Here is a 223,937-nt window from a genome sequence, read left to right as displayed (position 1 = left end):
CCGACCAGTAGTTGTCGTAATGCCGTCCCAGTTCGGCGCGGATCTCCCGGGGCTCCCAGCCCTTGGCGACCAGAAGATGGCGCAGGCTGCGCTTGGCCTCGTTCTGGCGGCGGTCGCGGTTCAGTTCCTCAAGACCGTTTTCCAGCACAAGCGCCGTCTCGGTATGCAACCTGCGCAGCAGCGCCGCCTTCCAGTTGTTCCAGGTGCCCGGACCCACGCCGCGGATGTCACAGACCGTCAGCACCAGCAGCATGTCCAGCCGCCGCCGCGTCTTCACGGCCTTGGCGAAGTCGCGCAACGTGCGGGGGTCGGCAATGTCGCGCTTCTGCGCCACGTCCGACATCAGCAGGTGGTTGCGGACCAGCCATTCGACTGTCTCGATCTCGTCCTGCGGAAAGCCGAAGCGCGCCGCGATCCGCCGCGCCAGGCGCGCGCCCAGGATCGAGTGATCCTCGCGCCGGCCCTTGCCGATGTCGTGCAGCAGCACCGCCAGGTAAAGGACGCGGCGGTTGATGCCGGACTCCATGATCTCGCTGGACAGGGGCAGGTCATCGGGATGCTCGCCCCGCTCGATCTCGGCAAGGGCGGCGACGCATTGGATGGAATGTTCGTCGACGGTATAGTGGTGATACATGTTGAATTGCATCATCGCCACGACCGGCTCGAATTCGGGGATGAAGGCGGCAAGCACCCCCAGTTCGTTCATGCGCCGCAGCCCGCGCTCGGGATTGCCGTGCTTCAGCAGCAGATCCATGAAGATGTGGATCGCCTCGGGGTCGCTGCGGACCTTGTCGTCGATGAGGTCCAGATTGGCGGCCACCAGCCGCATCGCGTCGGGGTGGATCAGGATGCCGGTGCGCAGGGCTTCCTCGAACAGGCGCAGGATGTTCAGGGGATCGCGCAGGAATTCGGCATCGTCCGTGATGCTGAGGCGGCCGTGACTGTCGGTGAAGCCTTCGTGCATCTTGCGGCGGCGGCGGAACAGGCGGCCCAGAAAGGGGGCGCTGCGAACGTGCCGTGCCTCGAGCTCGGTCAGGAAGACGCGGGTCAGTTCACCCACATGGGTGGCGTGCCGGAAGTAATCCTGCATGAAATACTCGACCCCGCGCCGGGCCGAGGTGTCGCGATAGCCCATGCGGCGCGCGACCTCGACCTGCATGTCGAAGGACAGGACATCCACCGGCCGGCCTGCGATCAGGTGCAGGTGGCAGCGCACGGCCCAAAGGAAATCCTCGGCCTGCCAGAACGCCAGGTGTTCTTCCCGCGTGAAGACGCCCAGGTCGACCAGTTCGACGGCCCGGTCGACGCGATGGATGTATTTCGCGATCCAGTACAGGGTCTGAAGGTCGCGCAGCCCGCCCTTGCCTTCCTTGACGTTGGGTTCAAGGACATAGCGTTGCCCGCCCTGGCGCTGATGGCGGGCCGAACGCTCCTCGAGCTTGGCCTCGATGAACTCCGGCACGGTTCTTGAAAAAAGCTCGACCCAAAGACGTTCGCGCAGTTCCTCGGCCAAGGGGGCGTGGCCCGTGACCAGCCGGTGTTCGACCAGCGAGGTGCGGATGGTCATGTCCCCCGCGCCCAGGCGGATGCAGTCGTCCACGCTGCGGATCGAATAGCCGATCTTCAGCTTCAGATCCCACAGGACATACAGCATGGATTCGACCACGCTTTCGGCCCAGGCCGTGATCTTCCACGGCGTCAGGAACAGCAGGTCCAGATCCGAGGCGGGCGCCATTTCGGCCCTGCCATAGCCGCCGACGCCCAGCACGGCCAGCCGCTCGGCCTCGGACTGTGATCGCTGGGGATGCAGCCAGACCGTCGCCACATGATGGGTGGCAATCACGATGCCGTCGGTCAGGCTGGCGATGGCGCGGACGGTTTCGCGGGCGGCGCGAGGGTGGCTGGCCAAGCCTGCCTCGATCGCGCGCATGGCCTCGGCCCGCGCGTCCGAAAGGACGGCCACGGTGCGGGCGCGAATGTCGCGTCGGTCGGTCAGGCCGTTCAGCGCTGCGTCCAGTATCGGAAGGAAGCTGTCGGGGTCGAAGAGGGGATGCGCCCCGGACAATGCCGGGGCGCTTTGCAGGATCGCAGTGTCGATGCGTTGGGCCAAGATCAGAACCCGGCGCCACCAAAGCCGCGCTGTGCGGGATCGAGGATCACAAGCCGGTTGCCGCGGAGCGTCGCAACGGCAAGCGCCCGTTCCGACGTGCCGTCGGGCCGCAACCGGAAGACGCCGCCGACGCCGGCAAAGCCTGCGCGCTGCGTCAGCCCTGTCGTCGTCAGCGCATTCCGCTGCCCGCCGCGCACCAGGGACGAGATCGCCGCGACGCCGTCATAGGCAAGGCTTGCCAGTTCGTGCGGCTGCTCGCCATAGGCGCTGCGATAGCGGGCGTCGAACTGCGCGCGCAGGCCTTGGTCCGGGATCGCGAACCATCCTTCCTGCAACTGCGGCAGGGAAGCCCGGGCAGGGGGCTGGTCCCAGCGGGTCAGGCCCATCATCTGCGTGACCGGCGAACGGACGCCGGCCGCGGCCAGCTTTTCTGTCAGATAGGGCAGAACGGCCTGGTTGTTGGCGGTCATGAAGACGGCATCGACCTGACCCGACTGCGCCGCAGCAGCGATCTGCGGGACCACGGCGTCGATCCCCGTAACCGAGACCGGGTGGTTGATCCGGCCTGCCATCCGCGCGCCGTTGCGGGCGATCGCGGTCTCGATCGCGCGGCCGCCGATCTGGCCCGCGACGTCATCCTCGGCCACGACAAAGACGTTGCGCTTGCCCTGGCGGACGCCGAAGCCCACCAGCCGATCCGCGATGTTGGCGAAGCTGTTGCCCAGGATGAAGACGTTGCCACCCGCGATCTCGGCATTGTTCGAGAAGGACAGCACGTTGATGTTGCGCGGCCGCATGGCGTTGCCCACGGCATTCGCGCCTTCGGCAAACAGCGGGCCGACGATGATCTGCGCGCCTGCGTCGGCGGCCGCATTGGCCTGGGCCACGGCTTGTTCCGTGCTGGTGCCGGTATCATAAACGCGTAGGTCGATGCTGGCGCCCTGGGCATCGGCCGCAGCCATCCGCGCCGCGTTCTTCAGGCTGCGCGACAGCCATTCCAGATCCGCCGATCCGCTGCCGCCGGGCGCCAGAAGCGCGACCCGCACCGGCTCTCCTGGATTGATCAGCGGGCCAATAGCCGGCCCGCTTGCCTGCTGCGATCCGCCGGTAGGTTCGCAAGCGGCAAGCACGAAGGCCGACAGGATCGCGGCGGTGCGCGCGACGATGCGGCGCAATCCGGTGCCAGGCCGGGTTGTTGCGGAAACGACCATATGAATTTTCCCTGCTGTAGGATATCGGGCGAGCTTGGGCCAGCCTAGGACCATCGGTCCGGCTTGGCAATCAGTCGGAAGGAGAAGGCGATGACCGAGAAACGCGACGAGATTCAGCCCGCGCATCGCCTTGTGGCCCATGTCGAGGTGCCCAGGCTGGACAACGGGCTTTACCTCGTGGCGACGCCCATTGGCACGGCGCGTGACATAACGTTGCGCGCCCTGGACGTGCTGAACGGCGCGGACGTTCTAGCGGCCGAGGACACCCGGGTGCTGCGCCATCTTCTGGACATCCATGGCATTCCCCTGCGCGGGCGGCGGATCGTCCCCTATCACGACCACAACGGCGAACGCGCCCGGCCCGGGCTGATGGCCGCCCTGGCAGAGGGGGCAAGCATCGCCTATGCCTCGGATGCCGGGACGCCGCTGGTGGCCGATCCCGGCTATCGCCTGGCGCGCGAAGTGGCCGAGGCGGGCTATCGCGTCCATGCGGTTCCCGGCCCCTCGGCCCCCTTGGCGGCGTTGAGCCTGTCGGGACTGCCCAGCGACCGCTTTCTGTTCCTGGGGTTTCCGCCTTCGACCAAGGGTGCAAGGATGACCTGGCTGCGGCACTGGATGGCGGTCGACGCCACGCTGATCCTGTTCGAGAGCCCGCGGCGCGTTAACCAGACATTGAAGGAGATGTGCGAGGTTGACCCGAATCGTCCTACAGTGGTGGCACGCGAGCTGACCAAGAAGTTCGAGGAAGTGATCCGGGGATCCGCCGCCGATTTGGCCGCCGATCCGCGCATGGCCGCTTTGAAGGGCGAGGTGGTGATGCTGCTGGACCGCCCCACGGCGGTACAGGCCGATGACGATGTGGTCAGGACCGCGCTGCAGGCGCGGCTGGGGGCTATGACGGTAAAAGACGCCGCCCGAGAGGTGGCAGGGGAACTGGGAATGGCACGGCGCGATGTTTATCAGATCGCGCTGGGTATGGCTGAAGATAGGAATCGGTGATGGGTCACATTGAAAGACCGCTGGATCTTCCATGGGCATTGCCTGTCCCATCCAGGCAGGCATCGCCCTTGCGGAAGGCGCGGGGACACATGGCAAACCTGTCCGGCAGCCTTGCGGAGGAGAGCGTTGCGCGCCTGCTGGAACGGCGGGGCATGTCGATCCTTGCGCGCCGCTGGCGTGGCAAGGCAGGCGAGATCGACCTGATTGCCCGCGATGGATCCTGCCTGGTATTCGTCGAGGTCAAGCAATCTTCGACACATGAGGCAGCCGCAGCCAGGCTGGGGGCCGCGCAGCAGGGGCGCATCATGCGCGCGGCATTGGAGTATTGCGAGTCGCTGAGACAGGAATTGTTGCCTGAAATGCGCTTTGATGCTGCCTTGGTCGACGCGCAGGGCCGGATCGAGATCCTAGAGCGCGCCTTCGAGGAATGCTGTGCCTGATCAGCAACGGCGGCATTGATGATGCATCCACTTACTTTAGCTGCCTTGCACGGCGTAAGGATATCATCTGCGGGTGCTGTCGCGAAAGGTCAGGGATGAGGCGCTTCGATCATCATGCCGTGGGGGTCTGCCAAGGCTCGGCGCTGCTGTTCTCGGCGTTCGAGGACCAGGGCGAAATGTGGTCCGGCCATGGGCATCGACTTGTTCGCCATGCCGTCACATTCGAGGAGGCCTTTGCCGGCCCGCCGGTCGTGCATGTCTCCATTGCCATGTGGGATATCGACGGGCAGGCCAACCAGCGTGCCGACATCTGCGCAGAGGCCGTTTCCCGGACGGGCTTCGACATCCTTTTCCAGACCTGGGGCGATACGCGCGTGGCGCGGATCCGGGCCGAATGGCTGGCCATCGGTCCGGTGGCGCATCTGGACGATTTCAGCCTCTAGGCCCGGTCAAGGTTCAGGGCGATCAGCCCCGCCGTCTGGTCCGCATGGGTCAGCGGAAGCATATGCCCTGCCGACGGCACAACCGCTCGTCCCACATCGGCCAGGCGTGGCGCCAGGGCATCCGCGATCCGGTGCATGACAAGGGGGCTGTCCTGCCCTAGGATGATCATGACCGGGGCGTCGATGGTTTCCAACCTTCCCTCGTCCAGGATCCCTGCGCGGTCCCGTGTCAGGGTCTCGTCAGTGTCGACCACCAGCTTGATCTGATCTGCCATGGCCCGTCGGGTGGCTGGGGGCAAGCTGTCGAAGGGCGCTGCGCCCCAGATGTCGATAAAGGCGCGCGCGGCATCGTCGTCACGCCCCTGGGCGATCATTTCGGCCATCGTTTGGTCGCGGGCGATTTGCTCGGCGTCGGGTGCTGCGGAAAAGAGCACCGGCTCGATCAGGGTCAGGCTTCGCACGGCTTCGGGCGCGGCGACGGCGATGCGCAGGGCGACCGTCGCGCCCAGGCTGTGCCCGATCAGGTCCAGCGGCCGGTCGATGAAGCTGGCCGCAATCCGGGTGACCGAGGTGTGGAAGTCCGGCCCCTGGGGCTGGGGCTCCCACGGATCGCTGCGCCCATGGCCGGGCATGTCGAAACCCGCCAGATCGATCCGTCCTTCCAGGCGATCTGCGATCGGGCCCCAATAGGCGCCGTTGCCCATCATGCAATGCAGGGCCAGGGCGGGGCGATCCCGGGCGCCCGCCCAATGCCGCTTGTAGATGCCGGTCATAGCGAGGCGAGGTGACGGTCGAGGAAGTCGAGCCGGTCCTGCCCCCAGAACTTCTGGCCGCTTTCCCGGACCACATAGAAGGGGGCGCCGAAGACCCCGGCCTCGACCGCCTGTTCAAGGTTACGGCCGTATGTCTCGGCGCCCACGAACAACCCGCTGTCCGCAAGTGAGGCATCGAAGCCATGCGCCGACAGGACCTCGCGGATGGTCGCGTCGTCGCTGATGTCGCGCTCCTCGGCCCAGACGGCGCGGAGGAAGCCCTGGACCAGCCCGCCGATGTCGCCGCCGCCCGCCTGCTGCGCCGCGATGATCGCATAGGACGAGGGCGCCATGTTCACCGGCCAGAAGGCGGGCTTCAGGTTCAGGGGCATGTCCAGATGCGCGGCCCAGCGGGGCAGTTCCTGGGCACGGTATTCCATGCGGCTGGGATGGCGGTTCGCGGGCCGCACGCCGCCCGTCCGGTCGAACAGTTGCAACAGGTCCAGCGGCTTGTAGGTGATCGTCGCGCCGTGGCGTTCCGCGATCCGCTCCAGTCGGTCCCCGGCCAGGTAGGCCCAAGGGCTGATGGTCCCCAGATAGTAGTCGATATTGGCCATAAAGACGATCCTTCGCGATTTGCCCGCAGGCTAGCCGGGTGGTAAGGCGGGCGCAATCTGGCGAATCCCCCGAAAAAGGCCCCCTCCATGCCCGTCATGACCGAACCCAAGCTGATTTCCGGCAATGCAAACCGGACCCTTGCCGCCTCCATCGCCCGGCGGATGTCGATGCATCGGGGCATGAATGTAAGCCTCTGCGACGCGAGGGTCGAGCGGTTCAACGACCAGGAAATCTTCGTCGAGGTCTATGAAAATGTCCGGGGCGAGGACATGTACATCATCCAGCCGACGTCGAACCCGGCAAACGACAACCTGATGGAGCTGATGGTCATGGCCGACGCGTTACGCCGGTCCTCGGCCGCGCGGATCACGGCGGTCATTCCCTATTTCGGCTATGCCCGGCAGGATCGCCGGGCCAAGGCGCGCACGCCGATCAGCGCCAAGCTGGTCGCGAACCTGCTGACCGAGGCGGGGATCGACCGCGTGTTGACGCTGGACCTGCACGCAGCCCAGATCCAGGGCTTCTTCGACATTCCGGTGGACAACCTTTATGCCGCGCCGGTCTTCGCGCTTGACGTGCAGCATCATTTCAAGGGGCGGATGCAGGACCTGATGGTGGTGTCGCCCGACGTGGGCGGCGTGGCACGGGCGCGCGAACTGGCGACCCGGATCGGCGCGCCCTTGTCAATCGTGGACAAGCGCCGGGAAAAGGCCGGCGAGGTGGCCGAGATGACCGTGATCGGCGATGTGGAAGGCAAGGTCTGCATCATCGTCGACGATATCTGCGACACGGCCGGCACGCTGGTGAAGGCCGCCCAGACCCTGATCGACAGCGGCGCGACCGAGGTCCATGCCTATATCACCCACGGCGTCCTGTCAGGCCCCGCTGTGGAACGGGTCAGCAAATCCGTGATGAAATCGCTGGTCATCACCGATTCGATCCAGCCGACCGACGCGGTCAAGGCGGCCCCGAATATCCGCATCGTGCCGACCGCGCCGATGTTCACCCAGGCGATCCTGAACATCTGGAACGGCACCTCGGTCAGCAGCCTGTTCGAGACGGATACCCTGCTGCCCATTTACGAGGGGCTGTATTCCAGCCTGTGACGCTGGCACCTGTGGCCTCGTCGGATGCCTCCGGCGGGAACATCTGGGCACAGAAGATGGGTCAGAGCGCGCGCCAGCCGATGTCGCGGCGGCAAAAACCCTGCGGCCAGTCGATCGCATCGACCTGCGCATAGGCACGGCGATGGGCTTCGGCAAGCGTGGCGCCGCGGCCGGTGCAGGTCAGGACGCGGCCGCCGGTCGCGATGACCTGCCCGTCCTCTGCGGCCGTGCCGGCGTGGAAGGTCATCTCGAAACTGGTCTCGGAAAGGCTGTCCAGCCCCTTGATGATGCTGCCTTTCTGGTAGCCGCCGGGGTATCCTTGGGCAGCCATGACGACGGTCAGCGCATGATCGTCGGCCCAGTTCACGGACATCCCGGTCAACCGTCCCTCGGCACAGGCCAGCAGTAGGTCGAGGATCTGCCCCCCCAGACGCATCATCAGCACTTGGCATTCGGGATCGCCGAAGCGGACATTGTATTCTACCAGCCGGGCCCGGCCGTCCTTGATCATCAGCCCGGCATAAAGGACGCCCTGGAAGGGCATCCCGCGGCGGGCCATTTCCGCCGCGGTGGGGCGGACGATCTGCGCCATCACCTGATCCTGCAGCGCATCCGTCAGCACGGGGGCGGGGCTATAGGCACCCATGCCCCCGGTGTTCGGGCCGGTGTCGCCGTCACCAACGCGCTTGTGATCCTGGGCGGTGCCCAGGGCCAGGCAGTCGGTGCCGTCGCAGAGGATGAAGAAGCTGGCTTCCTCGCCCTCCATGAACTCCTCGATCACGACCGACATCTCGCCGAACTCGCCGTCGAAGATCGCGTCGATGGCCTGGTGGGCTTGATCGATGGTTTCGGCCACGGTGACACCCTTGCCGGCTGCCAGGCCGTCGGCCTTGACCACGATCGGGGCGCCCTGCGCGGTCACGTAATCGCGGGCCGATGTTGCGTCGGTGAAGCGGGCCCAAGCGGCGGTGGGGGCGTCGCAGGCGTCGCAGATCTCCTTCGTGAAGGCCTTCGACGCCTCGAGCTGGGCTGCGGCCTGCGACGGGCCGAAGACCAGGAAGCCAGCATCGCGCAGGGCGTCGGACACGCCTGCGGCCAAGGGTGCCTCGGGTCCGATCACCACGAAGTCGATGGCGTTTTCCTGGGCGAACTCCAGCACCTCGGCCCGAGACAGGATGTTCAGGTCGGCGCATTCCGCGACATTGGCGATGCCTGCATTGCCGGGCGCGACGATCAGGCGGTCGCATTTCGGGTTCTGCCGGATCGCCCAGGCCAACGCATGTTCGCGCCCGCCGCCGCCGAGGATCAGGATGTTCATGGGCCGCCCTTTCGCTTCTAGTCGCGGCGTTCTAGTGTGGCGCGGCGAAGGGAACAAGCCGCATGGAATTGCTGGAAGACGCGCCGGGCAGCAACGCGCATGAATTCACGGTTTCCGAACTGTCGGGCGCGGTCAAGCGCAGCCTGGAGGATCAGTTCGGCCGCGTCCGCGTGCGCGGAGAGATCGGCCGCGTGTCGCGCCCGTCGTCGGGGCATCTGTATTTCGACCTCAAGGACGACCGCTCGGTCCTGGCCGCCGTCACCTGGAAGGGGCAGGCGTCCCGTCTGGCGCAGCGCCCCGAAGAGGGGATGGAGGTCATCGCCACCGGCCGCATCACCACCTTTCCGGGCCAGTCGAAATACCAGCTGATCGTCGACCAGATCGAGCCTGCGGGCCTTGGCGCGCTGATGGCGATGCTGGAAAAGCGCCGGCAGGCGCTGGCGGCCGAGGGACTGTTCGACGAGGGGCGCAAGCGTCCGCTGCCGTCGCTGCCGCGGGTGATCGGGGTCGTGACCTCGCCATCGGGGGCGGTGATCCGCGACATCCTGCACCGGCTGCGCGACCGGTTTCCGACCCGCGTGCTGATCTGGCCGGTGGCCGTGCAGGGCGAAGGCTGCGCGCCGCAGGTGGCGGCCGCGATCCGTGGCTTCAACGACCTCGCCGTGGGCGGGCCGATCCCGCGCCCTGACCTGCTGATTGTCGCGCGGGGCGGCGGCAGCCTGGAAGACCTATGGGGCTTCAACGAGGAAGCAGTGGTCCGCGCGGCAGCCGAAAGCCGGATCCCGCTGATCTCGGCCGTGGGGCACGAGACCGATACGACCCTGATCGACTTTGCATCGGACCGCCGCGCGCCGACCCCGACGGCTGCGGCGGAAATGGCAGTGCCGGTGCTGGCCGAACTGGCGGCGCGCCTTGCCGAATCGCAAGCACGGCTGACGCGCTGTGCGACCGTTCATGTCGAACGGCCCCGGCAGCGGCTGCGCGATCTGTCCCGCGCGCTTGGCCGTCCCGCGGCGCTGACCGAAGGGGCGCGGCAGCGGCTGGACCTGTGGGCCGGACGGCTGGACCCGGCGCTGCACGGGCTGGTCCGCGCGCGCCGGCATCAACTGGCGGTGCGGCCGATGCCCGTGGCATTGCTGCGCCGCTTCATGGACGGCAAGGGCCACGCGCTGCATCGGCTGGAGCATCGGCTGGACGCTGCCTCGGTCCGCCGGCTCGAACGGCGGCGCGACCGGATGACCGCGATGGGGGAACGGCTGGACGCGTCGCTGGCGCGGGTCATGACGACGGCCAGGCGGTCGATCCTGCAGCAGGGGCAGAAGGTCGTCGATCTGGCCCGACGGCTGGACCTGGCCCTGCAAAGGTCAATTCGCACCCGCAGCGAAGCCCTTCAGCGCGCGGACCGGATGCGGCTGTCGTTGGGCTATACCGAGACGCTGAAGCGCGGTTTCGTGGTCGTGCATGGGCCGGATGGCGTCGTCACCTCGGCCAAGGCGGCGCGGCAGATGCCCCAGGTCGAACTGGAATTCGCCGATGGCAAGGTCGCGGCACGTCCCGAAGGTGCGCCTCCGAAGACCACGCGGAAGCCCAAGCCGCCCGAACAGAAATCCTTGTTCTAACCTTCACATTGGTTCAAGGATCCTGGGATCGCCGGTTGGTGCGGCAGTGGTTCGAGAGCACCCACGTGCCACGGGGCGGCCCCTGCCTCTACGCCTCGCGCGGGCGCAGCATCAGCCAGATCAGTGCGCCTCCGGCCAGCACCAGGAAGGGCAGCATGGCAAGGTTGACCGCGTTCCAGCCCGCGACGGTCGATCCGCCGCTGCAGTTCATCAATCCGCCCGAGGACAGCGAGGCCAGGAACACCCCGCCAAAGACGACGGCATCGTTCAGGCCCTGGACCCTGCCGCGTTCCTCGGGCGTATGGGCCCGCGTCAGCATGGCAGTGGCGCCGATATAGCCGAAGTTCCACCCCATCCCCAACAGGATCAGCGCGACGAAGAAGTTCGACAGGCCGACCCCGGACAGGGCCGCCGCGCCCGCCAGGGCCAGCAGGAACAGGCCGATCGCAACGATCCTCTCGGCCCCGAAGCGGGCGATCAGGTGGCCGGTGAAGAAGCTGGGCGCAAACATCGCCAGCACATGGGCGCTGACGATATTGGCCGCGTCGGTCGGCGCGAAGCCGCAGCCCACGACCGCCAGCGGGGTCGAGGTCATCACCAGGTTCATCAGCGCATAGGCCACCATTCCGCAGATCATTGCGACCGCGATCTGCGGCTGGCGCAGCAATTGCCGGACCGGCCGTCCCGAAGCGACAGGGGCGCCGTCTGTTAGGGCCTTGGGGTCTTGGAGAAAGGCGAACAGGAAAGGGCCCATGGCATTTAGCCCGATCACAGCCAGATAGGTTGCCAGGAAAGGGACCGCCGTCAGGCCGTCGGTCGCCCGGACCAGGGCCGGACCGATGATCGCCGAGGCAAGGCCGCCCGCCATGACCCAGCTGATCGCGCGGGGGGCGTAATCCTCGGGCGCGAGGTCGGTCGCGGCGAAGCGATAGAAGCCCTGAGCGGACATGTAGACGCCCGTCAGAAGCGAGCCGGCCATGAAGGACCAGAATGACCCGGCCCAGAGGCCCCAGGCGGAAAGCGCAGCACCCGTCGCCCCGGCCAGGACGGCCAGCAGGAAACCGGCCTGCCGCCCGTGATCCTGCATGAAGCGCGCCAGGGGACGCGCAGTCAGCGCCGATCCAAGCACGATCATCGACAGGGGCAGGGTGGCGATGCAGGGATTGGGGGCCAGGATCTGGCCCGCAAGGCCGCCGACGATGAAGATCACCGACATCTGCGATCCCAGGATCGCCTGCGCGGCGACCAGCACGATCACGTTGCGCCGGGCGCGCGCCAGGTCGGCGGGCAAGGTCAGCCCCGGCTCAGCCGTGCGGCGGCATGGGCGCGTTCCTGGATCGCCCCCCAGTTCTCGGCATTGACATCGCCATCCGTCGCGATCCAGCTTCCGCCGACGCAGACGACATTGGGCAGGGACAGGTAGCTGCCGGCATTGGCGGTGGTGATGCCGCCTGTCGGGCAGAAGCTGATCCTGGGCAGGGGTCCGGCCAGGGCCTTGAGGGCTGGTGCGCCCCCGCTTGTCTCGGCCGGGAAGAACTTTACCATGTCATAGCCTGCGTCCGCCGCGCGCATCACCTCGGATGCGGTGGCGGTTCCGGGCAGAAGGGGCAGTTCCAGTTCCTCGCAGGCGGCGATCAGGCGATCCGTCAGGCCGGGCGAGACGGCGAAGGTCGCGCCTGCGTCCTTGGCCCGCCGTGCGTCATCGGGCGTCAGCACCGTTCCCGCGCCGACATGGCCGCCGGACACGGTGGACATCGCCCGGATCGCGTCCAGTGCCGCGTCCGAGCGCAGGGTGATCTCCAGCACCGGCAGCCCGCCTGTGACCAAGGCCCGCGCCAGGCCCGCCGCGCGTTCCGCGTTCTTGATCACGATGACCGGGATGACAGGGGCCAGGCTGCACAGTGCACGGGTCTTTTGCGACTGGAGTTCGGGGTTCATGGCGCCACCTTCTGTTCCGCAATTCGCGCGCAACCTGCCCGGTCATGCCTTGCGATGCAAGCGGTTTGCCGTCCCGGCTGGCCGATTCCGATACCGCTAACTAAATGGCCGAAAGGACGGCGACATAGTGGATGGCGGCAGCGGTCACGACAAAGCCGTGCCAGATCGCGTTCTGGAAGCGAAGCCGTTCCCAGACATGGAAGATCACGCCGACCGTATAGACGATGCCGCCAATCACGATCAGCAGCATCGACAGCGGCGGCAGGTGGTCGGCAATGGGACGGAAGGCGACAAGTCCGCTCCACCCCATGAGGATATAGAGGAGGATGGCCAGCCGGTCATAGCGGCCGGGCAGCAGGCATTTCAGCGCGATGCCAAGCGCGGCCATCGTCCAGATGCAGACCAGCAGCGCGAAGACCACCGGGTCCGACGACGCCTTGTGCAGGAACGGGGTATAGGTGGCGGCGATCAGGACGAAGATCGCGGAATGGTCCGCCCGCCTCAGGTGCCATTTCAGGGTCGAATGGGGCAGCATGTTGTAAAGGAACGACACCCCCAGCGACAGGATCAGCCCGGTGCCATAGATCGTCGCGGCCAAGACCTCGGCCGTTCCAGCCGAGGTGGCGGCGTGGAAGATCAGCGCGGTCACCCCGACAAGCGCAAGCACGACACCGATGCCGTGCACGATCCCGTCGGCAAGCAGTTCATAGTAATCGTAATGTCGCCCAAAGCGGAAGCGGCTGTCGGTCATGCTGGTCCCCTGATGAGCCGATCTTGCCTGAACGGGGCGGGCGCGGCAATTGACAGGTTGGTCAGGTCCCGCGTGATCGGCCGCATTGAAGCCCCTTGCAAATCGCCCGCGCAGGGTCTATCTGCGCGACACTTCACAGGCAGGGGCGGGCCCTTGCGGGAGAAATCCGCAAAAGGTCCACCGGTTGGGGCAGATGCCCTGAATCCCCTGCCAAGGCGCAAACCGGAAAGGACATGGAATGGCGCTTCCCGAATTCAATCTGCGTCAGCTCTTGGAAGCTGGCGTTCACTATGGTCACCAGACGCAACGCTGGAACCCGCGCATGGCGGAGTTCATCTATGGCGACCGCAACGGCATCCACATCCTGGACCTGACCCAGACCTTGCCGATGCTGGACGCGGCCCTGCAGGTCGTGCGCGACACCGTTGCCAAGGGCGGCCGCGTGCTGTTCGTCGGCACCAAGCGCCAGGCCCAGAAGCCCATCGCGGACGCCGCCGAACGTTCGGCCCAGTTCTACATGAACCACCGCTGGCTGGGCGGCACGCTGACCAACTGGAAAACCGTGTCCCAGTCGATCAACCGCCTGAAGGCGATTGACGAGACGATGGCCGGCGGCGCGGAAGGCATGACCAAGAAAGAGCGTCTGCAGCTGGAACGCGAGCAGGCGAAACTGCAAGCCTCGCTGGGCGGCATCCGCCACATGGGCGGCCTGCCGGACCTGCTGTTCGTCATCGACGTGAACAAGGAAGACCTGGCCATCCTGGAAGCCAAGAAGCTGGGCATTCCGGTCGTCGCCGTGGTCGACACCAACTGCTCGCCCGAAGGCGTGGACTACATCATCCCCGGAAACGACGACGCGGCCCGCGCCATCGCGCTGTATTGCGACCTGGCCAGCCGTGCGGCGCTTGACGGCATGTCGGCGCAGATGGGTGCGGCCGGTGTGGACGTGGGCGCATTGTCCGACGCCCCCGACGAGCTGCTGGACCAGCCCGCCGCCGAGGAAGAGGCAACCGCCGACGCCTGATCGTCGCCGCGAACCGGATATTTACGGAACTGTCGTCAGGCGGGGATATGCCCCGCCTGACGCGTTGATCAAAGGAGACGGATCATGGCTATCACCGCCGCGATGGTGAAAGAGCTGCGCGAAACGACCGGCGCAGGGATGATGGATGCCAAGAAGGCGCTGACCGAAACCGACGGCAACATGGAAGCCGCCATCGACTGGCTGCGCACCAAGGGCCTTGCCAAGGCCGCCAAGAAGGCCGACCGCGTGGCCGCCGAAGGCCTGATCGGCGTGCAGGTGACCGATGGCCGCGGCGTCGCCGTCGAGATCAACTCGGAAACCGATTTCGTTGCCAAGAACGCCGATTTCCAGCAACTGGTCCGTGACATCACCGACATCGCGCTGACCACGGCGGATGACATCGAGGTGCTGAAGGCCACGCAACTGAACGGCAAGCCCGTGTCCGAGGTGCTGACCGACGCCATTGCCCGCATCGGCGAGAACATGACCCTGCGCCGGATGCACCTGCTGGAAGGCGAAACCGTCGTTTCCTATGTCCACAACGCCGCGGGCGAGGGCATGGGCAAGATCGGCGTGCTGGTCGCGCTGAAGGGCGACAAGGACAAGGCGCAGGCCGTCGGCAAGCAGTTCGCGATGCATATCGCCGCGACCAACCCGGTCTCGCTGTCGGAAGCCACGCTTGACCCGGCCCTGCTGGCGCGCGAGCTGGAAGTCCAGACCGCCAAGGCCCTGGAAGAGAACGCCGCATCGGCCAAGCCGAAGCCGGAAGCCGTGATCCAGAACAACATCATCCCCGGCCGGATGAAGAAGTTCGTGGCTGAAAACACGCTGCTGGGCCAGCCCTTCGTGATCAACCCCGATGTCACCGTCGAACAGGCCGCGACGGAAGCCGGGGTCGAGATCACCGGCTTTGCCCGCGTTTCCGTGGGCGAAGGCATCGAGAAGAAGGAAGAGGATTTCGCCGCCGAGGTCGCCAAGACCCTGGGCAACGCCTGATCCTTTCCGTCACGATCAAGACGACGAACGCCGGTCCCCTTGGGCCGGCGTTTTCTTTTGCGCAAGGCGGTGGACCTGGGGCCGCGCGCCGTGCGATGGAGGGCGCGAAACCAGTGTTGCGTGACCATGCCATTCATCATCGCCATTGACGGACCCGCCGCCTCGGGCAAGGGCACCATCGCCCGCGCCCTGGCCGCCCATTTCGGCTTTCATCACCTTGATACCGGCCTGCTGTATCGGGCCGTAGGGGCGAAGGGGGGCGATCCGATCGCGGCAGCGCGGACGCTTGAAGCAACAGACCTTGCGCGCCCGGATCTGCGCAGCGCCGAGGCCGGGCAGGCCGCCAGCCGCATCGCCGCCATTCCCGAAGTCCGCGCAGCACTTCTGGCCTTCCAACACCGCTTCGCAGGTCAAGAACCGGGCGCGGTTCTGGACGGTCGCGATATCGGCACGGTGATCTGCCCCGGTGCGCCGGTAAAGCTGTATGTCACGGCCTCGGACCAGGTCCGCGCGCAGCGGCGGGCGGCGGAACTGGGGGCCGATCCCGTCCAGATGCTGGCCGAATTGCAGGAACGCGACCGGCGCGACCGCGAACGCGCGACAGCGCCGCTGCGGCCTGCCGAGGACGCGGTGGTGCTGGACACAAGCAACCTGACGATCACGGATGCGATTGCCCAGGCCGTGGCTGTCGTGGACCGGGCGAGGGGCTGATCAGCCGCAGGTCACGCGTGCGATCCAGCCCTTGGGGTCCAGGAAGATGTTCAGCCGGCCCGGCTGGTATTCCTGGGTCACCAGCTGCCCCGGGCTGATTTCCCGATAGTGGAGCTGGGGCGGCAAGGTCACCTCTCCGATGTTCATCCCGACCAGCCGCTGGTGCTGTGTCAGATCGCATTGGGTGGCAGCGACCGTCAGGCTATAGCCGGATGCGCAGGCACCGACACTTGTTGCAGCGATGACGAAAAGGATTGCGCGGGCCCACGGCATTCGATCACCTCTCTGTTTCAAGCAGAACGAACGGGGCGCCCGCGCGTTCCTTTCGCAAAAGGAGAAAAGCGATGAAACAAGCACTTGCAGGACTGTTTCTGATCCTGCCGCTGGCGGCCTGGGGATCGTCCGACGAGGCCTGGGACGATTTCCGCGCCTCGGTCGAGGAAAGCTGCCGCAGCCTCGTCCAGACCGCGCCCGACGCCACCGTCACCGTCGAGGTCAACCCCTTCGGTTCCGATAGCTATGGCGCAGCCCTGATCACGGTGGGCCAGGGCGGGACGCAGGAAAGGATGATCTGCATCTATGACAAGCAGGCCGCAACGGCCGAGGTCACGGCGCCCTTCGCGGACGCCGCGCCAGTCGAATAGGATCAGCCTGCCTGCGCGAAGGTGCCGCAGGCCACCCGCCCCCCGGCATGGCCCGAGGGCTGGCCGACATAGTCGTCGGGCTGTTCATGGATGATGATGGCCGCCCCGTCGTCGTCCATCATCAGCTCGGTCGTCAGGCCGGCGACGAAATGCTCGACCGTCAGCGCCCCGCTGTCGGGGACGTGGATGTTGGGCAGGTCGCCCGGATGCGGCCCGTTTGCCGACATGACGCCATGTTCCTTGTCGCCCGCCAGATGGCCGCCCGCCGATTCGAAATCGGGCGGCGAACATTCGCCAGTCTCGTGGATATGGGCGCCGTGGATGCCGGGCGGCAGGCCCTCGAGCTCCAGCGTGACCAGCATCATCCCCGACGGCGTGGCGACGGCAGTCGCGGTGCCCAGGCTTTCGCCCTCGGCGGTTTTCAGTTCGGCGATCAGGGGTGCTGCGCCCTCGGCCGGTGGGGGGGATGCGGCATCCTGCGCGGCGGCGGGAAAGGCCATCATCAGCCCAAGGGCGGCTGCTGTGCGAAACGGCATCGTATCCTCCTGCATTGTTGCGGTATCGCGGGTCAACGCAAGCCGGGACCAGCCGTTCCGGCCCTTGATCAGCGGCCCGCGATTGGCGATAAGTCGCGCGATATCGACCGAAAGGCTGCCCAATGCGCGTTCGCATCTATCAACCTGCCCGCAATGCCATGCAGTCCGGCAATGCGCGGACCAAGAAATGGGTGCTGGAGTTTCCGCCCCAGGGGCGCGACATCGACCCCTTGATGGGCTGGATCAGCAGCGACGACACCCAAAGCCAGGTCCGCCTGCACTTCGAGACCCAGAAGCAGGCCGAGGATTACGCCCGCGAGCGTGGCCTGGAATATGTCGTCCAGCCACCCCACAGCCGCGCCGCCAATATCCGCCCCCGCGGCTATGGCGAAAACTTCGCGACCGACCGCCGCGGCCCTTGGACGCACTGACCGACAGGCGCGCCGGCCGCCGGCGCGCCTAGCCGAAGTCGTGGAAGATGAACCAGGCGCCCAGGCAGATCAGGCCGAAGCCCACGCCGTGCTGCCAGCCGATGCGTTCGCCAAGGTAGATCCAGGAAAACAGCGCGAAGACTGACAGGCTGATGACCTCTTGTATGGTCTTCAACTGTGCGGCGCTGAAATGCCCATAGCCGATCCGGTTCGCGGGCACCTGCATCACGTATTCGAAAAAGGCGATGCCCCAACTGACGAAGATCACCGTCACCAGGGGCGCAGTCTTGAACTTCAGGTGCCCATACCACGCCACCGTCATGAAGACGTTCGAGGCAATCAGCAGGCCGATGGTCGCGACGGGGACCGGCAGACCTAGTCCCATTGCGACTGCCGGTCCTTTGCAAGGTTGCCAAAGCGGGTGAACTGGCCTTCGAAGGACAACTCGACCGTGCCGATGGGTCCGTGGCGCTGCTTGCCCAGGATCACCTCGGCCTTGCCATGGCACTGTTCCATCACCTGCTGCCACTTGGCCATGGCGTCAAGATCGCTGTCCGACGGCTTCTCGCGTTCCTTGTAGTATTCCTCGCGGAACACGAACATCACAATGTCCGCGTCCTGTTCGATGGACCCGGATTCGCGCAGGTCGGAAAGCTGCGGGCGCTTGTCATCGCGGTTTTCGACCTGGCGGGACAACTGCGACAGGGCGATCACAGGGATGTTCAGTTCCTTGGCGACGGCCTTCAACCCTTGCGTGATCTCGGACACTTCGTTCACGCGGCTGTCCTTGGCGGAGGCTGCCTTCAGAAGCTGAAGATAGTCCACCATCAGCACATCAAGCCCATGCGTCCGCTTCAGCTTGCGGGCGCGGGCGGCAAGCTGGTTGATCGGCAGGGCGGGCGTGTCGTCGATGTAAAGCGGGCAGTTCTGCAAGGCGTGCGCCGCCTCGACGAAGCGGCGGAACTCGGCCTCGTCCATGTTGCCGCTGCGGATGCGTTCGCTGGGCACCTCGGCTGCTTCCGACAGGATCCTGGCTGCAAGCTGTTCGGCCGACATCTCAAGGCTGAAAAAGCCCACGACGCCGCCCTCGACCGTGCCGATGGTGCCGTCGGGCCGTTCGCCGGTCTTGTGGGCCTTGGCGATGTTGAAGGCGATGTTGGTCGCAAGCGAGGTCTTCCCCATCGAGGGACGGCCTGCAAGGATGATGAGGTCAGAGTTGTTCAGCCCGCCCATCTTGCCGTCCAGGTCGATCAGCCCGGTCGAGATCCCCGACAGCTTGCCGTCGCGCTGATAGGCGGCGTTGGCCGCTTGCACGGCCCCGGTCACGGCCTTGAGGAATGACTGGAAGCCACGCTCGGCAGTGCCGGCCTCGCCCAGCTTGTACAGCGTCTGTTCGGCCGCCTTGATCTGTTCCTCGGCCTCGTCGCCGACCTCGACGGTGGCGGCGCGGGCGGCGATGTCCTGGCCCAACTGGATCAGTTCGCGGCGCAGGGCGAATTCGCGGATCATCTGGGCGTAATCGCGCGCGGCATAGGCGCTGATCGCGGCCCCCGCGATCCGCGCCAGATAGGCAGGGCCGCCCAGTTCCTTCAGCCCGTCGTCATGTTCCAGAAAGGCCTTGATCGTGACCGGGCTGGCAAGGGCGTTCTTGCGGATGCGTTCGGAACAGATGTCGAAGATGCGGGCATGGACCGGATGATAGAAGTGATCCGGCTTGATGATTTGGCTGACGCGGTCGAAAACGTCGTTGTTGGTCAGAAGGGCGCCCAGAAGCTGCTGTTCGGCCTCGAGCGAGAAGGGGATCGAGGGCGTCTCTTCGGCGCTGACGGGCTGGCCCGGAATGATGGCGCGGAGATTGGTCATGGACTGCCCCCTTTGGTCTTCGGTCCCGTTCTACACCCGAAGTCCCGCGCGGGGAACGGCGCGCGGTTCGTTTTCGGGGGGCGGTTCTGTGGACTGCCTGTGGATAAGTCAGGCGTTGGCTGCCTGCCAGGCGCGGGGGTCGGTCAGGAAGGTCTCGACCTCGGCCAGCGTTTGCTCGTCGAACGCCGCCTGGGCGCGGGCCTCGGCCAGGACGTCCCACCAGGTGCAGAGGTGATGCAGCGTTACACCATGATCGGCCAGGCGTTGCGTCGTTTCTGGGAAGATGCCGTAATAGAAGATCACCGCGGTATGCGCGCAGCTGGCCCCGGTATCGCGAATCGCGTCCACGAAGGACAGCTTGCTGCCGCCGTCGGTGGTCAGATCCTCGACCAGCAGGACACGCTGGCCCTCGGTCATGGCGCCTTCGATCCGGGCGTTGCGGCCGTAACCCTTGGGCTTCTTGCGCACATAGGTCATGGGCAGGCCCAGCCGTTCCGCGACCATGGCGGCGAAAGGAATGCCCGCGGTCTCGCCGCCAGCCACGTTGTCGAAGGCCTCGAAGCCGGCGTCCCGCATCACCGTCGCAGCCATGAAGTCCATCAGGGTCGCGCGGACGCGTGGAAAGCTGATGATGCGGCGGCAATCCACGTAGGTCGGACCCTTGAGGCCCGAGGCATAGGTGAAGGGCTGGGCCGCGTTGAAGTCCACGGCCTTGATTTCCAGCAGCATCCGGGCGGACAGGCGGGCGATCTCCTCGCGCGCGGGGAAAGTCAGGCTCATTTGTCCTCCAGGTGCCAGAAAAGGGGGAAGCCGGGGTCGAATACGGTGACGGTTTCGCCGCCTGCGGAGATTTGGGCCGGGTAGTCGGCAGGCCTGTCGCGGCGGGTCAGGGTGATCCGGCCGTCGTTCGGGGGAAGCCCATAGAAGGCGGCCCCGTTCAGGCTGGCGAATGCTTCCAGCCGGTCCAGGGCGTTTTCGTCCTCGAAGACCTGGGCCAGGATCGACATGGTGTTCGGCGCGGTGAAGCAGCCAGCACAGCCGCACGGTTGCAGCTTGGCGCTGTCCGCATGGGGCGCGCTGTCGGTGCCCAGGAAGAAGCGCGACTCGCCGCTGGTTGCAGCCTCGCGCAGCGCCAGGCGGTGCGATTCGCGCTTGGCGACAGGCAGGCAGTAGTAATGCGGGCGTATGCTGCCGGCCAGAATGGCATTGCGGTTGATGACCAGGTGATGGGTGGTGATCGTGGCGGCCAGATCGTCACCGCCCGACCGGGCATAGGCCACGCCGTCGCTGGTGGTGATATGTTCCATCACCACGCGCAGGCCGGGCGTGCGGCGGCGCAGCGGGTCCAGCACGCGGTCGATGAAGACAGCCTCGCGGTCGAAGATGTCCACCGCCGGGTCGGTGACCTCTCCGTGGACGCACAGCGTGACGCCAGCCTCGGCTATGGCCTCCAGCACGGGCCGGACGCGGTCGAAATCGGTGACGCCGCTGGCGGAGTTGGTCGTGGCGCCCGCAGGATACAGCTTAACCGCGCGGATGATGCCATCCCTGAACGCGGCCACCACATCGGCGGGATCAGTCGCGTCAGTCAGATACAGCGTCATCTGCGGCTGCAGCACTGCCCCCTCGGGCAGGGCCGCCAGGATCCGGTCGCGATAAGCTGCGGCCTGCGCGCCTGTCACCACCGGAGGCACCAGGTTCGGCATGATGATCGCGCGGCCGAAGCCCGCGGAATGGGGGGCGACAGCCGCCAGCATCGCGCCGTCGCGCAGGTGCAGGTGCCAGTCGTCGGGGCGGCGAAGGGTGATGCGGTCGGTCATGGCCTGCCTCTATACATGGCAGGCCTGGCTTGCCAAGCAGGCCCGCCGAAAATTGCACGGACCTATCCGAATGTCCGACTTGTGTTGACGCCTGCGTCAGCCCAGACTGGTCCCATAGCGCAAGGAAAGCCCGATGTTCCCGACGATGCCCAAGAACCCCCTACGCCTCTGGGCCCAATTCGCCCGCATGACGATCGAGGCGCAGACGGTGATCGGCCTGCGGACCGCGGGCATGATGGGCATGATGGCCCAGGCACCAGGAGAGCCGTTCCGCATGGTCGCCGAAAAGCAGGCCGCGGCGACCGAATCGCTGTTCGCGATGGCGCAGGCGGCGGGCAGGGGCGCAAGCGCCGAACGGGTCATGTCCGCCGCGCTGCGGCCCTATGGCAAGCGCACCCGCGCCAATTCGCGCCGCTTGACCAAGCCCCGCTGACGGAACGAACCGCCGGTCCTGCCGTTCTGCTGCCTGATGGCAGGAGGCATGGCATGAAGACGGCACTGATCACCGGCGGCGCACAGGGCATCGGCAGGGGCATCGTTCAGCGGCTGCGGGCCGACGGCTGGCGGGTGGCATTGTTCGACCTCGACCCCGAGGCGGTGGCCGAAATGGCCGGGGACGACCCCGACCTGCTGGCGCTGACGGTGGATGTTGCTGACGAGGATGCCGTTGAAGATGGCTTTGCGCAGCTGCGCGACTGGCTGGAGGCGGAGGGGCTGGACCTGTTGGTGTCCAATGCCGGGATCGCGAACCCTGAAACCGGCCCGATCGAGGCTCTGTCCCTGTCGGACTGGCAGCGGATGCTGAATAGCCACCTGACCGGCGCCTTCCTGATGGTCCGCGCCGCAGTGCCACTTCTGCGGCGGGCCAGGGGGTCGATCATCCTGATGTCCTCGACCCGCGCGCTGCAGTCGGAACCTGAAACCGAGGCTTATGCGGCGTCCAAGGGTGCGCTGCTGGCGCTGTCGCACGCGCTTGCGGTCAGCCTTGGACCGGATATCCGCGTGAACGCCGTCCTGCCCGGGTGGATCGAGACAGCCGATTACCAGAAGCGCGCCAGCCGCAGCACCCCCCAGCACAGCGAGGCCGAGAAGGCGCAGCATCCGGTCGGGCGGATCGGGACACCAGGGGATATCGCAGGGCTGGTGGCCTATCTCGCCACGGACGAGGCGGGCTTCATCACCGGCCAGCGATTCGTGGTCGATGGCGGGATGTCGGCGCGGATGATCTATCCGGCATAGGAAAGGGCGGCAGGTTCGACCCGCCGCCTCTGTTTCACCCGGCTCGCCGGTTCAGATCAGCTTTCCCATCGCAACCGCGGTGTCGGACATGCGGTTCGAGAAGCCCCATTCGTTGTCGTACCAGGTCAGGATGCGGACCATGCGGCCTTCCATCACCTTGGTCTGATCCATGTGGAAGATCGACGAATGCGGGTCGTGGTTGAAGTCGGTCGAAACCAGCTTCTCCTCGGTATAGCCCAGGATGCCCTTCATCGGGCCGTCGGCCGCGGCCTTGATCGCGGCATTGACTTCCTCGACCGAGGTGTCGCGGCCTGCTTCGAAGACCAGGTCCACGACCGACACGTTCGGCGTGGGCACGCGGATCGCCACGCCGTCCAGCTTGCCCTTCAGTTCCGGCAGCACCAGGCCCACGGCCTTGGCGGCGCCGGTCGAGGTCGGGATCATCGACAGTGCGGCGGCGCGGGCGCGGTACAGGTCCTTGTGCATCGTGTCCAGCGTAGGCTGGTCGCCGGTATAGCTGTGGATCGTGGTCATGAAGCCCTTGGCGATCCCGATGCTGTCGTTCAGGACCTTGGCGACGGGCGACAGGCAGTTGGTGGTGCAGCTTGCGTTCGACACGACCAGATCATCGGCGGTCAGCGTGTCGTCGTTCACGCCGAAGACGATGGTCTTGTCGGCATTGTCACCGGGGGCCGAGATCAGGACGCGCTTGGCGCCGGTTGACAGGTGCGGCTGGACCTTGTCCTTGGACGTGAAGATGCCGGTGCATTCCATGATGACATCGACGTCGCCCCAGGGCAGGTCGGCCGGGTTGCGGATCGCGGTCACCTTGATCGGGCCGCGTCCCACATCGATGGAGTCGCCGTTCACGGTGACGGTGGCCGGGAAGCGGCCGTGGACGCTGTCATAGCGCAGCAGATGCGCGTTGGTTTCGACCGGCCCCAGATCGTTGATCGCAACGACCTCGATATCGGTGCGCCCCGATTCGACGATGGCGCGCAGCACGTTGCGCCCGATGCGTCCGAAACCGTTGATCGCAACTTTGACAGCCATGGTTCTCTCTCCCGACCAAGTGACGTTGGGTTCCTCTAGCGCGCCATTCCGGGTGATGCAAATGCCGCGTGGTGCCTGTCCAGGCTGCCCCTGACAGGCTGCGCGGTGTTAGCGCCAGAAGCTGACATGCTCGATGAAGCCGTCCATCGAGCGCGCCACCAGCAAGGGCAGATCCCAATGCAGCCACAGCTGGTCGGCGGCAAACAGCGCCAGGATCAGGATCACAAGGGCAACGGCGATCGCGTTGGTCATGACCCGCTTATCGGCCCCGGCGTCCGGCTGCGCAAGCCTGCTCAGTCCTCGTCCTGGGGCAGGATCAGGGTGATCTCGCCTGCTTCCTCCAGCCGGCGGATGGCGGCGACGACCTCGTTCATGGCTTCCTCGATATCGGAGGCGCGCAGCTTGCCCAGATCGTTGCGTTCCTCTCGCAGCCCGTCCGCCATGCGCTGCGACAGGTTGGACAGTATGAACTCGGCCGCTGCGGCTTCCGCTTCACCCTGCGCGGCAAGGGCGCGGACCAGGACCGGCTGCTCGACCTCGCGGATGATGCGGGGGATGTCGCGGGGCAGGACCCGGGCGGGGATATGGGCGAAGATGAAGATTGCCTTCCGCACATTGCCCGCGAAATCCGCGTCATGGCTGTCGAGGCTGCTGAGAACATCGTCCCGCAGATCGGCCGTCGCGAAGTTGAGGATCGCGCCCATCCGGTCGGTCGCGGGGGTGGGGATGGCGGGACGCGGCAGGGCCTCGGCCGCCTGAAGCAGGATCAGGCCGACGCGGTTCAGCGATTCGGGCGTCACGCCCGCCGTCATGGACATGGCCTGCGCCACGGCGCGGGCGCGTTCGCGGGGCAGGGCCACAAACAGTTCGGATGCCCGTTCCACCGGAAGCTTGGACAGCATCAGGGCCACCATCTCGACGGCTTCGGTATTGGCAAGCGCGGTGATGGCGGGGGCGGGCAGGGCGGCAATGCGCGGCCAGGGGTCGCCCCGGCCGGATACGGCTGCCCGCCGCCGCAGCCGGTCGGTGCTGTCTTCGGAAAGCTGTGCGCCCAGCATGGCCAGCGTGCCGTCCAGATCGCCCGGGAAGGTCACGCCTACGGATTCGAGCCGGTCGCAAAACTCGGTAATGATCGCGTCGCGGGTCTGGCGGTCGATCAGTTCCATCCCCGCCATTTCCTCGGCCAGCAGGGTCTGGCTTTCGCTGTCCAGCCGCGACAGGCCGGATGCCTGATCGTCGTCAAGCAGAAGCCGCACGATCACCGCCGCCTTCTGCCTTTGGTTCAATCCCGTTTGTATTGTCATAAACCCTGTCCAGATCGACCGTTCGTGCGGCCAATCTGGCAGAGCTTCCCTAACATCGGGTTTACGCGACCCTATTTCATGTCTTCGTCGAAGACGCGGCGGAAGATCGTGTCCACATGCTTGGTGTGATAGCCAAGGTCGAACTTCTCCTCGATCTCGGCGGGGGACAGGGCTGCAGTCACCTCGGCATCGGCCAGAAGTTCTTCCCTGAAGTCAGCGCCCTGCTCCCAGACCTTCATGGCGTTTCGCTGCACCAGGCGATAGGCATCCTCGCGCGAGACGCCGGCCTGCGTCAGTGCCAGCAGCACGCGCTGCGACATTACCAGGCCTTTGAACTTGTTCATGTTGGCCAGCATGTTGTCGGGATAGACGACCAGCTTCTCGATCACGCCGGCAAGGCGGTTCAGCGCGAAGTCCAGCGTGATGGTGGCGTCCGGCGCGATGCCGCGTTCGACGGACGAATGGCTGATGTCGCGTTCGTGCCACAGCGCGACGTTTTCCATCGCCGGGATCACGGCCATGCGGACAAGGCGGGCGAGGCCGGTCAGGTTTTCCGTCAAGACCGGGTTGCGCTTGTGCGGCATCGCCGAACTGCCCTTTTGTCCGGGGCTGAAGAATTCCTCGGCCTCCAGAACCTCGGTCCGCTGCATGTGCCGGATCTCGATGGCGACGTTCTCGATGCTGGACGCGATCACGCCAAGCGTCGCGAAGAACATCGCGTGACGGTCGCGCGGGATCACCTGCGTGCTGATGGGTTCAGGGCGCAAGCCCAGTTTTGTGCAGACATGTTCCTCGACCGCGGGGTCGATATTGGCGAAGGTGCCAACCGCGCCGCTGATCGCGCCGGTCGCGACTTCCCAACGGGCGCGCTCCAGACGCGCGCGGTTGCGGTTCATCTCGGCGTAGAAGCGCGCAAAGGTCAGGCCCATGGTGGTGGGTTCCGCATGGATGCCGTGGCTGCGGCCGATGCGCACTGTGTCCTTGTGTTCATAGGCGCGGGCCTTCAGCGCGGCCAGGACGCGGTCCATGTCGGCCAGCAGGATGTCGGCGGCGCGCACCAGTTGCACGTTCAGCGTCGTGTCCAGAACGTCGCTGCTGGTCATGCCCTGGTGGACGAAGCGTGCCTGGTCCGACCCGACATGTTCGGCCAGGTGGGTGAGAAAGGCGATCACGTCGTGCTTTGTCACCGCCTCGATCTCGTCGATGCGGGCCACGTCGAAGTCCACGTCCTTGGCGCGCCATACGGCCTCGGCGTTCTCGCGCGGGATGACACCCAGGTCAGCCTGGGCGTCGCAGGCATGGGCCTCGATCTCGAACCAAATGCGGAAACGGGTTTCGGGGGACCAGATGGCGGTCATCTCGGGGCGGGCATAGCGCGGGATCATGGCGGGCTCCTTTCGGGTTGGGGCGGGCATAGCGGGGTGCTGACGCGGGGGCAAGTTTTCGATTGCCCCACCGGGGCGGATGGGAACATTCGGGCCGGGCAGGCTGTTGAGGAAGCAAACCGATCCGACAAAGCCGGAGACAAGCGATGAAGCCGACCAACGACGACGACCGTCCCCAGACAGAAGCCGACCATACCAGCGAAACCCGCTTTGGCCCCCGCCCCGTACCCCAGGGGCATCGCGTGCCCCACGGTGCCCCGCAGCCGCGCCGGGTGATCCCTTCGGGGGACGCATCGTCGGATGGCCGGTCGGCCCATCCGTATTCTTCGACCGGGGCGAAGATCGCGGTCTGGGGCGGGATTGGCCTTGGCGTCGCGGGCGGCACGGCGGCTGCGGTCCTGGCGATCCGCAAGATCGCCGAGGCGCTGTCGGACGATCCGCGTCCATTGTCGTCGACCCGCCACCATGCGGCCCCTTCGTCCGCACCGCGCTTTGCCCGGCTGGACGAGGATGAGCGCGAGGCAATGCGTCGTCGCGTCCGCGCCCAGGATCGCGAGGACCGAGAGGAAATCGCCCGCCTGCGCGCCGAAGCCTCTCAGGCCCGGTCAACGGCCGCGCCCAGGATCAAGCGGAAGAAGGCCAATTTCGCGGAAAGCCTGATCGACACCTCGACCCGCCTGTCCCAAAGCCTTGAAGGTGTCGCGAAGTCCATGGCCCTGGCGGTCGAAAGCTTCCGCGGGGTCGCGACCCAGGCGACCGGCATCGTCCAGGAATTCGCAGGCACGGCCGAACAGTTGCGTGCGGCCCTGCGCGGAGAGCCGGTTTCGGATACCCGGCGGACCAAGGACGATGAACGAACCCACCGGCTGTAGCCGTTGATCGGGGCGAAGTGGATGCAGCAGGACAAGCCCCGCGTTCTCGATGCGCTTTTCGGAGATCTGGATGACACCACTCGCCGGCGCTTTGGCCTGAAGACCCAGGGCGCCGAGCCAAAGGCGCCGGACGAAGCGCCCCCCATGCGGGGGATGCGGCCCGAGGATATCGGGCTGCGCCATCTTCGCAGGTCAGACTGGTGGGCGATCGCGCAGGCGACGCTTGCGCAGATCGGTACCGACCGCGTGACGGCTGTGGCCGGCGGTATTACCTTCTTCGGCCTTCTTTCGCTGTTTCCCGCCCTGACCGCATTCGTGTCGATCTATGGCCTCGTGGCCGATCCGGCCACCATTTCCGGTCACCTGGACATGCTGGAAACGCTGCTGCCCGAGGGCGCGCTTGGGATCATCCGCGACCAGGTGCAGGCCATTACGTCATCACCTCAGACAGCCTTGTCAGTGGCGGGGATCGGCGGGCTGCTGGTTGCCTTCTATTCGGCCAATGGCGGGATGAAGGCGCTGCTGTCCGCGCTGAACGTCGCCTTCTTCCAGACCGAGACGCGCACCTTCCTGCGCCTGAACATCGTGGCGATGGCCTTCACCCTTGGCGGCTTGGTGCTGATCATCCTGATGCTGGGCATGATCGCCGTGATCCCGATCCTTTTGCAGATGCTGCCCATGGCGGAAACGACCAGCACGTTTGTCGGGATGATCCGCTGGCCCATCATGTTCGGCGTCCTGATCCTGGCGCTTGCGGCGCTTTATCGCTGGGGACCGGATGCGCCGAACTCGCGGTGGCGGTGGATATCGCCCGGCGCCGTCCTTGCGGCGATCCTGCTGGTGATCGCGTCGGTTCTTTTCAGCTGGTATGCCGCCAACTTCGCCAATTATAACGAGACCTATGGCTCGCTTGGCGCCGTCGTTGCCCTGATGATGTGGCTGTGGCTGGCAGCAATGATCGTCCTGGTCGGGGCCGAGGTGAACTCGGAAATCGAGAGCCACCTGAAAAAGCTGGCCGGGGTTCCCGACAGAAGAAAGAAGGCGGCGGTGTGACCTATTCTCCCTATGTTCCCCTCGTTGCCGCGATCGGCCTGGAGGTCGTCGGCACATCCCTTTTGCAGCGGTCGGAACAGTTCACGCGGCTGGCGCCGACCGTCGGCATGGCCCTGTGCTATCTGGCAAGCTTCTACCTCTTGTCGCTCAGCCTGCGCGCTTTGCCCCTGGGCATCGCCTATGCGATCTGGAGCGCGCTTGGCATCGTGCTGGTCGCCCTGATCGGCTTCTTCGTCTTCGGGCAGCGCCTGGACCTGCCTGCCGTGATCGGCCTTGCCCTGATCGTGCTGGGGGTGCTGGTGGTGAACCTGTTCTCGCGCACCGTCGGGCACTGATCAGCGTTCGGTCAGCTTCAATTCGATCCGCCGGTTCGCGGCAAGCTCCTCGGGCGTGTTTCCAGCCGAGACCGGCCGGGTGTCCGCAAATCCCGCCGGCGCAAGGCGGTTGGCCGGGAAGCCGAGCTGTTCGGTCATGTATCGGACCACGGCCAGGGCGCGGGCCTGGCTTAGTTCCCAGTTGTCGCGATAACGTCCCGCGCCCGACAGGGGCGTGCTGTCGGTGTGGCCATCCACGCGGATGATCCAGTCTATCTCGGGCGGGATGTCGCCCGAGATTTCGGACAGCATCCGGGCCACCCGCGCCACCTGGTCCTGCCCGGGGGCTGACAGCGTCGCCTCGCCCGGCGCGAACAGCACCTCGGACTGGAAGACGAAGCGGTCGCCCACGACCTGCACGCCTTCCCGCCCCGACAGGATCTGCGACAGGCGGCCGAAGAACTCGGACCGATAGCGGGCGAGGTCGCGCGCCTCTTCCTCGGCCCGCTGGCGTGCCTGTTCTTCAAGGCTCAGGCGCCGGTCCTTCTCCTCGGCCGCAAGCAGAAGGGCCGCGTTCAACTGCTGTCCCAGATTTTCGACGCGCAATTCGGCTTGCCGCTGTTCGTCGCCCGCCGCATCCAGAAGCGCCTGCAGCGATCCCAGTTGCGCGGTCAGGGACGCCACCTGTTCGTTCAGCAGCGCAACGCGACGCTGCCCGTCCTCGGTCAGGCCCTGCTGGTCGGCCAAGGCCTTTTCCGCCGTGGCCAGCAGCGCTGCCTGGCGTTCGACCTCGGTCAGGGTTTGCTGGGCCTGGGCCGTGGCCTGATCGCGCGCGGCCTCGGCTGCGGCCAGAAGGGTCAAGGTCTCCTCGGCCCGCTTGCGGCTTTCCTCCAGCGACAGGGTCATGGCGGTCAGTTCGGCATCGGCCTGCTCCAGACGCTCGCGCAGGGCGCGGGCGGCCTCGGCATCGGTCAAGCGCGCGGCCTCGGCTTCGGTGAGTTGTGCCTGCAGGGCGTTGGCCCTGGCGGTCGTTTCCTGGTTCTGGCGGCGCAGGTCGGCCGTCAGCGCCTCGAGCGCGTCGCGCCGGGCGGCGGCAAGGCGGGCCTGTTCGGCCTGGGCGTCGATCTCGCTGCGGGCCGCTGCCACCGCCAGTTCCGCGGCGCTTGCGCGGCTTCCCTGTTGCGCCAGTTGGGACTGCATCTGCTGCTGCAGCGCATCGGCTTGTTCGCGATCCGCCACGCGCGCGGCCATCAACGCCGCAACCTCAGCCTCGAAGTCGGTCAGGCGGCTGCGGGCCTGGTCCAGTTCGCCCTGGCTGCTTTCCAGTTGGGTGGACAGCCGGGTGATCCGGGCCGCCCTGTCGCGTGCCTCGGCCTCGGCATCGGCAAGCTGGCCTTGCAGGGTTTCCTCGCGGTCTTCGGATGCGGTCAGGGCCTGGCCCAGGGCCGCGACCTGCTGGCCCAGTTCCTGAAGGCGGCGTTCCTGGCCCGAGATCACGCGTTCCTGGCTGGAAATGACCTGATCCTGTTCGGTGATCGTGTCGTCCTGGTTGGTGATCTGGTCGCGCAGCACCGATTGCATGACGGTGAAGATGGTCAGGACGAAGACCAGAACCATCAGCAGCGTTGCCAGGGCATCCACGAAGCCCGGCCAGATATTGGTCGAGAAGCGATGCCCCGAGGCGGCGCGGCGCAGGGCCATGGCCTAGCTCCTGTCCCGCAGAACCAGCGGATCGCGCAGCAGGTCGTCGCGGAACGGATCGTTGAAGCGCGCAGCCCGCACTGCGCGGGTCAGCACAAGCAAGTCCGACCGCAGTTCGGCCACCATCTCGTCGCGCCCCTCGGCCAGGTCGCGGGCCAGGCGGTTCAGGGCCGCCTCGATGCCCGACATGTCGGGGGGCGCCGATGCGGGGCGGTCCGACTGCGCGCGCGCCAGTTCCACAAGCCGGTCCTGGCCCGCTGCCAGGCGCGACAGCGCCTCGGCCAGGGTCGAGGTGCCCGCCCGGGTCACGTCCCGCGCGGCCTCGGTCTGCTGGACCAGGGCCTCGACCGCCTGTGCCATCACCACGACGCGTTCATCGGCCATGGCGGCTGCCTCGTCCCGCTGCAGGTCGCGATCGGCCTGGATCTGCTGCAGGCGGTCCATCTGGCCCGCCATCTGTTCGAGGAAACCGGCAAGCGCCGCCTGATCGACCGCGTCCCCTTCCGATCCGGCAAGGCTGACGCGCGTAAAGCCCGACATCCATTCCTCGAGCTCGCGGTAAAAGCGGTTCTGGCCGTGCGTCGCGAACAGTTCCAGCATCCCCACGACCAGCGATCCCGCCAGGCCCAAAAGCGATGAGGAAAAGGCCGTGGCCATCCCGCCAAGCTGGGCTTCAAGTCCGCTCATCAGTTTGTCGAAGACCTGGATGCCGCTTTCGCCTTCCTGCGGGGCGAGGGTGCGGATCGTCTCGACAACGGCAGGGATGGTCGTGGCGAGGCCGTAGAAGGTCCCCAGAAGGCCCAGGAAGATCAGCAGGTTGGTCAGATACCGGGTGATGTCGCGAAGTTCGTCGATTCGGGTGGCGACCGAGTCGAGGATCGAGCTTGCCGCGCCGGTGGATATCACCCCCCCGGCCGGTCCCCTTGTTCCCAGAAGGGCAGCCAGGGGCGCGAGCAGGCGCGGGGGCTTGTCGCCGCTGTCGGATTCGCCGCGCGCGGCGATGCCCTTTTCAACCGCATTGCGGCGGCGTTGCGCGAAACGCTCGATCCAGCTGACCGAGCGGATCAGTTGCGCCACCTGCCAGAAACAGGCCAGCACCCCAAGCGCGAAAACGGCCAGGATGACGCCGTTCAGCCACAAGTTGGCCTGGAAGATCGGCAGGATGCGGCCATAGGCGACCCATCCGCCTGCCAGCACCAGGGCAAGGACCGTCACCATCATGACGATCTGGCGCACCGGCTGCGAGAAATGCGGGTTCGTCGGCCCGCTGCCGCCTGACCGGGTGGCGGTGATCCGACGATTTGCCGGACCTGTCCGGCCAGTCAGGGTCGAGGCGTCGGCCCGGTGGTTGCTCGATGGTTCGCTCAACTGGACGCCTTCCCCTGGGCCAGAACTGTTCGGGGCCAAGTGTAGGGCGCGGCATTTCACTTGCCAAGCGATCCGACGCTCAGCTTGTCCTGTTAATGCCTTGTTCCAGAAGCCTGCGCACCTTGTCCGACAGGTGGTCCATGTCGCTGTCGCCCAGTCCGATCTGCGCCAGATGAGCGGCCGTGTTGAACAGATAGTCCGCGTTGGGCCCGCGCCCGCCATGCGCCTGCGCGATGATCCTTGCCTGTTCGTCCACGGGCAGGCCGCCCGCATATTGCACGTGATCCCGCCGCATCACATAGGCCAGGGCCTCGACCCGGCGGCCGTCCTCCAGCCGCAGGGGCAGGATCGCTTCTTGGTAAGCGTCGGTGACCAGTTCGCGGGCGCGCAGATAGGCCAACACCTCGTCGTGGTCGTGGTCCGCGATCCGCAAGGCCAGGCCGCCGCATTCCGCCTCCGGCTGCACGTCCAGGCCCAGCACAAGGCCGGGCAGGCTGGCCGTGCCGCGATGCTGGATCGACCGCAGGCAGAAGCTGCGGGCATAGCCGGTCAGCCAGGCCCGGGCGGTTTCGGCCGGGGCAAAACCCGGATCCCAGATCAGGGAACCGTAACCGAAGACCCAATCTATCTTTCGCATCTGCCCGATTCCGTTCATTGCGTGAAAACTAGGGCAGCGCGGGGCAGGATGAAAGGGTCGCAGGGGATGAGGGGGACAATGAGGATCATTCGCTGGCTGCTGCTGGCTTTGTTGCTGCTGACAGGCCTTTGGTTCGCGGCCGAGCCGTTGCTGGTGTCCCAGGCCCGCAAAGGCGTTCCCGCAGACAGCATCGCCGCGCAGCCCGGGCCGGGACGGTTGGGCCTGACGCTGAATGGGGTCATGCTGCCGACGCAGACCGGGCTGGTCGCGCTGCCGTCGCTTGATGCCTGGGTGACGCCGCTGGCGCCGCTGACACTGCGTGCCGTCCTGCCCGATAGCGCGGTGCTGGAGGACGCTGCGGGTCGGCGGCAGATTTCCATGAATGGCGCCAAGGCCAGGATCAAGCTGTCGCCCCTGGGCGGCACCCTAAAACAGATGCAGGCGCAGTTCGACGCCCTTGGTCTGGACGGCGTTGATCTGTCGGGGCCGGGACGGGTCACGATCCGGGCCGTGGGTGACGACCGGGTGCCCGGCGCGGCCTATCAGGCGCAGCTTGACCTGGCCGATCTGCGCCTGCCGCAGATCGCCGCCGCGACGGGAGGGTTGCGCATCTGGATGGACCGACCGCTGGGGCTGAACGCCGGCCCCGAGACCCCGTTGGTTCAGGGCATCATGACAGAGGGGCTGGATATCGACGCCCGCGGCCTTGCCTTGCGCGTCGCCGGGCTGCTGCAGAAGGCGCCGGATGGCCGAGCCGAGGGGCGGCTGGCAATATATGCCAGCGATCCGGGGGCGCTTCTGGACAATGCGGTGGATCATGGCCTGCTGCCCCCGCAAGCGCGGCTGCTGGTCGGGGCCATGCTGAACCGCATCGGGCAGGCCGATTTCACCGATCCTTTGCTGCCGGGCCAGCCGCCAATGCCCCCCGCGCCCCAGGGGCAGTTGCGCATCCCGGTCGAGATGCGCGACGGCCAGATGCTGCTGGGCGGAATCCAGGTCGGGCAGGCCCCCGCCTGGCCCACGCCCTAACGCACCGGAGCGACGCGGCCGAAGTCGGGGGCGGCGGTGTCCTGGCCCGCCTCGATGATGCCGCGGCGGATGGCGCGGGTGCGGGTGAAGTAATCGAACAACTGCTGTCCGTCGCCCATGCGGATCGCGCGCTGCAGGACGAACAGTTCCTCGGTGAAGCGGCCCAGGATGTCCAGTGTGGCCTCCTTGTTGTGCAGGAACACGTCGCGCCACATGGTCGGGTCGCTGGCCGCGATCCGGGTGAAGTCGCGGAAACCGGCGGCGGAATACTGGATCACCTCCTCGTCCGTGACGCGGCGCAGGTGGTCGGCGACGCCCACCATCGTATAGGCGATCAGGTGCGGCGCATGGCTGGTCACCGCCAGGACCAGATCATGATGGGCGGGTTCCATGTTGTCGGTCTTGGCGCCCATCGCGCGCACGAGGTCGGACAGCCGGGCCGCGGCGACGGGGTCGGTGTCGGGCAGGGGGGTCAGCAGCCACCAGCGGTTCTGGAACAGGCTGGCAAAGCCCGCGCGCGGGCCGGAATGTTCGGTCCCTGCCAGGGGATGGCCGGGAACGAAATGCACGCCCGCCGGAAGATGGGGCGCCACCGCGTCGATCACCGATTGCTTGACGGAACCCACGTCCGTCACGGTCGCCCCTGGCTTCAGATGCGGTGCGATCTCGGCCGCGACGGCGCCCATCGCACCCACCGGAACGGCCAGCACGACAAGGTCGGCATCCGCCACGGCCTCGGCCGCGCTGTCGGTGATGCGATCGCACAGGCCTATGTCGCGGGCGACATCGCGGGTTTCGGCGCTGCGGGCAAATCCCACCACTTCGGCGGCCAGCCCCTTTTCGCGGATCGCATGGGACATGGACCCGGCGATCAGTCCCAGCCCGATCAGCGCCACGCGGTCGTAGATGACGGTCATGCGCCCCTCCGGTCGGCCTTGAAGCGGCCAAGGCTGTCGATCACGCGAGTGACGCCTTCCTCGTCGCCGACCGTGATGCGCAGGGCGGCGGGCAGGCCATAGCTGGACACGCGGCGCACAAGGATGCCGTCGGCGCGCAACGCGGCATCCGCGGCCTCGGCCTCGGGCGCGTCGGCAAAGCGGGCCAGCACGAAATTGGCGAAGCTTTCGTCACAGCCGATGCCCATCTGGATCAGCGAATTGCGCAGCCGTTCCCGCATCCGGGCGTTGAGGTCGGCGCAATGGTCGCGGAAGGCGGTGTCGCGGATCGCGGCCTCGGCAGCGGCCATCTGGGCGTTTGACAGGTTGAAGGGCTGGCGAATGCGGTTCAGCACGTCGATGATCTGGCCGCGGGCATAGCCCCAGCCGATCCGCAGCCCGCCCAGCCCGTGGATCTTGGAAAACGTGCGGGTCATGATCACGTTCGGATGCCGGTCCACAAGCCCCGCGCCCCCATCGGCACCGGCCGCAAACTCGGTATAGGCGCCGTCATGGACCAGCAGCACCGATTGCGGCAACCCGTCCACCAGGCGCTGAACCTCGTCCTGGGTCAGCATCGTGCCGGTGGGGTTGGCGGGATTGGCGATGAAGACCACCCGCGTCCGGTCCGTCACGGCGGCCAGGATGGCGTCGATGTCGATCCGCCGCTCGGTCTCGGGGACGGTGACGGGTGTCGCGCCGACCATCCGCGCCAGGATCGGATACATGGAAAAGCCATGTTCCGTCGTGATGACTTCATCCCCCGCGCCCGCAAAGGCATGGACCACGAATTGCAAGACCTCATCCGACCCCACACCGCAGATGATCCGGTCGGGGTCCAGGCCGTGAACCTCGCCAATGGCGCGGCGCAGGGGGGCGTGGTCGGTGTTGGGGTAGCGATGCAGGTCATCCGCCGCCGCGGCATAGGCGGCCCGCGCCGCGTCGCTGCAACCCAGCGGGTTTTCGTTCGAGGACAATTTCAGCACCTTACCGCGCCCCGGCAGCCTGCTTTCGCCGCTGACGTAAAGCGCGATGTCCATGATGCCGGGCCTGGGGGTGATCTGCGTCATGTTCATATCCTTTGCGCGCCCCGTCTAGTCCATCGGGGCGCGCCTAGGAAGTGTCATGCGCGGGAAATCCGGCAGCCGTGGCCGCCGGATGTCACTGGGTCAATGCATCCCCACCAGGGGCTTGCCGTTCTGCAGGTGGCGCATCGCAAGCTTGCGTGCCATGCGGCCGCTTGCCAGTTCCCGCGCCGAGGGCGGCAGGCCGGTAAGCCGCTCCAGTTCCGGGAACAGGGCAAAGATCTCTGCCCTGGCGGCATGACCCACGCCCCGCAGCGCCTGCGGACCGGTATAGAGCGACTCGGTCTCGGTCCCGTTGGCGAAGACGATCTCGTGCCGGTCGAACAGGATGTGGAAATATTCGACGGTTTCCAGATCGTCCGCGATGTCGATCCCCTCAAGCGGCAGAAGCTGCTTGGCGGCGACCAGAACCTCGGGTGCGCCGAACATGCGCTGCGCGATGGCAGACCGGACCAGGATCCGGTGCTGCGGCGACACCAGCAGCGCCTGTGCCGGAAGGTTCGCGCCAAGCGCACCCGGCGCGATCCGGATCGGGCGCAGGTTCGGCTGGGCCCGCAGCCGTTCCGCCGACAAGGCCACATGCCCGACCCAGCGGACGGGCTGAGTGGCGTTGTCGCGCGTCACGACCAATGTGCCGACCGAAAGATCCTCGACTGCGACAGGACCGTCCGTCGTCAGGATCATGGTCTCGCGCAGGAAGCAGGGGACAACCTCTGCGTCGTCAAGGGGCAGGGTGCCCGCCGGGTCGTAATCAATAGTCAGCAAAGCCACATCAAGCGTCTGCTGTGCAAGATCAGTGACCACATCGGTAACGGGTCCGAGGATCCCCCCCAGAGCGGGCACCCCGGCCAAAGTTCCCTCGATGTTGTTGAGAGGAACGGTCAGGGGATCTAGGTCAATGCCTAAAAGACTGAAATCGACGATGATGCTCAGCCTATCTTCGTTAAGCGGTTCATCCGATAGCAGGAAGGCCCCGTTTGACTCGTCAACATAGACGCCAACTTCAACGGGATTCAGCCGCACGCTGAGGCTTCCCAGTGGAACGGGAGGAACAAGCGGCGGGATACCCGGTATCTCGACATCGGAGGATATCGCCTCGGTGGACAATTCCGCCGTGCCGGCAAAGGTGCCGCTGCCCACTGCGCCGCCGGTCTCGTTGACAAGGGTCAGTTGGTCACCCCGATCCAATGTCGTCGCTGAGTTGGCCTCGACGTCATAGCGGTCAAACTCGGTCGGCGCGTCGAGGTCGTTCAGGACACTGGTGGGGGGTATCGTCAGAACGGGAAGGTCGGATTCTAGATCAATAAGACTGCCGGGGACCGGTGTCGTGTAGGGCATGTTGTCTTCCTTTGGGCAGACTCGGTCACGCGACCGAATCGATAAGGGGATCGCGAGAAACATGCGGACGAGTAAATGGACATATTAACTAAGCTTAACCAAATCGCGGAACGCAAATCCTTTCTTGGCCCCCAAACGAAAAAGGCCGCACCCCGAGGGATGCGGCCCGATCTTGCTGCAGAACCGAAGGATCAGTTCTTGGCGTAGTATTCGACGACCAGGTTCGGCTCCATCACGACGGCATAGGGCACGTCGCCCAGGGCCGGGGTGCGCACGAAGGTCGCGGTCATCTTGTTGTGGTCCACTTCCAGGTAGTCCGGAACATCACGCTCGGTCAGGCCGACAGCCTCCAGCACGATGGCCAACTGGCGCGAACGTTCGCGGATGGCGATGACGTCGCCTTCCTTGACGCGGTAGGACGCGATGTTGACGCGCTGGCCGTTCACGGTGATGTGGCCGTGGTTCACGAACTGGCGGGCAGCCCAGATGGTCGCGACGAACTTGGCGCGGAAGACGACGGCGTCCAGGCGGCGCTCCAGCAGGCCGACCAGGTTTTCGCCCGTGTCGCCCTTGACGCGTTCGGCTTCGGCATAGATGCGGCGGAACTGCTTTTCGGTCAGGTCGCCGTAATAGCCCTTCAGCTTCTGCTTGGCGCGCAGCTGGGTGCCGAAGTCGGACAATTTGTTCTTGCGGCGCTGACCGTGCTGGCCGGGGCCGTATTCGCGGCGGTTGACCGGGGATTTGGCGCGGCCCCAGATGTTCTCGCCCATGCGGCGGTCAAGCTTGTACTTGGCAGAGGTGCGTTTCGTCACCGCTGATCTCCTTCATTGCATTATCGAAGGGCGTTGTCCTTTGGCCGTGATCTTGCGATCTGGCCCGACAGGATTCCCCTTGCGGGGTCCACCAACACCAATGGAAGCGGCGCTTATAGACGCAGCCGCGCCGCTGTCAAGTCAAGGATCCGTCGGGTTCGAAGAAATGCGCAAGGGGCAGGGCGGCGGCCCCCAGGATGCGGGCGCTGCGGGCCAAGCTGCCTTCCAGGATCCTTGGCCGGTCGATGCCTGCCGCGGGAAGGCTTGTCATCTCGGCCCGTGTCGCCTCGGTCAGCGAATGGCGCGTCGCCGGCGGAACGGCCCCGTCGATCACCACGACCGGAATGTCCAGAAGCGCCGTCGCGGCCAGGGCCGAGAAGGCCATGGCCTGGGCAGACTCTTCGATCCAAGGTCGCTCGACCTCGGCAGGCACCACCCAGCCGGAATCGTCCGGCGGCAGCGAATGACCCAGCCGTGCCTCGAGCGTGGAAACCGAAGCGACGTCCAGCAACTGTCGCCCGCCCGGCACCGGCATCGAGCCGAGCGCCCCGGCGTTGCGCGCCGGGCCGACCCGCAGCCGGCCGTCCAGGACCACTCCGCCGCCGGCAAAGTGCGCGACGTAGAGATGCACGAAATCCGGTGGAAGGGACAGCCGCCCAAAGATCAGTTCGGCCGCGCAGGCCGTGCTTGCATCGTTCTCGAGGAATACCTGAAAGGGCAGTTCCTCGGCCAGCCGGGCGGCAAGGTCGAAGTCGTGCCAGTCCGCCATCTCGGCGCCCCAGTCCCAGAGGCGAAAGGGCGTAGCCACGCCAAGCCCAGCGATTCGAGTGGGGTCTGGCAGGGAAGCAAGGATCGTGGCGATGCCGTGGCGCGCAAAGGCGATGATCCGATCGGGGGTGGGATGGGCATATATCTCTTGCCGGTGGATCTTTATCGCCCCGGTGAAATCCACCAGGGCGAGTTCGACCAGGCGGCGGCCCAGTTTCAGGCCCAGGAACAATGCCCCTCCGGGTGCCAGGGACAGCGGGGTGGACGGCTGGCCGACCTTGCCCCGAACGACCGCGCCTTCGTCCAGGAAACCATTTTGGATCAATTTCCTGGTTTGGTTCGTGATGGCTTGCGGCGAAAGCCCCGTTGCCTGGGCAAGCGCGGCGCGCGGAAGGGGCCCGCGCCTGCGGATCAGCGACAGGATCAGCCGCTCGTTCCGGCTGAGGTCCAGCCGATCGCGTGGGTCATTCAGCATGGGACTGCCTCCTGAGACGCATTAATCAACATGATTGACTTATTGACAAGAAGAAACGCTTCATGCTTTCTGAAAAGGCAGGGCGGAGGAGGTGCCGCCATTCGGAGGAGTTATCGGAATGATCATCAAGTCTTCGCTTCGCTTGTCGCTGGCCGCGTCCGTTCTGGCCATGTCGGCAGGCTTTGCCGCCGCGCAGGATCCGGTCAAGGCCTGCATCATCACCAAGACCGACATCAACCCGTTCTTCGTCAAGATGAAGGAAGGCGCGACCGCCAAGGCGCAGGAACTGGGCATCGAGCTGATGAGCTTTGCCGGCAAGATCGACGGCGACCATGAAACGCAGCAGCAGGCGATGGAAAGCTGCATCGCTGCAGGCGTCAAGGGCATCCTGATCACCGCGTCCGACACCAAGGCCATCACCGAATCCGTCAAGCAGGCGCGCGATGCAGGCATCCTCGTCATCGCGCTTGACACGCCGCTGGACCCGATCGACGCAGCGGATGCGACCTTCGCCACCGACAACCGCGAGGCAGGCCGCCTGATCGGTGCCTGGGCCGCCGGCAAGATGGGGGCCGAGGCCGAGAACGCCAAGATCGCGATGCTGGATCTGTCGGCCAGTGCGCCGTCGGTCGATGTTCTTCGCGACCAGGGCTTCCTGGAAGGCTTCGGCGTCGACGTGAAGGACAACAACGTGATCGGCGACGAGGAAGACCCGCGCATCGTCGGCCATGACGTCACCTCGGGCAACGAGGAAGGCGGCCGCCAGGCGATGGAGGCGCTGATGCAAAAGGATCCGGGCATCAACCTGGTCTATACCATCAACGAACCCGCTGCCGCCGGGGCCTATGAGGCGCTGAAGTCCTTCGGAATGGAAGGCAACGTGACCATCGTGTCGGTCGATGGCGGCTGTCCCGGCGTCGAAAACGTCAAGGCCGGCGTGATCGGCGCCACGTCGCAGCAGTATCCCCTGAAGATGGCCTCGATGGGAATCGAGGCGATCGCGGCCTTCGCCAAGGACGGCACCAAGCCGCAGGTAAGCGAGGGTCTGGATTTCACCGATACCGGCGTGAACCTGGTCACGGACCAGCCGGTCGAAGGCGTCTCCTCGATCAGCGTCGAGGAAGGCCTGGCCCAGTGCTGGGGCTGACCATCGACATCCGGGCGGCTGCACCCGCGGCCGCCCTTTTCTGAACCCCGGAGGGCCCGATGTCTGACACCCCCGACCCCGTGGTCGCGCGCAATCCGTCCGAGAAAGTCGCGAGCTTCGATCATCATTCGCGCGGCGCGCTTGACCGGGTGCAGCATTTCCTGCACCGCTATCCCACCATGGTCCCGGTCATCGTGCTGGTGCTGTCGGTGCTGGCCTTCGGGCTGATCTCGCCCAACTTCTTCTCGGCCTTCAACCTGTCGCTGATCCTGCAGCAGGTGGCGGTCGTGGGCACGCTGGCGGCTGCGCAGTCGCTGGTGATCCTGACCGCAGGGATCGACCTGTCCGTCGGGGCCGTCATGGTGATGGTGTCGGTCATCATGGGCAAGCTGTCGGTGGACTTCGGCATCCCGGTGCCCATCGCGATCCTGATCGGCCTAGCCGTGGGCGGTGCGACGGGCGCGTTGAACGGCGCGCTTGTGACGCGGCTGAAGCTGCCGCCCTTCATCACGACGCTGGGCACCTGGAATATCTTCCTTGCGTTGAATTATTACCTGTCGAACCGCGAGACGATCCGCAGCCAGACCCTGGATGCCGAGGCGCCGCTGCTGAAGTTCTTTGGCGAACGCTTCAACCTGGGGGGCGCCGTCCTGACCTATGGCGTCTTGCTGATGATCCTGGTCTTTGCGGTTCTGTGGTACGCGTTGAACCACACGGCCTGGGGGCGCCGGGTCTATGCCGTGGGCGACGACCCCGAGGCCGCGGCCCTTGCCGGCATCCAGACCAAGCGCGTGCTGATGTCGGTCTATATCGTGTCGGGCGCGATCTGCGCGCTTGCCGCCTGGTCGTCGATCGGCCGGGTGGGGTCGGTCAGCCCAACCTCGTTCTTCGAGGCGAACCTTGAATCCATCACGGCCGTCGTGATCGGGGGCATCTCGCTGTTCGGGGGGCGCGGGTCGATCCTGGGGCCGCTGATCGGTGCGCTTATCGTGGGCGTCTTCAACTCGGGGCTGCGACTGGCCGGCGTTGACGTGCTGTGGCAGCTGTTCGCGACAGGCTGGCTGATCATCGTCGCCGTCGCCATTGACCAATGGATCAGGAAAATCTCGTCATGACCCAGCCGCTTCTCTATGCCCGCAACCTAGTCAAGCGCTATGGCCGCGTGACCGCCCTGGACCATGCCGACTTCGATCTGTATCCGGGCGAGATTCTGGCCGTGATCGGCGACAACGGCGCGGGAAAATCCAGCCTGATCAAGGCGATTTCCGGCGCGGTCCAGCCCGACGAGGGCGAAATCCGCCTGGACGGCCAACCGGTCAGCTTCGCCAGCCCGCTCGAGGCGCGCAAGGCGGGGATCGAGACCGTTTACCAGACGCTGGCCTTGTCGCCTGCCCTGTCGATCTCGGACAACATGTTCATGGGCCGCGAGATCAGGCGCGGCGGCATCATGGGCAAGTGGTTCGGGATGCTGGACAAGCCGTCAATGGATGCCTTTTCCCGGCAGAAGCTGTCGGAATTGGGCCTGATGACGATCCAGAACATCAACCAGCCGGTCGAGACCCTGTCCGGCGGTCAGCGCCAGGGCGTTGCCGTCGCCCGCGCCGCGGCCTTTGGCAGCCGCGTCATCATCCTGGACGAACCGACGGCAGCGCTTGGCGTCAAGGAAAGCCGCCGCGTGCTGGACCTGATCCTGGACGTGCGGTCGCGCGGCATTCCCATCGTCCTTATCAGCCACAACATGCCCCATGTCTTCGAGGTGGCGGACCGCATCCACATCCACCGCCTTGGCCGGCGCCTTTGCGTCATTAATCCCAAGGAACACACGATGTCCGATGCCGTGGCCTACATGACGGGCGCGCGGGTGCCGGAAGGCATTGCGGCATGACGGCGGGGGAAGGGGGGCGTCGCCCCCAATCCTTCGGACTTCCCCCCGGATATTTCGACACGGAAGATGGCCGGCACTTGCTGGCGCGGATCCGGGGGCTGCAGGGCGCCCGGGTTCTGGTTGCGGTGGCAGGGGCGCCGGGGTCGGGCAAGTCGACCCTGGCCGAGGCGGTGGCGGCAAGGCTGGACGATGCCGTGCTGGTGCCGATGGACGGCTTTCACCTGGACAACCGGGTCTTGTCCGCGCGGGGCTTGCTGGCGCGCAAGGGTGCGGTCGAGACGTTCGATTCCGAAGGCTTCGCATCCTTGGTCGAGCGCCTGGCGGTGCCGAACAGCGAGGTCGTCTTTCCTGTATTCGACCGCGACCGAGAAATCGCGGTTGGCGGCGCGGGAGTCGTCATGCCGCACCATCGCATCGTCGTGATCGAAGGCAATTACCTGCTGCTGGATGCCGCACCCTGGAACAGGCTGCGCTACGACCTGACGATCTTCCTGGATGTTCCGGTGCCCGAACTGGAGCGTCGTCTGGCTGCACGCTGGCAGGGTCTTGGCAAGGATGCGGACCAGGTCGCGGCGCATCTGCGAAACGACCTTGCGAATGCCCGGTGGGTGTCGAGGCGGTCACGCCCCGCCGATATCTCAGTCCCGCAGGCTGCGCATCAGGAACCAGGCCAGGGCTGAACAGATCAGCGTGGCCGTCATTGCCGGGATGGCCGTGCCGTTATAAAGCAGGCCCACGGGCGCAGCGATCAGGGTCGCGGCGATCGTGGACAGCGCCGCGATGATCGACGCGGCCATACCGGCGATATGGCCCATGCGCTGCAGGGCCAGGGCATTCAGGTTGCCGAAGGTCACGCCCGCCATGAAGAAGACGCTGACCGCCCAGAAGAAGAAGGCGGGAAAGCGCAGGCTGTCGGGCAGGACATCCGTCAGCGTCAGCGCCAACATCACGGCCGACACGCAGGTCTGCATGACATAGGCCCATTTGGCGATGCGACGCATTCCAAAGCGCATCACGAAGGTGGCGTTCAGCAGCGTTCCCGCACCGGACAGCAGGGCCATGAGCGCAAACCACATCGGGAAGCTGTCGCCCTTGCCATAAGTCTCGCCGAACAGTTGCTGGGCCGAGGAAAGCAGCCCGAACATCTGCCCGAAGCCCAGCGTCAGCACCACCGTGCAGAGCATCACCTGCCTGTCGGACAGCACCTCGCGCGCGGCGGCGCTGAGGGGCGCGATGCGCAGCGGCCGGCGGGCAGAGGGCGGCAAGGTTTCCTCTTGCCGCAGGCCAAGCCAGGTCGAGCCGATCAGGGCGAACAGGATGAAGGCAACGAAGACGCCGTGCCATCCCGAAAACCAGATGATGCCTGCGCCGATGGACGGGGCAAGTGCCGGGATCAGGATGAAGACCATCATCACGAAGCTGGAGATGCGGGCCATTTCGCGGCCCTCGTAAAGGTCGCGGATCAGCGCCATGCCGACGATCCGCGGACCTGCGGCCCCAAGGCCCTGGACGAAGCGGGCGGCCAGCAGGAACTCGATCGAGTCGGCGAAAAGGGCTGCGATCGTTGCGGCGATGTAGACCACCGCACCCAGATAGATCGCCGGCTTGCGGCCGATGGCATCCGAGATCGGGCCGGCGAACAGCGTTCCGATGCCCATGCCCGCCATGAAGGCCGTCAGGATCAATTGGGCGCGGTTGACGTTGTCTGGCGTCAGTTCGGCGGCGATGTCGGGCAGCGCCGGCAGCATCGCATCGATCGAAAAGGCGACCGTCGCGAACAGGAAGGCCAGCATTGCCACGAACTCGGGCAGCGGCAGGCGGCGCGGCGCGGCACCGGCATCAGGGGCAGTCACGGACATTCAGGGAGCCTTTCGTCAGGCAGCCCCTTTATCCGATAATTGCACTCTGTGCAAGTTACTTCGGCGCGGTGGCAAGTTCATCGACGATCTGCTGCCAAAGGCTGGCAGGCTGGGCGCCGCTGATCGCATGCTGGTTGGCGACGATGAAGGTCGGCACGGACGAGATGCCGCGGTTTCGCGCATGCTGTTCGCGCGCGGCGATTTCATCCCGGTCCGCATCGCTGGCCAGCAGGCGCGCCACCATGTCCGCGTCCATGCCTGCCGCGCCGGCGATGAGTGCCAGTTCCGCTGCATCGCCGATGTCGCGGGCTTCCTGCCAATGGGCGCGCATCAGGCCCGACATCACGCGGGTTTGCGCGCTTTCCAGGCCCGCCCAATGCATCAGCCGATGGGCATCGGTGGTGTCCGGTTCGCGGGGCGAGGGGTTCAGGTTCAGCCCAAGGGCTGCCGCCCGTTCCGCCACAGCCCGCGACGCTTCCTGGGAGCGCGGTCCAAGTTTCGCGTGCAGGTACTCAATCCGGTCCATGCCGCCACGGGGCATCTGGGGGTTCAGGCGGAAGGGGTGCCAGGCGATCTGGAACGGGTGCAGCGGGCGGCTTTCAAGCGCGCGGTCCAGTTCCAGCTTGCCGATCAGGCACCAGGGGCAGACGGGATCCGCGAAGATGTCCAGCGGGATCATGGGCGGTCCTTTCGGTCGAAAAATGAAAACGGCCCGCGAACGGGCCGTTTCGCAACCTTGTCGAAGCTGTATCAGAGCAGCTTCAGATCGCTGGCCGAGGCGCGGCCATCGCGGCCCGACTGCAGTTCATATGCGATCTTCTGGTTGTCCTTCAGTCCCGTCAGCCCGGCGCGTTCGACGGCCGAAATATGGACAAAGATGTCCTTTCCGCCGTCATCGGGGGCAATGAAGCCATAGCCCTTGGTGGCGTTGAACCATTTAACCGTTCCGGTCGCCATAACCGTCCTCTCCTTCAAGTCATCCCGACGCAGGATTGCGCCAGGCCGTGCAGCCCGCTTTCGGTATTCCGGCTGCCCGTAAAAGGGAGGCGGTAGAAAGGCTTCGCTCACGCAAGTGAGAGGATGGACGAATCGTTAAAAAACGCAAGCATGAAACGCGCACAGGCCCGGGGCCTGCACGCGATATGGACCACTCCGTTCCGGATTCACCGCAGATCGGGCGGTGTCGCTTCGTCTTTCAGCATGGCTACGGCATCGGCTAGCGGTAACAGGCGTGAGCCCTGCTGGTCGAGCCTCCGAACCGATACGGTCCTATCCTCTACCTCTTTCATGCCGATGGCAAGAATCGCCGGGACCTTTCCGACGGAATGTTCGCGGACCTTGTAGTTGATCTTCTCGTTCCGCGTGTCTGCCTCGGCCCGGATCCCTGCCGCGCGCAGGGTCGCCACGATCTCGGCCACATAGGCATCGGCGTCCGATACGATGGACGCCACGACGACCTGGCGCGGCGCCAGCCAGAAGGGCAGCTTGCCCGCGCTGTTCTCGATCAGGATGCCGATGAAGCGTTCGAAGCTGCCCAGCACGGCGCGGTGCAGCATGATCGGGCGGTGCTTGGCACCGTCGGCCCCCACATAATCCGCGTCCAGCCGTTCAGGCAGGTTAGGGTCCACCTGCAGCGTGCCGCATTGCCAGTCGCGGCCGATGGCGTCGCGCAGGACAAACTCCAGCTTGGGGCCATAAAAGGCGCCCTCGCCGGGGAACAGTTCATAGTTGTATCCGGCAGCCTGGCAGGCATTGCCAAGCGCGGCCTCGACCCGGTCCCAGCTTTCGTCGCTGCCGATGCGCTTTTCGGGCCGGGTGGACAGCTTGATGCGCCAGTCGGTGAAGCCCAGGTCGGAATAGACGCCCGCCAGGAACTCGATGAACTTCTTGGTCTCGGATTCGATCTGGTCTTCGGTGCAGAAGATATGGGCGTCGTCCTGGGTAAAGCCGCGCACGCGCATGATCCCGTGCAGGGCGCCCGAGGGTTCGTAGCGGTTGCAGGATCCGAATTCCGCCATGCGCAGCGGCAGGTCGCGATAGGATTTCAGGCCGTGGTTGAAGACCTGCACATGGCCGGGGCAGTTCATCGGCTTCAGCGCGTTGACTGTCTTGGTCTTGGCATGTTCCTCGTCCACTTCGACGATGAACATGTTTTCCTGGTAGTTGTCCCAGTGGCCGGATTCTTCCCACAGCTTGCGGCTGACGACCTGCGGGGTGTTCACCTCGACATAGCCGTCTGCGCGCTGCTTGCGACGCATGTAGTCCTGCAGCGCGACATAGATGTTCCAGCCGTTCGGGTGCCAGAAGACCTGGCCAGGCGCTTCTTCCTGCATGTGGAACAGGTCCATCTCGCGGCCCAGCTTGCGGTGGTCGCGCTTGGCGGCCTCCTCCAGCATGGTCATGTGCGCCTTGAGGTCGTCGCGGTTGCGGAAGGCCACGCCATAGATGCGCTGCAGCATCGGCCGGCTGCTGTCGCCCAGCCAATATGCGCCTGCAATATGGGTCAGCTTGAAGGCGTCGGCGGGAAGCTGGCCGGTGTTCTGCAGGTGCGGGCCGCGGCACAGATCCTGCCAGTCGCCGTGCCAGTACATCCGCAGGTCCTCGCCCTCGGGGATGCGGTCGATCAGTTCGACTTTGAACGGCTCGTCCCGATCCTTGTAATAAGCGATGGCGCGGTCGCGGTCCCAGACCTCGGTGCGGACGGGATCGCGGGCGTTGATGATCTCTTTCATCTTCGCCTCGATCCGGCCCAGATCCTCGGGCGTGAAGGGATCGGCGCGGTCGAAATCGTAGAACCAGCCATAGTCGCGCACCGGGCCGATGGTGACCTTGACGTCGGGCCAGATTTCCTGAACGGCGCGCGCCATGACATGGGCGAAGTCGTGGCGGATCAGTTCAAGCGCCGGGGCTTCGTCCTTCATCGTGTTGATGCTGATCGCGCCGCTGTCGTTGATCGGCCATTGCAGGTCGATATGCCGCCCGTCAAGGCTGGCCGAGATCGCGCGCTTGGCCAGGCTGGGCGCGATGCTTTCCGCGACCTGCGCGGCGGTGACGCCTGCGGGATAGTCGCGCGAATTGCCATCGGGGAAGGTGAGGGAAATCTGGGACATGATCTGTCCTCCTCGTCGGTTTGGCGCCCACGGAACGCCCGGTTGCGGGTTATCGGTGCCCTCCATTGGACGCCGCCGGGAAAACTGTCAAGATAAGCGGCACGACAGCGACAGGTGGGACATGAGCGAATATCTGGAAACCCCGGGCGGGCGGCGCATCGCCTTTCAGCGCAGCAACGGGCGCGGCCCTGGCGTGGTCTTTCTGGGGGGTTCAAGTCCGACATGACAGGGACCAAGGCCGCCTGGCTGCATGACTGGGCGCGCGAACGAAACCGCGCCTTCCTGCGCTTCGATTATTCCGGGCATGGCGACAGCAGCGGTTGTTTCGAGGAAGGCAGCATCGGCGACTGGCTTGGGGACGCGCGCGACGTGATCCATGCGCTGACCGACGGGCCGCAGGTGCTGGTCGGATCGTCGATGGGCGGCTGGATCGCGCTGCTGCTGGCCCGTGCCATGCCGCAGCGGGTCGCGGGGCTGGTGACGATCGCGGCCGCGCCGGATTTCACCCAGCAGGGCTTCTGGGCCGGCTTCAACGATGCGCAGCGCGACACGATGATGCGTGCCGGCCGGGTCGAGCTTCCCAGCGACTATAGCGACCAGCCCTATGTCATCACCCGCCGCCTGATCGAGGACGGACGCGACCACCTGGTGATGAACCAACCCCTGCGGCTGCCGTTTCCGGTCCGGATGCTGCAGGGGACTGCAGACGAGGACGTGCCTGCCGACTGGGCGGTGCGGCTGCTGGATCATGCGACGGGCGGCGATATCCGGCTGACGCTGGTGAAGGGCGCGGATCACCGCTTTTCCACGCCGGAATGCCTGCAGTTGATCGCGGCGTCGATCGACGATGTTCTGGCATAGGGTTGCGCTTGGCCTGCTGTCGGCGCTTGCGCTGTTGTGGGTCTTCGGGCCCAGGGATCGGCTGCGGACGGACCAGGCAGCAGAGCCCGTGCCCGCCGACCTGCAGGCCTGGCTTGACGACCGCGAGGCGGGGATCGACGGGCAGCGTGCCACGGTCCTGCAATGGGCGGGACAAGAGGGAGAGGCGACCGAGGTCGCAATCCTTTATGTCCATGGCTTCTCGGCCAGCCCTGCCGAATTGCGGCCCTTGCCCGAACAGGTGGCCGTGCGCCTTGGGGCCAATCTTCTGGCGATCCGGCTGACAGGGCACGGGATGGACGGTCCGGCCCTTGCTGCGGCACGCGCGCAGGATTGGTGGCAGGACCTGGCGCAGGGGCTGGCGGCGGCCCGCCAGATGGGCCGGCGGGTGGTGGTGATGGGCATGTCGACCGGCGGCACGCTTGCAGCCCTGGCCGCGCGCGATCCGCAACTGGGCAGGGTGATGGACGGGGTGGTGCTGCTGTCGCCGAACTTCCGGCTGCGGGCGCGGCAAAGCTGGCTGCTGGACCTGCCCTTCGCCCGGCAGATCGTCGGCATGGCCGGTGATCCCGAACGGTGCTTCCCCACCCGCAACGACCTGCATCGCAGCCGCTGGACAAGCTGCTATCCCCTTTCCGCGACGCTGGCTGTGGGGGCGCTGCTGCGTCAGGCGCGGCGCGGCGACTATGGCGCCGCAACCGCGCCCGCCCTGTTCATCTGGTCGGACGACGACCGGATCGTGGACCATTCCGCATCCGCCAGGATTGCGTCGGGCTGGGGCGGCGGCGCGACGGTTCTGAAGCAGACGCCCGGCATCAACGACGACCCCGACGCCCACGTCATCGCGGGCGAGGCGCTGTCGCCCGACCTGACGCGTCAGCTTGTGCCCGCCATTGCCGACTGGATCGCGACCTTGCGCTGACCCGGGGGATCAGCGCATCTTGACCGCCTTGCGGGATCCTCTCAGATCGCGATCTTGCTGCTGTCCGCAAAGGGGTCGGTCGCGCCGCAATCGGCCGCCACACCGCCCCGGACCCGGTGCTTCCGGGGCTGGCCTGCCTCGGGCAGGTCGATGTTCTCGTCGATGAAGTCAAGAACCAGGGGGCGGATGTTCAGGCGCCAGGACTTGCCCGCGAAGATGCCGTAATGGCCCGCGCCCGGTTCCAGATGCTCTTTCTTGCGATCGGCGGGGACGCCGGTGCACAGATCCAGGGCCGCGACGCACTGGCCGGGGGCCGAGATGTCATCGTTCGCCCCTTCGACAGTCATGATCGCCACATCGGTGATCTTGCCGATGTCGACGCGGCGGCCGTTCACGACGAACTCGTTCCGGGCGATTTCCAGCTTCTTGAAGATACGGTCCACGGTCGAAAGATAGAACTCGGCCGTCATGTCCATCACGGCCAGGTATTCGTCGTAGAACTTGTAGTGCTTGTCGCCTTCGGACGCCGTGCCGCGGGCCTCGTTCCAGATCTTGTCGATGAAGGCGCGGGCATGGGTTTCGGCATTCATCGCGATGAACGAACTGAGCTGCGCGAGGCCCGGATAGACCATGCGGCCCGCGCCGCGATACTTGAAGCCGACGGACTGGATCACAAGATGCTCCAGCTCACCCATCGTCATGCGGTTGCCGAAGTCGGTCACCTCGGTCGCGGCGGCATCGGGATCGACCGGGCCGCCGATCAGGGTCAGGGTGCGGGGCTGGGCCGCGGGATCGTCCTCGGCCAAGATCGCGGTCGCGGCCAGGGCCAGGGGCGCGGGCTGGCAGACCGCGATCACGTTGGTATCGGGACCCAGGTGGCGCATGAAGTCCACAAGATACTGGGTATAATCCTCGATGTCGAACTTGCCCTCGCTGACGGGGATATCGCGGGCATTGTGCCAGTCGGTTACGTAAACCTCGCAATCGGGCAGCAGCGAGGTCACGGTCGAGCGCATCAGCGTGGCGTAATGGCCCGACATGGGCGCGATCAGCAGCACCTTGCGGGGCTGGGCGGCGCGGCGGGCGACGCGGAAATGGATCAGGTCGCCGAAGGGACGCTTCATCACCGGCTCGACATAGACGATGTGGTCCTGCCCCTGGTCGCCGGCGATGGGGGGGATTTCCCAATCCGGCTTGATGACCATGCGGGCATAGCTGCGCTCGGTTACGCGGCCCCAGGCGCTCATCAGCTTGAAGATGGGGTGGGGGTTCAGTGCAAAGATCGGATAGGACGCGATCGCGCGGGCCGATGCCCCCATCCACTCGTTCGTGTTCCGAATGGTCTCCATCGCATCATAAGACACGATGCCCTTGATACCCTTGATCGCCACGGGGGCCATCCTTTCGTTGCTGCGTCACGACGAACGCTGTGCTGCGGCAGAAGGGTCCGAAACCCCTGTTTGCGCATCTGCCGCCCTGCGCATATCATTGTCCGGGTAATAGGGGGGAACCGGGATCATGGCAAGAACTGCAGGATCTGGCGGCAAGAACGTTGCCGGCAAAGGTCGGAAAGCGGGCACAGGCGAGGAGGAAGCCCGGCCTGCAGGCAAGAAGCCCACCGGAACAAGAACAAAGGCCGTCCCGTCCCCCAGGCCACAGGTCGAAGCAACGCAGGGGGCAGAGCAGGACGCCGTCGCTTCGCCCCCTTTGCAAAAGGACGCCCAGCCGATGCCCGATTCGACGGACCGGGGCCGCGCGCCCCAGGCCATGGCCGAGGCGCTGGCCAGGGGTTCCTCGGGCGCGACGGCGCGAAAGCTGGCCGAGAATATCGAACGGATCGAGGCCTTGGGCCAACGTCTGATGGCCGCGCTGTCGTCCCGGCCACGGTTCAATCCGGGGATCGAGGCACCCGGTCCGGACCTGTTCCTGACGGCTGCCAGTGCCTGGGCCAAGACGCTGTCCGAACAGCCGGGCCGCGTCCTGGAAAACCAGGTGAACTACTGGGGCGAGACCCTGAAGAACTATGCCGATGCCCAAAGGGCCATCGCCCTGGGCCAGGTCCAGCCGGCAGAAGACGACGCGGGATCGGACAAGCGGTTCGGCCATCCCCTGTGGCAAAGCCACCCTTATTTCAACTTCGTCAAGCGGCAGTACCTGATCAACGCCAAGGCCCTGAAGGACGCGGCCGGCAATCTGAAGCTGTCCGACGACGTCGCGCGCCGCCGCATCACCTGGCTGACCGACCAGATGGTCGACATGATGGCGCCCACGAACTTCCTGGCCACGAACCCCGACGCCCTTGAGCGCGCCGTCCAGACCGAGGGGGAAAGCCTTGTCCGCGGCCTCGAGAACCTGGTCCGCGATGTCGAACGGAATGGCGGCGACTTCGTCGTGTCGCTGGCGGACCGCGAGGCTTTCTCGGTGGGCGAGAATATCGGCACGTCGGAAGGCGTGGTCGTCGACCGGACACCGCTTTACGAGTTGATCCAGTACAAGCCCGCCACCGACAAGGTGTTCGAAACGCCCCTGCTGATCTTTCCGCCCTGGATCAACAAGTTCTACATCCTTGACCTCAAGCCGCAGAACAGCCTCATCAAGTGGCTGCTGGAACAGGGCCACACGCTGTTCGTGGTCAGCTGGAAGAACCCCGACTCTTCCTATGCCGATGTGGGGATGGAGGAGTATGTCGCAGCCTATCTCGAGGCGATGGACAAGGTCCGCGACCTGACTGCGCAGCCCCGCCTGAACGTGGTCGGCTATTGCATCGCGGGCACCACGCTGTCGCTGACGCTGGCACTGCTGAAACAGCGCGGCGACGATCGCGTGAAATCGGCCACCCTTTTCACGACCCTGACCGACTTCTCGGACCAAGGCGAGTTCGTCAGCTTCCTCCAGGACGATTTCGTCAACGGCATTGCCGAAGAGGTCAGCCGCCACGGCCTGCTGCGCGCGCAGTTGATGTCGCGCACCATGAGTTTCCTGCGGCCGAACGACCTGGTCTGGGGCCCAGCGATCCGCAGCTACATGATGGGAGAAGAGCCCCCCGCCTTCGACCTGCTGTTCTGGAACGGCGACAGCACCAATCTGCCCGGCAAGATGGCGATGCAGTATCTGCGCGGCCTTTGCCAGCAGAACGCCTTCGCGACCGAGGGTTTCGACCTGATGGGCCACAAGCTGCACCTGTCCGACGTGACCGTGCCGGTCTGCGCCATCGCCTGCGAAACCGATCATATCGCGCCCTGGAAGGACTGCTGGCGCGGGGTGGCCGGCATGGGGTCCAAGGACAAGACGTTCATCCTGTCCGAATCGGGCCATATCGCGGGCATAGTCAATCCGCCGACCAAGAAGAAATACGGCCATTACATCGGCAGCAGCGATTTCGGCGGCGGATACCAGGCCTGGAAGGAATCAGCCAGCTTCGCCCCCGGAACATGGTGGACCCATTGGGCCGATTGGCTGGCGGAAAGGGCAGGGAGGATGGTCCCGGCGCGCAGCCCCGGCGATGGCCTGGGGCCTGCGCCCGGAACCTATGTCCACGAAAGGGCGGCGTGAAAAGCGGCTAATCAAAGGCTTGGCGGAATTAAGCCATAGGGCACGCGGTTTTTCTGCGGCGCAGCATAAAATACTTGAAATGCCGCGCCGCAGCATTCATATTCCAGTCACGAGAATGGTTCTAGCTGCGGAAAGCTCTTTCACTAAAGGTTCCCTTCCGCCGCGCTGACAGGAGTGACTGACAATGGCGAAGACCCCCGATTTTGCAAAGACCTTCCAGGACATGATGGCCAATTTCCCGATCGACACCTCGTCGTTCCAGGAAGCGTTCAAGTCGCAGGGCATGATGGGCGAAAAGCTGGCCCGCGTTGCGCTGACCGCGGCCGAGCGTTCGACCGAGATCTCGGCCCAGTGGGCCAAGGACACGCTGGCCCGCATGGGCGAACTGGCCGTCGTCAAGCACGAGCCTTCGGATTACGCCAAGTCGATGACCGACTTCGCTTCCGCTTCCGCTGAAGTCGCGGCCGAGCATATGGCCGCCTTTGCCGAAGTCGCGAAGAAGGTCCAGATGGACACCGTCGACCTGATGCTGACCGCTGGCAAGGACGTGGCCGCCGACGCCCGCAACGTCGCCGAAACCGTCGTGCGCGACAACCAGGCTGCCGTGAAGAAAGCCGCCGCCGCGACCACCGTCGCCGCGAAGTAATCGCGCTTTAGGACCGGATCGAGAAAAGGGGCCACGGCCCCTTTTTTCATGTCTGCGCGCCATGTCCTTGGCAGGTGCAGAAAATTGCTTTGCCTTTTGCGGTTGCAGCACCCATCATGACGGAAACCGAAAGCCCGGGGTCCGTCATGGCCGCAGCCTCTACGCCGCTTCTGATCAAACGCTATGCCAGCCGGCGCCTTTATAACACCGAAACAAGCGATTACGTCACGCTCGAGGATATCGCCTCCTTTATCCGCGACGGGCGAGAGGTCAAGATCGTCGACCTGAAGTCGGGCGATGACCTGACGCGGCAATACCTTCTGCAGATCATCGCCGAACACGAGGGCCGGGGCGAAAACGTCCTGCCCATCGACGTCCTGACCGACCTGGTGCGCAGCTATGCCACAAGCGCCCATTCGGTAGTCCCGCAGTTCCTGGCCGCCAGCTTCGAGATGCTGCGCGAAAGCCAGTCGAAGCTGATGGAGAACATGGCCGTCATGCCCAACCCCATGACCCGCGTCCCCGGCTTTGACGCCATGCACCGCCAGCAGCAGGCCTTTCTCAAGGCGATGCTGGGCGGCTGGACCGGCACATCCGGCCCCGAACCCGAGGAACTGGAGGGCAGCGCCGCATCACCCGAAGGCACGCCGGCGCGCAAGACGGATCCCAAGCGACGCCCCGCCGCTGCCCCTGAGGAAGGCACCGAGGACATGGCCGAAATCCGGCGCCAACTTGCCGAACTTCAGCAGCGTATTTCAAAGCTCTGACTTGCACAGCGCGCGGACAGCGGTTAGACCGCGCCCACGGACAGTTGGCCGAGTGGTCGAAGGCGCACGCCTGGAAAGTGTGTAGGCGGGGAACCGTCTCGAGGGTTCGAATCCCTCACTGTCCGCCATCACCTTCATGAGTTTCTCTCTACTCGGCTTCGGCCGGATGTTGGAAAGACTGGATGGTTTTGAGCCTGCTCTCCGATCACGGCACAGGGGAGTGTCAGTTGGCTGTCCTTCACCCTGAAGAAAATGACTGCGAAGAAACGGTGGCCGGCTTCCAAGGCTATTAGGGTATAATCGATCTTTAGGCTGACTGATTGTGTCAAACCACGTCCCTCTGGACCTCCCGCAGGTCATTAACACCCATGTCCAGGTTGAGGTTGATGTAATTTCACGTCCATCTGTACCACTGCATTATCTGCCGACACATGCCCCGTTCAGATACGGAGGTGTAACCAGCGATGACGCCCATGGCATAACGACCTGCTTGGGCAGCAACCAAGAAGGGCGTCGCTGACTTTCGGCTTCGCAGAACGCCGCAATTTTCCTGCACCTATGCTCCTCCAACACCGCCCCCAGACTAACCTATCCGATAGGCATCATTTGGTCTGATCACTTGAACAAGCCTGTTGAAAAGCCCAGGCAATCAATGATTATCCATGCTCAGGCACCGACGAGCCTGTGCGAGGCCAGCCTTGCGGCGTCGTCCTTGGCAGTCGGGTCGGCCCTGACCGACCTGTTCCTGTGCCCTTGGAGGGAAGGGCGCTTGATCTTGCCTGAAAATGGGACTGCATAAGGGAGGAGACAATGAGACGTACAGGACTTTGCGGACTGCTTCTGACGACTGCTGTTGCCACGCCCATCTTCGCTCAGGACAACCTGGAAACGCTGCAGGGAATGCAGCGCACCGACGCCACCTTCACCCGCGTCGAACAGACCGGCCCGACTGCCGAGGCGCTGAAGGCCATCGTGCCCCATATCAACCTGCCCGACGGCTTCGAGGCCAGCCTCTACGCGGTGGTGCCCGATGCCCGGTCCATGGCGGTCGCGCCGCAAGGCACGGTGGTCTTCGTGGGCACCCGCAAGGACAAGGTCTGGTCCGTCGTGGACCGGGACCGCGACCGGGTTGCCGACGAGGTGATGGATTTCGCGCCGTCCCTGACCTTCGACATCCCCAACGGGCCGTGCTTCTCGCCCGACGGGTTTCTCTATATCGCCGAACGGAACCGCGTTCTTTCCTTCCCGGCCGCCGAGTTCTTCTTTGAGGGGCCGGACCCTGCCGTGGGCACCGTCGTCGCCAAGGGCGATCTGATCCCGGCCGAGGAGGAAAGCTTCAACCATACCGCCCGGGTCTGTCGCGTCGGTCCGGACGGCAAGCTGTATATCTCGCTGGGCCAGCCCTACAACGTGCAGCCACGCGAAAAGCTGGAAAGCTATGACGAGATCGGCATCGGCGGGATCATCCGCATGAATACCGACGGCACGGGGCGCGAGGTCTATACCCGTGGCGTCCGCAACTCGGTCGGTCATGACTTCAATCCGGCTACGGGCGAACTGTGGTTCACCGACAACCAGGTGGACGGCCTAGGGGACGACATCCCGCCGGGCGAGCTGAATCGCCAGACGGAAGCCGGGCAGCATTTCGGCTTTCCCTGGACCAATGCCAGCGTCGAGATCGCCGAATACAAGGACGTGCCCAGGCCCGAGGGCGTCGAGTTCGTCGAGCCGCAGGTCGAGATGGACGCCCATGCCGCCGATCTGGGCATGAGGTTCTATATCGGTAACTCCTTCCCCGAGGAGTATCGCGGCGGCATCTTCTCGGCCCAGCACGGCAGCTGGAACCGGACCACGCCTGTGGGCGCACGGATCATGTTCACCCGACTGGACGCCGACGGCAACGCCGCGGGTACTGAGGTGTTCGCCGACGGCTGGCTGGACGAGCAGACTGGCGAATACCGGGGCCGTCCCATGGATGTCGCGTTCTTGCGTGACGGCTCGATGCTGGTCTCGGACGATTTCGCCGGGGCGATCTGGCGGATCGCCTATGTCGGCGGCGGATCGTCGGACGGGGCCATGACGCCGGCTGCTGCACCCGAGGCCGATGCGGCAGAGGATGCCGGCGCCGCGCCTGCCAACTAGGTCCATCCGGGGCGGCCATCCGCCCCGGAGTCCCATCAGGAAAGCTGCAAATCATGAAATCACGTTTCGGCGCGGCCCTTGTCGCCGCGTTCAGTCTGGGCGCGGGTGCCGCTGCCGCGCAGACTGCTGATCCCGCCGCTGCCGCAAGCCTGACGCAGACATGCCGCGTCTGCCATGGGCTTGACGGCGTGGGGACCAACCCGATGATCCCCAATATCGGCGGGCAAAGCGCGGAATACCTGTCCAAGCAGTTGCAGGACTTTCGTGCGGGGCGACGCGAGGACCCTCAGATGAGCATCATCGCAAGCGACCTGACCGACGAGGAGATCAAGGCCCTGGCGGACTGGTACGCCTCGATCACGGCAACTTACCAGCTTCCGGAGTGATGCGCCAACGGTGACGGCCGCGTATCCTGCCCGATCCGATCAGCAGCCCGTCAGGCAACTGGGACCGATGGCTGAGTGCGGCCAGTCACTTTCCCCGCGCCGGGGCGAAGAAATCCCAGGCGGCCAGCCCTACGGACAGAAGAAGCACCGCGCCAAGATCGATGCGCGGAACGTGCCACAGAAGGATGCCCAGGAAAACGACAAGCGCGGCAAAAGCCAGGACCTTGGGGATAAGATCAGACATCGTGTTCTCCTGTGGCATGGCGGTCTGCTGACGCGGACCTGTGATGCAGCCAGCGGGCGGTCCGCAGCAGGCGACCGTCCTCGCCCCGGCGGCCGACAAGCTGAAGGCCCATCGGCATCCCGGCCGTATCGGTGAACAGGGGCAGCGTCACGGCGGGATGGCCCGTGAAGGTGAAAAGGCCGTTGAAGATCGAATCGCCGGTGCTGTGCAGGCCTTGGGGCGCGGGACCAGGCGCTGCGGGAACCAGGATGGCGTCGCAGCGGGTCAATATCTCGTCGAGGCCCGCGGCCAGGACGCCCCGCGTCTCGAGCGAGGCCAGGTAATCCGGCGCACTGACGGTCCGGCCCCGCTCGATGGCGTCGCGGGTCTGCGGCGACAGCCGATCCCAGCCCCTTGACGCATAGCCGCGATAATGATGGGCCATCTCGACATCGTTGATCCGGCCACGTGTTGCGGCCGCGTCATTGAACAGGCGGGGCAGAGGGGTGGACCATGCCTGCTCGCCCAGCCGTTCGACCAGATCGGCCATGGCGTTGCGCAGATCGGGATGCGCGTCGGAAAAGCCGGGCAGGTCGACAAAGGCGAATGTCGGGACCACGGGCACATCTGCCATCGTCGTTGCCAGCAGCGCGGGGGGCGGCATCGGCTGCGCTTGGGGATCTGCGGGATCGGTGCCCATCAGCACCTCGGCCAGCAAGGCCGCGGCTTCGACATCGCGGGCAAAGACGCCGACTGTGTCAAGGCTGGGCGACTGGGTCAGGATGCCCCGGCGCGGGATTGCGCCGAAGCTGGGCTTGAAGCCTACGCAGCCGCAGAACGACGCGGGCCGGATGACCGACCCCCCGGTCTGCGTGCCGACGGCAAGCGGCGCCATGCCCGCCGCGACGGCCGCCGCCGATCCCGCAGAGGAACCGCCCGGCGTGTGTTCGGGATTGGCAGGATTCCGGGTTGCGGAGGGATGGAGGAACTGCAGTTCGGTCGTGGTGGTCTTGCCCAGCACCAGCCCGCCCGCGGCGCGCAGCCGGGCCACGACGGTCGCGTCGGCCGCAGGCATCCGGCCCCCGGCGAGCACGGTCCCGTTCTCGGTCGGGATGCCCTTGGTGTCGATCACGTCCTTCAGGCCGATGGGAAGCCCATGCAGCGGCCCGATGGGACGGCCCGATTGCCGATGGCGATCCGCCTGTTCCGCCTGTGCCCGAAGGAAGCCGGGATCGAACCAGGCGAAGGCGCCGACATGGGGCTCGACCTCGGCGATGCGGGCGATCAGCGCGTCGGCCAGCTCGGTCGCGCGCAGCGCGCCGCTTGCCAGCCAGTCGCGCAGCGTGACGACGGGCAGGGCAAGGATGTCCTGTGGACTAGTTGCCATAGACCGCCTCTGGCAGTGTGAAGACCAGGCCGGGGAAAACATAGACCATCAGCATCGAAAGGATGACCATGAACAGGAAGGGCATGACCCCCTTGAAGATATGGGTCAGCTTGACCTCGGACGGTGCGATGCCCTTGAGGTAATATGCCGACATGGCCATGGGGGGCGTCAGGAACGAGGTTTGCAGGTTCAGTGCCACGAGGATGCCGAAGAACAGCGGGTCGATCCCGAACTGGGGCAGCAGCGGCAGGAAGATCGGAACGAAGATGATGATGATCTCGGACCATTCCAGCGGCCAGCCCAACAGGAAGATGATGACCTGCGCCAGCAGCAGAAAGGCGATCGGCGAAAGGTCCAGGCTGCCGACGAACTCGGAGATCACCTGCTCGCCCCCGAGATACGAGAAGACGGCCGAGAAGGTATAGCTGCCGACGAACAGCCAGCACACCATCGCGGTTGTCCTGACGGTCAGATACACCGACTCGCGCAGGCGGTCGAAGCGCAGTGCGCGATAGCCCGCGGCGAGCACCAGCCCGCCGAGCGCGCCGATCGAGGCGGCCTCGGTCGGGGTCGCAAGGCCGAACAGGATCGAGCCGAGCACCGCAAGGATCAGGATCGACAAGGGAAAGAAGGACTTGAGCAGCATCAGGAAGACGGCGCCGCGCGGCATGTCCGGCACGTCCTCCTTGCTCAGCTTCGGCGCGACCGAGGGCTGGAGGATCGACCTGCCGATCACGTAGATCAGGTAGAGGCCGACAAGCAGCAGCCCCGGCAGCATCGCGGCGGCGTAAAGCCGGACGATCGACACCCCCGAGGAGGCCGCGTAGACGATCAGCATGATCGACGGCGGGATCAGGATGCCCAGCGTTCCGCCGGCGCAGATGATGCCTGATGCGAAGCTGGGCTCATAGCGGGCCTTCAGCATGGCCGGCAGCGCCAGAAGGCCCATGAGGGTGACGACCGCGCCCACGATCCCCGTCGCGGTGGCGAACAGCGCGCAGGTGATCAGCGCCGCGACCCCCATCGAACCCGGGACGTTGCGCGCCGCGATGGCAAGCGAGCCGAAGAGCTTGTCGACGATGTTCGCCCGCTCGACGATGTAGCCCATGAACAGGAAAAGGGGGATCGCGGTCAGGACCTCGTTGGACATGACCGTGTAGGTCTGGTTCACGAACAGGTCGAAGATCCGGTTGTTGAAGAACCCTTCAAGCCAGGTCGTCGTGCTTGTCCAGCCGTCGGCGTCCTCGGTCAGGCGGTTGTAGCTGCGCCACATGCGGCTGGGGTCATAGTAGGCGTAGTAGCCGAACCCGATGCCCAGGGCCATCAGGGTGAAGGCGATGGGAAAGCCCAGAAAGACGAACAGAATGAAGACGCCCAGCATCGTCAGGGCGATTTGCGGATCGGTCACGTTCGGTTTCTCCTGTCAGCGAACCGCTCCGCCCTGCGGCGGGTCGATGTGGTCGGGGTGGTGCAGGATTTCCTCGCCATGCTCTTGGGCAAGCAGGACTTCGGTTTCCTGGACATCGGGTGCGGGTTCCAGCCAGACGCCGGTGCGGATCGCGATGATGCAGCGGAAGACCTGCGCAATGCCCTGCAGGAACAGCAGGACGCCTGCCAGAACAAGGATCGTCTTGAACTGATAGATGGGAATGCCCGCCGGACTGGAGGAGCTGACCTCACCGTATCCGATCGAGCGCGAGGCATATTTCCACCCGGCAAAGATCAGCGCGGTGATGCCGGGAAAGAAGAAAAGGATATACAGGACCAGGTCCAGGGCACCCTGGACGCGCACGGGCCACAGCCGGTAGACGAAGTCACCCCGCACATGGCCGCCGCGCGACAAAGTGTAGGCGCCGCCCACCATGAACAGCGTGCCATACATCATGTAGGACAGTTCATAGGCCCAGGGGGTCGGGCTGTTGAACAGATATCGGACGATGACCTCGTAGCTCATGCCGATTGTCATCAGCATGACGAGCCAGCCGAAGGATTTGCCGAACCAGCCGGACAGTCGGTCGGCAAAGTCTATGTAGCGCAGCATCTGGACTGTTCCCGTTCAGGGGCGGGGCAGCCACTGCCCCGCCGGATGTGTCAGAGGCTGATCTTGTTCGGGAAGTAGTGCTGGTAGGCGCGGGTGTAATCTGGGGCGTTCATCAGCTCGTAATAGGTCACGCGTTCGACCCATTGACGCTGGCTGTCCAGGATCCGCTTCATCAGGTCGTCGGATTCCAGTTGCGGGATCAACTGGTCCCAGGCATCGATCTGCGCCTGCTGGACATCGGCAGGGGTCCGGTGAACGACCACGCCGTTTTCAGCCGTCAGCTTTTGCAGGTCCGATGAATAGTTGTCCAAGGCAAAGGCGGTGTTCGCGGTCGAGACGGCCTCGACCCCATGGCGCAGGATCGCCTGGAGGTCGGGTTCCAGATCCTCGAGGAAGTCGCGGTTGAACAGGAACTCGAAGGTTTCCTGCGCCTGGTGATACGAGGCGAGGTAATAGTTCTTCGCCACGTCCTGCGCGCCAAAGCGCATGTCCGAGGACGGGTTGTTGAACTCGAAGGCGTCGATCACGCCGCGTTCCATTGCCGGGACGATTTCGCCGCCGGGCAACTGCGCCACCGACATCCCCATCGACTGCATGACATCCGCGGCAAGGCCCACCGTGCGGTATTTCATGCCCTGGATGTCGGACAGGGCCGTGACCTCGTTCTTGAACCAGCCGAAGGGCTGCGCGGGCATCGGGAAGGCCATCAGCCCGACCACGTTCATGCCCATCACATCCTGCAGAAGCTCGCGGAAGAACTCCTCTCCGCCGCCGGCGTAGAACCAGGACAGCATCGTGGTGGGCGACCCGCCGAACATAGGGCCCGTGCCGAACAGCGATGCCGCCTTGTTCTTGCCATACCAATAGGCGGACACCGAATGGCTCGCATCCAGCACGCCATCGTTCACGGCGTCGATCACCTGGAAAGCGCCGACCACGGCGCCTGCGGGCAGCAGGTCGATCTTCAGCCGGCCGCCGGACATCGCCTCGACACGCTCGACGTAATGTTGGGCCATCGTCTGCCAGATGTCGGACGCGGGCCAGGACGTCTGCATCTTCATGACAAGCGGCGCTTGGGCAAGCACTGCCGGCGCCGCGAGAAGCGAGCCTGTCGCGGCTGCGCCTCCGCCGATGACGCCCGTTTTCAGGAATGAACGGCGGTTGACCTTCGCCCGGCTTTCCTTGGCTGGCATTCTATCCTCCCTGATTTTGTATTGTTCCCCGCGATCAGTGTAACTGCATTCAGAGACTTGACGACAATCATTTTTCTGTCTGCATCTTTAGTATTAACCTGCGCGACACCTGTGCAATCCGTTGTCAAAAGCCAGGCGTTCGAGATTAGGAAATGGGGACATGACTGGGTTTATTGGGGCCAGGTGACGCAGCAGGCGCCCTGTCCATGAACCCCCGGTCCGGCGGCACAAGGCCCGGGTTGATGATGGCGCCGCCCCCGGCACCCGCGACGGGCGGTCTCGGCTATTCACCCATACCTGCTTTCTGGGCCACATTTGCCGCACGTATCGCAGCGCTGCTTGTTGGCTTCATGTGTCGAAGCCAGGCCGAGGCCGCCTGTCGCGCCGGCAATGACAAGGATTCGCTGGGCCAGCGGCTTGACGATGCCTGTGCTCGGGTCGAGAAGCTCGGGTTCCCACTGCACGAGGCCAACCATGCTTAGACTTGCCCTGCCGCTCGCCGCTCTTGTTCTTTCTTTCGCCACCGCCACCGCCACCGCCACGCCATCGGCCGCGGACCCTGTCGTAAAGGGCGCAGAGCATTGCGTCGTGAACGTCCGCGCCGACGACCGGCTGAACCTCAGGGCCGAACCGGTTGCGGGTGCCGCAATCCGCGACCGTCTTGCCTATGGCTCTTGCGGGGTCATGGTGACTGCTGCCTGCGAGGGCTCGTGGTGTCCGGTCGAGGACGGACATCATGCCGGCTGGGTGCATCGGCATTATATCGCGGCACTGCCCGAGGCGGAGTTCTGCTTCACGGCGGCGGCGAACCGCGACGGGCGGAGCCTTCGCGCATGGCCGTCAGAGAAATCACGCGTTCTGGCCGAGTTTCCGAACACGCAATGCGGCATCCGACCGCTTCCTTACGCGGTGGAGGATTGGCAGAAGGTCCGCGTGGAGGGATGGGAGGGCTGGCTGTCCCGGCCGGCACTGGCCCATACGGGGGACTGATGACCGTTGCCGATCCCCGGCCCCTTGCCGCGCCAGGATACTGGCACCAAAAGCGGTGCTTGTCGCGGGTTCTGGAACCGGACACCTCCTGAGAACGCTGAAACACCAGCACCACGGCAGGAGCGGCAGGCATGACCGTCAGGGTTTTCGGTGAGGCGGACAAGGCAACGCTGGCACAGGCCGAGCGTTGCGCCGTCGAGGCTGAGGCGATGCTGCTGATGGCAGACAACCACAAGGGCTACGGGATGCCTGTCGGCGGCGTCGCGGTCTACAAGGACAAGGTTCCCCCTGCCGGTGTGGGCTTCGACATTGCCTGCGGGAACAAGGCTGTCTTGACGAACCTCAGACTGGGGGACATCGAAGGCCGCCTGTCGAGCCTCGCCGACCAGATCTTTGCAAGCCTTTCCTTCGGCGTCGGACGCAAGAACGCCACACCTGTCGTTCACCATGTTTTCGAGGATCCGGCCTGGGATGAGGTCGGGTTCCTCAGAAGCCATCCTGATCTCAAGAAAAAGGCACTGGAACAGCTGGGGACGATCGGCTCGGGCAACCATTACGTTGACGTCTTTGCCGACGAGGCCGATCGCATCTGGGTCGGGGCGCATTTCGGCTCGCGCGGGTTGGGGCACGCCATCGCCACGCATTTCATGAAGCGTGCCGGCGACAATCCGAACATCGTGGACGAGACGCCGCATACGCTGGAAACCGATAGCCGTCACGGGCGCGACTACATCAGGGCGATGCGGCTGGCCGGCGATTATGCCTATGCCGGTCGCGACTGGGTCTGCGAGACGGTGGTCGGCATCCTGGGCGGCACGATCATCGAGGAAGTGCACAACCACCACAACTTCGCCTGGCACGAGACCCATGGCGGAGAGAGTTTTTGGGTCGTCCGGAAAGGCGCCACACCGGCTTTCCCGGGACAGCGCAGCTTCATCGGATCCTCGATGGGCGATGTCTCGGTCATCGTCGAAGGCGTGGACAGCGATCTTTCGCGGGTGGCCTTCTACTCGACCATCCATGGTGCGGGCCGGATCATGTCGCGGACAAAGGCCGCTGGCAAGCGGCGCAAGCGCGTTGTCGAAGAGAAGCAGCCCAACGGCAAGATGAAGAAGATCACCCAGTGGTATACCGAAGGGGGCGCGGTGGATTTCGAGGCGGTGCGGCTCAGGATCGCCCAGGCAGGAACGCATCTGCGCGGCGCCGGGGCCGATGAGGCGCCGGAAGTCTACAAGAAGCTTGGCGATGTGCTTGCCCACCATGGCAGCACCGTCAAAATCATCCACATGCTCAGGCCGCTGATCGTCTGCATGGCCGGAGGGGATGAGTTCGACCCTTACAAGGACTAGGCGATGCGGTTTCCTGCAATCCTGCCGCCTTAGGCCTGCGGAACAGGGAAAAGAGATCTCGCTGTCAGGCAAGCATCCTCAACACCTTCGGACCACCAAGGCGCTGTTCTCACTGAAGCACCTGATGGCAAAGCGAAAGCAGCGCGTCGGCGCGCGATGTTTCGACGCGCCAGCGTCCATGACGCCCCCACCACAAGGATAATGGGGGCGCGGGTGGCATTCAAAGACCGTTGGCTTTGGCAACGAAGTCAGACAGATGCGGCACATAGTCTTCCGGGCCGTCGCCCCCTGTAGCCATCGCCAGCGCAAAGGAGTTCTTCACGGCGCTGGCCATGGGCGTGGCGACCACGGAACCGTTTGCCATGGATTCGACATAGCGCATGTCCTTGTAGGCATTTCCCAAGGTGAACTTGTGCGCCTCGCGGTTGCCATGCAGCGCATAATCCATGAACGTCTGGTAAAAGCCGCAATCCATCCGGCCGCCCCGGATGACCTTGTCGAATTCGGCCACTGGAATGCCGACTTTGCGCGACAGGGCCAGCGCCTCGGAATAAAGCGCGGCATAGCCCAGGGACAGGAAGTTGTTCAAAAGCTTCATCTTGTGGCCATCGCCAACCGCGCCCACATGCACGATCTTGCCAGCCCAGGTGGCGATGATCGGCTGCACCCGCGCAAAGGCGGTGTCGCTGGCCCCCACCATGCAATCAAGCGTTCCGGCCCAAGCCTCTTTCGGGGTGCGCGACAGGGGCGCGTCGATGAAATCCACGCGGATCTCGGCCAGTTCCGCCGCCAGGCGCAGAGTGACGGTCGGGTCAGAGGTTGAGCAATCCACCACCGCCGCACCCGGTGCCAGACCGGGCTTCAGTGCCGCCACCGCGGCCGCAACCTCGGGCGAGCCGGTCAGGCACATGAAAATCACGGTGCAATTGCGCGCAAGGTCTTCAAGCGATGCAGCTTCGACGGCACCACGCGACACCAGATCATCGACCGCTGCGCGTTTGCGGTGCGCCACGACAGTCAGCGGATAGCCCTTTTCGACGATGTTCTTTGCCATGCCGTGGCCCATCAGGCCAAGTCCGACAAAACCAACCTTTTCTTGCGTCATAGTCATTCTCCGGGTGTGTCAAAAACATTGATGCGGCAGCGCGGATCGGCGATCTGGTCGGGCGTCGGCAAGCGCAGCGCATGATCCTGCAGCAACGCAAACAGCATGTCGATCCTTGTAGTGCCGTCGGATTTGCTGGAAGTGCTTGCTGTTGGCGGCCGGGTGGTGGTGCTGGAAGACGGGCGCATCACCAGGGCGTTTTCTTGCGCGAATGCCCCTTAGGGACCGGGTGACGCTGGTCGCGACGGATCAAGCAGGACAATGGAACGGATCAAGGGAATCGGAAAGCATCATGACCAAACGCATCATCTTCACTGGCGGCACCGGCAAGGCCGGTCGCCATGCCGTGCCCCATCTGCTGGCGAAGGGCTACAAGATCCTGAACGTCGATCTCAAGCCGCTCGACCTTCCGGGGGTGAACACGCTGATCGCCGACATCACCGACAGCGGCCAGGTCTTCAACGCCCTCACCACCCATTTCGGCTTTGATGGGTTTGATGACGGCGCGCCGCCGAAGGCCCCCGACGCCGTCGTGCATTTCGCGGCCGTGCCGCGCGTGATGATCAACCCGGACAATACCACATTCGCGCAGAACACCGTGGGCACCTACAACGTGCTGGAAGCGGCGATGAAGCTGGGCGTGCGCAAGGTGATCTTTGCCAGTTCGGAAACCACCTACGGCGTCTGCTTTGCCGAAGGTGACAAGGATTATCATTCCTTCCCGCTGGAGGAAGATTACGACATCGATCCGATGGACAGCTATGGCCTGTCGAAGGTGGTGAACGAAAAGACCGGCCGTGCCTTCGCGATGCGCTACGGTGCCGATGTCTACGGCCTGCGGATCGGCAACGTCATCGAACCGCATGAATACGCCAACTTCCCCGGCTACCTGGCCGACCCGATGAGCCGCAAGCGCAACGCATGGAGCTATATCGACGCACGCGATCTGGGCGAGATCGTGCATCTTTGCCTGCAAAAGGACGGGCTGGGCTATCAGGTGTTCAACGCCGTGAATGACACCATCACCGCCACCATGCCGACGGCAGAGTTCTTGGCGAAATACGCGCCGAATACGCCAATCACCCGGCCGATGGGCAAGGACGAAGCTCCGCTTTCCAATCGCAAGATCCGCGAAGTGCTGGGATTTCGTGAAGCGCATCCGTGGCGGAACTACGTGAAGGTTTGATCTGACCGGCCGGGGCGTTGCTGTCGTGATGCCCCGGTTGACAAAGCCCAGATGCAGCTACGGCAAAGCAAGGGCGTCGCGTGTTTCTGGCGCCGCGGCTAACCGACCCCGCAGCATGGATAAGACGCGCGTTTTCAACCTTTGATGAACCGCAGACCCTCTGCGCCTTCACCAGCAACGAGAACGCTGCCGCCTTCCGGTCATGCTCATATCGAAGGTGGAAGGGTGAGAGGTTGGACAACGACCCAAGCGGGGCTCGTTACGGCTGCTTCCTTCCGGACCTGACCGGGTTGGCGAGGCGCCTGCCCGCGCCAACCTCTCGAGCGGTTAGATAGTCTGCCGCCGCGCCCGATGCAACCCGTCAAAGATGAAGGCGGACCAGGGCGAAATCCTGGTCGGTCTGGCCCAGATGCTCCATCCGCAAGCCGCAGCGTTCCGCGACCTGGGGCAGAAGGGACAGTCCCTGCGGACCGGTCTCGAACAGGGTCGAGGTGCCGGGCATCGGCTGGAAGCGCCAGCCTGGCGCGGCATCCAGGGACAGCCGCCGGCGCTGCCGCAGGTAGTTGCGGATCACGTCCCGCGTCTGGGGACCCGGTTCCAGCACGACAGTGGTGCCGGCAGTGAGCGGCGCGAACAGCCCGCAGGCGGCCAGTCGATAAGAGTTGGTGGCCAGCACGAACCGGTCCTCGGCCCGCACTGGCGCCCCGCGCCAGGAAAGGTCGCGGACCCGGCTGCTGCCCGTCCGGCTGCCGTCGGGACCGTAGCCCGGAGGGCGGGAAAGATCGATCCGCCAGTTCACGTCCTGGATCACGTCGAACTGGTATGCGGGGAAACCCGGATCGGTCAGCGGCTGGTCAGGCAGGCCCGGACGGATTTGCCGGAACAGGCTGGCCGAGCGTTCAAGCCAGTCGCGCAGGTCCGCACCGGTCAGGGTCAAGGCGCAGATGCGGTTGGGAAAGGAATAGATGTCGGTCAGGTTCGCCAGCCGCAGCCTGCCCGGCGCGACGTCGGTGTAATGCTGTGGCCCGCCCCGGCCGCCTGCCCGGAAGGGGGCTGCCGCCGACAGGACCGGCACGCCGGCCAGCCGCGTGCCGACCAGGCTTTTGCGCACGAACCAGCGTTGCGCCATGTTCACCAGCCTCAGCGCCGGATCAAATCCGACAAGGGCAAAATAGCTGCTGATGCGGTCATCGCTGTGGCCGATGCGCCGGCGCAGGTGGCTAAGCGTCTGGCGATGTGCGGGGGCCACGCTGCGCAGGATCGCGGGGGCAGGGGGCAGATCCACCCCGACCGTCTCGCACCGGGCAACGGCTTCCGCGACGCGCCAGCCATTCTGCGGGTCATGGATCAGGGACAGGTCGACCACGCCCAGATGCGATCCGCAAAAGCCCGGCATCACGGCAGGCTTCCCCGCCAGTCTGCCGCCTGCCGTATCGATGCCCGCCCGGCCCCGGCGCGGGTCGGTCACGGCAATGCGGCCCGGAAAGACCTCGTGCGTGTGTCCTGCCACCACCACGTCGATCCCATCAAGCGCGGCAAGGTCGACCGCCACATTCTCGGCCCCCCCGGTGGCAGGGCGGTCCGAGATGCCGCTATGGGCAAGGGCAATCACCAGATCCGCACCTGCCGCCCAGATCCGGGGCAGGATCCGGGCGGCAGTCGCCATGATGTCGTCGCAGGCCATCTGCCGCGACAGGTCGCTGTCCCAGGCCGTCGTCTGGGGCGGCAGAAAGCCCACGATCCCGATCCGCAAGACCGCCTGCCTGCCGCTGTCGGTCAGCACCGTCTTTTCCAGGATCGTGAAGCCCCGGAAATCGGACCGACCCCGCAGGCGGAGATTCGCGGCCAGAAAGGGAAAGCGGGCCTGCCGCGCCGCGGCCTGCAGCGCCTCGATCCCGAAGGCGAAGTCGTGATTGCCGATGGCTGCGGCGTCATAGCCCATCAGGTTCATGGACGCGATCGCGGGATGCGGCTTGCCCCCCGCCCGGGCAGCCTGCTCGCCCAGGGGCGTGCCCTGCAGGAAATCGCCGTTGTCGACCAGCACTGTATTGGGATTCTCGGTCCTGTGCCGCTCGACCAGAGAGGCGATCTGCGCAAGGCTTCCACGCTCGCAAGGCCTGCCCGCCAGATAATCATGGGGCAGCAGCTTCATGTGCATGTCCGTCGTGGCCAGGATGCGCAGGTTGACGCTGACCACCGCAAGGGCCTGCGGATCGCGCTCTCCGATATCGTCCGGTGCGTCCCGCATTGCACAACCCTGACCACGAGTCGGGCAATGTGCGCCGACCCCTTAACAGCTTAATCAGCCGGATCGCACCTTCTCAACCACAGATTGTCAAGAGCAGAAGTTTAATTGCCTTGGGCGGGCATTTTGCGCACAATGGGACAGGGCAGTTCCAGAATGGCAAAGCCCGGATCACGGATCGGCAGGCGGCGGTAGAATGCTTTCCACTTGGATGAATACATTGCCTTCCATGCATTACGACATTGACAGGCCAAGGCTGCCCAGCCGTGGCCGTGACTGGAATGGTCAAACCCTTATGAAATTTTCAACCCGCGTCGATACCGACAAATCATCGGCAGAACTTTTCGACATCATCAGCGATTTCGTCCGCAGCGAAAGGGCCCTTGTTGCCCGTGGGGCACAGGTCCGACGGATCGATCCGTCGCAGGAGCCGGGCACCGGGCTTGGCTGGATGATCGATTTCAACTGGCGCGGCCAGCGTCGCAATGTCCGCCTGGACGTCACGCGGTTCGATCGGCCGTCCCATATCACGCTGGACGGCCATTCTGACCAGTTCGACCTGTCGATCACCCTGACGGTCGTTGCCCTGAGCCGGGTCAAGTCGCGCCTGCTGTTCGAAACCGAGGTCAGGCCCCGCAACATGCGTGCGCGACTGCTGCTGCAGACGGCCAAGCTGGGCAAGGCGCAACTGGACCGGAAATACGACCAGCGGATCGCCGATTTCCTGACCCACCTGCGCGCCGCCGCCTAGTCGGCGCTGCGCTGCGCCTCTCTCAGGGGGTCGGCGGGATAGACGCCCAGCATGTCCAGCGACGAGGTGAAGTAGCGCAGTTCCTCCAGGGCGCGCTGCAGGGCCGGATCCTCGGGATGGCCTTCGACATCGGCATAGAACTGCGTCGCGGTGAAGACGCCGTCGACCATGTAGCTTTCCAGCTTGGTCATGTTGACCCCGTTTGTCGCAAACCCGCCCATCGCCTTGTAGAGCGCGGCAGGAATGTTTCGGACGCGGAAGACGAAGCTGGTCAGCATCCGGTCGGACCGGCGGCTGAAATCCGGCTGGCGCGACATGATGAGGAAGCGGGTGGTGTTGTTCTGCCGATCCTCGATCTCATCGGCCAGGCTGTCCAGGCCATAGATCTCGCCCGCCAGGGGGGCGGCCAATGCCGCCAGCGACGGTTGGCCGCGCAATGCGACCTCTTTCGCGGAACCGGCCGTATCGGCGCCCGTCACGGCCCGGATGCCATGCTTGCGCATGAAGCCCCGGCACTGGCCCAGCAGGACCGTATGGCTCATTGCCTCGCGCACTTCGGACAGGGGGGTGCCCGGCACGGCCAGCAGGCTGATATGGACGCGCACAAAGGCCTCGTCCACGATATGCAGGCCGGATTCAGGCAGCAGGTGATGGATATCGGCCACCCGGCCATAGGTCGAGTTTTCCACCGGCAGCATCGCCAGGTCGGCCTGATGGCTGCGCACGGCCTCGATCACGTCCTCGAAGGTGCGGCAGGGCAGGGCCTCCATGTCGGGGCGGGCCTTGCGGCAGGCCTCGTGGCTGTAGGCGCCGGGCTCGCCCTGGAAGGCGATGCGGTTGGTCGTGGTCGTCATGGGCCGCTGTCCGAATTTTGAAGACTCGCGGGGTCAACTATACCTTGATCCCTCAAAGCGAAAGCGGATAGATACCCCACGAATTGACGAGCTTACCAATGCGGGGATCGCACGCGATGTTCAACACCATGACCGTGACCAAGGCCGCAGGCGCGCTGATCGGCGCGCTGCTGTTTCTGATGCTGGCCAATTGGGCGGCGGGATCGCTGTATCACGTCGGCGCGACCCACCACGGCGAGGGCGAGGAAGTTGCCCAGGCCTATTCTATCCCCGTCGAGGAGGCCGCGGGCGGCGAGGAAGCGGCCGAGGAGCAGATCGACTTTGCAGCCCTGCTGGCTTCGGCCGATGCGGCCGCAGGCGAGAAGGACTTCGGCAAGTGCAAGGCCTGCCACAAGCTGGACGGCACCGACGGCGTCGGTCCGCACCTGAACGGCGTTGTCGGCCGCGAAGTCGCCTCCGTTGCTGGCTTCAGCTATTCCCCCGCCATGGTCGAGCATCGCGCCGAGGCGCCCCAGTGGACGCCCGAGGCCTTGCAGGAGTTCCTGACCAACCCCAAGGCCGACGTGCCCGGCACCAAGATGTCCTTCGCCGGCCTGAAGGACCCCCAGGATCGCGCCGACATCATCGCCTATCTGCAAACCCAGCAGTAAGACAGCAAACCTGGTCCACAAGAAGGCGCATCCCCGGATGCGCCTTTTTTTGTGGCAAGGCGCGGTCCCGCCTCACGAAATCGCGGCTTGATCGTGTTCTCCGCGCTGCCTAGCGTGCAGCAGACACCACAGCCGGAGTTCGCCCATGCGTCGCCTTGCCCTGATCGCTGCCCTTTCGCTTGCCCCGGCCGGCGCCGCCTTTTTGCAAGAGGCCGAGGCGGCGGGGGGCGATGAGTCCGTCATCAAGACCCATGCCATCGCGTTGTTCGGCGAACCCGCGCTGCCCGCCGATTTCCCCCATTACCCTTACGTGAACCCCGACGCGCCCAAGGGGGGCGAGATTTCCTTTGGTGCGGTGGGGGGCTTTGACAGCTTCAACCCCTTCACCCACCGCGGCCGGGCCATCGCACTTTCGGTGATCCAGCTTGAAGGGCTGATGGACAGCCCGGCGGACGAGCTGGGCGTGTACTACTGCCTGCTGTGCGAAACGCTGGAATATCCCGAAAGCAAGGACTGGGTGATCTTCAACCTGCGCCCCGAGGCCAGGTTCAGCGACGGCACGCCGCTGACCGCCCATGACGTGCTGTTCAGCTTTGAAACCCTGCGCGACAAGGGCCTGTCGTCCTTCCGGATGGCGATGCAGCAGATGATCTCCAAGGCCGAGGTTCTTGACGACCATCGCATCAAGTTCACCTTCGCCGAAGGCTATCCCAGGCGCGACGTGATTTCGCAGATGGGCAACCAGATCGTCTTCTCGAAGAAGGATTTCGAGGAGAACAACCGCGATCTCGAGCAGAGCACCAACACCCCCTTCATCGGGTCCGGCCCCTACATGTTCGACCGCGCCGACATGGGCCGCACGCTGGTCGTGAAGCGCAACCCCGATTACTGGGGCAAGGACCTGCCGATCAACCAGGGCCGCTTCAACTTCGACCGCATCCGCTACGAGATGTTCGGCGACTTCGACAGCGCATTCGAGGCCTTCAAGGCAGGCGAATACACCTTCCGCAACGAGACATCGTCGATGCACTGGTCAACGCGCTATGACTTTCCGGCGCTCGCCTCGGGCGCGGTGGTGCGCGAGACACTGCCTAACGGCCAGATCGCCAGCGGCGACGGCTGGGTGTTCAACCTGCGGCGCGAAAAGTTCCAGGACATCCGCGTCCGCGAGGCGGTCGGGCTGATGTTCAACTTCGAATGGACCAACCAGACGCTGCTGTATGGCCTGGAAACCCGCGTCAATTCCTTCTGGGACAACAGCGAATTCCGTGCCGACGGTCCCCCCACGCCCGAGGAGGTCGCGCTGCTGGAACCCGTTGCCGCCGATCTTCCCGAAGGCATCCTGACCGAGGACGCGGTGGTCCAGCCCACCTCGGGCGAACGCCAGCAGGATCGCCGGAACATGCGCCAGGCCATGGCCCTGCTGGACGAGGCGGGCTGGGCCGTGGGCAGCGACGGGATGCGCCGCAACGCCGCCGGAGAGGTCCTGCGGATCGAGATCCTGAACGACGACGTGGGCAACGACCGCATCCTCAACCCCTTTGTCCAGAACCTGCGTGCCATCGGCATCGACGCCGTGAACCGCCGCGTCGACAACGCCGAGATGGAGCTGCGCACCCGGTCCAAGGATTTCGACATGGTCGAGGACAGCCTGGGCCAGGCCTATGCCATCGGCGGCTATGCAGGCCAGGTCTTCGGGTCCGAGGACGCCGACGACGTCTTCAACCCGATGGGCCTTGCCAACCCGGCCATCGACCGGCTTCTGGAACTGGGCCAGCAGGCCGAAACGATGGAGGACAACATCACCGCCATCAACGCGCTTGACCGGGCGCTGCGCAGCCTGCGCTTCTGGGTGCCGAAATGGTTCAAGGCCGAATACACGCTGGCCTATTACGACATGTATCGCCATCCCGAACAGATGCCGCCCTATGCGCTTGGCACGCTGGACTTCTGGTGGGCCGACACCGTGCGTGAGGCGGAACTGAAGGCGGCGGGCGCGATCCGCTGACGGCAGGGTTGATTTCGCGGCGATCCCGCCCGACAAGGGCGGGATAAAGGAAAAGGGGCCGCAAAGGCCCGGAAGGGGCAAGGGCAATCCGATGGGCGCCTATATCCTGCGGCGATTGCTGCTGATCATCCCGACCCTGATCGGGATCATGGTGGTGAACTTCACACTGACGCAATTCGTGCCGGGCGGTCCCATCGAACAGATCGCCGCGCAGGTGCAGGGTTCGGGCGACGCCTTCAGCAACATATCCGGCGGGGGCGCCGGCGCCGATACCGGCGTGGTCGAGGGATACGAGGGTGCGCGCGGCCTGCCGCCCGAATTCATCGCTCAGCTCGAGAAAGAGTTCGGCTTCGACAAGCCACCGCTTCAACGCTTCCTGACGATGATGGGCAACTACCTGACCTTCGATTTCGGCACATCGTGGTTCCGGTCGATCAGCGTCATCGACCTGGTGATCGAGAAGATGCCGGTATCCATCACGCTGGGCCTGTGGTCCACGCTGCTGGCCTATCTGATCTCGATCCCGTTGGGGATCCGCAAGGCGGTTCGCGACGGGACGCGGTTTGACACCTGGACCTCGGGCGTGATCATCATGGCCTATGCGATCCCGGCCTTCCTGTTCGCCGTGCTACTGATGGTTCTGTTCGCGGGCGGCAGCTATTGGCAGATCTTCCCGCTGCGCGGTCTGACCAGCGACAATTTCGCCGACCTGTCGCTGTGGGGCAAGATCAAGGACTATGCCTGGCACGCGACGCTGCCGGTGGTGGCCTCGACAATTTCCAGCTTTGCCACGCTAACCCTATTGACCAAAAACAGTTTTCTGGAAGAGATCAACAAGCAATACGTGATGACCGCCCGCGCCAAGGGCCTGACCGAGGGGCGTGTCCTTTACGGCCATGTCTTCCGCAACGCCATGCTGATCGTCATCGCGGGCTTTCCGGCGGTGTTCCTGGGCGTCTTCTTCGGCGCCTCCATCCTGATCGAGACGGTCTTTTCGCTGGACGGCCTTGGCCGCCTGGGCTTCGAGGCCGCGGTGCAGCGCGACTATCCGGTGATCTTCGGCACGCTTTACGTCTTCGGGCTTCTCAGCCTGGTGGTGGGGATCCTGTCGGACATGATGTATGTCTTCGTCGATCCGCGCATCGACTTTGAATCGAGGGCCGGCTGATGGCGCTCTCGGAACTCAACCGCCGCCGCTGGCGCAACTTCCGCCGCAATGGCCGGGCCTTCTGGTCGCTGGTGATCTTCTCGATCCTGTTCGTGATCGCGATGTTCGCCGAGGTGGTGGCCAACGACAAGCCGATCGTCGCAAGCTATCGCGGGGAACTGTATTTCCCTGCCTACAACTTCTATCCGGAAACCGCTTTCGGCGGCGATTTCGGGACCGAGGCGATCTATAACGACCCGGCCGTGGAATGCCTGATCGTCACCGGCGGCAGCCAGGATTGCTGGGACACGCCCGAGGATCTGATCGCCGCCGTGGATGCAGGCACCAGCGATATCCCCGAGGCTGAGCAGGGCTGGATGATCTGGCCGCCGATCCCGTTCCACTATTCGACCATTAACAACGTGGGCAGCGCCCCAAGCGCGCCGGACGGCACGCATTGGCTTGGCACGGACGACACCGCCCGCGACGTGCTGGCCCGCGTGATCTATGGCTTCCGCATCTCGATCCTGTTCACGCTGATCGTGACGGTCGTCGCATCCGTCGTGGGCATCGCGGCAGGGGCGATCCAGGGCTATTTCGGCGGACGCACCGACCTGGTGTTCCAGCGGGTGCTGGAGATCTGGGCCTCCACCCCGTCGCTTTACGTCATCATCATCCTGTTCGCGATCCTGGGACGCAGCTTTTGGCTGCTGGTCTTCGTCACCATCCTGTTCGGCTGGCCCGCGCTTGTGGGCGTGGTCCGGGCCGAGTTCCTGCGGGCGCGGAACTTCGAATATGTCCGCGCGGCCCGTGCCCTGGGCGTTTCCGACCGCACCATCATGTTCCGCCACATCCTGCCCAATGCGATGGTCGCCACGCTGACCATGCTGCCCTTTGTCGTCACCGGCACGATCAGCGGCTTGGCCGCGCTGGACTACCTGGGCTATGGCTTGCCTGCATCGGCGCCCTCGCTGGGGGAACTGGCGCTTCAGGCCAAGCAGAACCTGCAGGCGCCCTGGCTGGCCTTCACCGCCTTTTTCACCTTTGCCATCATGCTGTCGCTTCTGGTCTTCGTCTTCGAAGGCGTGCGCGATGCCTTTGACCCCCGAAAGACCTTCAAATGACCGAAGCCGTTCTGTCGGTCCAGGACCTGCGCATCAGCTTTCGCCAGGAGGGCAGGGTGGTGCCCGCCGTCAAGGGCGTCAGCTTCCAGATCGGCAAGGGCGAGACGGTGGCCCTGGTGGGCGAATCCGGGTCCGGCAAGTCGGTGACCGCGCTGTCAACGGTGCGCCTGCTGGGCGATTCCGCCGTGGTCGAGGGGTCGGTGAAATACGCCGGCCGCGAGATGGTGGACGCGCCGGAAAAGGTGCTGCGCGACATCCGGGGCGACGACATCAGCTTCATCTTCCAGGAACCGATGACTTCGCTGAACCCGTTGCACACGCTGGAAAAGCAGCTTGGCGAAAGCCTGGCGCTGCACCAGGGACTGACGGGCGCACGAGCGCGCGCGCGGATCGTGGAACTGCTGACCCGCGTGGGCATCCGCGACCCCGAGTCGCGCCTGGCCGATTATCCGCACCAGCTGTCCGGCGGGCAGCGGCAGCGCGTGATGATCGCCATGGCGCTTGCCAACGGTCCCGAGCTGCTGATCGCGGACGAACCGACGACCGCGCTGGATGTGACGATTCAGGCGCAGATCCTCGATCTGCTGGCGGAACTGAAGGCGGCCGAGGGGCTGTCGATGCTGTTCATCAGCCACGACCTGGGCATCGTGCGCCGGATCGCCGACCGCGTCTGCGTCATGAAGGACGGAGAGATCGTCGAGCAAGGCCCGGTCGCCGATCTGTTCGCCAATCCGCAGCACGAATACACCCGCAGGCTGCTGGCCGCCGAGCCGAAGGGCATGGCAGATCCCGTGGCCCCCGACGCGCCGGTGATGGTCGAGACACGCGATCTGAAGGTCTGGTTCCCGGTCCAGCGGGGGCTTTTGCGCAAGACAGTCGGCCATGTGAAGGCCGTCAATGGCGCGACCCTGACCGTGCGGGCGGGCGAGACGCTGGGCGTCGTGGGCGAATCCGGGTCTGGCAAGACCACGCTGGCCTTGGCTGTCATGCGGCTGATCGCCAGCGACGGGCCGATCCTGTTCATGGGCCAGGACATCGCCCGCTGGCAGTCGCGCCAGTTGCGAAGGCTGCGCCGCGACATGCAGATCGTCTTCCAGGATCCCTTCGGCAGCCTGTCGCCCCGGATGACGGTCGAACAGATCATCGCCGAGGGCCTGACCGTCCACGGGGTTGAAAAGGGCCGCGACCGCCGCCAGATGGTCGCCGACATCATGGCAGAGGTCGGGCTGAACCCCGAAATGATGCACCGCTATCCGCACGAGTTTTCCGGCGGCCAGCGCCAGCGCATCGCCATCGCCCGCGCGATGATCCTGCGGCCCAAGGTCGTGGTTCTGGACGAACCGACAAGCGCGCTTGACATGACGGTGCAGGTGCAGATCGTCGGGCTTCTGCGCGGGTTGCAGCAGAAATACGGGTTGGCCTTCCTGTTCATCAGCCACGACCTTCGCGTCGTGCGCGCCATGTCGCACAAGATCATGGTGATGCGCGCGGGCGAGGTGGTGGAACAGGGCTCTACCGCCCAGATCTTCGACGCTCCGCAACAGGACTACACGCGTGCGCTGCTGGCAGCGGCGTTTCGCGACCACCACCGATGAAGATCCTGTTCGTCCACCAGAACTTTCCCGGTCAGTTTCCCCACTTGGCCCCGGCGCTTGCCGCGCGCGGGCACCAGGTCCTGGCGCTGACGGACGAAAAGAACCAGCGGCCCAGCCCGGTGTCGACCGTCCGATACAAGACGCCCGAGGCGGTCCAGGTGAACGGTTTCGGCCGCAGCTATGCGACCCATGCCGAACGCGGTTATCTAGCCGCGCGCGGGGCCCGGGCCTTGCGCGACCGCCACGGCTTCACCCCCGACCTGATCATCGGCCATACCGGCTGGGGCGAGACGCTGTTCCTGCGCGAGATCTGGCCCGACGCCAAGCTGCTGGTCTATGCCGAGCTTCTGTATCGCACGCGCGGCCATGACGTGGGCTTCGACCCCGAATTGCAGCAGGACAGCGACGAGGCGCGGATGCTGGCCATTGCCCGGTCGGCCCACCTGATCCAGGGGATCGTGCAGGCGGACGCGGCGATCTCTCCGACCGCCTATCAGGCCGGCAGCTTTCCCCCTGAACTGCGGGGCAAGATCACCGTGATCCATGACGGCATCGACACCGCGAAGGTCTGCCCCAACCCCCAGGCCGTGATGACGCTGCCGGGCGGACGGGTGCTGCGCGCGGGGGACGAGGTTCTGTCCTATGTCAGCCGCTCGCTGGAACCTTATCGCGGCTTTCACATCTTCATGCGCGCCTTGCCCGAGGTTCTGGATGCCCGCCCGCAGGCGCAAGCGGTGATCGTCGGGGCCGAGGGGGTCAGCTATGGCAGCGTGCCCAAGGACGGCGGCAGCTGGAAGGCGCGGATGCTGGCCGAACTGGGCGACCGGCTGGATCTGTCGCGCGTGCATTTCCTTGGGCGGGTGGCTTATGACGACTATCTGTCGCTGATCCAGCTGGCGCGCGTCCATTGCTACCTGACCTATCCCTTCGTGCTGTCCTGGTCCCTGACCGAGGCGATGGCGGCGGGGGGCTATGTCGTTGCATCGGATACCGAGCCGGTGCGCGAACTGATCCGCGACGGCCAGAATGGCCGCCTGGTGCCCTTTTTCGACGGCCCTGCGCTATCGGCCGCCCTGATCCGCGGGCTGGCCGGCGATCCCGAGGCCGACCGGCTGCGTCGCGCCGCGCGGCAGACCATCACCGACGGCTACGACCTGCACAGCCACAGCCTGCCGCGCCAGATCGAATGGGTGGAAAGCCACGTGCCGATGGGCTAAGCCCTGCCGACGTTTGAATGAGGCGCATCATGGTCGAAATCCGGCTGACGAACACCCGCACCCGCAGGAAAGAGGCGTTCACGCCCATCGACCCCGGGAACGTGCGCCTCTACCTGTGCGGGCCGACGGTCTATGACCGCGCGCATCTGGGGAATGCCCGGCCGGTGCTGGTCTTCGACGTGCTGGTGCGCCTGCTGCGCCATGTCTATGGCGCGGATCACGTCACCTATGTCCGCAACTTCACCGACGTGGACGACAAGATCAACGCCCGCGCCGCCGCCACCGGCCGCACCATCCGCGAGATCACCGAGGAAACCGTCGCCTGGTATCACCAGGACATGGACGCCCTGGGCGCCGCGCGTCCCGACCACGAGCCCCGCGCGACCGAATACATCGTCGAGATGGTCGCGATGATCGAGACCCTGATCGCGAACGGCAACGCCTACGAGGCCGAGGGCCATGTGCTGTTCGACGTGCGGTCCTTTCCCGAATACGGCCGCCTGTCGGGCCGTTCGGTGGACGACATGATCGCCGGCGCGCGGGTCGAGGTGGCGCCCTTCAAGCGGGATCCGATGGATTTCGTGCTGTGGAAACCCTCCGAGGCCGACCAGCCCGGCTGGGACAGCCCCTGGGGCCGCGGCCGCCCCGGCTGGCATATCGAATGCTCCGCCATGTCGGCGGCGCTTCTGGGCCCCAGCTTCGACATCCACGGCGGCGGCATCGACCTGCAATTCCCGCACCACGAGAACGAGGTCGCCCAAAGCTGCTGCGCCCATCCCGAGGCCTCTTTCGCCAATGTCTGGCTGCACAACGAGATGCTGCAGGTCGAGGGAAAGAAGATGTCCAAGTCGCTGGGCAACTTTTTCACGGTTCGGGACTTGCTGGACAAGGGTGTGCCCGGTGAGGTGATCCGGTTCGTGATGCTGTCCACCCATTACCGCAAGCCGATGGACTGGACTGAAACCAAGGCGAAGGAAGCCGAGCGCCACCTGGAAAACTGGTTCTTCGCGCTTGTTCAGGCGGGCTACAGCAAGAGCATGGTCGAGACGCTGAAGAATGGCGGCGTCTGGCGACCCCTCGACGCTGTTGTGGATGCCCTTGCGAATGATCTGAACACGCCAGGGGCGATTGCCGCCTTGCATGACTTCACGCTTGGCGGATCTGCCGTCCAAAGCGCCCCCTTCGCGGCATCCTTGGAAATGCTGGGATTCGTTCCAGACTGGGATGAGATCGGCAGCTTCGCCAGGGTCGGTGTCGGGTCTGTTGGTGAACACCCTGCGCGGGACCGGGTGGCTGCGCTGCTGCTGGATCGGCAGGAAGCGAAGCGGGCCAAGAACTTCCAAAGGGCCGATGAAATCAGGAACCATCTTCAAAGGGCCGGAGTCGAGGTAAGAGACACCCCGGGTGGCGGGTGGACCTTCGAACTTGGACCTGACTTTGATGAAGCGGTGTTGGATGATCTTGGTCGCCCCTGACTTCCAAAACAACGGTGGCGGCACATGACCCTTGAAGCCTGCACCAACTTGGTCCGGTCCCAGGATCCCGACCGCTTCGGTGCGGCCTTGGTCGCCAACCCGCAGGATCGCCCTGCGCTGATAACGCTGTACGCGCTGAACCTCGAAATCGCGCGGGCTCCGTTCCAGTCGGGCGAACCGCTGTTGGCGGAGATGCGGCTGCAATGGTGGGTGGACCGGCTGGCCGAGATGGGCACGGGCAGACCACCCCCCCTGCATGACGTGCTGACCCCTTTGTGGGAGGCCTGGGGCAGCGCCGCTGGCGACTTGACCCCCTTGGCCGAGGCCCGCCGCCGCGACTGCTTTCGCGAACCTTTCGCGACACCCGAGGAGGTGGCGGAATACGTCGCCGACACCAGCGGGCGCCTGATGGCACGGGCTGTGGCACGGCTGGGTGCCGATGCGCAGGGACAGGCGGTCGCTGCCGACCAGGGGCTGGGGGCAGGGCTGGTGGCATGGCTGCGCGCGCTGCCGCAACTGCAACCCATCGGCTTGGGCCTGGCAAGCGGCGATCCCGCCGACGCGGCCCGGTTGGCCCGGCTGGCGCGTGACGCCTTCGAGCGTGCCGCGGGTTCGCGCAGGCTGCTGCCGAAACGGGCGGCGGCGGCACTGTATTCCGGGCCAAGCGTGGGGCGGCTGCTGTCCGGCATTCTTGAAAACAAGGTGAACATCCTTGAGGAAGAGGTTGTAATCACGCCATTCCAGCGTCGTGCCTCCCTCGCCAGGCTGGCGCTGACCGGACGGTGGTGGCGCTAGGCTACCGGTCTGGCCGCGGCCATAAACCCTCTTTTCATGCTTTGGCTGATATGAAAGGAATTGAACCGAACGGGACGGCGGGACGGACGGATGGCCAAGGGCGGATTGGATGCACAGGCGAGGCAGGGCTATACCCTGATCGCGCCGCCGTTCCTTTACGCGCTGCTGATCCTGGCGGCGCCGCTGCTGACCATCCTGGCCTACAGCTTCCTGACAGATGGCTATCTGGAAGTCGTTCGCGACTTCACCTGGGCCAATTACGCGCAGGTCTGGACAGACCCGATCGTGCGCACCGTCATGCTGCGATCCCTGACCGTGTCGGCCCTTGTGACGCTGGTGACGGTGCTGCTGGCCTTTCCGGTGGCCTATTACGTCAGCTTCATGGTTCGGCCCGAGAAGAAGGCGACCTGGCTGTTCCTGATCACCATCCCCTTCTGGACCAGCTACCTGATCCGGGTGTTCCTGTGGAAGGTGATCCTGGGCTATAACGGCGTCATCAATTCCAGCTTGACCGGGCTTGGCATCATCGACGAGCCCCTGACCTTTATCCTCTATAACGTGAACTCGATCGTGATCACGCTGGCCCATGCCTATGCGCCCTTCGCCATCCTGCCGATCTTCGTGGCGCTGGAAAAGATCGACCGATCCCTGCTGGAAGCTGGCCGCGACCTGGGCGAAAGCCGGGCGATGACCTTCTGGCGCGTCACGCTGCCCCTGGCGATGCCTGGTGTGCTGGCGGCGGTTCTGATCGTCTTCATCCCGACCATCGGCGACTATGTGACGCCCGAGTTGATTGGCGGCGGCAAGATCCCGATGATCGCCAACCTGATCCAGGTGCAGATGCTGGCGCTGGACAACCGCCCGCTGGGATCGGCCCTGGCCGTCACCGCAATGGCCATTGTCGCCCTTGTTAGCATCGTCTTCCTGCTGATCAACCGCCGCTTCCTGAAGGTGCGGTCGTGAAGGGGCAGGGGCGCGGCCTGCAGGCCTATGCGCTGCTGTATCTGCTGTTCCTTTACGCGCCGATCATCCTGCTGCCGTTGTTTGCCTTCAATTCCGGCACGATCATCGCCTTTCCGCTGCAGGGCTTTACGACCGACTGGTTTTCGCAGATGTGGGCCAATGCCACGCTGCGCACCGCGCTGACCAATTCGTTGATCATTGCGGTCAGCGCGGCGATCCTGGCAACCTGCCTGGGCATTTTCGCCGCCCGCGCTTCCACGCGGTTTGAGTTTCCGGGCAAGGGCGGCATGATGGGCTTCATCCTGCTGCCGATGGTCCTGCCGGAAATCATCGTGGCGATGTCGCTGCTGGTGGTGCTGCTGGGCGCGGGGGTGCAACTGTCGATCCTGACCGTGATCGTCGGCCACGTCCTGATCTGCATGCCCTATGCCATCGCGATCCTGACCACCGCGTTTTCCAGCCTCGACAAGTCGCTGGAGGAAGCGGCCTATGACCTGGGCGAAACACGGTGGAGCGCGTTCCGACTGGTCACCCTGCCGCTGGTCATGCCGGGGATCATCAGTTCGCTGCTGATCTCCTTCACCATCAGCCTGGACGAATTCATCATCGCCTTCTTCCTGGCGGGCAACCAGCCGACGCTGCCCACCTATATCTTCAGCCAGCTTCGCTTTCCCAAGCAGATCCCGATGATCATGGCGCTTGGCACCGTGCTGGTCGCACTGTCCATCGTGCTGCTGGCGCTTGGCGAATATTTCCGCCGCCGGGGCAACGCCCGGATGGGCGGCAATCCTACCGGAGGGTTCCTGTGAGCGAGACTCGATTCGATCGGCTGGACGCCGCAAAGCCGATGATCGAATGCCGGGGCGTTCACAAGCATTATGGCGATTATCACGCGCTGCGCGGCATCGACCTGACCATCCGGGCGGGCGAGTTCTTTTCTCTGCTGGGACCGTCCGGCTGCGGCAAGACCACGCTGCTGCGTACGATCGCAGGCTTCGAGGATATCTCAGACGGCGTTATCCTGATCGACCAGAAGCACATGGAGGAGGTGCCCGCCAACAAGCGGCCCACCAACATGGTCTTTCAGTCCTATGCCATCTTCCCGCATCTGACGGTCGCGCAGAACGTGGCCTTCGGCCTGCGCCGCGACCCGCGCGGCAAGGCGGAAAAAGCGGCCCTGGTCGAGGAAGCCTTGGCGATGGTCGGCCTGCGGGGTTTCGGCAACCGCGCCGCCCATGCCCTGTCGGGCGGGCAGCGCCAGCGGGTGGCGCTTGCCCGCGCGCTGATCTTGAAGCCCAAGGTGCTGCTGCTGGACGAACCCCTGTCGGCGCTTGACCGCAAGATGCGCGAGCAGATGCAGGTCGAACTGATCAAGCTGCAGCGCCAGGTCGGCATCACCTTCGTCCTGGTGACCCACGACCAGGAAGAAGCCCTGGTCATGTCCGACCGCATTGCCGTCATGTTCGAGGGCGAGATTGCCCAGCTTGACGGGCCCGAGGCGCTTTATGCCCGCCCCGCCAACCGCCGGGTCGCGGATTTCATCGGCGTGATGAACTTCCTGCCTGCGCGGATCCTGGCAGAGGTCGATGGAACCGTCACGGTCGAGGCTCCGGGCCTGGGCGTGGTGGACCTGCCTGCCCGGCAGGTCAGCCGCGCGAACCCCGACGATGAAGGCCCGAGCATCGGCTTTCGACCGGAAACCATGACCCTTGTCGGCGCAAACCAGACCCACAGCCAGCCGCGCGAAACAAGCGCCACCATCGACGAGGTCGTCTATTACGGCGACATGACCTATTATGACCTGCGGCTGGACGGGGCGGCGGCGATCGACGGCAGGGCGCGCCCGGTGCGCATCTCGATGCGCAACGTCTTCGGCCGCGACGTGCAGGAAGTGGGAACCCGCACCCGCCTTGCCTGGTCGCCCGGATCGCTGGTCCTGTTCCGCTGACGCTTGCAGAACTCCGGCCGCTTGCCTAGAACGCGCCCTGACTTGGCAGGAAAGGGCGCGTCATGGGCTTTCGCATGGGAATTGTCGGCTTGCCGAACGTGGGCAAATCGACATTGTTCAACGCGCTGACGAAGACCGCCGCCGCGCAGGCCGCGAATTTCCCCTTTTGCACCATCGAACCCAATGTGGGCGACGTGGCCGTGCCCGACCCCCGGCTTGACACGCTGGCCCAGATCGCCGGCAGCAAGCAGATCATTCCGACGCGCATCACCTTCGTGGACATCGCGGGCCTTGTGAAGGGCGCCAGCAAGGGCGAGGGCCTGGGCAACCAGTTCCTGGCCAATATCCGCGAAGTGGACGCCATCGCCCATGTCCTGCGCTGCTTCGAGGATGGCGACGTCACCCATGTCGAGGGCCGCGTCGATCCCATCGCGGACGCGGAAACCATCGAGACCGAACTGATGATCGCCGACCTTGAGTCGGTCGAGCGTCGGCTGGCCAACATCGCGCGCAAGCTGAAGGGCGGCGACAAGGAGGCCGTGGCCCAGGAAAAGCTGCTGAAGGCCGCGCAGGCCGCGCTTGAATCCGGCAAGCCCGCGCGCACCGTGACCGTGGCCGACGAAGACCGCAAGGCCTGGTCGATGCTGCAATTGCTGACCGCCAAGCCCGTCCTGTTCGTCTGCAACGTCGAGGAAGACAAGGCCTCGACCGGCAATGCCCAATCCGATCGCGTGGCGCAGATGGCCGCCCAGCAGGGCGCGGGCCATGTGGTGATCTCGGCCAAGATCGAGGAAGAGATCAGCCAGCTTCCCGCCGACGAAGCCGCCATGTTCCTCGAGGAGATGGGCCTGCACGAGGCGGGCCTGGATCGCCTGATCCGCGAGGGCTACAAGCTGCTGGGCCTGGACACCTATTTCACCGTCGGCCCCAAGGAGGCCCGCGCCTGGACCATCCACAAGGGCACCCTGGCCCCGCAGGCCGCCGGCGTGATCCACGGCGATTTCGAACGCGGCTTCATCCGGGCCGAAACCGTCGCCTATGACGACTATGTCGCCTACAAGGGCGAGGCAGGGGCGCGCGAGGCGGGCAAGTTCCGGGTCGAGGGCAAGACCTACCAGGTCAAGGACGGCGATGTCCTGCACTTCCTGTTCAACGCCTGAAGCCTAGCGCAGCCAGACATACCACGCTGCAACGGCCACCAGCAGGATCGCGATGATCCCCATCGGGCCGCGCCACCAGGGCCTGCGCTCCAGCGGATCGACGGACAGGGGTGCGGCGCCGTGGCCAAGCTGTTCACGGATCCGCTGACGTGCGCGGGCCGGGGCCATGACCGGCGTCAGCTCGTTCGCCAACCGGGCAAGCCGTTCCTGCCATTCGGCGACCTGCGCCGCGTCCACGCCGCCCGACGACGGCCGCAGCCCAAGCGCCTGTTCGGCGGCGGCGAAGCTGACGCCTTCGTCCGCGGCGTGGCCCGACAGATGCTCCAGTTCCTCGTGCAGGCCGTGGCGGGCCTCGTCGGCGGACAGGCCATGGCGGCGGCCAAGCTGGGCGTAATCCAGCCCCTCGAGATAAGCCCCCCGCAGAAGTCCCACCGCCCAGCCATCCGGCGCGGCCACGCCGGACAGTGCAGCACGCCGTCCCATCGCGCGGTCGCGGGCCTGGGTCACCAGCCAGGCCATCGGCGAAAGCCCGCTGTCGGCCTGGCGGGGGGCTTCCTTCCAGATGGCGACATAGGCCTGTTCCAGCACTTCCTCGGCTTCCCGACGGTCCTTCAGGATCGACAGGCACAGGGCGTTCAGCCGGGCCGAACTGCTTTCGTAAAGCGTATCGAAGGCGCGGCGGTCCCCCTTGGCGACAAGGGCGATCAGGCTGTCGGCGGGTGTCGTGCGGGCATCCGGCAAGGGATTTCCTCTCGTGGTTGCGGGGACAACTTAGCAGCCGCCCCGCGCCCGTCAACGCAAGCCCGGCTTGCACGTGGCGGACTTATGCGCGATCAAGGCGGGCGATGCGAGGAAAGGGCCCGTGATGCTGGACACGAACGTCAAACCCACCGAAGAGATCGACCTGCGCGAGGTGTTCGGTCTGGACAGCGACATGAAGGTCAAGGGCTTCGCCGAACGGACCGACCGCGTGCCCGAGATCGACAGCACCTACAAGTTCGATCCCGACACCACGATGGCGATTCTCGCGGGTTTTGCCTATAACCGCAGGGTGATGATCCAGGGCTATCACGGCACCGGAAAGTCCACGCATATCGAACAAGTGGCCGCGCGGCTGAACTGGCCCTGCGTGCGGGTCAACCTGGACAGCCATGTCAGCCGGATCGACCTGATCGGCAAGGACGCGATCAAGCTGGTAGACGGCAAGCAGGTGACGGTCTTCCACGAAGGCATCCTTCCCTGGGCGCTGCGCAACCCCACCGCCATTGTCTTCGACGAATACGACGCGGGTCGCGCGGACGTGATGTTCGTGATCCAGCGGGTTCTGGAAACCGACGGCAAGCTGACGCTGCTGGACCAGAACGAGGTGATCACCCCGCATCCCTGCTTCCGCCTGTTCGCGACCGCGAACACCGTGGGCCTGGGCGACACGACGGGGCTTTACCACGGCACCCAGCAGATCAACCAGGGCCAGATGGACCGCTGGTCGCTGGTCTCGACGCTGAACTACCTGTCCCACGACGCCGAGGCCGCGATCGTGCTGGCCAAGAACCCGACCTACAACACGGAAAAAGGCCGCAAGATCATCGGGCAGATGGTGACGCTGGCGGATCTGACGCGCACGGCCTTCATGCAGGGCGACCTGTCCACCGTCATGTCGCCGCGCACGGTGATTGCCTGGGCGCAGAACGCCCGCATCTTCGGCAACAACATCGGCTATGCCTTCCGGCTGACCTTCCTCAACAAGTGCGACGAGCTGGAACGCCAGACCGTGGCCGAATTCTATCAGCGCCTGTTCGACGAGGAGCTGCCCGAAAGCGCGGCGGCGAAAGCAAAGTGATGCGCGTCGGGGCTGCCACCGCGTCATTGGCGGTGGTGGCTGTGGTTTCAGGTGCATGGGCCGAGGACGCTTCTCGGTTCACTCCGATGGAGCAGTTCGATGTCAGGCCTCTTTCGCCCCCACCTGCGGTGGATCGCTCGGCGAACAGCTACGCGCGTTGCGCTGGATTCTATCTTCACGCCGTTCGCATGGATGAGAACAACAGCTTCGCAAAGGAAGCTGAGGTGCTTTTGATGACCAAGGCGCTTTCGGTTGGGGGACCTGACAAGGCGGAATCCCTGCGTATCCTCCGCGACGAAGAAAGCGTGCAGGCAGGACAACGGTATGAGTTGCGCCAAGCCACCCTACGCAAACTTTGGGAAATGGAAAAAGTTGGACAGACTGCAGTGACAAAGGAGCAGGAACAAGAACTGCTGCGTCCCATGTTGCTCGAAACCGCTTTTTTGACCGGGTGTTACCGTTTGGCTCTGGAATTAAGCTGGGAGGGGCGGAAACCTTGAAAAGGTCTGACAACCCCCACCGGTCCTTTTAAGACGGCCCTAGCCGAGGCCGCTCGCCCTATAGCGGGGGATCACGAACTGAATCTGACTTTTGGAGTGGACCCTTAGGCGCTCGAGGTGGTATCCAAATTCGATCTCGCCGATCTTGAGGACAGGGCAGGCGCAATGGCCTGCCCCGGCATGTTTCAGACTTCCTCGGCGACCGGATAGTCGACATAGCCTTTCGGCCCGCTGCCGTAGAAGGTCGAGGGATCCTGCTGGTTCAGCGACAGATCCTGGGCAAAGCGGCGGGGCAGGTCGGGCGTGGCGATGAAGTCCTTGCCGAAGGCCGCTGCGTCGGCGCGGCCCGATTGCACCAGGTCGCTGGCGCTGTCGCGGGTCAGCTTTTCATTGGCAATGACGACGCCGCCGAAGGCTGCCTTGATGTCGTCCATCAGGCTGTCTGCACCCAGGTATTCGCGCAGGCAGATGAAGGCCAGGCCGCGCTGCTTCATCTGACGCGCGACATATGTGAACAGCGCCTTGGGATCGCTGTCGCCCATGTCGTGGTTGTCGCCGCGCGGGGACAGGTGCAGGCCCACGCGGTCGGCGCCCCAGACGGCGGTGACGGCATCCACGACCTCGGTCAGGAAGCGGGCGCGGTTCTCGATCGGGCCGCCATACTGGTCGGTGCGGCGGTTGGTGCTGTCCTGCAGGAACTGGTCGATCAGATAGCCGTTGGCCGCGTGGATCTCGACCCCGTCGAAGCCTGCGCGCTTGGCGTTCTGGGCGCCCTGGCGATAGGCCTCGACGATCTCCGCAATCTCGGCGGTTTCAAGGGCGCGGGGCGTCTCGTAGTCCTTCATCGGGCGGACCAGGCTGACATGGCCCGCAGGCTTGATCGCACTTGGCGCGACCGGCAGTTGGCCGTCCAGGAACAGCGGATCCGAGATACGGCCCACGTGCCACAATTGCAGGAAGATCAGCCCGCCCGCGTCATGGACGGCCTTGGTGACCTGCTTCCAGCCCTCGACCTGTTCCTCGTTCCAGATGCCGGGCGTGTCGGCATAGCCCACGCCCATCGGCGTCACGCTGGTCGCTTCCGACAGGATCAGCCCGGCCCCGGCGCGCTGCGCATAATACTCGGCCATCATGGCGTTCGGCACCCGTTTTTCCCCGGCGCGGGCGCGGGTCAGGGGTGCCATGACGATGCGGTTGCGAAGAGTCAGCGGCCCGATCTGGAGGGGATCGAAAAGCGTTGGCATGAAAGCTCCTTTCAATTCTTGCGTCGTCTGCAACTGTGTATGGGCAAGGCCGGTGTCAACATCCTGCTTTTGCATGACAGCCTTGGCCTGCGCGCCTTGGCCGGTTAGAACCTGCTTCCGTTTCCGGAGGATCCCATGGACACAGCCGCCCGCATCGCCCGCACCATCGCGACCGAGATCAACGCCAACCCCGCCCAGGTCACGGCAGCGGCCGATCTGCTGGACGGCGGCGCGACGGTGCCCTTCGTGGCGCGCTATCGCAAGGAGGTGACCGGAGGGCTGGACGACACGCAGCTGCGGACCCTGGCCGAGCGACTGGCCTATCTACGCGACCTCGAGGCGCGCAGGGCCTCGATCCTCGGGTCGATCAAGGATCAGGGCAAGCTGACCGACGACCTGGGCCGCGCCATCGTCGGGGCCGAGACGAAATCCGCGCTTGAGGACATCTACCTGCCCTTCAAGCCCAAGCGGCGCACCAAGGCCATGATCGCACGGGAAAACGGGCTGGAGCCGCTGCTGCGCGCGATCCAGGACGACCGCGCTGCCGACCCGGCGGCGCTTGCGGCCCGATATGTCACCGACGCCGTGCCGGACGTGAAGGCCGCGTTGGACGGCGCCCGCGACATCCTGGTCGAGGAACTGTCGGAAAACGCCGCGCTGCTGGGCGCCTTGCGCGACTTCATGCGGGCCGAGGCCTTTATCGCCGCCAAGCTGATCGCGGGCAAGGAACAGGCGGGGGCCAAGTTCAGCGACTATTTCGACCATCGGGAAAAATGGTCGGCCATCCCCTCGCACCGGGCGCTGGCGATCCTGCGCGCGGCGAAGGAGGAAGTCGTCACCATCGACATCGCGCCCGATCCCGAAACCGGCGCCCAGCGGGCCGAAGGCATCGTGGCACAGGCCATCGGCATCCGGGGCAGTGCGCCGGGCGATCAATGGCTGCGGCAGGTGGCGGGCTGGACCTGGCGCGTCCGGCTGTCGAACACGATGTATATCGACCTGATGACCGAGCTGCGCAAACGGGCGCATGACGAGGCGATCCGGGTCTTCGGCCGCAACCTGCGCGACCTGCTGCTTGCAGCACCCGCCGGGGCACGGGTGACGCTGGGCATCGACCCCGGCATCCGTACCGGCTGCAAGATCGCGGTCGTTGACGCGACCGGCAAGCTGCTGGACACCGCGACGATCTATCCCTTCCAGCCGAAGAACGACCTGCGCGGCGCGGAAGCGACGCTTCTGGCGCTGATCGCCAAACACGGCACGGACCTGATCGCCATCGGCAACGGCACCGCCAGCCGAGAGACCGAGCGCCTGGTGGCCGAGGTGCTGAAGCGCCTGCCCAAGGGCGTGAAGGCGCCGACCAAGGTGATCGTGTCCGAGGCGGGCGCCTCGGTCTATTCCGCGTCCGAACTGGCCGCGAGGGAGTTTCCGCAGCTTGACGTGTCGCTGCGCGGCGCGGTGTCGATCGCCCGGCGCCTGCAGGATCCGCTGGCCGAACTGGTCAAGGTGCCGCCCGAATCCATCGGCGTCGGTCAATACCAGCACGATGTGGACCAGCGGCAGCTTGCAAAAACGCTGGAAGCCGTGGTCGAGGATGCGGTGAACGCCGTGGGCGTGGACCTGAACACGGCCTCGGCCCCCCTGCTGGCCCACGTCGCGGGACTGGGACCGTCCCTGGCGCAGAACATCGTCGCCTGGCGCGACGCAAACGGTGCCTTCCCGTCCCGCGCGGCGCTGAAGAAGGTCGCGGGCCTTGGGCCGCGCGCCTTTGAGCAATGCGCGGGCTTTCTGCGCATCCGCGACGGCAAGGAACCCTTGGACGCATCCTCCGTCCACCCCGAGGCTTACGGAGTCGCGCGCAGGATCGTGGCCGCCTGCGGCCGCGACATCCGCGCGATCATGGGCGACGGGGCAGCGCTGAAATCCATCCGGGCCGAGCAGTTCGTGGACGACCACTTCGGCCTGCCCACCATCCGCGACATCCTGTCCGAACTGGAAAAGCCCGGCCGCGACCCGCGACCCGGCTTTGTCACCGCCAGCTTTGCCGAAGGGGTGAACGAAATCACCGACCTCAAGCCCGGCATGACCCTGGAAGGCACTGTCACCAATGTTGCGGCCTTCGGCGCCTTCGTGGACATCGGCGTGCACCAGGACGGGCTGGTCCATGTCAGCCAGCTTGCCAATCGCTTCGTCAAGGATCCCAACGAGGTGGTGAAGGTCGGCGACGTGGTCCGCGTCCGCGTGACCGAGGTGGACGTGCCCCGCAAGCGCATCGGCCTCACGATGCGGACCGATGCCGATGCCGCAAGGCCCGCATCCAGGTCGCAGGGCAAGCCGGGGGCGAAACCCGTGACGACTGCCGCGAAATCAGGCGAGCAGGGCGGTTTCGGGGATGCCCTGGCTGCGGCCTTGGGTCGAAAGTGAGGATCTTTCCGGGACCAGGGATCCGATGTTGCCCGTGCGCCGTTTCCTGCCGTCACCAACGGGCAGGCAAACATGCGGATCAAGATCAAGGTTGACCTTCACTACAAGGTCCTGACGCCCGGGCCTGCCATCCTGGCGGTCGAGGCTGCCGGGGCCTTCGGGCAGAACATCAGCAATGCCAGCATCGACTTAGGTCAGGTGGAACATTTCGCCCGCGTCCCCGGCGAGGAGGGGATCGGCGAGAAGATCATCATCCGCACCGCCGACGAGCTGCGCTGCCGCTATTCGGCCGATGTCGTCGTCACCCGGCCGCGCCCGCTGCTTGACCGGATGTCGGCCCTTGAGGTGGACGAGATGTCGGGCGATGCCCTGCGCTATCTTCTGCCCTCGCGCTATTGTCAGGCCGAACGCTTTGTTCCCTTCGTGGGCCAGCGCTTCGGCAATTACGAAGGCGGAGCGAAGGTTCTGGCGATCCGTGACTGGATCGAGCAGCGGCTGGACTATGTCGCGGGCAGCAGCGATGCCAACACCACCGCCGCCGACACCTTCATCGAGCGGCGCGGAGTATGCCGCGACTACGCCCACCTGATGGTGGCCTTGTGCCGCGCGGCCCAGATCCCCGCGCGGATCGCCAGCGTCTTTGCCCCGCGGGTCGATCCCCCCGATTTCCATGCGGTAGCCGAGGTCCACCTGGACGGTGCCTGGCACCTCATCGACCCGACCGGAATGGCCACCGCGGACGAAATGGCGTTGATCGCGGTTGGCCGGGACGCCGTGGACGTGGCTTTCCTGACGACCTTCACCGGCACCGAGCTTCTGACCCAGACCGTCATCGTGACCGAGGCACGCTGATCCCCGCCGATGTTGACCAGCCCTGCGTTCGGGCGCAGGCTCCGCCTTGACGGCCGGGGGGTCGCGCATCTATAGAATAAATGAACGGTCGTTCAATAACCGGAGGAGGGGTGCGGATGTTCACGCGGGGTATGGAATTCGATCTGGGCGAGGATGTGAACGCACTGCGCGACATGGTTCATCGCTGGGCGCAGGAGCGCGTGAAGCCCATCGCCTCCGAAGTGGATCGGACCAACGCCTTTCCGAACGATCTCTGGACGGAGATGGGCGAATTGGGCTTGCTGGGTATCACCGTCCCCGAGGAGTTCGGCGGCGCGGGCATGGGCTATCTGGCCCATGTCATCGCGACCGAGGAGATTGCCCGCGCATCCGCCAGCATCAGCCTGTCCTATGGCGCGCATTCGAACCTTTGCGTGAACCAGATCAAGCTGAACGGCACGGACGAACAGCGTGCGAAATACCTGCCCGACCTGTGTTCCGGCAAGGCCGTGGGCGCGCTTGCCATGTCCGAGGAAGGCGCGGGCAGCGACGTGGTGTCGATGAAGCTGCGGGCGGAAAAGAAGAACGACCGCTATGTCCTGAACGGCAGCAAATACTGGATCACCAACGCCCCCGACGCCCAGACCCTGGTCGTCTATGCCAAGACCGACCCTGATGCGGGGTCTAAGGGCATTACCGCTTTCATCGTCGAGCGCGGCATGGCGGGCTTTTCCACCAGCCCCCATTTCGACAAGCTGGGGATGCGCGGGTCGAATACGGGCGAACTGATCTTCGAGAATTGCGAGATCCCCTTCGAGAATGTCCTGGGCGAGGAAGGTCGCGGCGTCCGCGTGCTGATGTCGGGCCTGGACTACGAACGGCTGGTGCTGTCGGGCATCGGCACCGGCATCATGGCGGCCTGCCTGGACGAGGTGATGCCCTATGTCCGCGACCGCAAGCAGTTCGGCCAGCCCATCGGGTCGTTCCAATTGATGCAGGGCAAGATCGCCGACATGTATGTCGCGCTGAACACCGCCCGTGCCTATGTCTACGAAGTCGCCCGCGCCTGCGATGCGGGCAAGGTGACGCGCCAGGACGCGGCGGGCGCGGTGCTTTATGCCAGCGAACAGGCGATGGTGCAGGCGCATCAGGCCGTGCAGGCGCTTGGCGGGGCCGGGTTCCTGAACGACAGCGTGGTCAGCCGCCTGTTCCGCGATGCCAAGCTGATGGAGATCGGCGCGGGCACCAGCGAAATCCGCCGGATGCTGATCGGCCGCGAACTGATGAGCCTGGCATGATGCGGATCCTGCTGGCCTTGGCGCTTTCCGCTGCGCCGTCCCTGGCGCAGGAACCGGCAGACCTGTCCGTGGATCTTTCGGTGGTCGAGGCCTGCATAGCCGACACTCCGCCGGGCGAATTGACGCCGGCCTGCATCGGTGCGGCCTCGCAGCAATGCCAGCAGGCGCCCGGCGGCGACACCACCATCGGCATCGTGCAATGTGCAATGGCCGAACACGCTGCCTGGGACGAGGCGCTGAACCGCGAATACGGGGAAACACGCGCGGCTTTTGCCGATGACGAAACCGCCGCCGCCAGCCTGCTTGCGGCGCAGCGGGCATGGATCGCCTGGCGGGATGCGAAATGCGCCTTCCAGTATGACCGATACGGCGGCGGCTCCATGCGATCCATCGCGGCCGCCAACTGCAAGATGAGCATGACGGCGATGCGCGCGCTGGAATTAAAGGCGCTGCGCGGATGATGGGGGGGCGCCGCAACCCCGCCGGGGGACGCCCCGCCGCGCCGTCAGAACTTCATGACATAGCTGACGCCCGCGACGACGGGGTCGATCTGGGCCTTGCCGATGTCGCCGCCGTCCAGGGTCACGTCGGCGTCGATGTCGATCCAGCGCAGATCGGCGCGAAGGGCCGAGCGGTCGTTGATCCAGTAATCGGTGCCGACATGGGCAGCCAGGCCCCAACTGTTCTTCACGCGCAACTCGTTGCCCGCCAAGGACCCCTTGGATTCCGCGTCAAAGAAGCCGGTGAAGTTCACGCCGACGCCCAGGAAGGGCTTCAGTTGCGGGGTGGCGTCGAAATGATATTGCAGCGACAGGACCGGCGGCAGGTGCTTGACCGTGCCGATCTCGGTCCCGTTCGACTTGATCGAATGCTTGAAGGGCAGCGCGGCCAGCAGTTCGACGCCGATATTGTCGCGGATGAAGTATTCGGCCGTGATTTGCGGGCGGGTGTTGTCACCGATGCTGATCGGAACCGCGCCACTGGCCAAGGCGCCGTTGTCCGACTTTGGGTTCACATTGGCGATGCCAAGGCCAATGGTCAGGTACCCCGCCTGCTGGGCAGCCGCTGGGGACATGGCGGCAATAATGGCGGCGGCAAGGCACCAGGTTTTCATCATGCGACTCCTTCGAAGGTTACAGGTCGCCGCATGAACCTTGCGCTTTGCCAAAAACATGATCTGGATCAAACTGCTGTGAAGACAAGCTCGGTTGCGGCAATGCGCCGCGCCCCTCTTGGGAAAGCCTGCCCATGAAGCTGAAATCATCCGCCTTGACGACGTCCGACACCTTCCGCTCGAACCGGCAGGCGCACTTGGCGCTGCTGGATGTTGCCCGCGAAGCCGCCCTTGCCGCTGCCGCCGGAGGCGGCCCCAAGGCGATGGAGCGGCACACCAGCCGCGGCAAGATGCCCCCGCGCGAGCGGGTGGCGAACCTGCTCGATCCTGGCAGCCCGTTCCTGGAGATCGGCGCCACGGCGGCGCATGGTATGTATGACGGCGCGGCCCCCGGCGCGGGCGTGATCGCGGGCATAGGACGGGTGCATGGCCAGGATGTGATGGTCGTGGCCAACGACGCGACGGTGAAGGGCGGCACCTATTACCCCCTGTCGGTCAAGAAGCACCTGCGCGCCCAGGAAATCGCCGAACAATGCCATCTGCCCTGCGTCTATCTGGTCGATTCGGGCGGTGCCAACCTGCCCAACCAAGACGAGGTCTTTCCCGACCGCGACCATTTCGGCCGCATCTTCTTCAACCAGGCGCAGATGAGCGCGAAGGGCATCCCGCAGATCGCCGTGGTGATGGGGTCCTGCACGGCAGGCGGCGCCTATGTTCCCGCCATGTCCGACGTGACGATCATCGTGCGCAACCAGGGCACGATCTTCCTCGCCGGCCCGCCGTTGGTGAAGGCCGCCACCGGAGAGGTCGTGACCGCCGAGGATCTGGGCGGCGGTGATGTCCACACGCGCCTGTCCGGCGTGGCCGATTACCTGGCCGAAGACGACGCACACGCCTTGGCGATGGCCCGCCGCGCCATCGGCAACCTCAACCGCCGGATGCCTGACTGCGTCCAGTGGCAATCCCCCGAACCCCCGGCCTTCGACCCTGAGGAGATTCTGGGCGTCGTCCCCGCTGACCTGCGCACCCCCTACGACATCCGCGAAGTGATCGCCCGGGTCGTGGACGGCTCGCGCTTCGACGAATTCAAGGCCCGCTTCGGCGAGACGCTGGTCACGGGCTTCGCCCATGTCGAAGGCTGCCCGGTGGGCATCGTCGCCAACAACGGCGTGCTGTTCTCCGAGGCCGCGCAGAAGGGCGCGCATTTCATCGAACTCTGCAGCCAGCGGTCCATTCCGCTGGTCTTCCTGCAGAACATCACCGGCTTCATGGTCGGGCGCAAATACGAGAACGAAGGCATCGCCCGCCACGGAGCCAAGATGGTGACGGCAGTCGCCACGACCAATGTCCCCAAGATCACCATGCTGGTCGGCGGCAGCTTCGGCGCGGGCAACTATGGCATGGCGGGCCGCGCCTATTCCCCGCGCTTCCTCTGGACCTGGCCCAATTCGCGCATCAGCGTGATGGGCGGCGAACAGGCCGCGGGCGTGCTGGCCACCGTGCGCCGCGAGGGGATCGAGCGTCAGGGCGGCACCTGGACGCCCGAGGAGGAGGCCGAGTTCAAGCGCCCCACGATCGAGATGTTCGACCGCCAATCCCACCCTCTCTATGCCTCTGCGCGGCTGTGGGACGACGGCATCATCGACCCGCGCAAGACCCGCGACGTGCTGGCCCTGTCGCTGCGCGCCAGCCTGAACGCGCCCATCGAACCGACGCGCTTCGGCGTCTTCAGGATGTGACGCGCATGGCTCTTTCATCTTGGACCAAATATCCCGCGGGGGTCCGGGGGCGCGAAGCCCCCGGCTTGGCCCGCAACACGCAGGTGCCGCCATGTTCCAGAAAATCCTGATCGCCAACCGGGGCGAGATCGCCTGCCGCGTCATCGACACCGCCCGCAGGCTGGGCGTCCGCACGGTCGCGGTCTTCTCGGACGCCGACCGCGCCGCCCGCCATGTCGCGATGGCCGACGAGGCCGTGCATATCGGCGGTCCTGCGCCCAAGGACAGCTACCTGCGCGGCGATGCAATCATCCGGGCCGCGCTTGATACCGGGGCACAGGCAATCCATCCGGGCTATGGCTTCCTGTCCGAAAATCCCGACTTCGTGGATGCCGTCACGTCGGCGGGGCTGGTCTTCATCGGCCCCTCGGCCGATGCGATCCGCGCCATGGGTCTGAAGGACGCGGCCAAGGCGCTGATGGCCCAGGCCGGCGTCCCGGTCGTGCCCGGCTATCACGGGGAAAACCAGGATCCCGCCTATCTTGAGGAACAGGCGGGCCAGGTCGGCTATCCGGTGCTGATCAAGGCCGTGGCAGGCGGAGGCGGCAAGGGGATGCGCCTTGTCGAACGCCCGCAGGATTTCGCCGCCGCCCTGCAATCTGCGCAGGGCGAGGCCGCGACCGCCTTCGGCAACCCTGCCGTCCTGATCGAGAAATACATCCAGCAACCCCGCCATATCGAAGTGCAGGTCTTCGGCGACGGCAGCAAGGCCGTCCACCTGTTCGAGCGCGACTGTTCCTTGCAGCGCCGCCACCAGAAGGTGATCGAGGAAGCCCCGGCCCCCGGCATGACGCCGGAGGTCCGCGCCGCCATGGGCGCCGCCGCCGTCCGCGCGGCCGAGGCCATTGGCTATGCCGGTGCGGGCACCATTGAATTCATCGTGGACGGCAGCCAGGGCCTGCGCCCCGACGGCTTCTGGTTCATGGAGATGAACACCCGCCTTCAGGTCGAACACCCGGTGACCGAGGCCATCACCGGCATCGATCTGGTCGAATGGCAGCTGCGCGTCGCCAGCGGCGAACCCTTGCCCGCGCGGCAGGACGACCTGACCATCAACGGCCACGCCTTCGAGGCGCGCCTTTACGCCGAGGACGTGCCCGCGGGCTTCCTGCCCGCCACCGGGCGTTTGGCGCATCTGCGCTTTGCCGACGATGCCCGCAACGAAACCGGGGTGCGGCAGGGCGACACGATCAGCCCCTGGTATGATCCCATGATCGCCAAGGTCGTCACCTGGGGCAAGACCCGCGCCATCGCGTTGGGCAAGCTGGAAGCAGCCCTTGTCGATACCGAGGTCGCAGGCACTGTCACCAATATCGACTTCCTGATCGCCCTTGCGCGGCACGACGGCTTCCGCAAGGGCGAGGTCGATACCGGCCTGATCGCCCGCGACCTCGACGCGCTTGTCGCGGCATCCGAGCCCCAGCCTGCGGCCCGCGCCCTTGCCGTCATCGGCCTGGCGGGTTTATCCGATCCCCAGGTCAAGGGCGGCATGACCCTGTGGCAGCCCCTGCGGCGCACGATCCACTGGCAGGGCGGGCAGGCGGTGCTGGAAGTCCTCGGTCCCGGCGCAGCCCGCGTCACCCTGGACGGCCAGCCGCATGAGGTCCGCTGGCAGGGCGACCGCTGGTGGGTGGATGGCAGCCTGTGCCGCCACCGCATCACCGGCCATGACAGCGGCGTCAGCGTCTTTGGCGCGGGCAGCCTGCATCTGGCGCCGCTGGACCCGCTGGACCGGCAGGCCGATGCCGGGGCAGGGGCGGCGCTGACGCTCTCGCCCATGCCGGGACTGGTGAAATCGGTCGATGTCAGCGCGGGCCAGGCCGTCAAGGCCGGCGACCGGCTGTGCGTGCTGGAGGCGATGAAGATGGAACACAGCCTGACCGCCGCCCGCGACGGCATGGTGGCCGAGGTGCTGGCAAGCGCGGGCGATCAGGTCGAAGCCGGCGCCCCCCTGATCCGGCTGGAGGAAGAGGATGCCTGACACGCCCCCCGAACCTGTACCCACCGACGCGCCGCCCCCCGCCCAGGGCGGGCCGGTGGACGACGGTCAGGGGATCATTCTGTGGCACGTCCCGCTGTCGCGATCCATGCGGATCCTGTGGCTGCTCAATGAACTGGAACTGCCCTTCGCGTTGCGGGTGATGGACCTGCGCAGCAAGGACATGCGCGGCGCGGAATACGAGGCGATCCACCCCGTCGGCCGCGCGCCCGCCTTGCAGATCGACGGCAGCGTGATCCACGAATCCGGCGCCATGATCGAATACCTCTGCGAGACGCGCGGCCCGCATCTGTGGCGCGGGCCGGGGGCCGAGGGGCGGCTGGGCTGGCTCGACTGGCTGCATTTCGCGGAAACCCTGGGCCAGCATATTGCCAACCTGACGCAAAGCCACCTGATGCTGCGCGATCCGTCCATGCGGTCGCATACGGTGATGAAGCTTGAAACTGCGCGTCTGGGCCGGGCCTTGCGGATGGTGGAACAGACCGTCAAGGGGCAGGACTGGCTGATGGCCGGCGGCTTTTCGGGCGTGGACTGCGCCGTCGGCTGGTCGGTCTGGACCGCCGGCCGCTTCGTGCGCCTGACGCCAGCGTTGCAGGCCTATGCCGACCGCTGCACCGCGCGCCCCGCCTTCCGACGCGCCTTGCCGCAGGAAGGCGAGCCGCAGCTTTACGAACGCGATTTCTACGAGCTTCCCGATGCCTGATTTCGTCGAAATCTTCGAGATGGGCCCGCGCGACGGGCTGCAGAACGAAAAGCGGCTGATCCCCGCCGCCGACAAGATCGCGCTGGTGGACCTGCTGTCCCGGGCGGGTTTCCGGCGGATCGAGGTGACCAGCTTCGTCAGCCCGAAATGGGTTCCGCAGATGGGCGACGCGGCCGAGGTCATGGCCGGCATTGCCCGCGCGCCGGGCGTCAGTTACGCCGTCCTGACGCCCAACATGAAGGGCTACGAAGGCGCCAAGGCCGCCCAGGCCAGCGAGGTCGCGATCTTCGCCAGCGCGTCCGAGGGCTTCAGCCGCGCGAACCTGAACGCCACCATCGGCGAAAGCCTGGAACGGCTGGCCCCTGTGGCTGCGGCGGCAAAGGCCGACGGCATCCCGGTGCGCGGCTATGTCAGCGTGGTTACCGATTGCCCCTTCGACGGCCCAACGCCCCCCGTAAATGTCGCCCGCGTCACGGCGGCCCTGCGCGACCTGGGCTGTTACGAGATCAGCCTGGGCGACACCATCGGCCAGGGACGCCCGGAAACCATCGACGCCATGCTGGCCGCCGTGCTGGAGGAGATGCCCGCCGACCGCCTGGCCGGCCATTACCACGACACGGCTGGCCGCGCTCTTGACAACATCGATGCCAGCCTTGCGCGCGGGCTGCGGGTTTTTGACGCTGCCGTGGGGGGCCTGGGCGGCTGTCCCTATGCCCCCGGCGCTGCGGGCAATGTCGCGACTGAAAAGGTCGCGGCGCATCTGGCCGCGCGGGGCCATGCCCACGGCCTCGACATGACCATCATCGAAAAGGCCGCGGCCTTCGCGCGCGGATTGCGGGGAATGACCCATGCCTGAGACAATCCGCATCGACACCGACGCGCGCGGCGTGGCGACCCTGTGGCTGGCGCGGCCCGACAAGCACAACGCCTTGTCCCAGCGGATGATGGAGGAACTGACCCAGGCCGCAGCCCAGCTTGGCGCGGATCCCGCTGTGCGGGTGGTGGTCCTGGCGGGCGAGGGCGCCAGTTTCTGCGCGGGCGGCGATCTGGGCTGGATGCGCGCGCAGATGGATGCGGATGCGGAAACGCGGCGGGCCGGCGCGCGGGTGCTGGCCGGGATGCTGTCGGCGCTGAACCTGCTGCCCAAGCCGCTGATCGCCCGCGTTCACGGCAACGCCTTCGGCGGCGGCGTCGGCATGATGGCCGTGGCCGACATCGCCATTGCCGCCAGCACCGCGAAGTTCGGGCTGACCGAGGTGAAGCTGGGCCTGATCCCCGCCACCATCGGCCCCTATGTCCTGGCCCGGATGGGAGAGGACAAGGCCCGGCGCGTCTTCTTCTCGGCCCGGCTGTTCGGCGCGGACGAGGCTGTGACGCTGAACCTGGCCGCGCGCGCCGTCGCGCCCGAGGATCTGGATGCCGCTATCGAGGCCGAGGTCGCCCCCTTCCTGCTGGCTGCCCCGGGCGCGGTCGCTGCCGCCAAGGCGCAATGCCGCGCCCTTGGACCGCGCATCGACCAGGCGGTGATCGAGGACAGCATCGACCGGCTTGTCGCCGTTTGGGAAGGTGACGAGGCGCCCGAGGGGATCGCGGCCTTCTTCGACAAGCGCAAGCCCCGCTGGCAGGTCTGACTCGCATCCGCTAAGGCTGGCGAAGGACAGCAAGGGCGGCAGGCATGGAAGTCAGGATACTGGATGCGCGGATCCACGAATGGGGTCTGCCGGATTACCAGACGGCGGGCTCGGCGGCGATCGACCTGTTCGCCTGCCTCGATAAGACCATCGAGGTTGACCCGCAGGCCCCGGCGGTCCTGATCCCGTCCGGGATCGCGCTGTCCTTCGACGACTTCTCCTTCGCGGGTCTGGTTCTTCCCAGGTCGGGCCAGGGTCACAAGCGCGGGCTGGTCCTCGGCAATTCCACCGGCCTGATCGATCCCGACTATACGGGCGAGATCCTGATCAGCACCTGGAACCGCAATCCGCCGGGATCGGATCCGATCATGATCCAGCCGGGCGAACGGATTGCGCAGATGATCTTCGTGCCGGTGATAAGACCCGCCTTCACAGTGGTTGACAGCTTCAGCCGCAGCACGGCACGGGCGGCGGGCGGCTTTGGCTCGACAGGGGCATAAGGGCGATGCTGGGCTTCTGGCTGCTGGTCGGGGTCGCAGTTGCAGGCTGGATCTTCGGCTTGCCGCGCCGGTGGCTGCTGGCGGCGCTGGCATCGGCTTGGGCGGTGATCGAACTGGCGCATCTGTCCGGCATGGGCGCGGTCTTTGGCGGATCCGCACGGGGCTGGCTGGTCGCGGGCGGCCTGGTGGGACTGGTTCTTGCCTATCGAGCCGGTCTGCGATGGCTGCGCGCGCGCGCCGCGCCACCGGAACAGCACAAGCCTGCGCCGGTGCCGGTCGCCGATGTCGAACTGGACCGATATGCCCGCCATCTGGTGCTGCGAGAGATTGGCGGACCGGGCCAGATGCGCCTGCGGAACGCGAACGTGCTGGTGATCGGCGCGGGTGGTCTTGGCGCGCCGGTCTGTTTGTATCTTGCAGCGGCGGGGGTGGGGCGGATCACGCTTGCCGATGACGACACGGTCAGCCTGTCGAACTTGCAACGCCAGGTGATCTTTCGCAGCGACCAGCAGGGGCGGCCCAAGGCCCAGGCCGCCGCAGGCGCAATGCGCGCGCTGAACCCGTTGGTCCAGGTGACGCCCCTGCCGCGCCGCGTCACGGAAGCCGATGCCGACCTGATCGCCCAGCATGACCTGGTCCTGGACGGCACCGACAACTTCGCGGGACGGCAGGCGATCAACCGCGCCTGTGTCGCGGCCCGCGTGCCGCTGATCGCGGGCTCTATCGCGCAATGGGAAGGGCAGGTCACGCTCTATGATCCAGCGCGCGGCGGGCCCTGCCTGTCCTGCCTGTTCCCGACGGCCCCCGCGCCTGGTCTTGCCCCGCCCTGCGCCGAGGCTGGGGTGGTCGGCCCCTTGCCGGGCGTGGTCGGCAGCATGATGGCGCTCGAGGCGATAAAGCATCTGACCGGCGCGGGGCAGGGCCTGCGCGGGCGGATGATGATCTTCGACGCGCTTTACGGCGAAAGCCGGATGATCGGCACGGCGCGGCGGGCGGATTGCCCGGTCTGCGGATCGGCACTGGAAGGCGGCGCGACCGCCCCTTAGGTTCATGGCAAAGGAGACGCCATGAACGCTGAACTGACCCGCTGGACCGGACCCGAGGGGCTTCCCCGCTTCGACCTGATCGCCGACACCGACATTGCCCCCGCCTTCGACCGCGAACTGGCCGCAGCCGAGGCCGCGATGGAGGCGATTGCTGCCAATCCCGAAGCTCCGACCTTCGCCAATACCGTCGCCGCCCTGGAAACAGCCGAGGACGGACTGAACCGCGTCTTGTCGATCTTCTACACGCTGGCCAATGTCGATTCGAACCCCGCCCGAGAGGCGCTGCAACGCGATTTCGCCCCCCGGCTTGCGGCCTATAACAGCAAGACCGGCATGGACCCGCGCCTTTATGCCCGCGTCAAGGCGGTGGCCGCGACCGCCGACACCCTGCCGCCCGAGGATCGGCGCATCACCGAACTGGCCCTGCGCGGCCTGACCCGGTCCGGCGCGGGGCTGGAGGGCGAGGCGCGCGAACGCATGGCCGCGATCCGCGCCCGCATGGCGGTCCTGACCACGCAGTTCTCGCAGAACCTGTTGGCCGACGAACGCGATTACGTCCTGCCGATCCCGGATGACCGGCTGGCGGGCCTGCCCGACTGGCTGGTTCGGTCCATGCGCGCGGCGGCCAAGGCGCGCGGGATGGAGGGGCAGGTCGTCACGCTGTCGCGGTCGCTGATCGTGCCCTTCCTTGAACATGCCGGCGACCGCGCGCTGCGCGAGGTGGCCTTCAAGGCCTGGGCCGCGCGCGGGTCGGGCGAGGGCGCGGGGGGTAAGGCGACCGACAACTTGCCCCTGGTGACCGAGATCCTAGCCCTGCGCCACGAACGCGCCCGGCTGCTGGGCTATGCCGATTTCGCCGCCTACAAGCTGGAACCCGAGATGGCGGGCACTGCCGACCGCGTGGCCGAACTGCTGGCCCAGGTCTGGGAACCAGCCCGCAATCGCGCGGCCGAGGACGAGGCCAGGCTGACCGCCATGGCGCATCAGGACGGTGTGAACGGCGCGCTGGAGGCCTGGGACTGGCGGCTTTACGCGGAACGGCTGCGGCGGCAGGACCATGATTTCGACGCTGATCAGGTCAAGCCTTACCTGACGCTGGACGCGATGCTGGGGGCGATGATGGATGTCGCGCATCGCCTGTTCCGGCTGGAGTTCCAGCCCGTCGACGCGCCTCTGTGGTCGGCTGACGCCCGCGCGTGGCGGATTACCCGCGACGGGCGGCTGATGGCGATCTTCGTGGGCGATTACTTCGCACGCCCCACGAAGCGGTCGGGGGCATGGTGTTCGTCGTTGCAAGTCCAGCACAAGATCGGCCCGGGGCAGCGGCCCATCGTGGTGAACGTCTGCAACTTCACCCCGCCCGAGGAGCCCGGCGCGCCAGCCTTCCTGTCCTGGGACGACGCCCGCACGCTGTTCCACGAATTTGGCCATGCGACGCATCACATTCTGTCGGACGTGACATGGCCCTCGATCTCCGGCACGGCGGTTGCGCAGGACTTCGTCGAACTGCCAAGCCAGCTTTACGAACACTGGCTGGAACAGCCTGCCGTCCTGGACGCCCACGCGCGCCATTTCCAGACGGGCGAGACTCTGCCCGCCGATCTGCGCGACCGATTGCTGGCGGCCGGAAAGGCGGATGCGGGCTTTTCGACCACCGAATACCTGGAAAGCGCGCTTGTGGATCTGGCCTTCCACCGGGGCGAACCGCCTGCCGACCCGATGGCCGCTCAGGCGCGCGTGCTGGCCGGACTGGATGCGCCAACGGCGATCCCGATGCGCCATGCGACCCCGCATTTCAGCCATGTCTTCAGCGGCGACAGCTATGCCAGCGGCTATTACAGCTATATGTGGTCCGAGGTCATGGACGCCGACGCCTTCGCGGCATTCGAGGAAACCGGCGACATCTTCGACCCCGCAACCGCGCGGCGGCTGGAGGAAACGATCCTGTCGCGCGGCGGATCGGCCCCGGCGGACCAGTTGTGGCTGGCCTTCCGCCAGCGGATGCCGGGCGTGGATGCGCTGCTGCGGGGTCGGGGCCTGGCCTAGGCGCTAGTCCCGCACCTCGTCCGGGTCCACGCCCCAGATCGAGGTCTTGGGCACCCAGCCCCGCTGGCCGCCGCCCGAGATGCGGCACCAGCCGGGTTCGCATTCGCCCAGGCGGACGATCGCGCCCATCTCGGCCCGCGCCACGATATCGGCGTCGGGATGGGGGCGGCTGCGCAGTTCCACCATGTCCTGCGTCACAAGCGCGGTGCGCACGCCCGACAGCAGCGCGTAGTGGACCCAGCCTCCCGCGCCGTCCTTGTCCTCGACCCGGCGCCAGTGGCCGAACTCGGCCACGACGCGCAGCGGCATTCCGGCATGGCGGAACACCCAGTCGATGCGATGCGACAGGCTGGGGCCGCGCCGGGCATTGCCCTCGGATCCCTTCAGGCTGACATAGCGCGGGACCGGCAGGTTGGTCACCGGACCGCGCGTCTCGCCGCCCCCGTCCTGAACCCGGACGATCTGGGCGTCCGCCGATTGCGGCACCCCTTCGACCTGGGCAAGCGCCAGGCTTGCCGATGCGGCCAAGATCGCCGCCCCGCCACTGAAAACCGTGCGTATCCTCATGTTCCGTCCGTTCCTGCCGACCGCCGGTCAAGCGGTCCCTCTGCCCCTTGAAGGGGCCGCAAGCGGACCCCCATGGGGTCTTGTGCCTGCCCCATATCGCGGGCAGTTTGCCAAAGGCGGCGCCATATGGAAAGGCCGCCGCGGACACGACATCGAGAAAGTGAGGCCATCATGCACAGCCCGCAGCCCTCGCGCCAGAAACTGCGCGTCGTCGTGACGCGCCGGTTGCCCGAGGCGGTCGAGACGCGCATGAAGGAACTGTTCGACGTGGTGCTGCGCGACGAAGACAGCAGGATGTCGCGCGACGATCTTGCGGCGGCGATGCGCGGCGCGGATGTGCTGGTGCCGACGGTGACCGACCAGATCGACGCCAACATGTTGGCCCAGGCGGGCGAGCGGCTGAAGCTGATCGCCAACTATGGCGCGGGGGTCGATCACATCGACGTCCATTCCGCCCGGCAGCGGGGCGTCCTGGTGACCAATACCCCCGGGGTCGTGACCGAGGACACGGCCGACATGGTGATGGCGCTGATCCTGGGTGTCACACGCCGCATTCCTGAAGGGATGGCCGAAATGCAGGCGGGCCGCTGGGCGGGCTGGGCGCCGACATCGCACCTGGGCGGCCGCGTCGGCGGACGCCGCCTGGGCATCCTGGGCATGGGCCGGATCGGACAGGCCGTCGCGCGGCGGGCCAATGCCTTCGGGATGCAGGTCCATTACCACAACCGCCGCCGCCTTCGCCCCGAGGTCGAGGAGGAATTGCAGGCGACCTACTGGGAAAGCCTGGACCAGATGCTGGCGCGCATGGACATCATCAGCGTGAACGCGCCGCATACGCCATCGACCTTCCACCTGCTGAACGCGCGGCGGCTGAAGCTGCTGAAGCCGACCGCCGTGGTCGTCAACACCTCGCGCGGCGAGGTGATCGACGAGAACGCCCTGACCCGGATGCTGCGTGCGGGGGAAATCGCGGGCGCGGGCCTTGATGTCTTCGAGCACGGGCACGAGATCAACCCCCGCCTGCGCGAATTGCCGAACGTGGTGCTGCTGCCGCATATGGGATCGGCCACGGTCGAGGGCCGCGCCGAGATGGGCGAGAAGGTCATCATCAACATCAAGACCTTCGCCGACGGGCACCGCCCGCCGGATCTGGTCGTTCCCAGCATGTTGTAAAGGGGGCAGGGGGCGCTGCCCCGTCCCCGTGCCGGGGACTCTCGGGGATATTTCTGCACAGAAGAAGGGACGGGTCATGGCGGGGACGGGCCTCGTGGGGATCAAGGCGCGGTGGGCGGTATCGGCGCTGTTCTTCGCCAATGGGCTGGTGGTGGGAAGCTGGGCACCGAAGCTGCCGGCGATGATGGCCCGGCTGGAGATCGGCGAATCGGTGGCCGGGCTGCTGGTTCTGGCGCTTGGGCTGGGCTCGATCTGCCTGATGCCGGTCTTTGGCGCCCTGGTCGCCCGGCGCGGATCGGCCTGGGCGGTCAAGCGGGCGGCGGCGCTGTTCACACCCAGCCTGATCTGGATCTCGCTGGCGCCGACGGTCTGGGCTGCGGCGGCCACGGTTCTGGTTTTCGGCGCGTTGATCGGCGGGATGGATGTGGCGATGAACGCCAATGCCGTGGCGGTCGAGCAGGCACGGCGTCGGGCGATCATGTCGTCCTGCCACGGCTTCTGGTCGCTGGGCGGGCTGGCCGGGGCAGGCGTCGGCGGGGCTGCGATCCAGGCCATGGGGGAAACGGGACATGCCGTTCTTGTGACGGCGATCGTCGCGGCGATTCTGGCCGTGGCCTTTCCCCGCATCCTGCGCGACCATCCCGGGGGCGAGGCGAAAAGCCAGCCGCTGCGCCTGCCGCGCACGCCCTTGCCCTATCTGATCGGCGTCATGGCGCTTGCCTGCATGATCCCCGAAGGCGCGATCCTGGACTGGGCCGCGGTCTATCTGCAGCGCGAGATGGGCGCATCGCTGACGGTGGCGGGCTGGGGCTTTGCCGCCTGCGCGGGGACGATGGCCGTGATGCGCTTCCTGGGCGATGAGATCCGTCGCCGTTTCGGGGCGGTGCGGACGCTGCGGGTCAGCACGCTGATCGCAATGGCGGGGCTGGGGCTTGCGGGACTTGCCGGATCCCCCCCGATGGCGCTGGCAGGATTCGCGCTGGCCGGGATCGGCATCGCGAACATGGTGCCGATCGCCTTTTCGGCTGCGGGCAACGTGCCGGGCCTTGCGCAGGGGGTGGGCCTGTCGGTGGTCACGACGATGGGTTATTCAGGCATCCTGCTGGCACCCGGCAGCATCGGGTTCCTGGCAGAACGGACCAGCTTCTCGGTCATCTATGTCGGGCTGTCACTGCTGTTGATCGTGCCGCTGTTGCTGTCGCGTCTGGCGCGCACGGCCGATTTCGAGGCTGCAGCCTAGGGACGGACAAGGCCCGCCACCAGCATCACCGACACCAGGGCCAGCCAGACCGAGGCTGCCCGCTGGATCACCTGCATCCGCCCCTGCGCCCCGCTGCCGCGGCGGGCGAAACTGCCCGCGCCGCCCCAGATGAGCGCCACCGCCACCGTTGCTGCGCAGAACATCGCAAGCCGTGGCGGAAACTGGTCCGCATCGGGGGCAGGCAGCAGCACAAGCGCGATGATCAGCGCCTTCGGGTTCAGGACGGTCGTCACGTAGACCCGGCGCGCGGTGATCGGTCCGCCGGCCTGCGCCAGCGAACCCCGGCCCCACAGCCGGACCGCCAGCAGCATGACCCAGGCCGCCGCGGCCAGCTTGATGCCATGTCCGGCCACGGGAACAGCGGCCAGGATCCCTTGCCCCATGAAAGCAAGTGGCAGGATCGTGGACAGGTAGCCCAGAACCTCGGCCGGGATCAGGCGGGTCATCCGGCGAAAGCCTGACAGCGCACCTGCAAGGCCCATAAGCGTGTTCGTTGGGCCGGGGGTCAGCAGCAGCCCCAGGATGGCGGCAAGAAAGGCGGCAAGGGTCATGATCGTCCGTCGCGTTTGTCCGGCCAGGGATTATCCCGGCCCCATAGGCGCGGCCTTGATCTGGATCAGTCAGCGATAGACATTTGCCTCGGCCGGGAAGCTGCGGTCGCGCACGGCGGCGGCATAGGCGGCAATCGCATCATCGGCCGCCCGGCCAAGGTCGGCAAAGCGGTGGACGAAGCGCGGCACCCGGCCCGTCATGCCAAGCATGTCGTCCAGGACCAGGATCTGCCCGTCGCAGCGGGCCGAGGCGCCGATGCCGATGGTGGGCACCGGGACGGCGTCGGTGATGCGGTCGGCCAGGGCCTCGACCACGCCCTCGACCACGATCGAGAAGGCGCCTGCCTCGGCCACGTCCACGGCGTCCTGCAGATGGGCGGGCCAGCTATTGGTTTCCCGCCCCTGGGTCTTGAAGCCGCCCATCGTGTGGGTTGCCTGCGGGGTCAGGCCGACATGGCCCATCACCGGAATGCCGCGTTCGGTCAGGAAGCGGACCGTGGGGGCCATGCGGCTGCCGCCTTCCAGCTTGACCGCGCCGGCTCCGGTTTCCGCCATGACACGGGCAGCGTTGCGGAAAGCCTGCTGGGGGCTTTCTTCGTAGCTGCCGAAAGGCATGTCGATCACGACCATCGCCCGGTGGCTGCCCCGCATCACGGCCTGGCCATGCATGATCATCATCTCGATCGTGACGCCGATGGTCGAGGGAAGGCCGTGGACCACCATGCCCAGGCTGTCGCCCACCAGGATCACCTCGGCATGGGAATCGACCAGGGCTGCCATGGGTGCGGTATAGGCGGTCAGGGCAACGATGGGCGTTGCGCCCTTTCGGGCGGCGATCTGGGGCGCGGTGATGCGCTTGACAGGGGCTTGCGCGGACATCTTCAGCCTTTCGGATGGGCGACACGCTGGTCGATCAGCAGCACCTCGCCAAAGCGGACGGCCAGCAGGATCACGACCGGACGCTGGATCAGGGCGATGCGGGATAGGTCGGCCGCATCGCGGATGTCTATCGAACGGATATGGGCCAGGGGTTCGGCACCGATGATGCGGCGCAATTCGGCCCGGACGGCCGACAGGCCCGCGCCTTGGCCCACCATCCCTTCGGCCCGGTCAAGTGCGCGGGACAGGACAGGGGCAGCGGCGCGTTCGGCGGGCGACAGGCGGCGGTTGCGCGACGACATGGCCAGCCCGTCGGCTTCGCGCATCGTGGGCACGGGCAGGATCTCGACCGGGATATCCAGGTCGGCCACCATCTGCCGGATGACGGCCAACTGCTGAAAGTCCTTTTCGCCGAAAGCCGCCGCATCGGGTTGGACGATGTTGAACAGCTTGGTGACCACCGTCGCCACGCCGCGGAAATGGCCGGGCCGCAGCCGGCCCATCAGCATCCGCGACAGACCCACGACCTCAACCACCGTCTGCGCGCCGGGGCGATAGATGTCCGCGACGGTCGGCAGGAACAGCGCGTCGCAGCCCGCGTTGCGCAGCAGCGCGATATCGTTTTCCTCGTCCCGGGGATAGGTCGCCAGATCCTCGTTCGGGCCGAATTGGGTGGGGTTCACGAAGATCGAGGTTACGACCCGGCCGCCGCCCTGGGCGTCCAGCCAGTCGCGGGCGCGGGCCACCAGCGACAGGTGCCCGTCATGCAGCGCGCCCATCGTCGGCACAAGGGCCACGCGCCCCGCGCCCTGCCGCCATGCGCGCATCGCCTGCCTGTCGCGGCAAATCTGCATCCCGTCCCCCCGTTGGTGGCGCACCCTACTGGACGTCAGCGGATTCGCACAAGCGCTGCGTTGCAGCATGTCGTTTTTGGACCGTTTAGGTCGGGCCCATCCGAACCCATGGCGGCGTCCGTGGCAGTAACGTCCCATAACATACCAAGGAGTCGCGCGAATGAAGTCGCATGTGAAGGTTCTTGTCGTCGGAGGCGGCGCGGTCGGCTGCGGCATCGCCCTGCATCTGGCCCGTGCCGGGTGGGAGGTGATGCTGGTCGAGCGTGACGAGCTGACGGCCGGATCCACCTGGCACGCGGCGGGCCTGCTGCCGCTGTTCAACATGGGCTATGCGACGACCCATATCCACGACTACTCGGTCAAGCTGTATGCGGAACTTGAGGCGCAGACCGGCCTGAATGCGGGCTTCACCCGCTGCGGCAACCTGCGCATGGCGCAGACCCAGGACCGGATGGACGAATACATGCTGTATTCCGCCACTGCCGAGACGGTCGGGATCGAGCATCAGTTCCTGACCCCGCAGCAGATCAAGGAGCGCTGGCCGCTGGTCCGCACCGAGGATCTGAAGGGCGCGCTGTTCCACCCGACCGACGGCTATATCAACCCCGCCGACGTGACGCAGGCCATGGCCAAGGGCGCGCGCATGGCAGGCGCCACGATCGAGCGAAAGATCCAGGTCAACGGCTACAAGTGGACCGGGTCCGAGTGGATCGTTTCCTGCGAGAAGCTGGTCGAGAAGGGCGGCAACCTGGTCGGATCGGGCGAGGTCTTCGAAATCCGGGCCGAGCATGTCGTGACCGCCACCGGCAACCACGCGCAGCGCACAGCCCGCCTTCTGGGCATCAAGATCCCCGCGATACCGGTCGAGCATCAGTATATCGTCACCGAACCCGACCCTGCCCTGGTGAAATGGCGCGCCGAAGGCAACCCGGAACACCCCGTCCTGCGCGATGCCGACGCCAAATGGTATGTGCGAGAGGAACGCGGCGGCTGGATCCTTGGCCCCTACGAGCGCAATGCCCCGGCGCGGTTCCTTTATGACGTGCCGGAATCCTTCCGCGCGGACCTGTTCCCGCTGGACCTGGAGCGGATCGAGGAAGAATACATGTCGATGATCCACCGGATCCCGACCTCGGAAACGGTGGGGCTGAAGGACGACTACAACGGCCCGATCTGCTATACGCCCGACGGAAACCCGCTGGTCGGCCCAGCCCCGGGCCTGCGCAACATTTGGCTGGCCGAAGGCTTCAGCTTCGGCATCACCGCGGCGGGCGGCATCGGCCATTACCTTGCCCAGATGATGGTGGACGGCGAGGCCGAGATCGACATGGCCTCGCTCGACCCGCGGCGATTCGGCGGCTGGATGACAACCGAATATGCAGCGCGCAAGAACGAGGAAGCATATGAAAACGTCTTCGTCCTGCACCACCCCGATGAGGAACGCGAAGCCTGCCGGCCCCTGCGCACCTCGCCTGCCTATGACCGGCAGAAGGCGCGGGGGGCGCAGTTCGGGCAGGTGAACGGATGGGAACGCCCGAACTACTACGGTGCCGAAGGCTTCGACGACCATGCGTCCCGCAGCTTCCGTCGCGGCGGCTGGTGGCAATATGCCAAGGCCGAGGCCGAGGCTGTCCGCAATGCGGCGGGCCTGATCGACGCGACGGCCTTCGCCAAGCACACCGTCAAGGGACCGGGCGCGACGGCTTTCCTCGACTGGCTGACGACCAACAAGCTGCCCAAGGTGGGCCGCATCAACCTGACCTATGCGCTGACCGATGCAGGCACGACGCGGACCGAATACACCATCGTCCGCTTGGCCGAGGACAGCTATTACCTGGTGTCCGCCGGGGCCTGGGCAGCCTATGACGGCGACCATCTGGTCAAGTCGGCCGAGGATTTCATGGCGGCCGGCGGGGGGTATGTCAGCATCCACGACGTGACGACCCAATGGGGCGTCTTCGCCTTGGCCGGGCCGGCGTCGCGCGACATCCTGGCCAAGCTGATCCGTGACGCGCAGCCGGACACCGCCCTGTCGAACAAGCGCTTTCCCTGGCTGTCGGCCAGGCAGATCGAACTGGGCATGGTGCCGGTCAACGCCGTCCGCGTGGCCTATACGGGCGAACTCGGTTGGGAACTGCACCACCCGATCGAGATGCAGAACCATCTGTTCGACCGCCTGATGGAGGCGGGTGAGCCGGCGGGCATGAAGCTTGTCGGCGCACGGGCGCAGAACTGGCTGCGGCAGGAAAAGTCCTATCGCGCCTTCGGCACCGAACTGGGCCGCGACGCGACGCCCTTGGAAGCCGGGCTGGACCGTTTCGTGGACCTGTCCAAGGACTTCCGCGGCAAGGCGGCGATGGAGGCCAAGGGCATCCGGTCCCTGTGCGTCACCCTGCTGATCGACGGGCCGCAGGACGCCGATCCCTGGGGACGCGAGGGGATCTTCCTGGACGGCCAGAAGGTGGGGCGCCTGACCTCGGGCGGATATTCGGCGGCCTTCGGCAAGCAGATCGGCATGGGCTATGTCCGCCCGGACCTGGCCCAGCCGGGGACCAGGCTGAAGGTCCGCATGTTCCGCGAATTGTGGGACGCCGAGGTGACCGAGGACAGCCCCTACGATCCAACCAACGTCCGCATCCGCCAGGACGGCTAGGCCTGCGCCCTGCGCCGCCGGTCAGCCGACCAGCAGGCGCAGGGCATCTTCATAGGACGATACCTGCACGGGTGATTCCGGAGGATAGGGCTGGTCCATGTTCAGCATGGCAAAGCCATGCGTCATGGACCAGACCGACGTCTGCAAGGGTGCGGCCGGGCGGTCGCGGACGAAGGGCGTGCAGCGATCCCGCAAGACGACATAGGTCGCACGGGCGATCTCTCTCAGGGTGCTGTCCTCGGTCGGCAACTGATCGAACATCAGCCGGAACAACGCCGCGCGGCGGCGCGCAAAACCGATATAGGCCAGGTTGACCGTCAGCAGGTGCTGGAACGGGTCGGCATCGGCAGGAACGCCTTCCAGGGCAGTGACCAGTTCATGCCTGAAGCTGCGAAAGCCGTGAGTGGCGATGGCATCGCGCAGGCCGGGAAGCCCACCAAAGTGATGCGCGGGCGCGGCATGGGACACCCCGGCGCGCGCGGCAATTCGCCGCAGTGTCAGACCGGGCGTCCCTTCTTCATCCAGCAAGGACAGACCGGCGCTGATCAGCAGTTGTGGAACTTCGCCCCGTAAAGGCATCTTACCCCTTGAAGGTCATCTTGACAGTGTAAAGCCAATATCGGAATGTGGATCGTCCCAGTTGGTTAACAACACCTCCCCGAGCGGTTGTGTTGACCCAAGTCTGGTATGTGGTGCTGGGCCGTCGCTCAAGCTCTGGCCTGTTTTTCAGTTTTTCGTTTGAACGTTTCGGCCAGAGCCTTTCCTGGCATCTTAACGATGCTTGCAGGCACTGCAACCATTATCAACTTTTTGAGTGTACATAACCAGGCGCCAAGCAAAAGGCCGGGCCATCAGGCCCGGCCTTTTTGTTTGGAGCGGGCGATGAGATTCGAACTCACGACCCTAACCTTGGCAAGGTTATGCTCTACCCCTGAGCTACGCCCGCATCCGTCCGTCAGCGCTTCGTTTGACCGTCTCGCCTTCGGTGAGCGGTGATTTATGGGACTGCGTCGGGGCGTGCAAGAGGAAAAATGATGTTTCCCGACGAAAATTCCGCAGGCGTTGACAGGGCCGTGGATCCTGGGTGACCTTGGCCGAGAAACGGGGAAGATACGTGGCTGGATCCGAAGAACTGTCTGATTTCGTGCATGGCGCGATGGCCCGTGGGCAGACGGAACCCCGCATACGCGCAGCCCTGTCCCATGCCGGCTGGTCGCCACCCGAGATCGACGATGCCCTGTCACGCTGGATCGCCTCCGAAGATCTGCCACCGGTGCCGTGCCCGAGACCCTATGTCTCGGCGCGCGAAGGGATGCTTTACGCGCTGCTGATGATCGCCCTTGTCCTGGTCTGCTTTCACGTCTCCAGGCTGGGCTTCATGGTGATCGACGGCATCTTGCCCGATGTCGCCGGCCGCGAGGCGCCGGATCCTTGGGCCATGCGCTTTTCCATCGCCTCGATCATCGCGTTCCTGCCGTTGTTCGTCTGGCTGGACAGGCGCATGACCCGCCAGGTGCTGGCCGCCGCGCAGCCCCGCCGGTCGAGGGCGCGGCGTATCTTCGCGTCGGTGACGGTCTTCGCGGCGGCGCTTGTGCTGCTGGGGGATGTGGTGGCTGCGATCTATGCCTTCCTGTCGGGCGACCTGACGCTGCGCCTTGGTGCAAAGCTGGCGCTTGTTGCGGTGACGGGGCTTTTGGTGGCGGCCTGCTATCGCGAGGATCTGGATGGCTAGGCACTGGGCTGTCCTGGCCTTGACGGCGCTGTCCGTGTCGGTTGCGGTTGCGGGGATCATCGCGACTGGCGGGCCCGCGCAAGGGCGCGCGGAACGGCGCGACCAGGTGCGCGCGCAGGATCTGTCAGAGATCCAGATGCTGCTGACCTGCAAGGCCCAGCAGGCGGGCAGGGTGGGCACCGATCCGACGCCAATCGAAGCCTGCCCGATGACGCCACGCCTCGCTGACCCCTTCACCGGCGCACCCTACCGGATTGATCTGGTGCCGCCCGACAGCTTGCGGCTTTGCGCGGGATTTGAACTGCCCGCGTCGGACCAGCCCTTCAGTCCCGACGAATCGGGATGCATCGTGCAGCGGATCAGCGTGAGCTGACTATTCCGCCGCCCTGATCCGCGCAGGCTTCAGCATCGGCGCCAGATAGCGGCCGGTATGGCTTTCGGGAACCTTCGCCACGTCCTCGGGCGTGCCGACGGCGACAATCACTCCGCCGCCGTCGCCGCCCTCGGGACCGATGTCGATGATCCAGTCGGCGGTCTTGATGACATCCAGGTTGTGTTCGATCACCACGACCGTGTTGCCTTCGTCCACCAGGTGGTGCAGCACCTCGAGCAGCTTGCGCACATCCTCGAAATGCAGGCCGGTGGTAGGTTCGTCCAGGATATACAAGGTCTTGCCGGTGGACTGGCGAGCCAGTTCCTTGGCCAGCTTGACGCGCTGCGCCTCGCCGCCCGACAGGGTCGTGGCCTGCTGCCCGACCTTGATGTAGCCCAGCCCCACCTGCATCAGCGCGTCCATCTTGGACCGGATCGAGGGCACCGCCTTGAAGAACTCCTGTCCTTCCTCGATCGTCATGTCCAGCACGTCGGCGATGGACTTGCCCTTGAACTGGACCTCCAGCGTTTCGCGGTTGTAGCGCTTGCCCTTGCAGGTCTCGCAGGTGACATAGACATCGGGCAGGAAGTGCATCTCGATCTTGATGACGCCATCGCCCTGGCAGGCCTCGCAGCGGCCGCCCTTGACGTTGAAGCTGAAGCGGCCGGGCTTGTAGCCGCGCGCCTTGGATTCGGGCAGGCCCGCATACCAGTCGCGGATGGGGGTATAGGCGCCGGTATAGGTCGCGGGGTTCGACCGGGGCGTGCGGCCGATGGGCCGCTGGTCGATGTCGATCACCTTGTCCAGATGTTCCAGCCCCTTGATCGTCTCGCAGGGGGCGGGGGTCTGGCGGGCGCCGTTCAGGCGCAGCGACGCAGTCTTGAAAAGTGTCTCGATGGTCAGGGTGGACTTGCCGCCGCCCGACACGCCCGTGACGCAGACGAACTTGCCCAGAGGAAACTCGGCCGTCACGTCCTTGAGGTTGTTGCCCGTCGCCTTGACGACCTTGACCGCCTTGCCGTTGCCCTTTCGGCGTTCTTCGCCCACCGCGATCTCTCGCAGGCCCGACAGATACTGGCCTGTCAGGCTGTTGGGGTCGGCTGCGATCTGGTCCGGGGTGCCGTGGCTGACGACGGTGCCGCCGTGGACACCCGCGCCGGGGCCCATGTCGAAGACATAATCCGCATGGCGGATCGCGTCCTCGTCATGCTCGACGACGATGACCGAGTTGCCCTGGTCGCGCAGTCCCTTCAACGTGTCCAGCAGACGGTCGTTGTCGCGCTGATGCAGCCCGATCGAGGGTTCGTCCAGCACATACAGCACGCCCGTCAGACCGCTGCCGATCTGGCTGGCCAGCCGGATCCGCTGGCTTTCACCGCCCGACAGCGTTCCCGCCGCGCGCGACAGCGTCAGATAGTCCAGGCCGACGTTGACCAGAAAGCCAAGCCGCTCGCGGATTTCCTTGAGGATGGCGACGGCGATCTCGTTCTTCTGCCGCGACAAGTGTCCGGGCGCGGCTTCGATCCAGGCCAGCGCTTCCTTGATCGACAGTTCAACCACCTCGCCGATGTGGTTGCCGGCGATCTTGACGGCCAGGGCTTCCGGCTTCAGGCGATAGCCGTGGCAGGCGCCGCAGGGACGGTTGTTCTGATAGCGCTCGAACTCCTCGCGCACCCATGCGCTGTCGGATTCGCGCAACCGGCGTTCCATGTTGGGGATCACGCCCTCGAAGACGCGGCGGACATTGTAGACGCGGCCCGCGTCGTCGAAGCGGAACTCGATCTCTTCCTTGCCGGACCCACGCAGGAACATCGCCTGCACGTCCTCGGGCAGGTTCTTCCACGGCGTCTTCTTGTCAAAGCCATAATGCTTGGCAAGGGCGTTGACCGTCTGCGTCAGATAGGCCGATTTCGACTTGGCCCAGGGCGCGATGGCGCCCTTTTCGACCGACAGCGCGGCGTCGGGCACGACCAGCCGTTCGTCGAAGAACAGTTCCATCCCCAGCCCGTCGCAGACCGGGCAGGCGCCGAAGGGGGCGTTGAAAGAGAACAGCCGCGGCTCGATCTCTGGGATGGTGAAGCCGCTGACGGGGCAGGCGAAATTTTCGCTGAAGGTGGTCCGTTCTGGTTCGTCTGCCGCAGTCTCGACTATGGCGATGCCGTCGGCCAGATCCAGCGCGGTGCGCAGCGAATCGGCAAGCCGCGTTTCCAGCCCCTCGCGCACGACGATGCGGTCCACCACCACGTCGATGTCGTGGCGGAATTTCTTGTCCAGGACAGGCGGCTCGTCCAGCTCATGGAACTGGCCGTTCACCTTGACCCGCTGGAAGCCTTGCTTGCGAAGCTCGAGGAACTCTTTCTTGTATTCGCCCTTGCGGTCGCGGACGATGGGCGCCAGCAGATAGGCACGCGTGCCCTCGGGCATCTCCATGATCCGGTCCACCATGTCCTGGACCTGCTGCGCCTCGATCGGCAGGCCGGTGGCGGGGCTGTAGGGCGTGCCCGCGCGGGCGAACAGCAGCCGCAGATAGTCATAAATCTCGGTCACCGTGCCGACGGTCGAGCGCGGGTTCTTCGAGGTCGTCTTCTGTTCGATGCTGATGGCGGGGGACAGGCCGCTGATGTGGTCCACATCCGGCTTGCCCATCATGTCCAGGAACTGCCGCGCATAGGCCGACAGGCTTTCGACATAGCGGCGCTGGCCTTCGGCATAAATCGTGTCGAAGGCAAGGGACGACTTGCCGCTGCCCGACAGCCCGGTGATGACCACCAGCTTGTCGCGCGGGATGTCCATGTCCACGCCCTTGAGGTTGTGTTCACGCGCCCCGCGTACTTCGATGAACTTCTGTTCCATGACGTGCCCCCGGCCGACCAAGCGCATCAGATAGGCGCGCGGTTCCAAAAAGCAACCGCAAAATGGGAACATCCCGAGAACACGACCTTGCGTAAACCTTTTGTTGCAGAGGGGCGGCGGTGGCGCTTGCGCTGCGCTGCGGCATCGCTAGTCTTTCGCGCAACTGCGAAGGGGGACCGCGCGATGTTTCAGAAAATCCTGATCGCCAACCGTGGCGAGATTGCGATCCGCGTGATGCGGGCCGCCAACGAATTGGGCAAGAAAACGGTCGCGGTCTATGCCGAGGAGGACAAGCTGGGCCTGCACCGCTTCAAGGCGGACGAGGCCTACCGGATCGGCGAAGGGCTGGGGCCGGTCGCGGCCTATCTGTCCATCCCCGAGATCATCCGGGTCGCAAAGGAAAGCGGCGCGGATGCGATCCATCCGGGCTATGGCCTTTTGTCGGAAAACCCCGACTTCGTGGACGCCTGCGCGCAAGCCGGGATCACCTTCATCGGCCCCCGCGCTGACACGATGCGCGCGCTTGGCGACAAGGCGTCGGCGCGTCGCGTGGCGATCGCCGCGGGCGTGCCCGTCATCCCCGCGACTGAGGTTCTGGGCGAGGATTTCGAGGCCATCAAGGCCGAGGCGGCTTCCATCGGCTATCCCCTGATGCTCAAGGCCTCCTGGGGCGGCGGCGGGCGCGGGATGCGCCCGATCAACGGTCCCGAGGAACTGGTGGACAAGGTCCGCGAGGGCCGTCGCGAGGCCGAGGCCGCCTTTGGCAATGGCGAGGGTTATCTGGAAAAGATGATCCTGCGCGCCCGCCATGTCGAGGTGCAGTTGCTTGGCGACACCCATGGCGGCTTGTATCACCTGTATGAGCGTGACTGCACGGTGCAGCGCCGCAACCAGAAGGTCGTGGAACGCGCCCCCGCGCCCTATCTGACTGCCGAACAGCGTGCCGAGGTCTGCGAACTGGCGCTGAAGATCGGCCGCGCCGTGGGCTACCAGAACGCCGGCACGGTCGAGTTCCTGATGGATATGGACAGCCAGCAGTTCTACTTCATCGAGGTGAACCCGCGCGTCCAGGTCGAGCATACCGTGACCGAGGAAGTCACCGGCATCGACATCGTCCAGTCACAGATCCGCATTGCCGAGGGGGCAACGCTGGCCGAGGCGACGGGCGTGCCGTCGCAGGATCAGGTCACGCTGTCGGGCCACGCGCTGCAATGCCGCGTGACGACCGAGGATCCGCTGAACAACTTCATCCCCGACTATGGCCGGATCACCGCCTATCGCAGCGCCACCGGCAACGGCATCCGCCTGGACGGCGGCACCGCTTATTCCGGGGGCGTCATTACGCGCTATTACGATTCGCTGCTGGTCAAGGTCACGGCCTGGGCGCAGACGCCCGAGGCGGCGATCCGCCGCATGGACCGCGCGCTGCGCGAGTTCCGGGTGCGGGGCGTCAGCACGAACATCGACTTCGTCATCAACCTGCTGAAGCATCCGACCTTCCTCGATGACTCCTACACGACCAAGTTCATCGACACGACGACAGAGCTATTCCAGTTCGACAAGAAGCAGGACCGGGCCACGCGGATCCTGACCTATCTGGCCGACATCAGCGTCAACGGCCACCCCGAGACCGCGGGCCGCCCCATGCCGCCCGCCCAGGCCCGTCCACCCGTGCCGCCCGCGCCCAAGGCCGAACCCGCGCCGGGCACCCGGCAGATGCTGGAACAAAAGGGCGCGCAGGCGGTGGCCGACTGGATGGCCGCGCAGACGCGCCTGTTGATGACCGACACCACCATGCGCGACGGCCACCAGTCGCTGCTGGCAACCCGGATGCGGTCGATCGACATGATCCGCGTGGCGCCATCTTACGCCGCCAACCTGCCGGGGCTGTTCAGCGTGGAATGCTGGGGTGGGGCGACGTTCGACGTAGCCTATCGCTTCCTGCAGGAATGCCCCTGGCAGCGGTTGCGTGACATCCGCGAACGGATGCCCAACCTGATGACGCAGATGCTGCTGCGCGCCTCGAACGGGGTGGGCTATACCAACTATCCCGACAACGTGGTCCAGTCCTTCGTGCGCCAGGCGGCGGAAAGCGGCGTGGACGTGTTCCGCGTCTTCGACAGCCTGAACTGGGTCGAGAACATGCGAGTCGCCATGGACGCGGTGATCGAGACCGGCAAGATCTGCGAAGGCACGGTCTGCTATACCGGCGACATGCTGGACCCGGACCGGTCCAAGTACGACCTGGCCTATTATGTCAGGACCGCGCAGGATCTGAAGGCCGCCGGCGCGCATGTGCTGGGCCTGAAGGACATGGCGGGCCTGCTGAAGCCAGCCGCCGCGCGCATCCTCATCAAGGCGCTGAAGGAGGAGGTCGGCCTGCCGGTCCACTTCCACACCCACGACACCTCGGGCCTTGCGGGGGCGACGATCCTGGCGGCCGCCGATGCGGGCGTGGACGCGGTGGACGCGGCCATGGACGCCTTCTCGGGCGGCACCTCGCAGCCTTGCCTTGGCTCCATCGTCGAGGCGCTGGAAGGCACCGAGCGCGATACCGGCCTGGATATCGCGGCGATCCGGCAGATCAGCAACTACTGGGAACGCGTCCGCGAGAACTATGCGGCCTTTGAAAGCGGCCTGCAGTCGCCCGCGTCCGAGGTCTATCTGCACGAGATGCCAGGCGGGCAGTTCACCAACCTCAAGGCGCAGGCGCGGTCCATGGGGCTGGAGGATCGCTGGCACGAGGTGGCGCAGGCCTATGCCGATGTGAACCGCATGTTCGGCGACATCGTGAAGGTCACGCCGTCGTCCAAGGTGGTGGGCGACATGGCGCTGATGATGGTGGCCCAGGGGCTGACGCCCCAGCAGGTGCTGGATCCGGCAACCGACGTCAGTTTCCCTGACAGCGTCGTGGACATGATGAAGGGCAACCTGGGCCAACCCCCCGGCGGCTGGCCCGAGGCGCTGCAGCGCAAGGTCCTGAAGGGCGAGGCGCCCATCACCGACCGCCCCGGCGCACATCTGCCCCCCGTGGACATCGAGGCCACGCGGGCGAAGCTGTCCGAGGATCTGGGCGTCGAGATCGACGACGAGGATCTGAACGGCTACCTGATGTATCCCAAGGTCTTTACGGACTACATGACGCGGCACGAAACCTATGGCCCGGTCCGCGCGCTGCCCACGCGCAACTTCTTCTATGGCATGGAGGCGGGCGACGAGATCAGCGTCGAGATCGACCCCGGCAAGACGCTGGAAGTACGTCTGCTGACGATGGGCGAGACGGACGAGAAGGGCGAGGTCAAGGTCTTCTTCGAACTGAACGGCCAGCCCCGCCAGGTCCGCGTGCCGAACCGCAAGGCCACCGGCACCAAGGCCGCGCGTCCCAAGGCAGACCCGTCGAATGCGGGCCATGTCGGCGCGCCGATGCCGGGCGTCGTGGCCTCGGTCGCGGCATCCACCGGGTCCAAGGTCCGCCAGGGCGACCTGCTTCTGACTATCGAGGCGATGAAGATGGAAACCGGCCTCCACGCCGACCGCGACGGCACCATCAAGGCCATCCATGTCCGCCCCGGCGAACAGATCGACGCCAAGGACCTGCTGGTCGAGGTGGAGTAAACCCTGGCCGCGGCCGCTAGAGCAGGGTTGCGGCCAGCAGCACCCACAGGGTCAGCGCCGCGCCGGTGGACAGGGCATAAAGCCCGTTCCACTGCGTTCCGGCATGGCGTGCCTCGACACCCCCCAGCTTGCCCACCAGCAGGACCGAAGCCGTGAAGGGCGAGGTGTTGCCGCTGATCGCCCACCCGCCGGTGATGGCGATCACCATCGCTGTCGGATGCACGCCCAGATCGGCGGGCGAGGGCAGCAGCGGCACCAGCAGCGAAACAGCCAGGATCGGGTTCATGCCGATCTGGCCGGTCAGCGGGATCACCCAGACAAGCGCCGCAAGGATCAGCAACGGCGGCAGCGCCGCCAGGTCAGGACCCTGCGCCTGCATGATCGGCACCAGCAGCCATGATCCCAGGCTGCCGATGAATCCCGCCATGAAAAGCAGGATGATCTCTCCGCTATAGCCGGCAAGGTCGCGGGTGGCGAACTGCCCCACCCGCGCGGCCAGCGTTGCAGCCCGCCCGCCGCGCATGGGCGGCAGGATCAGTGTCCAGGCCACCGCCACCAGCGGCACCACGGTCATGACCGCCCCGGTCACCGCCACGCCGGTCGTCAGGTGCAGCAGGAAGACACCGCCCACCACGATCGCCAGCAGGACCAGCAGCGGTCGCAGGCGCCGCAGCCAGCTTTCGGTCTCGGCCGCACGGGTGGGGGCGGGCGCTGAAAGCTGCGGCTTGAACAGTGCGTCCAAGGCCCAGCCGATGCCGATCATCAGCACCGAACTGACCAGGCACAGCCCGACGGCCGCAGGCCAGGACGCGCCTTGGACCACAGACATGGTGACCGCCATCGACAGCGCCATTGGCGACCAGCACAGGGTCGAGGCAAAACCCCGCTGGATCGCCACCAGCATCCGGCGCAGGCGGTGGCGGCGCAATTCCTGGTTCGTCTCCCGCGCCGTGCTTTCGGCGGCCAACCCGCCCAGCAGCGAGATGGATCCGTAAAGCAGGATCAACCCGAACAGGTGCCCGCCGACCGTCAGCGCAAGGTAGCGCCGCCCCGGAGGCTGGCGGGCCAGGAAGCGCCCACAGTCCAGGATGTCCTGCGACCCGACCGCCGCGCTGCGCAACGCGGACAGCGCTGTGAACAGCGCGATGATGAAGCCCCCCCGCGTCAGGGCGGTCAGCACCGCCTGCGCCCAGTCGGGCCGGGTGGCGGCCGCCCAGGCGACCAGGGCCAGGCCCACGGCCACGAAGGCCAGCCGAGACGCCCGCGCCGTCAGCGAAAACATCGCAAGCGCCCCCACCAGCAGAAGGTCGGCAGCCATCGCGAAGCCAGATCCGGCCCCGAACTGGTGCGGGATCATCGCCAGCAGGGCGCAAGCGGTCAGGATGCCGCCGATCCGGGCGCTTCTGGGGGGCATGAGGTGATCCGTCTAGAGGGTCGCCCAGCCATAGCCGCGCCTTGCACAATGCGCAATTCGTCACCCGCCCGCGACGAAGGGCAGGCGATAGCTGATCGCCTCGGCCAGATGGGGTGCGCGGACAGTGGCGGAACCGGCCAGGTCGGCGATGGTGCGCGCGGTGCGCAGGATGCGGTGATAGCCCCGCGCGGTCAGGCCCAGCCGTTCCGACGCTTTCAGGATCAGCGCCCGTCCTTCCTCATCCGGGGCGGCGATCTGGTCCAGCAGACTGCCCGAAGCCTCGGCATTCACCCGTGCCTGCGGGTGGTTGCGGAAACGCGCGGCCTGCACATCCCGCGCCGCCGCCACCCGCGCCGCGACCTGCGCCGACGTGTCGCCGCCCGAGGGCAGTTCCAGGTCCATGAAGCTGACCGCCGGCACCTCGAGCCGCAGGTCGAAGCGATCCATCAGCGGCCCCGAGATCTTGCCCATGTAGTCCCCGCCGCACACCGGCGCGCGCGAACAGGCGCGGGCGGCATCGGCCAGATAGCCGCAGCGGCAGGGATTGGCGGCGGCGATCAGCAGGAAGCGGCAGGGATAGCGAATGTGGGCATTGGCGCGGGCGACCACGACCTCGCCCGTCTCGATCGGCTGGCGCAGGGTTTCCAGAACCTGCCGGGGAAATTCGGGAAACTCGTCCATGAACAGGACGCCGTTATGGGCAAGGCTGATCTCGCCCGGCTTGGCGCCGCGCCCGCCGCCGACAATGGCGGCCATGGACGCGGTGTGATGGGGTTCGCGGAACGGCGCGCGGCGCGAGATGCCGCCGTCGTCCAGGGTGCCGGCCAGCGAGTGGATCATCGAGGTTTCCAACGCCTCGGCCGCGCCCAGCGGCGGCATCAAGCCGGGCAGACGGGCGGCAAGCATCGACTTGCCCGCGCCCGGCGGGCCGACCATCAACAGGTGGTGGCGACCGGCGGCGGCAATTTCCAAGGCGCGCTTGGCACGTTCCTGGCCCTTCACTTCAGACAGGCAGCCGCCAAGGGGCGCGGCATCGATCATGCCAGGCTGGGCACGGGCGATGGGCGCGCGGTCGGTCAGGTGGTCGATCACCTCGCGCAGCGTGGCGGGGGCCAGGACCGGAACCGCGTCCACCCAGGCGGCCTCGGGGCCGCAGGCGCGGGGGCAGATCAGCGCGCGCTCATCCTCGGCCGCGGCCATGGCGGCGGGCAGGGCGCCGGCGACGGCGACCAGCCGCCCGTCCAGGGCCAGTTCGCCCAGGGCCACGCAGCGCGACAGTTCCTCGCCGGGGACGATCTCAAGCGCGGCAAGGATCGCAAGCGCGATGGGCAGGTCGAAATGCGACCCTTCCTTGGGCAGGTCAGCCGGCGACAGGTTCACGGTCAGCCGCCGGTTCGGCATGGCGATGGACAGCGCGCCGAAGGCCGCCTTGACCCGTTCGCGCGCCTCGCTGACGGCCTTGTCGGGCAGGCCCACGATGGCAAAGCCCGGCAGGCCCGCCGCCACGGAGCACTGGACCTCGACAAGGCGCGCGTCGATCCCCTCGAAGGCAACGGAATAGGCGATTGCGACCATGAAGCCCCCTTTGTCCCCGCAATCGTTAACGGCAGGCGGCTTAAGGAAAGGTTAACAGGTGCCATTGCTTGCGACGCGGGGGGTGGGGGGCTATGTGACGGGGGCGCAAGGTCATGGGGGCAAGATGAACGGCAAGCGTATCCTGCTGATCGTGGGCGGGGGCATCGCGGCGATGAAGGTGCCGCAACTGATCCGGCTGATCCGGGCCGAGGGCGCGGCCGTGACCCCCGTGCTGACCAAGGCCGGCGCGCAGTTCACCACGCCCATGACCCTGTCCGTTCTGGCGGGCGAGGCCGCGCATGACAGCCTGTGGAACATCGCCGCCGAGGCCGAGATCGGCCATATCCAGCTGTCGCGCAACGCGGATCTGGTGGTGGTGGTGCCCGCCACCGCCGACCTGCTGGCCAAGATGGCGCATGGGCTGGCGGACGACCTGGCCTCTACCCTGCTGCTGGCGACGGACAAGCGAGTGCTGGTCGCGCCCGCGATGAACGTGCGGATGTGGCACCACGCGGCAACGCAGCGCAACCTGCGGACCCTGCGCGAGGACGGCATCCTGTTCGTGGGCCCCGAGGACGGCGACATGGCCTGCGGCGAATACGGCACCGGGCGCATGTCGGAACCCGAGGCGATCCTGGACGCCATCGGCAAGGAACTCGCCCCTCAGCCGCTGAAACTGCTGCCCGAGGCGCAGGTGCGCACCGGCATTTTGTCAGGGCGGCACCTGATCGTGACCTCGGGTCCGACGCATGAACCCATCGATCCCGTGCGATACATCGCCAACCGGTCCTCGGGCGCACAGGGCACAGCGATCGCAGCCGCGCTGCGCGACCTGGGCGCAAGGGTCAGCTTTGTCACCGGCCCGGCCGAGGTTGCCCCGCCCGAGGGGGTCCATGTGATCCGCGTCCAGACCGCCGGGCAAATGCGCGAGGCGGTGGAAGCCGCGCTGCCGGCCGACGGGGCGGTCATGGCCGCGGCGGTGGCCGATTGGCGTGTCACCAAATCATCCGCCACCAAGATGAAGAAGGACGGGTCTGGCAAGCCGCCCTCGCTTGAAATGACCGAGAATCCGGACATCCTGGCCTGGATCAGCCAGCCCGGCGAACGCCGCCCCCGGCTGGTCGTAGGCTTTGCGGCCGAAACGAATGATGTCTTGGCCCATGCCACCGACAAGCGGCGGCGCAAGGGCTGCGACTGGATCGTGGCGAATGACGTCAGCGAGGGGACCGGCATCATGGGCGGCTCGGAAAACGCGGTGACGGTCATCACCGACGAAGGCGCCGAGGAATGGCCGCGCATGGCCAAGGACGCCGTCGCCCGCCGCCTGGCGCAGAAGATCGGCGAGGCGCTGGCATGAGAACCTATCTGGACTGGAACGCCACCACGCCCCTGCGCGACGAGGTAAAGGCCGCGATGCGCGAGGGGATGGAGATCGTGGGCAACCCGTCCTCGGTCCACAGCGAAGGCCGCGCCGCCAAGATGGCGATGGAGCGCGCGCGCGAACAGGTCGCGGCGGCACTTGGGGCCGAAGGCGCGGACGTGATCTTCACATCCGGCACGACCGAGGCGGCGGCCATGGTTCTGGCGGGCAGGGGCATCCACTGCGCGCCGGTCGAACACAGCGCGATCAAGGTCTGGTGCGACCAGGATCTGGCGGTGGACGCGGACGGTACCGTCACGGTGCCCGATCCCGCAAACGCCAGCCTACAACTGGCCAACAACGAAACCGGCGTGATCCAGTCCCTGCCCGAAGGGTTGGGGTCCAGTGACCTGACGCAGGCCTTCGGCAAGATCCCCTTCGCCTTCAACTGGCTTGGCATCACGGCAGGCTTTGTCAGCGCCCACAAGCTGGGCGGTCCCAAGGGAATCGGCGCACTGGTCGTCAAGCGCGGCACCGATGTCGAGGCGATGATCCGCGGCGGCGGCCAGGAACAGGGCCGGCGCGGCGGGACCGAGAACCTGATCGGCATCCTGGGCTTTGCCGCCGCCGCCACTGCCGCGCAAAAGGAACTGGACGCAGGCCTGTGGGACGAGGTTGCCGCAAGGCGCGACGCCCTGGAGGCCCGGCTGCTGGACACGGCGCCCGGCGCAATCGTTGCCGGAAAGGGCGCCAGACGCTTGCCGAACACGACCTGCATTCTTACATCGGGCTGGAAGGGTGAAACCCAGGTCATGCAGATGGATCTGGCGGGCTTTGCGATTTCGGCAGGGTCGGCCTGTTCTTCTGGCAAGGTCCGCGCCAGCGGCGTGCTGCAGGCCATGGGGTTCGATGACAAGGCCGCGCAATCGGCGATCCGGATCTCGATCAGCCCCGCTTTGGGCGAGGATCAGGTGAACCGATTTGCGGATGCGTGGGAAAGCGCGTATTCACGATGGCGCGAACGGAACGGCTAGGCAATTGCCAGGCCCGAGGAAGGACAAAGGATGACTGCAACCACCGATCTTGATGTGCGCGAGGGTGTCGACCGCGAAACGGTCGAGGCCGTGCAAAGCATTGGCAGCTACAAATACGGCTGGGATACCGAGATCGAGATGGACTATGCCCCCAAGGGGGTGAACGAGGATATCGTCCGCCTGATCTCGGAAAAGAACAACGAGCCGGAATGGATGACCGAATGGCGGCTGGAAGCCTATCGCCGCTGGGTCACCATGACCGAACCCAAATGGGCGATGCTGAACTATCCTGAAATCGATTATCAGGACCAGTATTACTATGCCCGCCCGAAAAGCATGGCGGTCAAGCCCAAGTCGCTGGACGAGGTCGATCCCAAGCTGCTGGCGACCTATGAAAAGCTAGGGATCCCGCTGAAGGAACAACTGATCCTGGCAGGCGTCGAGGGGGCCGAGGCCGCGCCCGCCGATGGCCGCCGGGTCGCGGTCGACGCGGTCTTCGACAGCGTGTCGGTCGGCACGACCTTCAAGGATGAACTGGCCAAGGCCGGCGTGATCTTCTGTTCCATCAGCGAAGCCATCCGCGAGCATCCCGACCTTGTGAAGAAATACCTCGGTTCGGTCGTGCCGCAGTCGGACAACTATTTCGCGACGCTGAACAGCGCGGTCTTTTCCGACGGCTCATTCGTCTATGTCCCCAAGGGCGTGAGATGCCCGATGGAACTGTCCACCTATTTCCGCATCAACGCGGAGAACACCGGGCAATTCGAACGCACGCTGATCATCGCCGACAAGGGCAGCTATGTCAGCTACCTGGAAGGCTGCACCGCGCCCAAGCGCGACACCAACCAGCTTCACGCGGCGGTCGTGGAAATCGTGGTGCTGGAGGATGCCGAGGTGAAGTACTCGACCGTCCAGAACTGGTTCCCCGGAGACGAGGAAGGCAAGGGCGGCATCTACAACTTCGTCACCAAGCGCGCCGACTGCCGCGAGGCCCGCGCCAAGGTGATGTGGACGCAGGTGGAAACCGGCAGCGCGATCACCTGGAAATACCCGTCCTGCATCCTGCGCGGCGATGAATCCCAGGGCGAGTTCTATTCGATCGCCATCGCCAACAACATGCAGCAGGCCGATACCGGCACCAAGATGATCCATCTTGGCCGCAATACCCGGTCGCGCATCGTGTCCAAGGGGATCTCGGCGGGCCGCGCGCAGAACACCTATCGCGGCCTGGTGACGATGCACCCGCGGGCGACGAACAGCCGCAACTATACCCAGTGCGACAGCCTGCTGATCGGCGACCAGTGCGGCGCCCATACGGTGCCCTATATCGAGGTCAAGAATACCAGCAGCCGCGTGGAACACGAGGCGACTACCAGCAAGGTCGATGACGACCAGCTGTTCTATTGCCGCCAGCGGGGCATGGACGAGGAAGAGGCCGTGGCCCTGGTAGTCAACGGTTTCTGCCGCGAGGTTCTGCAGGCGCTGCCGATGGAGTTCGCGATGGAGGCCCAGTCGCTGGTCGCCATTTCGCTGGAAGGCTCGGTCGGCTAAAGGCCGCGAAGGATTTGATGATGGTGCCGTGGCTTCGGCACCGCCGCCACCATCTGATGAGGAAAAGATGCTGAAAATCGACAACTTGCACGTGAAACTTGAAGAAGAGGACAAGCAGATCCTGAAGGGTCTGTCGCTGGAGATTCCGGCCGGTCAGGTTCACGCGATCATGGGTCCGAACGGGTCGGGCAAATCCACGCTGTCCTATGTCCTGTCGGGCCGCGACGGCTATGAAGTGACCGAAGGCTCGGCCACGCTGGACGGCGAAAGCCTGCTGGACATGGAACCCGAGGAACGCGCAAGCGCCGGCCTGTTCCTGGCCTTCCAGTATCCGGTGGAAATTCCGGGTGTCGGCAACATGACCTTCCTGCGCACCGCCGTGAACGCGCAGCGCAAGGCGCGTGGCGAGGCCGAGCTGTCCTCGGGCGATTTCCTGAAGCTGGTTCGCGCCAAGGCGGCCGAACTGCAGATCAGCCCCGAGATGCTGAAGCGTCCGGTCAATGTCGGCTTCTCGGGCGGCGAGAAGAAGCGCAACGAGATCCTGCAGATGGCCATGCTGGAACCGCGCATGTGCATCATGGACGAAACCGACTCGGGCCTGGACGTGGACGCGATGCGGCTAGTCAGCGACGGCGTCAACGCGCTGCGTTCGCCCGACCGCAGCTTCCTGGTCATCACCCATTATCAGCGCCTGCTGAACCATATCCAGCCGGACGTGGTGCATATCATGGCGAACGGCCGGATCGTGAAATCGGGCGGGCCGGAACTGGCCTTGCAGGTCGAACAGGAAGGCTATGGCGATCTTCTGGCGGAGGTCGGCTGATGGCGGACACCGCAGTCCAGGCGAAGGACCACACCCCGACGGTCGAGGGCACGCCCAAACCCGCCGGTGCGCTTGACGCGCGGCTTGCGGCCCTGACCCTGCCGCAGGGCGGCTTTGCCGCTGCTGCGCGTCGCGATGCCTTGGCGCGCCTGCAGGACATGGGGCTTCCCGGTCCGCGCGACGAATACTGGCGCTATACGGACCCGCGTCCCTTCAACGCACCGCAAGCGGCGGCGATTGCCGTGCCTGATGGGCAGGAGACCCCGCTGTTCGACACGCTGGACAAGCTGACGCTGGTCTTTGTCGACGGCCGGTTCGACGAGGCCGCATCCGATGACCTGGCCCTGGACGGGGTCGAGATCCTGACGCTTGCAAAGGCTGACGGGGCGGAATGGGCGGCCGAACTTTATGGCAAGCTGGAGGCTGCGGGCCAGCATCCCGTCCGCCGTCCCTTTGCGACGTTGAACACTGCCGCCGCCCCCGACGGGCTGCTGATCCGCGTCACCGAAAAGCCGTCGAAGCCGATCCATGTCGTGCATCGCCGTGCGTCGGATGGGGCGGACGCCATGTGGCACCACCTGATCCGGGTCGAGCCGGGTGCGGGACTGACCCTGCTGGAAACCGGCATGTCGGGCGCCCGGTCGAACAGCGTGATCGAGGTCGATCTGGCCGAAGGCGCCGCGTTCCACCATGTCGCGTCCAAGCGCGCGATCGAGGCGAAGGTGGGCATCGGCCATATCTTCGCGCGCGTTGCCGCAAGGGCGCAGTTCAAGTCCTTCACCTTGGCGGTGAACGGCACGATGATGCGCAACGAGGCGGTGATCGACATCGCGGGCGACGATGCGGTGGCCCATATCGCGGCGGCCGTTCTGGGCGACGGGGGCAAGGCGCCCTTCCATCAGGACGACACCGTCTTCATCACCCACGGGGCCGAACGCTGCGAAAGCCGCCAGGTCTTCAAGAAGGTGCTGAAAAACGGGGCCGAGGGCGTGTTCCAGGGGAAGATCCTGGTCAAGCCCGGCGCGCAGAAGACCGACGGCTACCAGATCAGCCAGGCGCTGCTGCTGGACGAACGCAGCCAGTTCCTGGCCAAGCCCGAGCTGGAGATCTACGCCGACGACGTGAAATGTTCGCATGGTTCGACCACCGGCGCGATCGACGACGAGGCGTTGTTCTATCTGCGGTCCCGCGGGGTGCCGCGTGAACGGGCCATCGTCTTCCTGGTCCTGTCCTTCCTGGCCGACGCCCTGGCCGAGGTCGAGGACGAGGCGATCCGCGATTGCATCTATGAACGGCTCGACGTGTGGCTGACCCTCAACGCGGTTCAGTAGGGGCCGCGCCGCGGGGCATCGTTCCCCGGGTGCTGCAAAGCTGGGTGGCCCCGCGCCGGGTGGTGCGGGGTCTTTCCGACATGCCGGAAGGGTCCAAGCTGGGCGTGCTGATGTCGGCGATGCTGATCTTCCTGATCGCCCAGGCCCCCGGTCATGCGCGGATGGCCCAGATTGACCCGGCGGTGCCGTTCCAGGCCCGGATGGGGGGGGCGTTGCTGGCCGTGATGTTCATGATGCCGATCCTGGCCTATGGCCTGGCGGCGCTGGCATCGCTTTTGTCCCGTCTGACACCCTGGCGGCTTACCCCCGAGGATTCCCGGCTGGCGCTGTTCTGGGCCTTGCTGGCGGTTGCGCCCGCGATGCTGCTGGCAGGCTTGGTGGCCGGGCTTGTGGGGCAGGGGTCCGCCCTTGCCTTGGTCCAGGCGGTTTCCGGGCTGGGTTTCCTGATGATCTGGGGTGCCGGTATCGCGGCGCTGGCGAGGCGAAAATGACGTTCGATGACTTCAAGGCCCTGGTCGGCTTGTCGTTCCGCGATCCGCAGGCGGCGGCGCGCGACCTGATGGCGCAGGGCTGGCCGATCCAGGCGCGGTGGATGGCGCTTCTGGCAGCCGTTTCGGTCTCGGCGCTGCTGGCCTCGCTGGCCGCCGCGCTGTTCAGCGCCCCCGGGCCAGAGGGCGACCGGGTTGTCGTCCTCAGCCAGCAGCCGATGGTGCTGGCCGTGATGCAGATGGGGGCCATCGTGCTGGCGGCAGGGCTGATGTCGGGCGTGGGCCGCATGTTCGGCGGCGGCGGCCGGTTCGAGGATGCCCTGCTGCTGACCGTCTGGATCGAGGTGCTGCTGCTGATCGTGCAGGCCGCGCAGGTGGTCCTGTCGCTGATCCTGCCGGGCGTGGCGGGCATCTTCGGGCTGCTGGCGATCGCGCTGTTCCTGTGGCTGACCGTGCAGTTCACCAAGGCGCTGCACGGCTTTCACAGCACGCCCAAAGTGGTCCTGGGGATGATCGGAACCGTATTCGTGGCGGGTTTCGTTCTGTCCCTGCTTGCCGCCGCCCTAGGAATCATGCCGGAGATGCCGCAATGAGCTTCGATATCGACAAGGTCCGTGCCGACTTCCCGATCCTGTCGCGGCAGGTGAACAACCGCCCGCTGGTCTATCTGGACAGCGGCGCAAGCGCCCAGAAGCCGCGCCAGGTCATCGACGCGATCACCCGCGCCTATGAAGGCGAATATGCCAACGTTCATCGGGGCCTGCATTTCCTGTCGAACCTGGCCACCGACAACTATGAACGCGTCCGCGCCATCATCGCCCGCTTCCTGAACGCCCCGCACGAGGATGAGGTGATCTTCACCAGCGGCTCGACCGAGGGGATCAACCTGGTCAGCTATGGCTGGGCCGCGCCGCGCCTGCAGGCGGGGGACGAGATCGTGCTGTCCGTCCTGGAACACCACGCCAATATCGTTCCCTGGCATTTCCTGCGCGAACGGCAGGGGGTGGTGCTGAAATGGGTCGAACCCGAAGCCGACGGCAGCCTGCCGCCCGAAAAGGTGCTGGCCGCAGTGGGTCCGAAGACCAGGCTGATCTCGGTCACGCATATGTCGAACGTCACCGGCACGATCGTCGATGTCGGCGCCATCGCGCGGGGGACGGACGTTCCCGTGCTGGTCGACGGCTCGCAGGCAGCGGTGCATATGCCGGTCGATCTGGCCGCGCTGGGCGTCGATTTCTACTGCATCACCGGCCACAAACTTTACGGCCCCTCGGGTTCCGGCGCGATCTGGATCCGCCGCGACCGCCAAGCCGAGATGCGCCCCTTCCTGGGCGGCGGCGACATGATCCGCACCGTCACCCGCGATGCCGTCGACTATGCCGACCCGCCCCTGCGGTTCGAGGCGGGAACCCCCGGCATCGTCAACCAGGTCGGCTTGGGTGCTGCCCTTGAATACATGATGGACCTGGGGATGGAGAATATCGCGGCCCATGAGCGGGGCTTGCGCGATTACGCCCGCGACCGTCTGCGCAGCCTGAACTGGCTGCAGGTCCAGGGCGACGCGCCGGACAAGGGCGCGATCTTTTCCATGACCATGCAGGGCGCCCACGCGCATGACCTGTCCACCATCCTGGACAAGCGCGGCATCGCCGTCCGGGCCGGCAGCCATTGCGCCATGCCGCTGATGGAGTTCTTCGGCATCACCGCAAGCGCGCGGGCGTCCTTCGCCATGTACAACACCAGGCAGGATGTGGATGCCCTGGTCGAAGGATTGACCTTCTGCCGAGAGCTTTTCGCCTGAATCTTGCAAAGTTCGGCAGTGTCGCCGAAGATCGTCTTGTCGCTGGGCCTATTGTCTGCATCCCTGATCCAAAGTCGTCGTTCAGGGAATGGATATGGCAGAGATTCTGGTTCTGGGTGCAGGCATGGTCGGCGTCACCACCGGGCTGGCGCTTCAGGCGCGGGGGCATCAGGTCACGATTATCGAACGCGGCGTGCCGGGCCGGGAAACCAGCTATGGCAATGCCGGCCTGATCCAGACCGAAGCGGTGGAACCCTATGCGATGCCGCTGGCACCCGCCGCGCTGATCCAGATCGCCCTGGGCATGGGCTATGACGTCAAGTGGAACATTCCGGGCCTGCTGTCGCAATTGGGCGCGGTCTGGAACTATGCCGTCAACTCCCTTCCCGCCGGCCACCGCCGGGCCACGCTGACCTGGGGCAAGCTGATCCGCCAGTCCACCGACCGCCACGCGCCGCTGGTCCAGGCGGCGGGCGCCGACAATATCATCCGCCGCGACGGTTACATCGAGGTGCATCGCAACTCCGCCCGCATGGACAAGGCACGGGTCACGGCCAAGCGCTTCATGGAGGAATTCGGGGTCGAGGCCAAGCTAATGGACGGCAAGGCGCTGCGCGCGCTCGAACCCGCCATCAAGATCGAGGTCGAGGGCGCGACCCACTGGGCCGATGCCTGGACCTGCTCCGATCCCGGCGGGTTGGTCGCGGCCTATGCAGCGCTGTTCGAAAGGCAGGGCGGGCGGATCGTCAACGCCGATGCGGGCGACCTGCAGCGCGCGGGCAGCGGCTGGCGGGTGGGGGATGAAACCGCCGAACACGCAGTCGTCGCGCTTGGCCCCTGGTCGCCGATGCTGCTGCAACGCTTCGGCCTGACAGTCCCGATGGTCTTCAAGCGCGGCTACCATCGTCACTACCGGATGGAGACGCCGCCGAACCACCCGATCGCGGATTTCGGCAATTCGGTCGTGCTGTCGCCGATGCGGCGCGGGTTGCGCATCGCCACCGCCGCCGAACTGACCAGCCATCCGCGCCTGTCGCCCCCGCAACTGAAGCACGGCGAAAGGGCCGCGCGCGAATTGTTCGACATCGGCAGCCCGGTCGAGGCCGAGCCCTGGACCGGCCGCCGCCCCTGCATTCCCGACATGCTGCCGGTGATCGGCAGGGTGCCGGACCAGCCGAACCTCTGGGCGCATTTCGGCCACGGGCACCAGGGCTTCACTCTGGGTCCGGTGACATCAGAAATCCTGGCCGAGGAAATGGACGGCGGGCAGGGTTGGGCTGAAATGCGACCGGCCCGGTTCAAGCGGTGATGCCCCTTCTTCTGACCCAAGGTTGACTTTCCCAGGAACCACCACACCTTACTGGTTCTGCCGCATGAAGGGTGCCTGATGGGCCATAACAATACCAACGCGCCAGTCGCGCGTCCGATCGAAGTCACCCGCCCCAAGTTGGAAGGCGGGCGGCGTTTCGTGATGAAAAGCGAATTCCAGCCGGCGGGCGACCAGCCCACCGCGATCGTCGAATTGACCCAGGGCGTGCAGGCGGGGGAACGCGACCAGGTGCTGCTGGGGGCCACCGGCACCGGCAAGACCTTCACCATGGCAAAGGTAATCGAGGCGACGCAGCGCCCGGCCATCATCCTGGCGCCCAACAAGACCCTGGCGGCCCAGCTATACGGCGAATTCAAGGGTTTCTTCCCCGACAACGCGGTGGAATACTTCGTCAGCTACTATGACTATTACCAGCCCGAAGCCTATGTCGCGCGGTCGGATACCTATATCGAGAAGGAATCCCAGATAAACGAGGCCATCGACCGGATGCGCCATTCGGCCACCCGGGCGCTGCTGGAACGCGACGACGTGATCATCGTGGCCTCGGTCAGCTGCATCTACGGCATCGGCTCGGTCGAGACCTATTCGGCCATGACCCAGGACATGATCGTGGGCGACAGCTATGACCAGCGGGAATTCATCGCTCAACTTGTCGCCCAGCAGTATCGGCGGCTGGACGCGGCCTTCCAGCGGGGCGGTTTCCGCGTCAAGGGCGACGTGGTCGAAGTCTGGCCCGCGCATCTTGACGATCGTGCCTGGCGCTTCGACTTCTTCGGAAACGAGCTTGAGGCGATCACCGAATGCGATCCCCTCACCGGGCAGAAGACCGACAACTTCCGCCAGATCCGCATCTATGCGAACAGCCATTACGTCACGCCGCGCCCGACGCTGCAGCAGGCGATCAAGGGGATCAAGGCGGAACTTCAGGGTCGGTTGAAGCAGCTTGTCGATGAAGGCAAGCTGCTGGAAGCGCAGCGGCTGGAACAGCGCACCAACTTCGACATCGAGATGCTGGAGGCCACCGGCGTCTGCAACGGCATCGAGAACTATTCCCGCTACCTGACCGGCCGCGCGCCGGGCGAGCCGCCCCCCACGCTGTTCGAGTTCATCCCCGACAATGCCATCGTCTTCGCCGACGAATCCCACGTATCGGTGCCGCAGATCGGCGGCATGTATCGCGGCGACTTCCGACGCAAGTTCACGCTGGCCGAACACGGCTTCCGCCTGCCAAGCTGCATGGACAACCGCCCGCTGAAGTTCGAGGAATGGGACGCGATGCGCCCGCAGTCGGTCTTCGTCAGCGCCACCCCTGCCCAGTGGGAGATGGACCAGACCGGCGGCGTCTTCACCGAACAGATCATCCGCCCCACCGGCCTTCTGGACCCGCAGATCGAGATCCGCCCGGTCGAGATGCAGGTGGACGACCTGCTGGACGAGATCCGCAAGGTCAGCGCGGCGGGCCTGCGCACGCTGGTCACCACCCTGACAAAGCGCATGGCCGAGGACCTGACGGAATACTTCCACGAACAGGGCATCCGCATCCGCTACATGCACAGCGACATCGACACGATCGAGCGGATCGAGATCCTGCGCGACCTGCGCCTTGGCGCCTTTGACGTGCTGGTGGGCATCAACCTGCTTCGCGAAGGCCTGGACATTCCCGAATGCGGGCTGGTCGCGATCCTGGATGCGGACAAGGAAGGCTTCCTGCGGTCCGAAACCTCGCTGATCCAGACCATCGGCCGCGCCGCGCGCAACGCCGAAGGACGCGTGATCATGTATGCCGACCACATCACCGGCAGCATGGAACGCGCGATGGCCGAAACCGAACGCCGCCGGCAGAAGCAGATGGCCTATAACGAGGCCCATGGCATCACGCCGCAGACAGTCCGCAAGAATGTCGAGGATGTGCTGGCGGGCCTGTGGCAGGGCGATACCGACCAGTCGCGCATCACCGCCAAGGTGGACCGCCCGATGGTCGGCGGAAACCTTCAGGTGCATCTCGACGCGCTGCGCACTCAGATGCGCAAGGCCGCCGAGAACCTCGAGTTCGAGGAAGCCGCCCGCCTGCGCGACGAGGTGAAGCGGCTGGAAGCGGTCGAGCTTGCCGTTTCGGACGATCCCCTGGCGCGCCAGTCCGTGATCGAGGAAGCGGCCGAGGAGGCCGTGAAGGCCTCGGGTCGGTCCACGGCGGGCAGGGCAGGGCAGCGCGGCGGCAACAAGCGGTCCAAGCGGCGGCGTTAAGCCAGCGCCGCGCCGATCTTGCGGGCCAACTGGTCGAAGCTGAAGGGCTTGGCCAGGAAGTTGCCCCCTGCCTTGATCCGCTCGTCCGCCTCGGACGAACTGCCGGTATAGCCGCTGGTGAAGACGACCCGCAGATCGCTGCGGATGGTGCGCGCCTGCTCGACCAGTTGCGGGCCAGTCATCTGCGGCATCACCACATCGGTGAACAACAGTGCGATGTCTGGCCGCTGTCCCAGGATATCCAGGGCCAGGGGGCCAGACGCGGCCTCCAGCACGGTATAGCCCAAGTCGCGCAGCGAGGCGACGGTGAAGGCACGGACCCGGTCCTCGTCCTCGACGACCAGGATCACGTCCTTTGCCCGTCCCATCGGCACGTCCGCCGCCAGGTCGCCCTGCTTTTCAGCTGCATGGTCCTGGCTGCGCGGCAGGTAGAGATCGACGGTGGTTCCTTCCCCCAGTTGCGAAGTCATCGCGACATAGCCGCCCGACTGGCGGATGAAGCCGTAAACCTGGCTGAGGCCAAGGCCCGTGCCGCGCCCGGTGGGCTTGGTCGTGAAGAAGGGGTCGAAGGCCTTGGCCAGGACCTCGGGCGTCATTCCCGCGCCGGTGTCCTGCACCCGGATGCGGACATAGGCCCCCGCCTCTACCCCCAGGGGCCGCGACGTGGTCTGGCCCAGGTCCAGATTGGTCGTCTCCAGCATGACCCGTCCCCCGTCCGGCATCGCGTCGCGGGCATTGACGGCCAGGTTGATGATCGCGTTCTCCAACTGGTTGGGGTCGGCCTTGGTGGGCCAAAGACCGGGTTCCAGCCGGTTTTCCAGAACGATCGTTTCCCCAAGCGATCGGGCCAGCATGTCCGACAAACCCGTCAGCAGGGCATTTGCATCGATCACGACCGGTTCCAGCGGCTGCTGGCGCGAGAAGGCAAGCAATCGCTGCGTCAGGGCGGCAGCGCGATTGGCGCCTTCCAGGGCGCCCTCGATGAACTGGCCCACGTCGCTGTTTCCGCGCGATAGCTGGCGCTGCGTCAGGTTCAGCCCGCTGATGACCACGGCAAGCATGTTGTTGAAGTCATGCGCGATGCCGCCCGTCAACTGGCCGACCGCCTCCATCTTCTGCAACTGGCGAAGCTGGCGTTCGGCAGCCTCGCGGCGCTCGAACTCTTCGCGCAGCACGATCTCGCGCTGCTCGAGGGCTGCCTCTTGTTCGGCGATCCTGCGGTTCAGCCTTTGCAGCGCCTCGGCCCTTTCGATGGCAAGCCAGGTCTGCTGGACGATCTCCTTTGCAAGGGCGATCTCGGGTTCGGTCCAGGCACGGACATCGGCCTGGTGCAGATAGATGCCAGCCGCCCAAGTCCCTTCGGTCAGCAAAGGCACGCAGATGCCTGCCAGAACCCCTTCGTCGGCATAGGGCGCCAGGTCACCCTTGCTGTCCGTCCGGCTGTCCCCGAAGACGAGCGCCCGCCCTGCGCGACGTTCGGTGTCGGCAAAGGCGCCATAATGGTATGTCGCCTGCATTCCCATCAGGGGCGGCAGCCTGCCGTCGGACCAGGACGCTTCGTGGCAGATGTTCTGGGGGCCTGTCAGGCGATAGAAGCCGACCCGGTTCACACCAAGCCGCTTGCCCAGGGCTTCGGACGACGCGCGCAGGATCTCTTGCGGGTCGGACTGAAGGCGCTGACGTCCGATCTGATCCAGGACGAATTCGCGTTCTTCCTTCGCGACCCGCAATTGGGCTTCCGCTTCTTTCAGGCGGGTGATGTCGTAGGTGATGCCCGGAAGGCGAGCGCATTTGCCATCGGGGCCGGGGATGCAGCGCCCTTGGGCGGAAATCCAGCGGATCGTTCCATCGTCGTGCAGCAGACGGTATTCAGCGGTGAACGGCCCGACCGACTGGACGGCCTCGGCGATCTTGGCTTGCACACGGGCGCGATCCTCGGGGTGGATGCCTTTGAGAAATTCCTCGACCGCGGCGCCTTGGGCGGCAAGTTGGGGATCCACGCCGAACATGGTTGCGAAACGGGAATCGACGGTGACGCGGTTCGTTTCCACGTCCCAATCCCAGATGCCCACGCTGTTGCCTGCCGACATGGCCAGTTCAAGCCGCTGCGCCACCTCTGCCCGTGCGCGTTCGGCCAGGACGCGGTCCGTCGTCTCGCCCGTGACGCACAGCAGGCCCGCGATGCGGCCCGAAGCGTCGATTGCCGGTGAATAGGTGAAGGTCCAATAGCTTTCCTCGGGCAGGCCCGCGCGACCAAGGTCCAGCCGCATGTCGACGACCTTCTGGCTTTCGCCGCGCAAACAGCCCTCGACCAGAGGAGAGATGTCGTCCCAGATGCTTGCCCACAGGTCGCGGAAGGGTCTGCCGATCGCATTCGGGGCGCGATAGCCCAGGATCGGGATATAGGCATCGTTGTAGAACGAGATGAGGTCCGCCCCCCAGGCCAGATACATGGGCGTCGGGCAGGCCAGGATGGTGGACAGGATCGCCCGCAGGTCGGCGGGCCAGGCCTTGACCGGGCCCAGGCCGGTTGCGGACCAGTCTCGTGCCGCGATCTCGCGCGCCACACGACTGTCATAGGCGGACAGCCAGTCAGCCGGGGGCGTTTCGATATTCATCTGGTCTTCCTGATCGCGCGACGCAGCAGAATCACCCCGCTGGCGGGGCTTCCTGTCCTGTTCGAGGGATATTCGCGGCAGTTCCACCCGGCCGCAACCCCCTGGGCGACCGACCTGCCTTCCTTCCGTGGCCTGCGGGCCAAACCGCTCCGCCCCTTTGCCCGATCATGCCGCTGCACGAACCGACATGGAGAGTGCAGCGCAATGGCGGGGAACCCGGCAGGCCGGGTTCCCCCTTGTCGTTCGGTCACTGCCAGCTTTTCACCAGCTCGTCATAGCTGATGGTCTCGGGCTGGGGATCCTCGTTCTCCAGCTTCAGTTGAGGGGCAATGCCGCCATGCTCCTTGGCGAAGTTGTTCCACCATTCCAGGTCATGCTCCTCGGCCATCTTGGGGCCGATGTCGCCCTGCACGCCCGCGCGTTCCAGGCGTTCCAGCACCTTTTCCTGTTCCGCGCACAGGCTGTCCATGGCTTCCTGCGCGGTCTTGGCGCCGGAGGCGGCATCGCCGATCGCCTGCCACCACAGTTGCGCCAGCTTCGGATAATCCGGCACGTTGGTGCCCGTGGGCGACCACTGCAGGCGGGCGGGGCTGCGGTAGAACTCGATCAAGCCGCCCAGCTTGGGCGCGCGGTCGGTGAAGGACTGGTGGTCCAGCGTGGACTGGCGGATGAAGGTCAGGCCGACATGGCTTTTCTTCACGTCCACCGTCTTCGAGGTCACGAACTGCGCGTAAAGCCATGCCGCCTTGGCGCGGTCGTCCGGCGTGGATTTCAGCAGCGTCCAGGACCCGGCGTCCTGATAGCCCAGCTTCATCCCGTCCTGCCAATAGGCGCCGTGCGGCGAGGGGGCAAATCGCCATTTCGGCGTGCCGTCCTCGTTCACCACCGGCAAGCCTTCCTTGACGAAATCAGCGGTGAAGGCGGTATAGGTGAACATCTGCTGGGCGACCTCGCCCTGGCTGGGGACCGGGCCGCTTTCGCTGAATGTCATGCCCTGGGCCGCGGGGGGCGCATATTTGGTCATCCAGTCCAGGTATTTCTGGATCGCATAGACCGAGGCAGGGCCGTTGGTGTCCCCGCCGCGCGCGACGCAGCTACCGACGGGGCGGCTGTTCTCATCCACCCGGATGCCCCATTCGTCCACCGGCAGGCCGTTCGGGATGCCCTTGTCGCCGTTCCCGGCCATCGACAGCCAGGCATCGGTGAAGCGCCAGCCAAGCGATGGGTCCTTCTTGCCATAGTCCATGTGGCCATAGACTTGCTTGCCGTCGATCTCACGTCCCGTGAAGAACTCGGCAATGTCCTCGTAGGCGGACCAGGTGACCGGCACGCCCAGGTCATAGCCGTAACGCTCGCGGAACTCGGCCTTGTTCGTCTCGTCGTCGAACCAGTCCTTGCGGAACCAGTAAAGGTTGGCGAACTGCTGGTCGGGAAGCTGGTACATGTTCCCGTCGGGCGCGGTCGTGAAGGACTTGCCGATGAAGTCGTCGATGTCGAGGTTCGGGTTCGTCACGTCCGCCCCGGCATTCGCCATCCAGTCGGTCAGGTTGCGCGCTTGCTGGTAACGCCAATGGGTGCCGATCAGGTCGCTGTCGTTGACATAGGCGTCATAGATGTTCTCGCCGGACTGCATCTGCGTTTGCAGCTTTTCCACCACGTCGCCTTCGCCGATCAGGTCATGGGTGACCCTGATGCCGGTGATGGCCGTGAAGGCGGGGGCAAGCGTCTTGGCCTCGTATTCGTGGGTCGTGATGGTTTCAGACACCACCTTGATGTCCATCCCCGCGAAGGGCTGGGCGGCGTCGATGAACCACTGCATCTCGGCCTCTTGCGCGGCGCGGTCCAGGCTGGACATGTCGCCGATCTCGGCGTCGAGGAAGGCCTTGGCCTCCTCCATCCCGGCCTGTGCGCCGGTGACCATCAGCGCAAGGCTCATGGCCGTCGTCAGGTAGAACTTCATGTCTTCTCCTCCCCAGGATGGGCCTTGGCGGCCCGTTTTCACACCCAGCGGAACACCGCCGCGGCGTAGATCAGTGACAGGATCAAGCCTCCCCAGGCGGGCATTCCTCCGAAACCCAGCCAGGCAAGGTTGATGAAGGCCGAGCCGAGCAGGCTGATGAACAGCCGGTCGCCCCGGGTCGTCCATATCCCCAGGATGCCCTTACGAGGCGTTTCCGGGGACCGGATGGCAAGCCAGGTGAAGACCAGCAGCAGCGCCGCGATCACCCAGAAGAACAGGGCGGTCGGAAGGGTCCAGGCCATCCAGCCGCCGGGATTGAGGCTTTCGGTCCATTCCCGCACCCCGTCCTCGGACGGGACAAGCATGAACAGCCAGGCCAGCACGGCCAGCATCAGCAGGGCGGCGGCAAGGAAACCCGTGTTCAGCGAACGGCCGCGCATCACACCCTCCCCAGGGCGAAGCCCTTGGCGATATAGTTGCGGACGAACCAGATGACTAAGGCGCCGGGCACGATGGTCAGCACCCCCGCCGCGGCCAGTACGCCCCAGTCCAGGCCAGATGCGCTGACCGTGCGGGTCATGGTCGCCGCGATGGGCTTGGCGTTCACCGAGGTCAGCGTGCGCGACAGCAGCAGTTCCACCCAGCTGAACATGAAGCAGAAGAAGGCCGCGACCCCGATGCCGCTGGCGATCAGGGGCATGAAGATGCGGGTGAAGAAGCGCGGGAAGCTGTAGCCGTCGATATAGGCGGTCTCGTCGATCTCGCGCGGGACGCCGGACATGAAGCCTTCAAGGATCCAGACGGCCAGCGGCACGTTGAACAGGCAATGCGCCAGGGCCACGGCGATATGCGTGTCGAACAGGCCCACCGCGGAATAAAGCTGGAAGAAGGGCAGGGCGAAGACCGCGGGCGGGGCCATGCGGTTCGTCAGCAGCCAGAAGAACAGGTGCTTGTCGCCCAGGAAGCGATAGCGGCTGAAGGCATAGGCGGCAGGCAGGGCCACCGCCAGCGACAGCGCGGTGTTCAGCAAGACATAGATCAGGCTGTTGACGTAGCCCATGTACCAGCTGGGATCGGTCAGGATGATGCGATAATTGTTCAGCGTCGGGTTCAGCGGCCAGAGGCTGAAGGTGCCTGTGATCTCGGCATTGGTCTTCAGGCTCATGTTGACCAGCCAGTAGATCGGCACCAGCAGGAACAGCAGATACAGGGTCATGACGACAGCGGACCCCCGGGATGCGCGCGTGGTTGTCATGTGCGGTCCCTCTGCGCGGTCATGACGGTATAGAACACCCAGGAGATCAGCAGGATTACCAGGAAGTAGATCAGGCTGAAGGCCGCCGCCGGGCCCAGGTCGAACTGCCCGATCGCCATCTTCACCAGGTCGATTGACAGGAAGGTGGTCGCGTTGCCGGGACCGCCGCCGGTGACGACGAAGGGCTCGGTATAGATCATGAAGCTGTCCATGAAGCGCAGCAGCACGGCGATCAGCAGCACGCCCTGCATCTTGGGCAGCTCGATATAGCGGAAGACGCCCCAGCGGCTGGCCTGGTCAATCCGCGCGGCCTGGTAATAGGCGTCGGGGATGGATTGCAGGCCGGCATAGCACAGCAGCGCGACAAGGCTGGTCCAGTGCCAGACATCCATCACGATGATCGTGGCCCAGGCGTCCCAAGGGTCGTTCACGTAGTTGTAGTCGATCCCCAGCATCGCCAGCGTATGGCCCAGAAGCCCGATGTCCACGCGGCCGAAGACCTGCCAGATCGTGCCCACCACGTTCCACGGGATCAGCAGCGGCAGCGCCATCAGCACCAGAACCAGGCTGGCCCAGAAGCCGCGCTTGGGCATGTTCAGCGCGATGAAGATGCCCAGCGGGATCTCGATCGCCAAGATGATGGCGGAAAACAGAAGCTGCCGGCCCAGGGCTGCGCGGATGCGGTCGCTTTCCAGCACCTCCTGGAACCAGCCAAGGCCGTTCCAGAAGAACTGGTTGTTCCCGAAGGTGTCCTGCACGGAATAGTTCACCACCGTCATCAGCGGAATCACGGCCGAAAACGCGACCAGCACCAGCACCGGCAGGACCAGGAACCAGGCGCGGTTGTTGACGGGCTTGTCCATCAGGCAGCCCTTTCCAGCGGCTCGATGCGCCAGTCGTCCACGAAGACGCCGATCCGGGCGGGGTCGAGCGTGATGCGGTCGAAGGTGGCGGGGATCGGCTCGTCTTCGGGGACGGTCAGGTTGAAGGACGCGCCCGCAACCTCGCCGCGCAGGATGCGGTGGTGGCCCACGTCCTCGGTGCGCAGAAGGCGGAAGGGCAGCCCGTCGCCGGTGGTGGGCCGGGCGGCGTCAGGGCGGATGCCGATCTGGACACGGCCCGACGGCGTCGCATAAGGCGCGGCCAGCGGGACAGAGACCCCTGCCACATGGGCCGTCGCGCCCTCGACCCGTGCCTCCAGCAGGTTCATGCCGGGCGATCCGATGAAATAGCCAACGAAGGTATGGGCCGGTGCGTCGAACAAGGATTGCGGGGTGCCCGCCTGGACGATGCGGCCTTCGGACATGACCACGACTTCGTCGGCGAAGGTCAGCGCCTCGGTCTGGTCATGGGTGACATAGATCATCGTGTGCCCGAACTCGCGGTGCAGCGCCTTCAGTTGCGTGCGCAATTCCCACTTCATCTGCGGGTCGATCACCGTCAGGGGTTCGTCGAACAGGATCGCGTTCACGTCCTGGCGGACCATGCCGCGGCCCAGGCTGATCTTCTGTTTGGCATCGGCCGTCAACCCGCGCGCGCGGCGATCCAGCGTATCGGTCATGCCGATCATGCGGGCCACCGCATCGACCCGCGCGGCGATCTGGTCGGCGGGAAGGCCGCGGTTCTTCAGCGGGAAGGCCAGGTTCTGCCGGACGGTCATCGTGTCATAGACGACCGGGAACTGGAACACCTGCGCGATGTTGCGTTCGGCCGTCGGCAGGTCCGTCACGTCGCGGTCGCCGAACAGCACGCGACCCCGGCTGGGATGCAGCAGGCCCGAGATGATGTTCAGCAGCGTGGTCTTGCCGCAACCGGAACTGCCCAGAAGCGCATAGGCCCCGCCATCGCGCCATGTCAGCGACATCGGCTTCAGCGCCCAGTCGGGGTCCGCCTTGGGCGCGGCCAGGTAGCTGTGGGCAAGGTTGTCAAAGGTGATCTGCGCCATCACGCCGCCCGTGAATAAGGGGCGGCGCGGGCAAGCCTGCCGCCTTCGTCGAACAAATAGACATGCGCCGGATCCAGCCACACCGCCAGGGGCGCACCGACGGAAAGCCTGCGGACGCCCGGAACCAGCCCGACCCAGCGGTCCTGCCCGTGCAGCAGATGCAGGAAGGTCTCGGCCCCGGTGATCTCGGTCGCGCCCAACTGCGCAGACAGCGCCACGGCGCCGGGTGCGGGGTCCAGCGTCAGGTGGGGTGCGCGGAAGCCGGCGGTATAGCGGCCATCCGGCACGTCCACAGGCCAGCGGACGTCGTCCAGCACGGCCTCGCCACGGCTGACCTGCACCGTCTTGAAGTTCATGGGCGGGTCGCTGAAGACGCGTGCGGTCGTGGCGTCCTGCGGGCGGCGATACACCTGCGGCGTGGGACCGAACTGCGTGACGCGGCCTTGCCACAGCGTCGCGGTGTTGCCGCCCAGAAGCAGCGCCTCCTCGGGCTCGGTCGTTGCATAGACGAAGATCGCGCCTGATGCCTCGAAGATGCGGGGGATTTCGGCCCGCAATTCCTCGCGCAGCTTGTAGTCGAGGTTCGCCAGCGGCTCGTCCAGCAGCACCAGCCCCGCGCCCTTGACCAAGGCGCGGGCCAGGGCCGTGCGCTGCTGCTGGCCGCCCGACAGTTCCAGCGGGCGGCGATCCAGCATCGGGGTCAGGCGCATCATCGCCGCCGTTTCGCGCACGCGGCGGTCGATTTCCGACCGCGCAACACGCTGCAGGCGCAGGGGCGAGGCGATGTTGTCATAGACCGACATCGAGGGATAGTTGATGAACTGCTGATACACCATCGCCACGCCGCGGTCCTGCACCCGCTGGCCCGTCACGTCGCGGCCCTGCCACAGGATCTGCCCGGCCGTCGGCTGGTCCAGTCCCGCCATCAGCCGCATCAGGGTGGTCTTTCCCGACAGCGTCGGCCCCAGCAGCACGTTCATGCTGCCCGGCGCCACAGAGAGATCCGTGGGATGGATCCATTTCTGGCCCGCGACCTCTTTCGTGACCCCCCGAAGCTCCAGCGTCATGCGGCGACCCTTTCGCGAGCCATGTAGTCCTCGATCGCGGCGACCTGTTCGGGCGTCATGCGCAGGCCCAGCTTGGACCGCCGCCACAGCACCCCCTTGGCGTCGCGGGCCCATTCGTTGCGGATCATCCACCGCAGTTCGGATTCGGTCAATGTCGCCCCGAAATCCCGCCCCAAATCGGCTGCCGTGCGCGCCCCGCCCAGGACCTGAGCGGCCTCGGTCCCATAGGCGCGGACAAGGCGCATCGACCAGTCGGGCGTCAGGAAGGGATGATCGCGCCGCAGCGTCTGGGCCAGGGGCTCGGCCCCGTCCACGGGAAAGTCGCCGCCCGGAAGATGCGCGCCGGCGGTCCAGGCCGCGCCCGCGCCGGGCAGGTGGGGCGCAAGCTTCGCCATCGCGGCTTCGGCCAGGCGACGGTACGTGGTGATCTTGCCGCCGAAGACATGAAGGCAGGGCGCGCCCTTGTCGTCCAGCGACAGCACGTAATCCCGCGTTGCCGCCGTGGCCGAGGACGAGCCATCGTCGTAAAGCGGCCGGACCCCCGAATAGGTCCAGACCACGTCATCGGCGGTCACGGGCTTCTTGAAGTAACCCGAAACGAAGCGGCACAGATAGTCCACCTCCTCGGGCGTGCACACGGCGCGGTCGGGCGGGCCGTCGTGGTCCACATCGGTGGTGCCGATCAGCGTGAAGTCGCGTTCATAGGGAATCGCGAAAATGATCCGGCCGTCCTGGCCCTGCAGGAAATAGGCCTTGGGGTGATCGAATAGCCGCCGCGTGACGATATGGCTGCCGCGCACCAGCCGCACCCCTTCGGTCGATGGCAGGTGCGCCACGTCGTGGATCACCCGGCCGACCCAGGGGCCGGCCGCATTGACCAGCACCTTGGCGCGGAACTCTCGGCCGTCGGACAGGCGGACCAGCCAGCCGTCGCCCTCGCGCCGGGCCTCGGTCACTCTTGATCCCACGATGATGTCCGCCCCGCGCGCGGCCGCGTCGCGGGCATTCAGGACCACCAGCCGGGCATCGTCCACCCAGGCGTCGGAATATTCATAGGCGCGGGTCAGGCGGTCCTGAAGCGGCGCGCCCTCGGGCGCCTGGCGCAGGTCCAGGGTCGAGGTGCCGGGCAGGATTTCCCGCGCGCCCAGGTTGTCGTACAGGAACAGCCCTGCCCGGATCACCAGGTTCGGGCGATGGCCGCGGCCCCAAGGCATCAGCACCGACAGGATCCGCGATACCGGCGTCCTGCCCGCAAAGCGCATCTTCGGATCCAGCGGCAGCACGAAGCGCATCGGCCATGAAATATGGGGCATCGCGCGCAGCAGCACCTCTCGCTCGCGCAGAGATTCGCGGACAAGGCGCAGTTCGAGAAATTCGAGATAGCGCAGCCCGCCGTGAAACAGCTTGGTCGAGGCGCTGCTGGTTGCCCCGGCAAGGTCGCCCTGTTCGGCCAGCCGCACGGAAAGGCCGCGCCCAGCGGCATCACGGGCGATTCCCGTGCCGTTGATCCCGCCGCCGATGATGAACAGGTCCGTCGCTTGCGACATGGCTGCCTCACTCCCCTGTGATGAAGTCGAACATCCGCGCACGGATTCTGTCAACATGGATGTTCGTTTTCGCGCATTTTCTTTCGCTTGACACTTATGCACCACGCGTTCTTCTGGAAAGGCCACATGCACTTCAGGGGGCAAGATCGCGATGAACATCCGGCAGATGCAGATCCTGGACGTCGTGCGCGCTTCCGGCCGGGCCAGCGTCGAGGAGCTGTCGGCCAAGCTGGAAGTGACGCCGCAGACGATCAGGCGCGATCTGGCGGAACTTGCCGACCAGGGCGTCCTTGACCGTGTCCACGGCGGCGCGATCCTGCGCAGCGGCGCCAGCAACATCGCCTATGACGAACGCCGCCGCATGAACGAGGATGCGAAAGCGGCGATAGGCCGTGCCTGCGCGGCGCAGATCCCCGACAACAGTTCGGTCATCCTCAACATCGGGACCACGACCGAGGCCGTGGCGCGGGCCCTGCTGCGCCATCGCAACCTGACGGTGGTGACGAACAACATGAACGTAGCCAACATCCTGGCCGCAAACGACAGTTGCGAGGTGCTGGTCGCCGGCGGCTTGCTGCGCCGGTCAGACGGCGGCCTTGTCGGCGACCTTACCAGCGAGTTCATGGCGAACTTCAAGACCGACTACGCCATCATCGGCTGTTCTGCCCTGGACGAGGACGGCGACATTCTCGACTTCGACCTGGCCGAAGTACGGGTCAGCCGCGCGATCCTGCGACAGGCGCGCGAATGCTGGCTGGTCACCGATTCAGACAAGCTTCTGCGCAAGGCACCGATACGGGTCGTCTCGGTCGCCCAACTGGACGCCATCTTCATCGACCGCCCGCTGCCCGACAGGCTGCAGCAGGTCTGCGACCAAGGTGGAACCCGAGTGGTTGTGGCGACGGGCGAAGGCTGAGCCGCACGTTCGGGGCCATGGGCCGGATACGGGTGTGTGGAAGCCTGCGGTCCTGGCTTCGGTTGATCTGGACCTGATTGTACGGCCTGGGCATATGGCGGAGCAGGTGGGATTCGAACCCACGGAACCATCACTGGCCCGGCGGTTTTCAAGACCGCTGCCTTAGACCACTCGGCCACTGCTCCGTCGGGACGGGTTAAACCCTGGCATGGCGAATGCCAAGGTCCATCGTTCAGACGACGACGCCCGCGCCTTCGGTCGCGGGGCCGGCCACGGCGCGGAAGGCGGCGAACAGTTCGCGGCCCATGCCCTCGCTGCTGGGCGCGGGATCATGGGCCACTGCCGGGCGATCCTCGAAATCGGGGGCGAGGCAGTCGATCCGGCCGGTCCTGGCGTCCAGGCGGATCAGGTCGCCGTCGCGCAGCCGGGCAAGGGGGCCGCCAACGGAAGCCTCGGGCGAGACATGGATGGCTGCGGGCACCTTGCCCGAGGCGCCGGACATGCGGCCATCCGTCAGCAGGGCCACGCGCAGGCCACGGTCCTGCAGCACGGCCAGTACCGGGGTCAGCGAGTGCAGTTCCGGCATGCCGTTCGCGCGCGGGCCCTGGAAGCGGACGACGACCACGGTGTCCTCGGTGAACTCGCCCGCCTTGAAGGCGGCCTTCACCTGTTCCTGGTCGTCGAAGACGCGGGCCTTTGCTTCGATGACATGGCGTTCCTCGGCCACGGCGCTGATCTTGATGACGCCCCGGCCCAGGTTGCCGTTCAGTTGCTTCAGCCCCCCCGTCGCGGCAAAGGGATTGCTGGCGGGGCGCAAGATGCGGTCGTTCAGCGACTCGCGCGCGCCCTTGTCCCAGCGGATGCCGCCGCCGTCCAGCTTGGGTTCCGCCGTATAGCCGTCCAGCCCGGTGCCGTTGATGGTCTTGACGTCGGGATGCAGCAGACCCGCATCCAGCAGTTGCCCGATCATGTAGCCGATGCCGCCTGCCGCGTGGAAGTGGTTCACGTCTGCCAGCCCGTTGGGATAAACCCGCGCCATCAGCGGCACGGATTCCGAGATGTCGTTGAAATCCTCGATGTCGATCTGGATGCCTGCGGCCTTGGCCATGGCGGGAATGTGCATGACAAGGTTCGTGGACCCGCCCGTGGCCATCAGGCCGACGATGCCGTTGACGAAGGCCTTTTCGTCCAGAACCTCGCCCGCCGGAAGGTAGTCGTTGCCCAGCCGGGTGATCGCTGCCGCGCGTTGGACGCCCGCCACCGTCAGCGCCTCGCGCAGGGGTGTGTTCGGGTTCACGAAGCTGGAACCGGGCAGGTGCAGGCCCATGAACTCCATCAGCATCTGGTTGCTGTTGGCGGTGCCGTAGAAGGTGCAGGTGCCGGGGGAATGATAGGATGCCATCTCGGCCGCCATCAGCGCGTCACGCCCGACCTCGCCCGCCGCGAATTGTTGGCGCACGCGGGACTTCTCGTCGTTCGGCAGGCCCGAGGGCATGGGGCCCGCAGGCAGGAACACCGCCGGGATATGGCCGAAGGTCGCTGCCGCCATGACCAGGCCCGGCACGATCTTGTCGCAGACGCCCAGATAGATCGCCGAGTCGAAGCAGTCGTGGGACAGCGCCACGCCTGCAGCAAGCGCGATCACGTCGCGGGAAAACAGCGACAACTCCATCCCCGCGCGGCCCTGGGTAACGCCGTCGCACATCGCGGGCACGCCGCCCGCGACCTGCACCGTGGCGCCCGCGGCGTTGCCCGCGCGGCGGATGAGGTCTGGATAACGCTCATAGGGCTGATGGGCAGACAGCATGTCGTTATAGGCCGTGACGATCCCGATGTTCGGCTTGCGCGACAGCGCCAGGTCGTCCTTGTCGGGCATTGCAGCATAGGCATGGGCCTGGTTGCCACAGGACAGATGCGCGCGCCGGGGGCCTTCCTCGGCCGCGCGGGCGATCTTGGTCAGATAGGCGTCACGGCTGTGGCGGGACCGGGCGCGGATCCGGTCGGTGACGCGGTCGATGGTGGCGTGCATGGTCATGGCTGGCTCCTTCTTGACGGGAATATAGTCTGTTAGCGTTAACGGTTCAACATTCCTTGTCGCCTTGCGTCTTTCCACCGCCATGCCGCCGCGTGCGGCCTTGTGCAGGGCAGGGTGGCGTGCCAGATCCCTGCGCGAAAGGATCACCCCATGACCGACCTGCCTGTTCTGCGCCTGCGCCCGAAGTCCAAGCCCCAGGCGATCCGCCACGGCTTCCCTTGGGTCTTTGCCGACGAGGCCGTGCTGGATCGTCGCAGTCGCGCGATCCCGGCAGGGGGTTTTGCCGTGCTGGAGGATGCCGAGCGCAAGCCGCTTGGGCTGGTCACGGTGAACCCCAACTCGAAGATCGTCGGCCGGATGATGGATGCCGATCCGCAGGCGCTGATTGACGGGAACTGGCTGAAGACTCGGCTGGCGCGCGCGTTGCAGATGCGCGAGCGGCTTTACGACGCGCCCTTCTATCGCCTGGTCCACGCCGAATCGGACGGCTTGCCGGGCCTGGTGATCGACCGCTTCGGGGATGCTGCCGTGATCCAGCCGAATGCAGCCTGGGCGGACCGCATGGCGCCGCAGATTGCCGATGCCTTGGCCGAGGTTGCGGGTGTGACGACGGTGATCCTGAACGGGCAGGGTCGCGCGCGCGGGCTGGAAGGGCTTGAGGAACGGATGGAGGTTCTGCGCGGAGAGGCGCCGACAGAACCCGTGGCGGTGCCCATGAACGGCGCGACCTATCTGGCGGACCTGATGGGCGGGCAGAAGACAGGCCTGTTCTTTGATCAGCGCCCGAACCAAGCCTTTGCGCAGCGGCTGGCGAAGGACGCGTCCGTGCTGGATGTGTTCAGCCATGTCGGCGGCTTCGGCCTGGCCGCCCTCGCGGCCGGTGCGGCGCGGGCGACCTGCGTCGATGGCAGCGCGGCGGCGCTTGACCTGGCCAAGGGCGGCGCGGCGCGGATGGATGCATCAGGCCGGCTTGAGACGATCCAGTCCGATGCCTTCAAGGCGATGGAGAAGATGGCCGACGAGGGCCGCCGCTTCGACGTGGTGGTCTGCGACCCGCCCGCGTTCGCACCCGCAAAACCTGCGTTGGAGGCTGGTCTGCGCGCCTATGAACGCGTCGCCAAGCTGGCTGCGCCGCTGGTCGCGCCCGGCGGCTATCTGGTGCTGTGCAGTTGCTCGCACGCCGCCGACCTGACGGCCTTTCGCAATGTCAGCGCGCGCGGGATCGGGCGCGGCGGGCGCAGGGGCGTGCTGATCCACACCGGGCAGGCCGGTCCCGATCATCCGATGCTGCCGCAACTGGCCGAGACGGGCTATCTCAAGGCGCTGTTCTTCCGGCTGGACTGATGCGCGCGGTTCTTGACGCCAATGTCCTGTTCCCGACCATCCTGCGAGAGATCCTGACCGATCTTGCAGGGGCGGGCCTGTTCACGCCCCTGTGGTCGGCGCGGATCCTGGACGAATGGCGCCACGCAGCCGCGCGGTTGGGTTCCGACCCGGACGCCGTGGCGGGGGCCGAGATCGCCTTGCTGCGAACCCGCTTTCCCGCAGCCCAGGTTCCCGATGACGGGATACGCGCGATCGATCTGCACTTTCCGGACCCCGCCGACCGCCATGTTGTCGAAGCCGCCCTGGCTGGCAGTGCGTCGCTGGTGGTGACCGCGAACCTGCGTGACTTTCCGCAAGGCCTGATGGCGGGGCTGGGCCTGCGGGCGATCCATCCCGATGCCTTCCTGCTGGACCTGTTGGCCCAAGATCGCAGCGCCGTGACTGCGGCCGTGGTTGCCGCGCGCGACAAGGCTGCGGCGATGGGGGGTGACATGACGGTGCCGGTCATGCTGAAACGCAGTCGACTGCCACGGCTGGCCAAGACGCTGAAAGGTTGATCCGAGGTGCTGTTAACGCTAACGAAAGATATGGCGATCCCCAACCGCAAGGAGGACAGCATGGTTTCACGCGTAATTCCGGTCGATGATTTCGATCTGGTCATCTTTGGTGCCACCGGCGATCTGGCGCAGCGCAAGATCCTGCCCGGCCTGTACCGCCGTTTCGTGGCAGGGCAAATCCCCTCGACCTCGCGCATCATCGGCGCGGCCCGCACGGAACAGGATGACGCGGCCTTCCAAGCCGAAGCCGCAAAGGCCGTCCAGGAGTTCGGAGGCGTCGCGGCCGACGACCCGCATCTGAAGCAGTTCCTGGATCTGCTGGGCTATACGCCCATCGACGCCAAGGGCGACGGCGGCTGGGCCCATCTGAAGTCGCGGATGCGCCCCGGTGCAGTCCATGCCTTCTACTTCTCGGTCGCGCCCGCCTTGTTTGGCGATATCGCCAGCCGCCTTGCCAGCCACGGGATCGCCGATGAAAACAGCCGCATCGTGGTGGAAAAGCCGTTCGGCCGCGACCTGGAAACTGCGCGCGCCTTGAACGCGACGCTGGCCTGCCATTTCCGGGAAGAGCAGATCTACCGGATCGACCATTACCTGGGCAAGGAAACCGTCCAGAACCTGATGGCCGTCCGATTTGCCAATATCCTGTTCGAGCCGCTGTGGAATTCGCAATACGTCGATCACGTCCAGATCACGGTCGCGGAAACCGTGGGCGTGGCCGGGCGCGGCAGCTATTACGACAAGTCCGGCGCGATCCGGGACATGGTGCAGAACCACATGATGCAGCTTCTGTGCCTGATCGCAATGGAGCCACCCTATCACTTCGACCCCAATGCAGTGCGCGATGAAAAGCTTAAGGTGATCCGCGCCCTGCAGCCCGTCGAACCGGGCGACATCGTGCGGGGGCAGTATCAGGCGGACGGCAAGTCGACCGGCTACATCGAAGATTCGGAAAACCCGGATTCGCAGACCGAAAGCTATGTCGCGATGAAGGTCTGCATCTCGAACTGGCGCTGGCAGGGCACGCCCTTCTATCTGCGCACCGGCAAGAAACTGCGGGCCCGGACAAGCGAGATCGCCATCGTCTTCCGTGAACCGCCCCATTCGATCTTCGACGACAGCGGCGCGCCCAAGGCGAACGAGCTTGTCATCCGCCTGCAACCGAACGAGGGTATGAACCTCAAGGTGATGATCAAGGAACCGGGGCCGGGAGGGATGCGGCTGGTGCAGGTGCCGCTGGACATGTCCTTCGCCGATGCTCTGGGCGCCGATGGCAGCGATATGCCCGACGCCTATGAACGGCTGATCATGGACGTGATCCGCGGCAACCAGACGCTGTTCATGCGCGGGGACGAGGTCGAGGCCGCCTGGGCCTGGACCGATCCGATCATCGCCGCCTGGGAAGACAGCAAGCGGCGGCCCGAACCCTATGACGCGGGATCCTCGGGGCCCGAAGAAGCGTTGCGTCTGCTGCATCGCGACAACCGCCGATGGAGGGAAATCCGCGCATGACGATGGAACTCAAGGAATACCCCGACCGAGAGATGCTGGCCCTGTCGTTGGCCGACCAGATGGCATCGCAACTTGCGCAGCAGCTGCGGACGGGGGAGAAGGCCAGCCTCTGCGTGCCAGGCGGCACGTCACCGACGCTGGTGTTCGAGACGCTGAGCGGGGCGGATATCGACTGGGGGCGCGTGACGGTTTTTCCGGGCGACGAACGCTGGGTGGACGGGGAACACAAGCGGTCGAACGGCCGCCTTCTGCGCCGCCACCTGCTGCGCGACCGGGCAGCGGCCGCCCGGTATATAGACCTGTACACCGGGGATCCAACCCCGGACGAGGCCGCGCCTTCGCTGGCCGACGCGATCCGGCCGCACCTGCCGATTACCGTCGTCCTGCTGGGCATGGGCAACGACATGCACACGGCCAGCCTGTTTCCGGGCGCCGACCGCCTGGCCGAGGGGCTGGCGGCCGACGCGCCCCTTGTCCTGCCGATCCGGGCGGAAGGGGCCGAGGAACCGCGCATCACCCTGACCCGGCCTGCGCTTGCCGACGCGATGAACGTGCATGTCCTGATCATGGGCCCGGAAAAGCGCGAGGCGCTTGAACGGGCGCAGAAGCTGGATCCGATCGAGGCGCCGATCCGTGCCTTCCTGGATATCGCGACCGTTCACTGGGCCGAATAGGCGCCCGAAGGAGCCTTCAAAATGACCGACATCTGGACCCGCCTGAAATCTCATCGTCAGGCGCAAGGCGACAGCCGGATCTCTGACCTGTTCGACGCCGATCCCGCCCGTGCCAGCACGTTCTGCACCACGGCTGACGGGATGGTCTTCGACTGGTCCAAGACCTTGATCGATGCGGGGGCGCGCGACCTGCTGATGGCCTTGGCCGAAGGTGCCGATGTGGCGGCCCGCCGCGAGGCGATGTTCACGGGCGAGAAGATCAACGAGACCGAAGGCCGTGCCGTGTTGCACACCGCCCTGCGCAACCTGCGGGGCAGCGTGGTGGTGGACGGCCAGGACGTGATGCCCGCCGTGCGCGAGACGCATGACCGCATGGCCGATTTCGCCCGCGACGTCCGGTCCGGCGCCTTCACGGGGCAGGGGGGAAAGATCACCGATGTGGTCAATATCGGCATCGGCGGGTCGGATCTTGGCCCCTACATGGCGGTTCTGGCGATGGCGCCCTATCATGACGGGCCGCGCTGCCATTTCGTCAGCAACGTGGACGGCGCCGACATCGCCGACACGCTGAAGGGACTGGATCCCGCCACCACCCTGGTCATCGTCGCGTCCAAGACCTTCACCACCATCGAGACGATGACCAATGCCCAGACCGCCCGCGACTGGATGGGCCGCATCGTGACCGACCCGGCCGCGCAGTTCGTGGCGCTGTCCTCCGCCACGGGCAAGACGGCCGAGTTCGGGATCGATCCGTCGCGCGTCTTTGGCTTCGAGGACTGGGTCGGCGGGCGCTATTCTGTCTGGGGGCCGATCGGGCTGTCGCTGATGCTGGCCATCGGCGACGAACGCTTTGACGAATTCCTGGCGGGCGGTGCGGCGATGGATGCCCATTTCCGCGCCGCGCCCTTGGCGGAAAACCTGCCGGTGCTGCTGGCACTGGTCGGCATCTGGCACCACCAGATCTGCGGCTATCCCACACGCGCCGTCTTGCCCTATGACAACCGCCTGCTGCGGCTGCCCGCTTATCTGCAGCAGCTTGAGATGGAGTCGAACGGCAAGCGGGTGGCGATGGACGGGACCGACCTGACGGTGGTGTCAGGCCCGGTCGTCTGGGGCGAACCCGGCACCAACGGCCAGCACGCCTTCTATCAGTTGATCCACCAGGGCACGACCCCTGTTCCCTGCGAATTCATCCTCGCCGCCAAGGGGCACGAGCCCGACCTGGCGCATCACCACATCCTGCTGGCCGCCAACTGCCTGGCCCAGTCCGAGGCACTGATGCGCGGCCGCACGCTGGAGGAAGCGCGCGCGCTGATGCAGGCCAAGGGGCTGGAAGGCGCGGAACTGGACCGTCAGGCGCGACACCGCGTGTTCCCCGGCAACCGGCCCTCGACCACGCTGCTGATCGAACAGCTGACGCCCTTTACTCTGGGCCAGATCGTCGCGCTTTACGAACACCGGGTCTTCGTCGAGGGCGTGATCCTGGGGATCAACAGCTTCGACCAATGGGGTGTGGAACTGGGCAAGGAACTGGCGCTGAAGGTCGAACCCCTGCTGAAGGGCGAGGACGCGCCCGGGCATGATGCGTCCACCGAGCATCTGGCAGAATTGTTCCGCGAGATGCGCGGGTAGAAGGAACTGGGGGCTGTCTGCCCCCAGGCCCCCAAGGATAACTTCACACAGAAGATGTTACCAATGCGGCGGGCGCTGATCGGCCAAGGGGATCGTGCCTTCGGCATCGGCCTGCTGTTCGGCTGCGAAACGCATCAGCATTTCGACCCGGCGGGTCAGCAGGGCGATTTCCCCGTCCTGGCGGGCGATGACCTCGTGCAGGTCGTCGGTCACGCGTGTCAGGTGCGCCAGCGCTTCTTCAAGCTGGCGGATTCGCGTTTCGCTATCCTTGTCCATATCGGCCCCTTCGGTTAAGGCAGCCACGGATTTGGCCGGAAAGGCAGGACCATGGCGAAAGATCAGAAAAAACAACCCCGTCCCAAGGCGGAAACGCCCAAGGGCTTTCGCGACTATTTCGGCGCGGATGTGACGGAACGCAAGGCGATGCTGGACCGGATCGCCGAAATCTATCACCGCCATGGCTTCGATCCCCTGGAAACCAGCGCCGTCGAGACGGTCGAGGCCCTGGGCAAGTTCCTGCCCGACGTGGATCGCCCCAACGCCGGCGTCTTTGCCTGGCAAGAGGAAGCCGTGCCCGGCGGCGGTTCTGGCGACTGGCTGGCGCTGCGATACGACCTGACGGCACCCCTGGCGCGAGTGGCGGCGCAGTTCCGCAACGACCTGCCGTCGCCCTATCGCCGCTATGCTATGGGTCCGGTCTGGCGCAACGAGAAGCCGGGGCCGGGGCGGTTCCGGCAGTTCTATCAATGCGATGCGGATACGGTGGGGTCGGCTTCCGTCGCCGCGGATGCCGAGATCTGCGCGATGCTGGCCGATGCGCTGGAGGCCGTGGGGATTGCGCGCGGCGACTACATCGTGCGCATCAACAACCGCAAGGTTCTGAACGGCGTGCTAGAGGCCGCCGAGGTGCGCGCGGACCAGGCCGAGGATGTGCTGCGCCAGATCGACAAGTTCGACAAGGTCGGCCGCGAGGGCGTGCTGGCGCTGCTGACCACGGGCCGCAAGGACGACAGCGGCGCCATGATCGAGGGGGTTGGGTTGAGCGAGGCGCAGGCCCAGCCGGTGCTGGCTTTCCTGACCTCGAAAGGCGCGGACAACGCGGCGACGCTGGCCAACCTGCGCGCGGCGGTTGGCGCGTCGGCCATCGGGGCCGAGGGCGTGGATGAACTGGCCGAGATCGCCGGGATGCTCGCCGCCATGGGCGTGGCCGAGGATCGCGCGGTCATCGACCCCTCGGTCGTGCGCGGGCTTGGCTATTACACCGGGCCGGTCTTCGAGGCGGAACTGACCTTCGAGATCCTGGACGAGAAGGGCCGCAAGCGGCAGTTCGGATCGGTTGCGGGCGGCGGACGCTATGACGGGTTGGTCGAGCGGTTTACGGGCCAGAAGGTGCCTGCAACGGGCATCAGCATCGGCGTGGACCGGCTGCTGGCGGCGCTGCGGGCCAAGGGGCTTGCGGGCAGCGAAGCGCAGGGGCCGGTGGTTGTCACAGTCATGGATCGCGACCGGATGGCGGATTACCAGGCGATGGCATCTGAACTGCGCGCCGCTGGCATCCGGGCCGAGGTTTATTTGGGCAATCCCAAGAACTTCGGCAACCAGTTGAAATATGCTGACAAGCGCGGCGCGCCGGTGGCGATCATCCAGGGCGGCGACGAGGCCGCGCGGGGCGTGGTGCAGGTGAAGGATCTGGTCCTGGGTGCGCGCATTGCGGCAGAAGCCAGCCATGACGAATGGAAGGCGCAGCCCGCCCAGACCGAGGTTCCGCGCGCCGGTCTGGTTGCGGAAGTCAGGCGGATCGTCGGATGATCCCCAAGCGCCACAAGCAGGCCATCGGCCAGCGTTTTCTGCAGGCCTTCCGCGAGGCGGGGGCGGTTGAGGTCGCGCCCGACATCCTGCTGCCTGCCGACACGCTTCTGGATCTGTATGGCGAGGATATCCGCGCCCGCGCCTATACCTCGACCGATCCCTTGCGGGGCGAAGTGATGCTGCGGCCCGACTTCACCGTGCCGGTGGTGCAGATGCACATGGCGGGCGGGGCGGAACCCGCGCGATACTGCTATCTGGGCGAGGTCTTTCGCAAGCAGGATCCGGGCGAGGAGCGCCCTGCCAATCCGCGTGACAACGAATACCTGCAGGCGGGGTTCGAACTGTTTGCTCATGACCGTCAGGCCGATGCCGAGGTCTTCGGACTGTTCCACCGGCTGCTGGTCCCCTATGGCCTGCAGGCCGTGACGGGCGACACGGGGCTGCTGATGGATGCGGTCCGGGCGCTGCCGCTGTCAAACGCCCGTCGCGATGCCCTGCTGCATCACCTGTGGCGGCCCCGCCGCTTTGCGCGGCTGCTGGCGCGGGTCTCTCGGCCCGCCGAGGCGCGTGATCTTCCCTCGACAAGCGCGCCGTGGGCCGGGCTTCGGGGCGAGGATGAGATGCAGGCCCGGATTGACCGGCTGCTGGCAGACCGGGACGCGCAGCCGCTTGATCCAGCCTGGATCGCGCGGCTCGAGCGGCTGTTTGCGGTTCGTGCGCCGCTGCCAGGGGCCTTGGCAGAGCTGCGGGACCTGGTTGCGGAATGGACCGAGCTGGGGCCGGCGGTCCTGCGCATCGAGGAGCGGATGGCGATGTTGTCGGCCCAGGGCGTCGCCCCTGACGCGATCCTGTTCGACGCAAGCCATGGGCGGCAGACAATGGAATACTATGACGGCTTTACCTTCAGCTTCGTCGCACCTGATCGCCCGGCCTGGCCGCCTGTCGCCTCGGGCGGGCGCTATGACGCGCTGACGGCCGTCCTGGGGCGCGGCGGCCGTGCGATCCCCGCCGTGGGCGGCATCATCCGCCCCGGCCTTGTCGCCGAACTGGAGGCCGCGCGATGATACGGCTGGGGGTGCCGTCCAAGGGGCGGCTGATGGAGCAGACCTTTGACTGGTTTGCCTCACGCGGCGTGGCGCTGTCGCGCAGCGGCTCGGATCGCGAATATGCGGGCCGGGTCGAGGGCGCGGAGGGGGTGTCGCTGGTCCTGCTGTCGGCGGGCGAGATCCCGCGAGAGCTTGCCGCAGGACGGATCGAACTGGGCGTCACCGGCACCGACCTTGTGCGCGAGAAGCTGGCGGGATGGCGGTCGGATGTGGTCGAGATCGCGCCCATGGGCTTCGGCCATGCCGACCTGATCCTGGCCGTGCCGGAATGCTGGCGCGATTGCGAGGATCTGGACGATTTTGCGTCTATCGCCCGTGATTTTCGCGCCGTCCATGGCTTCCGGCTGCGGATCGCCACCAAGTATCACCGCCTGGTGCGCGCCTGGCTGGCCCATCACGAGGTGGCGGATTACCAGTTGGTTGATTCGCAAGGTGCGACCGAGGGCACGGTCGCCAACCAGACCGCCGAAGCCGTGGCCGACATCACCTCGTCCGGAGAAACGCTGCGGGCCAACAACCTGAAGATCCTGGGAGAGGAGCCAATCCTGCGGTCGCAGGCCACGCTGTTCGCCAACCGCGCGGCGCTTGGTGATGTGCGGCCGTTTCTGGCGCAGCTTGGGGTGGAAGCGTAGCCGGGGCTGTCTGCCCCCACGCGCTTCGCGCGTTCCCCCGAGGATATTTGGGCAACGAAGAAGCGTCAGAGGCCGACGAGCGCGCGGGCGAAATCATTGGCGTCGAAGGCATCCAGGTCGTCGATCTGTTCGCCTACGCCGATGGCGTGGATCGGCAGGCCGAAACGGTCGGCCAGGGCCACCAGCACGCCGCCGCGCGCGGTGCCGTCAAGTTTCGTCATTACCAGGCCCGAGACATCGGCCAGTTGCCGGAAGGTTTCCACCTGGTTCAGCGCGTTCTGGCCCGTGGTCGCGTCCAGCACCAGCAGAGTATTATGCGGGGCCGAAGGATCCTTCTTGCGGATCACGCGGACGATCTTGGCCAGTTCCTCCATCAGGTCCTGGCGGTTCTGCAACCGGCCGGCGGTGTCGATCATCAGAAGGTCCGCGCCTTCGGCTTCGGCGCGCGTCATGGCATCGAAAGCGAGGCTCGCGGGGTCGCTGCCCTGCGCGGCGACCATCACCGGCACGCCCGCGCGCTGGCCCCAGACCTGCAACTGTTCGACCGCCGCCGCGCGGAAGGTGTCGCCCGCGGCGATCATCACCGACTTTCCGGCCGCGCGGAACTGGCTGGCCAGCTTGCCGATGGTGGTGGTCTTGCCTGCGCCGTTGACGCCCACGATCAGCACGACCTGCGGCTTTTTCGGGTAAAGCGGCAGCGGGCGCGCGACCGGGGTCATGATGCGAGTGATTTCACCGGCCAGCAGCTCCTTGAGTTCGGTGGCAGACAGGCGGCGGCCCATGCGTCCTTCGGCAATGTTGGCCGTCACGCGCAGCGCCGTGTCCACCCCAAGATCAGCCTGGACCAGCATGTCCTCCAACTCCTCGAGCATCGCGTCGTCAAGGGCGCGGCGCGGTTCCTCGGGGCGGGCGGGGGCGGTGCCGAACAGCCGCCCGACAATCCCCGCGGATGGGGTGGCAGGTGCTGCGGGCGAAACGGGGGCCGAAAGCAGGGTATCGGCCGGGGTCTCGGGCGAAGACGCGGGCGCATCGACGATGTCGTCCAGCCCTTCGCCGATCTTCGAGGAAGACCGGGTCAGCCGCTCGCGCAGTTTCGAGAAGAACGACATGCTTTGCACCTTTTCAGCCCAGCGGCGAACCTAATCCCTGCGGCCCGAAAGGAAAAGGGCAGCCGGGCCAGCCGTACCGGGCAAATCGCTGCTTTCCCCCGGACATGACCTGCGCTAGACCCTGCACCGGACATTTTTCGGGGAATGGAAGGACCGTTCATGGCCAATGTGGTGGTTGTCGGCGCGCAATGGGGCGACGAGGGCAAGGGCAAGATCGTCGACTGGCTTTCGGAACGGGCCGATGTGATCGCCCGCTTCCAGGGCGGCCACAATGCCGGGCACACGCTGGTCATCGGCGAGAAGGTCTTCAAGCTGTCGCTGCTGCCCTCGGGGATCGTGCGCGAGAACAAGCTGGCCGTGATCGGCAATGGCGTGGTGCTGGACCCTTGGGCGCTGTTTTCGGAAATCGACAAGCTGGCTGGGCAGGGCGTCGCGATTTCGACGGCAAACCTGATGATCGCGGAAAACACGCCGCTGATCCTGCCCTTGCACCAAGATCTGGACAAGCTGCGCGAGGAAGCGGCGGGCAAGGCCAAGATCGGCACCACCGGCCGCGGCATCGGACCGGCATACGAGGACAAGGTCGGCCGCCGCACCATCCGCGTGGCGGATCTGGGCGATGAGGAAACGCTGGACGCGCGGCTGGACCGCCTGCTGGCCCATCACGACGCGCTGCGCCAGGGTCTGGGCGCCGAACCGATCGACCGGGCGGAACTGAAGGCCAAGCTGATGGAGGTGGCGCCGAAGCTGCTGCCCTATGCCCAGCCGGTCTGGAAGATCATGGCCGATGCCCGCAAGGCCGGAAAGCGCATCCTGTTCGAGGGCGCGCAGGGGTCGCTGCTGGACATCGACTTCGGCACCTATCCCTATGTCACCAGCTCAACCACCATGTCGGGGATGGCGGCTTCGGGGACCGGCATGGGACCGTCGGCCATCGGCTTCGTGCTGGGGATCGTGAAGGCCTATACGACCCGCGTGGGCGAAGGTCCGTTCCCGACCGAGTTGCATGACGCAGACGGGCAGCGTCTCGGCGAACGCGGGCATGAATTCGGCACCGTCACGGGGCGCAAGCGGCGCTGCGGCTGGTTCGACGCCGTGCTGGTGCGCCAGACCTGCGCGATCAGCGGCGTGAACGGCATCGCGCTGACCAAGCTGGACGTGCTGGACGGGTTCGACACGCTGAAGATCTGCGTGGGGTATGAGATCGACGGCGTGAAATATGACTACCTGCCGACGGCGGCCGCATTGCAGGCCAAGGTAAAGCCGATCTATGAAGAAATGGAAGGCTGGCAGGAATCGACGCAGGGCGCGCGCAGCTGGGCCGATCTTCCGGCGGCGGCGATCAAGTATGTCCGCCGGGTCGAGGAACTGATCCAGTGCCCGGTTGCGCTGCTCTCGACCAGTCCCGAGCGGGAGGATACGATCCTTGTGACGGATCCGTTCTCGGACTGAGGCGGGCGGGCAGGAAAGGGCACGCGATGAACCTGAAGACACGCAAACGCCTGTCGCTGTTGATCCTGGTCATCGGCCTGCCGCTTTACATCGTGGCGGCGGTCACCCTGGTGAACTGGATGGACGCCCGCCTGGGCCGCCAGCCGATCCTGGTCGAGGTCGCCGTGTACGTGGGGCTTGGCATTCTCTGGATCCTGCCCTTCAAGCGCGTCTTCTCTGGCGTCGGTCGCGGGGAATGATTCCGCCCCTGGTCATTTCAGACCGGGGGGTTACCGTGATCGGGGGCGGCACGGCTTCGCCCTATGACCTGCAGACTGCCTTGGCGGTGGCACCGATGCTGGTGGCTGCGGACGGAGGCGCGGATCGGGCACTGGCCTTGGGGCAGCCGCCGGATTGGGTCATAGGGGATCTGGACAGCATCACGCCCCAGGCGCAGAAGCTGATCCCCTCGGGGCGCATCCATCATGTGGCCGAACAGGACAGCACCGATTTCGCCAAGTGCCTGACGCGCATTGCCGCGCCCTTCGTCATGGCGGTGGGCTTTGCCGGTCTGCGGCTGGATCACACGCTGTCGGCGCTGACCACCATGGCCAGCACACCCCGGCCCTTCGTGATCCTGCTGGCTTCCGATGACGTGGTCTTCGTGGCGCCGCCCCGGCTGACGCTGCCCTTGATGCCGGGAACGCGGGTGTCGCTGTATCCCATGGGACCGGCGCGCGGGATCAGCACAGGGCTGGAATGGCCGATCGAGGGGATCGAGTTCGCGCCGGGCGGGCGGGTCGGCACCTCGAACATGGCGAAGGGCGTCGTCACCCTGCGTATCGAAGGCAAGATGCTGCTGATGCTGCCGCGCAGCACGCTGGCATCCGTCATGACGGCGCTGCGCCTGCCGGCCTGAAGCCGATCAAAGCCCCGTGCAGCGGTTGCCGCCTTGGCCCGGATGGCTTATCTGCAAGATGCGAACCCGCGGAGGCCTTGCATGTCGCTGAACCCGATCCGTCCCTGGCGCAATATCGAGCGGCGGAAGTCCCGACAGATCATGGTCGGCAATGTGCCTGTGGGGGGCGATGCCCCGATCAGCGTGCAGACCATGACGAATACCAACGGACATGACGTGCGCGCGACCCTGGACCAGGTGATCCGCGCCGCCGATGCCGGTGCCGATATCGTCCGCATCAGCGCGCCCGACCAGGAGACGACCCGCGCGCTGCGCGAGATCTGCCGCGAAAGCCCGGTCCCCATCGTGGCCGACATCCATTTCCACTACAAGCGCGCGATCGAGGCCGCCGAGGCGGGCGCCGCCTGCCTGCGCATCAACCCCGGCAATATCGGCGACGAAAGCCGCGTGCGCGAGGTCATCAAGGCGGCCAAGGACCACGGCTGTTCCATCCGCATCGGCGTGAACGCCGGATCGCTGGAACGCCACCTGCTGGAGAAATACGGCGAGCCTTGCCCGGATGCGATGGTGGAATCGGGGCTGGATCATATCAAGATCCTGCAGGACAACGATTTCCACGAATTCAAGATCAGCGTGAAGGCCTCGGATGTGTTCCTGTCCGCCGCTGCCTATCAGCAACTGGCGGACGCGACGGATGCACCGATTCACCTGGGCATCACCGAGGCCGGGGGCTTTGTCGGCGGCACGGTGAAGTCGGCCATCGGGCTTGGCAACCTGCTGTGGATGGGCATCGGCGACACGATCCGCGTCAGCCTGTCCGCCGATCCGGTCGAGGAGGTGAAGGTCGGGTTCGAGATCCTCAAGTCGCTTGGCCTGCGGACGCGGGGGGTGCAGATCATTTCCTGCCCGTCCTGCGCGCGGCAGGGCTTTGACGTGATCCGCACCGTCGAGGCGCTTGAAAAGCGGCTGGAGCACATCAAGACCCCCATGTCGCTGTCGATCATCGGCTGCGTGGTCAACGGTCCGGGCGAGGCGCTGATGACCGATATCGGTTTTACCGGCGGCGGCGCGGGCAGCGGCATGGTCTATCTGGCAGGCCGCCAAAGCCACAAGATGACGAACGAGCAGATGATCGACCATATCGTGCAACTGGTCGAGGACCGTGCCGAGAAGATCGAAGCGGAAGCAGGCGCGCAGACGGCTGCCGAGTGATGGATGCCGCGGCGGCCGGGGGCGCTTCGCTCCCCGGACCCCCGAGGATATCTCGGCACAGAAGATGAAGCGCGTCAGCCGCCGGTATGGCTCATGTGGCGGGACATCTGGCCCGCGACGGTTTGGCGGGAATAGTCGAAGTCGTGGCCCTTGGGCTTGTGCGCAATGGCTGCGCGGATGGCGTCCTTGACCACCGCATCTTCAGGTGACGCCCGCAGCGGGGCGCGAAGGTCGGCGCGGTCTTCCTGGCCCAGGCACATGAACAACTCTCCGGTGCAGGTCAGGCGCACGCGGTTGCAGCTTTCGCAGAAATTGTGGGTCAGGGGAGTGATGAAGCCGATCTTCTGCCCGGTTTCCTGCAGCCGGACATAGCGGGCAGGGCCGCCGGTCCGTTCCGCCATGTCGATCAGCGTGAAGCGTTCGACTAGGCGTGCCCGCAGGTCCGACAGCGGCCAGTATTGATCCAGCCGGTCCTCGTTCCCCAGGTCGCCCATCGGCATGACCTCGATGAAGGTCAGGTCGTGGCCTTCGTCGCCGCACCAGCGAACGAGGTCGAAAAGCTCGGCGTCGTTCACGCCCTTCAGCGCGACGGCATTGATCTTGACGCTTAAACCCGCGGCCTTCGCGGCCTTGATGCCGTCCAGCACCTGCGCCAGGCGGCCCCAGCGGGTGATCGCCGCGAACTTGTCCGGATCGAGCGTGTCGAGCGACACGTTGACCCGCCTGACCCCGCAGTCCACCAGCTCGCTGGCAAAGCGGCCAAGCTGGCTGCCATTGGTCGTCAGGGTCAGTTCGTCCAGGCCCTTGCCCAGATGGCGCGACATCGATCGGAAAAAGCTCATGATGTTGCGACGGACCAAGGGTTCGCCCCCGGTGATGCGCAGCTTCTGGACGCCCAGGTCCACGAAGGCGCTGCACAGGCGGTCCAGTTCCTCAAGCGTCAGAAGATCGGCCTTGGGAAGGAACTGCATGTGTTCCGCCATGCAGTAGACGCAGCGGAAATCGCAGCGATCCGTGACCGATACCCGAAGATAGGTGATCGGCCGGGCGAAGGGGTCGATAAGGGGGGCCGCTTGCTGCATGGTCCCAATCTAGGCGCGCGGGCTTCCGCAGGCAAGGCGCCATGGTCTGGTGCGGCCGCGCAGGGCAGGCTAGGCTGACCCGGAAACGGGACAGAAGGGACGACCCATGCGTATCACCACCGCCATTCCGACGCTGATCCTGACCGGGGGACTGCTGGCGGGTTGCACCCCGGGCGCGATGACGGTCAGCCGCCCCGCCGAGGCTCCGGCTACCCAGATGACGGCCGAGCAGGTCGCAGCCGCCACCGCCGTGACCCGGGCCCCTGCGCCACGGCCGGCAGCACGCGCGACCGCCGCGCAGCTTGACACGACCACGCCCGAACAACGCGCGGCCGCTGCAAGACCCGCCGAGGCTGCCGAGACCCGGCTGGGCACCACCATCGCGTCGCTGGGCAATCCATCCGAGGGCGGTTTCTGGATCAAGACGCCGCTGGTCAAGGAACGCGGGCTGGGCCGGATCGTCGATCCCAGCACCGGCAAGTCCGCCAAGGTGGACCTGATCCCGCTGGACGGGCCAGAAAGCGGTGGGTCGCAGGTATCGCTGCCCGCGTTGCAACTGCTGGGCGTATCGCTGACCGACCTGCCCTCGATCGAGGTTTACCGGTCCTGAACCAGCCTCAGCGCTTCCTTGCGCGCGAAAGGCTTCATCCGTGCCCCGTGATCGGCCAGAAAGGCCTGCACGCGGGGCGTGTCGCGTTTTGACAGGTCGCGCAGCCACCAGGCGATGGCCTTCTGGATGAACCAGTCGCGGTCATCGGCAAGCTGCGCGGCCCAGCCGAGGACGCGTTCGCGGGCAGCCAGATCGGCGGGCTTGGGGTTGTTCATCTTGGCCCAGGGCAGGGTGCCCACCAGGGCGGCGCGGCGGGTCCACTTGTTGGGGAGGGCCAGCCAGGCCTCCACCTCGTCCAGCCTTGCAGGATCGGCCACAAGCCGTTTCTGTCCGGCGGTCATGGCGCTGTCGGCGATGGCCCAGCCGTCGAATTCGGGCACCCAGCCCGCGATCAGCGACCAGACGGCCTTGTCGGGGCGGATGCGCGCCTGCGTCAACAGCTTGGCAGCAGCCACGCGGGCTTCATGGATGTCGCTGTCCCACAAGCCCCGCGCCAGCGCCACGCGGTCATCGACATCCCGCGACGCCCGCCATTCGGCGACCAGATCGTCCAGTTGCGCGTTCGCCACCCCAAGGTAGACCCTGGGCGCCTTGTGATAGGTCAGCATCTGTTCGGCCTTTTCGGGATCGGCCAGGGCTTTCAGCGCATCCAGTTCGGTCATGGGAACCTCCGTTCCCGCGCTTCTAGAAAGCCGGGTGGCCGGGTGCAAGAACGGGCTGGCCGGACAAGGGTGGTGGCGCTAAAAGAACCGCGCAATCAACAGGTGTGCCCATGTCCCATTCGTCCGAACCCCGCCCGATGACCGCCCGCCGCAGCGGACCGCTGCGCGGCACGGCCCAGGTGCCGGGCGACAAGTCGATCAGCCACCGGGCGCTGATCCTGGGTGCGCTGTCGGTGGGCGAGACGCGGATCACAGGCTTGCTGGAAGGGCAGGACGTTCTGGACACCGCCAAGGCGATGGCTGCCTTCGGCGCGCAGGTCGAACGGCTGGGCGAGGGCGAGTGGCGCGTCCACGGCGTCGGCGTCGGAGGATTTTCCGAACCCGAGGGCGTGATCGACTGCGGCAATTCGGGCACCGGGGTGCGGCTGATCATGGGGGCCATGGCCACGACGCCGATCACCGCGACCTTCACCGGGGACGCCAGCCTGTCGCGCCGCCCGATGGCGCGGGTGACAGATCCGCTGGCCCTGTTCGGCGCGCAGATCACCGCGCGGGAAGGCGGGCGGCTGCCCATCACCATACAGGGCGCGGCCGATCCGCTGCCCCTGCGTTACCGCACGCCGGTGGCCAGTGCGCAGATCAAGTCGGCGATCCTGCTGGCGGGCCTCAATGTCCCGGGTGAGACGGTGGTGATCGAGGCCGAACCCACCCGGGATCATTCCGAACGGATGCTGGCGGGCTTTGGCGCGGATATCCGCACCGAAACCACGGCCGAAGGCCATGTGATCACGCTGCAAGGACGCCCCGAACTGCGGGCACAGCCCGTCGCCGTCCCGCGTGATCCGTCAAGCGCGGCCTTTCCCGTCGCCGCGGCCTTGGTGGTTCCCGGTTCCGAAATCCGCGTTCCCGGCGTCAGCCGCAACCCGACGCGCGACGGCCTTTATGTCACGCTGCTGGAAATGGGCGCGGACATCACCTTCGAGAACCCGCGCGAGGAAGGTGGCGAACCCGTGGCCGACCTGGTGGTCCGCCACGGCCCGCTGAAGGGCGTCACGGTTCCCGCCGAACGCGCAGCCAGCATGATCGACGAGTTTCCGATCCTGTCAGTGATCGCAGCCTTTGCCGAAGGCGCAACGGTGATGAACGGCGTCGCCGAACTGCGGGTCAAGGAAAGCGACCGGATCGACGCGATGGCGCGGGGTCTGGAAGCCAATGGCGTGCGGGTCGAGGAAACGCATGACAGCATGACCGTTTACGGCATGGCGTCGGTGCGCGGCGGCGGCACGGCCGTCACCCATCTGGACCACCGCATTGCCATGTCCTTCATGGTGCTGGGCCTTGCGGCCGACGCGCCAGTTTCGGTGGACGACGGATCGCCCATCGCAACCTCGTTCCCGTCCTTCGTGCCCCTGATGCAGGGGCTTGGCGCAGACCTGGGCTAGGTCTCGCGTTCGTCGAACTTGGCCTCGATGTTGTTGCCGTCGGGGTCGAGCAGAAACGCCGCGAAATAACCGGGGTGATAATCGCGCAGGCCGGGCGCGCCGTTGTCGGTGCCCCCTGCCTGCAGCCCGGCCTTGTGGAAAGCATGGACCTCTGCACGGGACCGGGCACGGAATGCAAGGTGGATCCGGCTTGGCGGGGCATCAACATCGGCCTGGTCCAGGTAGAACCCGTCCAGTTCAAGCCAGTCCCGGCCGCTGTCGGCCTGATCGCTTCGGCCAAGGGCATCGAACAGCGCCAGGTAGAATGTCCTGGCCTTGTCGAAATGCGCCACCCTCAGATGAACATGATCAATGAATTGGGTCGCTTTTTCGGTCATGGGCGCCTCCGCGACTGAAACGCAAAGGCGCCCCGTTGGTTCAGGGAACTTTTGTTAGCTCGCGTGCTGCGGATATCCCACCGCCCGCAGCGCGGTCGCGATCTCGTCAAGGATTGCCGGATCGTCGATGGTGGCCGGCGTCTTGAAGGATTGACCGTCGGCGATCTTGACCATCGTGGCGCGCAGGATCTTGCCCGAGCGGGTCTTGGGCAGGCGGTCCACGACGCAAGCGGTCTTGAAGGCCGCGACGGGGCCGATCTGGTCGCGGACCATGCCCACGACTTCCTTCACGACCTGCTGGTTGGGCGTGTTCGTGCCCTTCTTGAGGCACAGGAACCCCAGCGGCATCTGCCCCTTCAGGCTGTCCGCCACGCCGATGACCGCACATTCCGCGACCGCCGGATGGGCGGAAAGAACCTCCTCCATCGCGCCGGTGGACAGGCGGTGGCCCGCGACGTTGATGACATCATCCGTGCGGGCCATGATGTAGAGGTAGCCGTCCTCGTCGATATAGCCTGCATCGCCGGTCTCATAGTAGCCGGGGAAGTGCGACAGGTAGGACTTGCGGAACCGGTCCTCGGCATTCCACAGGGTCGGCAGGGTTCCGGGGGGCAGGGGCAGCTTGATGGCGACTGCGCCCAGGGTGCCGGCGGGAAGCGGGTGCCCTGCCTCGTCCAGGACCTGCACGTCATAGCCCGGCAGCGTGACGGACGGGCTGCCGCGCTTTACCGGCAGAAGCTCGATCCCCACGGGGTTCGCGACGATGGGCCAGCCTGTTTCCGTCTGCCACCAGTGGTCGATGACGGGAACACCTAGCTTTTCCTCGGCCCATTGGATCGTGTCCGGGTCGGCGCGTTCGCCCGCCAGGTACAGGGTCTTGAAGTGGCGCAGGTTGTAATCCTCGATCAGCTTTCCTTCCGGATCCTCGCGGCGGATGGCGCGGATCGCGGTTGGCGCGCTGAACACGCTTTTGACCCGATGGTTCTGGATCACGCGCCAATAGGCGGCGGCGTCGGGGGTGCCCACGGGCTTGCCCTCGAACACGATGGTGGTGGCGCCAACGGCCAGCGGGCCATAGCAGATATAGCTGTGGCCCACGACCCAGCCGACGTCCGATGCCGCCCAGAAAACATCGCCCGCGTCGATGCCATAGACGTTCTTCATCGACCAGGCGAGCGCGACCATGTGCCCGCCGGTATGACGCACCACGCCCTTGGGCTGTCCCGTCGTGCCCGAGGTGTAGAGGACATAGGCCGGATGATTGCCCTCGACCGGAACGCATTCCGCGGGTTCGACGCCGAACTGGAAGCTGTGCCAGGCCACGTCGCGGCCTTCGATCAGATGCGCGACCTCTTGTTCACGCTGGAAGATCACGCAGAAGTCGGGCTTGTGGGTCGCTTCATCGATCGCGCGGTCCAGCAGCGGCTTGTAGGGAACGATGCGGCCCGGTTCCAGCCCGCATGAGGCGGCGATGATGGCCTTGGGCGTGGCGTCGTTGATGCGGACTGCCAGTTCATGCGCGGCAAAACCGCCGAAGACGACGGAATGGATCGCGCCAAGGCGGGCGCAGGCCAGCATCGCCTCGAGTGCCTCGGGGACCATCGGCATGTAGATGATGACCCGGTCGCCCTTTTCGATCCCCTTCGCGCGAAGCGCCCCCGCAAGGCTGGCGACCCGGTCGCGCAACTCGGCGTATGTGATGCCCCGGCAGGACCGGGTGATGGGGCTGTCGTGGATGATGGCAAGCTGGTCGCCACGCCCGGCCTCGACATGGCGGTCCACGGCATTCCAGCAGGCGTTCAGCATCCCGTCGGCATACCATTCCCCGGCCGGACCCTGGTCGAAGAAGGCCCGGCTGGGCGGGCGCTCCCAGTCGATCTTGCGGGCCGCCTCCATCCAGAAGCCTTCGGGATCGGCCTGCCATCCGGCATAGGTGTCGCGATACGACATGGTTGTGTCTCCTCACTCCTGCCGCTGTGTTACGCAGCGACAGGGCTTCCGCGCAACAATGTTAGCGGAGAAGGTGAGGGTGAGGGCCGCGTTTTTAGCAAATGCGCTGCAGGACCATTTGCAAATTCATGGGCGCTGCAAAACGACCCATGCCGGCTGGACTTCTTTGCAAATGCAGCACTGCATCTGCAGCATGCCGGGCGAAGCGGATCCGAATCGCCCGGCCTAGCCCTTCAACTGTAATGGGCGACCGGAGTGCCGGCCAGCACGCTCATGTTCAGCAGGCCGCGCGTCGTGATCGACGGTGTGACGATATGGGCGCGGTTGCCCATGCCCATCAGGATCGGCCCGACCTCAAGCCCGTTGGCGCGCATCTTCAGCGCGTTCCTGACGCCCGAGGCAGCGTCGGTGCCCGCAAAGACCAGCACGTTCGCCACCCCTTCCAGACGGGAACCGGGGAAGATGCGTTCCCGCAGGGCAGGGTTCAGCGCCGAGTCGACGTGCATTTCGCCGTCATACATGAAGTCCGGCTTGCGGGCGTCCAGCAGGGACATGGCCTCGCGCATCTTGCGGCCGGTATAGGTGTCGAGGTTGCCGAACTGAGAATGGCAGCACAGCGCGATCTTGGGCGTCAGGCCGAAGCGGCGGACATGGCGCGCCGCGCCCATGACCGTCTCCATGACCTGATGCGGCGTCGGGTCGTCGTGGCACTGGGTGTCGGCGATGAACAGCGGCCCGTCTTCCAGGATGATCATCGACAGCGCGCCGACCGGGGCCAACCCGTCGCGCGCCAGGATCTCGCGGATATAGCGCAGGTGCCAGGAATACTGGCCGAAGGTGCCGCAGATCAGGCTGTCGGCCTCGCCCCGATGGACCATGACGGCGGCAATGGCGGTAGTGTTGGTGCGCATGATCGCCCGCGCGATGTCGGGGCTGACGCCACGCCGCGCCATCAGCTGGTGATAGGTTTCCCAGTAATCGCGGTATCGGGGGTCGTTCTCGGGGTTCACGATCTCGAAGTCACGCTCGGGGCGGATCGGCAGGCCCGCGCGTTCGGCGCGCATCGCGATCACCTCGGGACGGCCGATCAGGATCGGCACGTCGGTGGTTTCCTCCAGCATGGCATTGGCGGCACGAAGGACGCGTTCCTCCTCGCCCTCGGCGAAGGCGATGCGGCGGGTGGCGGTGGCGGCGGCCTCGAAGACCGGGCGCATGATCAGGGCGGACCGGAAGACCGAACTGTCCAGCTTGCGCTTGTAGGCTTCCAGGTCGGCGATGGGACGGGTGGCGACGCCGGTTTCCATCGCGGCCCGGGCCACGGCGGAACTGACCACGCCAACAAGGCGCGGGTCGAAGGGCTTGGGGATGAGGTATTCGGCCCCGAAGGTCAGCGTCTCGCCGCGATAGGCGGCAGCGGCCTCGGCCGCCGTGGTCGCACGGGCAAGTGCGGCGATGCCCTCGATGCAGGCAAGCTCCATCTCGGCGTTGATCGTGGTCGCGCCCACGTCAAGCGCGCCCCGGAAGATGAAGGGGAAGCACAGGACGTTGTTCACCTGGTTCGGGAAGTCGCTGCGGCCCGTGGCGATGATCGCGTCGGGTGCAACGGCACGGGCGTCGTCGGGCAGGATTTCGGGCGTCGGGTTGGCCAGGGCGAAGATGATCGGGCGGCGGGCCATCCGGGCCACCATGTCGGGCTTCAGCACGCCGGGACCGGAAAGGCCCAGGAACAGGTCCGCGCCGTCGATCACTTCGACCAGCGTCCGCGCCTCGGTTTCCTGGGCAAAGGCCGCTTTCTGGACGGTCATGTCCTCGACCCGGCCCTTGTAGACAAGGCCATGGATGTCGCAAAGCCAGATGTTTTCGCGCTTCACCCCCAGCTTCAGCAGCATGTTGAGGCAGGCAATCCCCGCCGCCCCGCCGCCGGTCGAGACGACCTTGATATCCTCGAACCGCTTGCCCGCGACATGCAGCGCGTTGGTCGCCGCCGCGCCGACGACGATCGCGGTGCCGTGCTGGTCATCGTGGAAGACGGGGATGTTCATGCGTTCACGGCACAGCTTCTCGACGATGAAGCAGTCGGGCGCCTTGATGTCTTCCAGGTTGATCGCGCCGAAGGTGGGTTCCAGCGCGCAGACGATGTCGGCCAGCTTCTCGGGGTCGGATTCGTTCACCTCGATGTCGAAGCAGTCGATGTTGGCGAACTTCTTGAACAGGACAGCCTTGCCCTCCATCACGGGCTTTGAGGCCGCAGCGCCGATGTTTCCCAGGCCCAGGACCGCCGTGCCGTTCGACACCACCGCCACCAGGTTCCCGCGCGATGTGTAGCGGCTGGCATTGGCGGCATCGGCCTGGATCTCCAGGCAGGCTTCGGCCACGCCGGGGGAATAGGCGCGGCTCAGGTCGCGTCCGTTGGCCAGCGGCTTGGTGGCCCGGATCTCCAGCTTCCCCGGACGCGGGAATTCGTGATAATCCAAAGCCTCTTGCCGGGCGTTGTCCTGTCTGCGTTCTTCCATCTCGGCCCCCTCGGTCTGCAAGTTAGTTCAGCGTTAAACCATTTCTTCGGCAGGGAACAGGAGCCTTCGGCTTGCGTTAGCGGCAACCCTGCGCGAAACTGCCGCCAGAAGATAAAGGAGCCGCCGATGTCGCTGCTGGATGCCGCCCGCGAGGTGCGCGAGATGGCCTATGTCCCCTATTCCAAGTTCAAGGTCGGCGCGGCGATCCGTGGCGCATCGGGCACCGTCTATCGCGGCTGCAACGTGGAAAACGTGGCCTATCCCGAAGGCACCTGCGCCGAGGCCGGGGCCATTGCGGCAATGGTCGCCGGGGGCGAGACCGAGTTGGTCGAGGTCGCGGTGATCGCCGACAGTCCGTCGCCCGTGCCCCCTTGCGGCGGCTGCCGCCAGAAGCTGGCGGAGTTCGGGCGGCATGACACGCCGGTGCTTCTGGCCACCACCGAAGGCGCGACGCTGGCGACGACCGTTGGCGAATTACTGCCGGGGCGTTTCGACGCCGGCCACATGGCCAAGGCTGAATGACCGATCCTCGGCCCGTCATTGCGGCGATCCGGGACGGTCGCGGACTGGACGGTCCGGGGGCTGCGCTGATGGCGCAGGGCTTGGCCGATGGGTCCGTCAGCGACGCCCAGGCGGGCGCCTTCGCGATGGCCGTCCTGACCCGGGGCATCGGCGTGCCGGGCCGCGTGGCGCTGACGCGCGCAATGCGCGATTCGGGTCATGTCCTGCACTGGGATCTGCCGGGGCCAGTGGTGGACAAGCATTCGACGGGCGGCATCGGCGACACGGTCAGCCTTGTGCTTGCACCTTTGCTGGCGGCACGGGGTATGTTCGTGCCGATGATCTCGGGGCGTGGCTTGGGCCATACAGGCGGCACGCTGGACAAGCTCGAGGCGATCCCGGGATACCGCTGCGACCAGCCCGAGGATGACTTCCGCCGCATCGTCCGCACCACGGGCTGCGCCATCGTCGCGGCCAGCGGCGATTTCGCCCCTGCCGACCGGAGGCTTTACGCGATCCGCGACGAATCGGCGACGGTGGAGTCCATCGACCTGATCACCGCCTCGATCCTGTCCAAGAAGCTGGCGGCGGGGCTGCAGGCGCTTGTGCTGGATGTGAAGGCGGGCTCGGGCGCCTTTTTGCGCAAGGCTGAATCGTCGCATCGGCTGGCCCAGGCACTGGTGGAAACCGCCAACGGCGCGGGCTGCCCCACCGCCGCACTTATTACCGACATGGACCAACCCCTGGCCCGTAGCGCCGGGAACGGGCTGGAGGTGGCCGAGGCGATCCGCGTCCTGCGCGGAGAGGCCGGGGCGCTGCGCGACCTGACGCTGGCCCTTGCATCCGAAGTGCTTGCCCTGGTCGGGCAGGGCGACGAAGGGCTTGCGGGTCTGCTGGATTCCGGCGCCGCGGCCGAGGCGTTCGGCCGCATGGTCGCGGCCCAGGGCGGGCCATCGGACCTGGTGGACCGTCCCGACGCGCATCTGGCGGCGGCCCCCGTCACCCGCCCGGTTCCCGCGCCCGAAGGGCGGGTTGCGCAGATCGACGTTACCGCGCTTGGCCATGCCGTCGTCGCCCTTGGCGGTGGCCGTGTCCGCGCGGGCGAGGCGATCGACCCTCGCGTCGGCCTGTCGATGCTGGCGAAGCTTGGCGAACAGGTCGGCCCCGGCCGCCCCCTGGCCCTGGTCCATGCCGCCGACGACACCGCGGCCGAGGTCGCGGTTGCCGCCGTTGCCGCCGCTTACAGCCTTGGCGAGGGCGCAGATCCCGGCCCGCTTGTTCGCGACAGGATCGCGCCGTGACGGAACGGCGGGCTTTCCTGGTGGTGATGGACAGCGTGGGCATAGGCGGCGCGCCCGATGCCAATCGCTTCTTCAACGGCGCGCGCCCCGACACCGGCGCAAATACCGTGGGTCACATCGCGCAGGCGCGGCCCTTGAACATGCCGAACCTCGCCCGGCTGGGTCTTGGGGCTGCCGTCAGGCTGGCCTCGGGCCAGGATGCGCCGGGGCTTATGGTCCCTTCCCAAGGCCTCTGGGGCGCCGCGACCGAGATTTCCAAGGGCAAGGACACCCCCTCGGGTCATTGGGAGATTGCGGGCGTGCCTGTCCCATGGGACTGGCACTATTTCCCCAACAACACCCCTGCCTTCCCGCCCGAGGTAACGGCGCGTATCTGCGAATTGGCGGGCACCACGGGGATCCTGGCCGACTGCCATGCATCGGGCACCCAGGTGATCGAGGATTTCGGAGCCGAGCATATCCGGACGGGCTGGCCCATCTGCTATACGTCGGTGGACAGCGTGCTTCAGATCGCCGCGCATGAAGACCATTTCGGCCTGGACCGGCTGATCGCCCTGTGCCAGTCCCTCGCGCCCATGCTGCACGCGATGCGCGTGGGGCGCGTGATCGCGCGGCCCTTCCTGGGTGAGACACCTGGCGCGTTCCGGCGCACTGGAAACCGCCGCGATTTCGCCATCGCACCGCCCGGACGGACCATCCTGGACATCGCGCAAGGGGCGGGACGCGTGACCCATGCCATCGGCAAGATCGGCGACATCTTCAGCCATCGCGGCATCAGCCACCTGCACAAAGGCAAGTCCGATGCCGATCTTGCCGATCATCTGATCCGGCTTGGCAAGGAAGCCGAACCCGGCAGCCTGACCTTCGCCAACTTCGTCGAGTTCGACACCAATTTCGGCCACCGGCGCGACATTCCCGGCTATGCCGCGCAGCTTGAATGGTTCGATGGCATCGCCGGCCGCTTCATGGCCAGCCTGCGCCCCGGCGATCTGGCGATCTTCACCGCAGATCACGGCAACGACCCGTCCTGGCACGGCACCGACCACACCCGAGAGCGTGTCGCCGTTCTGGGTCATGGCCTGGGCGCAAAGGACGTGGGACTGGTCGGCTTCAGCGACATCGGCGCCTCGGTCCTGGAGCATCTGGGCCTGCCGCCGCCCGATCATGGAAGGTCGTTCCTGTGAAGAAGATCGAACTGCACCTGCATCTGGAAGGCGCCGCCCCGCCTGCCTTCATCAGGGGCTTGGCGGCCGAAAAGCACGCCGACCTGTCCGGCGTTTTCGACGAGCGCGGGAACTATGCCTATGACGGATTCGAGGGGTTCCTGCGCTGCTACGAAGCCGCCACCAGCGTGCTGCGGACGCCGCGCGACTTTGCCCGCCTGCTGGCCGAAGTGCTGGAGCATTCGGCCGAGCAAGGCGTGATCTATACCGAACTCTTCGTCTCGCCCGAATTTTGCGGCGGGGCCGATCTGTCCGCATGGCGCGATTACCTTGCCGCCATGGTCGAGGTCGCGGACAAGGCCCGCGCCCAGGGCATCGACAGCCGCGCCATCCTGACAGCCATCCGCCATTTCGGCCCCGATCGGGCCCGCAGGACGGCCGTCTGCGCCGCCGAAACCGCGGGCGGTTGGGTAACCGGCTTTGGCATGGGCGGGGCCGAATCCGTCGGCCGCGCAACCGATTACGCCTGGTCCTTCGACTGCGCGCGAGAGGCGGGGTTGGGCCTGACCTGCCATGCAGGCGAATGGCGCGGCCCCGAGAGCATCCGCGATGCCCTCTCGCTTGGCTGCACCCGGATCGGCCACGGCGTCCGCGCGACCGAGGATCCGGGGCTTGTCCGCGAACTGGCTGACAAGGCGGTGACCCTGGAAGTCTGCCCGGGATCGAATGTCACGCTTGGGGTTTATCCCGACTGGCGGTCCCATCCCGTCGCGCGGCTTGCCGATGCAGGGGTCCGGGTCACCGTATCGACCGATGATCCGCCGTTCTTCCACACGACGATGCGTCACGAATACGACCGGCTTGCCGACACCTTCGCTTGGGGCGATACGGAGTTCATGCAAATCAATCGCTGGGCAGCCGAGGCCGCGTTCTGCGACCCTGCCACCCGCGACCGGCTTTTGAAGGAGTTTCCGTGAACCAGCACCTGACCGTCATCGACCACCCGCTTGTGCAGCACAAGCTGACGATCATGCGCAAGAAGGACGTGTCCACCGCGGGCTTCCGCCGCCTGCTGCGCGAGATCAGCCTGCTTCTGGCCTATGAGGTCACGCGAGAGCTTGAACTGACCTCGACCCGGATCGAGACGCCGATCTGCGAAATGGATGCCCCCACGCTTGAAGGGAAGAAGCTGGCGCTGATCTCGATCCTGCGCGCGGGCAACGGCTTGCTGGACGGCATCCTCGAGATGATCCCTTCGGCCCGGGTGGGCTTTGTTGGCATGTATCGCGACCCCGAGACGCTGATGCCGGTCGAATATTACTGCAAGGTTCCCAAGGAACTGGATGCGCGTCTGACGATCGTCGTCGATCCGATGCTGGCCACGGGCAATTCATCCGTGGCGGCCATCGACATGCTGAAGGCGCGGGGCGCGACGAACCTGCGCTTCCTGTGTCTTCTGGCCGCGCCCGAAGGGGTCGAGCGGATGCGCCAGGCCCATCCCGACGTGCCGATCTATACCGCATCGCTGGACGAAAGGCTGGACGATCACGGCTATATCGTGCCGGGTCTGGGGGATGCGGGCGACCGGATGTTCGGCACGAAATAGGCGGCGTTAACCCCAGGTTCATGCGTTGCCCGTAATGCTGGGCCCACGAAACAGAATCGCGGGTGGCGGATGTGGGTCCTGGGTTTGCTGGTGATGGTGCTCTTGCTGCCGGGGCAGGTTCGGGCCGCGCCCGAGCCGCCCCCGCCCGGGGATTTCCCGGGCGCGCAGTATATCGACCGGACCGGCTGCGTCTTCGTCCGAGAGGCTGAGGCCTGGCTGCCGCGCCTGGACAAGGCAGGCACGCCGATCTGCGGTTTCCCCCCCAGCAAGGGCGCCGAAACGGGCGCAGACGTAGCCGCGATCCCCTCGCCCGAGGAGGCCTTGGCAGATATGCTGGCCGAAGGCCTGCGGGCTGGCGACCTTGCTTCCGGCCAGCCTGCGGTGCCCCTGCCGGATGTGCCGCCTGACCCGGAACAAGCGGTGCTTGACGCGCAGGTGCAGGACCAGCTTGCGGTCGAAAGGCGAATGCGCAGCCTGTTGGCTGGTCCGGCACCCAAGGGTTTGTGCGAAAGCCTCGGCTATCGGCCTGCCGATGGACCTGTCTCGGTTATCGGTGGCGATGTCACGCAGGGGCTGTGTCCCGGCATGACCGCGCCCGAACTGAAGCCGGTGACCGTTGCCGCAAGGAAGCCACAGTCCGCGTCCGAGACGCCATTGCCCGAACCCGTCGCCACGGCCCGCAGACCGGTTGATCCATCGCCCGTCCACAAGACGGGAAAGGCCGTCAAAGGAAAGGGAGTGACGCGCAGGCCAGCCGCCCCCCAAGTTGCCCCCCCTTCCTCGGCCGAAGTGATTCCCGCCAATGCGCGCTATGTGGAGATAGGGACGTTCACCGATCAGGCCGACGCGCAGGCCGCCCTGCGAACCCTGTCGCAACAGGGCTTTCGCACGGCGCAGCGCGATCAGAAGGTGGGGGACAAGGCCGGCAAGGCGATTCTCGCGGGGCCATTCGCGGATCGGCAGGCACTGGTCAGGGCGCTGAACCGGTTGCGCGCAAACGGCTTTCCCCGCTCAGTCGCGCGATAAGCCCTGGACATGCAAAGGGGGCGCGAACGCCCCTGGGAAATCCTGCTGGTCTGGCCTTGGTTCAGGCGGCGCGGCGGGTTTCGATCACGCGGGGCGCTTCCTCGCGCGTGAAATAGCCGAACATCTGGTCCAGCACGGCATCTGTCTGCGCCGCAAGCTTGCGGGCGGTGATGCTGAGGGGTTGAGCGGTGTTGTCTGCCATTGTCCTGTCTTTCGGGTCGGAGTGTCCCCTCCCGATCCGTCAGATAGGTATGGCGGCGCGAACTGTCCAGCGGCGCAATGCCGCGCCGCAGCGATGCAGGGCTGCCATGCAGCCTCTGCATCAGCCGATCCGGACCATCCGGTGCTTCTTTTTGCCCACTGACACCTTCAGCCCGCCGCCGATCAGCGCCGCATCCACTGCAAGCTGCGGATCGGACACCGGCTCGTTGTTCAACCGCAAGCCGCCCTCGGCGATCAGTCGCTTGGCTTCCTTCCCCGAGGCTGTGATTCCCGTCTGCACCAGAAGTTGCGCAACCGTCATGCCCCCTGCCAAGGCGTTCGCACCGATCGACGCAACCTCCAGGTCGCCGCCTGCGCCGCCCTGCTCGAAAACCTCGCGGGCGGTGGCCTCGGCGCTTGCGGCAGCGTCCGGGCCGTGCAGCAGGGACGTCACCTCATTGGCCAGCAGAACCTTGGCCTCGTTGATCTCGGACCCCTGCAGCGCGCCCAGGCGGTTGCATTCCTCGACCGGCAGTTCGGTATACAGCTTCAGGAAGCGGCCCACATCGGCATCGGTCGTATTGCGCCAGAACTGCCAGAACTCATAGGGCGACAACATCGCCCTGTTCAGCCAGACCGCGCCGCCTGCCGACTTGCCCATCTTGCGCCCGTCGCTGGTCGTCAGCAGCGGCGAAGTCAGGCCCCAGATCACCGCATCGTCCACCCTGCGCGTCAGGTCGATGCCGTTGACGATGTTGCCCCACTGGTCCGACCCGCCCATCTGAAGCTGGCAGCCATAGCGGCGGTGCAGTTCCAGGAAGTCATAGGCCTGCAGGATCATGTAGTTGAACTCCAGGAAGGACAGCGACTGTTCGCGATCCAGCCGGGACTTCACCGATTCAAAGGACAGCATCCTGTTGACGCTGAAATGCCGCCCTACGTCGCGCAGGAACTCCAGGTAGTTCAGCCCGTCCAGCCATTCGGCGTTGTTCAACATCAGCGCAGCGCCGTCGCCATAGGACAGATAGCGCGCGAAGACCTGCTGCATCCCGTCGATGTTCGACTGGATCGCAGCTTCGTCCAGCAGCGGGCGTTCCTCGGAGCGGAAGGAGGGGTCGCCCACCTTGGTCGTGCCGCCGCCCATCAGCGTGATCGGACGGTTGCCGGTCTTCTGGAACCACCGCAGCATCATGATGTTCAGCAGGTGCCCTACATGCAGCGACGCCGCCGTCGCGTCATAGCCGATATAGGCCGTGACCGAGCCTTCCAGCAGCGCCTGGTCCAGTGCCGCATAATCCGTGCAGTCGGCCACGTAGCCGCGTTCGAACATGACGCGCAGGAAATCGGACTTGGGGCTGTAGGTCATCGGCTTTTTCCTTCTGATCGCCGGGGATATACCGGCTGGGACAGGGAAGGAAAAGCGCGATGATCCGGGTTCTGGGAATGATGTCGGGCACCTCGATGGACGGGGTGGACGCGGCGATGATCGAGACGGACGGCGTGCGGATCGCCGGCTTCGGCCGCAGCGCCTTTTGCACCTATTCCGACAACGAATCGGCGGTGCTGCACGCGGCGCTTGGCCGCTGGCCCGGTGAACCAGGGGTCGAGGACGCAGCCGCGATATCTGTCCAAAGCCATGCCGCAATGGCCTCGGGTTTCCCCGAAGCGCAGTTGATCGGCTATCACGGCCAGACGCTGGCCCATGATCCGCAGGGCAGGGGCACCCACCAGGCAGGCGACGGCGCCTGGCTTGCCCGGCAGGCGGATCGCCCGGTGGTCTGGGACTTTCGCAGCGAGGATGTGCGCCGCGGAGGCGAGGGCGCGCCTTTGGCACCCTTCTTCCACTGGGCCTGTGTGCATTGGGCCGTGGGGCAGGGGTTGCTGCCCGCGCAGCCGGTCGCCTTCCTGAACCTGGGCGGGGTCGGCAACATCACCTGGGTCGATCCGCAAGCCCCCGCGCCGGAAACGCCGGGTGCCTGCCTTGCCTTCGACACCGGCCCGGCAAACGCGCCCTTGAACGACCTGATGCGCCGCAGGCTGCGCCAAAGCCATGACCGGGACGGCAGGCTGGCCGCATCAGGGACGGCGGACATGGACATCGTCGCCCGGTTCCTGCGCCACCCGTTCTTCGACCGCCAACCGCCGAAGTCGCTGGACCGCGACCAGTTCGCAGACCTGGGTCCCGCGGTCGATCCCCTGCCCGATGCGGATGCAGCGGCGACCCTGGTGGCGGCATTGGCAGGATCGGTCGCCGCGGGCTTTCGCTGGCTGCCGCAGATCCCCGCAACGGTGCTGGTCTGCGGCGGCGGGCGGCGCAACCCTGCGATCATGGCGCGGCTGGCCTGGGATTTGCCCTGCGACGTGCAGCCGGTTGAAGCCGCGGGTCTGGACGGCGACATGCTGGAAGCGCAGGCCTTCGGCTGGCTGGCCGCCCGCGTCATGCGCGGCCTGCCGACCTCGGGGCCCTCCACCACCGCCGTTCCGGATCCTTGCTGCGGGGGGCGGATCAGTTATCCGCGGAGGCGGCGCGAATTATTTCCGACGCGCCCTTGACGGGGGCGATCGGTCTGCGTAAACCGCCCCTCACCCCGGCGGGCGATCTGGTCGGGGTGGTGAGTGTGCGGTTGTAGCTCAGTTGGTTAGAGTACCGGCCTGTCACGCCGGGGGTCGCGGGTTCGAGCCCCGTCAACCGCGCCACACACACCATCGCCATGAAATGCGCGGTTGTAGCTCAGTTGGTTAGAGTACCGGCCTGTCACGCCGGGGGTCGCGGGTTCGAGCCCCGTCAACCGCGCCATTTCATTGCCTTTTGGGTCTAACGCCCTCTCCCGATCTTCGCTAAGACAAGGCCGCTGCAACATCGGGCAGGGGATAGGGCATGACTGATTCAACCGCGCTGATCGAAACCTTGGGCCATGCCGCGCGCAGCGCTGCGATCGAACTTGCGCAGGCAAGCCCTGAAGCCAAGCGCACCGCCCTGATTGCCGCAGCCGATGCCTTGGCAGCCAGCCACGAGGCGGTGCTGGCGGCGAACGCCAGGGACATGCAATTCGGACGCGACAAGGGCTTGGCCGATTCGATGCTGGATCGCCTGCGCCTGGACGAAAGCCGCCTCAGGGGGATCGAGGACGGGCTTCGCGCAGTGGCCCAGCAGCCCGACCCGGTGGGAGAGGTGGTGGCCGAATGGGACCGTCCCAACGGGCTGCACATCCAGCGGGTCCGCACCCCCATCGGTGTGATCGGGGTCATCTATGAAAGCCGTCCCAACGTCACCGCCGACGCGGGCGCCCTTGCGCTGAAGTCGGGAAATGCCGTCATCCTGCGGGGCGGTTCCGAAAGCCTGCATTCCAGCCAGGCGATCCATGCCTGCATGGTCGAAGGTTTGCGCCAGGCGGGCCTGCCCGAGGCTGCCATCCAGCTTGTCCCCACCCGCGACCGCGCCGCCGTCAGCGCCATGCTGCAGGCCCAAGGCCTGATCGACGTGATCATCCCGCGGGGCGGCAAGGGACTGGTGGGCCTTGTCCAGCAGCAGGCGCGCGTTCCCGTCTTCGCGCATCTGGAAGGCATCTGCCACATCTATGTCGATGCAAAGGCCGATCCCGAAAAGGCCCGGCGCGTGGTCCTGAATGCCAAGACGCGGCGCACCGGCATCTGCGGCGCCGCAGAATGTCTGCTGATCGACCGCAGCTATTTCGACGCCCACGGCCCGGATCTGGTGCAGGCGCTTCTGGCCGCCGGGGTCGAGGTCCGGGCCGAGGGCGATCTGGCCCGGATCCCCGGCACCGTCGCCGCGCAGCCCGATGATTTCGGGCAAGAGTTCCTGGACATGATCATGGCCGCGAAACTGGTCGATGGCGTCGACGGGGCCATTGCCCATATCCGCCGCTATGGCAGCCAGCACACCGAATCGATCCTGACCGAGGACGAGGCCACTGCGCGGCGCTTCTTCGCCGGCCTGGACAGCGCGATCCTGATGCACAATGCCTCGACCCAATTCGCCGACGGCGGCGAGTTCGGCATGGGCGCCGAAATCGGCATCGCCACCGGCAAGATGCACGCGCGCGGCCCGGTGGGGGCCGAGCAACTGACCAGCTTCAAATATCTGGTGAAGGGCGACGGGACGGTCCGCGCCTGATCCGGCCAAGAAAGGGGCTGGATCAGAAGACGATCCTGGCGCCTTTCTCGTCCAGATCCCACTCGGCCCTGCGGCCGGCAGCGGCAAGTGCCTGGGCAAGCAGGGCGAAGTGAACCTCGGACGGTGCTGGGCTGCGCGGATCGGCGCCGCCCAACCAGGCCCACAGGGGCGGATCCTGCTTGACCCGCTCGGCCTCGCCGCTCAGCCGCCAGGCGCTGCCAGCATGGGTGATCGTGACCCTGCCGCCCCAGGGCAGGGCGCTTTCCATGCACATCATCGCCAGCATGATCATGCGCAGCTCGATCCTGGCAAAGTCGCCTTCGGCCTCCAGCGTCACGCGCAGGCGGCCCTGGCCTGAAAATCCGTCCAGCAGTTGCGCAAGTCCCGCGCGCGACATGCGCTGATCGCCCTGCGCCTGCCCGAACGCCACACGGAACAGCTGGATCCGCGCCCGCGCCGATGCCACGGATTCGGCGATCAGCTTCAACTCGGGGCTGGCCCCGATGCCGGGAAAGTCGTTCGACATCTCCAGCAGCTCGACCCCGTTCCCGATCGCGCCCAGGGGCGAGACGAGGTCATGGCACAGCCGCGAACCCAGCAGTTGCGCCAGATCGGGCTGCGCGATGCGCGTTGTATCCTGAATCATGCGGCATTACCTTTCACAAAGTCACAAGGGGGCTGCCCGTGAACGAGATCCTTGAACCCGGCATGATCGTCCGCCATCCCGGCGCGCCAGAATGGGGCGAGGGGCAGGTGCAATCCCGCATCGGCGACCGCATCACGGTCAATTTCGCCGAGGCGGGAAAGCAGGTCATCGACGGCAGGCGGGTGTCGCTGGATATCGTCTGGTCACATGGCAGCTAGGGCGTCATGCGGAAACGATTGCAACCATTGATTGTTTTCCGCAAGCAGTCTTTGACGGAAGGCTCGTCGCGACGGTTCCGCTGCTGCATTGTTGCAATGCACGGCCGCCGCCCCTAGAGAGGGTCCGATGCCGATGTCAGCCGCAGCCGCCCGCCCGACCTCTGAACCGTCCTTCTTCGATATCCGCCTTGCGGTGTCGGAACAGGACCTTCTGGCCGCGCAGCGCCTGCGCTATCGCGTTTTCATCGAGGAACTGGGCGGCGATGGCGCGATGGTCGATCACGACCTTCGGCTGGAACGCGACGAGTTCGATCCGGTCGTCGATCACCTGTGCCTGATCGACAACCGCCGTTCCGCCGAGGATCTGGACCATGTGGTGGGCGTCTATCGGCTGCTGCGCGGCGACCAGGCCGAACGGTTCGGCCGGTTCTACTGCGACGCTGAATATGACCTGACGCCTCTGCGCGACAGTGGGCGGCCGGTGCTGGAACTGGGCCGGTCTTGTATCGATCCGGCCTGCCGTGGCGGGGCGGGCGTGTTCCTGATGTGGAACGCCCTCGCGGATTACGTGCTGGATCACGGTATCCAGATCCTGTTCGGCGTCGCCAGTTTCCACGGCACCGACCCGGCGATGCTGGCGCCTTCGCTCAGTTGGCTGCACCATCACCACCTCGCCCCCGCAGACCTGCGCCCCCGCGCCCGGCCGCAGGGGTTCCACCGCATGGACCTGATCCCCGCCGACCGTCTTGACCGGCGAGAGGCGCTGATCGGGATGCCCGCGCTGATCAAGGCCTATCTCCGCCTTGGCGGCATGGTGGGCGAGGGGGCGTTCATCGACCGCGCCTTCAACACGACCGACGTCTTCCTGCTGATGGACACGAAGGCCATGTCCGACAAGCACCGCCAGTTCTACGAAAGCCGCTGGCAGCCGCAATGAACGCCCCGTCACCCGAACCTGCCCAGCCCCAGCCTGCCGGGACCGTGCCTGCATGGCACGACGATGTTCCGCCGCCGATGTCGAGTCCCGAAGGGCTGCGAGACTGGCTGCGCGTGCTGCGGCGCGGTTCCGGGGCCATCCTCGTTCTGCTGCTGGGCGTGCTGCTGATCCTGCCGTTGCGAGGGATCGAGCGGCTGTTCCACGGTCAGCGCCGTCCCTGGACGGGGCCGCATGTTCAATGGGTCTGCCGCGTGGTCCTGGCCTGCATGGGCATCCGCTGGCGGCGCGTCGGGCGCCCGATGCGCGGCCCCGGTGCTGTGGTCGCAAACCATTCAAGCTGGCTGGACATCCTGGTCCTGAACGCCGCGATGCCGGTCTTCTTCGTCAGCAAGGCCGAGGTCGCGGGCTGGCCCGGAATCAACATCCTGACGCGCGTCACCAACACCCATTTCGTGATCCGCGACCCCCGGCTTGCCCAGGCCCAGGCACAGGAATTCGCCGCACGCGTCCGCGCTGGCCACCGGCTGCTGTTCTTCCCCGAGGGCACCTCGACCGACGGGCTGCGGATGCTGCCCTTCAAGCCCACGCTGTTCCAGGGCTTTCTGGACCCCGCGCTGCCGGAAGGGCTGGCCATCCAGCCGGTCAGCGCCGTCTATCGCGCCCCGCAGGGGGCCGATCCGCGCTTCTACGGCTGGTGGGGCGACATGGATCTGGGCCCGCATCTGCTGGCGGTCTTGGCCATGCGCCGGCAGGGATGCGTGACGGTGGTGATGCATGACCCGATCCCGGTCGTGGGGCAAAGCCGAAAGACGCTTTCCACCGCCGCCGAGGATGCGGTGCGCCAGGGGCTTCGGATCTGATCGCTTGATCAGCTGTGGCGAAAGCCCATATCTTGTGGATAACTTCGCCGCCGCCCCAAGGAAGCCGCCATGACCCGCTTTGCCGCGCCCATTGCCGAACAGATCTGGGACATGAAGTACCGCCTGAAAGACACCGAGGGCCGTGCCCTCGACGCGACGGTCGAGGATAGCTGGCGCCGCGTCGCACGCGATCTGGCCCAGGTCGAGGCAAGCCCGGCCGAATGGGAAGACCGCTTTTATGCCGCATTGCAGGACTTCAAGTTCCTGCCCGCGGGGCGAATCCTTGCGGGCGCAGGGACGGGCCGGTCGGTTACCCTGTTCAACTGCTTCGTCATGGGCACCATTCAGGACAGCATGGGCGGCATCTTCGACGCTTTGAAAGAAGCGGCGCTGACGATGCAGCAGGGCGGCGGCATCGGCTATGACTTCAGCACCCTGCGCCCCAAGGGGGCCGAGGTGAAGGGCGTGGGCGCCGATGCCTCGGGGCCGCTGTCCTTCATGGATGTATGGGATTCGATGTGCCGCACGATCATGTCGGCTGGTTCGCGCCGCGGCGCGATGATGGCCACCATGCGCTGCGACCATCCGGATATCGAGGATTTCATCGCCGCCAAGCAGGACCGCGCGCGGCTGCGGATGTTCAACCTGTCGGTGCTGGTGACGGATTCCTTCATGGAGGCGGTCAAGGCCGATGGGGCATGGGATCTGGTCTTTGGCGGCAAGGTCTATCGCACTGTTGAGGCGCGCGATCTGTGGAACCGGATCATGCGCGCAACCTATGATTATGCCGAACCCGGCGTGATCTTCATCGACCGCATCAACCAGCAGAACAACCTGCACTACGCGGAAACGATCCGCGCCACCAATCCCTGCGGCGAACAGCCCCTGCCGCCCTATGGCGCCTGCTTGCTGGGATCGGTCAACCTGGCGCGGCTGGTATCCGACCCGTTCACCCCGCAGGCCCGTCTGGACATGGCGGCGCTTGACGACCTGGTTCGCGTGGCCGTGCGGATGATGGACAATGTTGTCGATGCCTCGCGCTTTCCGCTGCCCCAGCAGGCGGCCGAGGCGCAGGCCAAGCGCCGCATCGGCCTGGGCGTGACGGGCCTTGCCGACGCGCTGCTGATGCTGGGGCTGCGTTACGGCGCGGCGGACGCAGTGGACCAGACCCGCGCATGGATGCGCGCCATCGCGCGGTCCGCCTATCTGGCAAGCGCCGATCTGGCGCGAGAGAAGGGTCCCTTTCCGCTGTTCGACCGCGACGCCTTCCTGGCATCCGGCTTCATGCGACGGATGGACGCCGACGTGCGCGAGGCCGTCGCGCGGCACGGCATCCGCAACGCCTTGCTGACCTCCATCGCACCGACCGGGACGATCAGCCTTTATGCGGGCAATGTCAGCTCGGGCATCGAGCCGGTCTTCGCCTATGCTTATACCCGCAAGGTCCTGCAAAAGGACGGCAGCCGGACCGAGGAGGAGGTCGTCGACTACGCCGTCCAGATGTGGCGCGACATGCATGGCGAGGCAGAGCTGCCGGATCATTTCGTGAATGCCCAGACGCTTGCGCCGCAGGATCACGTGGCCATGCAGGCGGCGGCGCAGGAATGGGTGGACAGCTCGATCTCGAAGACGATCAACTGCCCTGCCGACATCTCGTTCGAGGACTTCAAGGACGTCTACCTGTCAGCCTGGGATCTGGGCTGCAAGGGCTGCACGACCTATCGCCCCAACGAAGTCACCGGCAGCGTCCTGTCGGTCAGCGAAACGGCCGAGGCCGCGCCGCACGCCGACAATGGTGCCGACGTCGTCTATCTGACCGAACCGCTGGACCGGCCGGCCTCGCTTGAGGGTGCGACCTACAAGCTGAAATGGCCGGCCAGCGAACACGCGATCTACATCACCATCAACGACATCATCCAGTCGGGCCATCGCCGCCCGTTCGAGATCTTCATCAACTCGAAGAACATGGAGCATTTCGCCTGGACAGTCGCCCTGACGCGGATGATCAGCGCCGTCTTCCGGCGCGGCGGCGACGTCAGCTTCGTGGTCGAGGAGTTGAAGGCCGTCTTCGATCCGCGCGGCGGGGCCTGGATGAATGGGCGCTACGTCCCCTCGATCCTGGCCGCGATCGGCGGCGTGATCGAGCGGCACATGATCGACATAGGCTTCCTGGCAGGCGAGGGGATGGGCTTGAAGTCGGATCCGCAGGTCGAGGCCGTGGCCGTCGGCGAACGGCCGCTGGGACCGGCCTGCCCGAACTGCGGCCAATACGGGATGCGCATGAACGAAGGCTGCATGACTTGCCCGAATTGCGGCCATTCGAAATGTGGCTAGGCTGTCAAAGCCCGGTCGCAGCTGTCCTGACAGCCAAAACTTTTCCTTTTGCCGCCCATAATTTTTCCTTTCGCTAGGCAAAAGTTTTCCTTCGGCCCGGGAGAGGAAAAGTTATGGCTGGCACGACCACTTGGCAGCCATTTTTCGACAATCGTGCTGCGGTATCCTGTTCTACGCCCTTCCGTATGCATAATTAAGCCAGCGCAAGAGAGACGTTCTGGCGGTTTAATCGCGAATGTGTCCAGATGAAGAAGGCCGACTATGAGCTTCCAGAAGCGGTTCAATAATTTTCCTGCTGGCTGGCGAAAGGTCGTCGATACGTGGGGAGATTTGAACAACCAATACTCCAAAAGAGATGGGGACCTGCCTGCATGGTATGTCGAGAACTCGAATTCAGCATTGTTCTCGGCGGCGGCTTGGATACACGGATATCCGGCGTTGTGCGAAATGGACGTTGAGAAGAAACTCTATACTGGCGACCGTGGCAGACCCAAGTCGTATGCAGGCCGCATGGATATTGAACTTGAAATCAACGGAATCAGATACTGGGTTGAGGCAAAACGGCGTGCTTTCGCGCTGTCAGAAGAAAGCCAATATTCGCTCCGACACTCCTTCCTCGTCAACTCCCTGTGGGATGCGTGGGGCGACGCAAGGCAATGCCGTCCTGCAGCGCAGGATTTCCAAGCCAGAATGGTGGCGGTTGTCTTTTTCTCGTGCCATATCGCCCCGGAGGCGCCGGAGCGGCATGCGAATCCAAGTCAACGGGAACAACTGCTCGCTAGTGAAATAGAGCAGATGCATTCAGCGATAAAGGCGTTAGCATCGAAAATGGATCGAAACGTTTACCGAGCAGTTTTTGCCCAGAACGATTTCCATATCCATAGGAGTTGGAACGACTATCTATGGCCAGCGGCTTTTGGGTTATGCGCTATTTTTGATGATTAAACATTCCTGCGCTTACGCACATCTAGGCGCAACAAACCTCTGTTTGGAATTCAGATTGATACTTAGAGTTATTACCCAATCCTCTAGCTAAAAATTGCATAGGGGACTGCCAGACGTTCTATTCACTGCATTAATAAGCGGGTATGGAATCGTCCTCGAATATCATGCGCATCCTTCGCTTTGTTTCTAACCCTCTGGATCGCATAGCCGCATTAGCCTGCCGGACAGGTCCCGTTCAGCCGGGGTCGCCTCCAGAACGCGTTCCTGGCAAAGGATCTGCGCAAGCCTCCGAAGGCGCTGCTCCTCTTTGCGAAGGATTGCCGTCGCGAGGCTTCTCCCCGCATTCAGCCGTTGATCAGCTCGGCTACGTGTCGCGGGATCCCTCATGCCGACCCTCGTCGAGTCCGGGTGATAGAGGAGGCCGTGCTCGGTCAGCCCGTATGCCAGTTCCAGCCGCAGCGAGAGTTCAGTTGCCATCGCCAGATCGCTGTCCGGCCTCCCGCCAGCGCCGATCGACGCCTCCGCGAAGATCATCTCTTCCGCCGCGCGTCCAGAGAGAAGGAAGGCGATGTGATCGGTGATGTCTCCCGCAGTCAGGTTCGGTGCGGGCGGGTCGAGGTGAACGTGCCCTCCGTCGGTGCCGACTCGGATCGCGCTGATCACGCCCCGCCGCAGCCGGGTTGCTACGATAGCGTGTCCCGCCTCATGAACAGCCACGCGCCAGAGCAGGTCCGGGTCCTCGTCGTCAAACCCGAGCGCGGCAGCCACAACACCGGCGGAGAGCGGCCGCTGGAGGGCGCGTGCAATCCCCTTCGCCTCCCGCACAGCCCCGTCGAGTTCCGCAGCGGTCCGACCGGTCGCCAGGCGCGCGAGCGACCGGACCTCCTCCGGCCCGAGCAAGCCGCCGGCGTGAAAGGTGAGAATTCTTTCGACGGCAGCACGGCCAGGGCGGGGAACTTGGACGATCCTGTCGATCCTGCCGGGGCGGAGGATCGCCGAGTCCAGCGCGCTGACGTCGTTGCAGGCGGCGATCACCGCGACGCCAGGTCGGCCGACCGCTCCGTCCATGAGTTCCAGAAACCCGTTGATGACCTGCCGCCTGTAGTTCTCCGCGTGCAGGTCCTTCGACCCCCTGTCCCCCGCAGCGTCGATCTCGTCCACGAAGAGAAGGCAGGGGGCGGCATCACGGGCCTCATCGAAGGTTCGCCGCATCTCCCGCAGCATATGGCCAAGGTGTCCGGCTGACTGCCAGCTGGCGAAGCTGCCAGTAATAAGGGGCAACCCAGCGGAGCCGGCGATCGCCCTTGCGAGGAAGGTCTTCCCGGTCCCGGGTTCACCGTGAAAGAGGACGGAGCGGGTCATGTCGTCCCAGCGGACCTCACCTCGTGCCTAAGCGTGAAGATCGGACACCAGTCTCCGGCCAACCTCTTCAGCTTCGCCATAGCCCGCAACGTGGTCGAGGGTGACGCTAGAAGTCCGCGCAGCGATCTTTTTCGCGAGGCGGTGCATCTCGGCCATGATCTGGTCCAGCGTCTCGAACCGCAGCGCCATGCGGAGGCCGTCCAGCCCTAGCGCCCTGAGCGCGGCGTCTTCCGGCAGGTCGGCCGCCTCGCACTCCTGTCCTGTCGAGACTGAGAGGGCGGCGGCGAGCATGTCCCGATCTGGAGGACCCACGGAGACAGGCGTAGGCAGCAGATCCGCGAACCGAGAGGTAAAAGGTCCTGCGTCACAACTAACTAGGATCTGCGCTGTCCGGGTGGCAAGAGCGTTTTCCAAGCACTTCTCAATCATGCAGGGGCTCGGTCGGCGCTCCTGATCCCCCTGGACGCTGACGGTCACATCGAACTTACCCTCCGGGTTATCGGAAAGGAGCAAGCGCTTCAGCGCCCAGCCCACCTCGGAAGCCAGCGCAGCAGGACGACACCTGATCAAAGTGATCCCGCTTGGACGGGTCAGTTCTGCCGAATCTTCCCCAGTTGGGAGCGCTTTGCATACCGCAGCTAGTGCTACTGCCCGGACCGGCGCTTCACTGAATGTCAGAGGTAAGCTTTGGGCCCAAGGGTTATCATCAAGGTCTTCAAGCTCATCCTCGACCTCCGCAAGCCGGCCCTCCAGTAGCGCCTGAAAGACCGTCTCAGACATCTCGCGGTGGGGTGGCGGAGCAGAATGTTGAGGGTCAATTGCAGCAACCCTACGAAAGCGAGAAATCCACTGTTCGGGCATACGTTCACCTGGGCTAACTAGGAACGGGGAGGCCCTGCCAAGCCGAGCGACGAGGCCGCGGTTCGCATCTGACCCACCGGCGGGCCGGTTCAAGTTGTGACGAAATGGCTCGCACCGATGGCGAGGTGAGGGACTAGCCTCGTATTCGGCTTATGAAGGACCGAAGGTGCTGCATAGAGACATGATAGGGTGTGCGCTGCGCCTCGAGCAAGGGGGTGTCGCGGTCTAAGAATCCGGAACTTCTATAAGCGTCTGAACACATTATTGATTATGCAGCTCCCTTCCTGATGTGGAAGCACGTTTTTGGTTTTCTTCCGTTGACGCTGGAGCGAGTCATGGCTGAAATCTACGGCAAGTCAGACGTGAAGGCCCCTGGCTTCGGAAGGCCGAGTCTGGCGAACCTCAACCTCGAGATGTCCAAGGATGAGCACTGGGCGTTCACGGCACGCCAGTTCTTGTGCTCCAGCAGGGCATTCGGCTTACGCAACAGGTGGATGCAATCACATCTGATTTGGAGTATTGAGGGCTGTAGATGGTGAACGTCAGATGGTTTTGCCCTTTGCGGCAAGTTGGATGACTTATGGTCACTGTAGGTTGCCACTGACAGGTTCCGGCCTCCCGGGCTGAGCATCCCGAGCAGGATCTAACCGGATTTTTCTCCCAATACTGCTAGGTTTGAGGGCCGGAGGTCCTGGCTCAGCATATCTTGGACACCTGCCGAAACCGCCTATGGCAGTAGATCGTAACATTGAAGAATTTCTTCCAAATTTTACAAGAAACTAGACGATATGGAGGAGAGGCACTATATCGGAAAATAGTTACAATACCGATCAAGAAGCATAACGTGAAGGGGTAACATGCAACAGCTCACACGGACGCAAAGACAAAGAACTCCCTTCTTGATATCCCATGCAGTGCAAAGGACAGAGGGAGAGGCCTTGAGGGGATACTATTCTGGTGTCCTGTCAATGTGGGTTTCTGATGAAAGCGGAACCGAAATCCCGACAATCAGTAGCAGCAACGTAAGCACCGAAATGGCCACGAAAACGAGAAATAACCAAGAGTCCGACGATCACTATTCCTTCTGTTCTGTTCAGGAACTATCTACAAAAACTTCAACGCACACTGAGCAGGACGATACAAGAGGGTCTGTCATTTTGGAGCTTGCTACAAAAACAGATGCCCAGATGGAGAGCGATGACACTTCACCTTACCTGAATGATCTGTTCTTGTAATGGGCGGTTTAGAACTCTTTCTTTTAGTCACAAACAAGCGCGATCTAACTTGTGATTATATTGTTAGGGAACTTCGGAAAAGAAGCCTGTCTTTTTTTCGGCTTAATACCGAGGATCTACCAGAGTTTGGTTACTTAAGAAAACCAGAAGGAGAAACTACTCTCTCCACTCCGGACGCTACGATCCAGTTAAACCAAGTGCGGGCAGGTTACTTTCGAAGACCTCTCCCACCAGAAGTAGAAAAATTCAACCTTTCTCCCTCTTCGAGCCAGTATGCCCGCGAGGAATGGATTTACTTGCTTCGGTCCTTATACTTGGAGATAGGGAAAAGATGGCTGAATCATCCAAACCATATCCAACTAGCTGAAGATAAATCAAAGCAACTTAATTATGCCCAGAAGATTGGATTTCTCGTTCCAGAAACAGTTATCACCAACAGGAAGGATGATGTAGTTGAATTATTTTCCGGCGGCGATGTTGTTGCTAAGCCACTTAAGCACTCCCTTATATCAGGTGAGAATGAAAAGGTTATCTATACTTCTTTGGTTCATTCGATAGATGATATAGAGGAAGATAGCCTGAAAGTTGTTCCTGCAATCTTTCAAAGGAAAATTGAAAAATCTGTCGATCTGAGGGTAGTTGTTGTAGAGAATGATGTTTTCTGTGTTGCTAGGGCGTGTTGACAAAAGGGATTCACCGGGCGCGGTGATCGTGATTCAAGCTGGTATCTGCAATGGAGACCAGCGTGGCACGAAACCTGATGTCGAACGACGAGTGGGCGTTCTTTGAACGCTTCATCCTGGCTGTCCGTTCTCCGAACGGCCGCAAGCCCACGAACCATCGGCTTGTTCTGGATGGGATTTTCTGGATCGCCCGAACGGGGTCGCCCTGGCGCGACCTGCCGGAAGAGTTCGGCAAATGGTCGTCTGTCTATCGGCAGTTCCGGCGCTGGACGTTGGCGGGGCTGTGGGAACAGATCCTGGAGGCGCTGAACGAGAGCCGGATCGTGCCGGATGCGCTGCAGATGATCGACAGCACCGTGGTTCGCGCTCATCATCAGGCAGCGGGCGCAAAAGGGGGACTCCGCGCCAAGGTTTCGGCCGCTCGCGAGGTGGCTTCACGACCAAGATCCATCTGCGGGTCAATGCGGCAGGCCTGCCCATGAGAACCGAGATCACGGCCGGGCAGACATCGGACTACCTCGGCTTCGATCTGGTCATGCCTGACAACCTGCCCGAGCCAAGCGTTCTGCTCGCAGACCGCGGCTACGACTCCGACAACATCCGCAAGACCATGGAGGTGCGCGACGTGGTGCCGGTCATCCCCATGCGCAAAACCCGGAAGCTACGGGTCGCCGTTGACCGCAGGCTCTACCGCCTGCGCAATCTCGTTGAGCGGTGCTTCAACAAGCTCAAGAATGCCCGTCGCGTCGCCACCCGCTACGACAAGACCGCCGAAAGCTTCCTGGGCTTCATCGACATCACGTCGATCCGCCTCTGGCTCCGCCATTTGTCAACATGACCTATCCATTCTCAAGATTTTGAGATCACGAGAACTGATTGGAGGCATAGCTCTGTTATTGATTTGCGTCATGAAGTTTTTGCTCTTCCGCATACTATTAAAGATCGCTGTTGCGCGCTCGTAACCAAGCTCAACCTCCGGTATGGCGCCATTGACCTTGTAGTAGATAAGGCAGGGGAGATTTGGTTTCTCGAATGTAACCCTAATGGCCAATGGGCTTGGTTGGAAAACCGGACCGGGGTCCCTATAAGTGCATCCATCGTAGACGCCATGGTGAGGATCGGAAGTTGAATATCGATCAGTTGTTGTGGCCCCACGTGTCCGCCATGCATCCAGACAGAAACTTGCGGGATGACTTGGATAGAATTACTCGGGCATCGTGGCGTGGGCAAGCAGGAGTTGCACTTGAAGAAGCGAGGCGCCTGCGAGACGTCGAAACTTCTCGTAAAGTGTCTGCAGAAACAAAAGGTCAGATCTATCTAGGCGCGCTGTTGGCGTTAATCCCGATTATCGTATCATTAACAGAAAAAGAATTTATAAAAGAAATTTTTACATTTTCGGCATGGTATCACTATTGTGGTGCTTTACTGTTTTTTGCTGCAGTTATTTATGGAGTAGGGGGCTTTGTATCGGCTTTTCGTTCCATCAATGTGGGAAACTTTAACAGGGTTGATGTTGATGAACTGGTCGCGAGCGCATCCGCTCCCGATCCCCAAGAGTATTTAGTTAAAGAATTGCTGAAATCTGTTAGGTGCGATCGGCAAGCGGTAAACCATAAAATAAGTTATGTTATTGTGACTCAGCAGCTAGTGTTTAGAATGGCTCTCTTTTTTATGCTGTCCCTAGCGGTCACCGAGGTTGGTCGGCTAGGAGAAATCTTGGTTTGCAGCTCGCAGGATAGAACAAAGTGCCTTGATCGTTGAGTTCTTGATTTCACGTGAATGCGTCGATCTGCATGGATTTCCCTTTTCTGGTCATTATTGTTGCTGGCCCGTTTTTCTTACTTGGCACAAAGATAACGTAATGGGCCCTATGGCCGTCACAAATCGCTTCTCAGTTTTTCTCCGATAGGAGCTTGCTATGGACCCGTCTATCAGCATTATCGACCCGACGCGTCTATCGCGTGTGTCGGGATTCAAAGGCAAGGCGAAGAATGCGCTATCTCAGTATCAGGCGACAAATCGAAGGCGCACTTCCAACGGTTGTCGAGCTGCTCCGGGCGAAAGGTGAAGATGATGCTTTGCGTGTCGTCACGCAGGCCGAAATCGATCTCCAACAAACCGGCATGGACAACTGGAACGGCGGAACGGAGCTATGGACCATTTACATAAGGCTGCCCGTGTCTGTCTTTGTTTCGATCGAAACGCTCCGGCAAGAAATAGCGGATGTTATTAACACAAACATCCAGCTTGTGTTCGGAAAGGATGAGGGGTTCTGGGTCCATGCCGAGATAGCTCTTCTCCGAACTGCCCAGAACAGCTCGAAGGTTGCTGACGGAAAGATTGGCCCACGGACCAGGGCTGCCCTCTTAGACGAGATGCGGGCGCGCGGCACCATCTGGTTCGGGGCGCTGGACGAGATCGCGTTCCTCAGTCGCATCTATGACCTGACCACCATGCCCTCGCGCGATAGCCGATACGAAACGGCTGAAGGGGACATCTGGCAGCATTGTATCAACAATGATGATTGGCCTCTGGACTGGATCTATAGCGATCCGCGCTTCAGGCTTTACGCAACGGATCAGGAAACGTTGCTGAAATTCATCTGTGAGGTCGTCCATCCGATTGTGCGAACGGACGCTGACGAGCAGGCCGCGCTAGTCCAGGCGTTCAACGGACACCTAGCGGCAGAAGGCTGGGAACTCGTAGAAGACACGGTGCTTGCTGGCCGTGCTGTCTTCGAAGCCCAGCGGAAGGTTCACGCTCTCGGGATGCCTCTGCAGCGTATCAAAGCGGTCGCCGCTACCCTGAACTCGGAAACGCTGTATGAGGATCTGCGCAGACTTGAACGCATAGGCGACAGTGAGCCTGGGGAGGCGATCGCCCTCGCGAAGGAGATCGTGGAAAGCTGCTGCAAGCTGATCTTGGACGACCGAAAGGTCGAGTATTCCAACAAGGCTGAAATTCCTGACCTGCTGAAGCTCCTCCGCAAGGAGCTAAAGATCATGCCCGAAGGGATTGAGGATACCACTATAGGCGCTTCGGAAATCCGTGACATCCTGACCAGCTTGGGCAGGATCGCTCATTCTCTGGCGCCTCTCAGGAACGCCTATGGTAAGGGGCATGGGCGGGGGAGAGGCTTCAAGGGGCTGCAGCCGCGGCATGCCCGGTTGGCGATAGGTGCGGCAAGCACTTTCGTAGACTTCGTGCTTGATCGTCATTCAAGTCAGTAATGTCTCGTGCCAGTTCGATGGAGGTGCGAGCAGGAGTTCGAGGCTGGCAATCTAACGGCAGTTAATAATGAGACTTTGGCTCAGGCGGATCACCGAATGGATCGTGCAGTTCGTCTACGTCTGGGAAAAGTGCCTTGCCCTCCAATTTGACGGCCGCTCCCTCCATAGTAGTCTTGGCCTGAAGGGCAGTGAGACGCGCCTTCGCCCATGCAACCATACGTCCGAGTTCTGTGGCGTTATCGGCGGCGGCTTCGGCGGGCAAGGAACCGAGCCATTCCCTGATATCCGCGGCTTCGCGCTGAAGCTGCACAAGCTCGCGGAGATGAGCGATCCGCGCATTGAACCGCCCCGGGTTTACCGGAGAGTTTGTGGTTCAATGATTAGGCTGCTTTTTCGGCTGCGTTCAAGCTTGCGTAGAAGGCCTCCTCTGCTTCGTTCGGCGTGACGTAACCGATGGCGCTGTGCAGGCGCGTCTTGTTATACCAGTCGACCCATTTCAAGGTTTCCCATTCGACCTGACCGACGGACTTCCAGGGTCCGAGGAACTTGATGACCTCGGTCTTGAACAGACCAATGATGCTTTCCGCGAGGGCATTGTCATAGGAGTCCCCGACGCTGCCGACCGAGGTGTCGATGCCTGCCTCAGCCAGCCGTTCGGTATATCGGATCGACAGGTATTGGCTGCCTCGATCACTATGATGGATCAGCTTGTCAGTCTCGGATGGGGTCCTCTGGCAGATAGCCTGGTTCAAAGCATCCAACACGAAACCAGTCGTCATCGAGCTCGAGACGCGCCAGCCGACGATCTTCCGGGCGAAGACGTCGATGACGAAGGCAACATAGACCATGCCCTGCCAGCTTGAGACATAGGTGAAGTCGCTGACCCATAGCTGGTTCGGCATGTCCGCAACGAAGGCCCGGTTCACCTTGTCGTCTGGGCAAGGCTGAGCCGCATCGGGGTGGGTCGTGATGACCTTCTTGCCACGCACAACGCCTTGCAATCCCATCGCCTTCATCAGCCGCTCCACCGTGCAGCGGGCGATATCGTGCCCTTCGCGGCGTAATTGGTGCCAGACCTTGCGCGCGCCATAACGGCCCCGGCTGCCATCGAAAACCTCCTTGATGGCAGCCATGTCGAGGCGATCCTGCCTGGCCCGATCCGACGCCAGATCGGGATTACGCTCGACGGCCTTGAAGGCATGATAGGTCGATGGTGCGATCCCCAGAACCCGGCAGATCGGCCCGACACCATGGACACAACGGTGATCGTCGATGAACGCGATCATTTGCGGAAGGGGCGGTCGAGCTCCGCCGCTGCGAAATACGCACTGGCCTTCTTCAGGATCTCATTGGCCTGGCGCAGTTCACGGACCTCGCGCTCCAGTTCCTTGATCCGGTCCTTCTCCGCGCTCGTCAGACCGCCGCGCTGACCGGCATCACGTTCGGCCTGCTGGCACCAGACGCGCAGGCTGTCGGGCGAACAGCCAAGCTTCGGCGCAATCGCCCTGTAGGCGGCCGTGTCGCTCGCGTAGTCGCCGCGGTTCTCTCGGAAAAGTCGAACACCGCGTTCGCGAAGCTCGGCCGGATAGGCGGGGGTGAATCTCGGCTTTGACATAGGGCTCATCCTTTGAGTGTTTTACTCTCCGGTAAACCCGGGGCGGTTCAGCCCTGCCTGTTTGCTGGAAGATGATCGCGCTGGCTCATCAAACAGACTTCGGAGAGGCCGTTTGATGTGGAAATTGCGCCCGGTTCGAATTTGCGCCATTCACGGAACGTTTCTGGTCACCAGGCGCCATACTAAATGGTCTGACCGGTTTGATCAGATGGCCTTAATGGTTCCAGAAACGGATTATGCGCTTTCTGCTCTCACAAAGGATTTAGAGCGGAGAGAAGTCGTAACCGCCCGGTTGCCACCGCCTGCCTGAGCGTGGGGTGATCGGCTAAGACACGTGCATAGCGACGTCGTTAACGACGTATCTTATGCGGGGCTTTCGATGCGTGGTGACATTCTGGGTCTGGAACGGCGTCGTCGCTGGAGCGACGAGGAGAAGCTCGGGATCGTGCTGTCGGTGGGGGTGGCGGGCGCGACGGTGACGCAGGTGGCGCAGCGCCACGAGGTAACCCGACAGCAGCTTTATGCCTGGCGGCATGAGCTGAAGAAGAAGGGGCTGCTTTCCCCGCTTCCGGAGACTGTGTTCTTGCCTGTGGAGTTGAGCGCGCCCGCCGAATTGGCGGTGCCTTCCTTGGCTGAAGATTTGACGCCGCAACGCCCCGCCCTGATTGAGCTTCAGCTGGCCAATGGCCGGTGCCTGCGCTTTGACCCGATGCTGGACACGACCACGCTGACGCGGTTGATCCGGGTGGTGGAGGCGGCATGATCGGGCCCGGCACCGGTGTCCGGGTTTATCTGGCCTGCGGGGTGACCGACATGCGCAACTATGCGGCGACCATAATTATGCGGAGTTGGCGTTGCCGATCTATAGATTAGGTTGTTTTTATAGATGCCTAGGTAGCCAGAGAGCAGGCTTTTACTCCGCATAATTATGTTCCCTTGCGATGGTTCATCATCGTGAGGAGAGCAAAGATGGATGCCAATAGTCGTAATCACTGGTTCCTCGATCCGGGACCGTTGTCGTCGTGGATCGATCAGTTCGCGGCCGAGCTTGCCGCTCAGAGATATACGCCGCTGACGATTGAAGGCTACACGGCCTCGGCGCGTCATTTTGCGGCTTGGCTTGGTAGCGCAGGTATCGCGATCGATGACATTGGTGACGATGTCGTTCGTCGCTTTGCCGAACATCGGTGTGGATGTCCTGGTGGGCGGCGATGGCTGCGGGTTTCATCAAAATATTCGCGCCGAGCCGGGCGGTTCGTTGTTTTCCTGCAAAGGAAAGGTGTCGCGCACCCATCCGGAGAGTGTCCTGAACTTTGTGTATCCGTCCCGGTCCATGCGGTTTTGGATACTCAAGCGTCGAAGCGCTCGCCGAACATTATGGCGAACTGATTGCGGGCTGCAAACCATTCCCTGACGTTGCGCCCATCCTTCTCGAACTTGCGGATGGCGAGGTAGATCAGCTTGGTCGCGGCCTCGTCCGTCGGGAATGAGCCGCGCGTCTTGATCGACTTCCGGATCACGCGGTTCAGGCTTTCTATGGCATTTGTCGTGTAGATGATTTTTCGGATCGCGGGATCGAAGGCAAAGAACGGGATCACCTCCTGCCACGCCCGGCGCCAGGCCGGGGCGATTGATGCGTATTTCCCGGCCCACTTTTCCTCGAAGGCATCGAGTTCGGCCTCGGCCATATCGGTGCTCGGCGCGCTGTAAATCCGGCGCAGATCGGCAGCCACGGCCTTGCGGTCCTTCCACGAGCAGAAGTTCAGGGAATGGCGCACCAGATGCACGATGCAGGTCTGGACCATGGCCTCGGGAAAGGCCGCGGTGATGGCTTCGGGAAAGCCCTTCAGCCCGTCGACGACCGCGATCAGGATGTCCTGAACGCCCCGGTTTTTCAGCTCGTTCATCACCGAGAGCCAGAACTTGGCCCCTTCGTTCTCGGCGATCCACAGCCCCAGAACCTCGCGTTGCCCGTCGCGGGTGACGCCGAGGGCGACGTAGACAGCCTTGTTTTTCACCGTCCGGCTGTCGGCATCGCGGATTTTCACCCGCAGCGCGTCGAAGAGCACGATGGGATACATCCGGTCGAGCGCCCGGCTCTGCCAGTCCCGAACCTCGTCCAGCACCGCATCGGTGACGCGGCTGATCAGATCAGGCGAGACCTTCAGGCCATAGAGATCGAGCAGATGGGTCTGGATGTCCCGCACCGTCAGCCCGGCGGCGTAGAGCCCGATGATCTTGTCGTCGATCCCGTCGATCCGGGTCTGACCCTTCTTCACCAATTCCGGCTCAAAGCTGCTGTCACGGTCGCGGGGCACCGCCACCGGCATCTCACCGTCCTGGCCCTTCAGCACCTTGGTCGAGGAGCCATTCCGGCGGTTGCTCTGACCCGGCGGGGCCTCCTTGCCCTCCTCGTAGCCGAGGTGCGCGGTCAGTTCCGCGCCCAGCATACGTTCCATGAGCTTGATCTTCAGCTCTTTCATCAGCCCGGTGTCGCCGAGCAGGTCCTCGGGGCGCTCAACGCCCTTCAGCAGTTCATCCAGAAGTTCCTTGGAGATCGTCATGCATGCTTCCTTTCAATGAAGCATGGACCGGATCTACGTTACACAGAAGACCGGACACTCTCCCCATCCGTGAAGGTCGCCTCGACCTATCCTCTGCTTGACGATTATCGGAACTGGCTGCGTGTCCACCGGGGACTGTCGGAACGGACGATCGCCCGCCATCTTTGCCACCTGCATAAGTTGTTGTCGGAACTTGGCACGGCGACCCACGACTATGATGCCGCCCTAGTCCGTAATGTTGTCCGCGAGTGGCGCGAGCGAACCGGGCCGGCGAACCTGCGGACCGTAACGAGCACCTTGCGCAGCTATCTTCGTTTCCTCGCGGGTGCCGGCCTCTGTCGCCCCAACCTTGATCACGCCATCCCGCCGGTCGTGCAATGGCGCCTTTCGTCTTTGCCACGGTATCTTGCTGCCGCCGATCTCGAACGCGTCGTTGCATCCTGCGATCAACTTACCAGGGGGCGCCTACGGGACCGTGCGATCCTGCTCCTGCTCGCACGTCTGGGGCTGCGGGCCGGGGATGTCGCTGGACTCAGACTCAGCGATCTCGATTGGACGTCTGGCATGCTGCGCTTGAGTGGCAAAGCGCGCCGGCAGGTTCGGCTGCCGCTCCCGCAGGACGTCGGCGATGCGATCCTCGCCTACATCGAGCAGGAACGGCCGCGCGTGGATCAAGAGGCGGTCTTTCTCATGATGGTCGCACCCTACCGATCATTCTCGCAGTCCAGCCACATCTCCACGATCGTAGCACTAGCGCTGAAGCGGGCGGGCATTTCCGATGCTCCATCGACCGGAGCCAGCCTGCTGCGTCACTCTGCGGCGACCTCGATGCTGCGCTCGGGCGCCACGCTCGAGGCTGTCGGCACGGTGCTGCGTCATCGTTCGCTCGATATGACCGCGCATTACGCCAAGGTCGACATTGCGATGCTGGAACAGATTGCCCAGCCCTGGCCGGGGGAGCTGGCATGCTGAGTCAACTCCTCGCCGATCATGCAGCGCTGCACCGTGCACTGGGATTCAAGTTCCGGACCCCGGGCATCCTGCTGCGCAACTTTGTCGCCTTCGCCGAGCATCGCGGGGAGCGTGTCGTCACGACGGCGACCGTGCGCGAGTGGGCACTGCAGGCACCATCGCCCGAGCAACGACGCAACCGTCTGCTGACGGTGCGCCGCTTCGCGCTCGCGCTGCATGCCGAAGATCCGAGCCATGAGGTGCCCTCGGCTGACCTCTTCGGTCGCGCCAGTCACCGGCGCCGCACACCCTATGTCTACGATCCCCGCGACATCCGACGGCTGATCGATGCCGCGCATCGCCTTGGTCCCGACGGTTCGATCCGACCGATCACCTACGCCACGATGTTCGGGCTGATCGCGGCGACCGGCATGCGCGTTTCGGAGGCGCTCGCCATTCGGCTGCCGGACGTGACCGACGATGGGCTAATCATTGCCCAGACCAAGTTCAAAAAGAGCCGGTTGCTGCCGCTCCATTCAACGACCCGGCGCGCCTTGGACGGATACCTCGCCATTCGCCTGAAGGCCTCGAGCCAGAGCGATGCACTCTTCATTTCGCATCAGGGAACGCCGCCCCTCTATCCGACCGTGATAACTGTCTTCCTGCAAATCATTCGATCGATCGGCTTGCGCGGCACTCCAGGATCGCAAGGACCACGGATCCACGATCTTCGTCACACATTCGCCGTTCGCTCTCTCGAACGCTGTGCGCACGATGCCCAGGCGGTAGCCCGGCATATCACCGCCCTGAGCACCTATCTGGGGCACGCCCATGTGACCGATACTTACTGGTATCTTGAGGCGACGCCCGAGCTGATGGCGCACATGGCGGCGGCCGGCGAGGCCTTGCATCGGAGAGTGCCGGCATGACCCAGCTCGCCCCGCACCTCACCGCGTTCCTTCGCGAGCACCTTCCCCGCGAACGACGCGCCAGCGTGCATACCTGCGATGCCTATGCCTATAGCTTCCAGCTGCTGGTGACGTTCGCCGCGCGACGATTGCGCAAGAGGCCTTGCCTGCTGCAGATCGAGGACCTCGACGTGCCGATGATCCTTGCCTTTCTCGAACATGTCGAGGAGGCGCGCGGCAACAAGGCCCGTTCGCGCAACGCAAGGCTGGCGGCCGTGAAGTCCTTCTTCCGCTATCTCGAGCACCGCGTCCCCGCGGTTCTCGATCAGGCCCTTCGGGTGCACGCCATTCCAATGAAGAAGGTCGACGAGGCGCTGATCGCTTCCCTTTCGCGCGCCGAAGTTCAAGCGCTGCTCGACGCACCGGATCGGAGGACATCATCGGGCATTCGCGATCGCGCCATGCTGCATCTCGCCTTCGCCGGCGGGCTGCGCGTTTCCGAACTGGTGGGTCTCGCCCTCGACCAGTTCGAGGGACGGTCGCCGGCCAGCATCCATATTATCGGGAAGGGACGGCGGGAGCGCGTGCTGCCACTCTGGCAGGAGACCGCCGGCGCGATCCGGGCCTGGGTCGCGGTCAGACCCAAGGATGGCGACACCGCGCTCTTCCTCAACAAGGCCGGCCGGGCGATGACGCGCGCCGGCTTCGAATATATCCTGGCAAAGCACACCGCGGTAGCTGCGAACGTCGTGCCCTCGCTTACCGCCAAGTCAATATCGCCTCATGTTCTGCGGCATAGCTGCGCGATGCACATGCTTCAGGCCACCCGGGATATCCGCAAGGTAGCACTGTGGCTTGGTCATGCCACTCTCCAGAGCACCGAGATCTACTTGCGCGCTGATCCGGCCGAAAAACTCGAGATGCTCGACGCTTTGGCGCCGCTCGGCATCAAGCCAGGCAAATTCCGCCCGCCGGACAAATTGATCGCAATGCTCGCTGCGCGATAGCCTAGTTATGTGGAGTCGACAGATGTCGTGAGACCCGGAAATGCGCACGTCAACGTCCTCGACTCCGCATAATTATGGTCGCCGCATAGTTGCGCATGTCGGTCACCCCGCAGGCCAGATAAACCCGGACACCGGTGCCGGGCCCGATCATGCCGCCTCCACCACCCGGATCAACCGCGTCAGCGTGGTCGTGTCCAGCATCGGGTCAAAGCGCAGGCACCGGCCATTGGCCAGCTGAAGCTCAATCAGGGCGGGGCGTTGCGGCGTCAAATCTTCAGCCAAGGAAGGCACCGCCAATTCGGCGGGCGCGCTCAACTCCACAGGCAAGAACACAGTCTCCGGAAGCGGGGAAAGCAGCCCCTTCTTCTTCAGCTCATGCCGCCAGGCATAAAGCTGCTGTCGGGTTACCTCGTGGCGCTGCGCCACCTGCGTCACCGTCGCGCCCGCCACCCCCACCGACAGCACGATCCCGAGCTTCTCCTCGTCGCTCCAGCGACGACGCCGTTCCAGACCCAGAATGTCACCACGCATCGAAAGCCCCGCATAAGATACGTCGTTAACGACGTCGCTATGCACGTGTCTTAGCCGATCACCCCACGCTCAGGCAGGCGGTGGCAACCGGGCGGTTACAACGGAACGCCATCCTGGTCATGGATGCGAGGCCTGATGTTGCTCGGGTTCTCACCCAATGTCCCCGGGTCCAATACAGCGGCCCCGACGGGGAACCGCGCATCTACACCTTCGACATGGAAGTGACCATGCGGAACGGTGACGTCGTCGCGGTTGAGGTCAAACCGGAGATCTACGTCAAGAAGAACGCCGTCAGGGCCAAGCTGACGCAAATTGCCGCGATGATGCCGCGCGCGGTTGCAGATCGAGTGGCTCTCGTGACGGAACGGGATCTGCACCCGGTAGCGGTTGCGAACGGCGAAATTATCCATGCCGCAAGGTTTCCTGACCCGGAGGCGGACGGGCGGACCGCTGCAGCCCTCTCACAAGTCTTCGGTTCCGTCGCCATCGCGGACCTGTCAGTCGCAACCGGCTTGGGGACCCGCGTGATCCACAGCGTTGCCCGCCTGATCAAGGCTGGCGAGGTTGTCCTCTGCGCCCATGAGAGGATCGGCATGTCCTCCCGCATCAGGGCAGTTCCCCAAAAACGTCATCAGCAAGGAGAGGTCTCATGAACGCAGTATTGCCCAAATACAGGTTGGAGCGGGACGATCTCGTCCGCATCGCCAACGTCCCTTATCGCCCGATCAGCCCAAGTGCGAGCGGCTACCTCATGGTGCGTAATGACCTCCCCGGGGGCCTTACCGAGGAGATCACCCATGAGGAGCTTGCCAAGTTCGTGCGCAGAGGGGATTTGCAGCATGAGCGGGGACACTTCGCTCCGGCCCAGGAGGCAAACCGACCCCGTTCTCCCGAGGCGATGATGCGCGGCGCGAGCGCCGAGGATCTCGAGCAAGCGCGGCTGCGAGAATGCTATGTGTAGGCGTTCCTTACGCTGGAGGCGCGTCGCGCCATCAAGCGCACCGACGCCTCGATGAATGCCGGTCGAAACGTCCTTACCGCACTAGCAAACGATATCTACTCGGACGGACGGATCCCCGAGCGCCGGAAGGCGGGCAAGAAGGTCTCCCAGGTGGGATGTCCCAGCCCCCGCGCATTGCGCACGTGGATCAAGAACTACGAGCGCGACGGGATCGCGGGCCTTCGTGACAACCGTTCTCGTTCCGGCAAGAAAGGGCCCGACCTCCTAAAAGTCGAAGTCGACATGCTTCACGAAGCGGCGCGGGAATACGCGTCTTCCCAGCGTCCAAGCAAGAAGATGATCCACCAGAGGCTGGCGGCCCGGATCCGGGAAGAGAACCGAGGCCGCAGTGACAGCGGCGAGCGCCTTCTTCGCACCCCCTCGCGAAGCACATTGGAGCGGGCGATCCGCAAGATTGATCCGCTTCTGGTCTATGCAGGGCGCTACGGGGAGGACGCCGCCCTGCGTTATGCCCGGACAGTCGGTAGCGGACTGACCCACCTCCGGCCGCTGCAGCGCGTCGAGATCGATGAGTGCGAGATGGACCTGATGGTGATCCTGGCTCTCTCGGGGGCTGGCCGGGCGCTGTCGGAGGAGGAACGTGAGCGGATGGGGCTGACCGGCGAGAAGGTCCGGGTCTGGGTGACCATCGCGATCGATTGCGCCACCCGCTGTATTTTGGCGATGAAGATCAGCCTGAACCCCAGCCAGCACTCTGGGTTAGAAGCGTTGCGCATGATCATTGAGGACAAGTCCGTCTGGGCAGATGCGGTCGGGGCTCTGTCCGCCTGGTTTATGTGCGGACGCCCGGAAGAGATCTGTTCGGACAATGGAAGCGCCTACCTCAGCTGGGCGTTTCGGACCGCGGCCGAGGACCTCGGGATCCGCGTCACCCGGACCGTCGCAAAGGTCCCGCAGATGCGTGGGACAATCGAAAGCATCTTCTCCACCATCGCACAGGATCTCATCGCCAGGCTCACCGGCCGGACGTTCGGCTCCATCCTTGAACGGGGCGATCACCCCAGCGAAGCAAATGCGGCACTCACCCTCGACGACCTCGCCTTCGCGCTGGTCCGCTGGGTGGTCGACATCTATCACCGCCGACCGCATTCCGGGCTGGGCGGAAGGTCACCTGCACAGATGTGGAAAGCCCTAACCGAGTAGCATCATATCCTGCCGCCTCCCAGCGCACGGCAGATGCGGATCGCGTTCGGCGTGGAGGTGGAGCGTAAACTCGCCAAGGACGGGATCCGGGTAATGAACGTGCGCTACCACGACGTGGTGCTCGCGCAGCGCTTTGTCCGAAATATCGGCAACTGTTACAAGGTCCGCTTCGATCCGACCAACTTGGGCGCGAGCGAGATTTTAGATGAGGGGACCTGGCGCGAATTGAAGGCGGTGGATGGCCGGTTCGAGGGTGTCAGTGCGACTCACTGGGCGCGAGCAGCCGCCGCAGTTCGCCGTGAGCGTGCCAGGACGGAGGAGGAGGCTGCAGAGGTGATCTGGGCCGCCTACAGCGCCATCGATCAAAAGAACACCAGCGCGCGGTTGGAACGCGGTCTGATCGAAGACCGGTGGGACGCAGATCGACTCGCCCAGGTCGAGGATCGGCTGACCGCATTCATCCGGTTCCGTGAAGACCCGGAGGCGCCCCCATCAGACCCGCTCGCGATGGGTATTCCAACCGGAACCGGCGAGCGACAGTCGCCGCGGCGTAACCGGGGTGAAACCGGTGGTATTGGGCGTATCGAGAGGGAAGACGGCCATGATTGATCCGCGCACCACCTACCTACGGACCGCCCGGGACCCGGAACTACGGCGCCGTGTCGATAAGCTCCTCCGCACCTCGGAGGATGGCCTCTGCCGCCCGGTCCGAATGGGGCCAGACGGGGAGACCCGAGGGATCATCGTCACGGGTCGTGCGGGCGAGGGGAAGACGACCCTGATCAAACGCACGTTGATGACGCACCCTTCTCTTAAGGCAGGCGGGGAAGAACTCCCGATGCTGCATGTCGATGTCCCGAGCCCGGCTACCGTGAAAAGTCTGGCGATCGCGATCCTGAATGCGTCCGGCTATCCCGAAGTTAGCGACCGGAGGCAGGCGTGGAACCTCTGGAACTTGGTGAGGCATCGGCTCCAACTACTGGGCGTTCGTGTCTTGTGGCTTGACGAGGCGCAGGACGTATTCAGGTCCGGGAAGCCAACAGAGGTGAGCGCAATCGCCAACACGCTCAAGAGCCTCATGAAAGGGGACGGCGCCGTTTCCGTTGTCCTATCGGGACTGGAAACCCTCTCATCCTTCGTAAGGCAGGACGATCAGCTTTCGCGCAGGATGTCATTCTACCACCTCAGCTCACTCGACCCCGACCGTGACGCCGAAGCGGTTATGGGGCTGCTTGCCAGTAAGTCTCATGATGCCGGCTTGCGGCTGGATGCCTCAGAAGCGTTGCCGCTCCGGCTAATCTCCGCTTGCGACGGGAGGTTCGGACTGATGATCGAACTGGTGACTGAAGCCTGTGAACTGGCACTGGAGGAGGGCGCGGGCGTTCTCGACGCAATGATCATGGCAGATGCGTGGGCGGACCGAACGGATGTCATGATCCACGAGAACCACTTTTTGGCGGCGGACTGGAAAGTGCTGGACAGGACACCCGCGCAGGCGGAATTCACAGGGAAGGGGAGGTCGGCGCGGTGACCCAGCTGTTTCCTAAAGTCCTGATCGAGCCGGAGGAAACCCTCTTTTCCTATCTCGGCAGATCGGCCGCGTTCCACGCCAAGACCGAGCTGGTCCCCTTCCTGAACGATTTTCGTGTCCGTGTCCGGGATGTGGAGACCGGAAGTAATGGCGCGATGGAGCGGTTGGCGGAGCTGACCGGGCAGAGAGTCGATAAACTGACCGCGATCCATATGTTTTCGACGGCAAACCGTCGTTTCCGTTTTCGGGGGGAGAACTTTGGTTATCAGTTTCTGACCAGGTCTCGGCGATCGGTGTGTCCCCACTGTCTCGAGGAGGAGGGCGGCTTGAGTCCGTATCCAGGTTTCCAGCGATGGAGAGTCAAGCTGCTGTGGCAGTTCAAGTTCTGCCCGGTATGCACTGTTCATGAAACCCAATTGGTAAACGCGTGGGATAAGTCGGTTGGTTTCGTTCCAATGCAAGACGTCGTAAAGGCGGTTGGGGACCGTTTGCCGTCCCTTATCGCCGCCACGAGACCAGGAAAGGTTACGTCGTTGCAGCGCTGGGTTGCTTCGAGGTTACTCGGAGAAAAAGGGGATAGCTGGTTAGATGCGCAGGACATCGACCAAGCGTCTAAGGCTGTCGAGATGCTAGGCCTGATCCTTGCTCATGGCCCAAAGGCACACCTGCGCAAGTTGACCGAAAGCGACTGGCATGAAGCGAAAGAGGTCGGATTTGAGGTCGCCTCCGCCGGTCCTGGAACGATCAAAAAATCACTGGAACACCTTCTGGATCGTGTTCAGACAGGGCGTAAATTGCAGTGGGCCCCGCAAGCTCACCTTGGTCCACTATATCATTGGCTTTATCAGGATGATGCCGTCAGCCTGGAAGCTGGCTGTTGATTTCCACCCAGAACTGAGCCGGATAGGCGGGTAATTTCCACTGAGAATTGAGCCATGTGAACCTTTCCCCAAAGCGATGAGCGGCGGGGGTAACGGGAGTGATCCACATGGGACTTTTGAACATCATTCGACGCATGCACTTGCGGCAGAAGCTGTCGGTCCGCGAGATCGCGCGGCGCACCGGTTTGTCGCGCAACACGATTACGAAGCACCTGGCGGCAGACACGATCGAGCCGAAGTTCGCCACGCCGGATCGCCCGAGCAAGCTTGATCCTTTCGCCGAGAAGCTGGCCGGCTGGTTGAAGACGGAAGCCGGCAAGTCGCGCAAGCAGCGGCGGACGCTGAAGCAGATGCATGCCGATCTCGTGGCGCTCGGCTTCACCGGCTCCTACAACCGGGTTGCGGCGTTTGCGCGGAACTGGCGGACAGATCGCCAGCGCGAACAGCAGACCACGGGACGCGGCACCTTTGTTCCGCTGTCCTTTCGCCCGGGCGAAGCCTTCCAGTTCGACTGGAGCGAAGACTACGGGCATCTGGCCGACGAGCGCACCAAGCTTCAGATGGCGCATATCAAGCTGTCCCACAGCCGGGCCTTCCTGTTGCGCGCCTACCCGCTCCAGACCCACGAGATGCTGTTCGATGCCCACTGGCACGCGTTCCGCGTCTTTGGTGGTGTGCCCGAGCGCGGCATCTACGATAACATGAAGACGGCAGTGGACCGGGTTGGTCGGGGCAAGGAGCGGCAGGTCAACCTCCGCTTTCTGGCCATGGCCAATCACTATGTCTTCGAGCCGGAGTTCTGCAATCCGGCCGCAGGCTGGGAGAAGGGTCAGGTCGAGAAGAACGTTCAGGACTCCCGCCACCAGATCCTGCAGGAGATGCCGGACTTTCCCGACCTTGCCATGATGAACGCCTGGCTGGAACAGCGCTGCCTGAAGGTGTGGCAAGAGACCCCGCACGGCACGCTGCCGGGCACCATTGCCGATGTCTGGGCTGAGGAGCGGACCGCGCTGATGCCGTTGCCGCCCGCCTTTGATGGCTTCATCGAACTCAGCAAGCGCGTTTCGCCCACCTGCCTGATCAGCTTCGAGCGCAATCGCTACAGCGTGCCGGCGTCATTCGCGAACCGGCCTGTCAGCCTGCGGATCTATCCGGACCGGCTGGTCGTGGCGGCCGAGGGCAACATCCTGTGCGAACATTGCCGCATCATCCAGCGCAGCCACAAGCTGCCACCGCGGACGATCTATGACTGGCGGCATTACCTGGCTGTTCTTCAGCGCAAGCCCGGGGCGTTGCGCAATGGCGCGCCCTTTGCCGAGTTCCCGCCTGCCTTCCGGCAGTTGCAGGAGCAGATGCTGCGCAAACCCGGCGGTGATCGCGAGATGGTCGACATCCTTGCCCTGGTTCTTCAGCACGACGAACAGGCCGTGCTGACGGCTGTGGAGTTGGCCCTGGCCGAGGGCGTGGCGACCAAGACCCATGTGCTGAACCTGTTGCACCGGCTGGTCGATGGCAAGGTCATTGGCGGGCCGCCCCTCGATACCCCGCTGGCCCTGGCCCTGCGCCGTGAGCCAAAGGCCAATGTCGAACGCTACGACGGCCTGCGCACCCAAGCTGCAGGAGGCCGTCATGCGTCATGATCCCGCCAGCGGCGCCATCGTCATCATGCTTCGCAGCCTGAAGATGCATGGCATGGCGCAGGCCGTGACGGACCTGATCGAGCAAGGGGCGCCGGCCTTTGACGCAGCCGTGCCGATCCTGTCTCAACTGCTGAAAGCCGAACTGGCCGAGCGCGAGGTCCGCTCCATCGCCTATCACATGAAGGCCGCACGCTTCCCCGCCTACAAGGACCTCTCGGGCTTCGACTTCTCAGCCAGCGAGATCAACGAAGCCACAGTCCGGCAACTCCACCGCTGCGAGTTCATGGACGGGGCCCAGAACATCGTCCTGATCGGCGGCCCGGGCACGGGGAAGACCCACATCGCAACCGCCCTCGGCGTCCAGGCCATCGAGCATCACCGCCGCAAGGTCCGCTTCTTCTCCACCATTGAACTGGTCAATGCCCTCGAACAGGAGAAGGCCAAGGGCAAGGCCGGGCAGATTGCCGAAAGCCTGACCCGCCTCGATCTCGTGATCCTCGATGAGCTGGGATACCTGCCCTTCAGCGCCTCGGGAGGGGCGCTGCTCTTCCATCTGCTGAGCAAGCTTTACGAACGCACTAGCGTCGTCATCACCACCAACCTCAGCTTCAGCGAATGGGCCACAGTCTTCGGCGATGCCAAGATGACCACCGCATTGCTCGACCGGCTCACCCACCGCTGCCACATCCTGGAGACCGGAAACGACAGCTTCCGCTTCAAAGCCAGTTCAGCCGCCGCAGCGCGCCAAAAGAAGGAGAACGATCACGCCTTGACCACTGAATGACCGGAAATCCATAGTCAGAGGTGGCTCACTTCTCGATGGAAATGCCGGCTCAGTTCTGGGTGGAAATCAACAAGCTGGGCCTATCCGAGATATCGTCCGCGACCTGATTGCAGAAAGATATTACGTCGCACATCACAGACGGGTTCTTGGGGCACGAGTGAAGAACGTTCGGTCACATCTTCCTCGGAGCCTCGCAGCCGCGATGGGCTTGGATCATCGCACCGCTGCGCACATTATTCAGGATTGTGCTGACTGGGGCGTAACGTCCCCAAGTAGGGTAGAAGAATATGCAGCGAAATACCTAAGGAGCATCCCCGAGAGTAAGCTTCCAGATATTTTGAACTGTAGCCGCCCTCTGGTTACAGCGCTGAAGTCTGCTTTCGTGATCAACCCAGCAGGTTTCCCGGGCAGATGCCGAATGAATCGTCGTTATCTCCCTGATCAGTTGGATTCTTCCTTAAAAAAGTTCTATCAGCTGGCCCGCAAACAGAAACCCGTTGACGACGTGGTCGACATTGCAACATGTGCCAACAAGCTCAGGTTGCCGAAATTAAAGATCATCAAAGCGCTCATATCAAAAAAGCTCGAACACGTATATTTGGATGAGAGAATCTCTGGCGTTCGGAAGGTTTTGATCTCCCCAAACGAAGTAAAGGTAAAGGTGAAGCGATAAAGATTGTCTTTCTATTTTTCAGAGCCCGCAGGAGCGGGCTTTATTTTTGAGATGCGAACGGCAAGGTTTACTGAGCATAGGGGCAAGCTTCGTGAACACTGCACGAGAATATCTTCTCTTTTCAGTCCGGCGGTGGCAAAACTATCTGACGTTCACCAGCAGCCAGCGTCGCCGCAATCACCGGGGCCAGCCGCGCGGCCCATTCCGCCTGACCCGACTGGTCCGCGATCAGGTCGTTGCGCACCTCGATCAGCACGTTCGGCCGGCCCTGCCTCAGCGCGTGGCGGTCGATCGAATCCCCCTCCAGGTGGCCGTCATAGGGCTGGTTTTCGCCAGTGATCCATCCTGCCTGCCGGCAGGCCTGGACCAGCGGCGGACCCAGCCGGATGTCTTGCCAGGAATAAAGGATGCCCACCTGCCACGGCCGCATCGGGCGCCCGCGCAACTGCGGGGTGAAGCTGTGGACGGCGCAGATGCACCGTGCCGGGTGCCCGTCGGCCAGCCGCCCCAGGGCCGCGTGATAGGGGCGGTGCAGCCGTTCCAGCCGCCGCTGGCGTTCGGCCGCGTCGGCGTTCTTGTTGGCGGGTATGACCGTGCCGTCGTAAAGGCGCATCAGCAGCGTCGGATCATCCTCGCCCCGGTTGGGGTCGATCACCAGGCGCGAGAAGTCGGAGAAGATCGCAGGGGCATCCATCAGCGCGGCCAGGCGCGACGCCAAGCCGGCAGCGCCCACGTCATAGGCGATGTGGCGGGCCATGTCCTGGGCCGCGATGCCCAGGCTGCCGCCGCCGATCCAGTCGGGGACGCGGTTCGTCGCATGGTCGCAGGTGATCAGCCAGCGGGAGGGGCGATCCTCGCCCTCGGTCCAGAAGGCGCGTTCAGTCATCGGTCGGTGATCCTTCATGTCCGGCGATGTCTATGCGAAGGTGTCTGCGGACGCCAGTTGCAGCGACAGGCGATCTGGACCATAGTTAGCGCAAACAGAAGAAGGGCGCAGGAATGAGACGACATCGCAACGTCAAGATCGTGGCAACCCTGGGACCGGCTTCCAGCACCAAGGACATGATCCGTGCGCTGTTCGAGACCGGCGCAGACGTCTTCCGCCTGAACATGAGCCATGGCAGCCACGCCGACCACCGCGACCGCTATGACGCGATCCGCGAGGTCGAGGCCGAGACCGGCCGCCCCATTGCCATTCTGGCCGACCTCCAGGGACCGAAGCTGCGCGTGGGTCAGTTCGCCTCGGGCGCCTGCGATCTGGAGGAAGGGAACCGCTTCCGCTTCGACCTGGACCCGGCGACGGGCGATTCACATCGCGTCCAGTTGCCCCACCGGGAAATCTTTGCGGCCCTTGTTCCAGGCAGCAATCTTCTGGTCAACGACGGCAAGATCCGCCTGCGCGTGGATGACTGCGGCCCCGACTTCGCCGATTGCACCGTCACCGTCGGCGGCACGATCAGCGACCGCAAGGGCGTGAATGTCCCTGACGTGGTGCTGCCCCTTGCCGCGTTGTCCGACAAGGACCGTGCGGATCTGGAGTTTGCATGCCAGCTGGGCGTGGACTGGCTGGCCCTGTCCTTCGTCCAGCGCGCCGCCGATGTCGAGGAAGCCCGTGCCTTGGCCAAGAACCGCGCCGCGATCCTGTCAAAGATCGAGAAACCGGCGGCCGTCGATGCCTTTGACGAGATTCTTGCCGTGTCCGACGGGATCATGGTTGCCCGCGGCGACCTGGGGGTGGAACTGCCCATCCATTCGGTTCCGCCCATCCAGAAACGGCTGGTGCGCAAGTGCCGGTCGGCGGCCAAGCCGGTCATTGTTGCGACCCAGATGCTGGAATCGATGATCGAAAGCCCCATGCCTACGCGGGCCGAGGTCAGCGACGTTGCCAATGCCATCTACGAAGGCGCGGATGCCGTGATGCTTTCGGCCGAAAGCGCCGCCGGTTCCTATCCGATCGAGGCCGTGCGCACGATGGACAACGTCGCCCGCTCGGTCGAGGCGGATGGCAACTATCGCGCCATCATCGAGGCGTCGCGCCAGAACAAGCTGCACACCGTGGCCGATGCCATCGTGACCGCGGCGCGTGAGATCGCCGAAACGACCGACATCGCCGCGATCTGCGCCTTCAGCCAGTCGGGCAAGACGGCCAGCCTGGTGGCCCGCGAACGGCCCCGTGTGCCGATCATCGCGCTGACCCATGTCGAATCGGTGCTGCGCCGCATGTGCCTGACTTGGGGCACCCATTGCGTGATCACGCCGCAGCTCGGCCGTTTCAAGGAAGCCGTGGTGAACGCGACAAGGGCCGCCCGCGAGTTCCACTTCGCCGACGAGAAGCGCCAGGTGGTCGTGATCGCCGGCGTGCCCTTCAACGTGCCGGGCAGCACGAACATCGTCCGCATCGCGCCCTGCGACGAACGCTTGATCTTCGCGTCCGATCCAGAATAAGCCCGGGGTCGAACGATTTCATCACGGGGACATCCATGTCCGATTACCTGCTGCTGGGCGGCATTGCGCTGTGCCTTCTGTCCATCGTCGTCGCGGTGGTGCAGCTTCTGCAGACCCGCCCGCCGCGGGCCGCTGCGATCATGCTGATCCTGGGCATCGCGGCAATCTTCGCCGCGGCCTACCTGTCGCCCCAGCCGTTCAGCTTGGAACAGATCCCGCAGGCCTGGGCGCGCCTGACGGGCGGGGCGACCACGACGCCATAACGGCTTGCCAAATTCACCGTGCGCGCTTATACGGCGCGCTTCCTGCCCGTGCGGCCGGCCACATGGCATTGCCGAGCCGCACGTTCACTCTGATCCAAGGAGACGAAAATGCCGAAGATGAAGACCAAGTCGGCCGCCAAGAAGCGGTTCTCGTTCACGGCTTCGGGCAAGGTGAAATCCGCCCAGGCCGGCAAGCGCCACGGCATGATCAAGCGGACGATCAAGTTCATCCGCGACGCGCGCGGCACCACCGTCCTGTCGGACGCTGATGCTAAGATCGTCAAGAAATACATGCCCTATAACCGCTGATCGCGAGGACTGAACAATGGCACGAGTTAAATCCGGCAAGGTCACCCACGCCCGCCACAAGAAGGTCCTGGACGCGGCCAAAGGCTATTACGGCGCCCGTTCGCGGAACTTCCGCACCGCCACCCAGGCTGTGGACAAGGCGAACCAGTACGCCACCCGCGACCGCAAGAACCGCAAGCGCAACTTCCGCGCGCTGTGGATCCAGCGGATCAACGCGGCCGTCCGCCTGGTGGACGCCGAAATGACCTATTCGCGTTTCATCAACCTGCTGGCGAAAGCCGGGATCGAGGTTGACCGCAAGGTTCTGGCCGACCTGGCCGTGAACGAACCCGATGCGTTCGGCGCGATCGTGGAAAAAGCGAAAGCCGCTGCCTGATCCAATTGGGCAAGCCGGTATCTGGGCCAGTGCGTCGATGACGTGCTGGCCTTTTTCGTTCGCGGCGTTGTGCTGGGGGTTGCGGCTTCCTATCCTTTCTGGATGACCATCCATCAAGCGCCGCACCATCCTGCCCGCGAACCCGTGAAAGTGGCGCTTGCCCGGCAGCCGCTGGGCATCGTCGGCACCGCCCTGACCGCGCGGCGCAACCTGCTGGAACTGATCCCGCAGATCGCCACCCGGCAGCCGATCGTTTCGGGCAAGACGGGCGTGCGCTTTCACATGGTCATGGACCCGCCGACGCTGCGCCACATCCTCAAGGACAGGGTCGAGGATTATCCGAAGTCCAACGTCACCAAGCTGATCCTGGAACCTGCCATAGGCGACAGCCTGTTCGTGGCCGAGGGGGCGCAGTGGCGATGGCAGCGCCGGGCCGTGGCACCCGCCTTTGCCCTGCGCCATGTCGAGGGGCTGGGCCCGGTCATGACCGCCGCGGCCGAGGCCTCGTCCCGCCGTCTTGCAGCGGCGCGCGGCCCGGTGGACCTGTTCAGTGAAACAGTGGCCGCGACCTTCGAGGTGATCTCGGACGTGACCTTGTCCGGCGACCGGGCCTTTGACCGGGACGCCGTGCATCATGCCATCGACGGCTATATCGCGCAGACGGCCAAGGTGTCGCTGCTGGACGTGATGGGACTGCCGGGCTGGATACCCCGTCCGGGCCGCATGTTCTCTCGCCCCGGCTTGAACCGGATGAAGGAGATCGCCGACCGGGCCATCGACGCGCGCGCGGCAGAGCCTCGGACCAACGGGGCGCCAGACCTTCTGGACCTGCTGCTGGACGCCAGCGATCCCGAAACGGGCCGCGCCATGACACGGGACGAATTGCGCGACAACCTGCTGACCTTCATCGTCGCGGGGCACGAGACGACGGCCCTGACCCTGGCCTGGGCGCTGTATCTCTGCGCCTTCGATCCGGGCATCCAGGACCGCGCCGCGACCGAGGCGCAGGCGACCTTGGGCGACCGGGCCGCGACGGCGGCCGACCTGCCGCGCCTGCCGTTGATCCAGCGGATCGTGTCCGAGGCGCTGCGGCTTTACCCGCCGGCCGCTTTCCTGTCCCGCACGGCGCAGGTTGCCGACCGCCTGTGTGGCCGAGAGGTTCTGCCCGGCGATACGGTGATGCTGCCGATCTATGCGCTGCACCGCCACCATCTGCTGTGGGACCGCCCCGATGCCTTCGACCCGGACCGCTTCCTGATCACCCGTGACCGCTATGCCTATCTGCCCTTCGGCGCCGGGCCGCGCATCTGCATCGGCGCCAGCTTCGCGCTGCACGAGGCGGTGATCATCCTTGCCACGCTTCTGGCGCGCTTTCGGTTCGACCCGATACAAGGCCGCAATCCGCAGCCGCGGATGATCCTGACCCTGCGCCCGCACGGAGGCGTCTGGCTGAAGGTCAGGCCGCGCTGAACCCCGTTTCGGCCTGCGTGCAACAGTTCGGCCATGAAACCGTTAAGGCCTGAGGCGGGCGGTTCACGCGCGTGTTACACTCGCGTGAATTGAAGAACCAGGAGCGCGGCATGAACACCATCATCGACTTCCTTAACAATATTTTCTGGGGCTATGTCCTGATCTACGGGCTGATCGCGGTCGGCATCTATTTCACCGTGTCGCTGGGCTTCATCCAGTTCCGCCACTTCCCCGAAATGTTTCGCTGCGTTGCCGGATCGCGCTCGGGCGACCGCGACGGCATCTCGCCCTTCCAGGCGCTGACCGTGTCGCTGGCCAGCCGAGTTGGCACGGGCAACATCGCCGGCGTGGCGGTGGCCCTGACGCTGGGCGGGCCGGGTGCGATCTTCTGGATGTGGGTGGTGGCGACGGTCGGCATGGCTACGGCCTATGCGGAATCGACGCTGGCGCAGCTTTACAAGGTCCATGGACCCGACGGCATGTATCGCGGCGGCCCGGCCTTCTACATCGCGAACGGGTTGCGCCAGCCTTGGCTTGCGGCGGTCTTCGCCATCGCGCTGATCCTGGCCTTCGGGATGATCTTCAACGCCGTGCAGGCCAATTCCATCGCAGAGGCCGTCGAAGGCGCCTTCGGGATCGAAAAATGGATCGTCGGTATTGGCGTTGCCGCGCTGACGGCAGTCATCATCTTCGGCGGCATTCCGCAGATCGCCCGGTTTGCGGAATTCGTGGTGCCCTTCATGGCGGGGGCCTATCTGCTGGCCGCGATCATCGTCATCGTCATGAACATCTCCGAAGTGCCGGGCGTCCTGGGCATGATCGTCGCAAACGCTTTCGGCCTGCAGGAAGCCGCCTGGGGCGTGACCGGCGGCGTCATGGCAGCGGCGCTGAACGGCATCAAGCGGGGACTGTTCTCGAATGAGGCCGGCATGGGCTCGGCCCCCAATATCGCGGCGGTCGCGGTGCCTGACCCGCACCATCCGTCCAGCCAGGGCTTCGTTCAGGCCTTGGGCGTCTTCATCGACACCATCCTGGTCTGCACCGCGACCGCGATCATGATCCTGCTGTCCGGGGCGATCCCCTCGGCCGAACTGACCGGCACCGCGCTGACCCAAAGCGCCCTGACGGAACATTTCGGGTCATTCGGCGGCATCTTCGTGGCGATCGCGATCTTCTTCTTCGCTTTCACCTCGATCATCGGAAACTACAGCTATGCCGAGAACTCGGTCGTCTATTTGGGCGGGGGCAAGGCCGGCATCATCATCCTGCGCTGCGTTGCGCTTGCAATGGTGATCTGGGGGTCGATCCAGGCCGTGACCACGGTCTTCAATTTCGCCGATGCCAGCATGGGCCTGATGGCCACCATCAACCTGATCGCCATCGTCCTGCTGTCCCGCACGGTCATCCGCGTGACCCGCGACTACGTTACGCAGCGAAAGGCGGGCCACCAGCCGACTTTCCACATCGGCGACCATCCCGACCTGGACCTTGGCGTGAACCGCGAAATCTGGAAATAGCTCAACCGCCTTGGCCGCCGGCGGCGCGGCCAAGGCTTTTCCACCGTCGTCACAAATGCTAACGCAAGTCCCGACAAGGACGAGGCATGACGATGGATGATCTGAACCCCCTCCGCCAGCAATGGCTTGACCGCATCAACGGCGCCACCGATCCTTCGGCGATCGAGGAGGTGCGTCTGGCCGCCTTGGGCAAGAAGGGCGAGATCAGCTTGAAGATGCGCGAACTGGGCCGGATGTCGCCCGAGGAACGCCAGACCATCGGCCGCGCCCTGAACGAGTTGCGCGACGAACTGGACGCCGCCCTGCGCGCCCGCAAGCTGTCGCTTGAGGATGCGGCGCTGGAGGCGCGGCTGGCCGGCGAATGGCTGGACGTGACGCTGCCCGGCCGCCCGCGCCCGCAGGGGACCATCCACCCGATCAGCCAGGTGACCGAGGAAGTGACCGCGATCTTCGCCGACATGGGCTTCGCGGTCGCCGAAGGCCCACAGGTCGAAGCCGACTGGTACAATTTCGACGCGCTGAACATCGCGCCCGAACATCCCGCGCGCCAGGAACATGACACCTTCTTCATGCACCGCGCGCCCGGCGACAACCGCCCGCCGCATGTTCTGCGCACCCATACAAGCCCCGTCCAGATCCGCGCGATGCAGCAGCACGGCGCCCCCGTCCGCGTGATCGCGCCGGGACGCGTCTACCGCATGGACATGGACCAGACCCACACGCCGATGTTCCACCAGATCGAGGGCGTTGCGATCGACCGCGACATCAGCATGGCCCAGCTGAAATGGACGCTCGAGGAGTTCTGCCGCGCCTTCTTCGAGGTCGATCAGGTCGAGCTGCGCTTCCGCGCCAGCCATTTCCCCTTCACCGAACCCTCGGCCGAGGTCGACATACGCTGTTCCTGGGAAGGCGGCCAGTTGAAGATCGGCGAGGGCAATTCCTGGCTCGAGATCCTTGGCTCGGGCATGATGCATCCCAATGTCCTGCGCGCCGGCGGCATCGACCCCGACCAGTGGCAGGGCTTCGCCTTCGGGATGGGCATCGACCGGATTGCCATGCTGAAATATGGCATCCCCGACCTGCGCGCCTTCTTCGAAAGCGACCTGCGGTGGCTGCGGCATTATGGCTTCGCGGCAGGGGATGTGCCGAGTGTGGCAGGTGGATTGAGCCGATGATTTTCCTGCAACTGGCTATCGGTTTGATGATCGCCACAGTAATTTACCGTTGGCAAAAGCAAATCGACCGCCAAACTGCCGTTTATGCTGAAATTAAAAAACTCTGCGCTGACTATACAGCGGCGGCTCGCAGAGCCTACTTTGAGCAACCGTATATGAATGATCTCACAAATGCTGAGAGGGTTGAACGGTTCTTTTCAATCTCAGAACGTGAACAGGAAATGTACGTTGCTCGCGATCAGCTCTACTTGCTCGCGCCTGAAGCGATCGTTGAGCTAGTCAAGAAACATGATCAATGTTTTCGAACATGGAAGGCCAATTTTCCAAAAGTAGGCCAAACTGATGCAGATATCATCAATGCCAGTAGAGGCAATGACAACGACTTGCGTTCCTCATATAGTGAGATGCTTGATGGTATGAGGCTCTGGCTGCAAACACATTCGGCCGAATACTCATTTATTCCAAAGGCCATGCATAGGCCAAAATGAACAAGGAGTATACTTGCACGCATCGCCACTGACAGAGGTGCGTGATGTCACGCACCCTGCGAGGATATGCTGGAGATGTCGGGTGCGTGCTCGCACGCACGATGTCAGCCGCTATATTTTCCCTACCGCCCCAGCCGCACCACATTGCTGGCGCTCGTGATCTCCACCGCCGCAATCCGCGACAGTTGCACCGATGACAGTGACATCGCCGCCGTGATGTCGTCCACGCCGGGGCGGGCGGGCAGGGCGGCGGCGCTGCCGGGCGCAGGCGGGACGCCCACCAGCCGCAGCCGCAGCACGCCGTCGGCGTCGGGAGAGATGCGGTCGCCCGGCATCGGACGCGCGGTGACAAGCGCGACCGAGGAATAGCCGCGCACGGGCGCAAAGCCGTTCACGACCAGCAGGCGGCCTTCGTTCAGCGGCTCCCACCGGGCGGCGGTGATCTGGGGGATGTCGGGACGGTTGTCCGACACCTCGGCATAGCCGCCCTCGGGTTCCAAGGTCCGGGCCGGCGCCTCGCCCCAGGACAGGGGGTTCCAGCTGCTGTCGCCAAGCCTTCCGCAGCCGGTCACGACCAATGCGGCGGCGATCAGCAGGGGCGCGGTCAGTTTGCTCATGTCACCATCCCTCGGGTGTTTTCGGTTTGTTAGGCGAAATCCGGTGCGGGATAAAGGCACTTTGACCTTGCAGGCCCGGCGCGGTAACCACGGGACAAAAGGACCACGCCATGGCAACCCAAGCCTTCGAAGACATTGCCGAGACCTTCGACTTCCTCGACGACTGGGAGGAACGTTATCGCCACGTGATCGAACTGGGTCGGGCCATGCCGCCAATGGACCCGGCGCTGCAGGTGCCCGCAACCAAGGTCGAGGGTTGCGCCAGCCAGGTCTGGATCATGCCCCGGATCGAGAATGGCCTTTTTGATTTCCAAGGCGAAAGCGACGCGATGATCGTGCGCGGGCTTATCGCTGTGCTGCACGCGCTTTATTCCGGCGTTCCGGTGGGGCAGGTTGGCCAGATCGACGCGCAGGCCGAACTGGCACGGCTGGGACTGGACGAGCATCTGTCGTCGCAGCGGTCGAACGGACTGCGCGCGATGATCCAGCGAATCAGGCAGCTTTCCGCCGACGCAGCGTGATCCAGCCGCCGCCCAGCACACGGGTGCTGTCGGGTTCGTAGAAGACGCAGGCCTGGCCCGGGCTGACGCCTTCCTCGGCATCCAGCAACTCGACCTCGGCCCGGGTGGCGTCGATGGGGCGCAGGATCGCGGGCCGCGGGGGGCGGGTCGACCGGATGCGGACCATCACCGGGATCTCGCCCGCGAAAGGCTGGTCGCCCAGCCAGTTGACCTCGTTGACGGGCACGACCGTTGTCGCAAGCGCCGATTTCGGGCCCACCACCACACGCCGGGCATCGGGATCCAGCCGCACGACGTAAAGCGGATCGCCCAGGCCCCCGATCCCCAGCCCGCGCCGCTGGCCGATCGTATAGTTGATCACGCCGCGATGCTGGCCCAGGACGTTGCCGTCGGTGTCCACGATGTCGCCGGGCTCGGCTGCATTGGGGCGCAGCTTCTCGATCACCGCGGCGTAGTTCCCGTTCGGCACGAAGCAGATGTCCTGGCTGTCGGGCTTGTCCGCGACGGCCAGCCCGTATTCTGCCGCCAAGGCGCGGGTTTCCGCCTTGCTTTCCAGGTGGCCCAAGGGAAAACGCAGGAAATCAAGCTGTTCCTGGGTCGTCGAGAACAGGAAATAGCTTTGATCGCGGTTCGCGTCCGCGGCCATGTGAAGCTCGGCCCGTGCCGCGCCGTCCTTGCGCTGGATGTAGTGCCCGGTCGCCATGCAGTCGGCATCCAGGTCGCGCGCAGTTTCCAGCAGGTCGCGGAACTTGACGCGCTCATTGCAGCGGATGCAGGGCACCGGCGTCGCGCCCGCCAGATAGGCATCGGCGAATTCGTCGATCACCGATTCGCGGAACTTGTTTTCGTAATCCAGAACATAGTGCGGAAAGCCCATGCGTTCGGCCACGCGTCGCGCGTCATGGATGTCCTGGCCCGCGCAACAGGCGCCCTTTTTCGCCAGGGCCGCACCATGGTCGTAAAGCTGCAAGGTGACGCCGATCACGTCGTAACCCTCGGACTTCAGCTTTGCGGCCACGACCGAACTGTCCACGCCGCCCGACATCGCCACCACCACCCGCGTCTCGGCGGGTGGCTTGGCAAAGCCCAGGCTGTTCAACGAAGGCGCGCGCGCGGGCGCGCGGTGGTGCAGGGTCATGGCAGATCCAAGGATAAAGATTGCGTCGAAATATAGGCAAATGCTGTCTATTCTCAAGCGCCCAAGCACGCAAAAACCTGTCATCCTCAATCAGGCCTTAGGGGATTTGGGGGAATGTCGGTCACAGGCGACATAGGACAGATGGGAATGTTCTTGAAGAAAACCGATGCCCCCCGAACCGTGATCCTGCCCGACGGCAGGGTCCTAAGCCTGGCCGATTTGCCGCCGGAAGACACGCGGTGGGTGGCAAGCCGCAAGGAAACCGTGGTCAACGCCGTCCTTTACGGCCTCATCAAGAAGGACGAGGCCCTGCGCCGCTATGGCCTGTCCGAGGAAGAGCTGGACAGTTGGGCAAGGGCGATGAAGGCGCATGGGGCCGTTGCCTTGAAGGTCACGTCGATCCAGCGATTCAGGCAACCATAGATTGCGCGAATGCGGAAGACGCATCATGGTAACAACATATTAACCTTATCGGTCGATGGTTCATTAGCGTAAACACGAATCGGGGCATATGTTCATGAGAATTCTGTTGGTTGAGGATGATCCCAGCACGGCTCGGGCCATCGAACTGATGCTGACGGCGGCCAGCTACAACGTCTTCCGCACGGACATGGGAGAGGAGGGAATCGACCTTGCCAAGCTGTACGATTATGACCTGATCCTGCTGGACCTCGACCTGCCGGACATGCACGGGATGGAGGTTCTGCGCCATCTGCGGCTGGCACGCGTGGACACGCCCATCCTGATCCTGACGGGCTCTGACGATACCGAAAGCAAGCTGCGCGGCTTCGGCTTCGGTGCCGACGACTACATGACCAAGCCCTTCAACCGCGAGGAATTGCAGGCCCGGATCCAGGCCATCATCCGCCGTTCCAAGGGTCACAGCCAAGCCATCATCAAGACGGGCGAGATCGTGGTGAACCTCGATGCCCGGTCCGTCCAGGTCAAGGGCAAGGCCGTGAACCTCACGGGCAAGGAATACCAGATCCTGGAACTGCTCAGCCTTCGCAAGGGGACGACGCTGACCAAGGAAATGTTCCTGAACCATCTCTACGGCGGAATGGACGAACCCGAACTGAAGATCATCGACGTCTTCATCTGCAAGTTGCGCAAGAAACTGTCCGAGGCGATCGGCGGCGACAGCCATATCGAGACGGTCTGGGGCCGGGGCTATGTCCTGCGTGAGCCCGCCCCGAACGCCGAACGTCTGGCCATCGGCGCCTGACAGGCGGGGCGCCGCATCATCGTTGCGGCAGCCCCTGTAAACTGCCCCGCCCGACGTCGTATAGAACGGACAGACGGAAGGCGGAGGCAGCGATGGCGGATACTGATCGGGGTGAGGGCGGGGCAGGCTGGAGTGATCCCGCCCTTCTGGACGAAAAGCGCGCTGGCGATGAAATCGCCGATCTGGCGGCGCGCGTCGCCCAGGCTAACGAGGATTACCATACCAAGGACGCTCCGGTCCTGTCGGACGCCGAATATGATGCGCTGAAGCAACGTCTGCTGGCCCTTGAGCAAGCTTTTCCGCAGCTGGCCCGACCCGACAGCCCGACGCAGGCGGTCGGCGGGGCGGTGGCGGAAGGCTTTGGAAAGGTCACACATGCCCAGCGGATGATGTCGCTGGAAAACGGCTTCAGCGCCGAAGATGTCGCGGATTTCGTGGCCCGCGTCCGAAGCTTCCTGGGACTGCGGGGCGACGACCTGTCCTTCACGGCCGAACCCAAGATCGACGGCCTTTCCCTGTCCCTGCGCTATGAGGACGGGCTTCTGGTGCAGGCGGCAACCCGTGGCGATGGCACCGTAGGCGAGAACGTCACCGCCAATGCCCGTACCATCGCCGACATTCCCCACAAGCTTCCGGACGGCGCCCCCCGGATCCTGGAGGTTCGGGGCGAGGTATACATGAGCCATGCCGACTTCGAGCGCCTGAATGCGGCCGAGGGCGGGCGGGTCTTCGCCAACCCGCGCAATGCCGCCGCCGGATCGCTGCGCCAGATCGACCCCGCCGTGACCGCCTCGCGTCCGCTGCGGTTCTTCGCCTATGGCTGGGGGGAATTGAGCGAGCCTCTGGCCGACACGCAAATGGGGGCCGTCGAACGGCTGGCCGCCCTCGGCTTCCAGACCAATCCGCTGACGCGGCTTTGCCGGGATGCGGACCAGATGCTGGCGGTCTGGGCCGAGATCGAGCAGCAGCGCGCCACACTGGGCTATGACATCGACGGGGTCGTCTACAAGGTCAACGACTTGTCATATCAGACGCGGCTTGGTTTCCGCTCGACCACGCCCCGCTGGGCTCTGGCGCACAAGTTCCCCGCTGAAACGGCTTGGACCCGGCTTGACCGGATCGAGATCCAGGTGGGCCGCACCGGCGCGCTGTCGCCGGTCGCGCGGCTGGAACCCGTCACGGTCGGCGGCGTGGTGGTGTCGAACGCCACCCTGCACAACGAGGATTACATCGCCGGCCGCGACAGCAGCGGCACCCCCATTCGCGAGGGTCGCGACATCCGCGAAGACGACTGGGTCATGGTTTATCGCGCCGGCGACGTGATCCCGAAGATCGCCGACGTGGACCTGTCCCGCAGGCCTGCGGGCAGCCAGCCCTACCGCTTTCCCGAAACCTGCCCCCAATGCGGATCGGACGCGATCCGCGAGCCGGGCGATTCGGTGCGCCGCTGCACCGGCGGCTTGGTCTGCCCTGCGCAAGCTATCGAGAAGTTGAAGCATTTCGTCAGCCGCGCCGCCTTCGACATCGACGGCCTGGGGGCCAAGCAGATCGAGATGTTCTTCGCGGATCCAGCCCTGCCGATCCGCGAACCCGCCGACATCTTCACCCTGGCAGACCGCGACGCCCGCAGCATCGCGCGGCTGAAGAACCGCGAAGGATTCGGCGCCCGCTCGGTCGAAAAGCTGTTCGCCGCCATCGAGGACAAGCGCCGCATCCCGCTGGAGCGGCTGATCTTCGCCCTTGGCATCCGCCATGTGGGCGAGGTCGCGGCAGGCATCCTTGCCCGCCATTTCGGTACCTGGGACGCGCTGATTGCGGCCGTGGACGCCGCAGCAAAGGAACCTGCCTTCGCCGTCCCCGATGACAAGGCCCGCCGCCAGGCCATGGCCGGCAGCCCGCACTGGTCCGAGTTGACGACCATCAACGGCATCGGAGCGGTCTTGGTCCAGTCGCTGGTGACCACCCTGACCCAAGAGGCCGAGCGGGCCAGCATCGACCGCCTGACCGCGCAGATCGAGGTCATCCCGGCAAAGGCTCGCCAGGTGCAGCAGACCCAGGTGTCCGGCAAGACCCTGGTCTTTACCGGCACCCTTGAACGCATGACCCGGGCCGAGGCCAAGGCCCGAGCCGAGGCGATGGGCGCCAAGGTCGCAGGCTCGGTCAGCGCGAAGACCGACCTGCTGATCGCCGGGCCGGGGGCTGGGTCCAAGGCCAGCAAGGCCGCCGAACTGGGCGTCAAGGTCATCGACGAGGACGAATGGCTGCGCATCGCGGGCGGGTCATGACCCAGCCCAAGGGCCGTCCCCCGGCGCTGTTCCCGCTGTTCGCGGCCATCGACACCCTGCCTGGCATTGGCCCAAAGGGGCGCGACGCCCTGGCACAGATGGGGATCGAGCGGCCGCGCGACCTGATCCTGACCCTGCCCAGCAGCGGCATCATCCGCCGCCGGATCGCCCGGATCGGCGATGCCCGCCCGCCCGAGATCGTGACGGTGGCCGTGACGGTCGGCCGCCACCATCCGCCCGCGTCGAAGGGCCGACCCTGGCGCGTCCATTGCAGCGACGGCGTGAGCGACCTGACGCTGACCTTCTTCCATCCCCGAAAGGAATGGATCGAGGGCCAGCTTCCCACAGGTGCCCGCCGCATTGTCAGCGGCAAGATCGAGTTGTTCGACGGCATAGCGCAGATGGTCCATCCCGATCATATCCAGCGCGAGGAAGACCCGCCCCTGGCAGAATTCGAGGCGGTCTATCCCCTCGCGGCCGGCCTGACCCGGAAGACGATGGTGAAGGCAGCCGAGGCTGCGCTGACGCGCCTGCCGCCGGTGCAGGAATGGATCGACCCGCAGCTTGTCGCGCAGCGCGGCTGGCCCGACTTCGCGACGGCGCTGCGGCAGGCCCATGACCCGCAGTCCTTGCGCGATCTGTCGCCGGATGCGCCCGCCCGGACGCGACTGGCCTATGACGAGTTTCTGGCCCACCAGATGACCCTGGCCCTGGTCCGTCGCGAAAGGCGGCGGCTGAAGGGGCGGCCCAGCCCCGGGGATGGTCGGCTGCGCCGTGCGATCCTGGGTCATCTGCCCTGGCCGCCCACCGGCGCGCAGACCCGCGCGGTCAGCGAAATTGCCGCCGACATGGCCAGCGACCGGCGCATGAACCGGCTGTTGCAGGGGGATGTGGGGTCGGGCAAGACCCTGGTCGCCATGCTGTCCGCCCTGGTGGCGGTCGAGGCGGGCGGGCAGGCGGTGCTGATGGCGCCGACCGAGATCCTGGCCCGACAGCACGCCCGCGCCCTGGAACCGCTGGCCCGTGCGGCAGGCGTTCGGCTGGCCGCCCTGACCGGCCGCGACAAGGGCGACTTGCGCGCGCAACTGCTGGAGGATCTGGCCCAGGGCCGCATCGACATCCTTGTCGGCACTCATGCCGTCTTCCAGCGGGGGGTCGATTTCCAGGACCTGCGCCTGGCGATCATCGACGAACAGCACCGCTTCGGCGTGGCCCAGCGGCTGGAGCTTTCGGCCAAGGGACAGGTGCCGCCCGACATGCTGATCATGACCGCGACGCCCATCCCGCGATCGCTGGCGCTGACGCAATATGGCGACCTGGACATCTCGATCCTGGACGAAAAGCCGCCGGGGCGGCAGCCGATCACCACCGTGATGATCAGCGATCAGCGCCTGGACGAGGTCACGGCGCGGCTGCGCCGGGTGCTGGATCAGGGGGCACGGGCCTATTGGGTCTGCCCGCTGGTCGAGGAAAGCGAGGTCACGGACCTGACTGCCGCCGAGGCGCGATTTCAGTCGCTGCGCGCCCTGTTCGGGGAAACGGTGCGGCTGGTCCACGGCCAGATGCCTGCCGATCAGCGCGACGCGGCCATGGCGGATTTCGCAAGCGGCCGCGCCCAGCTTCTGGTCGCCACGACCGTCATCGAGGTCGGGGTGGATGTCCCCCAGGCGACGATCATGGTGATCGAGCGCGCGGAAAGCTTCGGCTTGGCGCAGTTGCACCAGCTTCGCGGCCGCGTAGGGCGGGGGTCGGGCGCCTCGACCTGCCTGCTGATGTATCACCCGCCCCTGAACGAGACCGGCGCACGGCGCCTGACGACGCTGCGCGACACCGAAGACGGCTTCCGCATCGCCGAGGTGGATCTGGAGATGCGAGGCGCGGGCGACGTGATCGGGACGGCGC

Annotated in this window: 208 protein-coding genes, 5 tRNA genes, 1 other RNA gene, 1 pseudogene and 1 other annotated feature (2 of these 216 only partly in view); of the genes and pseudogenes, 135 read left to right on the top strand and 80 right to left on the bottom strand. The window is 65.1% G+C overall.

All coding sequences use genetic code 11. The features are described 5' to 3' along the window. Together FIU66_RS08680 and FIU66_RS08675 are read right to left on the bottom strand one after the other, a co-directional pair. Positions 1-2,086 carry the 5' portion of a [protein-PII] uridylyltransferase gene (locus FIU66_RS08680; protein WP_370528959.1) on the bottom strand. The gene continues 674 nt to the left of window position 1, outside the view, so 2,086 of the gene's 2,760 nt are visible here — the first part of the coding sequence; the start codon lies at positions 2,084-2,086; its stop codon lies off the left edge, out of view. A gap of 26 nt (positions 2,087-2,112) precedes the next feature. Beyond that, positions 2,113-3,321, bottom strand: a complete 1,209-nt coding sequence (locus tag FIU66_RS08675) for a penicillin-binding protein activator (RefSeq protein ID WP_167622334.1) — start codon at positions 3,319-3,321, stop codon at positions 2,113-2,115. Positions 3,322-3,411: 90 nt separating this feature from the next. On the opposite strand from FIU66_RS08675, the gene rsmI reads away from it, so the two are divergent. The 3 genes from rsmI to FIU66_RS08660 all read left to right on the top strand — a co-directional run bounded on the left by rsmI (position 3,412) and on the right by FIU66_RS08660 (position 5,203). Further along, positions 3,412-4,320: a 16S rRNA (cytidine(1402)-2'-O)-methyltransferase gene (gene rsmI / locus FIU66_RS08670; RefSeq protein ID WP_167622333.1), complete on the top strand. Its 909-nt coding sequence runs from the start codon at positions 3,412-3,414 to the stop codon at positions 4,318-4,320. 89 nt (positions 4,321-4,409) lie between these two features. Continuing rightward, on the top strand, positions 4,410-4,760 hold the full coding sequence (locus FIU66_RS08665) for a YraN family protein (RefSeq protein WP_240544644.1): 351 nt from the start codon (positions 4,410-4,412) through the stop codon (positions 4,758-4,760). A 95-nt stretch (positions 4,761-4,855) separates the two neighbouring features. After that, complete coding sequence (locus FIU66_RS08660; protein WP_167622331.1) at positions 4,856-5,203, top strand: H-type lectin domain-containing protein; 348 nt, start codon at positions 4,856-4,858, stop codon at positions 5,201-5,203. Here the strand turns inward: FIU66_RS08660 and FIU66_RS08655 are convergent. Then, a complete protein-coding gene (locus tag FIU66_RS08655) occupies positions 5,200-5,976 on the bottom strand; it encodes an alpha/beta fold hydrolase (RefSeq protein ID WP_167622330.1) in 777 nt (258 codons plus the stop codon). The two genes, FIU66_RS08660 and FIU66_RS08655, sit on opposite strands and share 4 nt — an antisense overlap. Beyond that, complete coding sequence (locus FIU66_RS08650) at positions 5,973-6,572, bottom strand: 2-hydroxychromene-2-carboxylate isomerase (protein WP_167622329.1); 600 nt, start codon at positions 6,570-6,572, stop codon at positions 5,973-5,975. Before FIU66_RS08650 ends, FIU66_RS08655 begins: the two co-directional genes overlap by 4 nt. 87 nt (positions 6,573-6,659) lie before the next feature. On the opposite strand from FIU66_RS08650, the gene FIU66_RS08645 reads away from it, so the two are divergent. Then, positions 6,660-7,679: a ribose-phosphate pyrophosphokinase gene (locus tag FIU66_RS08645; RefSeq protein ID WP_167622328.1), complete on the top strand. Its 1,020-nt coding sequence runs from the start codon at positions 6,660-6,662 to the stop codon at positions 7,677-7,679. Positions 7,680-7,740: 61 nt separating this feature from the next. On the opposite strand, the gene purD is transcribed toward FIU66_RS08645, so the two are convergent. Next, on the bottom strand, positions 7,741-8,997 hold the full coding sequence (gene purD / locus FIU66_RS08640) for a phosphoribosylamine--glycine ligase (RefSeq protein ID WP_167622327.1): 1,257 nt from the start codon (positions 8,995-8,997) through the stop codon (positions 7,741-7,743). 62 nt (positions 8,998-9,059) lie between these two features. Here purD and xseA point away from each other — a divergent pair, with 62 nt between their 5' ends. Then, positions 9,060-10,616 carry an exodeoxyribonuclease VII large subunit gene (gene xseA / locus FIU66_RS08635; RefSeq protein WP_167622326.1) on the top strand — a complete coding sequence of 519 codons (1,557 nt, stop codon included), beginning with the start codon at positions 9,060-9,062 and terminating at the stop codon, positions 10,614-10,616. An 88-nt stretch (positions 10,617-10,704) separates the two neighbouring features. Here xseA and FIU66_RS08630 read toward each other — a convergent pair whose 3' ends face one another. The 3 genes from FIU66_RS08630 to FIU66_RS08620 all read right to left on the bottom strand — a co-directional run bounded on the left by FIU66_RS08630 (position 10,705) and on the right by FIU66_RS08620 (position 13,305). Then, on the bottom strand, positions 10,705-11,913 hold the full coding sequence (locus FIU66_RS08630; protein ID WP_240544779.1) for an MFS transporter: 1,209 nt from the start codon (positions 11,911-11,913) through the stop codon (positions 10,705-10,707). Then, the gene (eda, locus tag FIU66_RS08625) at positions 11,910-12,554 is read right to left on the bottom strand and encodes a bifunctional 4-hydroxy-2-oxoglutarate aldolase/2-dehydro-3-deoxy-phosphogluconate aldolase (protein ID WP_167622325.1); all 645 of its coding nucleotides are present in this window, start codon (positions 12,552-12,554) and stop codon (positions 11,910-11,912) included. Before eda ends, FIU66_RS08630 begins: the two co-directional genes overlap by 4 nt. Positions 12,555-12,654: 100 nt before the next feature. Next, complete coding sequence (locus tag FIU66_RS08620; protein WP_167622324.1) at positions 12,655-13,305, bottom strand: hemolysin III family protein; 651 nt, start codon at positions 13,303-13,305, stop codon at positions 12,655-12,657. 238 nt (positions 13,306-13,543) lie between these two features. On the opposite strand from FIU66_RS08620, the gene rpsB reads away from it, so the two are divergent. The 3 genes from rpsB (at position 13,544) to FIU66_RS08605 (ending at position 16,036) form a co-directional block, all read left to right on the top strand. Next, positions 13,544-14,329 (top strand): 30S ribosomal protein S2, encoded by a 786-nt coding sequence (gene rpsB / locus FIU66_RS08615; protein ID WP_167622323.1) that lies wholly within the window; start codon positions 13,544-13,546, stop codon positions 14,327-14,329. A gap of 84 nt (positions 14,330-14,413) precedes the next feature. Then, on the top strand, positions 14,414-15,325 hold the full coding sequence (gene tsf, locus FIU66_RS08610; RefSeq protein ID WP_167622322.1) for a translation elongation factor Ts: 912 nt from the start codon (positions 14,414-14,416) through the stop codon (positions 15,323-15,325). A 126-nt stretch (positions 15,326-15,451) separates the two neighbouring features. Further along, positions 15,452-16,036 carry a d(CMP) kinase gene (locus tag FIU66_RS08605; protein ID WP_167622321.1) on the top strand — a complete coding sequence of 195 codons (585 nt, stop codon included), beginning with the start codon at positions 15,452-15,454 and terminating at the stop codon, positions 16,034-16,036. Here the strand turns inward: FIU66_RS08605 and FIU66_RS08600 are convergent, their stop codons facing one another. Next, positions 16,037-16,309 (bottom strand): I78 family peptidase inhibitor, encoded by a 273-nt coding sequence (locus FIU66_RS08600; RefSeq protein ID WP_167622320.1) that lies wholly within the window; start codon positions 16,307-16,309, stop codon positions 16,037-16,039. A 71-nt stretch (positions 16,310-16,380) separates the two neighbouring features. Here FIU66_RS08600 and FIU66_RS08595 point away from each other — a divergent pair, with 71 nt between their 5' ends. After that, entirely contained in the window at positions 16,381-16,680 is a 300-nt protein-coding gene (locus FIU66_RS08595; protein ID WP_167622319.1) for a hypothetical protein, read from the top strand. Positions 16,681-16,682: 2 nt separating this feature from the next. Here FIU66_RS08595 and FIU66_RS08590 read toward each other — a convergent pair whose 3' ends face one another. Next, the gene (locus tag FIU66_RS08590; protein ID WP_167622318.1) at positions 16,683-17,216 is read right to left on the bottom strand and encodes a superoxide dismutase family protein; all 534 of its coding nucleotides are present in this window, start codon (positions 17,214-17,216) and stop codon (positions 16,683-16,685) included. Positions 17,217-17,338: 122 nt separating this feature from the next. Between FIU66_RS08590 and FIU66_RS08585 the strand changes: the two genes are divergently transcribed. Then, positions 17,339-17,647: an ETC complex I subunit gene (locus FIU66_RS08585; protein WP_167622317.1), complete on the top strand. Its 309-nt coding sequence runs from the start codon at positions 17,339-17,341 to the stop codon at positions 17,645-17,647. 28 nt (positions 17,648-17,675) lie between these two features. On the opposite strand, the gene FIU66_RS08580 is transcribed toward FIU66_RS08585, so the two are convergent. From FIU66_RS08580 to pyrC, 4 genes are all read right to left on the bottom strand, one after another. Next, positions 17,676-18,032, bottom strand: a complete 357-nt coding sequence (locus FIU66_RS08580) for a DMT family protein (protein WP_167622316.1) — start codon at positions 18,030-18,032, stop codon at positions 17,676-17,678. Continuing rightward, a complete protein-coding gene (locus FIU66_RS08575; RefSeq protein ID WP_167622315.1) occupies positions 18,023-19,510 on the bottom strand; it encodes a replicative DNA helicase in 1,488 nt (495 codons plus the stop codon). Before FIU66_RS08575 ends, FIU66_RS08580 begins: the two co-directional genes overlap by 10 nt. A gap of 108 nt (positions 19,511-19,618) precedes the next feature. After that, positions 19,619-20,290: an orotate phosphoribosyltransferase gene (locus tag FIU66_RS08570; protein ID WP_167622314.1), complete on the bottom strand. Its 672-nt coding sequence runs from the start codon at positions 20,288-20,290 to the stop codon at positions 19,619-19,621. Further along, the gene (gene pyrC / locus FIU66_RS08565) at positions 20,287-21,330 is read right to left on the bottom strand and encodes a dihydroorotase (protein WP_167622313.1); all 1,044 of its coding nucleotides are present in this window, start codon (positions 21,328-21,330) and stop codon (positions 20,287-20,289) included. Before pyrC ends, FIU66_RS08570 begins: the two co-directional genes overlap by 4 nt. Before the next feature lie 133 nt (positions 21,331-21,463). Here pyrC and FIU66_RS08560 point away from each other — a divergent pair, with 133 nt between their 5' ends. Continuing rightward, the gene (locus FIU66_RS08560; protein ID WP_167622312.1) at positions 21,464-21,763 is read left to right on the top strand and encodes an antibiotic ABC transporter; all 300 of its coding nucleotides are present in this window, start codon (positions 21,464-21,466) and stop codon (positions 21,761-21,763) included. A gap of 53 nt (positions 21,764-21,816) precedes the next feature. Next, entirely contained in the window at positions 21,817-22,569 is a 753-nt protein-coding gene (locus FIU66_RS08555) for an SDR family oxidoreductase (protein ID WP_167622311.1), read from the top strand. 51 nt (positions 22,570-22,620) lie between these two features. Here the strand turns inward: FIU66_RS08555 and gap are convergent, their stop codons facing one another. From gap to purB, 4 genes are all read right to left on the bottom strand, one after another. Next, positions 22,621-23,622 carry a type I glyceraldehyde-3-phosphate dehydrogenase gene (gap, locus tag FIU66_RS08550; protein WP_167622310.1) on the bottom strand — a complete coding sequence of 334 codons (1,002 nt, stop codon included), beginning with the start codon at positions 23,620-23,622 and terminating at the stop codon, positions 22,621-22,623. 108 nt (positions 23,623-23,730) lie between these two features. Continuing rightward, positions 23,731-23,874: a hypothetical protein gene (locus FIU66_RS08545; RefSeq protein ID WP_167622309.1), complete on the bottom strand. Its 144-nt coding sequence runs from the start codon at positions 23,872-23,874 to the stop codon at positions 23,731-23,733. 41 nt (positions 23,875-23,915) lie between these two features. Next, positions 23,916-24,926: a FliG C-terminal domain-containing protein gene (locus FIU66_RS08540; protein WP_167622308.1), complete on the bottom strand. Its 1,011-nt coding sequence runs from the start codon at positions 24,924-24,926 to the stop codon at positions 23,916-23,918. A 71-nt stretch (positions 24,927-24,997) separates the two neighbouring features. Beyond that, entirely contained in the window at positions 24,998-26,311 is a 1,314-nt protein-coding gene (gene purB / locus FIU66_RS08535; protein ID WP_167622307.1) for an adenylosuccinate lyase, read from the bottom strand. Positions 26,312-26,457: 146 nt separating this feature from the next. On the opposite strand from purB, the gene FIU66_RS08530 reads away from it, so the two are divergent. From FIU66_RS08530 to FIU66_RS08520, 3 genes are read left to right on the top strand one after another with little or no spacing between them, the layout of a single operon-like run. Further along, positions 26,458-27,183 carry a hypothetical protein gene (locus tag FIU66_RS08530; protein ID WP_167622306.1) on the top strand — a complete coding sequence of 242 codons (726 nt, stop codon included), beginning with the start codon at positions 26,458-26,460 and terminating at the stop codon, positions 27,181-27,183. A 21-nt stretch (positions 27,184-27,204) separates the two neighbouring features. Further along, positions 27,205-28,236: a YihY/virulence factor BrkB family protein gene (locus FIU66_RS08525; protein WP_167622305.1), complete on the top strand. Its 1,032-nt coding sequence runs from the start codon at positions 27,205-27,207 to the stop codon at positions 28,234-28,236. Next, a complete protein-coding gene (locus tag FIU66_RS08520; RefSeq protein WP_167622304.1) occupies positions 28,233-28,571 on the top strand; it encodes an SMR family transporter in 339 nt (112 codons plus the stop codon). The genes FIU66_RS08525 and FIU66_RS08520 overlap by 4 nt, the downstream gene beginning before the upstream one ends. Here FIU66_RS08520 and FIU66_RS08515 read toward each other — a convergent pair whose 3' ends face one another. From FIU66_RS08515 to FIU66_RS08505, 3 genes are all read right to left on the bottom strand, one after another. Beyond that, the gene (locus tag FIU66_RS08515) at positions 28,572-30,251 is read right to left on the bottom strand and encodes a peptidoglycan -binding protein (protein ID WP_167622303.1); all 1,680 of its coding nucleotides are present in this window, start codon (positions 30,249-30,251) and stop codon (positions 28,572-28,574) included. A 3-nt stretch (positions 30,252-30,254) separates the two neighbouring features. Beyond that, the gene (locus tag FIU66_RS08510) at positions 30,255-31,472 is read right to left on the bottom strand and encodes a biopolymer transporter ExbB (protein WP_240544778.1); all 1,218 of its coding nucleotides are present in this window, start codon (positions 31,470-31,472) and stop codon (positions 30,255-30,257) included. A gap of 226 nt (positions 31,473-31,698) precedes the next feature. After that, a complete protein-coding gene (locus FIU66_RS08505) occupies positions 31,699-32,256 on the bottom strand; it encodes a gamma-glutamylcyclotransferase (RefSeq protein ID WP_167622302.1) in 558 nt (185 codons plus the stop codon). A gap of 78 nt (positions 32,257-32,334) precedes the next feature. Between FIU66_RS08505 and FIU66_RS08500 the strand changes: the two genes are divergently transcribed. Beyond that, a complete protein-coding gene (locus FIU66_RS08500; RefSeq protein ID WP_167622301.1) occupies positions 32,335-33,285 on the top strand; it encodes a DUF2125 domain-containing protein in 951 nt (316 codons plus the stop codon). On the opposite strand, the gene FIU66_RS08495 is transcribed toward FIU66_RS08500, so the two are convergent. The 5 genes from FIU66_RS08495 to FIU66_RS08475 form a co-directional block, all read right to left on the bottom strand. Then, complete coding sequence (locus tag FIU66_RS08495; protein WP_167622300.1) at positions 33,282-34,202, bottom strand: prephenate/arogenate dehydrogenase family protein; 921 nt, start codon at positions 34,200-34,202, stop codon at positions 33,282-33,284. The two genes, FIU66_RS08500 and FIU66_RS08495, sit on opposite strands and share 4 nt — an antisense overlap. Continuing rightward, the gene (gene hisC / locus FIU66_RS08490; protein ID WP_167622299.1) at positions 34,199-35,290 is read right to left on the bottom strand and encodes a histidinol-phosphate transaminase; all 1,092 of its coding nucleotides are present in this window, start codon (positions 35,288-35,290) and stop codon (positions 34,199-34,201) included. The genes FIU66_RS08495 and hisC overlap by 4 nt, the downstream gene beginning before the upstream one ends. A gap of 99 nt (positions 35,291-35,389) precedes the next feature. Further along, complete coding sequence (locus FIU66_RS08485) at positions 35,390-36,643, bottom strand: Hint domain-containing protein (protein WP_240544642.1); 1,254 nt, start codon at positions 36,641-36,643, stop codon at positions 35,390-35,392. Between the two features lie 191 nt (positions 36,644-36,834). Continuing rightward, positions 36,835-37,455, bottom strand: coding sequence for a 30S ribosomal protein S4 (gene rpsD, locus FIU66_RS08480; protein WP_167622297.1), 621 nt, complete (start codon positions 37,453-37,455; stop codon positions 36,835-36,837). Between the two features lie 136 nt (positions 37,456-37,591). Further along, on the bottom strand, positions 37,592-38,698 hold the full coding sequence (locus FIU66_RS08475; protein WP_167622296.1) for an ROK family transcriptional regulator: 1,107 nt from the start codon (positions 38,696-38,698) through the stop codon (positions 37,592-37,594). A 118-nt stretch (positions 38,699-38,816) separates the two neighbouring features. Between FIU66_RS08475 and FIU66_RS08470 the strand changes: the two genes are divergently transcribed. The 4 genes from FIU66_RS08470 to FIU66_RS08455 all read left to right on the top strand — a co-directional run bounded on the left by FIU66_RS08470 (position 38,817) and on the right by FIU66_RS08455 (position 42,410). Beyond that, positions 38,817-39,845, top strand: a complete 1,029-nt coding sequence (locus FIU66_RS08470) for a sugar ABC transporter substrate-binding protein (protein WP_167622295.1) — start codon at positions 38,817-38,819, stop codon at positions 39,843-39,845. A gap of 59 nt (positions 39,846-39,904) precedes the next feature. Beyond that, complete coding sequence (locus FIU66_RS08465; protein ID WP_167622294.1) at positions 39,905-40,960, top strand: ABC transporter permease; 1,056 nt, start codon at positions 39,905-39,907, stop codon at positions 40,958-40,960. Beyond that, positions 40,957-41,730 carry an ATP-binding cassette domain-containing protein gene (locus FIU66_RS08460; protein ID WP_229849360.1) on the top strand — a complete coding sequence of 258 codons (774 nt, stop codon included), beginning with the start codon at positions 40,957-40,959 and terminating at the stop codon, positions 41,728-41,730. The genes FIU66_RS08465 and FIU66_RS08460 overlap by 4 nt, the downstream gene beginning before the upstream one ends. A 77-nt stretch (positions 41,731-41,807) precedes the next feature. Further along, complete coding sequence (locus FIU66_RS08455; protein ID WP_167622292.1) at positions 41,808-42,410, top strand: AAA family ATPase; 603 nt, start codon at positions 41,808-41,810, stop codon at positions 42,408-42,410. Here FIU66_RS08455 and FIU66_RS08450 read toward each other — a convergent pair. The 4 genes from FIU66_RS08450 to thrS all read right to left on the bottom strand — a co-directional run bounded on the left by FIU66_RS08450 (position 42,369) and on the right by thrS (position 46,699). After that, positions 42,369-43,589 (bottom strand): multidrug effflux MFS transporter, encoded by a 1,221-nt coding sequence (locus tag FIU66_RS08450; protein WP_240544641.1) that lies wholly within the window; start codon positions 43,587-43,589, stop codon positions 42,369-42,371. The genes FIU66_RS08455 and FIU66_RS08450 overlap by 42 nt on opposite strands. Positions 43,590-43,644: 55 nt before the next feature. After that, the gene (locus tag FIU66_RS08445; protein ID WP_167622291.1) at positions 43,645-44,268 is read right to left on the bottom strand and encodes a DsbA family protein; all 624 of its coding nucleotides are present in this window, start codon (positions 44,266-44,268) and stop codon (positions 43,645-43,647) included. Between the two features lie 71 nt (positions 44,269-44,339). After that, entirely contained in the window at positions 44,340-44,546 is a 207-nt protein-coding gene (locus FIU66_RS08440; protein ID WP_089388183.1) for a cold-shock protein, read from the bottom strand. A gap of 206 nt (positions 44,547-44,752) precedes the next feature. After that, complete coding sequence (gene thrS / locus FIU66_RS08435; protein ID WP_167622290.1) at positions 44,753-46,699, bottom strand: threonine--tRNA ligase; 1,947 nt, start codon at positions 46,697-46,699, stop codon at positions 44,753-44,755. A gap of 121 nt (positions 46,700-46,820) precedes the next feature. On the opposite strand from thrS, the pseudogene FIU66_RS08430 reads away from it, so the two are divergent. Both FIU66_RS08430 and FIU66_RS08425 read left to right on the top strand, forming a co-directional pair. Beyond that, positions 46,821-47,560: pseudogene (locus FIU66_RS08430) on the top strand (alpha/beta hydrolase). Next, positions 47,547-48,500, top strand: a complete 954-nt coding sequence (locus tag FIU66_RS08425; protein ID WP_167622289.1) for a carboxylesterase — start codon at positions 47,547-47,549, stop codon at positions 48,498-48,500. The pseudogene FIU66_RS08430 and the gene FIU66_RS08425 overlap by 14 nt, the downstream one beginning before the upstream one ends. A gap of 41 nt (positions 48,501-48,541) precedes the next feature. On the opposite strand, the gene phaZ is transcribed toward FIU66_RS08425, so the two are convergent. Beyond that, complete coding sequence (phaZ, locus tag FIU66_RS08420) at positions 48,542-49,849, bottom strand: polyhydroxyalkanoate depolymerase (RefSeq protein ID WP_370528958.1); 1,308 nt, start codon at positions 49,847-49,849, stop codon at positions 48,542-48,544. A 418-nt stretch (positions 49,850-50,267) separates the two neighbouring features. Between phaZ and phaC the strand changes: the two genes are divergently transcribed. From phaC to FIU66_RS08390, 6 genes are all read left to right on the top strand, one after another. Beyond that, on the top strand, positions 50,268-52,052 hold the full coding sequence (gene phaC, locus FIU66_RS08415) for a class I poly(R)-hydroxyalkanoic acid synthase (RefSeq protein WP_167623443.1): 1,785 nt from the start codon (positions 50,268-50,270) through the stop codon (positions 52,050-52,052). Positions 52,053-52,236: 184 nt separating this feature from the next. Beyond that, a complete protein-coding gene (locus FIU66_RS08410; RefSeq protein ID WP_167622288.1) occupies positions 52,237-52,698 on the top strand; it encodes a Phasin in 462 nt (153 codons plus the stop codon). 146 nt (positions 52,699-52,844) lie between these two features. Beyond that, positions 52,845-53,465 (top strand): polyhydroxyalkanoate synthesis repressor PhaR, encoded by a 621-nt coding sequence (gene phaR, locus FIU66_RS08405; RefSeq protein WP_167623442.1) that lies wholly within the window; start codon positions 52,845-52,847, stop codon positions 53,463-53,465. Between the two features lie 38 nt (positions 53,466-53,503). Further along, positions 53,504-53,593, top strand: a tRNA-Ser gene (locus tag FIU66_RS08400). A gap of 682 nt (positions 53,594-54,275) precedes the next feature. After that, entirely contained in the window at positions 54,276-55,607 is a 1,332-nt protein-coding gene (locus FIU66_RS08395; RefSeq protein ID WP_167622287.1) for a sorbosone dehydrogenase family protein, read from the top strand. 53 nt (positions 55,608-55,660) lie between these two features. After that, on the top strand, positions 55,661-55,993 hold the full coding sequence (locus FIU66_RS08390) for a cytochrome c (protein ID WP_167622286.1): 333 nt from the start codon (positions 55,661-55,663) through the stop codon (positions 55,991-55,993). Between the two features lie 85 nt (positions 55,994-56,078). On the opposite strand, the gene FIU66_RS08385 is transcribed toward FIU66_RS08390, so the two are convergent. Genes FIU66_RS08385 through FIU66_RS08365 form a run of 5 tightly spaced genes read right to left on the bottom strand, consistent with a single transcriptional unit; the run spans position 56,079 to position 60,837 of the window. Beyond that, positions 56,079-56,237: a hypothetical protein gene (locus tag FIU66_RS08385; protein ID WP_167622285.1), complete on the bottom strand. Its 159-nt coding sequence runs from the start codon at positions 56,235-56,237 to the stop codon at positions 56,079-56,081. Continuing rightward, a complete protein-coding gene (locus tag FIU66_RS08380) occupies positions 56,230-57,603 on the bottom strand; it encodes an amidase (protein ID WP_167622283.1) in 1,374 nt (457 codons plus the stop codon). The genes FIU66_RS08385 and FIU66_RS08380 overlap by 8 nt, the downstream gene beginning before the upstream one ends. Next, positions 57,593-59,011, bottom strand: coding sequence for a TRAP transporter large permease subunit (locus tag FIU66_RS08375; protein ID WP_167622282.1), 1,419 nt, complete (start codon positions 59,009-59,011; stop codon positions 57,593-57,595). The genes FIU66_RS08380 and FIU66_RS08375 overlap by 11 nt, the downstream gene beginning before the upstream one ends. 15 nt (positions 59,012-59,026) lie before the next feature. Next, positions 59,027-59,644, bottom strand: coding sequence for a TRAP transporter small permease subunit (locus FIU66_RS08370; protein WP_167622280.1), 618 nt, complete (start codon positions 59,642-59,644; stop codon positions 59,027-59,029). Between the two features lie 50 nt (positions 59,645-59,694). Continuing rightward, positions 59,695-60,837, bottom strand: a complete 1,143-nt coding sequence (locus tag FIU66_RS08365) for a TRAP transporter substrate-binding protein (RefSeq protein WP_167622278.1) — start codon at positions 60,835-60,837, stop codon at positions 59,695-59,697. A gap of 242 nt (positions 60,838-61,079) precedes the next feature. On the opposite strand from FIU66_RS08365, the gene FIU66_RS08360 reads away from it, so the two are divergent. The 3 genes from FIU66_RS08360 to FIU66_RS08350 all read left to right on the top strand — a co-directional run bounded on the left by FIU66_RS08360 (position 61,080) and on the right by FIU66_RS08350 (position 63,176). Beyond that, complete coding sequence (locus FIU66_RS08360) at positions 61,080-61,319, top strand: hypothetical protein (RefSeq protein WP_167622276.1); 240 nt, start codon at positions 61,080-61,082, stop codon at positions 61,317-61,319. Beyond that, complete coding sequence (locus tag FIU66_RS08355) at positions 61,312-61,827, top strand: SH3 domain-containing protein (RefSeq protein ID WP_167622275.1); 516 nt, start codon at positions 61,312-61,314, stop codon at positions 61,825-61,827. The genes FIU66_RS08360 and FIU66_RS08355 overlap by 8 nt, the downstream gene beginning before the upstream one ends. A gap of 131 nt (positions 61,828-61,958) precedes the next feature. Further along, positions 61,959-63,176: an RtcB family protein gene (locus tag FIU66_RS08350; RefSeq protein WP_167622274.1), complete on the top strand. Its 1,218-nt coding sequence runs from the start codon at positions 61,959-61,961 to the stop codon at positions 63,174-63,176. Positions 63,177-63,396: 220 nt separating this feature from the next. Here the strand turns inward: FIU66_RS08350 and FIU66_RS08345 are convergent, their stop codons facing one another. After that, the gene (locus tag FIU66_RS08345) at positions 63,397-64,287 is read right to left on the bottom strand and encodes an NAD(P)-dependent oxidoreductase (RefSeq protein WP_240544640.1); all 891 of its coding nucleotides are present in this window, start codon (positions 64,285-64,287) and stop codon (positions 63,397-63,399) included. A 286-nt stretch (positions 64,288-64,573) separates the two neighbouring features. Here FIU66_RS08345 and FIU66_RS08340 point away from each other — a divergent pair, with 286 nt between their 5' ends. Beyond that, positions 64,574-65,467 carry an NAD(P)-dependent oxidoreductase gene (locus FIU66_RS08340; RefSeq protein WP_191311721.1) on the top strand — a complete coding sequence of 298 codons (894 nt, stop codon included), beginning with the start codon at positions 64,574-64,576 and terminating at the stop codon, positions 65,465-65,467. Between the two features lie 223 nt (positions 65,468-65,690). Here FIU66_RS08340 and ffs read toward each other — a convergent pair. After that, positions 65,691-65,789: signal recognition particle sRNA small type (gene ffs, locus FIU66_RS08335), an RNA gene on the bottom strand. Positions 65,790-65,828: 39 nt separating this feature from the next. Further along, positions 65,829-67,715, bottom strand: a complete 1,887-nt coding sequence (locus tag FIU66_RS08330; protein ID WP_167622272.1) for a bifunctional 2',3'-cyclic-nucleotide 2'-phosphodiesterase/3'-nucleotidase — start codon at positions 67,713-67,715, stop codon at positions 65,829-65,831. A gap of 292 nt (positions 67,716-68,007) precedes the next feature. On the opposite strand from FIU66_RS08330, the gene FIU66_RS08325 reads away from it, so the two are divergent. Continuing rightward, positions 68,008-68,463, top strand: coding sequence for a hypothetical protein (locus tag FIU66_RS08325; protein ID WP_167622271.1), 456 nt, complete (start codon positions 68,008-68,010; stop codon positions 68,461-68,463). Here FIU66_RS08325 and FIU66_RS08320 read toward each other — a convergent pair. Next, complete coding sequence (locus tag FIU66_RS08320; protein ID WP_167622269.1) at positions 68,460-69,317, bottom strand: prephenate dehydratase; 858 nt, start codon at positions 69,315-69,317, stop codon at positions 68,460-68,462. The genes FIU66_RS08325 and FIU66_RS08320 overlap by 4 nt on opposite strands. A gap of 116 nt (positions 69,318-69,433) precedes the next feature. On the opposite strand from FIU66_RS08320, the gene FIU66_RS08315 reads away from it, so the two are divergent. The 12 genes from FIU66_RS08315 to ychF all read left to right on the top strand — a co-directional run bounded on the left by FIU66_RS08315 (position 69,434) and on the right by ychF (position 83,399). Beyond that, complete coding sequence (locus FIU66_RS08315; protein ID WP_167623439.1) at positions 69,434-69,967, top strand: cytochrome c family protein; 534 nt, start codon at positions 69,434-69,436, stop codon at positions 69,965-69,967. 145 nt (positions 69,968-70,112) lie between these two features. Further along, a complete protein-coding gene (locus tag FIU66_RS08310) occupies positions 70,113-71,975 on the top strand; it encodes an extracellular solute-binding protein (protein WP_167622268.1) in 1,863 nt (620 codons plus the stop codon). A 91-nt stretch (positions 71,976-72,066) separates the two neighbouring features. After that, positions 72,067-73,143, top strand: coding sequence for a microcin C ABC transporter permease YejB (locus tag FIU66_RS08305; RefSeq protein WP_167622267.1), 1,077 nt, complete (start codon positions 72,067-72,069; stop codon positions 73,141-73,143). Next, positions 73,143-74,246: an ABC transporter permease gene (locus FIU66_RS08300; protein WP_167622265.1), complete on the top strand. Its 1,104-nt coding sequence runs from the start codon at positions 73,143-73,145 to the stop codon at positions 74,244-74,246. The genes FIU66_RS08305 and FIU66_RS08300 overlap by 1 nt, the downstream gene beginning before the upstream one ends. Next, positions 74,243-75,841, top strand: a complete 1,599-nt coding sequence (locus tag FIU66_RS08295; protein WP_167622264.1) for an ABC transporter ATP-binding protein — start codon at positions 74,243-74,245, stop codon at positions 75,839-75,841. The genes FIU66_RS08300 and FIU66_RS08295 overlap by 4 nt, the downstream gene beginning before the upstream one ends. Beyond that, complete coding sequence (locus FIU66_RS08290) at positions 75,838-77,058, top strand: glycosyltransferase (RefSeq protein ID WP_167622263.1); 1,221 nt, start codon at positions 75,838-75,840, stop codon at positions 77,056-77,058. The genes FIU66_RS08295 and FIU66_RS08290 overlap by 4 nt, the downstream gene beginning before the upstream one ends. A 29-nt stretch (positions 77,059-77,087) precedes the next feature. Next, positions 77,088-78,533 (top strand): cysteine--tRNA ligase, encoded by a 1,446-nt coding sequence (gene cysS / locus FIU66_RS08285; protein WP_167623438.1) that lies wholly within the window; start codon positions 77,088-77,090, stop codon positions 78,531-78,533. Positions 78,534-78,557: 24 nt separating this feature from the next. Next, positions 78,558-79,328 (top strand): squalene/phytoene synthase family protein, encoded by a 771-nt coding sequence (locus tag FIU66_RS08280; protein WP_167622261.1) that lies wholly within the window; start codon positions 78,558-78,560, stop codon positions 79,326-79,328. Between the two features lie 90 nt (positions 79,329-79,418). Beyond that, entirely contained in the window at positions 79,419-80,291 is an 873-nt protein-coding gene (locus tag FIU66_RS08275) for an ABC transporter permease (protein ID WP_167622260.1), read from the top strand. Next, positions 80,288-81,100 (top strand): ABC transporter permease, encoded by an 813-nt coding sequence (locus tag FIU66_RS08270; protein WP_103173539.1) that lies wholly within the window; start codon positions 80,288-80,290, stop codon positions 81,098-81,100. The genes FIU66_RS08275 and FIU66_RS08270 overlap by 4 nt, the downstream gene beginning before the upstream one ends. A 38-nt stretch (positions 81,101-81,138) precedes the next feature. Next, positions 81,139-82,239, top strand: coding sequence for an ABC transporter ATP-binding protein (locus FIU66_RS08265; protein ID WP_167623437.1), 1,101 nt, complete (start codon positions 81,139-81,141; stop codon positions 82,237-82,239). A gap of 62 nt (positions 82,240-82,301) precedes the next feature. Further along, complete coding sequence (gene ychF / locus FIU66_RS08260; RefSeq protein WP_167622259.1) at positions 82,302-83,399, top strand: redox-regulated ATPase YchF; 1,098 nt, start codon at positions 82,302-82,304, stop codon at positions 83,397-83,399. Positions 83,400-83,402: 3 nt separating this feature from the next. Here ychF and FIU66_RS08255 read toward each other — a convergent pair whose 3' ends face one another. Then, positions 83,403-84,140 (bottom strand): sigma factor, encoded by a 738-nt coding sequence (locus FIU66_RS08255; protein ID WP_167622258.1) that lies wholly within the window; start codon positions 84,138-84,140, stop codon positions 83,403-83,405. A gap of 124 nt (positions 84,141-84,264) precedes the next feature. Here FIU66_RS08255 and cobS point away from each other — a divergent pair, with 124 nt between their 5' ends. Both cobS and FIU66_RS08245 read left to right on the top strand, forming a co-directional pair. After that, entirely contained in the window at positions 84,265-85,239 is a 975-nt protein-coding gene (gene cobS / locus FIU66_RS08250; RefSeq protein ID WP_167622256.1) for a cobaltochelatase subunit CobS, read from the top strand. 188 nt (positions 85,240-85,427) lie between these two features. Next, positions 85,428-85,739, top strand: a complete 312-nt coding sequence (locus FIU66_RS08245; protein WP_167622255.1) for a hypothetical protein — start codon at positions 85,428-85,430, stop codon at positions 85,737-85,739. Between the two features lie 185 nt (positions 85,740-85,924). Here FIU66_RS08245 and FIU66_RS08240 read toward each other — a convergent pair whose 3' ends face one another. Continuing rightward, positions 85,925-86,983: an alkene reductase gene (locus FIU66_RS08240; protein WP_167622253.1), complete on the bottom strand. Its 1,059-nt coding sequence runs from the start codon at positions 86,981-86,983 to the stop codon at positions 85,925-85,927. Positions 86,984-87,118: 135 nt separating this feature from the next. On the opposite strand from FIU66_RS08240, the gene FIU66_RS08235 reads away from it, so the two are divergent. The 4 genes from FIU66_RS08235 (at position 87,119) to FIU66_RS08220 (ending at position 91,997) form a co-directional block, all read left to right on the top strand. Further along, entirely contained in the window at positions 87,119-89,407 is a 2,289-nt protein-coding gene (locus tag FIU66_RS08235) for a Tex family protein (RefSeq protein WP_167622252.1), read from the top strand. Between the two features lie 72 nt (positions 89,408-89,479). After that, entirely contained in the window at positions 89,480-90,259 is a 780-nt protein-coding gene (locus FIU66_RS08230) for a transglutaminase family protein (RefSeq protein WP_167622251.1), read from the top strand. Between the two features lie 116 nt (positions 90,260-90,375). Continuing rightward, positions 90,376-91,536 (top strand): isovaleryl-CoA dehydrogenase, encoded by a 1,161-nt coding sequence (locus FIU66_RS08225; protein ID WP_167622250.1) that lies wholly within the window; start codon positions 90,376-90,378, stop codon positions 91,534-91,536. Further along, positions 91,533-91,997: a lysozyme inhibitor LprI family protein gene (locus tag FIU66_RS08220; protein WP_167622249.1), complete on the top strand. Its 465-nt coding sequence runs from the start codon at positions 91,533-91,535 to the stop codon at positions 91,995-91,997. Before FIU66_RS08225 ends, FIU66_RS08220 begins: the two co-directional genes overlap by 4 nt. A 44-nt stretch (positions 91,998-92,041) precedes the next feature. Here the strand turns inward: FIU66_RS08220 and FIU66_RS08215 are convergent, their stop codons facing one another. Further along, entirely contained in the window at positions 92,042-92,653 is a 612-nt protein-coding gene (locus FIU66_RS08215) for an OmpW family protein (RefSeq protein ID WP_167622248.1), read from the bottom strand. 131 nt (positions 92,654-92,784) lie between these two features. On the opposite strand from FIU66_RS08215, the gene FIU66_RS08210 reads away from it, so the two are divergent. The 8 genes from FIU66_RS08210 (at position 92,785) to FIU66_RS08175 (ending at position 102,353) form a co-directional block, all read left to right on the top strand. Then, positions 92,785-94,389 (top strand): carboxyl transferase domain-containing protein, encoded by a 1,605-nt coding sequence (locus FIU66_RS08210; protein ID WP_167622247.1) that lies wholly within the window; start codon positions 92,785-92,787, stop codon positions 94,387-94,389. Positions 94,390-94,480: 91 nt separating this feature from the next. Continuing rightward, the gene (locus FIU66_RS08205) at positions 94,481-96,409 is read left to right on the top strand and encodes an acetyl/propionyl/methylcrotonyl-CoA carboxylase subunit alpha (protein ID WP_167622246.1); all 1,929 of its coding nucleotides are present in this window, start codon (positions 94,481-94,483) and stop codon (positions 96,407-96,409) included. Beyond that, positions 96,402-97,130, top strand: coding sequence for a glutathione S-transferase family protein (locus tag FIU66_RS08200; protein WP_167622245.1), 729 nt, complete (start codon positions 96,402-96,404; stop codon positions 97,128-97,130). The genes FIU66_RS08205 and FIU66_RS08200 overlap by 8 nt, the downstream gene beginning before the upstream one ends. Beyond that, positions 97,123-97,986: a hydroxymethylglutaryl-CoA lyase gene (locus FIU66_RS08195; RefSeq protein WP_167622243.1), complete on the top strand. Its 864-nt coding sequence runs from the start codon at positions 97,123-97,125 to the stop codon at positions 97,984-97,986. Before FIU66_RS08200 ends, FIU66_RS08195 begins: the two co-directional genes overlap by 8 nt. Continuing rightward, positions 97,979-98,761, top strand: a complete 783-nt coding sequence (locus FIU66_RS08190) for a crotonase/enoyl-CoA hydratase family protein (RefSeq protein WP_167622241.1) — start codon at positions 97,979-97,981, stop codon at positions 98,759-98,761. Before FIU66_RS08195 ends, FIU66_RS08190 begins: the two co-directional genes overlap by 8 nt. 44 nt (positions 98,762-98,805) lie before the next feature. Beyond that, positions 98,806-99,261: a dUTP diphosphatase gene (gene dut / locus FIU66_RS08185; RefSeq protein WP_167622239.1), complete on the top strand. Its 456-nt coding sequence runs from the start codon at positions 98,806-98,808 to the stop codon at positions 99,259-99,261. A gap of 5 nt (positions 99,262-99,266) precedes the next feature. Then, a complete protein-coding gene (locus FIU66_RS08180) occupies positions 99,267-100,307 on the top strand; it encodes a HesA/MoeB/ThiF family protein (RefSeq protein ID WP_167622237.1) in 1,041 nt (346 codons plus the stop codon). Positions 100,308-100,328: 21 nt separating this feature from the next. Then, a complete protein-coding gene (locus FIU66_RS08175) occupies positions 100,329-102,353 on the top strand; it encodes a M3 family metallopeptidase (RefSeq protein WP_167622236.1) in 2,025 nt (674 codons plus the stop codon). 3 nt (positions 102,354-102,356) lie between these two features. Here FIU66_RS08175 and FIU66_RS08170 read toward each other — a convergent pair whose 3' ends face one another. Next, positions 102,357-102,920, bottom strand: coding sequence for an SH3 domain-containing protein (locus tag FIU66_RS08170; RefSeq protein ID WP_167622234.1), 564 nt, complete (start codon positions 102,918-102,920; stop codon positions 102,357-102,359). Between the two features lie 171 nt (positions 102,921-103,091). On the opposite strand from FIU66_RS08170, the gene FIU66_RS08165 reads away from it, so the two are divergent. Both FIU66_RS08165 and FIU66_RS08160 read left to right on the top strand, forming a co-directional pair. Continuing rightward, positions 103,092-104,093 (top strand): D-glycerate dehydrogenase, encoded by a 1,002-nt coding sequence (locus tag FIU66_RS08165; RefSeq protein ID WP_167622232.1) that lies wholly within the window; start codon positions 103,092-103,094, stop codon positions 104,091-104,093. A 76-nt stretch (positions 104,094-104,169) separates the two neighbouring features. Next, on the top strand, positions 104,170-105,333 hold the full coding sequence (locus tag FIU66_RS08160) for an MFS transporter (protein WP_167622231.1): 1,164 nt from the start codon (positions 104,170-104,172) through the stop codon (positions 105,331-105,333). On the opposite strand, the gene FIU66_RS08155 is transcribed toward FIU66_RS08160, so the two are convergent. The 3 genes from FIU66_RS08155 to panC form a co-directional block, all read right to left on the bottom strand. Beyond that, positions 105,330-105,905 carry a LysE family translocator gene (locus tag FIU66_RS08155; protein WP_167622230.1) on the bottom strand — a complete coding sequence of 192 codons (576 nt, stop codon included), beginning with the start codon at positions 105,903-105,905 and terminating at the stop codon, positions 105,330-105,332. The genes FIU66_RS08160 and FIU66_RS08155 overlap by 4 nt on opposite strands. Positions 105,906-105,974: 69 nt before the next feature. Beyond that, positions 105,975-106,784, bottom strand: coding sequence for a 3-methyl-2-oxobutanoate hydroxymethyltransferase (gene panB / locus FIU66_RS08150; protein ID WP_167622229.1), 810 nt, complete (start codon positions 106,782-106,784; stop codon positions 105,975-105,977). 2 nt (positions 106,785-106,786) lie between these two features. Further along, positions 106,787-107,638, bottom strand: a complete 852-nt coding sequence (gene panC / locus FIU66_RS08145; RefSeq protein WP_167622228.1) for a pantoate--beta-alanine ligase — start codon at positions 107,636-107,638, stop codon at positions 106,787-106,789. 160 nt (positions 107,639-107,798) lie between these two features. On the opposite strand from panC, the gene FIU66_RS08140 reads away from it, so the two are divergent. Further along, entirely contained in the window at positions 107,799-110,291 is a 2,493-nt protein-coding gene (locus tag FIU66_RS08140; RefSeq protein WP_167622227.1) for an FAD-dependent oxidoreductase, read from the top strand. Between the two features lie 21 nt (positions 110,292-110,312). Here FIU66_RS08140 and FIU66_RS08135 read toward each other — a convergent pair whose 3' ends face one another. Both FIU66_RS08135 and FIU66_RS08130 read right to left on the bottom strand, forming a co-directional pair. After that, the gene (locus tag FIU66_RS08135) at positions 110,313-110,870 is read right to left on the bottom strand and encodes a TetR/AcrR family transcriptional regulator (protein WP_202380203.1); all 558 of its coding nucleotides are present in this window, start codon (positions 110,868-110,870) and stop codon (positions 110,313-110,315) included. Between the two features lie 292 nt (positions 110,871-111,162). Continuing rightward, positions 111,163-111,237, bottom strand: a tRNA-Gly gene (locus tag FIU66_RS08130). A 168-nt stretch (positions 111,238-111,405) separates the two neighbouring features. On the opposite strand from FIU66_RS08130, the gene FIU66_RS08125 reads away from it, so the two are divergent. Together FIU66_RS08125 and FIU66_RS08120 are read left to right on the top strand one after the other, a co-directional pair. Then, entirely contained in the window at positions 111,406-112,023 is a 618-nt protein-coding gene (locus FIU66_RS08125; RefSeq protein WP_167622225.1) for a DUF5671 domain-containing protein, read from the top strand. Continuing rightward, complete coding sequence (locus FIU66_RS08120) at positions 112,016-112,396, top strand: hypothetical protein (protein WP_167622224.1); 381 nt, start codon at positions 112,016-112,018, stop codon at positions 112,394-112,396. Before FIU66_RS08125 ends, FIU66_RS08120 begins: the two co-directional genes overlap by 8 nt. Here the strand turns inward: FIU66_RS08120 and uvrA are convergent, their stop codons facing one another. Continuing rightward, positions 112,397-115,249 (bottom strand): excinuclease ABC subunit UvrA, encoded by a 2,853-nt coding sequence (gene uvrA / locus FIU66_RS08115; RefSeq protein ID WP_167622223.1) that lies wholly within the window; start codon positions 115,247-115,249, stop codon positions 112,397-112,399. 183 nt (positions 115,250-115,432) lie between these two features. On the opposite strand from uvrA, the gene FIU66_RS08110 reads away from it, so the two are divergent. Next, entirely contained in the window at positions 115,433-118,864 is a 3,432-nt protein-coding gene (locus tag FIU66_RS08110; protein WP_167622222.1) for a pyruvate carboxylase, read from the top strand. 16 nt (positions 118,865-118,880) lie between these two features. Here FIU66_RS08110 and FIU66_RS08105 read toward each other — a convergent pair whose 3' ends face one another. Together FIU66_RS08105 and FIU66_RS08100 are read right to left on the bottom strand one after the other, a co-directional pair. After that, entirely contained in the window at positions 118,881-120,278 is a 1,398-nt protein-coding gene (locus FIU66_RS08105) for a hypothetical protein (RefSeq protein WP_167622221.1), read from the bottom strand. 60 nt (positions 120,279-120,338) lie between these two features. Beyond that, on the bottom strand, positions 120,339-121,853 hold the full coding sequence (locus FIU66_RS08100) for a YifB family Mg chelatase-like AAA ATPase (protein ID WP_167622220.1): 1,515 nt from the start codon (positions 121,851-121,853) through the stop codon (positions 120,339-120,341). Between the two features lie 124 nt (positions 121,854-121,977). Between FIU66_RS08100 and coaBC the strand changes: the two genes are divergently transcribed. The 10 genes from coaBC (at position 121,978) to uvrB (ending at position 133,815) form a co-directional block, all read left to right on the top strand. Next, positions 121,978-123,210, top strand: coding sequence for a bifunctional phosphopantothenoylcysteine decarboxylase/phosphopantothenate--cysteine ligase CoaBC (coaBC, locus tag FIU66_RS08095; RefSeq protein WP_167623436.1), 1,233 nt, complete (start codon positions 121,978-121,980; stop codon positions 123,208-123,210). Further along, positions 123,207-124,247 (top strand): cysteine desulfurase family protein, encoded by a 1,041-nt coding sequence (locus tag FIU66_RS08090; RefSeq protein ID WP_167622219.1) that lies wholly within the window; start codon positions 123,207-123,209, stop codon positions 124,245-124,247. The genes coaBC and FIU66_RS08090 overlap by 4 nt, the downstream gene beginning before the upstream one ends. Positions 124,248-124,277: 30 nt before the next feature. Then, a complete protein-coding gene (gene sufB, locus FIU66_RS08085; protein WP_167622218.1) occupies positions 124,278-125,798 on the top strand; it encodes a Fe-S cluster assembly protein SufB in 1,521 nt (506 codons plus the stop codon). 67 nt (positions 125,799-125,865) lie between these two features. Continuing rightward, positions 125,866-126,621, top strand: coding sequence for a Fe-S cluster assembly ATPase SufC (gene sufC, locus FIU66_RS08080; protein WP_167622217.1), 756 nt, complete (start codon positions 125,866-125,868; stop codon positions 126,619-126,621). Further along, complete coding sequence (locus FIU66_RS08075) at positions 126,621-127,952, top strand: SufD family Fe-S cluster assembly protein (RefSeq protein WP_167622216.1); 1,332 nt, start codon at positions 126,621-126,623, stop codon at positions 127,950-127,952. Before sufC ends, FIU66_RS08075 begins: the two co-directional genes overlap by 1 nt. Then, entirely contained in the window at positions 127,925-128,443 is a 519-nt protein-coding gene (locus FIU66_RS08070) for a hypothetical protein (protein WP_167622215.1), read from the top strand. The genes FIU66_RS08075 and FIU66_RS08070 overlap by 28 nt, the downstream gene beginning before the upstream one ends. Continuing rightward, positions 128,440-129,033 (top strand): YIP1 family protein, encoded by a 594-nt coding sequence (locus FIU66_RS08065; RefSeq protein ID WP_167622214.1) that lies wholly within the window; start codon positions 128,440-128,442, stop codon positions 129,031-129,033. Before FIU66_RS08070 ends, FIU66_RS08065 begins: the two co-directional genes overlap by 4 nt. Then, positions 129,030-130,241 carry a cysteine desulfurase gene (locus FIU66_RS08060; protein ID WP_167622213.1) on the top strand — a complete coding sequence of 404 codons (1,212 nt, stop codon included), beginning with the start codon at positions 129,030-129,032 and terminating at the stop codon, positions 130,239-130,241. The genes FIU66_RS08065 and FIU66_RS08060 overlap by 4 nt, the downstream gene beginning before the upstream one ends. Before the next feature lie 94 nt (positions 130,242-130,335). Then, positions 130,336-131,550, top strand: coding sequence for an FAD-binding oxidoreductase (locus FIU66_RS08055; RefSeq protein WP_167622212.1), 1,215 nt, complete (start codon positions 130,336-130,338; stop codon positions 131,548-131,550). A gap of 78 nt (positions 131,551-131,628) precedes the next feature. After that, positions 131,629-133,815 carry an excinuclease ABC subunit UvrB gene (gene uvrB / locus FIU66_RS08050; RefSeq protein WP_167622211.1) on the top strand — a complete coding sequence of 729 codons (2,187 nt, stop codon included), beginning with the start codon at positions 131,629-131,631 and terminating at the stop codon, positions 133,813-133,815. On the opposite strand, the gene FIU66_RS08045 is transcribed toward uvrB, so the two are convergent. The 8 genes from FIU66_RS08045 to glpD form a co-directional block, all read right to left on the bottom strand. Next, positions 133,812-136,433, bottom strand: coding sequence for an ATP-binding protein (locus FIU66_RS08045; RefSeq protein WP_167622210.1), 2,622 nt, complete (start codon positions 136,431-136,433; stop codon positions 133,812-133,814). The two genes, uvrB and FIU66_RS08045, sit on opposite strands and share 4 nt — an antisense overlap. 247 nt (positions 136,434-136,680) lie before the next feature. Continuing rightward, on the bottom strand, positions 136,681-138,393 hold the full coding sequence (locus tag FIU66_RS08040; RefSeq protein ID WP_167622209.1) for an ABC transporter substrate-binding protein: 1,713 nt from the start codon (positions 138,391-138,393) through the stop codon (positions 136,681-136,683). A gap of 38 nt (positions 138,394-138,431) precedes the next feature. Then, the gene (locus FIU66_RS08035; RefSeq protein WP_167622208.1) at positions 138,432-138,833 is read right to left on the bottom strand and encodes a DUF2160 domain-containing protein; all 402 of its coding nucleotides are present in this window, start codon (positions 138,831-138,833) and stop codon (positions 138,432-138,434) included. Beyond that, a complete protein-coding gene (locus tag FIU66_RS08030; protein ID WP_167622207.1) occupies positions 138,833-139,648 on the bottom strand; it encodes a carbohydrate ABC transporter permease in 816 nt (271 codons plus the stop codon). The genes FIU66_RS08035 and FIU66_RS08030 overlap by 1 nt, the downstream gene beginning before the upstream one ends. Next, positions 139,645-140,511, bottom strand: coding sequence for a carbohydrate ABC transporter permease (locus FIU66_RS08025; RefSeq protein WP_167622206.1), 867 nt, complete (start codon positions 140,509-140,511; stop codon positions 139,645-139,647). The genes FIU66_RS08030 and FIU66_RS08025 overlap by 4 nt, the downstream gene beginning before the upstream one ends. Then, positions 140,511-141,593: an ABC transporter ATP-binding protein gene (locus FIU66_RS08020; RefSeq protein ID WP_167622205.1), complete on the bottom strand. Its 1,083-nt coding sequence runs from the start codon at positions 141,591-141,593 to the stop codon at positions 140,511-140,513. The genes FIU66_RS08025 and FIU66_RS08020 overlap by 1 nt, the downstream gene beginning before the upstream one ends. Continuing rightward, positions 141,593-142,660, bottom strand: coding sequence for an ABC transporter ATP-binding protein (locus tag FIU66_RS08015; protein ID WP_167622204.1), 1,068 nt, complete (start codon positions 142,658-142,660; stop codon positions 141,593-141,595). Before FIU66_RS08015 ends, FIU66_RS08020 begins: the two co-directional genes overlap by 1 nt. Next, the gene (gene glpD, locus FIU66_RS08010; RefSeq protein WP_167622203.1) at positions 142,657-144,207 is read right to left on the bottom strand and encodes a glycerol-3-phosphate dehydrogenase; all 1,551 of its coding nucleotides are present in this window, start codon (positions 144,205-144,207) and stop codon (positions 142,657-142,659) included. Before glpD ends, FIU66_RS08015 begins: the two co-directional genes overlap by 4 nt. Before the next feature lie 145 nt (positions 144,208-144,352). Here glpD and FIU66_RS08005 point away from each other — a divergent pair, with 145 nt between their 5' ends. Beyond that, on the top strand, positions 144,353-145,123 hold the full coding sequence (locus tag FIU66_RS08005; protein ID WP_167623435.1) for a DeoR/GlpR family DNA-binding transcription regulator: 771 nt from the start codon (positions 144,353-144,355) through the stop codon (positions 145,121-145,123). Between the two features lie 95 nt (positions 145,124-145,218). Here the strand turns inward: FIU66_RS08005 and FIU66_RS08000 are convergent. After that, a tRNA-Ser gene (locus FIU66_RS08000) sits at positions 145,219-145,308 on the bottom strand. Positions 145,309-145,355: 47 nt separating this feature from the next. Next, complete coding sequence (gene edd / locus FIU66_RS07995; RefSeq protein WP_167622202.1) at positions 145,356-147,158, bottom strand: phosphogluconate dehydratase; 1,803 nt, start codon at positions 147,156-147,158, stop codon at positions 145,356-145,358. A 150-nt stretch (positions 147,159-147,308) separates the two neighbouring features. On the opposite strand from edd, the gene FIU66_RS07990 reads away from it, so the two are divergent. From FIU66_RS07990 to pgi, 5 genes are read left to right on the top strand one after another with little or no spacing between them, the layout of a single operon-like run. Beyond that, entirely contained in the window at positions 147,309-148,502 is a 1,194-nt protein-coding gene (locus FIU66_RS07990; protein ID WP_167622201.1) for an RSP_2647 family RNA methyltransferase, read from the top strand. After that, positions 148,502-149,041 carry an RSP_2648 family PIN domain-containing protein gene (locus FIU66_RS07985; protein WP_167622200.1) on the top strand — a complete coding sequence of 180 codons (540 nt, stop codon included), beginning with the start codon at positions 148,502-148,504 and terminating at the stop codon, positions 149,039-149,041. Before FIU66_RS07990 ends, FIU66_RS07985 begins: the two co-directional genes overlap by 1 nt. Positions 149,042-149,101: 60 nt before the next feature. Further along, the gene (zwf, locus tag FIU66_RS07980; RefSeq protein ID WP_167622199.1) at positions 149,102-150,553 is read left to right on the top strand and encodes a glucose-6-phosphate dehydrogenase; all 1,452 of its coding nucleotides are present in this window, start codon (positions 149,102-149,104) and stop codon (positions 150,551-150,553) included. Positions 150,554-150,555: 2 nt separating this feature from the next. Beyond that, entirely contained in the window at positions 150,556-151,227 is a 672-nt protein-coding gene (gene pgl / locus FIU66_RS07975) for a 6-phosphogluconolactonase (RefSeq protein WP_201281121.1), read from the top strand. A gap of 21 nt (positions 151,228-151,248) precedes the next feature. After that, the gene (pgi, locus tag FIU66_RS07970; protein ID WP_167622197.1) at positions 151,249-152,859 is read left to right on the top strand and encodes a glucose-6-phosphate isomerase; all 1,611 of its coding nucleotides are present in this window, start codon (positions 151,249-151,251) and stop codon (positions 152,857-152,859) included. A 57-nt stretch (positions 152,860-152,916) separates the two neighbouring features. Here the strand turns inward: pgi and FIU66_RS07965 are convergent, their stop codons facing one another. After that, entirely contained in the window at positions 152,917-153,135 is a 219-nt protein-coding gene (locus FIU66_RS07965; protein WP_167622196.1) for a SlyX family protein, read from the bottom strand. A gap of 51 nt (positions 153,136-153,186) precedes the next feature. On the opposite strand from FIU66_RS07965, the gene hisS reads away from it, so the two are divergent. From hisS to hisG, 3 genes are read left to right on the top strand one after another with little or no spacing between them, the layout of a single operon-like run. Then, positions 153,187-154,668 (top strand): histidine--tRNA ligase, encoded by a 1,482-nt coding sequence (hisS, locus tag FIU66_RS07960; protein ID WP_167622195.1) that lies wholly within the window; start codon positions 153,187-153,189, stop codon positions 154,666-154,668. Further along, entirely contained in the window at positions 154,665-155,732 is a 1,068-nt protein-coding gene (locus tag FIU66_RS07955) for an ATP phosphoribosyltransferase regulatory subunit (RefSeq protein WP_167622194.1), read from the top strand. Before hisS ends, FIU66_RS07955 begins: the two co-directional genes overlap by 4 nt. Beyond that, on the top strand, positions 155,729-156,406 hold the full coding sequence (gene hisG / locus FIU66_RS07950) for an ATP phosphoribosyltransferase (RefSeq protein WP_167622193.1): 678 nt from the start codon (positions 155,729-155,731) through the stop codon (positions 156,404-156,406). Before FIU66_RS07955 ends, hisG begins: the two co-directional genes overlap by 4 nt. Positions 156,407-156,471: 65 nt before the next feature. On the opposite strand, the gene ftsY is transcribed toward hisG, so the two are convergent. Beyond that, the gene (ftsY, locus tag FIU66_RS07945) at positions 156,472-157,515 is read right to left on the bottom strand and encodes a signal recognition particle-docking protein FtsY (protein WP_167622192.1); all 1,044 of its coding nucleotides are present in this window, start codon (positions 157,513-157,515) and stop codon (positions 156,472-156,474) included. 159 nt (positions 157,516-157,674) lie between these two features. On the opposite strand from ftsY, the gene FIU66_RS07940 reads away from it, so the two are divergent. The 4 genes from FIU66_RS07940 to ispG all read left to right on the top strand — a co-directional run bounded on the left by FIU66_RS07940 (position 157,675) and on the right by ispG (position 161,077). Continuing rightward, on the top strand, positions 157,675-158,967 hold the full coding sequence (locus FIU66_RS07940; RefSeq protein WP_167622191.1) for an adenylosuccinate synthase: 1,293 nt from the start codon (positions 157,675-157,677) through the stop codon (positions 158,965-158,967). Between the two features lie 26 nt (positions 158,968-158,993). Next, positions 158,994-159,206 carry a DUF2842 domain-containing protein gene (locus FIU66_RS07935; RefSeq protein ID WP_167622190.1) on the top strand — a complete coding sequence of 71 codons (213 nt, stop codon included), beginning with the start codon at positions 158,994-158,996 and terminating at the stop codon, positions 159,204-159,206. Further along, positions 159,203-159,865, top strand: a complete 663-nt coding sequence (locus tag FIU66_RS07930; RefSeq protein WP_167622189.1) for a thiamine diphosphokinase — start codon at positions 159,203-159,205, stop codon at positions 159,863-159,865. Before FIU66_RS07935 ends, FIU66_RS07930 begins: the two co-directional genes overlap by 4 nt. Before the next feature lie 81 nt (positions 159,866-159,946). Beyond that, positions 159,947-161,077 carry a flavodoxin-dependent (E)-4-hydroxy-3-methylbut-2-enyl-diphosphate synthase gene (gene ispG, locus FIU66_RS07925; protein WP_167622188.1) on the top strand — a complete coding sequence of 377 codons (1,131 nt, stop codon included), beginning with the start codon at positions 159,947-159,949 and terminating at the stop codon, positions 161,075-161,077. 74 nt (positions 161,078-161,151) lie between these two features. Here ispG and moaA read toward each other — a convergent pair whose 3' ends face one another. Further along, entirely contained in the window at positions 161,152-162,159 is a 1,008-nt protein-coding gene (gene moaA, locus FIU66_RS07920) for a GTP 3',8-cyclase MoaA (protein WP_167622187.1), read from the bottom strand. Positions 162,160-162,265: 106 nt separating this feature from the next. Between moaA and FIU66_RS07915 the strand changes: the two genes are divergently transcribed. Further along, positions 162,266-162,769, top strand: a complete 504-nt coding sequence (locus FIU66_RS07915; RefSeq protein WP_167622186.1) for a hypothetical protein — start codon at positions 162,266-162,268, stop codon at positions 162,767-162,769. Here the strand turns inward: FIU66_RS07915 and FIU66_RS07910 are convergent. Continuing rightward, positions 162,757-163,431: a DNA alkylation repair protein gene (locus FIU66_RS07910; protein WP_167622185.1), complete on the bottom strand. Its 675-nt coding sequence runs from the start codon at positions 163,429-163,431 to the stop codon at positions 162,757-162,759. The two genes, FIU66_RS07915 and FIU66_RS07910, sit on opposite strands and share 13 nt — an antisense overlap. 110 nt (positions 163,432-163,541) lie before the next feature. Between FIU66_RS07910 and aroA the strand changes: the two genes are divergently transcribed. Beyond that, positions 163,542-164,873, top strand: coding sequence for a 3-phosphoshikimate 1-carboxyvinyltransferase (gene aroA / locus FIU66_RS07905; RefSeq protein WP_167622184.1), 1,332 nt, complete (start codon positions 163,542-163,544; stop codon positions 164,871-164,873). Here aroA and FIU66_RS07900 read toward each other — a convergent pair. From FIU66_RS07900 to FIU66_RS07890, 3 genes are all read right to left on the bottom strand, one after another. Further along, the gene (locus FIU66_RS07900; RefSeq protein WP_167622183.1) at positions 164,870-165,250 is read right to left on the bottom strand and encodes a VOC family protein; all 381 of its coding nucleotides are present in this window, start codon (positions 165,248-165,250) and stop codon (positions 164,870-164,872) included. The genes aroA and FIU66_RS07900 overlap by 4 nt on opposite strands. Before the next feature lie 54 nt (positions 165,251-165,304). After that, a complete protein-coding gene (locus FIU66_RS07895; RefSeq protein WP_167622182.1) occupies positions 165,305-167,200 on the bottom strand; it encodes a propionyl-CoA synthetase in 1,896 nt (631 codons plus the stop codon). 233 nt (positions 167,201-167,433) lie between these two features. Next, complete coding sequence (locus FIU66_RS07890) at positions 167,434-169,713, bottom strand: NADP-dependent malic enzyme (RefSeq protein ID WP_167622181.1); 2,280 nt, start codon at positions 169,711-169,713, stop codon at positions 167,434-167,436. Positions 169,714-169,839: 126 nt separating this feature from the next. On the opposite strand from FIU66_RS07890, the gene FIU66_RS07885 reads away from it, so the two are divergent. From FIU66_RS07885 to FIU66_RS07860, 6 genes are all read left to right on the top strand, one after another. Continuing rightward, positions 169,840-170,235 (top strand): cytidine deaminase, encoded by a 396-nt coding sequence (locus FIU66_RS07885; RefSeq protein WP_167622180.1) that lies wholly within the window; start codon positions 169,840-169,842, stop codon positions 170,233-170,235. Beyond that, on the top strand, positions 170,232-171,515 hold the full coding sequence (locus tag FIU66_RS07880; protein WP_167622179.1) for a thymidine phosphorylase: 1,284 nt from the start codon (positions 170,232-170,234) through the stop codon (positions 171,513-171,515). The genes FIU66_RS07885 and FIU66_RS07880 overlap by 4 nt, the downstream gene beginning before the upstream one ends. Then, positions 171,512-172,699, top strand: a complete 1,188-nt coding sequence (locus FIU66_RS07875; protein WP_167622178.1) for a phosphopentomutase — start codon at positions 171,512-171,514, stop codon at positions 172,697-172,699. The genes FIU66_RS07880 and FIU66_RS07875 overlap by 4 nt, the downstream gene beginning before the upstream one ends. Continuing rightward, positions 172,696-173,655, top strand: coding sequence for an adenosine deaminase (locus FIU66_RS07870; RefSeq protein WP_167622177.1), 960 nt, complete (start codon positions 172,696-172,698; stop codon positions 173,653-173,655). The genes FIU66_RS07875 and FIU66_RS07870 overlap by 4 nt, the downstream gene beginning before the upstream one ends. Beyond that, positions 173,652-174,284: a uracil phosphoribosyltransferase gene (gene upp / locus FIU66_RS07865; protein ID WP_167622176.1), complete on the top strand. Its 633-nt coding sequence runs from the start codon at positions 173,652-173,654 to the stop codon at positions 174,282-174,284. Before FIU66_RS07870 ends, upp begins: the two co-directional genes overlap by 4 nt. Positions 174,285-174,353: 69 nt before the next feature. Further along, positions 174,354-175,310 carry an SPOR domain-containing protein gene (locus tag FIU66_RS07860; RefSeq protein ID WP_167622175.1) on the top strand — a complete coding sequence of 319 codons (957 nt, stop codon included), beginning with the start codon at positions 174,354-174,356 and terminating at the stop codon, positions 175,308-175,310. Between the two features lie 61 nt (positions 175,311-175,371). On the opposite strand, the gene FIU66_RS07855 is transcribed toward FIU66_RS07860, so the two are convergent. Both FIU66_RS07855 and tyrS read right to left on the bottom strand, forming a co-directional pair. Beyond that, positions 175,372-175,512, bottom strand: a complete 141-nt coding sequence (locus tag FIU66_RS07855; RefSeq protein WP_167622174.1) for a hypothetical protein — start codon at positions 175,510-175,512, stop codon at positions 175,372-175,374. Positions 175,513-175,632: 120 nt separating this feature from the next. Next, positions 175,633-176,877 (bottom strand): tyrosine--tRNA ligase, encoded by a 1,245-nt coding sequence (tyrS, locus tag FIU66_RS07850; protein ID WP_167622173.1) that lies wholly within the window; start codon positions 176,875-176,877, stop codon positions 175,633-175,635. A gap of 59 nt (positions 176,878-176,936) precedes the next feature. Here tyrS and FIU66_RS07845 point away from each other — a divergent pair, with 59 nt between their 5' ends. The 4 genes from FIU66_RS07845 (at position 176,937) to FIU66_RS07830 (ending at position 179,646) form a co-directional block, all read left to right on the top strand. Further along, complete coding sequence (locus FIU66_RS07845) at positions 176,937-178,064, top strand: anhydro-N-acetylmuramic acid kinase (protein WP_167622172.1); 1,128 nt, start codon at positions 176,937-176,939, stop codon at positions 178,062-178,064. 67 nt (positions 178,065-178,131) lie between these two features. Next, positions 178,132-178,208 (top strand) — tRNA-Asp (locus FIU66_RS07840). A gap of 23 nt (positions 178,209-178,231) precedes the next feature. Then, a tRNA-Asp gene (locus FIU66_RS07835) sits at positions 178,232-178,308 on the top strand. An 81-nt stretch (positions 178,309-178,389) separates the two neighbouring features. Continuing rightward, the gene (locus tag FIU66_RS07830) at positions 178,390-179,646 is read left to right on the top strand and encodes a glutamate-5-semialdehyde dehydrogenase (RefSeq protein ID WP_167622171.1); all 1,257 of its coding nucleotides are present in this window, start codon (positions 178,390-178,392) and stop codon (positions 179,644-179,646) included. 22 nt (positions 179,647-179,668) lie between these two features. On the opposite strand, the gene FIU66_RS07825 is transcribed toward FIU66_RS07830, so the two are convergent. Beyond that, positions 179,669-180,292 carry a histidine phosphotransferase family protein gene (locus FIU66_RS07825; protein ID WP_167622170.1) on the bottom strand — a complete coding sequence of 208 codons (624 nt, stop codon included), beginning with the start codon at positions 180,290-180,292 and terminating at the stop codon, positions 179,669-179,671. A 38-nt stretch (positions 180,293-180,330) separates the two neighbouring features. Here FIU66_RS07825 and FIU66_RS07820 point away from each other — a divergent pair, with 38 nt between their 5' ends. From FIU66_RS07820 to FIU66_RS07800, 5 genes are all read left to right on the top strand, one after another. Then, positions 180,331-180,510, top strand: a complete 180-nt coding sequence (locus FIU66_RS07820) for a DUF3553 domain-containing protein (protein WP_167622169.1) — start codon at positions 180,331-180,333, stop codon at positions 180,508-180,510. 133 nt (positions 180,511-180,643) lie between these two features. Beyond that, the gene (locus FIU66_RS07815) at positions 180,644-181,447 is read left to right on the top strand and encodes a GNAT family N-acetyltransferase (RefSeq protein ID WP_167622168.1); all 804 of its coding nucleotides are present in this window, start codon (positions 180,644-180,646) and stop codon (positions 181,445-181,447) included. A 77-nt stretch (positions 181,448-181,524) separates the two neighbouring features. Further along, entirely contained in the window at positions 181,525-182,307 is a 783-nt protein-coding gene (locus FIU66_RS07810; protein ID WP_167622167.1) for a 1-acyl-sn-glycerol-3-phosphate acyltransferase, read from the top strand. 69 nt (positions 182,308-182,376) lie between these two features. Then, complete coding sequence (locus FIU66_RS07805; protein WP_167622166.1) at positions 182,377-184,641, top strand: adenosylcobalamin-dependent ribonucleoside-diphosphate reductase; 2,265 nt, start codon at positions 182,377-182,379, stop codon at positions 184,639-184,641. Positions 184,642-184,902: 261 nt separating this feature from the next. After that, positions 184,903-185,586, top strand: coding sequence for a hypothetical protein (locus FIU66_RS07800; RefSeq protein ID WP_167622165.1), 684 nt, complete (start codon positions 184,903-184,905; stop codon positions 185,584-185,586). Between the two features lie 186 nt (positions 185,587-185,772). On the opposite strand, the gene FIU66_RS07795 is transcribed toward FIU66_RS07800, so the two are convergent. Then, positions 185,773-186,948 (bottom strand): AAA family ATPase, encoded by a 1,176-nt coding sequence (locus FIU66_RS07795; RefSeq protein ID WP_167622164.1) that lies wholly within the window; start codon positions 186,946-186,948, stop codon positions 185,773-185,775. Positions 186,949-186,975: 27 nt separating this feature from the next. After that, a complete protein-coding gene (locus FIU66_RS07790; RefSeq protein WP_167622163.1) occupies positions 186,976-187,239 on the bottom strand; it encodes a hypothetical protein in 264 nt (87 codons plus the stop codon). A gap of 1,804 nt (positions 187,240-189,043) precedes the next feature. Between FIU66_RS07790 and FIU66_RS07785 the strand changes: the two genes are divergently transcribed. The 4 genes from FIU66_RS07785 to FIU66_RS07770 all read left to right on the top strand — a co-directional run bounded on the left by FIU66_RS07785 (position 189,044) and on the right by FIU66_RS07770 (position 192,957). Further along, positions 189,044-189,727 (top strand): RimK family alpha-L-glutamate ligase, encoded by a 684-nt coding sequence (locus FIU66_RS07785; RefSeq protein ID WP_167622162.1) that lies wholly within the window; start codon positions 189,044-189,046, stop codon positions 189,725-189,727. 50 nt (positions 189,728-189,777) lie between these two features. After that, positions 189,778-190,565 (top strand): IS5-like element ISPme2 family transposase gene (locus FIU66_RS07780; RefSeq protein WP_167621549.1). Its coding sequence is split into 2 segments (ribosomal slippage): positions 189,778-190,114 and positions 190,114-190,565, totalling 789 coding nucleotides; the frame shifts between segments, so codons are not numbered across the junction. A 287-nt stretch (positions 190,566-190,852) separates the two neighbouring features. Beyond that, positions 190,853-191,488 (top strand): hypothetical protein, encoded by a 636-nt coding sequence (locus tag FIU66_RS07775; protein WP_167622161.1) that lies wholly within the window; start codon positions 190,853-190,855, stop codon positions 191,486-191,488. Positions 191,489-191,718: 230 nt separating this feature from the next. After that, the gene (locus FIU66_RS07770) at positions 191,719-192,957 is read left to right on the top strand and encodes an abortive infection family protein (protein WP_167622160.1); all 1,239 of its coding nucleotides are present in this window, start codon (positions 191,719-191,721) and stop codon (positions 192,955-192,957) included. 380 nt (positions 192,958-193,337) lie between these two features. On the opposite strand, the gene FIU66_RS07765 is transcribed toward FIU66_RS07770, so the two are convergent. Next, positions 193,338-194,572, bottom strand: a protein-coding gene (locus FIU66_RS07765; protein WP_370528908.1) for an IS3 family transposase whose coding sequence is annotated in 2 segments (ribosomal slippage) — positions 193,338-194,272 and positions 194,272-194,572 — 1,236 coding nt in all. Because the reading frame shifts where the segments join, the coding sequence is not laid out codon by codon here. After that, positions 194,169-194,285, bottom strand: a sequence feature (AL1L pseudoknot). It overlaps the preceding gene by 117 nt. 379 nt (positions 194,573-194,951) lie before the next feature. On the opposite strand from FIU66_RS07765, the gene FIU66_RS07760 reads away from it, so the two are divergent. Together FIU66_RS07760 and FIU66_RS07755 are read left to right on the top strand one after the other, a co-directional pair. Beyond that, positions 194,952-195,335, top strand: coding sequence for a transposase (locus FIU66_RS07760; RefSeq protein WP_126152565.1), 384 nt, complete (start codon positions 194,952-194,954; stop codon positions 195,333-195,335). Between the two features lie 206 nt (positions 195,336-195,541). Further along, positions 195,542-195,961 carry a site-specific integrase gene (locus FIU66_RS07755; RefSeq protein ID WP_201281056.1) on the top strand — a complete coding sequence of 140 codons (420 nt, stop codon included), beginning with the start codon at positions 195,542-195,544 and terminating at the stop codon, positions 195,959-195,961. Here FIU66_RS07755 and FIU66_RS07750 read toward each other — a convergent pair. After that, positions 195,922-197,136 carry an IS256 family transposase gene (locus FIU66_RS07750; RefSeq protein WP_167622159.1) on the bottom strand — a complete coding sequence of 405 codons (1,215 nt, stop codon included), beginning with the start codon at positions 197,134-197,136 and terminating at the stop codon, positions 195,922-195,924. The two genes, FIU66_RS07755 and FIU66_RS07750, sit on opposite strands and share 40 nt — an antisense overlap. Positions 197,137-197,205: 69 nt before the next feature. Here FIU66_RS07750 and FIU66_RS07745 point away from each other — a divergent pair, with 69 nt between their 5' ends. Genes FIU66_RS07745 through FIU66_RS07735 form a run of 3 tightly spaced genes read left to right on the top strand, consistent with a single transcriptional unit; the run spans position 197,206 to position 200,002 of the window. Beyond that, positions 197,206-198,108: a tyrosine-type recombinase/integrase gene (locus tag FIU66_RS07745; RefSeq protein WP_240544638.1), complete on the top strand. Its 903-nt coding sequence runs from the start codon at positions 197,206-197,208 to the stop codon at positions 198,106-198,108. After that, positions 198,102-199,016 carry a tyrosine-type recombinase/integrase gene (locus FIU66_RS07740; RefSeq protein WP_167621669.1) on the top strand — a complete coding sequence of 305 codons (915 nt, stop codon included), beginning with the start codon at positions 198,102-198,104 and terminating at the stop codon, positions 199,014-199,016. The genes FIU66_RS07745 and FIU66_RS07740 overlap by 7 nt, the downstream gene beginning before the upstream one ends. Further along, entirely contained in the window at positions 199,013-200,002 is a 990-nt protein-coding gene (locus tag FIU66_RS07735; protein WP_167621668.1) for a tyrosine-type recombinase/integrase, read from the top strand. Before FIU66_RS07740 ends, FIU66_RS07735 begins: the two co-directional genes overlap by 4 nt. A gap of 147 nt (positions 200,003-200,149) precedes the next feature. Here FIU66_RS07735 and FIU66_RS07730 read toward each other — a convergent pair whose 3' ends face one another. After that, positions 200,150-200,533, bottom strand: coding sequence for a transposase (locus FIU66_RS07730; RefSeq protein WP_126152565.1), 384 nt, complete (start codon positions 200,531-200,533; stop codon positions 200,150-200,152). A gap of 227 nt (positions 200,534-200,760) precedes the next feature. Between FIU66_RS07730 and FIU66_RS07725 the strand changes: the two genes are divergently transcribed. From FIU66_RS07725 to istB, 8 genes are all read left to right on the top strand, one after another. Further along, positions 200,761-201,186 carry a hypothetical protein gene (locus FIU66_RS07725; RefSeq protein ID WP_210254088.1) on the top strand — a complete coding sequence of 142 codons (426 nt, stop codon included), beginning with the start codon at positions 200,761-200,763 and terminating at the stop codon, positions 201,184-201,186. Continuing rightward, positions 201,183-201,494, top strand: coding sequence for a hypothetical protein (locus FIU66_RS07720; RefSeq protein WP_167622157.1), 312 nt, complete (start codon positions 201,183-201,185; stop codon positions 201,492-201,494). Before FIU66_RS07725 ends, FIU66_RS07720 begins: the two co-directional genes overlap by 4 nt. Positions 201,495-201,545: 51 nt before the next feature. Next, entirely contained in the window at positions 201,546-202,697 is a 1,152-nt protein-coding gene (locus FIU66_RS07715) for a DDE-type integrase/transposase/recombinase (RefSeq protein WP_167622156.1), read from the top strand. A gap of 33 nt (positions 202,698-202,730) precedes the next feature. Next, a complete protein-coding gene (locus FIU66_RS07710; protein ID WP_167622155.1) occupies positions 202,731-203,306 on the top strand; it encodes a Mu transposase C-terminal domain-containing protein in 576 nt (191 codons plus the stop codon). Beyond that, entirely contained in the window at positions 203,299-204,228 is a 930-nt protein-coding gene (locus FIU66_RS07705) for a TniB family NTP-binding protein (protein ID WP_167622154.1), read from the top strand. The genes FIU66_RS07710 and FIU66_RS07705 overlap by 8 nt, the downstream gene beginning before the upstream one ends. Further along, positions 204,225-205,109 (top strand): TniQ family protein, encoded by an 885-nt coding sequence (locus FIU66_RS07700; protein ID WP_167622153.1) that lies wholly within the window; start codon positions 204,225-204,227, stop codon positions 205,107-205,109. The genes FIU66_RS07705 and FIU66_RS07700 overlap by 4 nt, the downstream gene beginning before the upstream one ends. Positions 205,110-205,216: 107 nt before the next feature. After that, positions 205,217-206,749, top strand: a complete 1,533-nt coding sequence (gene istA, locus FIU66_RS07695; RefSeq protein ID WP_167622152.1) for an IS21 family transposase — start codon at positions 205,217-205,219, stop codon at positions 206,747-206,749. Next, positions 206,739-207,533: an IS21-like element helper ATPase IstB gene (gene istB / locus FIU66_RS07690; protein WP_167622151.1), complete on the top strand. Its 795-nt coding sequence runs from the start codon at positions 206,739-206,741 to the stop codon at positions 207,531-207,533. Before istA ends, istB begins: the two co-directional genes overlap by 11 nt. Positions 207,534-208,327: 794 nt before the next feature. On the opposite strand, the gene FIU66_RS07685 is transcribed toward istB, so the two are convergent. Next, entirely contained in the window at positions 208,328-209,092 is a 765-nt protein-coding gene (locus FIU66_RS07685; protein WP_167622150.1) for an N-formylglutamate amidohydrolase, read from the bottom strand. A gap of 113 nt (positions 209,093-209,205) precedes the next feature. On the opposite strand from FIU66_RS07685, the gene pyk reads away from it, so the two are divergent. The 8 genes from pyk to FIU66_RS07645 all read left to right on the top strand — a co-directional run bounded on the left by pyk (position 209,206) and on the right by FIU66_RS07645 (position 216,249). After that, positions 209,206-210,651 (top strand): pyruvate kinase, encoded by a 1,446-nt coding sequence (pyk, locus tag FIU66_RS07680; RefSeq protein ID WP_167622149.1) that lies wholly within the window; start codon positions 209,206-209,208, stop codon positions 210,649-210,651. A 35-nt stretch (positions 210,652-210,686) separates the two neighbouring features. After that, a complete protein-coding gene (locus tag FIU66_RS07675) occupies positions 210,687-210,914 on the top strand; it encodes a hypothetical protein (protein WP_167622148.1) in 228 nt (75 codons plus the stop codon). 108 nt (positions 210,915-211,022) lie between these two features. After that, entirely contained in the window at positions 211,023-211,223 is a 201-nt protein-coding gene (gene rpmI / locus FIU66_RS07670; RefSeq protein WP_130989495.1) for a 50S ribosomal protein L35, read from the top strand. A gap of 16 nt (positions 211,224-211,239) precedes the next feature. After that, complete coding sequence (rplT, locus tag FIU66_RS07665; protein WP_167622147.1) at positions 211,240-211,599, top strand: 50S ribosomal protein L20; 360 nt, start codon at positions 211,240-211,242, stop codon at positions 211,597-211,599. Positions 211,600-211,701: 102 nt separating this feature from the next. Beyond that, complete coding sequence (locus tag FIU66_RS07660; protein ID WP_167622146.1) at positions 211,702-213,069, top strand: cytochrome P450; 1,368 nt, start codon at positions 211,702-211,704, stop codon at positions 213,067-213,069. Positions 213,070-213,179: 110 nt separating this feature from the next. Beyond that, complete coding sequence (locus tag FIU66_RS07655; RefSeq protein ID WP_167622145.1) at positions 213,180-214,586, top strand: sodium:alanine symporter family protein; 1,407 nt, start codon at positions 213,180-213,182, stop codon at positions 214,584-214,586. 92 nt (positions 214,587-214,678) lie between these two features. Then, a complete protein-coding gene (pheS, locus tag FIU66_RS07650; RefSeq protein WP_167623433.1) occupies positions 214,679-215,761 on the top strand; it encodes a phenylalanine--tRNA ligase subunit alpha in 1,083 nt (360 codons plus the stop codon). Next, the gene (locus FIU66_RS07645; protein WP_167622144.1) at positions 215,758-216,249 is read left to right on the top strand and encodes a hypothetical protein; all 492 of its coding nucleotides are present in this window, start codon (positions 215,758-215,760) and stop codon (positions 216,247-216,249) included. The genes pheS and FIU66_RS07645 overlap by 4 nt, the downstream gene beginning before the upstream one ends. A gap of 122 nt (positions 216,250-216,371) precedes the next feature. Here FIU66_RS07645 and FIU66_RS07640 read toward each other — a convergent pair whose 3' ends face one another. After that, positions 216,372-216,866, bottom strand: coding sequence for a hypothetical protein (locus FIU66_RS07640; protein WP_167622143.1), 495 nt, complete (start codon positions 216,864-216,866; stop codon positions 216,372-216,374). Positions 216,867-216,976: 110 nt separating this feature from the next. Between FIU66_RS07640 and FIU66_RS07635 the strand changes: the two genes are divergently transcribed. Beyond that, a complete protein-coding gene (locus FIU66_RS07635) occupies positions 216,977-217,387 on the top strand; it encodes a SufE family protein (protein ID WP_167622142.1) in 411 nt (136 codons plus the stop codon). Here FIU66_RS07635 and mnmA read toward each other — a convergent pair. Further along, positions 217,359-218,525 carry a tRNA 2-thiouridine(34) synthase MnmA gene (mnmA, locus tag FIU66_RS07630; protein WP_167622141.1) on the bottom strand — a complete coding sequence of 389 codons (1,167 nt, stop codon included), beginning with the start codon at positions 218,523-218,525 and terminating at the stop codon, positions 217,359-217,361. The two genes, FIU66_RS07635 and mnmA, sit on opposite strands and share 29 nt — an antisense overlap. 147 nt (positions 218,526-218,672) lie before the next feature. Here mnmA and FIU66_RS07625 point away from each other — a divergent pair, with 147 nt between their 5' ends. The 4 genes from FIU66_RS07625 to recG form a co-directional block, all read left to right on the top strand. Then, positions 218,673-218,948, top strand: a complete 276-nt coding sequence (locus FIU66_RS07625) for a DUF1153 domain-containing protein (RefSeq protein WP_167622140.1) — start codon at positions 218,673-218,675, stop codon at positions 218,946-218,948. Positions 218,949-219,042: 94 nt separating this feature from the next. Then, complete coding sequence (gene ctrA / locus FIU66_RS07620) at positions 219,043-219,750, top strand: response regulator transcription factor CtrA (RefSeq protein ID WP_167622139.1); 708 nt, start codon at positions 219,043-219,045, stop codon at positions 219,748-219,750. Positions 219,751-219,842: 92 nt separating this feature from the next. Further along, positions 219,843-222,035 carry an NAD-dependent DNA ligase LigA gene (gene ligA, locus FIU66_RS07615; RefSeq protein WP_167622138.1) on the top strand — a complete coding sequence of 731 codons (2,193 nt, stop codon included), beginning with the start codon at positions 219,843-219,845 and terminating at the stop codon, positions 222,033-222,035. Then, positions 222,008-223,937: the 5' portion of an ATP-dependent DNA helicase RecG gene (gene recG / locus FIU66_RS07610; protein WP_240544637.1), read on the top strand. 191 nt of this gene lie beyond the right edge of the window; only the first 1,930 of its 2,121 coding nucleotides appear in the window; its start codon is at positions 222,008-222,010; its stop codon lies off the right edge, out of view. Before ligA ends, recG begins: the two co-directional genes overlap by 28 nt.

Source organism: Paracoccus sp. AK26, from assembly GCF_011801365.1.
In the GTDB taxonomy this organism is placed as follows: Bacteria; Pseudomonadota; Alphaproteobacteria; order Rhodobacterales; family Rhodobacteraceae; genus Paracoccus; species Paracoccus aerius.
Note: the sequence above shows the minus strand (reverse complement) of the source record. Positions and strands in the feature narration are given on the sequence as shown.

Bases quoted from the DNA above. Each gene is read 5' to 3' on its own strand.
- FIU66_RS08210 (WP_167622247.1), top strand. From the start codon at position 92,785: ATGAAGCTGAAATCATCCGCCTTGACGACGTCCGACACCTTCCGCTCG.
- FIU66_RS08600 (WP_167622320.1), bottom strand. From the start codon at position 16,309: ATGCCGTGGGCCCGCGCAATCCTTTTCGTCATCGCTGCAACAAGTGTC.
- FIU66_RS08675 (WP_167622334.1), bottom strand. From the start codon at position 3,321: ATGGTCGTTTCCGCAACAACCCGGCCTGGCACCGGATTGCGCCGCATC.
- FIU66_RS08165 (WP_167622232.1), top strand. From the start codon at position 103,092: ATGCACAGCCCGCAGCCCTCGCGCCAGAAACTGCGCGTCGTCGTGACG.
- FIU66_RS07815 (WP_167622168.1), top strand. From the start codon at position 180,644: ATGTCAGCCGCAGCCGCCCGCCCGACCTCTGAACCGTCCTTCTTCGAT.
- istA (WP_167622152.1), top strand. From the start codon at position 205,217: ATGGGACTTTTGAACATCATTCGACGCATGCACTTGCGGCAGAAGCTG.
- glpD (WP_167622203.1), bottom strand. From the start codon at position 144,207: ATGTCGCAAGCGACGGACCTGTTCATCATCGGCGGCGGGATCAACGGC.
- FIU66_RS08205 (WP_167622246.1), top strand. From the start codon at position 94,481: ATGTTCCAGAAAATCCTGATCGCCAACCGGGGCGAGATCGCCTGCCGC.
- FIU66_RS08295 (WP_167622264.1), top strand. From the start codon at position 74,243: ATGACCGAAGCCGTTCTGTCGGTCCAGGACCTGCGCATCAGCTTTCGC.
- FIU66_RS07725 (WP_210254088.1), top strand. From the start codon at position 200,761: ATGCGGAACGGTGACGTCGTCGCGGTTGAGGTCAAACCGGAGATCTAC.
- FIU66_RS07795 (WP_167622164.1), bottom strand. From the start codon at position 186,948: ATGACCCGCTCCGTCCTCTTTCACGGTGAACCCGGGACCGGGAAGACC.
- rpmI (WP_130989495.1), top strand. From the start codon at position 211,023: ATGCCGAAGATGAAGACCAAGTCGGCCGCCAAGAAGCGGTTCTCGTTC.
- FIU66_RS08060 (WP_167622213.1), top strand. From the start codon at position 129,030: ATGAGCTTCGATATCGACAAGGTCCGTGCCGACTTCCCGATCCTGTCG.
- FIU66_RS08380 (WP_167622283.1), bottom strand. From the start codon at position 57,603: ATGGCAACTAGTCCACAGGACATCCTTGCCCTGCCCGTCGTCACGCTG.
- FIU66_RS08340 (WP_191311721.1), top strand. From the start codon at position 64,574: ATGACCAAACGCATCATCTTCACTGGCGGCACCGGCAAGGCCGGTCGC.
- FIU66_RS08620 (WP_167622324.1), bottom strand. From the start codon at position 13,305: ATGACCGACAGCCGCTTCCGCTTTGGGCGACATTACGATTACTATGAA.
- FIU66_RS07805 (WP_167622166.1), top strand. From the start codon at position 182,377: ATGACCCGCTTTGCCGCGCCCATTGCCGAACAGATCTGGGACATGAAG.
- FIU66_RS08245 (WP_167622255.1), top strand. From the start codon at position 85,428: ATGGATGAGAACAACAGCTTCGCAAAGGAAGCTGAGGTGCTTTTGATG.
- FIU66_RS07940 (WP_167622191.1), top strand. From the start codon at position 157,675: ATGGCCAATGTGGTGGTTGTCGGCGCGCAATGGGGCGACGAGGGCAAG.
- FIU66_RS08525 (WP_167622305.1), top strand. From the start codon at position 27,205: ATGCAGCAGGACAAGCCCCGCGTTCTCGATGCGCTTTTCGGAGATCTG.
- FIU66_RS08500 (WP_167622301.1), top strand. From the start codon at position 32,335: ATGAGGATCATTCGCTGGCTGCTGCTGGCTTTGTTGCTGCTGACAGGC.
- FIU66_RS08030 (WP_167622207.1), bottom strand. From the start codon at position 139,648: ATGACAACCACGCGCGCATCCCGGGGGTCCGCTGTCGTCATGACCCTG.
- uvrB (WP_167622211.1), top strand. From the start codon at position 131,629: ATGGGCCATAACAATACCAACGCGCCAGTCGCGCGTCCGATCGAAGTC.
- FIU66_RS08105 (WP_167622221.1), bottom strand. From the start codon at position 120,278: ATGCCCCCCAGAAGCGCCCGGATCGGCGGCATCCTGACCGCTTGCGCC.
- ligA (WP_167622138.1), top strand. From the start codon at position 219,843: ATGGCGGATACTGATCGGGGTGAGGGCGGGGCAGGCTGGAGTGATCCC.
- FIU66_RS07860 (WP_167622175.1), top strand. From the start codon at position 174,354: ATGTGGGTCCTGGGTTTGCTGGTGATGGTGCTCTTGCTGCCGGGGCAG.
- FIU66_RS07810 (WP_167622167.1), top strand. From the start codon at position 181,525: ATGTCGAGTCCCGAAGGGCTGCGAGACTGGCTGCGCGTGCTGCGGCGC.
- FIU66_RS07855 (WP_167622174.1), bottom strand. From the start codon at position 175,512: ATGGCAGACAACACCGCTCAACCCCTCAGCATCACCGCCCGCAAGCTT.
- ctrA (WP_167622139.1), top strand. From the start codon at position 219,043: ATGAGAATTCTGTTGGTTGAGGATGATCCCAGCACGGCTCGGGCCATC.
- FIU66_RS08560 (WP_167622312.1), top strand. From the start codon at position 21,464: ATGTTCCCGACGATGCCCAAGAACCCCCTACGCCTCTGGGCCCAATTC.
- FIU66_RS08110 (WP_167622222.1), top strand. From the start codon at position 115,433: ATGTTTCAGAAAATCCTGATCGCCAACCGTGGCGAGATTGCGATCCGC.
- FIU66_RS08465 (WP_167622294.1), top strand. From the start codon at position 39,905: ATGTCTGACACCCCCGACCCCGTGGTCGCGCGCAATCCGTCCGAGAAA.
- FIU66_RS07660 (WP_167622146.1), top strand. From the start codon at position 211,702: ATGACCATCCATCAAGCGCCGCACCATCCTGCCCGCGAACCCGTGAAA.
- FIU66_RS07675 (WP_167622148.1), top strand. From the start codon at position 210,687: ATGTCCGATTACCTGCTGCTGGGCGGCATTGCGCTGTGCCTTCTGTCC.
- FIU66_RS08170 (WP_167622234.1), bottom strand. From the start codon at position 102,920: ATGAGGATACGCACGGTTTTCAGTGGCGGGGCGGCGATCTTGGCCGCA.
- phaR (WP_167623442.1), top strand. From the start codon at position 52,845: ATGGCCGCAGCCTCTACGCCGCTTCTGATCAAACGCTATGCCAGCCGG.
- FIU66_RS08595 (WP_167622319.1), top strand. From the start codon at position 16,381: ATGAAACAAGCACTTGCAGGACTGTTTCTGATCCTGCCGCTGGCGGCC.
- zwf (WP_167622199.1), top strand. From the start codon at position 149,102: ATGGTTTCACGCGTAATTCCGGTCGATGATTTCGATCTGGTCATCTTT.
- FIU66_RS08045 (WP_167622210.1), bottom strand. From the start codon at position 136,433: ATGAATATCGAAACGCCCCCGGCTGACTGGCTGTCCGCCTATGACAGT.
- FIU66_RS08235 (WP_167622252.1), top strand. From the start codon at position 87,119: ATGGACACAGCCGCCCGCATCGCCCGCACCATCGCGACCGAGATCAAC.
- FIU66_RS08180 (WP_167622237.1), top strand. From the start codon at position 99,267: ATGCTGGGCTTCTGGCTGCTGGTCGGGGTCGCAGTTGCAGGCTGGATC.
- FIU66_RS07705 (WP_167622154.1), top strand. From the start codon at position 203,299: ATGATTGATCCGCGCACCACCTACCTACGGACCGCCCGGGACCCGGAA.
- thrS (WP_167622290.1), bottom strand. From the start codon at position 46,699: ATGTCCCAGATTTCCCTCACCTTCCCCGATGGCAATTCGCGCGACTAT.
- FIU66_RS08645 (WP_167622328.1), top strand. From the start codon at position 6,660: ATGCCCGTCATGACCGAACCCAAGCTGATTTCCGGCAATGCAAACCGG.
- FIU66_RS07785 (WP_167622162.1), top strand. From the start codon at position 189,044: ATGGGCGGTTTAGAACTCTTTCTTTTAGTCACAAACAAGCGCGATCTA.
- FIU66_RS08485 (WP_240544642.1), bottom strand. From the start codon at position 36,643: ATGCCCTACACGACACCGGTCCCCGGCAGTCTTATTGATCTAGAATCC.
- FIU66_RS08350 (WP_167622274.1), top strand. From the start codon at position 61,959: ATGACCGTCAGGGTTTTCGGTGAGGCGGACAAGGCAACGCTGGCACAG.
- FIU66_RS08605 (WP_167622321.1), top strand. From the start codon at position 15,452: ATGCCATTCATCATCGCCATTGACGGACCCGCCGCCTCGGGCAAGGGC.
- FIU66_RS08555 (WP_167622311.1), top strand. From the start codon at position 21,817: ATGAAGACGGCACTGATCACCGGCGGCGCACAGGGCATCGGCAGGGGC.
- phaC (WP_167623443.1), top strand. From the start codon at position 50,268: ATGGCCGAGGCGCTGGCCAGGGGTTCCTCGGGCGCGACGGCGCGAAAG.
- FIU66_RS08540 (WP_167622308.1), bottom strand. From the start codon at position 24,926: ATGACAATACAAACGGGATTGAACCAAAGGCAGAAGGCGGCGGTGATC.
- FIU66_RS08155 (WP_167622230.1), bottom strand. From the start codon at position 105,905: ATGACCCTTGCCGCCTTTCTTGCCGCCATCCTGGGGCTGCTGCTGACC.
- FIU66_RS07760 (WP_126152565.1), top strand. From the start codon at position 194,952: ATGCGTGGTGACATTCTGGGTCTGGAACGGCGTCGTCGCTGGAGCGAC.
- moaA (WP_167622187.1), bottom strand. From the start codon at position 162,159: ATGCAGCAAGCGGCCCCCCTTATCGACCCCTTCGCCCGGCCGATCACC.
- FIU66_RS08495 (WP_167622300.1), bottom strand. From the start codon at position 34,202: ATGACCGTCATCTACGACCGCGTGGCGCTGATCGGGCTGGGACTGATC.
- FIU66_RS08160 (WP_167622231.1), top strand. From the start codon at position 104,170: ATGGCGGGGACGGGCCTCGTGGGGATCAAGGCGCGGTGGGCGGTATCG.
- hisG (WP_167622193.1), top strand. From the start codon at position 155,729: ATGATACGGCTGGGGGTGCCGTCCAAGGGGCGGCTGATGGAGCAGACC.
- FIU66_RS08275 (WP_167622260.1), top strand. From the start codon at position 79,419: ATGGCCAAGGGCGGATTGGATGCACAGGCGAGGCAGGGCTATACCCTG.
- istB (WP_167622151.1), top strand. From the start codon at position 206,739: ATGCGTCATGATCCCGCCAGCGGCGCCATCGTCATCATGCTTCGCAGC.
- FIU66_RS08225 (WP_167622250.1), top strand. From the start codon at position 90,376: ATGTTCACGCGGGGTATGGAATTCGATCTGGGCGAGGATGTGAACGCA.
- FIU66_RS07685 (WP_167622150.1), bottom strand. From the start codon at position 209,092: ATGACTGAACGCGCCTTCTGGACCGAGGGCGAGGATCGCCCCTCCCGC.
- dut (WP_167622239.1), top strand. From the start codon at position 98,806: ATGGAAGTCAGGATACTGGATGCGCGGATCCACGAATGGGGTCTGCCG.
- FIU66_RS08450 (WP_240544641.1), bottom strand. From the start codon at position 43,589: ATGTCCGTGACTGCCCCTGATGCCGGTGCCGCGCCGCGCCGCCTGCCG.
- FIU66_RS07715 (WP_167622156.1), top strand. From the start codon at position 201,546: ATGAATGCCGGTCGAAACGTCCTTACCGCACTAGCAAACGATATCTAC.
- FIU66_RS08190 (WP_167622241.1), top strand. From the start codon at position 97,979: ATGCCTGAGACAATCCGCATCGACACCGACGCGCGCGGCGTGGCGACC.
- FIU66_RS07770 (WP_167622160.1), top strand. From the start codon at position 191,719: ATGCGCTATCTCAGTATCAGGCGACAAATCGAAGGCGCACTTCCAACG.
- FIU66_RS08090 (WP_167622219.1), top strand. From the start codon at position 123,207: ATGAGAACCTATCTGGACTGGAACGCCACCACGCCCCTGCGCGACGAG.
- tyrS (WP_167622173.1), bottom strand. From the start codon at position 176,877: ATGACCTACAGCCCCAAGTCCGATTTCCTGCGCGTCATGTTCGAACGC.
- FIU66_RS07935 (WP_167622190.1), top strand. From the start codon at position 158,994: ATGAACCTGAAGACACGCAAACGCCTGTCGCTGTTGATCCTGGTCATC.
- FIU66_RS08585 (WP_167622317.1), top strand. From the start codon at position 17,339: ATGCGCGTTCGCATCTATCAACCTGCCCGCAATGCCATGCAGTCCGGC.
- FIU66_RS07790 (WP_167622163.1), bottom strand. From the start codon at position 187,239: ATGCTCGCCGCCGCCCTCTCAGTCTCGACAGGACAGGAGTGCGAGGCG.
- FIU66_RS07720 (WP_167622157.1), top strand. From the start codon at position 201,183: ATGAACGCAGTATTGCCCAAATACAGGTTGGAGCGGGACGATCTCGTC.
- FIU66_RS07800 (WP_167622165.1), top strand. From the start codon at position 184,903: ATGAGCTTCCAGAAGCGGTTCAATAATTTTCCTGCTGGCTGGCGAAAG.
- pyk (WP_167622149.1), top strand. From the start codon at position 209,206: ATGAGACGACATCGCAACGTCAAGATCGTGGCAACCCTGGGACCGGCT.
- rplT (WP_167622147.1), top strand. From the start codon at position 211,240: ATGGCACGAGTTAAATCCGGCAAGGTCACCCACGCCCGCCACAAGAAG.
- tsf (WP_167622322.1), top strand. From the start codon at position 14,414: ATGGCTATCACCGCCGCGATGGTGAAAGAGCTGCGCGAAACGACCGGC.
- FIU66_RS08660 (WP_167622331.1), top strand. From the start codon at position 4,856: ATGAGGCGCTTCGATCATCATGCCGTGGGGGTCTGCCAAGGCTCGGCG.
- purB (WP_167622307.1), bottom strand. From the start codon at position 26,311: ATGATCCCGCGCTATGCCCGCCCCGAGATGACCGCCATCTGGTCCCCC.
- FIU66_RS08120 (WP_167622224.1), top strand. From the start codon at position 112,016: ATGGCTAGGCACTGGGCTGTCCTGGCCTTGACGGCGCTGTCCGTGTCG.
- FIU66_RS08655 (WP_167622330.1), bottom strand. From the start codon at position 5,976: ATGACCGGCATCTACAAGCGGCATTGGGCGGGCGCCCGGGATCGCCCC.
- FIU66_RS07890 (WP_167622181.1), bottom strand. From the start codon at position 169,713: ATGGAAGAACGCAGACAGGACAACGCCCGGCAAGAGGCTTTGGATTAT.
- FIU66_RS07880 (WP_167622179.1), top strand. From the start codon at position 170,232: ATGACCGATCCTCGGCCCGTCATTGCGGCGATCCGGGACGGTCGCGGA.
- hisC (WP_167622299.1), bottom strand. From the start codon at position 35,290: ATGACGCAGATCACCCCCAGGCCCGGCATCATGGACATCGCGCTTTAC.
- FIU66_RS07825 (WP_167622170.1), bottom strand. From the start codon at position 180,292: ATGATTCAGGATACAACGCGCATCGCGCAGCCCGATCTGGCGCAACTG.
- pyrC (WP_167622313.1), bottom strand. From the start codon at position 21,330: ATGACCGACCGCATCACCCTTCGCCGCCCCGACGACTGGCACCTGCAC.
- panC (WP_167622228.1), bottom strand. From the start codon at position 107,638: ATGCAGATTTGCCGCGACAGGCAGGCGATGCGCGCATGGCGGCAGGGC.
- FIU66_RS08320 (WP_167622269.1), bottom strand. From the start codon at position 69,317: ATGACGACCACGACCAACCGCATCGCCTTCCAGGGCGAGCCCGGCGCC.
- FIU66_RS07750 (WP_167622159.1), bottom strand. From the start codon at position 197,136: ATGACGATCTCCAAGGAACTTCTGGATGAACTGCTGAAGGGCGTTGAG.
- pgi (WP_167622197.1), top strand. From the start codon at position 151,249: ATGACCGACATCTGGACCCGCCTGAAATCTCATCGTCAGGCGCAAGGC.
- FIU66_RS08580 (WP_167622316.1), bottom strand. From the start codon at position 18,032: ATGGGACTAGGTCTGCCGGTCCCCGTCGCGACCATCGGCCTGCTGATT.
- FIU66_RS08410 (WP_167622288.1), top strand. From the start codon at position 52,237: ATGGCGAAGACCCCCGATTTTGCAAAGACCTTCCAGGACATGATGGCC.
- mnmA (WP_167622141.1), bottom strand. From the start codon at position 218,525: ATGACCCTGCACCACCGCGCGCCCGCGCGCGCGCCTTCGTTGAACAGC.
- ychF (WP_167622259.1), top strand. From the start codon at position 82,302: ATGGGCTTTCGCATGGGAATTGTCGGCTTGCCGAACGTGGGCAAATCG.
- FIU66_RS08475 (WP_167622296.1), bottom strand. From the start codon at position 38,698: ATGCTGAATGACCCACGCGATCGGCTGGACCTCAGCCGGAACGAGCGG.
- FIU66_RS08505 (WP_167622302.1), bottom strand. From the start codon at position 32,256: ATGCGAAAGATAGATTGGGTCTTCGGTTACGGTTCCCTGATCTGGGAT.
- FIU66_RS08035 (WP_167622208.1), bottom strand. From the start codon at position 138,833: ATGCGCGGCCGTTCGCTGAACACGGGTTTCCTTGCCGCCGCCCTGCTG.
- FIU66_RS07965 (WP_167622196.1), bottom strand. From the start codon at position 153,135: ATGGACAAGGATAGCGAAACGCGAATCCGCCAGCTTGAAGAAGCGCTG.
- FIU66_RS08100 (WP_167622220.1), bottom strand. From the start codon at position 121,853: ATGGTCGCAATCGCCTATTCCGTTGCCTTCGAGGGGATCGACGCGCGC.
- FIU66_RS07845 (WP_167622172.1), top strand. From the start codon at position 176,937: ATGATCCGGGTTCTGGGAATGATGTCGGGCACCTCGATGGACGGGGTG.
- FIU66_RS07740 (WP_167621669.1), top strand. From the start codon at position 198,102: ATGCTGAGTCAACTCCTCGCCGATCATGCAGCGCTGCACCGTGCACTG.
- FIU66_RS07990 (WP_167622201.1), top strand. From the start codon at position 147,309: ATGACCGACCTGCCTGTTCTGCGCCTGCGCCCGAAGTCCAAGCCCCAG.
- FIU66_RS07830 (WP_167622171.1), top strand. From the start codon at position 178,390: ATGACTGATTCAACCGCGCTGATCGAAACCTTGGGCCATGCCGCGCGC.
- FIU66_RS07910 (WP_167622185.1), bottom strand. From the start codon at position 163,431: ATGACCGAACTGGATGCGCTGAAAGCCCTGGCCGATCCCGAAAAGGCC.
- FIU66_RS08575 (WP_167622315.1), bottom strand. From the start codon at position 19,510: ATGACCAATCTCCGCGCCATCATTCCGGGCCAGCCCGTCAGCGCCGAA.
- FIU66_RS08055 (WP_167622212.1), top strand. From the start codon at position 130,336: ATGGCAGAGATTCTGGTTCTGGGTGCAGGCATGGTCGGCGTCACCACC.
- FIU66_RS08025 (WP_167622206.1), bottom strand. From the start codon at position 140,511: ATGGACAAGCCCGTCAACAACCGCGCCTGGTTCCTGGTCCTGCCGGTG.
- FIU66_RS08330 (WP_167622272.1), bottom strand. From the start codon at position 67,715: ATGCGGGACGCACCGGACGATATCGGAGAGCGCGATCCGCAGGCCCTT.
- pheS (WP_167623433.1), top strand. From the start codon at position 214,679: ATGGATGATCTGAACCCCCTCCGCCAGCAATGGCTTGACCGCATCAAC.
- cobS (WP_167622256.1), top strand. From the start codon at position 84,265: ATGCTGGACACGAACGTCAAACCCACCGAAGAGATCGACCTGCGCGAG.
- FIU66_RS08385 (WP_167622285.1), bottom strand. From the start codon at position 56,237: ATGTCTGATCTTATCCCCAAGGTCCTGGCTTTTGCCGCGCTTGTCGTT.
- FIU66_RS08140 (WP_167622227.1), top strand. From the start codon at position 107,799: ATGAAGTCGCATGTGAAGGTTCTTGTCGTCGGAGGCGGCGCGGTCGGC.
- FIU66_RS08460 (WP_229849360.1), top strand. From the start codon at position 40,957: ATGACCCAGCCGCTTCTCTATGCCCGCAACCTAGTCAAGCGCTATGGC.
- FIU66_RS07755 (WP_201281056.1), top strand. From the start codon at position 195,542: ATGGATGCCAATAGTCGTAATCACTGGTTCCTCGATCCGGGACCGTTG.
- FIU66_RS08370 (WP_167622280.1), bottom strand. From the start codon at position 59,644: ATGCTGCGCTACATAGACTTTGCCGACCGACTGTCCGGCTGGTTCGGC.
- uvrA (WP_167622223.1), bottom strand. From the start codon at position 115,249: ATGGAACAGAAGTTCATCGAAGTACGCGGGGCGCGTGAACACAACCTC.
- FIU66_RS08590 (WP_167622318.1), bottom strand. From the start codon at position 17,216: ATGCCGTTTCGCACAGCAGCCGCCCTTGGGCTGATGATGGCCTTTCCC.
- ispG (WP_167622188.1), top strand. From the start codon at position 159,947: ATGTCGCTGAACCCGATCCGTCCCTGGCGCAATATCGAGCGGCGGAAG.
- FIU66_RS08075 (WP_167622216.1), top strand. From the start codon at position 126,621: ATGGCGGACACCGCAGTCCAGGCGAAGGACCACACCCCGACGGTCGAG.
- FIU66_RS08315 (WP_167623439.1), top strand. From the start codon at position 69,434: ATGTTCAACACCATGACCGTGACCAAGGCCGCAGGCGCGCTGATCGGC.
- FIU66_RS08310 (WP_167622268.1), top strand. From the start codon at position 70,113: ATGCGTCGCCTTGCCCTGATCGCTGCCCTTTCGCTTGCCCCGGCCGGC.
- FIU66_RS08195 (WP_167622243.1), top strand. From the start codon at position 97,123: ATGCCTGATTTCGTCGAAATCTTCGAGATGGGCCCGCGCGACGGGCTG.
- FIU66_RS08065 (WP_167622214.1), top strand. From the start codon at position 128,440: ATGACGTTCGATGACTTCAAGGCCCTGGTCGGCTTGTCGTTCCGCGAT.
- FIU66_RS08175 (WP_167622236.1), top strand. From the start codon at position 100,329: ATGAACGCTGAACTGACCCGCTGGACCGGACCCGAGGGGCTTCCCCGC.
- FIU66_RS08015 (WP_167622204.1), bottom strand. From the start codon at position 142,660: ATGACGCTGGAGCTTCGGGGGGTCACGAAAGAGGTCGCGGGCCAGAAA.
- FIU66_RS07635 (WP_167622142.1), top strand. From the start codon at position 216,977: ATGGCAACCCAAGCCTTCGAAGACATTGCCGAGACCTTCGACTTCCTC.
- FIU66_RS08470 (WP_167622295.1), top strand. From the start codon at position 38,817: ATGATCATCAAGTCTTCGCTTCGCTTGTCGCTGGCCGCGTCCGTTCTG.
- eda (WP_167622325.1), bottom strand. From the start codon at position 12,554: ATGAACCCCGAACTCCAGTCGCAAAAGACCCGTGCACTGTGCAGCCTG.
- FIU66_RS07930 (WP_167622189.1), top strand. From the start codon at position 159,203: ATGATTCCGCCCCTGGTCATTTCAGACCGGGGGGTTACCGTGATCGGG.
- FIU66_RS07955 (WP_167622194.1), top strand. From the start codon at position 154,665: ATGATCCCCAAGCGCCACAAGCAGGCCATCGGCCAGCGTTTTCTGCAG.
- FIU66_RS08360 (WP_167622276.1), top strand. From the start codon at position 61,080: ATGATGGCGCCGCCCCCGGCACCCGCGACGGGCGGTCTCGGCTATTCA.
- FIU66_RS08020 (WP_167622205.1), bottom strand. From the start codon at position 141,593: ATGGCGCAGATCACCTTTGACAACCTTGCCCACAGCTACCTGGCCGCG.
- panB (WP_167622229.1), bottom strand. From the start codon at position 106,784: ATGTCCGCGCAAGCCCCTGTCAAGCGCATCACCGCGCCCCAGATCGCC.
- FIU66_RS08425 (WP_167622289.1), top strand. From the start codon at position 47,547: ATGTTCTGGCATAGGGTTGCGCTTGGCCTGCTGTCGGCGCTTGCGCTG.
- ftsY (WP_167622192.1), bottom strand. From the start codon at position 157,515: ATGTCGTTCTTCTCGAAACTGCGCGAGCGGCTGACCCGGTCTTCCTCG.
- FIU66_RS07710 (WP_167622155.1), top strand. From the start codon at position 202,731: ATGCGGATCGCGTTCGGCGTGGAGGTGGAGCGTAAACTCGCCAAGGAC.
- FIU66_RS07735 (WP_167621668.1), top strand. From the start codon at position 199,013: ATGACCCAGCTCGCCCCGCACCTCACCGCGTTCCTTCGCGAGCACCTT.
- FIU66_RS07625 (WP_167622140.1), top strand. From the start codon at position 218,673: ATGTTCTTGAAGAAAACCGATGCCCCCCGAACCGTGATCCTGCCCGAC.
- sufC (WP_167622217.1), top strand. From the start codon at position 125,866: ATGCTGAAAATCGACAACTTGCACGTGAAACTTGAAGAAGAGGACAAG.
- FIU66_RS08230 (WP_167622251.1), top strand. From the start codon at position 89,480: ATGCGGATCAAGATCAAGGTTGACCTTCACTACAAGGTCCTGACGCCC.
- FIU66_RS08395 (WP_167622287.1), top strand. From the start codon at position 54,276: ATGAGACGTACAGGACTTTGCGGACTGCTTCTGACGACTGCTGTTGCC.
- FIU66_RS08265 (WP_167623437.1), top strand. From the start codon at position 81,139: ATGATCGAATGCCGGGGCGTTCACAAGCATTATGGCGATTATCACGCG.
- FIU66_RS07900 (WP_167622183.1), bottom strand. From the start codon at position 165,250: ATGACCGAAAAAGCGACCCAATTCATTGATCATGTTCATCTGAGGGTG.
- FIU66_RS08325 (WP_167622271.1), top strand. From the start codon at position 68,008: ATGAAATTTTCAACCCGCGTCGATACCGACAAATCATCGGCAGAACTT.
- coaBC (WP_167623436.1), top strand. From the start codon at position 121,978: ATGAACGGCAAGCGTATCCTGCTGATCGTGGGCGGGGGCATCGCGGCG.
- FIU66_RS08355 (WP_167622275.1), top strand. From the start codon at position 61,312: ATGCTTAGACTTGCCCTGCCGCTCGCCGCTCTTGTTCTTTCTTTCGCC.
- FIU66_RS08305 (WP_167622267.1), top strand. From the start codon at position 72,067: ATGGGCGCCTATATCCTGCGGCGATTGCTGCTGATCATCCCGACCCTG.
- FIU66_RS08240 (WP_167622253.1), bottom strand. From the start codon at position 86,983: ATGCCAACGCTTTTCGATCCCCTCCAGATCGGGCCGCTGACTCTTCGC.
- FIU66_RS07885 (WP_167622180.1), top strand. From the start codon at position 169,840: ATGTCGCTGCTGGATGCCGCCCGCGAGGTGCGCGAGATGGCCTATGTC.
- FIU66_RS07655 (WP_167622145.1), top strand. From the start codon at position 213,180: ATGAACACCATCATCGACTTCCTTAACAATATTTTCTGGGGCTATGTC.
- FIU66_RS07895 (WP_167622182.1), bottom strand. From the start codon at position 167,200: ATGTCGTATCGCGACACCTATGCCGGATGGCAGGCCGATCCCGAAGGC.
- FIU66_RS08390 (WP_167622286.1), top strand. From the start codon at position 55,661: ATGAAATCACGTTTCGGCGCGGCCCTTGTCGCCGCGTTCAGTCTGGGC.
- FIU66_RS07645 (WP_167622144.1), top strand. From the start codon at position 215,758: ATGATTTTCCTGCAACTGGCTATCGGTTTGATGATCGCCACAGTAATT.
- FIU66_RS08215 (WP_167622248.1), bottom strand. From the start codon at position 92,653: ATGATGAAAACCTGGTGCCTTGCCGCCGCCATTATTGCCGCCATGTCC.
- FIU66_RS08545 (WP_167622309.1), bottom strand. From the start codon at position 23,874: ATGACCAACGCGATCGCCGTTGCCCTTGTGATCCTGATCCTGGCGCTG.
- FIU66_RS07985 (WP_167622200.1), top strand. From the start codon at position 148,502: ATGCGCGCGGTTCTTGACGCCAATGTCCTGTTCCCGACCATCCTGCGA.
- FIU66_RS08135 (WP_202380203.1), bottom strand. From the start codon at position 110,870: ATGCCTTTACGGGGCGAAGTTCCACAACTGCTGATCAGCGCCGGTCTG.
- FIU66_RS08665 (WP_240544644.1), top strand. From the start codon at position 4,410: ATGGCAAACCTGTCCGGCAGCCTTGCGGAGGAGAGCGTTGCGCGCCTG.
- FIU66_RS07640 (WP_167622143.1), bottom strand. From the start codon at position 216,866: ATGAGCAAACTGACCGCGCCCCTGCTGATCGCCGCCGCATTGGTCGTG.
- FIU66_RS08220 (WP_167622249.1), top strand. From the start codon at position 91,533: ATGATGCGGATCCTGCTGGCCTTGGCGCTTTCCGCTGCGCCGTCCCTG.
- FIU66_RS08530 (WP_167622306.1), top strand. From the start codon at position 26,458: ATGAAGCCGACCAACGACGACGACCGTCCCCAGACAGAAGCCGACCAT.
- edd (WP_167622202.1), bottom strand. From the start codon at position 147,158: ATGACCATGCACGCCACCATCGACCGCGTCACCGACCGGATCCGCGCC.
- pgl (WP_201281121.1), top strand. From the start codon at position 150,556: ATGGAACTCAAGGAATACCCCGACCGAGAGATGCTGGCCCTGTCGTTG.
- rpsB (WP_167622323.1), top strand. From the start codon at position 13,544: ATGGCGCTTCCCGAATTCAATCTGCGTCAGCTCTTGGAAGCTGGCGTT.
- cysS (WP_167623438.1), top strand. From the start codon at position 77,088: ATGGTCGAAATCCGGCTGACGAACACCCGCACCCGCAGGAAAGAGGCG.
- phaZ (WP_370528958.1), bottom strand. From the start codon at position 49,849: ATGGAGACCATTCGGAACACGAACGAGTGGATGGGGGCATCGGCCCGC.
- FIU66_RS08290 (WP_167622263.1), top strand. From the start codon at position 75,838: ATGAAGATCCTGTTCGTCCACCAGAACTTTCCCGGTCAGTTTCCCCAC.
- aroA (WP_167622184.1), top strand. From the start codon at position 163,542: ATGTCCCATTCGTCCGAACCCCGCCCGATGACCGCCCGCCGCAGCGGA.
- FIU66_RS08200 (WP_167622245.1), top strand. From the start codon at position 96,402: ATGCCTGACACGCCCCCCGAACCTGTACCCACCGACGCGCCGCCCCCC.
- FIU66_RS08300 (WP_167622265.1), top strand. From the start codon at position 73,143: ATGGCGCTCTCGGAACTCAACCGCCGCCGCTGGCGCAACTTCCGCCGC.
- hisS (WP_167622195.1), top strand. From the start codon at position 153,187: ATGGCGAAAGATCAGAAAAAACAACCCCGTCCCAAGGCGGAAACGCCC.
- FIU66_RS08040 (WP_167622209.1), bottom strand. From the start codon at position 138,393: ATGAAGTTCTACCTGACGACGGCCATGAGCCTTGCGCTGATGGTCACC.
- sufB (WP_167622218.1), top strand. From the start codon at position 124,278: ATGACTGCAACCACCGATCTTGATGTGCGCGAGGGTGTCGACCGCGAA.
- FIU66_RS08440 (WP_089388183.1), bottom strand. From the start codon at position 44,546: ATGGCGACCGGAACGGTTAAATGGTTCAACGCCACCAAGGGCTATGGC.
- purD (WP_167622327.1), bottom strand. From the start codon at position 8,997: ATGAACATCCTGATCCTCGGCGGCGGCGGGCGCGAACATGCGTTGGCC.
- FIU66_RS08365 (WP_167622278.1), bottom strand. From the start codon at position 60,837: ATGCCAGCCAAGGAAAGCCGGGCGAAGGTCAACCGCCGTTCATTCCTG.
- FIU66_RS08510 (WP_240544778.1), bottom strand. From the start codon at position 31,472: ATGATGGTGACGGTCCTTGCCCTGGTGCTGGCAGGCGGATGGGTCGCC.
- gap (WP_167622310.1), bottom strand. From the start codon at position 23,622: ATGGCTGTCAAAGTTGCGATCAACGGTTTCGGACGCATCGGGCGCAAC.
- FIU66_RS08515 (WP_167622303.1), bottom strand. From the start codon at position 30,251: ATGGCCCTGCGCCGCGCCGCCTCGGGGCATCGCTTCTCGACCAATATC.
- FIU66_RS08570 (WP_167622314.1), bottom strand. From the start codon at position 20,290: ATGAGCCTGACTTTCCCCGCGCGCGAGGAGATCGCCCGCCTGTCCGCC.
- xseA (WP_167622326.1), top strand. From the start codon at position 9,060: ATGGAATTGCTGGAAGACGCGCCGGGCAGCAACGCGCATGAATTCACG.
- FIU66_RS08280 (WP_167622261.1), top strand. From the start codon at position 78,558: ATGACCCTTGAAGCCTGCACCAACTTGGTCCGGTCCCAGGATCCCGAC.
- rsmI (WP_167622333.1), top strand. From the start codon at position 3,412: ATGACCGAGAAACGCGACGAGATTCAGCCCGCGCATCGCCTTGTGGCC.
- FIU66_RS08650 (WP_167622329.1), bottom strand. From the start codon at position 6,572: ATGGCCAATATCGACTACTATCTGGGGACCATCAGCCCTTGGGCCTAC.
- FIU66_RS08445 (WP_167622291.1), bottom strand. From the start codon at position 44,268: ATGATCCCGCTGGACATCTTCGCGGATCCCGTCTGCCCCTGGTGCCTG.
- FIU66_RS08345 (WP_240544640.1), bottom strand. From the start codon at position 64,287: ATGACTATGACGCAAGAAAAGGTTGGTTTTGTCGGACTTGGCCTGATG.
- FIU66_RS07730 (WP_126152565.1), bottom strand. From the start codon at position 200,533: ATGCGTGGTGACATTCTGGGTCTGGAACGGCGTCGTCGCTGGAGCGAC.
- FIU66_RS07915 (WP_167622186.1), top strand. From the start codon at position 162,266: ATGCGTATCACCACCGCCATTCCGACGCTGATCCTGACCGGGGGACTG.